This is a genomic window from Legionella saoudiensis, from assembly GCF_001465875.1.
Lineage (GTDB): Bacteria > Pseudomonadota > Gammaproteobacteria > Legionellales > Legionellaceae > Legionella > Legionella saoudiensis.
In genome coordinates, this window is record NZ_LN901323.1 from 348,529 (window position 1) to 579,214 (window position 230,686).

Here is a 230,686-nt window from a genome sequence, read left to right on the forward strand (position 1 = left end):
ACATCGCCAGCCTGACTCTGGATACTCTAGCGCACAGCAAGCAAGACCGCACCAACTATTTTGTCTATGATGCCGCAGGACGTGAACGTTATCGCATTAGTGCAGAAGGTCAAGTAGTAGAGCGCCGTTATGATGAGATAGGTAATGTAATCGCTCAAATTACGCACGCACAACGAGTTACTACCTTAAAAGACACTACTCTAACCGGTTTAAACGATTTCTTTGCCACCGACAGCAACGCACGAAGTAGTACTTACAGCTATGACGCCCTTGGTCGCTTGGAAAAAGAGGTAAACGCCAAGAACCTGGAAACAAGTTACCAATATGATAGCAATGGCAATGTATTGCAAAAAATTGAAGCGAATAAAGCAGTTTGGACCTATTCCTATGATGAGCTAAATCGACTCACCGAAACCGTCTCGCCCCAAGTGTGGGTAATGGACAACCAGCATCAGAAAACGTTACGTTCAATCATCACCCAAACCGAATATGACAGTTTTGGTAATGTGATTACTGAAACTCGTGATGCGAAAGGAAATGCGCAGAAACGCCATTTTGAATACGACTCAATGAACCGCCTCACGAAGACGGTTTATCCTGATGTAAAAGTAAGTAATGCCAGCCAGGGAAGATCAGCAGAACGCCAAGAGATTAGCAAAGAACTAACGGAAACGACAATCTACAATGCTTTTGGTGAAGTGACTGCCCGCAGCGACCGGGCTGGCCATTGGCAACATTTTGCTTATGATACGCAAGGCCGGCTGGTTTATCAGGTGGACGCACGCGGCGGTTTAACCCAATACGATTATGACGCTTATGGTCGTGTAACCAAGAAAATACGTTATGAAAGCCGGATTGTTTTGGCTGAATACGGCACTGAGGAAATAGCCAAAGCCATTCGAAGCGGCGATGCCGATCGAACCGAAATTTATTCCTACGATTTAGATGACCACCTCATTGAAACTACTCGCGATGCGGTTCTTACCTACAATCCACGTGATAAAACTTACAGTAAATTGCAACCCAGTACCCGCAACGTATACAACGCATTCGGTGAGGTCGTTAAAACAATAAAACGTATTGATTCAAGCCGCGATGCGGTAACGCTCATGTATTATAACCAGGACGGCCAGCAAACCGCACAGGTTGATGCGGAAGGGTATCTTACCACCTATACGCTAAATACTTTTGGCGAAGTAGAATGCTGCACCGAGTTTGCAACACGTACAGAAAAAGCTGATATCAATGGCTATTCGCTTCCAGCAACGAATAGCAAAGACCGCATCGTTACATTTACGTACGATGCTTTAGGCCAAGTTATTACGAAGACCTTAAAAAATGTAGAATTCTCACGCCTGGTTAATAATAAGTTAGAAACCATACGTCAAGATGTATCCACGCGTTATGCCTATGACGCTATGGGGTATCTAATTGAAACCATTGATGCCCAAAATAATAGTGCATATTGCTATTACGATGCCTTAGGCCAGTTAACTGCGAAAATTGGCCCAGGCCAACAAGCACGCAAAGCAACGACTTATGCTTATGATGCCTTGGGCAATTTGTTGCAAACCTACCAATGGGCCAATGGAGCCGAGTTGACTGCGGATAAAGGGTACACACTAAGAGGTGTTTCAGCCGCCGATCAAGTAAGTTATGCTGAATTTAATGCACTTGGCCAGGTGATTAGTGAAACCAATGCCATGAACCATAAGGTGAACTACAGTTATGATGAGGTAGGGAACTTGGTTCGTAGCTTCCAAACGGTAACCCGGGCTGATGGCAGCAAACAGATTCGCGATGTGCGCTATGTGTACGACAGCGAACATAATTTAGTACAAACCTACAGCTATAAAGAAAATAATCAGCTGCATGTAGAAGAAGCACGCTATAATATTTTTGGCGAAGTTATTGCGAAAGGAATGAATGGTCAATTCCACATCCATATTGACTATGATCGTTTAGGCCATGCATGGCGCTCCAATGTCCAAGGTTATTATCAAATTTTTCTTTATGATGTGGCAGACGAAGTAACGCAGATTGTCACCTCGGCTAATGGTTTTCATCCAGAAGGAGGCGAGCGCGGAGTTGATTTAAGCCTTGATTATTTTAAAAATTGCACTAACTTTGATAATGACAGTTTGCACCAACGACTGCAACGCCAAAATAACACTTATGATGCCTTAGGGCACCTACTTTCCCAAAACCACGAGTATACTGTAGATGTCTTAGATAAAAATGCCATGCGTACGGTAGTGGAGGCCAGACAAACTTTATCGGTAGACCGTTGGGGGAATATGCTTTCCCATACCAATGCTTTGGGATACACCACCAATTACGAATACAACTTGTTTAATCAAGTCACCAAACAAGAGTTGCCCGAAGTTTCCTTCATGAATGCACAGGGGGTAAGAAGCCGTATTAAGCCGGTGAATACTTTTGCCTATGATGAATTAGGGCAAGTGATTGCGGCGATTGATGCCAATAACCATAGGACCACGAGGGCTTATGATGCGGAAGGGCATGTGATACGGGAAACGGATGCGAAGGGTATATCACGAACCAAGAAGTACAATCTCTTAGGGCAATTAAGCTCTTCCGAGAATGAATTAAATGGCATCACCGAATACACCTACGACCGTGAAAATCGCCTTACCCAGGTGCGAACCTACAATAGCCAAAAAGAACTTCGCAAACAAAAATACGCTTATGATGAAGCTGGCCAGTTAATCATTCAGGAAAATGGTGTCAATGACAAAATAACATTTACCTACGATACCCTAGGCAATCAAATAAAAAAAACGGATGCTCGTGGACTAAGTACCGACTATGAGTATGATGACTATGGGCATAAAATTAAAGAAACGGATGCCCTCAAAAAGCAACAAAGCTGGAATTATGATGCGCATGGTCATTTACTGTCGCACACCGATTTAGGTAATCACACCACGTTTTATGAGTACAATGTCAATGGGCTACTATTGCATGAATACTCCACCAGGGGTAAAAATATTTATCGCAAATACCAAGGCGATGGACAATTAATTAGTTATGAAGATAGAACCAGCAGGGAGTTAATTGGCTACACTTATGACTTAGAAGGACAAATGCGCAGTAAAGTATCCAGCCGCTCCCAAAGTTATCAAGACAGTTGGCTCTATGAAACTGATTTCTACGATTACGATGAGTTAGGACGTTTAACCTCCTTACGTCGCCATAATCCTGATTACCTGCCAGACACAGATAAATCCTTACTTTGGGTCGATTATGATTACGATGAAGTAGGCAATATCCGCCATACTGCCGTACAAGCCAAAGCAAATGGCAACCGCTCAGGTAGTGCCAGCGAGGCTTATTATCTTTATGATGAAAACAATCGCATGATTCTCAATAAAGGTGAACTGCAAAATGGGCAAATTGTTATCGGTGCTAAAGGAAGCCGTCTGGCTTATGATAATGCTGGCAACGTGAGTGATGCAGAAGTTTATGAGCAAGGGAAGCTAAGCCAATACCACTATGATTATGATCAAGCCAATCAGCTCGTGCAGGTTTCTAAGCAAAATAAGAGGATTCAATCCAAAAGGTATGATTTAGCCGGACGTGTTATTGAAGAATATGCCTATGATGGCCGCGGCGCTCAGTCGCAAGTTACCATCCTTACATACAAGAATGGTTTACTAACCCATCAATCTATCCGTGATCATAAAAGGGAAATATCCTATGTTAATTACGAATATGATGTTGTTGAAAACATTAGTAAAATGGAAATCATTAGTAACGGCGGGCCTAATCGTAAAGATGGTTCTAAAATCACCCATACCTATGGTTATGAAGAATGGGATAGCTACCAGCAAAAAAGCGATAAAGTAGAAAATGAGGCCTATAATGGTGAAAAGAAAACAACAGGGGATAGTATCCGCTTCTATGATCAAAATGGTTTACTAAGCAGTGTAGACAAGCGTACAGAGCAAGGTAGCTACCCAATTAAATATTTATATAGCTCAATCGAAGGGTTGCGTGCACGGCAAGAAGACAATGGTGGTTCGACCAGCTATCTATCCATAGGCGGAAAAACCATAGGTGATCTACATATAGATGGTTCAGGAAAGCAAGAACTGAATATCTACGGCGGCTTTACCCCCACCGGAGGCCCAACTGGCCGCAATATTAAATTGAGTCCCGAGCTTTATGAGCTTATGTCCATGCTGGGAGCAAATGCGCTATTAAATAAAGAGCCTACGCTAGCAGAGTTACCACAAGACACTATTGGCACTTACACCTTAAAACCAGGCGACAGCTTAGAGTCAATTGCTCTACAAGTTTATGGAGACAGCAGCCTGTGGTATCTAATCGCCGATGCTAATGGTATCAGCGACCGCACGGCCATTGCAGGGAAAGATGGCCAAATCTATATAGGTCAAAGCCTAACTATTCCCCCGGCAGCAATAGGGCAACACCACACGCAAGCAACACATCGCATCCTGAATGCGAATAAAATGCTCGGCAACACCAGTGCCAATGCGCCTATACCAACCCTAAAACCACCCAAACCGAAGCATGGAAGTATCTGGGGTAAGATAATTGTTGCCATTGTTGCGACTGTTGCAACCGTCTTAACCGCAGGCGCGTTCGCCATTGGCATGGGGGCTACGAGCTCCATCTTTTCAGCAGGATTATCCGCATTGGGTGGTGCCATTACCGGTAGTGCAGGGGCTGCGGGTATAGGCACGATACTCGGTGTCGGTTTCGCTGCAGGCTTCGTAGGTAGCATAGCCGGCCAAACAGCAGCCAATCTGATGGGCATGCAAAGCGGTATTGATTTTGGCGGAGCACTGATATCCGGCTTAACCACAGCCGCTACCGCAGGCATAGGCTATGGTTTAAAAAACGTAGCGGCCTTTAAAACGCTGTCGAATAAGATAGGTGAATATGATTACAAATATTTTAGTGCCTCCAGCGCCTTTGAAATGATGGAACAAAACGCAGCAAGCCAGGCATTTAATACCACTATAAGACGCCACCAACACTTTGACTGGACTGAATTAGGAGTAGCCACGGTAACCGGGGGTTTAATGGGCTCAAAAGCTGGAAAAGAATTCGGCAAGAAGCTCGAAGCTCTGGATAACCACACCGGTATGCTCCGCGCAGAGCTACAAAACCTGGCCGGAGCCGGTGCTCAATCACTTACTACAGGAACTCACTTTGATGCAGGGCAAGTTCTTAGTGATAATTTAGGAAGTGTGATAGGAAATGCTGTGGTGTCAGGCATGGCATCGCCTCATTATCTGGATGAGTATACTGAGATGATGGATGAATTATCTATCGATGGTTTATTAAGTGGCAATCAAAAAACTGAGCAAGAGTTTAACAGCTATCGGGAACAGCCATTGATTGAGGAGGAGCGCAATTCCTCTGAAGGGTATAATGGTGAATATTGCGCTATTCCTGCAGAGGAAAGTAACTACTCTCCTATCCCAGATGGTTTTTATGATAACGCTCCATTAACCCAGCTTAGCGAAGCTGCGGGAAAAATTTGGGAAAATTATGGGGATGAAATTCTAAGATATGGCCCAAAAGCTTTAGGGATTTGGGGTTCACATTCGCCTGCCTCAGAAACAGGTACCTCACTAACCCCATCTGATTATTTAAAAATGGGAGGCTCTTTTGCTTTAGATTGTATTCCTATTGTGGGACAATTAAAAGCTGCGGAACAAGTGTGGTCCGGTAAAGATTTGGTTACTGGGGAGCCCATTAATCGAGCTCTTGCCGCATTAGGACTAGTGCCAGGGGGCAAATTAGCAAACACTGCATTAAAATGGCTAGGAAAGACTGGTTCGAAGGTTGCTTTATTAGGTAGTAAAACGACTGTCGTTGAAGAAATAGTACAAACGGTTCCAAATAAGACTTCAATAATTACAAGGATTAATGACAGTGTTAGTTTGGTTGAAAAGGAGTCACTGCCTAGAGGGATTCAAAGAACATTTTTAAATGAGGATTATTTAACTGTAATAACAGACTCACCAGTAACTCTTTATAGGAAATTTGGAGGGGTAGGTAATCAGGCAAAGGCTAACGGTGGATTTGCTACAACCATAGAAAATGCATCAAGAAGTGACACGGCTGTTTTTCAAAAATGGAGCAATCAACGCTTTGAGGCACAAATTCTCGTCCCCGAAAATATTCAATTAAATATAGGAAAAGTTGCCCCACAATTATCAAAGTCTGGAAATCGTATATATCACAGAGGAGGTGAGGATCAAATTTTACTGCCAAGAAGCTATCCAATCACATGGATCAAACAAATTAGAGATGGTATGACGGGTAATACCTATACCATAGAGCAGTTTATTAAAAAATATCCAGAGCAAACAATAAGGTGATTTATGAGTTTGGTAAAACAAAAACAAATATGTAAAAATTTAGAGAATTTAATTGAAAAAATTCTTAGCTGTTTGGTGGCTATGGGAGAAGATCCTAGTCAATATACAGGGTTAAATAAAATAAAAAGGATCGCTGAAAGCTGTGATGTTGGTGGTTTTAGAAATTTAACACATTATTTAGATAGTGATTCACGAACCATATATGATAATAGACTATATAATACCCAGTTAGAAAATTACGTCGAGCTAGCTTATAAAGAAATATCTAAGTTGTAGTTTTTCATTTATTTATCAAAAAAGCAGAATACGCCCAGTGGGGCAGGCCTTGCGTTTTGTTTTTAGAAAAAACTTCAGAAGCCTCAGAGGGTCAGGCCTTGCTTTTTGCGTTTGTTTTTAGAAAAAACTTCATATTAATTCATTGAATAAAAATAAATAAATTAGATTTGGTCTTATATGAAAAAATAAGAACAAGGTAAGTCCAACATGGTTAGAGCATTACGCATAGAGTATCCTGGAGCGCTGTAAATTAAGCGGCACCGTGGTTTGAGGAAATTGGTCTTTTAATACAATATGAATTACTATAACTATTGCTCAAGGTTATATAAGATAAATTTCAATGGAAAGAAATATTAGACTTCGAAGAGTAGGATTACTTTGCTGTGCTTTTTCACAAAACTCTGCTTATTACAGAGCTGGTTGGATTAATAAAAATACTACTTTAGCTAAACATCAATTTTGGATAGTAGTTCAAAATAATTTTCTCGATATGTGTGTAATAGAATGGATGAAACTTTTCGGGAGTTATAATGCACACCATTGGAGGAGAATTGTAATAGAAGATCCCGAAGCATTTAAAACCAATATGTTACTATATTGCAATCTTAGCTCAGACGATTACGAGCAATACCATAAAAAAATGAAGTCATACCGTGATCAGTTTGTAGCGCATCTTGATTCCGAACTAACAATGCACATACCTGACTTAACAAATGCAATAAAGGCTACAGAATATTATTATGAGTATATTTATAGTGAATTGCCTAATACATTTAAAGTCGATTTTCCATCGAATATAATCGACTTTCATAATACGTGCCTTTTAGAGGCAAAAGAGCACTTTGGGAAATAAAAAAACAAACTTATGGAATAAGGGCTTAGACTCCAGAGGATCAGGGCTGCTTTTTGTGTTAATTAGGAAATATCGCAAATCAATTATTGAATTAACTTAATTAGATTTAGAATATATGCAAAAATAAAACAGAGTTAGTCCAATATGGTTAATATTTTATGCTTTCACCGAATTTGTTAAGATATAAAAGAGACTAATAAGTTCAGTAGATTTTTTTTCTGTCAGTGTAGCGTTTCCCTGCCATACTCGATGAAGTTTTTTCGCATCGATATTAAGTATTTTAGCAAGATCATCTATGAGGCAATTATTTCTAGTCATTAAGGTATTTATTAAAACCTGTTGCATTAGGTTCTGCTTTTTGAGAGCAAAGAACACTTTAGTATTTCGACTTACGTCAAAACTATTATTTTTTATTGTATCCACAGTTCCCTTCCTTTACATCTAGTTGGCATCTAAGCCGCTTAAGGTTTTTGTAAATATATTGTGCATTTTTTATAATAATTGGATATTCTTTTCTAAAGAAGCAGAAGTAATTTGTTTAAACCTCCGTGTGCCAGCGGTTTCATTCTGCCTCTGTATCAGTAATAATTCTATTGCCTCTGGTTAAATCCTTTTTCCCAAAATGGTCTCTAATGGGTACTAGAATATATTGTCCTGCATACTTTACACTTTAGAGTGTAGCGTTGATTATTACACTCTAAAGTGTAATAATCAATAATTAACATGAGATCCTATGTGATTGTATGAACTATTTTGGAATAAACCTAAAAAATCTTTTAAAAAAAGAAGGTATTAGTGAGAATGAGCTATCAAAAAGAATTGGCATTCCCCAACAAATGATTAATAGAATAATCACAGGAATAAATAAAAATCCAAAATTATCCACAATAACTCCAATTGCTAATTACTTCAAAATTTCATTGCATGACTTAATTTCTAGTGCTGATTTAGATACTGATAACCCCCCCTCTTTTAATAAACAAAAAAAAATACCTTATGTTGAATTTAGGGATATAGAAATATATGGAATAAGTCAGGCTCTTATACAGAGTAAAAAGTTTATTTCTGCTGAGTTAGACCATGATAAGAATTATTTTGCGACCAGTATGAATGATGACTCCATGGAACCTAAATTCTCTAAAGATACCATTCTTATATTCGAAAAAGATAAAGAGCCTTTTAATGGGGATTTTTGTTTGTTAAAAGATGATGGGAATCATTATGTGTTTCGTCAAATCATGATTAACTCCGCAAATAAGAAATTTATAAAATGTTTAAACCCAACTAGTGATTCCTATACGGTAATTCCATTACCCATTAATATTTATGTTTTAGCAACATTACTTGAGTCAAGAACCTTTTTCTAGGATTTAATTTAAGAAAGGCATTAAAGGGTTTGTAGCTATTTTCTTTTCATTCTTTTTTAATATATAAGCAATAAAAGTTGCAGGCCATACGGCTATAAAACCATAGGCAATTTTAAATAAAAGCGCATTGGCCATAACGGTTAGAATTTTTATTGTTGGCATCATCCCTACAAATGTAATGAGTCCTGCAATGAATGTTGCGAATCCTTCACTGATTGACGATGCTAAAAGGCTTCTAGCCCAAAAATATTTTCCTTTTAATTTATATTTCCACTTAGTGAAGAGATAGGCATTTAAGAACGCGCTTAATAAATAACCAATAACCCCTGCATTTGTAAATCTTAATACATGGCCAATTACTTTGTTAAATTCTTCATACATATTCCAATAACTAGGAGAGGGAAAAAAATTAACTAACGTTATAAGAAACGCAAAAATATAGCCAGTTATAATCGATTCCCATATGAGTTTTTTTGTGTAACTTGGACCATATAATTCTGCATAAATATTGCCTAAAAAAAATGTAAAAGTATAAATAAGAGTTGAACCTGGTTCTACGATCCCCCATATGTCAACTAATTTATATGCCATGACTGTTGCAGACATAAGGAATGTTACATAGATCATAGAGAGAATACGCATATATTTAAAATCACATTGTGCTTTATCAAGCAGAGCATTTTGAATATTTTTATTTTCTATAAAATTCATAACATCCCCATTTTTTCTATATCTAAAAATGTTTGTTCTTGCACTGCAGTAGAAATAACTGTAACCATATCTTTTTTACTTAAATTAACTAAAGAATCATAATCTTGGTATAATTTTCTTGCGCTTATAGTAAACGAGGTATTGGTATGCGTATTTTTAATGCTAAAAATTGTTTCTCCTTGATTTAAGGATTGTTTTTCTATTATTAAACAATAATGTTCTTGTTTAAGGTATTTTTGAAATGATAGATACGTAATTGCTCTTACATCATAGGGAGAAAACTCAGGCAATAGCTCATCATCATAAAGTATTTCTTCAGGCGTAAGCTTTAAAATTTGTTTTTTAATTCCCGATATAATTACATGTAATTCAATTTTATTATTTCGCGATACAACATCAAGTAAGCTATATCGATATTTACTTTTTTCCAATCTATATCTTTTTAGTATTCCTTTAAACTTGTGAATACACCGGCTCATGTTGTTTGAAATCCTTTTTACCATAAGATTAATATTCTTCAAATATTTGTTGTAATTGGCTAATCTCTCTAGTTTTATTTAGCGCGAGCGATAGCAACAGGCTTGATTTATGAGGCGATAAGCCTTTTGCTACAATGAAGCCATATTTTTCATCATATGCTTGATCAATACTCGTATAGCTAACTCCGAAGCGAGAGCATCTTACTATAGGAATATTTAATTGTGCCGCTTTTGCCAATGCTTGTGATATATGAGTTGGTTGATAACCTTTACCAAACCCAGCACTGACTATGCCAGATATACCAAATGCTATACAGGCATTAATCAAAAAGTCATCCATACCTAAATGAGCATAAATAATTGAGACTTTTGGTAAATCGTTTAATCCTAATAAGGAAAACTCACTTTGATAGGTGTGTTTGTACATTGGCGTTGATTTCAAAATAAATTGGCCGCCAATAACATGTCCTATTACTCCTATTCCTTCCAGAGCAAAATTACTATTTAACCCTGGTGTAGTTTTTACAGCATCACGAGCCGTAATTACATAATCATTAAATGTTACTAAAACACCTAATTTCATTGCCTTATCGGAACAAGCTATATTGATGGCATTATATAAATTTTTCTTTCCATCAAAGGTAAGGCTATTTTGTGGATAATGGGCACCAGTAAAAATAATAGGTTTTATTGATTTTACGGTTAGCCCAATAAAATAGGCTATATCTTCTAAAGCATTCGTTCCTGTGGTTATTACTACTCCACTATATTCACTTGAATCCAGAAGAGCTTGAATTCTTTGAGCTAATTTTATGAGCCCTTCAACAGTCATCTCATGGCTGATTTTCTGCTCAAACTGTTCTATTTTGATTTTTACATGAGGTCCTAATTTAAATTCCTCAATAAAGGAAGAAACAGAGCGGCTTGGGCGTTTATAAAATTCTGCGGTAGAACCTTCACCAATACTGCTAATAGTTCCACCTAACTCAATTATTCCAATAATTTTTGGAGCATGGTTCACCTTAATAAATCCTAATTTTAACTACATGAGAAGATGATAAGAGCACTATTGATTAATAAAAATTAGTCAAATATTCCTTAGGCCGAATTAAGCAAAGATAGACTACAGCTCTTTTCCGTATATTTTTAAAGAGGGGATTATATATAGGCTTTACATAATTTCAACTAAAGTTTATTTAAGAAGCTTCTCTAGTTGTGCTTGAGCATGGTTAACATTCCGGATGCTGTTTCAGGGGCAGTCTTTTGATAATATAAGGCATGCTTTAACTATCAAAAGATCTGACCTAACTTAATAATAATTCGAGCCCTTGACTCATAATTGCAACTATCTTCATGAAGAACCTCGTTGATTAGCACAGAGGGCTATCACCTAATTGAAAATTAAACCAATTCACGGCTAGGTTTTACATCTTCATTGTCGTTGTTTCTTGCTCCTGAGGTTCTTTTGCTGTCAATGCGCCATTTTCACCTAAATTAAACGATTCAGGATTTTGTTTGTATGCTTGAACATCTTTTAATGTTCCATGGACAAAATTGGTACCATCAGAATAGATGCAATGATCGGTTGCTGGATTATACACTTCAAATGGGCGGCCTTTTTCTGCTTGTTCTTTAAAGAAACTGATCGCATCTTCTTGGCTGTCAAAAGTAAAAATAGTATTTCCATCTTTTTCTTCAACTTTTCTACCAGGTTTTTCTTCCTCATAATCCTTGATTATCTGTTTAAAAATGTCATTTTGTATACCTTGAACAACGTAGTTAACTTCTTCTTGCTTCTTATCTTTTATAATATCGGGGTTTTTAATTACGTCTTTGCCGTATGCAGCTAAAAGCAAATTGTATTCTTCTTGTTCTTGTTCCGTTTTCTTGTTATTCGCTTGCAGTTCAAAGAATTTTTTTAGCTCGGCCTCTTTCTTTAACTCATTTTCTAGGTCAATTGTTGATTGGCTCATTGCTATCTCCATTGGGCACTTTTCCTTACAAAATAGTATAGGTCATTTAAGTCACTAATATAAAATGAGGGCGCAACAGTCATTGATTTTTAATTCATCTTCTCCTGCCTTTAATTAAAAGGCAGGATATTTTGCTGAAAATTCTAATGTGAAGCATCAAATTACGTTCTTTTGATAATCAATCGATCATTAACAATCGTTAGATCGCCAAATCGGTCACGGATAATATTTTTATCGCCAATTTTCTCTTCGAGATAACCTGCGGCTAGGCCGGCTTGCCCTTCTCTTATATTCGTATACCAGATGTTTACCGGATAATATTGATTAGAATTAGCTGTTGGATTTTGGATGTCTTGGGCGATAGTTTTTGATAAAACTTTTATTCCTGTCTGCATTGCCTGACGAGCTTTGGCGGCATTATTATCAGCCCAATATTTGATGGTTTCCTTAATTGGCAGCGGGTCTAGTTTTTCAATGTATTGAAATTTATTTTGATAGATTAAAGTAGGCCTTGGCGTGCCTTTTTTATATATTTCCACATCAGCAGTCATAATTAATGCATCTAAGGCTTTGTTGGAAAGTTGGTAAGATAAGCCAACATAAACCATCGCATCACCTTTAGACTCGTTTGTAAGTATGTTTTTCTTTGCTAAAGAAATCTCTCCATAAACGTGGCCTTTATTGAAATGTAACCATTTTATAGTTTTTAATTCCTTAGAAAGCTGTTGGTTCATTTGTTGGTTAAAATCTACACCGGCAAGATTCTGATGAATTGGTGCGAAAAGCTGCTCGGTTCTTTTATTTTCATGATGGACAATGGCTCCATTTACCACTGCCGTTGCGATAAGCCCTGTAACTCCAAAGGCACTTCCATAGTTTCCGGTAGGGGCAGCCATTGGCTCTACTTCTAGATTTTTTTGACTTGTTAATATTATTGCATTGGTTTGATTAATAGCCTGCTGCTGATTAACATCAACGGGCATGCGACCAATAGAAGTACAGGCAGTTAAAGAAAGAGATACAATTAACGCAATACATGCTTGAGGCAAAAGCCTGGTAATTTTTTCCATAATAATTCCTTGATAGTTGGGCTAATTTATTTTTTTTCCATTGCGGCGCGCATTCTATCTTGATTTTAAAAATATGCAATAAGTGAATTATATTTTCTGAGATGCAGGCGTTTAGGATTTACTAATCAAGCTGCCAATGGGACGCAAGATTGACGTAAAAAAAATATCAAATAATTTTGGCATTCGTGGGTAGAGGGGCTTTAGAGAAAAAGAGACAGTAAGCCCCGTATCACATAGTCATACATTTCCAGGGTATTAATAGCGCCAGGCTGATAGTTTTTGGGACTACTGTAAGCATTAATCTGTTTTTTTGCCTTGCAAGGCTCCTGAACGTATTAACTCTTCATGGAAGCCTAGTGAGCTATGATTAGTAACGCGATCTAAAAAAACTATGCCATCTAGATGGTCGCATTCATGCTGTACGACACGCGCATGGAGGTCGACTGCTTCTCGCTCAATTAAATTCCCATTCACATCATAACCGCGATAAACAATGGATTTATAGCGAGAAACTTTTCCTCTGAGCTGCCCAACACTCAAGCAACCTTCATAGGCTTCTTCCATCACATCAGAAAGAGGCTCAAATGAGGGATTAAATAGAACCGTAAATGGGATGGATGGCAAATCAGTGTAGACCGGATGTTGTTTCATGCCAAAGGCAATAGCACGTTTGTGGATCGCAATTTGTGGGGCGGCTATTCCTAAACCTTGCTCTTCTTCTAGGGCTTTAAAAAGAATGAATTCCATTTCTTTCAGCTGTTTAGAACCCCAAAGATCTTCGCTAATAGGTTCTGATATCATTCTAAGTAATGGATTTCCTAGCTGTATTACTGCATATGAATTCATAGTATCTCATGATAATACAAAAATTAGTTTGCTCATTTTAACATTATTACAGCAAACTAAAGTACCAGATTAATATCTTGGTTTGCCTCAGTACTCACTACTTTAGTTTTCGTTTCGGGCGGAGCTAATAAGTTTCTAATATCGTTCTGTAAGGTTTTATACTCAGGTCTTAGCTTTACTAAGGTATCAAACTTCGCTTGCAAATCTAAAAAGTTTTGTCGTTCTTCTGGAGTTAAGGGAAGTTGGCTCTCCATTAGTTTTTTCGCTATAGGGGCAATCTGCTGCTCAAGTTTATTGATTTCTTCTAATTCTTTTTGTGAATATGCTGCGGATTTATTTACCCTTGGCGTACTTGGCTCGCTTCGAGTTGGTTTTTTAGTTAAAAACCCAAAAAGGCTGGTTTTCCTTTGGAGCGTTTCCTGGCTAGGTAAGGCGCTGTGCATACTCATAATATTTTTGTAGATCCATTTAGCGATCATGGTTAAATTATTGTCATTCGCTTGCGTAGGGTCAGGCAATTTTTTGCTGTCTTGCCATTTCTTTGCGCCTTTCTCATAATCAGCTTCGTAACGCTCACATTGTCTAATTCCTTCTGTTCCTACGGCATTATAAATTACGGCGCTTAAAACTTTATTAAACCCATCAAGTAAGCAAATTTGTTTTTTTTGCAACATTAAAAATAATTCCACGGGATCTTTAATTTCGATTTCATCGTCTTTAGCTATTGGCTGAGACAGCGTATTGGTCCTTTTATGGGTATCATTAAAAAAGCTATTTTTATCAGTTTCGCGGCCGAATACCGGTTTTTTAAGCCTAATCTCCGAATGTAAGAGGTTTTCAATTTCATTAATAAGCTGCTCTATATTACTGTTCTTGATATCAGAAATAGCCGTCTCAGAGCGATTAAGTGGTAGTAGACAGTTATCTCGCAAGGAGCCATTCCATAGTTCCAGAAGGTGTTGGTAAGCTTGTTTTAAGAGTTGCGCTGTTTCTAATTGAAGTTGATGAATTTCTTTTACTAAGTGTTTTTTTGCTTCGGTAGGCTCATTTTTAATTCGAATAAGGTCTTTGATGGATCTTAGTTCGGCTTGCTGCTTTTTTATTTCCGATTGATTTAAGGAATCTTTAGTTTGCGCAAATTTTTTTTCGCGCTCTGTTAATATTTGCTCTAGTTGTTCTACATCGATGGTTGAAACATCTCTATTTAAAACATCCCATATCCGGTCTTCTTCTTCTAAAAAGGGAAGAATTTGGCGCATTTTTATTACATATGGAAGTAATCTCTCGAGAAAATATAACGCTTCGGGTATGTAACGTGCAGCTGAGGCTTGAAAACCTGCTCGTTTCGAAGGATCTTTGATGGTAAGCCATTCTTCTATGGTATGAGTAGAACCTTTTAGAGTAATCCGATCGGAAAATGCATGGCTAACATAATTAATCTGCTCAATAGAGTTAAAACTAACTCGATATTTCTCGAGCAAACTTGCATTATGATCGCTTATTGATTCTGCATTTTTCTTCGACGTACTCTCGGGCACAATATCTTCCTCTGTTGGTTATAAAATAGATTCATTGGTGCCATTTTACATAAAAAGCACACAAAACCATAGCTAATTTGTGCAATAAGAAACCATAAAGTTTTATTTCTTCATGGGGTATGGATTCTCTATTTTTTAATATGCGCATAGGGATGCTAATGCGATGTGATAAGGGCTTCATTCTTTTAAAGAATGGCCTTATGTATAAATAAAATTAGAGGAATAAATATTATACGGCTAAGAAAACAAAATAGATTAAAAATTAAGCGCTTAAAATATTAAATAAAACAATTAAGCACCGTACATCTGTGGTCAAAAATGATACTTTTTTTTGATTTCTCCATAATGGATTACTATGATTAAGAGAGTAGCGCCTTTAGTTTCTGGAATAAGGAGAGTGATCATGGAAAATAGAGGAATCGTCAAATCTGGTGAAATTACTGGAGCCAAAGTAATGAATCCAGCACATGAAAATTTAGGTGAAATTGCAGAAGTAGTTATCGATAAACAATCTGGAAAGGTCAATTATTTAGTATTAGATTTTGGTGGTCTCTTAGGATTCGGAAATAAATATTTTGCGGTTCCTTGGCAGTTATTTTTATATGATAACGAGGATGATCGCTTTATTCTAAATGTGGACAAACAGCAATTAAAAAATGCCCCTGGTTTTGATAAAGATCATTGGCCCGATTTTTCCGCACCTGAGTTTTCTACTTTAATCACTGGCTTTTATACCGTAGAAAAGTAAAATCTTTATAGAAGCTATTTAAAAATAAGATAAGGCTTTCCAGTCTTATCTTATTTTTGCTCAATTCCCCACTTAATTTTAATCTCACTTTAGTTACCTAATGGGCAACTTTTTATTAGGTGTTATGAAAATAATTGCTTGTTGATACAGAAAAGGTAATGATTGGTTAAGCACGGAAAGGTGAAACAACATCTTTGCCAATGCATACAAGATTAAACCTGCACTTGGGGCTGGCAATCTCATTAAGCCCATAGCAATAAAAAATACCGGGCCCTGTGCACTCATCTATTCTTGATTTCAAATGATAAGGATATCACATGCTATTTTTAGGATTAAACCAACGAAATGCTTTAAGTCGTACCTTAATTTTATTCTTTGCTCTATTGGTATTCACCGTAAAGCAAACATCAGCGGCGGGCAGTGGGCTATTTTTTAACGTTTCTGCGGCAGGTGCAGCCGCACAAGTAAATATTACCCTATGCCTGAATGGTAAAGGGCCACTATCGTGTCAAAAATATGAGGTCTCTGCTGTAAACTTAAATATTAGTACGACAATCCCTCATCATATATATCCGACAGCAGGTATAAAGGTTAATACCCCAGGTTATACTTTAAGCGGATGTACACCCAATAATAATGGATATTGTTTGTTCAGCGTTAGCAATACATCGCCTGTAAAAATCACGCTGATTAATAGGGTAAATCAAACAACATTGATATCAAACAATAGTTCATTAGCTCTTTCCGTTAAGTGCCCATTAGGGGCAACAGGCTGTGTTTATACCAACGAGGCATTAAGCGGGCAGCCCAGAAAAATAATAGTAACTAATAATGGAGCACTTACAGCCACCAATGTGTCGGTTACATCATCTGGACTTCCTGCGGGAACAACCATTTCTGCTTCAACCTGTAGTGGAACACTAGGACCTGCGGACTCATGTAGCATAACGGTTAGCCCCGGCAATACGGCAAGCTCAGCTTGCACTATAGGTACGATGCCGACCAATGCCATCATCACGATAAAAGGTAGCAATACAAATGAAAATCAAATTAAAATCGTAGTACTAAGTTATGGTTGTATTTATCAAGGCGGATATGTGTATTCGATTGATGATACAACCCTAAGCTCAAGAAGCGTGGGGGGGAAAGTTACTGCGCTTAGCGACCAGGTTTCGCCAAGCTCCGGTATTCTTTGGAGCGCAGATAGCGCAGGTAATTATGATAATGGAATAAGCATTTGGGGAATTGATGAGGCATCCACAACGAATGCTGCAAGCCCTAACGCAAGCTCTAGCCCGCCGGCGACATTATATCCTGGGCAATCAAATTGCAATGGCAAAGCAGATGGCGCATGCAATACCAATAACATTTATATTTATTATAGTAATTTTGCCAGTTCCATTCCTTCTTTATCTAGTTATGCAGCAGGGCGTTGTAAGCAAGAAATTAATGGATACACCGATTGGTATTTACCCTCTATTTGCGATATGGGCCCGGATACAGGCAGCCTAATTTGCCCCTCTCCGGCGTTACAAAACATGGTTGATAATCTACCAATACTCATCGATAACTGCACCGGCCCACAGTGTTTGGCTGGAGATCATTGGAGCTCAACAGAACAAGAAGGCAATCCAAGTGACAATGCCTGGTCTGAATGCTTTGCTTCTGGGGGCAATAGTGAGCAATGTATTGATGTTAAAAGCGAACTTTTAGGCGTTAGGTGCTCGCGGACGTTGACTTTTTAAAGGCGTTAAAAATACTGAATATGCCAAAATGTTTACATAAAAATCATCTAAATTTAAAATGCATCTTTTTTATTTAGATGATTACTCATAAATGTATTCCAAGCTTCAAACAGTACCTTCTGATGTTTTTTTTAAACTCAAAAATAATAAAGTTAATCAAAAAATACCTTTAAGAGAGCTTGATATCCTCCAAAAAATGCAGGGTTTACTTAATAGCCAGCGGATTCAGTTATTATTTGGTCATTATGATGTGGAGGTTTTATTTCAAGATGACGGTTTACGTATCACTAACTTAAATTCAAATGGGGTTATGCGGACCTGTGCGATAGTGCATTTTGCTGCATCAGTTCCTGATTGGCTACAACAAACTCATAATAAAATTTATAAGGGTGGCTCCATTGGCCAGACCATTAAAGAGGATAAATTTCAATTAACCAAAAAGGATTCCTTTTTAGGTGTTACTGATTTACCTGAGTTTGCCAAGCTAAAGATGGAAACAGAAGAAAATTCCGCGGCAGTTCACATTTATCAACTTATGGTGAGCCATCCTAAGACTGCTGAAACGGTAATGTATTGTACTATTACTGAGGTTCATAGCCCTCAGTATTTAACTGTTGGTGATTTACTCCATTTAACTTCTGCGGCAACATCGGAGGTAATTACCGAAGAAGTGCAACATTGTTTAGAGCAACTGAGGGGGGTGGAACAATTACTTCGTCCTGGACTTAGTGTGTTCATCTAATGGTAATAGTTGCCATTGCAGATAAATGTCGCTTGGAAAAGCAAAAGACACCCCTCTTGCTTTTAACCAAAATGTATATAAGAATATGCAGCGTTTATTTTTATCTTTCAAAAGTTTAACTAAGCATATCCAACTACTGATGTATATGGAATTTTAAATGGAAAATAGGATGTTCTTCGCCGTGAAAATACTAATCAACAAGCATTCATTAAATAAATTTCTTTCTGATAAGTTTCGTCCTCATCGATGAAGAATAGTCCAGGCTTTCGTCCTCGTTATCAAATATTATTTTAAGGAGTATTACTATGAAAAAAAACATTCTTTCGGCTTTAGCCATATTAGCCTGTTGTTTTACCTTATCTAGCTGCGGAATTAATGCCACCACTGATTCAATGACTTATAGCCATTCCTACACATAAACCGGTGAACAAAAATTTTCTTCATGGGATAACGGTTAGTGAGGTAAAAGGCGGTCATACGGTTAACCCGTTGCTTGCATCAGAAATTAGCAATGAGAATTTTAAAGCGGCATTAGAAAAATCTCTCCAAAATGCGCAATTGCATCAGGGCATGAAGCCAGGAAAATATTCTTTAAAAGCAACAATTGTACGATTTGAAAGACCGGTAATAGGCTTGGACTTTAAATCAACCCTAATTGTGAATTATAAGTTGTTCGCAGCAAAAGAGCAGAAGCCTATTTTTGATAAAACGATTAAAAGTTCTTATGTGGCCAAAATGAGTGATTCACTTATTGGGGTGACGCGTTTAAAAATGGCGAATGAGGGTGCGGCTAGAGAAAATATAAGGTTATTAATTAAAGACTTGTATAAAAAGAAATAGCACGAGACATAGCCCTGATTAGGCGACTATTAGTCGCCTAATCAGGGTACATGGAAAAATTAAATTAGCGAGTACACCATATGGACATGAAAAATAATAAATATTTGTTTTTTTTCTTGATGCTTTTTCTTCTTGGCACAACCTATGCATCTGAAAATATTTTGATAGAGCGCTATGAACAATGGAACCATCCTGTTTTAACAGTTTTAAAGAGGTATGACATATCATTGTATAAAGTAAGTTATTCTCAAGATGGGACTTGCCCCACATTTTATGCGAAATTTAAATATGATCCCAAATCTCCACCGCCAAATTCTTCCTTCAATTACAAACGGGCTTATCAGGAGTTATTTAAAGCGAACTCCTCTTTTCCTTATGCCTTAGTCGATGAGGAGCGCAACATAAAGGTTAACGTTGGCTGGTTAGATGAAAAACAACAAAATATGTTCATTCTATTAGGTGAAGCTAGCTCGCCTTCCCTTTGTAATAATGGGAATAGCCGCTTTGATAATGATTTAAAGGAGCTTTATGTTCATTAAAGCGATAAAATTTTTACCCAATTTTGTTCTTGTTGTGGAGGAGATAACAACTTTATAGTTTCGATTTCCGCTACAGCAAGACTAGGATTTTTATTAGAATACCTAGGTAAATTGCTTTATTATGAGGCAGAATTGGCAAGATGAGGTTGGTATGAAGGCAGTTTGTGTTTATCTTGGTGCAAATGCAGGGAATAATAAGTCATTCGCGCAGGCGGCGGTAAAACTTGCCCATGAGCTTGTTAATCGCGATCTTACCTTGATTTATGGTGGTTCAAGTTTAGGGATGATGGGGCTTTTGGCCACCACGGTGAAAGAGTTAGGTGGTAAAGCAATCGGGGTTATTACTCGCCATCTTTTAGAGAAAGAAAAATATCTGGAGGGGCTAGATCAATTGCATGTAGTTGATTCAATGCAGGCGCGGAAAAAAATGTTGCAACAGTTAGCTGATGCATTTATTGCTATGCCTGGAGGCTTAGGTACTTTGGAAGAGGCGATTGAAACCTGGAATGCTATCAAAATCGGTGAGCTTAATAAAAAGATAGGATTTTTGAATATTGATAATTATTTTGGAAAATTGTTTGATTTTATAAACGACTGCGAAAGTAATGGGTTTATGAATGCTCAACAAATAGCGATACCTCTAATAAATAGCGATTCCTCTTTATTACTTAATCATTTAGTTTGCATCGCTGAAGAAGGTAATCTCGTTTCTGGATTGTAAATATACGTGATGGTGTTCTAGCTAGCAAAATACAATTACATTAGATAATGAGAGGCATATTGTAGCACAAAAAATAACAGATTTTTTAACTCTCTGTTAGCGGCTTAAGCATAGAAAAATTTTTGGGATATAATTAGCTATACTTAAGCTTAAAAAACTTGGTTGATTTTATGAGCAAAAATATATCGCTTCCAATTGCATGGTACGTTGATGATTATATAGCTCAACGAGAAATTAATCATTTATCTGGAAAGGAGCCTATTTATGTGGGACATCAATTAATGGTGCCCAACATAAATGATTTTCATGTTCTAGAGCGAGAAAACCACAGTAAAATTCTTTTTCATAATGAAGATTCTTATTCGTTAATTTCTAATGTGTGTCGTCATCATGAAGCATTAATGCTTTCCTCTCGAGGAAATACGCAAAAAATAATCTGTCCTGTCCATCGCTGGTCGTACAATACAGAGGGTGTGCTTTTAAATGCACCCCGATTTGCAGAGAAACCCTGCCTTAATCTCGACCGACACGAGCTAACAGCCTTTCATGGACTGCTGTTTATGGGAGACGAGGCCCCGCCATTTAATTTGCATCAAGAGGTGGTTGATACGATTAATAGCTCCAACTACCAATTTTCTAAGGTAGTAACGCAAACCTATCCGTTTAATTGGAAAATTTTTATGGAGGTTTACCTCGACAATTACCATATTCCAGTGGTTCATCCTGGCTTAAGTAAATTAGTGGACGTAGAAAACCAACAATGGATGATTGAGGAAAATCATTCGGCGCAGTTTGTCAGATTGAAAGCAGATTTTACACGCTTTGGAACGAAAAAATATGAATTGTACCAAAGCCTAATCAAGGAGCATTGGGGAGCTAATGTTTTAGTTCAAGACATTATGTGGCTCGCCCTTTACCCCAATATCATGATTGAAAAATACCCATTTGCTTTGGTAATTAGCTCACTTGAGCCTACCGCAGCTGATGAATGCATCAATATTGTAGAATACTATCTTGATCAGGAAATAGTAAAAAAATACCCTGATTTTCCAGCTATATTTACAAATGCCTATGCGGAAACAGCCGCGGAAGATGCGGAAATTTGCGAATTAATATTCCAAGGAAGAAAAGCGCTTTATGGTAACGGCAAAACACAAAGCGAACATGATCCCCATCATCCATTAATGGAAAAGGGACTCCCTTCTTTTTATAATTTTATGTATCAAAAATTCGGCGACCCCTCTCTATTTAATTGGTAAATCTTCAACTAATTAGATAGTCGTGCTTGCATGCCATGTTTTCCGGAATATTTTATGGAAAAATATTATCATAGCAGGTGCAGGACCCATTGGATTATATGTGGCAATTCAGCTGAAGGAAACCACATGTGAAAAACAAATTCCACTTTTCGCTAGATTTTATACCAGGTGCTGTCTATATTTTGACCATGAGTGGTCATTAGTTCTATACTTAAATTACATGCTTAATTAAGCTGCTCTATATATTTAAAGTTGGAAATTAAAAATCACACTATTCTCGCTGAGTTGTAAGAACTATTTTTAGTGAGCAGAGATTTATGGCCAAGAAAAAAACAGAGCATTTCATTAGTCCGTCATGGGAAAAGGACTCCTCGGCATGCGGAGTAAGCTTAATTGTTCATTTTTTAAAAGATGGTTCATTTATAAAGAGTCGAGATTTAATTCAAGAGGGCCTAGATGTATTAAGCAGTTTTAGCTATCGTTCTGGTTATAACCTCGCAACGCAAGAAAGCGATGGCTCTGGAATTAGATTTTATGGACTGCCCACCTCATTTTTTAATAAGCTAGTGAAAAAGGGTGATTTTGCAGGAAGAGCAACAAGCTCTGTATCTTTCAATCTCAAAGAGCGACACTATGCCATTGGCCAGTTTTTTTTGTCTCAGGAGCCGCAGCAGCTCCATAAAGCAAGAGAGCTCATTGAGCTTTGTGTTAAAAAACAAAAGCTTAAAATTATTGGTTGGCGTAATCTAGATAAGGCGATGAATTTAGACGTATTATCAGAGCGCGCTCGCATCAAAAAACCCGCCATTTGGCAAATTCTTCTTGTATCGGATACCTCAGTACCCTTGGAATTGGACGAGCTCATTCTCATTAGACTAAATCAATTAATCTATTTTCATGCACGAGAGGAGCAAATTCCACTCGATATAGTCAGCTTGAGTAGTGAAAAAATTGTTTATAAAGGCATGATTCCTTCACCATTATTGGGAGCCGTCTATCTGGATTTACAGGAGCCGGATTTTACGGCCTACGCTTGTGACGTGCATGCACGTTTTGCTACCAATACGAGCCCCCAATGGTCAAATGCTCAGCCTTGTCCTAATTTTACCTCTCATAATGGTGAGCTAAACTCTGCATTTAGTAACGCCAAACAAATGACTTATGAGTTAAATGCGCAACAGTTCTCAGGGATTTATCCCAACAAAGCCCTGTCTGATTCGATGCAATTAGATGCTGATTTAGCGAATCAAATCATAATGAAGCAAATTCCTTTAGATGAAGCGGTGATTCGCCTTCTTGCGCCTGCTCAAGGGGAGTTTTCTGATGAAATTAATGCCATGTTAAAATACTGGTCTTTGGAGCGCACCTCCTACAATGGTCCAGCTTTTATCGTTGCGGGTTTCGCTGGGAATTTTATTGCAAAGCTAGATAGCATGGGGCTTCGGCCCTCGCGCTGGGCTTTAGTGGAAGACCGGCAAGGGGGACGTCGCCGTCTTTATGCGGCCTCAGATGATTTTATTAATGCTGAAGCAGGCATTCTGTTGCAAAAAGGACATCTTGAGCCAGGTGGCATGTTAGTACTAACCGCGCAAGGCCATTTAATGCAAACGCAAGAAATCCTCCAATCTATTGCCACACGCTATCATCAAAAGAGCCCCGATTATTTTCAACAACAAGTGCAACACATCGTATTTCCCTTAGCTCAAAGGAATTTAACTACCTCCATTGAACATTACTTAAAAACGCCTATCGGTTCAGATCTTGAGCGTATCTTATATGCCGCTGGCTGGGATTATGAAAGCGAAGACCAGGTGGTGCGGATTATGGCCGAAACGGGTGGCGAACGCACGGCTGCAATGGGAGATGATACTAATATCTTATACACCGATACTTTACCACCTCACATTTCCTATTTTTTTCATCAATTGTTCGCCCAAGTATCAGCACCCCCCTTGGACTCCATTAAAGAGCGCTCCCGTTTTTCATTAAATACCTTTCTGGGTGGCAAGGGGGCCAATAGTGTGCCGCAGCAATTCATAGAGCTTTCTTCACCTATATTGAAAGTGGACGAGTTGACTGATATTGAAAATCACCCCCAAGTTAACTCACAGATTATTGATACGAGTTTCGCAGTTTATTTTGGCCAAACTTCGTTCACCATGGAGCAGGCTAATGAGCTCTTAAGCACCGCCATTCAATCATTATTGCAGCATGTAGAAGAAGCAGTTTTTAATGGCAAAATAACGAACTTAATTTTAAGTGATCGCCACGCAGGCCCACAATATGCGGTGATTCCCGACTTGATTGCCGTAGCGGCGGTAAGAAAGTTTCTTGAGAAAAAACATTTAGATTTTAGTATTTCAATTACTATGGACTCCTACCAAATTACCGGCCCACACCAAGCATCTACCTTATTAGCTCTTGGCGCAAAAGCAGTTTACCCACGCGGTGCTTATGCCAAAATACATGCGCTTTTTCCGGAGGATCCTTATGTGTATTGTGCTAACTATCGCGAGGCCCTGCAAAAATGTTTACTTAAAACTATGGGTAAAATGGGAATTACTGATGTTAATAATTACATTAATGGGTCGCTAGTGGCCGCTTTAGGTCTTGATTTGACGCCAACAGCAGAGGAGCTGGATGTGTCTCCAAGCTTGGCGGCTATTTTTGCCCATATTTATTCTCCGCTTAAAGGGATAAGTCTCGCCCAGATTGCTTATGCTGCCTTAATCAGACATCAACAAGCCAACAACCCCGAGCATGAGTTTATCCTTTTACCACGCTCTGGTTATTACATGCCGGAAAAAAATGGCGTTAAGCATGGGTTTGGTCCGCAAGTAGTTAATGCATTCACCGCATGGATGAAAGAAGAAAATTTAGCTGCCAGCTTGTATCAAATGCATTTAAGTCTACAGCAAAAAGGATATCCTAATTTTATTTCGGATGTGTCTTCCTTTTCGGTAAACGCAGGCTTTTTAGATCCGCGCCGCAAAAATAAAGAGGGATTCTATCCTGCTGATTATTTAGAACAATTTAGACCCTCGGCGGCGTTTAAAAAATTTACTCAAGCGGTTGCGCGTTACCAGCAGGAAAATCCGACCTCAATAAGGGATTATTTTAAAATTAAAGTAGAGGGGAGCAACAAGCCCCTAGATAATGCCCAGCCAATACAAAGCCAACAAGAACTTCGCAGCTTATTGTATGCTGGCAGCATGAGCCAGGGGGCATTAACGGTTGCGGATCCTAAAAAGCCACATAAATTGGGTGCTCATGAAACCTTAACCCGGGGTATGAATGCCGTGGGAGCTAAATCAGCCTCAGGCGAGGGAGGGGAAGCACCCCAAGATTTGCGGTGCTTATTAACTTCTACCCGGAGTAAACAATTTGCTTCAGGACGTTTTGGCGTTAGCGCCGAGCAAATACTCAGTGCTGAAGAAATAGAAATTAAAATTGCCCAAGGTGCTAAACCTGGTGAAGGGGGCGAATTACCAGGGACTAAAGTTTCAATTCGTTTTGCCGCGCAACGAGGCGGGCTTCCTCACCTTAGTTTTATCAGCCCACCGCCACACCATGACATTTACTCCATTGAAGATTTAGAACAACTTATTTATGACCTGAAATCAGTGAAAAAAGATCTTAAAGTGGCGGTGAAGTTAGTCGCCTCACAAGGCATAGGTGCTATTGCCATCGGCGTGGTTAAAGCGGGAGCGGATATTATTAATATCGCTGCAAATTCTGGCGGTACGGGAGCAGCACAACAATCCAGTATTAAACATGCGGGGTTTCCTGCGGAATTGGGTCTTGCCGAAGTAAATAGGGCGCTACGTCAAACCTATCAGCGAGAAATGGTGCAATTACGCGTTAGCGGTGGTTTTAAAACGGCAGATGACGTTCTCATTGCGGCGATTTTGGGGGCGGATCTCTTTGAATTTGGTACTACTGCCATGCTGACGCTTGGTTGCAAAATGCAACGTACCTGTAATCTAAGCTGCCAGCCTGGGGTGGCTACGGATGGGCATTTATTTAAAGGCGATCAAATAAATACTGAACGTTATTTTGTAAACCTTGCCGCCGCTATTCAACAGCGTTTATTGGAATTGGGATTTCATAATTTGCGGGAGCTTCGCGATAGAACCGACTTGCTCCAGCTTATATCTCCTGAATCGGTTGGCTCTTATGATTTTACGCCCTTGCTTTCACGAGCGCAGTTACCTCCAGTATTACAAAGGCAAGAGTCACTTAACGCATTATTACAGCAGAAATTAATTCGCCCGCAAGAGGATGAGTTAATCACCCTTATTGCCGCTAAGCTGAATCAAACCAATGAAGACTTTGTTTCAGAGCCCATCGTACTCACCACTAAAAACCGCAGTTTTGGGGCGCGCATAATGGGGGTATTTACCTCCTATTTACAAAAAAAACCTCAGAAGAAAATAGTCATAAATACCATGGGCAATGCAGGGCAAAGTTATGGGTTTCTCAATGCCATCCATTTAAAACATATTGGTTCTGTTCAAGATGGCTGCGGTAAAAGCATGACTGGGGGGGAGCTAATTCTTTGTCGGTCTGCGCAAATCAATGCGGATGAAGCGAGTCAAAATAGCATTGCAGGTAATGCCATGCTTTATGGTGCTAGTGGTGGCAAAATTTATGTTAATGGCCAAGCCGGACATCGTTTTGCTATTTTACTGAAAGGTGCGGAAGTGGTGGTCGAGGGGGTCGGTGATTTTGCCTTTGAATACATGACATCTGGCACGGGAATGATTTTAGGAAATGTTGGCAAGGGTTTGGGAACAGGAGCCTCAGGAGGGGTTATTTTTGTTTATGATCCCCATAATAGCGTACAACCATCCCCGTCGCTACGCGTTACTTCCGCCAAAGAACGCAGCGCATACAAAAAGGTTATTTATGCGCTACTTAACGAACATAGGGAAAAGACCGATTCAGCTCTAGCAAAACAGATAATTGCGCAGTTTAAATTAGCCCATTTTAAGGTACTGATTCCCATTGAAATGGATAAAATCCAAAGTTGGCGACAGGTATTAGATGTAATTCAAACCTACTATTTAAGAAATACCACCTTAACCCAAGGAATGCAGGTCTGGTTAATGGAAAAAATCTTAAGCCTTCCTCAGGCGACTAAGGCCGAGCTTAATGAACTTCAAGGTCTTTTACAGCAAAATATTGATACGGTCTTTTCATCTGAAGCAAGAGCGTCTTTACAACAGCTATGTCCTCTAACTTCAAATGTGGAATACGTTATTCCCTTATCATCATTACATAAGCCCGTGATTAAAACATTAAATCCGGTAGAAATACGCTTAAGTGATATTCGGGGGACTTTGGATTATCAGCTTTTAAAACCCTTAAAAGATATCCTGAGCTATGTTGCTGAATTGACGCAAAATGCTCAGGGATGCTCAGGTTGCCGGGCTCAATCGTGTTCCGGTAATGAGCAAATCGAGAGCGGGTGTCCTAGTGGTAAAGGTATAAATACCATTAACACGCTATTAAAAAGAATTGGCCCGGTCAATGAGCGCGGAACGTTAAGTACGGCGCAATGGAATTATTTACGTCAAGCCTTTGCGGTACAAATAGAAGAATCGCCATTTATTTCTTATACGGGTGCCGCCTGTCCCGCACCATGCCAAAACGCATGCACCGAAACAATTCCAAATCCTGGCCCTGCAAACAGCAAACGAGGTGGGAAGTTGACGGGTGAGGCGGTACATATTAAAGATATTGAGTATGCCCTTTATCAACTTGGCCGTGCTTTAGGATGGTTTGATGGTAAAAAAATCTGGACTAAAGAGGAAGTTGTTTTAGTGTTTGGGGGTGGTGTTGCAGAGGGGCTCGCGGAAAAAAGCGAGTATGATAAATTAATGGAAAATTTCACCCCTCCATTTTGCATTCCCCCACACGTGCGGAAAAAGAACCGAGAGTTGATTATTATCGGTTCCGGTCCTGCCGCGATGCAAATGGCATATAAAGCCTTGCTTGATGGGGTGCAGGTGCGCATGTATGAAAAATCTAATAAAGCAGGCGGCTTATTGGTTGATGGTATTCCCGCGCATAAATTTGATAAAGTCTACTTGGCTGAAGATTTTAACTACTTACGCAATATGGGGTTGGAGCTCTATTTAAATAGCGAAGTTTTTTATGATCCTACCACCGGTGATTTTCGCATTAAGGGGACTGAGGAAATTATTGCAAGCAGTCATAACGAACACCAATTTGTTGCGGTCTGTATTGGTGCAGGACAACCGAAACAGCTAGCTCCTGCTGTCATCTCTGAACTACCACCAAGACACCATACAAAATTAGTACAGGCAATTGATTTTCTCAAAGAGGCCAATCATATTGCTGCCACGTTAATTCATAGGCCTATGACTAGTCCGGATGAAAAAGAAGCCTTAATAAGAAAACATCTAGGCCATATGGACCCTCGCAATAAAAAGATCGTGGTGATTGGCGGTGGAGATACGGCGCAAGATGTGATTCGCTGGTTAGCACGATATTTTAATCAAGAAGAAAATATCTTAGGTGAATTAAATATTTTAGTAAGAGGTCCTTTTCCCCCTCAACAGCCTATACCCAATAGCTACCCGATGCCTTCTCAAGCCCTGAGTGATGAGAACATGCTTAAAAAAACCGAAGTGGAATTTGTTCATGGAACGGAATTATTTTTGGTTGAGCCTGTAAAAGTGCAAATAAATCCTCAAACAGGTAAATTAGATCTGCAAATTAAAGAATCTAAATTTAAATATGCAGAACAAATACAAAGTGATAGTCATTTAATATCTCTTTTTGACGCGTTACCGCGAGAGCTAAAGCCGATAGCAGCAGAATGCAGTCAATTAAGAGTGATCCAAGATATTGATCTTATTATTTGTGCTTTAGGATTTGAAGGGGGCGATAAGAGTTCCTTAATCGCAGCGATTGAACAGCATAACTTAAAAAATGTTTATAAAGCAGGGGATGCTGCGGGTACAAGCCTCATTGGTGCTGCTCAAAATAATGCGAATAAAATTTATAGTCTTATTAGAGCCGCGATGGCGCTAGAACATGAGCGAACGCCACGCGAGCATTCAATCAGGTAGTTGAGTTTAAAAATAACAAATCTTATGGCTCTGCTACCAGAGCCACCGGTCCTAAATTATCGAATCGAAACGCTAATTTATCTTACCTGAGACGAGTGTGGCAGGAGGACTGGTCACACTCAAATCAGAGAGTAATCGATTACACCTTTAATGTACTAGGTGTGTCTTCCAGCTTAATTTCTTCTTTTTTATCTAACCTTGGGAATGGAAAAGTGCCTAGAGTTTTTATAAAAGAGTCTAGGACTTCTTGTTTGGTTTCAGTTGAGGTACCAACTTTATTCTCTAGTTGTTGAATTAGGCCTCTTAGCTCATCGTTCTTATAAATTTCCTTAAAGAGTTCAGGAGTAGTGTTGGGTGCATCGCCGCGCTTTAGAGCGATACATGAGGCAACAAAAATTGCCGAGGCAGCAAAACAACAAACTTGATTATCTGTTCTTGATTGAAATTTTTCTCTCCAATCAAAAAAACCAGTTCGGGGATCATCAATAAATACCTGCGATTCACCCGGTAGTTTGAATGCTACATATTCATGTACAGCAGGAGGCACTTTCCCCAAGAGCTTGGAAAAAATTCCTAATCGTCCCTCATCACTTACAAGACCACCCACAGCAATTTCCGTAAAAGAAATGTCAAGACCTTTTTGTCTGAGGCCAAATTCTACGCCGTTTCTTATGAATAATGCTTTATCTTTTATGCCGCATAAAGAATCAGCATCCACAAGAGCAAAATACGTTCCATTTTGTCTTTTAATAATTTGAAGTTTTAAAATATGATTTTCATCATCTTTATAAGAGACCCAAGCCTTCTTGCCAGTTAGCTTTTCCAGCAAATACTGAATTTCATTTGAATATAATCCCAAACTTTGCAGTGCTGTTGATGGCTCAGAAAAAAACTTCATAGTGTGTCTCCGATGATATTTTAAATAAACTCTCTATGGGATGATTTAAACTCCCTGTGGATAGGGTGAATATGATACAGTTAATTTAATATTTGATCAATTAAATTGATGTTTTTCTATATTATGGTGTAGCTCATACAGGCTTAATTCTTAGCTTTAGCTTTTATTAGGTATACCGAAATCCCTTTATAATTAGTAGGCTAAATAATAGAAACCAGTGATGTGGCATAAAAGATCCACCTAGTGAATCTAGTTAGGCTATAGTTAATAATGATTTCAATTGAAGTTTAAATTTTTGACAATATGACTACAAGTTAATTTAAAATACGAAACTTGTGGTATGATACCAACATTTTGAATGTTTATGTGAGTTTATATGGCCAAATTTAAATCACTTGAAGAGCGGATGAGGCATAAGCAAGGCAAACTAATACCTGCTTCAATGTGGCAAGATAATCAATTATTCAACGAAACCTTAGAAGAGTCTGTCATTTCGATTATGAAGGTTAGAAGCAGTGAAGTAATAACCTGTTTAAAGAAATATCAACCTAAACTCAATGATCAATGGAAGAAGAAGCAAGCCTGGTTAGGAATTGCCTTAACTCAGCCCGATAATTTTTCCTTGCTGGAAGAAACAGCAAAAATACTCGGATTTAGTAAAAACACCTTATTTTCATTATTCGCCATATTAGGAAATCTAGTTTTTTTACAGACCTATACACAACAATTTCAAAGCCAAGAAGTCCTAGAGCTAATTAAAGATAATGAGTTTTATGCTTACAGAAAAGGGGCGGAGCATGGCCATGCACATATATTATCATTCTTAGAGGCTAAAGCTTCAACGCTTACTTTAGAAATGATCCTTTCTGAAAACTATGCGGCCTATAAAAATGCAGCTCGCAATGGGCATGTGGATGTTCTTAAAGATTTGGAGGAAAAGGCATCTGAATCAGTCCTCGCCATGATCCAGGCGCAAAACTATTATGCCTTCCGAATGGGGGCAAAATATGGTCATATAAGCGTATTAAGGCATTTGGAATCAAAAGCGCCTCAATTATTCAGTCAAATGGTTGAAGTGGATAATTTCTTTGCTTATCGTGCATCGGTAGAAAATAAGCAAATAGAAGCGGGTCATTGGTTGCTCTCAAAGAGTAGTAAGTGTTTTGCTTATGCAGAAGCTCACGTAGAAGAATTTGGTAAGGCTAGTGTTAATCCATTCATTGCTCAATATTTGACTACTCTTCATCGTGAAGCGCTTAACGTTCCTGCCACGGGCGTTTTTGATATTCAGAATTCAGAACAAGCCAAAATTTGTTTCTACATAGTAAGAAATTTAATTCGCCGTAATGACCGCGCTTTAGATGATGAGATAAAGTTTTTACTCAATCTACCTTCGGTAAAAGCCTTAGCACATACTGCAGTTACTTCCGGACAATCCAATGAATTGGTGCGACTTGCTCTGACCACAGGAAACCAAGAGGCAGCATCCATTCTATTAAACATTCCCGAAGTCAGGTCCTTAACTGAAGAAAATAATTATTATCGTGCAGAAGTACATGGACAATTAGATTTATCGCAGTTGTGTAAAGATCGAGAATCGTCCATGACCGCCTTGACCATAGGAGAGCAAAAACGTCTTGATGAGGCCATTAAACGATACGGGCCTACTCTGAAAAGCATAGGTACGAGACAGCTCATAAATCAGCTACGTGAGCGCCTCCAAGAACGTTATGCAGCAAATCCTGCTTCGATAGTAGATAGGCTGGGGAAGCGAATTATTCTTCCTATGGATTTTGCAGAATTTCAACATCTTAAATTAGATGAAAACGACTACAAACTCGCATTAAAGGCGTATTATCAAAATAAAGATCATTCGGCATGGCGCTATTTATCTAAGCCTAACCCATGGATGCATCCAGAAGCCGAATATGTTTATCAGGATAAAAAAACTTCCGCCAAGTGGTCTACTTTTGAAGATTATCAGCCACTCATTGCACTTTTTTGGTTGGCAGCCCAAGATAGTGAAATTGCACCTACTGAGGGACATACTTTTGAATCTCGTTTACAACATTATATTGAGGAGCTGGCTCTCATTGGGCGCTCTCACAATTGGGATAAAACACGAGTTAATGCAAAAGAGAAACTAGAAGAATATGATGACCTAGAGGGAGATAGGCCTTCTTGCTACTCCGGGGTCAAACGCAGACTTTTTCAATCGGTCTTAGGGCATCCTCTTATTAGTATTTTGACTGAAGATATAATTTTAGAGGAACTAAGAAACTTTGCTCGTGAGCATTTTCAATCGTGTATTCGAGATGACAATAAAGAAGCTTTAAAAGTCGCATTTGAAGATTATATTACCAATATAGATAATATCAGCGAGCCTAATAAAAACCTTCTAATAGCCTTAAATATTCCTGTGGCAAAACAAAGGGACTTTGAACGCTACTTAACAACAAAATATGGGGCTCAATACTCGGAAGACTTTACTTTTATTAGCCTAGTACGGAATAAGATGACCTTTTCTTCTAATAAAAGTGATTTTTTTGGAAATTGCCATGCCCTAATGCTTGACGGAACTGCTGGGTTATATCAGATGTTGGAAAGCACTGCAGAACAAAAACAAGACAAGGCTAAAGTGGGACAAATAGGATTTTTCACACCAAAAAAAGAAACTAAGGTTAAGGATACTCTTTCAACTCAGTCCTCTGACACGTTTTCCTCTGACCCGCTTTCCTCAACTCCTGGGGCATAAATTAATTAGCCCGGGTCTGCTTCTTTTCCTTAGGAAGGGCCCGGGGTTATTTGTGATATTTACCTTCCTAAATAACTCAACGGACCTATTGATACTCAAAAAACGGCATTCTTCTTTGACCTTTTCTCTAATAACCGGAAATAGTAAAAAGATTAATTCAAATAGTTATACCAGAATCTTAATGTTGAATCAGCTAATTTCCAGGGGGTTAAACATGCTCCAAATCGCTTTGGGGCAGTTATAACACGGATTTTCGCATAGATTCCCAGCCAAAAGACACCATCTGAATTTTTTGTCCTACACTTAATATAAACAACATTGAATCTCACGAGTTTCAGTAAATTGCAATTGCTGGGAGTTAAGATGGCCAAATATGCTGAGCAAATCACAAGTCTTTTTTCTAGCATAGATCTAAACCTTATTGAATCCTATATTAAAAGAATAGACTTCGATCAGTTAAAAATTATCTATGCAGAAATTTTACCTAACATTACAGACTTAGATCGTAGAAGACAATTGCAAGCAATGTTAGTGGAGCGTGAAAAGCAGATTTATGCGGCCTCCGAAAAACATATTGTCGTTGAAAGAGCACTCCAAAGCAATGTAAGGGTTAGCGATCAGCTTCAAGTGATGTTTGAGAATATTACTCAAGATGTTCTTTCCGGTTTAAATAAAGAAAAGGTAAAAGAAGCATTGCTGCAGAAAGCATCAAATATAGAATTATTTGTGCTGAAACGTAAATTAAGTCTAATGGCTTCTGATGAAGAATTAGAACTATTTAAAGTTGATGTAGATGCGGAAATTGAAAAGCGTAAAAAAATTCCCGACGTGGATCCTCAGATATGGCTCGATGATTTTCACGAATTTCAAAAAAATGAAGGAAACCTGCAGTGGGAAGAAAAACAATGGCAAAAACTAATTAAACACGATCAAGAAATTCAGGCTGAATTGTATACCCCTCCACCAAGAACATATGAAGATGTGGAAAAGAAGAAACCAGGTTTTTGGACTACCGTAGGAGGTTGGCTGTCTAAGGCGGCTACAAACACGGGCGAGTTTTTGGTCAAGGGAGTTGCCATGGTGGTGGGGTATATCCCTCTAACCATTTATGGTTACCTATCCGCACCTACTACCAAGCCTGCGCCTGTAAAAGAACTGAAGCCGGTTCCAGAGGGTTTTACAGAAGATGAGGAGTTGGAATTAGAGCTATGGCGTGATGCCGGTGCTCGCACCATAGCAGAAACGACAGGTTTAACCGCGGTGGGCGGCACCAAAAAGCGTGACGCAGAGAGTATTCAAAATTCACTCCATTCACGCTTAGGGATGGTAATGGCGTCACAAATGGTGGCGGCAACAGAAAATGAAAATCACGGTTCTATCAAAACCGTAATTGGGTCTTTAGTTAGACCAGAAGACAGTAATAAAACCATTCGTTCCCTACATGATGCCATCAAGGGTGTGGTTAATCCCATTGCTGATAATCCTTTAAATAGTGAGCATGCCTGCTCCAAAGGTGGCGACGCTGATCTTGTCACCTCAATTGAGTTCGAGCTGTTTAAATCCTTATCTGAAAATCCAGAAAAATTTGACAAGTATGGATTGAAGCTGACAAAGTCAGAAAAAGAACAAATAGACAGTTATTACAACAGCATGGAGAAAAGTAAAGATTTAAGCCATATGTTGAAACACGTCTGTTCCGACTGGGGTGGATATCGAAAGACCGATCCCAAAAAAGGTGAGCCGAAAGACAATTACATCAAAGTTGAAGAAGATTTTGAAATTAAAAATCAGCGATTTGAGCAAAAGCTACAGCTTGCCAGTAGATCCTTACAAGATGCAATAAAACAATTACCAGATGGTGAATCATTGTTCCTTGAAACTGGCTTGGAAGGCCATGCGATGCAGTTGGTTATCAAAAAGGAAAATGGAAAAATAAAACTCTCCACTTATGACTCTTCTGGAGCCTTAGAAAATACTGCACTAGCCAAAGGTGGTGTGAGCATTATTAAAGACGGTTCCAAAGGCTTTATGGATACTCTTAGAACCAAAGGGTTATGGAAGGCTTTGGGCGACGTTGGAAGCGCTATTTCCGGGGTTTTTCAATTATGGGGAATGGGCTATAAGTCCCAACGTAGAAATGCATTATCCTTCACGGTTGCTGAGGATAAGTTATATACCGCTGAAGGTTTAGATTATTTAAGTACACTTGTACGCTCTAATTCAATGGCTGGTTGGGCACAAACACACATAGACTTAAATATTAGACATAGCACCATGGAAGAACGTGATCAGATGGGCTATTTTGAAAGATTATCTGCTCTAAACGCTCAATCTGATATTTATTCCAATTACATCAAAAATTTTAGTGCCCTCTCTGATCCGGATGGGGTACCGCAATTTGAGGAGTTATTACAAAGACCTCAAAATACCTCAAACTGCTTTGCGAAGAAATCACAAGCCTGCGAGTTATACCAATTAGGAAAAGCGACCTATAAAAAAGTTCGACTTGCGATGTTATTGGAGCAAAAAGAAGGCATTTTAAATGATGTTTGTGGCAGGAAAGGGGAAGTACAGGCTGAAAACGCAGTTAAATTTATTAGTTCCCAGTATGTAGATATGCTAAAAAGCATCGAACCAGAATATCTTTCTCCAGATGAGCTACATGATGTATCCATGCGCTTAGCGGAATTAGAAAAACCACCTACTACTGAATACTATAAAACCTATTTTAACGCCTTGTTGGATGCAAAGGCGGAACTTCTGAAAAGCAACTCTAAACACATAGCGATTGGGCGGATTGATGATAAAATTGCCGATCATGCTAAAGCTTTATATTTGTATTTAAAAGCGAATAATAAGCAAGCGGAAATTCAGGAAATCTTCGCACCTGCTGTATATAACGCGGATCCTGAGTTTAATTGGAAATCTGGGGTTATGCCCTTAAAGACTGATGAGAATGGCAAAATAAATGATGCGGCATTGACCCGATTAAGCGAACATTCTACCGCTATGGCATGGAAAGCAACCATTCAGCTACTGAACCATCAAATTCAAAAACTAAGCGTTAACGAACGACATATCGAATCAGAGAGCGAGCGTTTGAAATCAGTAAGCAGCTGGGGTGTGTCAAAAGTCACTGCCCAAGATCTGATGAATGCAAATGTAGTCAACTTCGTTACCAGTAAAGATAGAAAAGAATATACTAAAATCGAAATAAATGTAGGTGGTAAACGAAGAGAAATTGACCATGATACATTTTTTAGCCTTTTAACAAAAAGTGCAAATAAAGAGGCGCTTACAAACCCTAACGTAGTTGGAATTATCAATTACTTACGTAATTCATCAACAACAATTGAAGCCGAATATAAGAGCAAAATACGCGATGTACAACGCCAAGCATTTGCAGAGAAGCTTGCTACCAGTATCGATAAGGCCACTAATCGCCTAAAAGCCGATGTGATAAAACTTACTGAAATTAAAGAAAAATTGACGCAAATGCTTGAGGACGATTTTGCCAAGCGCATTACCTCACTTGAGGAGCAAATTGAGGAAGAAAAAGCAATTATTGGTGTAGGAAAAAATTCTGTCCAATTAAGAAATCTGGAAGCTCGTCTCGATCTTCTTAAAAAAGAAGTACTGGAAATCGAGAGTTTGAAACAGTCTGTACTGACCAAACTAGCGCGACTGGAGTCTGGTGATACCGTTCCTGGCTCTTTAAAAAATCGTATTAAAATTGCCAATGACATTTATGGAAGACTCAGTGATAAAAACTCTGACTTAAAAACGAGTAACGCTGTATGTCATGCATTCTCCTCTGCAGATGAGCATTTGGAAAAAGTCCATAAAGATTTAATGTCAATTACCCAAGCTTTTGAAATAGATGATATTGAAAAACAAATAAATGATCGGCATCTCCATATTAATAAATTCCGCGAGCGCGTGATTACTGCGCATATGGATACCAACCCTGAATTTAGAATATTGGCTGAACTCTCAGCAGGAAGATTAGGAACTGAGAAAGAGCGAAACCGGGAGATGTATAAGCAATCCGCTGAAGAGCGAGCTGAGTTTTACAAATTAGGAAAAAATTCATTTTTACCTGGCAGCGTGTATTACGAAATACAGGACCTGAATAAAAAACTTAAAGCAAAAGCTTTTGAGATTGTCGAACGCAAGGTCATTGTGAAAGCAGATCATTATACTCCCGATGATCTTGATTCTATGTCATCTGGCAATAATGAGTACATAAAGCTTGATGGGATTGCTGGAGAGTTGAGTAAAGAGCCTATACCCGATGAGTTAAAACAGGAATGGGTTCGTGGAATGTTTGCTATTTGGATAAAATTTGAGCGTGCTGAACTTTTAAACAAAGCTCAAAATAGCGCCAACCCTACCGAAGCCATTAATAATTTGTTCCATCATTTCTTAGAACAAAAAGCAAATATTAAGTATGCAACTCTAAAACAGTCTGGATACCCAATAGATCTAAATGAACGTCAAATTCAAGAAATGGGATGGAAGCCAATTGATATCGAAGCAATACGTCAAGAGCGCCATAATAACGCCCTGGTAACCGCAGCGAAATTTAAAAAACTGGAAGATGCTCGACCAAAACCTAAAGATGCACCTCCTGTTGCTGCCGTTAAACTAACCGGTGACGACTTAGAAAGACAACATGTTGTTTCCGAGGTAAAAGATTTTGAACCACCAAAAGAGAATTTCTTAAGACTATATGAAAACGTAGTGATTGATGGAAGTACATTGAAGTTTTTGCGTGAAAATCCTACCCCTATTTTAAAGGGGGAATCTCGCGAAGATTGCGAACAATACTTCAAAGAAATGGCGGCACATTTAAACAAGTTGAAAACGTTTAATGGATTAGAAAATAAAGGCGATCGGGTACTCGAATTTTGTGATTCGGCTGCCTCTAAAATCTTTAATTTACCCTACCCACCTCCTGCTAAATTGGTAACGGATATTGCCGAAAGCATGTTGGAGCGTTATCGCGCTGATGATGAAAAACAAAGTCTGGATAAAGGGTTCATGGATTTAGAAAATCATGAACGCTCTCAATTACTAACAGGTTTAATCAAATTAAGCCTGGCACAAATTGATCCTAGTGTCGATGCAAAAGTTAATCCTAAATTTTACTCTACGATTAAGCAATGGGAAAAGTTAATTATTCCTCGTGATGAGGCTATGTCACGAAAAATTAGCCTGTTAACTCCAGATGGCACAGAGCCGGTTGATATTACGTTATTTACAGAAGTTGATCTTGCTCTTCACGGCTCTCCAATTGGTTTAGAAGGTTTGTATGAAGGGCAAAGAGGCTTACAAGTTGCTTTAATCAATTATGGTAAAGAAAAATCGGTAGATGCTGAACTGCGTAAGCTTGCCGATAAGCTGAGTATGAGAAACGGTGATGCCTTACTCGCACGACAAGTTATCGACTATTACTCCAATCAAGCATTTCTACTTTCAAAAGATGGAATAAACAGTACGCAAGGTCGCGAGCTCTTTGAGCGGGCATTTTTAGATGCATTTAGAAATGCCACTACTAAAGAAAAAGAACAATTATTACATTTCTTAAAAGATTTACCCTTAAATCAAGCGAAAATGCCTTGCACGCTAAAAGCACCACATGAATCATTTATCGATGAATTGTTGCTTAAAGCAGCCAATATTGACCCTAAAGCATTTAAGGAAATTACGGGCAAAGAGCTACCCTTAACCACGGCAACAGAATCCTTTGTTCATTCGTTAACTATTGATGATCCCTTAAGTGACAAAAACCCGGATGCTACCGACAGACTCTTTGGGTTTGTCCGAGAGATCAATCTATTGACTCTAAAAATAGAGCATCTTACTAATAAACCACAACCACTCAGTGAGGAGGATGGGGCTACGTTAGATGAACTCTACGCTAAACTAATATGCTCCAATTTGGCTTATAAATTAACTTATGATCAAGCTACGGAAGAAACTATAGCTAATCTGAAAAAGAATTTTGAGTTTACGCGAGAAATGGGATTAGCACAGACTAATATCAGCAAACATCAGGATCAAATCACCCAGTTCTCAGCCACTCTTAACCAAAAGGGACGTGCAGCACTCTTTACGAGAGTGTTTTCTGCCTATGCAAAAGATTCTAAATTTGATGGTCATCAGATTGAAATTGAAACAGCCTCATCCACTAAAGGTCTTCCTGGTTTTATCACGTTGGTAGGACAGGTTTCGCTAGATGTTTTACATGGCGTTCTTTATATGGGTAATAATAGATTAGGTGTGATGCCTGCGCATATTCAATCTAATATTGCCCTTCAAGAATTAGGTATTGGTGGTCTTCCATTTAGACCTAAAGACGGTGGCTACATCTATTCTGAAGATAATGTTGAAGAGGGTGGCAATAAAATAAAAGCCTCAATTACTCCTCAGGAAGATGGTAGTCTTATCATTCAAAGAGAATTAAAAATTTTAGATGGTACTCCTAAAATTCTTCAATACATCCAGCCCGATAAAATGGGTGCTGTGCCTATTGCATTAAAACGAAGACTAAACGCAGCACATTATTTTGTAGATGCGAAGGGGGATATCCATGGGTTTACCGCGGACTTTAAACCCGTATTGCAGCTATCACTGAATGATAATGATATTTGGAGTGGTAAATTAATAGATCATCGGGGTAAATCAATTGATATCAGCTTGCATACGGTAGAAGAGTCTGCTGCTCATGATTTAACGAGTATTTTCCCTGCAGATGAAATGATCAATGTGAATAAGAACACGGTTTATGTTCCATCCATTGCTAAATATGTAATTTATGACGAGGTTTCTGCAAGTTATTTCTTATCAGATAATGACAGCATTGCCGATCTTTCTTCAAGAATGCACCTTAGTATAAAGAAAGATGGCAGTGCATTTACTACGAAACAATTATCATCTTCTGAAGAAAAAGAAGTTAATAATTATCAAGAGCAAATTAAAAAACTAAAAGAACAGGTACCCACTCTTAAAACACAAATTATAAAAAATGCAAAAGCACTGCTGGAAAAAGTCGGAATGGAGCCTGCTGCTCTTGAGAAAGAGGATATCCAGGATGAGGAAATTAACACCTTAATTCAGCAAGCTCGTGAAAAAATTATGTTGCTTGGAGATACCCCAGCTCAAAAAGACGCGCAGTTACTCGAAAAGCAAATTGAAAAAGATCAATCAAGAGTCAAATTGCTTGAAGGAACTGGTCTACTTAGTAGACAAGCCCGAGAAGATGTGGCGAAGAAAATTAGTGGGCTTGAAAACAAAATTAGAGAAATTACTAATCCCGAGTATTTTGTTTTTGTTGCGAAATCTCCACAAATTGAAGAATTAGAACAATCGCTGGTTAAACTTAAGGAGGCAATGGAGCAGTCCTATCTTGAGTTTAAGGCGGGCGGAAAAGATAGAGATACTCTTGCGACTCAGTATGAGGCAAAGAAAAACGCCTATTTACAAGGTAAGTTTAAACTGGACCAAGCTTACTCTGCTGCAAGTTATTTGCGAACCTTTAGCGAGCAAGGTGGTTTGTTAAAAGCGAAAGACTTCCAAAGTATTCTTCATATTGCTTCAGTCGAAGGCAAAACTACAGTTTTAACCAAACTTTTAGGTACTAATATTCCCAAAGCTCCTTTGAAATCGGCTGAACTCGATCAATTACATAATATTAAACAAACGTTTTTGGCAAAGAATGAACCTCTAAGCGTAGAAGATAGGGCAGCACGAATGATGTTGATTGGTACAGAACTCCAGCATCATATGTTAGAGCGCTCTGCATGTGCCTATGGTAGATTAGATCAATGGGATCGAGAGGCCTATACCACTCTAGTCACTCAATTTCTCGCAGAAATGGATGGTATTTTAAGGGCAGAGAAAGAACATCCCGGAACGTTTCCCCATGAGCAGTTTTCTGAGTTATGGCGTACTCTACAAGCTGAATTTACTGATAAAACCAAAATATCAGAAGCATGGGCAGCAATACAGTCTAAATATCCAGAAGAAAAGAGAATCGAATTTACTCCGAATATGCTCGATCACTTCTTTATCAAACCCATAACTCCTGTGGACACAGGTGAGAAAAAACCCATTAGTATTAATACCCGAACAACGGATATGCCCATTGAAAGTATGGGGGCACGTTCCTTGGTTACCATTAAATTGCATAACAATCCGCAAGAACTTATTGATAAAGCTCAGCTTGAGCTTGAAGAACGTTTACGTACAGATTTAAGCGAGCATGGTGAATCGGTCCAGGCACAGGAGGACGGGTATTATTACGAAAACTATGGGGTCTTTAATAAGAAAACTCTGGAAAAACTGTTCAGCGTAACTCCAAGTCATAAGGGGCTTGGGGGATTAAGTGAAGAAAACGTTGCAAAGTTATTTGACTTAATGAAGCAAAATGGCTGGATTCGCGCTGTAGAACCCAAAGAGAAAGGGCAATTTCAGCTGGCATTACACCCTAGTGAATTTTACTCTTCTCACAAAATTGCCAGCTATCTCGTTGAAAAAGGATTTGCACAAAGCGAAATACGCTCTATTTCTGATAGATTGGAAACATTTTTATACCAAACTGCAGTTAATGGGGGTACTTACTCTATAAAAGCAGGCGCGCGCGACGAGTTAATTGAAAAAGTTACTGAGGCTCAAGAAAAATGCAATATTGAATATTTAATGGCCAAAGATAAACTTGAATCAATTTTGGCAAATACCTCTCCACAGGTTACCTTTGCTGAGCTCAATTCGGCCTATCTCTTAAATGATTACAGCAGGCTTCTTTCCAAATTCCCTATAGGGACTGATCTTAAGAAAATTGAAATTTCTTTGAATAATAATATGACTCGATTGTTATATTACAAAACTGAATTGGATCATTTAAATGATATCGAAGAAACATTCAAAAGAGGGGAAGATGCAAAAGCAGTTGCAATGTTACATATTAAACGCAACTACCAACTAGATAGGCTACTTGATTCTGAAATTGCTTTAGATACAACGGCAACCGATCCTAAGCTGGTTGAGCAAGAGCGAAAAATGCAAAGAGCGTATCTCTTGTTCGAATCTGGGTTTGGTCATCGTTGTAACACCCGTCAGGTAAATATCTTCCGTGGTCTGCTGCTTGATGAAGAAACTAACCCAGACAAAATTGACTCTGCTCAAGCTCGAATGGGATTTGGTAAGACTACTCTATTACCCTTGGTTGCTTTATATAAAACAGATCCAAGTAAATTAGTGCGTTTTATAGTCCCTAAATCAGCACTGGAAACAAATACAGCCGATATGTCTTCAAGCCTAGGTGATTTGCTTGGCGGTCGTGCCGTAAAAGATGATTTCCAACGTTATCGAATCGAAGCAGACCCTAAACCAGATATGGGCTTAGAGAGCCCCCGTTTACATTCATTGCAAAATGCCAAAGAAGATCTGAAGAAACGGCTCGCGTTGTATGAACGAATCAGAGAAAATCGTGAAGTGTTGGTACAAGCACCGAACGTTCGTAACTCAATGGAGTGTCAAGTTAAGATTTTCTTAGATATGTTAAATAGAATTAACCCTAAGGAAACCTTGCAACGCCAAGAACTTATTGAATGTATTGCCATATTGAACCAAATACGCTCTATGACCACTGTGTCCGTGTTTGATGAGTTAGATGCGACACAAGATAGCGCTACAACGGACGTAAACTATACTTCGGGCATCAAAGAGTCACTGGACTCTGCTGAAATTTATCCATTGGAAGTCATTACTCAAACAATTAAGGCAGCAAAAGACAGATCGCCTGACGCATTGGCTGATGCATTACTTGCGCAATTTAACATCGTTGATGATGCCCAGCATTGCATTAAGAAATATATTATGTCTTTGGAAGAAGAGCAGCCATCAGGAGTTAATCAGGCAAATTGTAAACAAATTTATCTAATGCGCGCTGTTTTAACCGATCCAGTTATGCTAAGTGTCTTTATTGAAAAAGAACCGGGTACAGACTTCGGGGTTTGGTTTCAAACTGCTCCAGATGGTTCCAAACAATATGATTATGATGCGCTTAGAACCGGTGGTGAAGCAAAATCTACTAAACCATTATTAATTACAATTCCCTACCAAGCGGCCAATACTCCAAAACCCCAAGGTTCGCGGTTTGATAATCCAGAGGTTACCGCAATTACAACCTTTTTGTATTATCTCGATTCTAAAACCAAGGTATATGAAGACCCTCATTTAGAGTTTTTAATTGAGTCCATTCGAACAGGAGTTGGTGAAAAGCCATTCTTAGACCAATCCGGTCAGCAAATCGATCCTGAGTTTCGGGAAATATTTGAGAAGTTGAAAGAGTTAGCCGATATCCAGGATCCAATTTTCAGAAACTCTCAAAGACATGAGTACTTTAAAACGCTTGATAAAGATGGTACTGCCTTTAGGAAAATGCTGGCTCGCACAATTATCCAAGAGCAAATAAAATTCGATACGGGTAAAGCCAACAGTAACCGTTATGAGCAAGGAACCATGCAGGATGTAGTCATTGGATTCTCTGGTACTGCAGGGGATACGTCCTCTCATTTTAAACAGAATATGCTTGACCCAGCTGCCGATGGAAATATGACCTTAGGTATTATGGGCAGACAAAACTGTCAAACCACTACAACACTAGATACTGATGGTTTTACTAAGAAAGGCGATTATACCGCTAACTTGATTCAAGCCTTAGCTGAATCTTCATTCCAAGAAAAAACTAGAACTTTCATCGATGTGGGTGGTTTATGCAAGATCTCTAATCGGGGTGTTGCATTTGAAATAGCCAAGCAATTAAAGCTAAAAGACGAACCATTAAAAGGATTAAAAGGCGTTATTTTCTATGATGACGTTACTAATATGAAAAAGGTTCTTTCTTTAGATGAATCTGGTAAAGAAACTATTGTTGATTTAACTCCAGAAATGGTGGCTGAATCAGATAAAAATGGAAGTTATTTCACCTATTATGATCAAAGCCACTCTCGTGGTGCTGATATTAAACAGATGAATGGTGCCAATGCTGTTTTAACATTGAATTTTACAGTGACAAATAATGATTACAAACAAGCTATTATGAGGATGAGAAAAATTGTCGATAAGACAGCAGGTCAATCATTCTCAATCGCTGTACCTGAAAATGTAAAAAAACAAATTTTAATTGATCTAAAACTTACAGCAGAGGACAGACCAGAAGGACTCACAGGAAACGATATCGCTTTTTGGCTCAGACAAAAAGAACTCAAAAGCGATTTAAATAATATTTCTGTATTTAAAGCAGAGCTGGATTCCGTTGTTAAAAATGCCATCTTGCAGCAGCAAGCAGAAATAACCAAATTAATGGGCGCTGGCAATTTAACCGAGGAGCAAATAAAACATTTCAGTGCTTTTGTGCAAAAACTCAATGAGATTAGCTCTTTGCCATTTATTCCCAATACCGTAGGAGATTTGAAGGCCAAATATGGTGGAAAATATGGAGAAACTACCAAAGAACAATTTATTAAAGATTTAGAGACTTTATTCAAGAAACGTATGGATGAGCTCTATCAGGCTGTTGACCAGGCAAGGATTGATCTGGAACTTCCTGAAAGACAGGGTAAAGGTATACCTGAAAAAGACTTAGATACAAAAGATCCTTACTTTGCAATGAAAAAGAGAATTATCGCCAGACGTGAATCTCAATTAAGCGATAAATTTGTGATTCCATCTGATAGCGGTAATGCGTTAGCAGAAGGCGAAGCTGTGACTGAAAACCAATCTCAAAGTCAATCACAAAGTCAGAGCCAAAGTCAAAGCCAAACACAGACACATTCATTCTCTGAGGTTAATAATGAAGAGGTGGTTGTTGAGGCTCGATTATTAAAACATGACATGACCGTTGACCCTATTTCAGTTGCTTATTTATCTCAGCCTTCAGAAATTAGTGCATTACCTTTAGCAAGTAAAGTAGCTCATATGACGAAATTATTTTTAGACGATGATTCTGTTCGTTGCAGCCCGACTTATAAAACGATGGATCCCGTCCCTCCCGTACGTTATTTTGTCGCTCGCGAAGCAGGTGATCCTAAAGTTATTTTAATCAATCAAGATGAGGCAAATAAATTTAAAGCATCACCTCAAGAAGGCTGGAGTCTCTATGACATTCGAGTTAGCAAAACGCATGAAACATCTAAAGCAAAAGTTCTAACTCCTATCGTGGGTCCTGAAATCGCTTCACTACAACAAGATCCACTAGTTAATAAATTGAATTTTGCCGCCTTTAGACATCCAGTATCCGGTTCTACTGTGAGCGAGCTGGCAGAATCCTTTAAAGGAATATTAACTCCCAAACAACTTCAACCTACATTGGATATTACCTTTTCTAATACGGAAAATTTAACTGCGGAGGATAACGTATTTCAATTGCCTGAATGGGGTTTCACTGGAAAAAATACTACCGAATGTAAAATACAAATTCAGCGCACTGAAATAGAACATACAGAACAGTATAAAGAGACTGGTGTCACCATCTCTATTGGCGAAAACGATGGTAAAGCGGATGTGTTTATTTCTTCAAAATTAAATGATCGTTTCACCAAAGGAGATAAGCCTAAGGCAATTAAGAAAATTAGGGATGAAATAGGCGAAGAACGAGAAAAGGCGATGGAAGAACACGCCTCTCTTAAAAAAGCACATCATGACCTTAGGGAACGTAAACATGAGCGAATGGATCATTATGCTGAATTAATCAGACAGAAAAAAGAAGAAAGAGAAACGGCCATTAGAATGGGTAAGCAAGCCATAATTGATGGTTATCCTAAGGCAATGCAATCTTCGCTAGATGCTAAAGAATGGTCTAATGGTCCTGTGGGCGCGCTCGCCTTGAAGCATTTGAAAATGTTTGCCCGAAACAAAGTTCAAGGCGCAACTCACTATGGATTCCAACTTGATAAAGTATGGTGTGATGATCTGGAGATGGGGACTAGTTATTGTCTCAACAAACTCTTTAAATTGCATAAAGAAAAAATAGCGAAAGGCGAAGCTTCAGGCTTAAGTGATGAGGAATTATCTGGGCTTTTAAATAAAGAATTAACTAAACTTTTGTTGATAGTGGAAAAAAGATATTCCGATGCCGTGCCTTATAAAGATAACAATGAATTACCCATGGATTCTTTATTTAAAGCAAGCAGAGCACCCGCTAAAATAGGTTCAAAACAAAATCTAGATGTTACATTCCTAGGACAAGATTTTGATACCGCCTTTAGAAACTTATTCTACGATGTTTATTGTGAACAAATTGATGATAAATTCAAAGATGGTCAAAAAGAACGAACTAAAGCGTTTGATGATTTTTCTAAACATTTTAAAAGCATCATTTTCCTGGCAAGAAGAGAGGATTCTTTTACTGCAGAACAACTTCAAGAAAGGTTAATGGCAGCTTGTAGAAACTTTGCTTCTCGAGTAGGTGCCAATCCAGATAAAATGGAAAAGAGATTCAAGGATCGTTTGTGTTATTCCATCACTGCTGGACTCAATAAAGCAGAAAGCAGGACAGCCATACAAAAGGCAATGAAAAATATGGTCTTAAATGGCATTTTGGACTCCATTGGCGTGGCTACGGAAGAGCAACGAGCGTTTTACGAACGTATTAAAGTGTGGTCAGAAGAGAAAATTGATAAAAATAATTTCCCATTGCCTGAGAAATTAAAAGACTATAAGACAACTCCCATTGATAGGGGAGAAATCCGGGCTGCTATTAGAGAGGCATTGGATGCGCAAAAAGTAAGCACAACTGAGACAGAAATGGAGGTTCTAGTTAATAGTACCATCGCCAAGATGCGTGGGCAAAAAGCTCTTGAAGAGCTTTTAGAAAATAATTATAGACCTGTTGAAAATCGCGAACCCAAGTTTGACCCAGATCCCGTAACAGGTGAGCCACGAATCATGTTTGATTCTAGCCATAAAGAAATATTAAAAATGGATCGAGAAGTCCTAAGACTTGAGAAAGAAATAAGCGAGCTTAAAAAACAACGTAAAGAAGAAATAGAGAAGCTTGATCAGCAATGCAAAGATGTAAGAGTACAATTGGATAACAATGAAGGATTATTAGCAAGATTAAACGAAGAGTGGAATGCCATTCGCTCAGTAATTGCCAACATAGGTAAATTCTTTGGGGTATTCACTACGGATAATCACGTTATTGTTAATGAGGAGCAAATAGAGTTCTTTGATGAGCACTTCGATATACCTACCATTATCGAAAAAGATGTAAATGCTACCATCGATTTAGCATTCACTCCACCTGAATACTATGATGTACAAACTGAAATGTTAGTCCAACGTGAGCATTTACATGGACTTGATGATCGGATGATTGATGATCGCGCGATTGAGGTGCGAGCTGAAGGTTCGGTTCTTAATGCAGGAAGAATCGTTACTCAAGAAGCTAGTGAGGTACACCCAAGGGATAATGTAGTGAAAGGATTGGTCAGTGGCGCAGTATTAGAGCAACAACAAGAAGTTATAGCCATTAATCTAGAGTCTGTAAAACTTAAACCAGTTAAGCTGGTAGTTGATGGCTCCCTTGAAGAAAGTGCGGTATTGGAGCAAGAGAAGGATAAGGATGAAGTAGAGGTAAATCCTGATGATCTGCTTCATGCTAAGGGAGAAACCGTTAGATATAGAAATCTATTAAATGAAGGAAGAGGGGAGGATGAACTTCGGAATGACAACTCATTCGGTGTGAAGTGAGAATGCTTTATTTCTTTAAGCCAAAACAGGGCCTTATAACGTAGATCCTAAATAATCCCGCCTAGGCGGGTTATTTAGGTGTCAGTAGTTAAAAGAAGCTAAATAAAATAGATTGAACAGCAAAAAAATCAGGTGAGTTTGTTAGGCCAACACAAGGCCCATTAAAGGCGCCAGTAGAGGTATTTATAGGGCATTGCCAGAGATTATTACTGTCGTCTCCCACATAAGCATAAGTAGTATTATTAAATGATTGAAAAGTCACGCTACCGCTTAGTGCAAATGCTGGAACATTGGTTAATGCGGTACAAGCGCCACTCAAAGTGCCTGTAGATGCGTTAAATGGACATTGCCAAACGGTATCTGAAGCATCACTCACATAAGCATAGGCGCTGCCATTAAACGATTGAAAGGTAACATTATTAGTTTGATAAAATGCAGGTGAATTCGTTAGGGCCACGCACGCTCCACTAAAGGTACCGGTGATTGTATTTATTGGACATTGCCAAAGCGTATTTGAAAGGTCAGAGATATAAGCATACCGGTTGCCATTTACAGTTTGAAAATTTACAGAGAACGTAGCTTGAAAAGCAGTTGTGTTGGTTAGCGCCGTGCAACTTCCACTAAATGTACCCGTTGCCGGATTAATAGGACATTGCCAAAGAGCATTTGTATGAGCAGCCACATAAGCATAGGTTATGCCATTGAAAGACTGAAACGTCACGTTGCTTGTTTTAATAAATGCTGTTGAATTAGTTAATGCGACACAAGCCCCTTCAAACCCTCCAGTAGAGGTATTAAGTGGACATTGCCAGATTTTATCGGTGTAATCACTAACATAAGCATAGGTTATGCCATTAAATGCTTGTAATGTTACGTTGGTAGTTTCCAAAAATGCGGGGGAATTGGTTAATGCAGTACAAGAGCTATTGAAAGTACCCGTGGCACTATTTATCGGGCAGTGCCAGAGTTGCGATGATTCATCGGCAACATAAAGGAAGAGGGGCGTACACACAATCGATATATTGGTTACATTCGCGGTAACGTTTGTACCGGAACCATTATTTACGGTACAAGTTAACCCCGGAGGTTGTTGCAGTATGGTAACATTATAGCTTCCCCCTAAATTAACCGGGGTTGCAAACTGGAAGGATGTGCTACCCGCTGAAACAGTTAAATTCTCACTGCCATTATTTTGTAATACCAAGCCATTGGTGGCTAATCCAGTAATAGAACCGCTAATGGTATAGGTTGCATTGCTTTCTTTAATAATCCTTAAACTGTTACCGAGACTTGGTTGGTAGCATTGTAAGGTACTGCCCTGCTGACATACTACGGGACCGCCAAAGACATTACCTGGTAATTTAGCACCTATTACGCGTAATGAGAGAGTACAGGACTGCTGGCTGTTTAAAGTAAATGGATTGGGGCAACTCCCTGATTCCGAAGTCTCTTGCGTAATTCCCGGAATCGGGTTCATTATTAAGGTATGCGTTTTCTTTGCTTGGTTTGTTACTTTGTATCTAATAAAAACAGGGGTAGTTTGGTTGCCGGGAAGTGAAATGCTCGTTGATGTCAATGGCATAAACGTCCATAAAGGGCTTGCGGCGTAAGTTCCTACAATCTCCAAAAATAATACTATCCCAATTACTAACTTACTAAAGAAATTTCTCATGTTCCCTGTCCTTAGGTTAACCGTGTTCAGCTATTATTAGTAGGAAGTAACGTAGTTTACGCTGATAAATGGGTTGGGGGTTACATAGTTCCTGCAAATAGTTCATTTGGGAAATTAACAGAGAAATTCTTCCATTTCAACAAAGTACTGGGGGGAGCAAAAAGAAGAAATATTTCCATCGTTAACGTATTGTTCTTATTAGATTAATTATAGTTTGAGGCTAAGGATTAGCAGCAATCATCTAAAAAGAGATAAAAATAATATATACTGCATTTATATAGCTCAATAAGTGCATTATTTGTGTATTGCAAGTACGAATAGTCAATTTTAGATAAGGATACATTTGCCTATGCCCCGTTCACCTAAAAGCTCTGCGCATAAAAGAGCCGAAAAAATTTTTGGCACGGGATCATTATTGAATCCCTTAAACTGGCCAAAAACAGCCTTTTCTTACTTTTTTGGTTCCTCTGTTAGTAAAATGGTATTACCTGCGCAAGTCTTATCTACAAAGCGAGATTTTTTACAAGGTACAGCAACCCTAGAAGATAGTTTTATTAAGAAAGTTCGCAAAAATGACCAGTTAGAAATAGATTTTCATACCTTAGATTGCTTTGATGGTGCCTCCTTAGAAACCATGGAGTTAATCCACAGTGAACAAAAGGAAAAACCCAAAGCAGAGCAGAAATATGTGATTTATCTCTGTGGCAATGGCATGTGTATGCAAGATTTATATAATGAAATATATGATATGTGCCTTAGTACCCAACGTAATTTTGTTGCCTTTAACTTAAAAAATGTCATTAAAAGTCAGGGGCAAGTACACAGTGAGCTGGATTTAATTAATGATGTCATTTCGCAAATAGAACGCTTAATATCCGCAGGTGTGCAACCTGAAAACATTTGCCTGGTAGGGCATTCTTTAGGAGCCGCATTCGCTACATTAGCAGCCTATGTTTATTATAAAGAAGGGACACCTATTCGAATTTTCAATGGTCGTTCTTTTGCCAATTTTGCCTATTTCGCTTATCTTCAGGAAAAAAATAGTGGTAGTAGTGAATTTAAAGCCTGGCTGAAGAAAATGAGTTTGCAGCTCTCCAACTTTGACATTGAAGTCGCAAAATATTTTGATGAAATCCCTGATGAATACAAAGAATATATTACTATTAAAGAAGGGCCTATTGATGGGGATGAGCGCAATATTCCGGATGGAGTTATTCCTTTTGAGATATCTCTACGTAGTAAAATTCAAGACCAGGGAACGAATCATTTAGTACGATCTACAAATACCCTCTTTGGTTTTGGACATAACGATCCGCTACGTACGCTAGAGACGGAGAATGGCCAAACGGGAGAAGATCTGTGCCGCTCTTTTATTTTAAAAAAATAATAAACTGGGAGTTGGGCTGCTTGCAACCAGAATTTTTTTTGCAAACAGTACAACCTTCATTAAATTAAAAACGTTTCTTCAGGCCTTAAGCTAAGCACCTCATACCCACCATCTGTCACCAGAATGGTATGCTCCCATTGCGCTGACAATCTATGATCCTTGGTGACCACGGTCCAGCCATCCCCCAAGGTTTTAATTTCTTTACGTCCCAAATTAAGCATCGGTTCAATGGTGAACGTCATTCCTGCTTGTAATTCCAGTCCGGTATTGGCTTTGCCATAATGCAAGACCTCAGGCTCTTCCCACATGGACCTACCAATTCCATGCCCACCGAATTCCCGTACTACGGAATACCCATGTTGTTCCGCGTGCTTTTGGATAATGCTGCCGATATCACCTAGCCGAGTTCCTGGACGTACGATGGCAATGGCTTTATATAAACATTCTTGGCTAACTTCTACTAGTCTTCGAGCAAAAGGTTTAACCGCACCTACCAGAAACATTTTACTGGTATCACCGATGTAGCCATCTTTTTGTACCGTAACATCAATATTAATAATATCGCCGTCTTTAAGCGGTTTATCAGAAGGAATTCCGTGGCAGACGACATGGTTGATGGAAGTGCAAATACAGGCAGGAAACCCGTAATGGTTTAAGGTTGAGGGAATGGCTTGCAAATCCTCAACAATATATTGCCGGCATAATTGCTCAAGCTTATTGGTGCTTACACCAGCAACAACATAAGGCTCTATCATATGCAATACGGAAGCCGCTAATTTACCCGCTACCCGCATTTTTTCTATAGCTTCAGCAGTCTTCACTAACATCGTTTATTTCACCTAGGGATGCTTGAGTTATCAACATTTTGACAATTTCAGGATAGGTAATCGCAGGGTTTTCTTCTGCTAATTTTCCTATCCTGAGCCAATATTCTGCTTGTGAATTAATAGAGCGACTCATTGCTCGTGCCATAAGCTTGGTTGCCTCATGTAATTCGGCAGAAATTTTTACAATGCCCATATTCCTCTCCTAAAAAAACGAAGAATATAGTATTTTATCGCAAAATGCTATATTTTGTATTTTTATGGTTGGTGACGTAGATATAAACTATTTACGAGAGAAGTGAGTTTAAAATGTACAATTCCATTTCTTTTGTGTAAAATTTGTCCTTTTTATTTTAAGGACCTATAAATGCCCCGCAATCAAGCCTCGCAGCCCCAAACGAATATTAGCTCTACCGATTTACCTCCAGAGGTCTTCGCTCGAATTATAACAAAGCTTGCTGCTTCTCAATTAGCGGATTTTAGATTGGTATGTAAACAATTTGCTATGCTTGGAAAAAACGATGCTACCTTGATGTGGTTGCATAGACACTTCCCTGCAACGACACAAGCTGTTCTTTCTGAGCAGCAACAAGGCCCTATGACATTTGCGCAAAATAAAATTAATGAAATAAATATACAGCTTACAAAGGAACACTCGGATTTGCTGCTCCCAGAGCAAATTATGCCTTTTTTGCTGGAATTGCAGCAATATGACCTTGAGCCTCTTTATCGCAATTTTGAAAAAATAAATGAGCGCGCATCTTCTTCTTTAGTGAGCCGTGTTAAGGCAATATTGCCGGAGCTTGGTAACATTTTTTTATGGATTAAAACAGGGAATATGGCCCAGCTTAACAAAGTTAAGTGGACTGATCTTAATATTCTTTGGTTATTAAATAATCTAGATCGTAATCATTTATCTGCATTTGATTGGGCACAAATTAGCGGAAACCAAGAGTTATTAGACCTATTTTATAATAAAGCTTCACGCTTAATGTACCTTAGTGGTGGTTTTGGGGCGTTTCCGAATGGTGTTTTTGATCCGAGGTATCAAACGAATATTCTACAATTAGCTATTCGATGTAATCATAGCCCGCAACAGCTGTTAAAAGCAGTTTACGCGGTTGATGTAGTGAATATGATTTCTCTTAAAAATACCAGTGGCGAAAATAGCTTACATTTTGCGGCACGAAGCATAAATTCAATGTGGTTAGAGTATTTATTAACTAATCTTTCAGATAAAGAGCGTTTACAATGTTTAGAGCAAAAAAATAGTGCTGGGTTAACTCCACTACATGTTGCCGCGCAATTAGGGAATTGGCGAGCTGTATCTTTATTAGCGGCTTATAAAGCCAACACTCGTAACCTAAATGCATTTTTATATGAGGCAATAGATCTGGAGCCGCAAGAAAGAAAAACCACGCGGTTTCATGTAGCGGCTCAGTGCTTAAGTTTGAAACATTTCAAAGAATTACTTACAAACGCCCCATATTTTAAGGTAGATACACCAGATCATAATGGCTCAACTCTCTTACATATTGCCTGCGCTAGAGGCAATTTAAGTTTAGTAGAGGAACTCATACTGCATAAAAATGCCAATTGCTTATTAGCTAATGATGCAGGATGGACTGCTTTGCATTTTGCGATTGCAGGTAATCATATAAACGTAGTTAAATACCTTTTAAAAGAAATAAAAGATTTGAGCAAAATAAAACCAACGCATGACGGTTGGTATCTTAGCCATATACTGGTGAAATATGGCGATGTGAAAATGATTAATCTCTTTAAAGCACAAATAATTGCTGAACTAAACACAAGAAATGGTATTGGAGATATACCCCTTGCGTTAGCAATAAAAGAAGGACGTTATGAACTGGTTCAGGGGTTATTATCTATATTACCTCCCACACAACATGTGCCAGCTCACTGCTTACATTTGGCGGCGACTAGCAAAGACCCCAGCTGCCTCGCTCAATTAGTGTCTCGTGTTATTAGTGTAGATACTCCTGATAGCTATGGCAATACGGCCTTACATTTAGCCGCAGGTTCTGGAAATGTTCGGGGGGTATTATGCTTGTTAAATGCTAATGCCAAAACTAACCTACTTAATGAGAAGGGCAAACTAGCCGAGTATTATGCGAAAGAAAGTGGCAACAACCTTTTGATCAATTTGTTTGCCTGCTTAAGATATGGAAAGAATATTGGGTCAGGTTTCTGGGAAAAGAAAACCGATCCTAGAAAAGTTGAGGCTGCGCGTGCTTTGGAAAATGTACTCTTGGGTAAAGCTGAATATGCTGCTATTGAACCTTATATGGACTTGTTTTCTGTAAAAGCCAGTAAAACGCTTTCACGTTTTTACAAAGCGTTTTTACCCATTATCGCTCCTTACTCAAAAGAACAAGATGAACCACAAGCTGGTGTTATTGCGAGTAGCAGCAATTCTAAAATCTAAGAGGGTCGGGTAGCTTGATTATCTAAATTAAGAACTAAAATATCCCATGATACTAAGAACTCGTAGCCTGGATAAGCGCAGCGTAATACCGCTACGTCTGCTAATGGATATTTATTTAGTAAATGAGTAATTAGGAACTCAACTATAATTAAAGTAAATACCGATAGCATTAAAATTGTTAAGTTTTATTTACTAGCTAAATCATCCAAGGATATATATTATTACAACAGATTTATAGCAAGGAATGAATGAATGAAAAAAATAATATCTATGGTTTTCTTACTGCTCTTATCTGCGTGTTTAACTGGTTGCTGGAGCGTACAAAAAGGACAGAAATCAGGAATTATTGTTAAAGTTGCTAAAGAAGGTAAGTTTTGGGGCACCTATGAAGGAGAAATGGTTTTAGGTGGACTTGAAAATGCCAGCGGCGTAAGTGGGCGTGCATTTTATTTTACTCTAGGCCAATTTAAATCGGATTTGGTAAAAAAAGCAGATTACGCCATGGAGAATAACAAACATGTTATTGTCACCTACCACTGTGATGCCTATACACTTCCTTGGAGTGGGGAAACCAAATGTTTTGTGAAAAATATCGAGTTTGTTCCTGAAAAAACCCCAAAGAAACAATAAAAAATTATAAACCTGGTTGCTTGCAACCAGGTTACTATCGATTACCAAGCGGTCACTCCACCATCGAAGCGATAAAGCTTTTCCGCGTGACTATGCGCCATATGCAACTCTACTTGCTTTAACATCGCAGCAACACTGGCATGAGCATCCATTAAGGCATTTTCTCCACCTAAATCGGTTTTTACCCAACCTGGGTGGATCAGCATGACATGAACGCCCTTATCTTTTACATCCACCGCAAAGCTACGCATAGCACAATTAACCGCGGCTTTACTAGTGCGGTAGGCGTAAGAGCGCCCACTATCATTATCGGAGATACTACCCATTTGCGAGCTAATCACTAAAATATTTTTTTCCTGACTGGCTTGAATATTAGGCAATAAAGCATCACTTAATTTAACCACACTCACACAGTTTACATTAAACACCTTAAGAAAATTGTCTCGGTCCACATTACCAACCGTCACACCTTGCTCGCCAGTAATACCCGCATTATTAACCAATAAATCAATTGGTCGGTGATTCAAGGTTTGCTGCAAAGCGGCAATGTCATCATCACTAGTAACCTCTAGGCGAACCACTTTATCTGCCAATCGATTAAGTTCTTGTGCATTAGCCGGATTACGGCAACAGCCAATAATGTAATATCCTTTCTTCTTTAATTGACGAACAAACTCCAAACCAATACCTCGATTAGCCCCGGTAATCAAAGCACTTTTCATAGGCACCTCCATGGAATTTTTATACCCTTTCTGGAAGTATAGTTTGTTTTTTGCAGTGGATTTTGGCAGCTTAGCCTGGATGCTGTGTGGTGTAATCCAGGATTGAAAGCCCGAAGGCCTCATCCTGGATTATGATTATGTTTTTAAATATAGACTTTTAGTGGAGCGATTAGTGTTTTCTACTAATTATAGACTGAGCTTCCTCTATAAATGCTTCGTGTTCCTTGCCTATGTCCCTATAAAGTCTTTCTTGCTCTTTTGTATGACTAGTACGTAATTGTTCTAATTGATTTTGCAATTGCTCTACTTCTCTTTGATTTTTTTCAAGTAGTGCTTGGCGGCTCACTTGCGAGTTAAGACGTTGTAATAAATCATCATCCTTTTTTTCAAGAGCATATTTCCGTGTTGCCTCGCGAAGTATTGGAATAATTACTGCTAAATTCTTCATTTTTTCTGCGGTTGCAATAGCTGTGGGAGTAGTAGGATTTTTTTCATGTCTTTCTTTGTAAGATGTAGTGAATTTTTTTTGTGCTTGAATTGCTAAAGAATAAGCCAGTTCATTATCTGAAAATAAGAACTCAGGGTTTTCTAAAACTAATTTAATTAAATCGATTTGCGCCGATTCTATAAGAACTTTACGAGTCGTAGTGTGCTCAGTGCCTTGTTCATAATTGAAATTAAGTGATGGTGAGGTAACAATGCATTTGAGCAGATCTTGAGGCCTTTTACTATTGAGCGAGCGTAAGAGGAACGAATTTTTATTATCAGCCTGTACTTCGTTAACAAGCGTTGGTTCTTTTTCAATTAGCTTAATAAGTTTATCATTATCTTTGGCTGCGAAAGCATCCCAGAACTCGGCGATTTTAGACATTCTTTTCTCCATAGAAATTTTAAAACGAACTATCCTATCAAAATATGCTCATAAAAAACACTAAAATCAGTACAGATTAATCATAAAAACTATATTCGATATTGATTTGTATTCGTATTTTCATCAGTCATTATATGTTGATGGCTGCGTTCTATTTTTGCGCATAGGTTTTTAATGTTAAGCAAACTATCTTCTAAGCTATTGTATTTATCAATTAAATTATCAATTGGATTAAGAATTTCTTGAAGTGATTCAGAATCAAGTTTAGAAATATCATCGCATGAAGAAACCTTAGCTAGATTCTCTTGTAATGCTTTTATGATTTCTGCATCTTCACCTTCAATTTCTGCATCTGCGAGAGCGTTTTTAAACTCCTCATTGATTTGCTTTAATTGATTTAACTGTTCATTGCTTACTGTATTTTCTGAACGCAATTCTTTGTATGTTGATTTAAAGTGTGTAAATCCATGAGAATTAAGAGTGTCTTGATGGTTATTTATGCTTGATATAGAAATGCCATCCATGCCAGGGATTGGTGGAGTTGCTGGTGCTTTCATTTTATTTGGTGCGGCACTAAGTTTCTTATCGGAATGATCTAATTTTCTTTCTAAATCGTTTATCGAATTTTTAAATATTTCATAAGACTCTAAGCCTTCCGAGCCAGGCTTAATAATATTATCAATCTTTTTAAGATTATTAATACAGGACGCCAATATAGGTTGTTGTGCTTTTAATGATTGGGTGGAAGATAAATTATTTTGATCGTTTTCAAGTTGCTTTGATAGAGATTTAATCATTTCTCTTTCTTGGGTACTTAACTTTGATTTATCCATTTTTTCAATAAGATCAATACAATCAGAAATTTGTTGTACTACTTTAGTTGCATTGTTTTTGGCTTCTATCTTCTCTTGCAACTTTACTTCATGAACTTTAAACACGCGCTCATTTTTCGCAATTATTTTTTCTTTCTCTTCAATCTTAACCTGATGCTTGTTAAAACATGAATGTATGCCTTTAACATGACGGTTATCCTTTTCCCATACCGTTAATTGCTCAGAGATATCTACATTTAGCGTTTTATGAGCTTCCAGTTTCCGTTGCGCCATATTCCAATTATATTTACCCTCAGCATCCGTGGTTGGCATTCTAGCAATCTGTTCCATACGTCTTTGATGGTTTTCATGTATTTTCTCTAAGCGAGTAAGTTGTTCTGGTGCAATGTTATCCGCATTACGAGCAATTTCCAGCATTTCATCCATTTGTTCTTCGCGAAGAGTAGAAAGTTCATCGTACAGAACGATTTGACGAGCATAATAAGTTTCGCGTAAAACCTGTAATTCTTGTTGGAGTTGGTGCAACGCTGCTAAATCATTCATGAGCTGTCGCTGTTTTGCATCCTGCTCATGAGCTCTCTGATTTACTTGCTCTTGGTTTTTTGATAACCGTTGACGCTCTTGTTCTGCATATAAAAATTGTGTTTGCTGCTGTTTGGCTTCGCGTTCTCGTTCCATTTCCAGAAGAATGCTTAATCGCTGTGATAAACGTTCATCCGTGTGATAAATACGCCTAATTTCTTCAAATTCCCGCATTACAGTAAGATATGCTACCAGGTTAAACTGCTGAAGAATAACAAGTTCATTGTTAATCTGAGCGCCTTGTTCCAGGGTATCTGAATAATTCATGGCGCCTTTACTAAGGCGAGCATTGCGAGACATGGATGAGAGTACGGCATCATTTATCTCAGGCGAGCTTCCTAATTGTTTATTGAAGTCAGTTGGTTTATCTTCTTTCATCACGAGGGTGTCCATAATATATCTAAACAGCATTTATTTAGTGATTATAGACTAAAAAATAAACACATGATTTTTTTAGAATAAGGCTTATGCGCTTAAAATTTTGGATACTGCCGGGAAGACGTAGCTGGTGGATGTAGATTAGTGGTTGAGCATGGCCTAATGTGCTGCCTAGCAGTAAGCTTTAAAAGACCTCACCCTACAATGTTTGGGATGACGTGCTTAAAAGTCTTTAAGTAAGCGCCATTAGGCCATAACTTCCATATTAAGCTTGGAGATGACGCATATTTTGAGTTACCTTAAACTATTATCCCATAAGCTCAAATTCAGCTCCTCATTACTTATTCCTAGATCAGTAGTATTGATTCCGAGATTAGTATTCATTCCTGTGTCAGCCGCTGTGCTTTGAGAGGCGAAAAAGAGTGAGTTTGATTGTTTCTCGGCATAAGCCTGGGTGAAGCGAAACTTAGGGCCGTTGTACATAAATGATAATAATTGTTTAACCAAGTTAACTGTTGGATAGTTACCGAAAATATGTTCATACATACTGTCAATATCTCGTTTTTCTTGTGGGCAGAGTTCTGCCAATAGCTTTTCGGCGTATTGCTTATTAAATTTCCCCATCATTTTAAAGATGAGAGCGGCATTGCTAAACGTATAATTATTAGCGAATAATGGTTTTTTCTGTGGTGTTTCACTTAGAAATAAATAACCTACGGTAAATAAGGATAACAGGCGGACCTCTTTATAGTTTTGTGGCTCTGAGCCTCCCACGATAGGCATCAAAAGTTTAATGGGCATAAAGACTTGATCGATATTGGCCAGGACAAAAGCTAAATTCCAGCTCGTGTATAAATCACGCCATTCTTTGGGGATATTAAACTGGGACACCTTTTTCTTAACATTATTTAGCTCTAAATCAGGTAGTAAAGTATACTTTAAGTCCTCATCAATCTTTACGCCTTCTGGGAGTACCTGTGAGTTTATCACGTAATTGGTCGTGTAACGTTGGTTCTCCATCAGCATAATTAAGCCAATACCGGCTTTGGCATTATCGATACCACCTAATTGCTGCGCATGCGTACTATCTTCCCAAGCTGCTTCAAAAATATTTACTCCCATACTGGCTACAGTACTGGTATCTTTGCTGGATAAATTGGCGATATCAACATTGGTGGCATTTAAGCTAGATAAATGATTCGCTGCGATAAAGGCATCTGCATCGGCTTGTGTTTCTACTTGTTCCCCCATAATACGGTGAAATATCACATTGAGCATACCGGGTTTAATGGAAACTAATTTTAAACGTTCAAATAGGGTTGCTTCATAGGGGGCACCGAAAAAGAAATCCACCAAAGGATTACCCGGGGCGGGGCTGCCTGCGCGTTTAATGAGATGATCATAGACCTCTTTAACAAAGCTCTGCCCATTTGCCATGGTAATAATGAGTGCATCAAAAATACACAGCAGATTGATTTGCAATTGCAAGGTGGGGGCAGCAGCTACGAGCTCAGCATCGGAAATTAGCCCATTTTCTTCAATATAAGCCAGTAAATTACATAAGGGTTCATTATTGAGTATATTCTGTTCGACGTACTCAATTAATTTGCCAAGATCAATTTCTTTAGACGTAATATGCTGAATAAATGCCTTGTAGTTAGTATTATCTGTAACCAATTCATCGAGGCCTAACGCGCTTAGAATATCAGCGATAAGTTGTGGGTTTGAGGTGTTGCTCATATGGCGTTTAACCCTAGAGAGAAAGAGAGCCGCTTTTTCTTGCGTTGTCATCGAAATTGTACCTTCCCAAATTATTAAGGTGTAAAATTTTAAACCATTTTTATTAAGGCTACCTTAACAGCTTTTTAAAATAAAACGGTTTTGCTTAAGTATAGGTCGTGAATTTTATTGTTTTTTTCAATACAATAAGTCCAAAGCAGTGGAATGCCCTAACTTTATGGAGAAATGCTCATGCAGGTAAAAGCAGCAGTAGCGTATGCGGCAGGAAAACCATTGGCAGTTGAAATGGTGGAATTAGAAGGACCTAGGCTAGGTGAGGTCTTAGTAGAAATAAAAGCAACGGGCGTTTGTCATACTGATGCGTTTACGCTTTCAGGCGATGATCCGGAAGGAATCTTTCCAGCCATTTTAGGCCATGAGGGCGCCGGTGTTGTCGTAGAAGTTGGGCCGGGTGTTACCTCACTCAAGCCAGGTGACCATGTAATACCTTTATATACCCCTGAATGTCGTCAGTGCGAATACTGTCTCTCACAAAAAACAAATCTTTGCCAAGCGATTCGTTCTACCCAGGGAAAGGGGCTGATGCCCGATGGTAGTAGCCGTTTTCGTTTAAATGGTAAACCTATATTTCATTATATGGGAACTTCTACCTTTGCTAACTATACCGTGCTCCCGGAAATCGCGCTGGCCAAAATTCGCCCAGATGCACCTTTTGAGAAAGTGTGCTACATCGGTTGTGGTGTAACTACCGGTATTGGTGCTGTAATTTATACTGCAAAGGTTACCCCCGGAGCGAAAGTGGTGGTATTTGGCCTGGGCGGCATTGGGCTTAATGTGATTCAAGGGGCGCGTATGGTTGGTGCAGAGCAGATTATTGGTGTCGACATTAATCCTGCACGCCAAGCCCTAGCGCAAAAAATGGGAATGACCGATTTTGTAAATCCTAAAGAGGTAGGGGAAGACTTGGTAGCGCATTTGGTGGAGTTGACCAAAGGGGGCGCTGATTACAGTTTTGAATGTGTTGGTAATGTGACGTTGATGCGCCAAGCTTTAGAGTGCTGCCATAAGGGGTGGGGTGTATCGACGATTATTGGTGTTGCCGGAGCGGGGCAGGAGATTTCTACGCGGCCTTTTCAATTAGTAACAGGAAGAGTATGGAAAGGCTCAGCCTTTGGTGGTGCCCGCGGGCGTACTGACGTGCCTAAGATTGTGGATTGGTATATGGATGGCAAAATCAATATTGATGATTTAATTACCCATGTGATGCCTATTGAACAAATTAATGAAGCTTTTGATTTAATGCATAAGGGTGAATCAATTCGGTCGGTGGTAACCTTTTAAAAATGTGTTCTATATATTAGGAGAGCTAAACAATGGAGCTTATTGAAGAACATTATTGCTTTGGTGGCGTACAGCGTGTTTACGCTCACCAATCGGTGGCAACTCAATGCAGCATGCGTTTCGGCCTTTTTTTACCGCCACAAGCTCAACAGCAGAATGTTCCGGTTCTTTATTGGCTTTCAGGATTAACCTGTAACGAGCAAAATTTTATTACTAAAGCAGGGGCCCAACGAGTAGCTGCAGAATTAGGATTAGCGTTGGTGGTGCCTGATACGAGCCCACGTGGAGTTGCGATACCTGGAGACAACGACAGTTATGATTTTGGTGTTGGTGCAGGCTTTTACGTCGATGCTACCCAAATGCCCTGGGCAAAACATTATCGCATGGCCACCTACATTCAAGAAGAATTACCCGCGCTTTTAACCGCACAAGCCCCTTTGGATGCACAAGCCTGCGGTATTTTCGGACATTCGATGGGAGGGCATGGCGCCTTAACTTTAGCATTAAAAAATCCGCAACAATATCGCTCTGTTTCTGCTTTTGCTCCGATTTGCGCACCAAGCCAGTGTTCTTGGGGGCAGAAGGCGTTAACGGGGTATGTGGGGGCTGATAGAGCGCGGTGGAGTGAATATGATGCCTGTGAGTTAATTCGCTCTCGCGGATGGCCGCATCAAGATATTTTAGTGGATCAGGGAAGTGCAGATAATTTTTTGCGCGAACAGCTAAAGCCGGAATTATTGCAAGCGGCATGTGCACAAGCGGGAGTGGCGCTTAATCTGCGTTTACAACAGGGTTATGATCATAGTTATTATTTTATTGCCAGTTTTATTGAAGATCATTTACGTTTTCATGCGAGTCGCCTACATAAACAGTAGCTTGGTTGCACGCAACCAAGCTTCGTCTAGGTTAAAATTTTTGATAAAGTCCTACTAATTCGGCAGTGCCAAGTACATGGCCGGTTATCGTTTGTAGAACTATATCGCGCGTAGCGCCTTCCCCCAACTCGAGTTCTTTATCAATGGCATACAATTTAAAAACATAACGGTGGGCTCCTAATTGCGGGCAGGGGCCTCGGTACCCTTTTCCGCCCCAACTATTTTGTCCATTTACCGCACCCTCTGGCGTTGGGGCGGCAGCGCCTAGCTCAGTTACATTTGGTGGAATATTAAACATGAGCCAATGGGTCCATGTGCCACTAGGAGCATCAGGATCTTCTACGACAAGTACAAATGATTGGGTTTTCGCAGGCGCATTGTGCCACGTTAAGGGGGGAGACTGATCGACTCCGCCACAAGTGAATTCTGTTGGAATCATCGAATTTGGTTTAAATGCAGAGCTTTCCAGGGTGAACTTATTATCTGCAAAACTTTTGTAGTTAAACATCCAAATTAACAAGAACAAAATTAGAGAATATTTTTTCATTTATGACTACTCCATTTAACTGCATGAATTTAAGCAAAAAATATGAAAAAAACAGCTCATATATCTCGATTCAACTCCTACATTGTAGCACTGAAATTATATTTCGCTGGAATTCCTGAGAAAAATGATCAAAAACCCACTGGCGATAGCCTATAATAAGGGCATGTAGTACAAAAGGCGCGCGATGAATTGAACTCTCAGCTACCTACATTACTGGCAAGACAAGGAATCTATACGCGAGAAGGTTCGGTTTATGCTTATGAATTATTGTATCGTAACCCCGGGCTTGCTAATGTGAATCTAGGTAACGGTGAATTGGGGGATAAAGCCACCTCCTTGGTTATTACTCAATTATTTGCCAGTATGGACATTGATACCATTATTGGTGACAAATTAGCCTATATTAATTTTACCCATAGCCATCTCATCCAGAAAGTACCTACTTTATTGCCCAAAGAGCGCATCGTTATTGAGGTATTAGAATCGGTAATCGTTGATAAGCCCTTAATTGACAGTTTAAGCTCGCTGCGTGAGCAGGGCTATTGCATCGCTCTGGATGATTTTATTCCCAGTGAAAAGAACTCCATTCTCATTGATTTGGCAAATATTATTAAAATTGATGTACTTAATTTAAATAAACGACAAATTGCTGCGCAATTACGGCGATTAAAACATTTTAAAGGCAAGCTATTAGCAGAAAAAATTGAAAGCCATAACCAATATAAAGATTGTATTGAGTTAGGTTTTGATTATTTTCAAGGCTTTTTTCTTAATAAACCACGTCCACTAAAGGGACAACAGATAACTGAAAACAAGGCGCATTTGATTAGGGTATTAGCAGAACTTAATAATGAGGATATTCCTTTAGAACGAGTTGAAGAGTTTATTTTACACATTCCTAAATTAAGTTATCGCCTGTTACGTTTGGCGAATTCTGCCGCAGCCTATAATGGCCGGAAAATTGATTCATTAATCGATGCGCTTAAACGTTTAGGGTTAAATCAGGTTCGCAATTGGCTGCGGCTATTTCTATTGGCAAATCAGAATGATTTAATGTCCGATCTAGTCGAGCGAACTTTAATTCGCGCTAAAATGTGTGAATGTTTAGCGAAATTATCTTCGGAGTATGTTGATCCCCACCAGGCATTTACTATGGGCATCTTTTCTTCTTTGGATGCGTTTCTTAACGAACCAATGACATCCATTTTAAGCAAAATTCAATTAAGTGAGGTCCTAAATGATGCTCTGCTCCATCAGCGTGGGCAACTGGGAAAAATCCTAAAGGATACGATTAATTATGAAGAGGGTAATTTTAACAAATTAGAAAACTCAGCATACGGGACTAAAAATTTAATCAATGCATACTTAGAGAGTATTGAATATGCGCGCGCCATTATGCGTCTTACCAATCAGTGACGCATCACGCTCTGTATTAAATGCAGGCACAGTGATATGCTATAAGCAATCATTTCAACCCTAGTTTAAGTTAGCTTCATGGAAACTGAAAAGAAACTCGCTGCAATTTATGTGGTAAAACCAGAATTTCGTACAGAACTTTGCCATGAACTGGGCGAAATCTCTCAGGTAGTTGCAGATTTAGTTTTTTCTCCCCATAAGAAAGTTGACGTTTGTTTTGCTCAGGATATTTGGTTGGAGCCCCAAATTGTTAACTTTCAATCAATCTCTGAAGCGGTAAAAATTCTTCGTCAAGCAGGAAAATATTGGTATCTGCATCCTATTGAAAATGTCAGACGCTCCCGTTTAATTGAAGAACAGTTACGCCAGTACTCACCATTAATGCAACATTTTCCACTGCGTGAAGATATCCCTCCCTTGGGGGCTTTTAGCCTTTTAGACAAAAATACCTTAGTTTTTAGTGCCAAACGCTTAAAAAAATGGCCGCAGGGCAATTGTTATTTTATTGAAGATAAAATTAATCCACCCAATCGCGCCTATCTAAAATTATGGGAAGCATTAACCTTACTCGATGATTATCCAAAACCTGGAGACACTGCTTTGGATTTGGGCGCATCGCCAGGAGGGTGGACTTACGTAATGCATTCTTTGGGAGCTCAGGTAACTGCAGTGGATAAGGCACCTTTAGCGGCGCAAATTGCAAGCTTACCGGGTATAACCTGTATGCAGCAAAGTGCATTTGCCATTGAGCCTGCAAATCTTAATGAATGTTTTGACTGGGTGCTCTCGGATATTGCTTGCTACCCAGATCGGGCGTACGCTCTCATTACGAAATGGATTGCTTCGAAAAAAGCAAAACAAATGATTTTCACCATTAAATTACAGGGCCAAATTGATTTATCCGTCATTAAACAATTTCAAGCAATTCCCAACTCCTATACTACGAATATGTTTTATAACAAACATGAGGTTACCTTTTTTTATCCCTTTTCTCGTGATCTTTCTGTATGAAGATGTAATTAAGGTGATAGACTAGAATAGGAATAAATAATTCGGCTGTTTTCTGAGTCCATAGCGAATAGATGTCTTTTATACCTATCCTTTTGATTGTACATAATTTACGTCAAGAGGCTGGCCGAAGAAACATCACCTAGTCCTTTGTCTTCTTTATAAGATTAGGTTTTATTTTGAACAAAATGAGACTATAATGCCTACCTGTCTATAAAGTGGCAAGGAAAGGGTAATTATGATCGCTTTGGCTAAAATTGAGAAAATACAAGTACTATTACAACAATATACTCGAGAAAATAGCGACCCAGACTCGCCTTCACTCATTCAAGAACTGCAAAAGTGGTTAGATTCTACGCAAAATCATGTCGATCATACGATAATTGAAGCACAATTGGCCTCCATCCTCATACATAACTACTTAAAACCTAGTGATAGCCAGGCAGCCCTGGCATTTAAAATAGCATTACCCTCTATTTTTCAAAAACACGAATTAAAGAAAATCTTAAAAAGTGTTGCGCTTTCTCAAACGGAGAAAGACCTTTTTAGCGAATTATACTTACAAAATGTAGTCGATATGACGCCTACCCCTCGTATCACGGGAGCTGTAAATTTCTTTGCTTCAGATAACCATCGTGACGCGCAAGGAGTAATTCTGAGAACTACTCCTTCTCGAGATTTAATTAAGATAATCTCAACCGACAAAGCTTTCTATACCCATATTTTAGAAATTTTGTTCGAACGGCAAGATAAAGATGCCTTACGCTTTCAAGCCCAGACATTAAAGAGCTGGTTTCAGCAGTTGGGCAACGAAGAAAATATTTTAGCTCATCATTCATCAGCCGAAAGGGAGCAATGGATAAATAGAATAAAAAATTGTTTAAGTTGGCCTGAAACAAGCTTGATCTCCAAAGTACATTGCATTCGGGCTCTTCAATGCTTTGGGGATGTATCCGCAGAAATAAAGAATGATTTTTTGGATACTATGAAAAAAATCAAGACCTTACCCCTAGTTCAATTAGATGAAGATGATGCTGTAAGATTTAACTTGCGTTTAAAAGATGTATATGAGCGACGAAAAGATGTGTGGGAGGAGGCGCTTACTTTTGCTCCTGATTCTCCCGAACTAGTCTTAGAGCAAATTGAGGCGAATAACGAATTTGAAACGATGGGACAAAAATATATTGACTTAATGTTCGTGGCTGCAAAGTTGAATGAACAACAATTAAATAGAGCCCTTGTTTTATGTTTAACCCATGCTGCAATCGAGAGGCATACTCCGAATCCTGCAAGTGATGCATTTTTCACCTTGGTAAGGACGCATAAGAGGCATTTTCCAGAAGCTCTACGGCAACGTTTCCTTAATACGATTAAGGATACTCATTTAAGCACAGAAAATGAGCGGGTCACTGATCGCCATTCTTTTAATGCATTGATTTTACTTACTTCTAACAATTCAATCTTGTTAAATACGCTTACTGAGATAATATTTTCACGAATGAGACATCCAGATCCGAAGGTGCGAGCCAGCGTTTATTGCCTTGATGAGCTTGCTTTATTCGTATCAGGCCTATCGGAAATACCAGAAGAGTTAATTACTAATCTAATACAGGCAATGGCCGAACAAACGCCTGCTGATAGCGTGAAAAGCGCTTTAAAATCGGCCGTCGGAAAGTTATCCGTTATGCAATTAGCAAAATATATACAGAGGTATTTCCCTGCTCTATCCAGTGATAATAAAGATGAAAAAATCAAGGCGATTAATATCATTGCGGAGTTAGCTGCGCCCCTATCTCCCTGCCCGGATGACATTATTTTAAAATTGATTACGCTAAGCAACAATTTAGATAGTGAGGTGTCTTTCGCAGCCCTTACTGCATTAAAGTCTTTAAAACCACACCTCTTACTACTTAAAAAGGGCCTGATTAACGAGATGCTAGAGTCTGGTTATGATGATTATCGATTTACTGCGCTTATTGAATTGGCTCCTTTAATATCTACCACCGACTTTACGGACGACCTAATTCCCAATTTAATGAACGCAGAGGTATATCATGAAGGCGATGATAAATTAAAGGTAAAAGCATTATCTTTATTGATTCCCAAATTTAGTGAGTCGCAGCTAGACGCTTATGTGGCGCTTTGTTTGCAAGAGCCGCAAAATATGAAATGGCTAAGCATCATTCCTGCTCATATGTTCAACGGCCAATTAGATGCATTTATAAAAACACATCAAGAGCTTCTTAAAAATGCTGATGTGGAGGTCAGTGAGCAGGCTTTTGGGGACTTGTTAATGATTTTTTCTACAGTTCCGCTCCGCTCGCCAGGAAGAGTTCTGATTGATTGTATAAAGATGTTAAAGGATGAAGATTTTATTTATGAGGTAGAAGAAGTAATCCCACAAGTGATGCATTTAGTTGCAGATGAATATGTGAACGAGGTTTATGAATTATTCATCGAGATAATAACTAGCAATGTAGGTTCCAGTGACTTGATGAATGCCGCCTTAAACGGGCTGGCCAAGTTAGTTCCCAGACTAAGTCAAGAGCAAATTACGATGATGAAGATGCATCTAATTGAGAAATTGGATGAGCGCAATCCTAATGTATTTGCTGTTCTAACTAGAATAGCCTGTTTTCATGATGAAGAATTAAGCTCATTGATAATCGTATTGGCCGAGAGAGTAGATGTGTCGACTACCAAATATCTGCGCAACATTGCTCATTTAATAACCAAAGATTGCCTTGATGAGGTTTTAACGTCTCAGTTTAGAGATGCTGAGGATACTAATTACAAAGTATGCCGGGAAGCCTGTTTAACTCTATTTGCGATAGCTCCTTATGCTACAGACGATGGAGTCCAACAGATAATTTCTTGTTTCATTCAAATTTTAGCGGATGAAGAGCATGCATTACTTCACATTTCAGGTGACCACCCTGGTTATGACATTGCGATAAATGGCCTTATTAGGTTCGCGGATGCGATAAAGCAAACAGAACTGGAGAAGATTCACAATTTGCCGGAAACAAATTTCAGTATAATTGTCCTGAAGTATATCTTAAAGGCATATACTGAGTTCCCGGAAAATTTGTGCGCCCAACGTACAGAAGGAGCATCGGTAAGCATATCAGCATGATTTGATCACCCATATAAAACTGTACTTTGGCACAGCGCGCATCAAGGTGGTGTAATACCTTTGGGTGGTTGGGATTTTTAAACCGGCACTCAATTATAGGTGAGAAATAATTTACCAATAAAATTGATTAAAACCGCCATGATCATTGATCATTTAACTTGGTTGTTTTATAATCCGCGCGGTGAAACTTAGGTGAATATGTGAACAAACAGCTGAGTAAGCGCGGAATTGTGCGATTATGGTTGGTGCAGTTAGGCATTACATTGGTCTTAGCGGCTATATGTGCGCTGGCTTATGGCACTAACGCTGCGACATCGGCATTGCTTGGCGGTATGGTCTGTGTTATCCCTAATGCGTATTTCGCAAGAAAGTTATTTAAGTATCAAGGCGCGCGATCAGCAAAAAAGATTGTGAATAGTTTTTATAAGGGCGAGGCGATAAAAATAATTTTATCGATCATGCTTTTCACTGCCGTGTTTGTGTGGGTTAAAATTACCCCACTGGCTTTTTTTGCATCGTACATCCTGATCCTGATGACGCACTGGTTTGCTCCATTGATTATTGTTAATAAACAGAATAGGCCTGAAAGTGACTGAAATGGTATCTAGCACAAACTACATCAAACACCATCTAACGTACCTAACATATAACGTTAGTGAGATGAAAATGGGACCAGGCGGTGGTTTCTGGACATTAAACCTTGATACATTATTCTTCTCGATTACTATGGGGATTATTGTATGCGGCCTCATGTATTTTGGCGCACGCAAGGTAACCACTGGCGTTCCTGGAAAATTGCAAAATTTTGCCGAGGTAATGCTGCAATTTGCTGACAATCAGGTTAAAGATTGCTTCCATGGCAAAAATAAATTAATCGGCCCCTTGGCGCTGACCATATTTTTGTGGGTTTTCCTGATGAATTTTATGGACATCTTCCCTGTTGACGTACTGCCTTTAATGGCACAAGCAGGTGGAGTGCATTACCTGAAAGTAGTGCCCACGAATGACTTAAACTTGACCTTTGCCTTGTCAATTACCGTATTCATTCTGATCATTTTTTACAGTATTAAAATTAAAGGGACTAAAACGTTTATTAAAGAATTAACGTTACAGCCTTTTAATCACCCAGGATTTATACCTTTTAACCTGTTGCTGGAATTAGTAGGTTTAATTGCTAAGCCTATTTCTTTAGCACTGCGGTTATTTGGAAATTTATACGCCGGCGAATTAATCTTTATCTTAATTGCCTTGCTAACCTTAAATGCTTCAATGTCATCACCTGTCGGTACTGCGACTCTAGGCTTTGCCCAATTCTTATTGGCGCTTGGCTGGTCAATATTCCATATCCTGGTAATTACTTTGCAGGCATTTATTTTCATGGTGTTAACTATTGTTTACCTTAGTTTGGCACACGAAGAACATTAATCGATTTTTATTTTCATCATCCATTTTAAAGGGGATTAAATATGCAAGCTGCTAGTCTAATAGCACAAGTTCAAAGTATGACCGTTGTTGCGGTTGCCTTGTTGATTGGTTTAGGTGCGTTAGGTACCGCTATAGGATTTGGTCTGCTAGGCGGCAAATTCTTAGAGGGTTCTGCTCGTCAACCAGAAATGGTTCCAATGTTACAAGTAAAAATGTTCATCGTTGCAGGTCTTCTTGACGCGGTAACAATGATTGGAGTGGGTATCGCATTGTTCTTCACGTTCGCAAACCCTTTCCTAAACAACCTAGGTTCTTGATAACAAATGATTAGGGCGCTTAAGCGCCCTGATTGTTGCAGGAGATAATTACGGTGGATATTAACTTAACATTAATAGTACAAATGCTGGTATTCGCAGCTTTTGTTTTATTTACCATGAAACTGGTTTGGCCTCCATTAGCGAAAGCATTGGAAGAAAGACAAGATAAAATTGCTGATGGTCTATCTGCCGCTGAGCGTGGTCGTAAAGAACTTGAATTAGCTCAACATCGTGTTAAAGACGAATTAAAGCAAGCTAAAGTTCAATCAGCTGACATCATTGAAAAAGCAAACAAGCGCGCTGCTCAAATCATTGAAGAAGCAAAAGAAGCTGCAAAGCACGAAGCGCAAATGCAATTTAAGCAGGCGCAAGAGCAATTAATGCAGCAAGTAAACCATGCTAAAGAAGAACTGCGCAAGCAGGTTGCTACCTTAGCTGTTACTGGCGCTGAGAAGATTTTAATGCGTGAAGTAGACGCGAAAGCGAATGCTGCACTGTTAGATAACTTGATAGAAGAGATTTAAAATGTCTGATAGCACCACTATTGCCAGACCTTATGCCAAAGCTATTTTTGAATCAGCGTTAGCAGAGAATCAATTAGCCGGGTGGTCAGCACATTTGACAACGCTTGCCCAGGCTGTAATGCATCCTGAAGCAGCCCAGTTTATTGAAAATCCTGCGTCAACAGTTGCTCAACAAATCGAGTTGCTGCAAGGCATCGTCAATGCTGGGTCGAAGAAGAGCGAATCAATAAATAATTTGATTGCTTTGCTGGCTACAAATAAACGTTTAATGCTGTTGCCTGAGATTTGTGCTCATTACGAAGCTCTTCGTGCAGAGCAAGAAAAAACTCTGGATGTGGATGTAAGCAGTTTCTCAGACTTATCTGCGGCACAAAAAGAGCGATTAGTAGAATCTTTAAGTAAGCGCTTACAGCGTAAAGTCACATTAAAAATCAGTATTGATCCTACCCTGCTTGGCGGAGCTGTTATTCGAGCAGGCGATTTAGTTATCGATGGTTCAGTTCGGGGCAAGCTGAGAAAGCTTCATACCAACTTAGCCGCTTAAATTAGAGGATAATTTTCATGTCAGAACAAGTAGCATTAAATCCTTCTGAAATCAGTGAATTAATCAGAAAGAAAATAGAACAGTTCAATGTAGTATCTGAAGCAAACGATGAAGGTACCGTTGTAAGCTTTAAAGACAACGTTGCTACAATCCATGGTCTTAAAGACGTAATGGCTGGGGAAATGATTGAATTTCCAGGCGGAGTTTATGGTCTTGCATTAAACCTAGAGCGCGATGCAGTGGGTGCGGTAATCCTTGGTGATGCTTCATCTTTAGCTGAAGGCCAAAAAGTTAAATGTACTGGCCGTATTCTTGAAGTACCAGTTGGTAACGCACTTTTAGGTCGCGTAGTTGATGCATTAGGTAACCCAATTGATGGTAAAGGCCCAATTGAAGCAACTGCTATGGCGCCAATTGAGAAAGTAGCTCCTGGAGTTATTGCTCGTAAATCAGTAGACCAACCAGTACAAACCGGATTAATCGCGATTGATGCTATGGTTCCAGTTGGTCGTGGACAGCGTGAGCTGATCATTGGTGACCGTCAAACTGGTAAAACAGCAATTGCTATTGACGCCATTATTAACCAAAAAGGCACTGGCGTTAAGTGCGTATACGTAGCTGTAGGCCAGAAAGCTTCTTCAGTTGCTGCCATTGTACGTAAGTTAGAAGAGCACGGTGCATTAGAGCATACTATTGTTGTCGTTGCTGGCGCTTCCGATACTGCAGCATTACAGTTTATTGCTCCTTACGCAGGATGCACCATGGGTGAATACTTCATGGAGCGTGGCGAAGATGCATTAATCGTTTATGATGATTTAACCAAGCAAGCTTGGGCATACCGTCAAATTTCCTTGTTATTACGTAGACCGCCAGGTCGTGAAGCGTACCCAGGGGATATTTTCTACTTACACTCACGTCTCTTAGAAAGAGCTGCGCGTATTAATGCGGATGAAGTAGAAAAATTAACTAAAGGCGAAGTAAAAGGTAAGACTGGTTCATTAACTGCATTACCAATTATTGAAACGCAAGCGGGTGACGTATCTGCATTCGTACCTACAAACGTAATTTCGATCACTGATGGTCAGATCTTCCTGGATGTTGACTTATTCAACTCTGGTGTTCGACCTGCAATTAACTCAGGTTTATCAGTATCGCGTGTGGGTGGTGCGGCACAAACTAAGATTATGAAAAAGCTTGGTGGTGGTACTCGTTTAGCATTAGCTCAGTTCCGTGAGTTAGAAGCCTTCTCTCAGTTTGCTTCTGATCTTGACGATGCAACCCGTAAGCAATTAGAGCGCGGTCAACGTATTACTGAACTTATGAAGCAAAAACAATACGCTCCTTATTCTGTATCAGATATGGGTGTTGCCTTGTTTGTTGTTGAAAAAGGTTATTTAGATGATGTTCCATTAAATGAAATTTCATCATTCTTAGGTTCTTTACATGACTACATGCGTACTACTCATGCTGCATTGATGCAATCAATCAATGAAGCAGGTGCTTATGATAATGATATTGAAGCACAATTGAAGAAAGCTGTTGAAGACTTTAAACGTACAGCTAGTTGGTAGTCAATTTAAGGCGAGATAAGATATGGCTGGAGCAAAAGAAATCCGTTCTAAAATTTCGAGTATCAATAAGACTCGAAAGATTACTCGTGCAATGGAAATGGTGGCTGCAAGTAAAATGCGCAAAACACAAGACAGAATGCGCGCATCCAAGCCTTATGCCAATAAAATTTATAATGTGGTCAAACACATTGCTCGCGCGCACTCTGAATACAAGCATCCATTCATGGGGCAGCGCGAGATTAATCGCATAGGTCTTATTGTAGTGACTACCGATCGCGGTTTATGCGGTGGCTTGAATGCAAATTTATTGCGTGAAACCGTCCGTACGATTCGTGATTGGAAATCCAATGGTAAAGAAGTTGATATTGCGGTTATTGGCCGCAAAGGACAAGCGTTCTTTAAGCGTGTTGGTAGCAATGTACTTGGATCAAAAGATCATTTAGGCGATACACCAAGCATTAATGATTTGATTGGTATTGTAAAAGTCATGTTAGATGCTTTTTACACTGGTAAGATTGATGCATTACATATCGTATACAACGAATTTGTTAACACCATGACGCAAAAGCCATTGGTGAAGCAATTACTACCATTGCCAAAATCCGAAGATGACAGCAAGACTATGGGGCATCACTGGGACTACATTTATGAACCTGATGCGAAAGAATTGTTGGATAATCTTTTAGAACGTTATATCGAATTGCAAGTGTATCAGGCAGTTGTAGAGAACATCGCCTGTGAACAAGCGGCAAAAATGATTGCAATGAAAAGCGCAACCGACAACGCTGGTGATTTGATTAAAGAATTTCAATTGGCTTATAACAAAGCTCGACAAGCTGCAATTACTCAAGAATTGGCAGAAATTGTCGGTGGCGCAGCCGCTTTATAAGAGGGTATATAATGAGCAGCGTAGATACAGTAGCAGTTAAAAATATCGGAACAATCGTAGAGATTATTGGTGCGGTTGTGGACGTTGAATTCCCACGCGACAATGTTCCTAAAATCAATGATGCATTGAAACAAGTTGATGGCGAATTGGTTTTCGAAGTACAGCAACAGCTAGGTGATGGCGTTGTGCGTACCATCGCTATGGGAACCACCGACGGTATGAAACGTGGTTTAAAAGTTGAAAATACTGGCCACCCAATTCAAGTTCCAGTGGGTAAAAAGACGCTAGGTCGTATTATGGACGTATTAGGCCGTCCAGTAGACGATGCGGGCCCAATCGGTGCGGATGAGCACTGGGCGATTCACCGTAAGGCGCCAAGCTACGAAGAGCAAGCAGGTAGCCAAGAACTCTTAGAAACGGGTATTAAAGTTATTGACTTACTTTGCCCCTTTGCTAAGGGTGGTAAAGTTGGTCTGTTCGGTGGTGCCGGTGTGGGTAAAACCGTTAACATGATGGAATTAATTCGTAACATCGCGATTGAGCACAGTGGTTACTCAGTATTCGCCGGTGTGGGAGAACGTACTCGTGAAGGTAACGACTTCTATCATGAAATGAAAGATTCAAACGTACTGGATAAAGTATCTCTAGTATACGGTCAGATGAACGAGCCACCAGGTAACCGTTTACGTGTTGCATTAACTGGTTTGACTATGGCGGAAAAATTCCGTGATGAAGGCCGTGACGTATTATTGTTCGTAGATAACATTTACCGTTATACCTTAGCCGGGGTTGAAGTATCCGCTCTGTTAGGTCGTATGCCTTCAGCGGTAGGTTATCAGCCTACACTAGCAGAAGAAATGGGTATGCTCCAAGAGCGTATTACTTCTACCAAGACTGGTTCCATCACCTCAATTCAAGCAGTATACGTACCTGCGGATGACTTGACTGACCCATCACCAGCTACTACGTTTGCGCACTTGGATGCGACTGTTGTATTGTCACGTCAAATTGCTGAATTAGGTATTTACCCTGCGGTGGATCCATTAGACTCGACTTCACGTCAGTTAGATCCATTAGTTGTAGGTCAAGAACACTACGATACAGCGCGTCGTGTACAACAGACCTTACAACGTTATAAAGAATTGAAAGATATTATCGCGATTCTGGGTATGGACGAATTATCAGAAGAAGACAAGCGCGTAGTAACTCGTGCTCGTAAGATTCAACGATTCTTGTCACAGCCATTCTTCGTTGCTGAAGTCTTCACTGGTTCTCCAGGTAAATACGTATCATTAAAAGATACTATTAAAGGCTTCCAAGGTATTCTTGCTGGTGAGTATGATGATTTACCTGAGCAAGCATTCTATATGGTCGGTAGCATTGAGGAAGCTGTTGCTAAAGCGAAAACCTTATGAGGCAAGATGATATGACTATAACAACGCACTTGGATATCGTTAGTGCTGAACATGAAATATTCTCTGGCTTAGTAGAGATGGTTGTTGCTACTGGAGAATTAGGTGAAGTGGGCATTACCGCAGGTCATGCTCCTTTACTGACGGTCTTGAAGCCCGGCGAAGTCAGATTGACTTTACCTGGCGGCCATCAAGATGTTTATTATGTTCAGGGCGGTATGCTTGAAGTACAACCAAACTGTGTCACAGTTCTGGCTGATGTGGTTGAGCGCGCTGAACATCTTGATGAGGCTGCTGCTTTAGCTGCTAAAGCACAAGCAGAAGCTGATATGGCGAACAAAAGTGGCGAGATGGATTATTCCGTTGCTGCTGCTGAGTTGGCGCGTGCAGTTGCCCAAATCCGTGCTATTCAAAAAGTCAGAAAAGCAGTGAAGTAAATAATTTCTATACCGGATAAAGCGCATGCTTTATCCGGTTTCTCTTCCAATTTACAAGTTCAATTTCTTTATTAAATAAAAATGCCATTGCATGAGCAACATACGGCTATATTTTGTTCATCCTCATTGTCTGTGATAGCATGAAGCACTCCTATGCTTTAAACGGACTTTATATGAAATTACAGGAGTTACGCCAGCAGTTAAAAGAGTATGAAGAAGCATTTTACCTACGCAAATATCTTGTGGGCGATCACGATCGTGCTAAACGGCTGAGGCAATTTGTGCAGCGGTTCAAATATATGCCTGAGGATTATGAGTTAAACGCCGAGGATGTATTTAGGTTACTTAGGGAAGTTCCTGAAATTGCACAGCCGAATAGTAATTTAGAGCTAATGCAAACGATAAAGCAGAAGCTTGCCAGCCCATATTTTTTTGAGCTTTATATAGTTTTATCTAATTTAAAATTAATTAACGAAAAAAATTTTGCGGCTATTTATGAGCAACCACTCCATATACATTTGTTCTTACAACGGGTATTTTGCAGTGATTCGCCCCAACCTCGAATTCCTTTAAACCAAGAGCTTTTAAATGTAGTTTTAGCAATTATTCCCCAAATAGAAATGGAAGAAAGGGTAATTGAGCAGTTATTGCGATTTTTACATAACAGAAATTTGCTTAAACCAATAGCCCTTAGTTTATTGCAGACGCGAATAAAGGAAGTATCCTCATTGTTTAATGTAATGCAAGAACTACAAAAAGCCTGCTGTTTAAATGAGGAATGTTTCGAGTTGATTGCACAATTAACTCATCTTTTTTTGTTAGAAAGGCTACTCGTGCAACTCAATAAAGCCAGAGTACCTCTTAACAACGAGGTGATTAAAGCACTATGCGCCAGCAATAGCTTGTTTTATCTTGATAAGTTATTACCAATATTAAGCAGCTCTGAAAAGCTTATTTTAAATAATGCGACATTTACGCTCCTTTTAAAAAAGAGTTATGAATTTTTTATAGAAAAAATGAGAACATTCGAGCTGTTACAACAGTATGGTTTACTTGATGAGGAAATATTTGCTGAGGTATGTAATAGGGAGGTTTTTTCATTAACACGAATATTGGGTGTTTTATCAGAGAAATCATTGCTACACGAGAATAAAGAATTAATTCTGGATTTAATAAATAATAAATTAGATGGTTCTGCTCTTTATAAAGCAATTAATTATTTAAAAAAAGTAAATTTACTAGAGCAAGATTCGCTAAACTTATGTGTTGAGTGTGTGTTAACTAAAAGAATAGCATGCGGTCTATTTGATCTGCTGGAGCAAAGTAATGTAACTATAAATAAATCCCAACTACAAGCCATTTTTTCTTTATCTATCAGCAACCTGAGGAGGCTCAATAGCTTATTAGAGGATTTAAAATATAGAAAGCTCTTAGATCAAGCTTCTTTTGCAATAGCCTTTGAGCGAGCAGTGGAAAAATTTCCCCCGGTTTTTCAGTCCACAATAACGAAATATAGTAGAAAAGATACTGGCGCGCAGCGGTCGGAATTTATATTAGATAATGCATCTCGTTTCTTCATTGAGCATGGCGATCAAGAGCAGGGAGGCTGTGGTTCTGTAAAAAAGGGCTATGAGTCTGCTACGGCCCAGATCCCTCTTTATAGTATTAAGAGACTGCACCGACATGCTAAGGTGCAGGAAGGCATACGTGAGGTTAAATATAATCGCTTATTGGGGCGTAACGCATCTTTTTTCATAAGAAATGAGAGTATCAATGTGGTTTCAGAATGGCAGCATGGCAAGGGTATGCATTATTATAGCGCCGATGAACTGCGACAAATCCCATTAAAAGCAAGGTTGCTCTGCCTTAGTGCTGGTTTAAAGGATTTAAATACGTTACACCAACATCACCGTAAACATGGTGATGTTAAGTGTCAAAATTTTGTGTTAAATCTAGACGATTTGTCCATGCGGCTTATCGATTTTGGGACAACACATAAAAAAGGATCGTTTAAATCGTTTGGTTGGACCTGCGAATATTTGGATCCCAAAATTAATGCCGATCTACTTTGTGTTGATCTTTATGCCATGGGCATCGTCACCATGCATTTATTTCCCGAGATTTATAAGGTTTCTTTTGAAAATAAAAGTCCTAAATTTTCCTGGAATAAATCTCATTTCAGTATTTGGGAGCAGGCCATTATCACTTTAGTTGAGGCGATGATGCATGCAGATCTTGAGCTAAGATGTACTAGTGAGGATGCCTTAAGCTACTGTAGTGAAGTCCTTAACTATTTCGATATTATGGATGTGCAGTTATTGGAAACTATTGCCTATAATAGTATTAATCGGTCGCATTCATCACTTGAGGATATTTTGCGAAGATAACACGGCATTACCGCGTGTTCCAAAGAGTTATCTTCTCTTCATAAAATTAGAATATCCAATTAGATGTAAGATCATGAAGGGTGACTCTGCTGACACGCGAAACGACTTTTCTACCCTAAACCCCGGAACTTACAATAACTTAGCCGACTTATTCTAAGTTCATACACAAGGTTATCCACAGGTTATTCATGGGTACTGATGAGCAAAATCCAGTAATTTATTTATAAATCAATAAGTTAGCTAGATATAATGAGGACGCCCGAAAAAAAAGATAAAGTTATTCACAATTTGCAGGCTGTATATATATCTAACATTCCCTTTCCTCTGGTAAAATAGCTAGGCAAGAGCCCAGAGCAATGGTTAAATAGTCTTAATAGATAACGATGAAAATAAAATTATGAATGAAGTTACCGAACGAAAAGAACTCACCGAATTTACGGAAAAAGCCTATCTTGATTACTCCATGTACGTTATTCTCGATAGAGCGTTACCTCATATTGCTGATGGACTCAAACCAGTACAACGACGTATTGTTTATGCGATGTCGGAATTAGGCTTAAAGGCTACCGCTAAACACAAGAAATCCGCACGTACTGTCGGGGATGTATTAGGTAAATTCCATCCTCATGGAGATAGCGCGTGTTACGAAGCGATGGTCTTAATGGCCCAGCCTTTCTCTTACCGTTATCCCTTTGTTGATGGTCAAGGGAACTGGGGATCACCTGATGATCCGAAATCATTTGCAGCCATGCGTTATACGGAAGCACGCTTATCTGCTTATGCGGAGGTACTGCTTTCCGAATTGCAGCAGGGGACGGTTGATTGGGTTGACAATTTTGATGGCACCTTACAAGAACCGGCCTTACTTCCCGCACGCCTACCTAATATTCTGTTAAATGGGGCTACCGGTATTGCCGTAGGTATGGCCTCGGATATTTTACCGCACAACTTAACCGAGGTCGCGAATGCCTGCGTGCACTTGTTGGAAAATCCACAAGCAAATCTAGCGGCGATTAATCAACATATTAAAGGTCCTGATTTCCCAACCGAGGCGGAAATTATTACTCCACCGGAAATGATTTCAACCTTGTACGAGACTGGCAATGGTTCTATTAAAATGCGAGCTATTTACAGTTTGGAAAAGCAAAACATTGTCATCACCGCGTTACCTTATCAAGTGTCTGGGGCGAAAGTGATGGAACAAATTGCCTTGCAAATGCAGCAAAAGAAATTGCCGATGGTTGAGGATCTTCGTGATGAATCGGATCATGAACATCCAACGCGCTTGGTTATTATTCCACGTTCCAATCGAGTTGATGTGGATGGATTAATGTCGCATTTATTTGCCACCACCGATTTAGAACGCAGTTACCGCGTGAACTTTAATATGATCGGCCTTGATGGCAAGCCCAAAGTAAAAAATCTATTGACCATTTTAAACGAATGGTTAGTTTATCGTATCGGGGTAGTCACCCGTCGTTTAGAATACCGTTTGGCAAAAGTTCTGGAACGCATTCATGTGTTAGAAGGTTTACTTATCGCCTACTTAAATATTGATGAAGTGATCGCCATTATCCGCGAACACGATAACCCTAAAGAGGGCCTCATTGCCCGCTTTAATTTAAGTGAACGGCAAGCCGAAGCTATTTTAGAAATGAAGTTGCGCCATTTGGCGAAATTGGAAGAAATTAAAATACGCGGGGAATTAGATGACTTATCCGCAGAACGCGATCAACTACAAAGCACCTTAGCGAGTGAAACCAAGCTAAGAAACTTAGTTAAAGAGGAAATTATTCGCGATCGTGATGAATTTGGAGATGTACGACGCTCTCCCATTATTGTGCGCCAAGAAGCACAGGCGTTAAAAGAAGAAGACATTCTACCCAATGAACCCATCACCGTGGTGCTTTCCAAAAATGGTTGGGTGCGTGCGGCAAAAGGTCATGATGTTAATGGTACAGAGCTTAGCTATAAAGCAGGGGATGAGTTTAAGGCACAAGCTCCAGGCCGCTCGAACCAACAAATCCTTTTCTTTGATAGTGAAGGGAAGGTTTACTCCTTACCTGGGCACTCCTTACCTTCGGCTCGTGGCCAAGGTGAGCCTCTTACTGGTAAATTAAATCCCGCTGAGGGCGCTCTATTTGAAACGGTTGTAGGGGGAGAGGCTGAGCAAAAGGTTTTATTAGCCAGTGATGCAGGCTATGGTTTTATTGCTACTATTGGCGATTTGTATGTGAAAAATCGTAATGGCAAGGCTTGTATTAAATTGCCTGAGGCAAGCCTTATTTTACCACCGCGAATCATACCCAATCATGAAGAGCTCTTAGTTGCCTGTGCCACCAGCGTGGGCCGATTATTAGTTTTTCCTATTAATGAGTTACCCGAGTTATCTCGAGGTAAAGGGAATAAGTTAATCAGCATTCCTTCTGCTAAAGCCACATCGCGTGAAGAGTATGTCATTGATGTACAAGTACTCACCAAGCAGGCTTCTCTCACCGTACACGCTGGAAAACGTCATTTCACGTTGAAAGGGGCAGATTTGGAGCATTATTTAGGGGAGCGTGGGCGTCGAGGTAATCGTTTACCGCGTGGCTTGCAGAATGTAACCCAATTGCAGGTTACTGAGCCCTAATAATATAAAATGAGGTAGGCCAATGATTTGGTAGGTTGGGTCCATGGCCCAACCTACACCCATACATACAAATCACTCATCTCAAAATTCACTACCAAATTAGAAATAGTGATGATAAAGTCTTGTGTATGCTACAAATTAGTAATCACTTACCCCCACGGACTAGACTAGGCCTGGACTTTAAAAGCCCTTATTGCGTTTAGGATGACGTATCACGTGGAGTAAAGGAAAAACAGTTGCAATAGGGAAATACTAGCTCCATGCTGAAGACTTTTATTGTTGTAGTTTGCCTGTTCCTTTGTTCTTGTATGGTCGGCCCTAATTATAAAGAGCCGAATAAACAAGTCGCCAAGCATTGGGCAAAAAAAGATGTCTCTGTGAAAGAGAAACCATTTAAAGACACTAAATGGTGGCAGGAATTTCATGATCCGGTTCTATCCGCTATTATTTACCAAGGTTATCGCAGCAATCTATCGGTACAAGCGGCAGGGGTAAAGGTATTACAAACCAGAGCGCAATTGGCACAGAGTGTTGGCCAATTATATCCGCAACAGCAAACCATGTTGGGAAATTACACGTATAACCGAATTGGCGGTACTTCTTTGCAACAAATTTTACCGCAATCATTTGATACCGCCTTAATGGGTTTCTCCGCCAATTGGGAAATTGATTTTTGGGGTAAATATCGTCGAGCAATCCAATCCAAAGACGCAGCCTTTTTAAGTTCTCTGGCAGCCTACGATAATGCTTTGACCACTCTGACTGCAGATGTAGCGACGACCTATATTAAAATCCGAACCTATGAAGCGCAGATAAAAATCACGAAAGCCAATATTGTGGTGCAAAAAATGGGTTTAAATATCGCGCGTGCACGTTTTAATGCTGGACAAGCAAGCATGGTGGATGTGGAGCAAGCGTTGACCGAATTGGGGCAAACAGAAGCCAGCTTACCCTCAATTGTGACGAATTTACAACAACAAAAAGATGCACTTGCCGTATTGCTGGGAACTATTCCTAATAATATCGATGCCGTCATTCACAAAAGCAAAGGAATTCCCAAAGCGCCGCGTTCCATTGCCATAGGTATTCCTAAAGAAACGATGGCCAGACGTCCTGATGTGCAACAAGCACGTTTAGATGCCATCGGCCAGTCCGCAGCTATTGGGGCGCAAAAAGCAAACCTCTTTCCTGCGCTGTCCTTAAGTGGTGCTTTTGCCTTTTCCTCTAATAGCATTGGCCAATCATCTGTTAGTGATTTATTCCATTGGTCCAATCGCAATATTTCAGCAGGCCCAGGCTTTACCTGGCCCATACTAAACTATGGACAAATTACTAATGCAGTGCGCGCCCAGGATGCAGCATTCCAGCAAGCCCTATTAAATTATGTCAATGTGGTATTAAAAGCCCAGCAAGAAGTACAAGACAATATTACCGCATACATTGAGGCAAAAAAGGCGGAGCGTTTCTTAGCAAAAGCAAATATTTCTGCGACCAAATCCTTACAGTTGGCCTTAATTCGTTACAAAGAAGGGGAGACAGATTTTACTCCAGTGCTTAATGCAGAACAGCAACAGTTAAGTGTGCAAACCTCACTGGTTAATGCTCAAGGCACTATCCCTCAGGCCTTAGTTGCACTTTATCGAGCGCTTGGCGGAGGCTGGGATATTCGTGGTAGTGACGATGTGGTATCACAACAAATTAAAACAGAAATGGCGGCACGGACCAATTGGGGGACTTTATTGAAACCACAAAACCATCTGCCACCGACTACGAGAAAACAGAAAATTAAAGAACTTTATTTGCCAAAATGGTAACCAGAATGAATTTTAATAAAAACTCAAAATCAGTGAAATATGCGGGCATTGTTTTAGCTGCTTTATTTTTGATCTACTTGATCGCCCATTTATTTTCTAAGCCTAAAGTCGTGGAAATACCCCCGCCCTCGGTCGTCGTGCAAAAGCCCATACGCCAGGAATTGGTGGAGTATGTGACGCAAACAGGTTCTACGGTTGCATTTAACTCAGTTAACTTGGTGGCGCGGGTTGCAGGCTATCTTGAAAAGATTGAATTTGTGGATGGCTCCTTCGTAAAAAAAGGCCAAGAATTATTTGTTATTCAACCTGAACCTTATATGGAGCAATTAAAAGCAGCTCAAGCCACGGTGGCGGCACAAAAGGCGGCAAATGCCTATAACAAATCGGAATATGAGCGCCAACAGCGCATGCTCAAACAAAACGCTACCTCCAAAAATGAAGTGGAAAAATGGCTGGCTAAAACCCAAGAGGTTGGTGCTGAAATTGACAAATCCACAGCCGAAGCCGTTAATGCGGAAATCACCTACAGTTATACCCATGTTTTATCACCTTTTGACGGTCGTATCGGTCGGCATTTGGTGGATGTAGGTAATTTAGTCGGTAATGGGCAAGCAACTAATTTAGCAACGGTTGAACAAATTGACCCCCTATATGTTTATTTTAACCTGAACGAATTGGACTTAATTAAATTAAGAGCCGCGGCAAAAGAAATGGGTATTACACCTAAAGATTTCAATCAGGTTCCGGTTTACATTAGTCTACAAAGTGATCCCAATAAGGAATACAAGGCGACACTGGATTTCGTGAATACCGGTTTGAATGCCGCCACCGGAACGATGGAATTGCGGGCAAAGCTACCCAACAAAGAGCATTTATTCCTCCCTGGGCTTTTCGTTCAAGTCCGTATTGCTGTGACTAAGCCACAACAGCAGTTGACTGTACCTGATACGGCTATACTCTACGATCAAATTGGTCCTTATGTATATGTCGTAGATAAAGAAAATAAGGTGGTTTTAAAACGAGTCACCCTGGGTAGTGCCAAACAAGGAGTACGCGGAGTTATTAAGGGGCTAGATGCACAAGATAATGTGATTGTTGAAGGAGTACAAAATGCGACTCCGGGTAACAAAGTGCTGCCGCAAAAACAAACAGACTCATCTAGTGAGAGCACCGCCAAATGATTTCCAAATTTTTTATCGAACGGCCTATTTTAGCAAATGTGATTGCCTTCTTACTGGTATTGTTGGGGTTGGTCGCTGTTATGGCTTTACCCGTAACCCAATATCCTGCGATTGTGCCTCCCACGATCCAGGTGACGACTACCTACCCTGGAGCCGATGCGAAAACTCTCATTAATACCGTCGGTATTCCTATTGAACAACAGGTCAATGGGGTGGAAAAAATGTTGTACATGCAATCCACCAGCACTAATAATGGTACGTACACCCTCATTGTTACCTTTGCAATTGGTACCGATTTGAACTTTGCCCAAGTATTGGTACAAAACCGGGTACAAGCTGCAATGGCGCAGCTCCCGGATGCAGTGCAAAAACAAGGGGTAGTAGTTGAACAAAAATCGACGGCAATTTTGCAATTTATTACCCTCACTTCAGAGCACGGCGAGTATGATGGCTTGTTTTTGAATAATTACGCGACGATTAACATGCAAAATGAGTTAGCGCGCTTACCTGGAGTCGGTAACGTACTTATTTTTGGTACGGGAAATTATGCCATGCGCATATGGCTAGACCCACAAAAAATGCTCTCATATGCGTTAAACCCTAGTGATGTGTTAAATGCAATTAGCCGGCAAAACCAAGAGGTTTCCGCAGGTCAAATTGGTGGGCAACCAACTCAAGGGACTCAAGCTTATCAGTTTACGGTGAATGTGCCGGGACAGCTCGCTGATCAAGAGCAATTTGCCAATATTATTGTGAAAACCGTGGCTACCCAAACGAATGAAAGCGCCAATGGCAGCAGCAGTGCCAAGATAGTACGTATTCGCGATGTTGGTCGCGTGGAGTTGGGCTCATCCAGTTACAATCAATTGGCCAAATTAAATAATCAACCCACTGCAGCGATTGGAATTTATCAGCTTCCTGGCGCTAATGCGTTACAGGTTGCTGATTCGGTACGTACTGCTGTAGCTAAAATGGCGAAAAATTTTCCTCCTGGGATGAAGTATTCAATCCCTTTTGATACGACCATTTTCGTGAAGGCTTCTGTTGATGAAGTTTATAAAACTCTTTATGAGGCAGGTATTTTAGTACTGATTGTAATCCTCGTATTCTTACAAAATTTCCGTGCGACTTTAGTACCGGCTACAACGGTACCAGTAACCATTATTGGTGCTTTTTTTGCACTGCTTTTACTAAGCTTCTCGATTAACTTATTGACCTTATTTGCTTTGGTCTTAGCGATTGGTATCGTGGTGGATGATGCGATTGTGATTGTTGAGGGGGTAAGTCAGCATATTGAACATGGAAGTCCTCCTAAAGAATCGGCTATTAAAGCAATGTCAGAATTACTAGGCCCCATTATTGGCATTACTTTGGTATTGATGGCCGTATTTGTACCGGCCGGATTTATGCCTGGGTTAACTGGGTCGATGTATGCGCAATTTGCTTTAGTTATTGCCGCCACAGCGTTTATCAGTGCGATTAATGCGATGACCTTAAAGCCAACCCAGTGCGCCTTATGGCTTAAACCTGTAGATCCACATAAAGAAAAAAATGCGGTTTTCCGCTTTTTTGATAAATTGTATAACCCCATTGAAGATAAATATATTGGCTTTATGGATCGTTTAATACATCGTTATAAACTGGTCTGCGCTGTGGGAATTATCCTTGTCTTGCTGGCAATTTTAGGTTTAAGCCGTATCCCAACAGGATTTATTCCCATCGAAGATCAAGGTTATATGATGATGAACGTGCAATTGCCCGATGGAGCAAGCCTGGGAAGAACAGAAGCTGTATTACATCGCTTAAGTGATCAAGTTTCTAAAATAGGTGGTGTTGCCGATGTGATTACAATAGATGGCATTTCTTTATTGGATAACAGTTCCAGCCTAGCTAATGGCGGTGTTTTATATATTATGTTTAAGGACTGGAGTGTTCGTGGCAAGGCGGAAGGCTTATTACCTCTCTACAACAAGCTTAATGAAATTGCTGAGAAGACTTTAGATGCTAAAGTGCTGGTCATGGTGCCACCACCGATCCAAGGTCTAGGTACTTCTGGAGGCTTCCAAATGCAGCTTGAACTGCAGGATGGTTCCTTTGATTATCGCAAACTGCAAGCAGCAACTGATCAAATGATACGTTATGCTAGCCAGCAGCCAGAATTGCAGCGCTTAATGACCTCGTTTCGGGCTTCTGTGCCTCAGGTTTCGGCCCCCATTAACCGTACTAAGGCTGAATCATTAGGGGTAAAAATAGGTGATGCCTCCGATACCTTACAAACGTATTTAGGCTCTTCCTATGTAAATTTGTTTACCAAGTTTGGGCAAGTGTTTCAAGTGTATGTGCAGGCGGATGCACCTTATCGCATGAGCATCGAGGATGTTCGTAATTATTATGTTAAAAATGAATCTGGCGCTATGGTTCCTTTAGGTACTTTAACCGATATTGGCCCAACCGTAGGCCCTTCATTAATTTCATTATATAACTTATATCCTTCCAGCAATATTTATGGAGCTGCAGCTCTAGGCTATAGTTCGGGACAGGCGATGGCGGCAATGGAGCGCGTGGCCAAACAGGTATTGCCTGCGGGGATTACTTTTGAATGGACGAGTACCGCATATCAGGAAAAGATAGCGGGCAATATGAGTTACTACATTTTCCTTCTATCCCTAATCTTAGTCTACTTCATTCTAGCGGGGCAATATGAAAATTGGGTGACGCCTTTATCTATTTTATTAAGTGTACCTTTAGCTTTGATTGGTACGGTTTTGGCGTTATCCGCTTTGGGATTAGCGAATAATATGTATACCCAGATCGGTATTTTGCTGTTAATTGCCTTAGCCGCTAAGAATGCGATTTTAATTGTAGAAGTGGCGCGTGAGCAACGGCTTATGCATAAAAAACCCATCATGGAAGCGGCCTTACTGGGTGCAAAGACTCGTTTTCGTCCTATTTTAATGACCTCTTTTGCCTTCATTTTAGGGGTTATGCCTTTGGTATTTGCCACGGGAGCTGGAGCTAACGCTCGCCGCTCTATTGGAATTGCGGTTTGCAGTGGAATGTTGGCATCAACTTGCCTTGCGGTAGTATTTGTTCCAGTTTTTTATGTGATGCTACAAAGCTGGCAAGAACGTCGTCAGGAGAAAAAGGCTGCTAAAGGAAGCTCGGAGCCATTAAACACTACACCTTAACTGTTGTTGTATACAATTGGAATCTCATTTCAAGACTGTTATATACAAAGGGGGACCATAAGGAAGCCATTTTTTACCCAAACAGGAGGAAATTGATGCTTTTATGGGCTAAAGTTATTTAATTTGGCTACAATTTCTGCTAAAATTTAGTTATAAAGGCAACCTGGGGACAAAAATATGTTGAAAGAACAACAAACACAGCAAAAAGCCTACATTGAATTGCTGGCTGAACGAGCAAAACAAGAGGCATTAGCTAGGTTGGCTGATCCCAGCACAGGGCCTTTACTCTTTGATCCTCAAGGGCGTGTACTGATTAATGTAAGCTTAACCACAGAAGAGCTTGCTCAATTTGATAATCTCGGGCATACACCTACTCCAGTAACTACCGTAAGTTTAGATGTTCTTGGTAATCCCTCTCCTGATTTTGATGGTTTAAAAGAAGAATATCGCGAGCAATATAATCTCGCCCAGAATGGATTAACTGATGATGATCAGATAAAAGAGAAACAAGAACAGGCATTGATGGGAATTCGTGGCAGTATTATTCCTCTGCAACAAGAATACCATTTTCATTTAGCGCTAACCGCGCGAAGCTATGCGGCAGCAGGTCGTTTCACGGAAGCGCAAATGAGCCAGGCGCATGAAGCGGCTATGGTTCGAGTGCAAGAGCTCATTACGCAAGCAGTAAAAGACTCATTAGCAAAAGCCACCAAAAAAGGTGAAGTTGATGATGTAAAACTGGTGCAAGCTCTCGATAAAGCACGTAAAAATATTTCTACTGAAGCACATAGGATTTTGGTTGAAGAAATTACCCGAGCTACGGGTGTGATCTTAACTAAGAAAGAAATCAAAGACCTTCATTTGAAGCATACTGCCGAAATTACTACAGCAACCCCCAATGATGTGGTACATATAGACCATGATATGGGGCAAACTACGTTAATCGCCGGTTCTCAAGTGACCGCCCATGATCGTGGTATTGGAGCGCAACATCTTGCCGATCGCCGCCTGATTACTATTGCGCATGACGATGCAAATCAAGGCCCGCCAAGAATCCAGATTCGGGTTCCGTCACTTGATGTGAAAGAAAAAATTAAGCCGAAAGATGCGATTGCCGATGTTGAAGTAAAACTGAATCATATTCGTGATAAATACCAAATTGGGGAACAGGTTGATGATGGGCCTACCGGAATTAAAGCCTTTACCTATAACCTTCACACCGCACTTAATGACAGTTTTGAAGGCGGTAAAAACAAGCAATCCCAAGGGGCTCAATATATATTAAGCGGAGCTCATAATTATAACGCAGCGCAATTAGACAAAGAACCTCCAGTTTTTTGTTTGGTGCAAAATATATCAGTTAATGGTTTTGGCGACAGTTTGGGATATGGCTGGAATAAGTTAAGAAATGAAGCGACTTTAATGACTGAAATGTCAATGATGTATAATTTGGTTGCTAAAGATGATCCGCAAAGAGCCCGAGTAGAAGATGCTTTTAAGGCGTATAAAGCCTATTTAAGCGATGATAATCGCCCTGCGTACTTTTCACAGTCCCCACAAGCAGAAGAGGCGAGGAAGGCGATTAAGGATGTAAAAGCAGGCTGGGCAAAAACTGCGGGGCGTGGTGTTGTTGATGAGCAATTAAGTACGGCAGAGCAAACGGTTGAGTCCGCAAAAATAGCTCTAAAAGCAATGATGGCGAATAACTTACATCATTCCCATGAACATGCAAAATTATTTCAATCCATGAGCATGTTTGTGGAGCAGGCATCAATTGCGGGTTGTAAGAGTGGTAATGAGCGCGCTCAGGCAATTAATGGGCGGGTTGCGGTTTTAGATAGCGTTGCCTCCCAACAAAATGACCCAATTGTGCAGGCGATTAATGCAGTAGCTCAGGCAAAAACATCCAAAGAGGTTACTAAAGCTACAGCGAATTTAAAACAAGCATTAGATTCTAAATATGATAACCATTTACAATCCGGGCCTTCAATTATTAGTGCTGTTGACCAGGGTGCTGCGGCGAAAGTTAATGCGAAAAGAGGCTTGGCAGGGCTTTTCAATCGTAACTACGCGGAAGAGTCTACTCTGGAGCATTTACAGCAAGGTAAGGCCGGCAAAATGCAGGCTCATAAAAATTTGACTAAAGAGTCTACCGATGCCTGGGAAGGGCCTCAACCTAAAGGCTATTTTGCTTTTGCCCGCGAAAAATGGGGTGGAGTGTTAGGAACTATTGGCGCGTTACTTGGCTTTGCAGCACCCAGTTATTTCCAACATAAGAGTGAAGTCAACGCACAGCACCAAGCCTTCATGGATCGGTTACATATTGCACAAGAAGATTACCAGAAAGCTCAATTGGTTAAGGAAGCAAAAGTAGCTAAAATTGTAAATGATACCCATGTAGAACGTGAGGTAGTTGACGCTGAACTTAATTCTAAGCAAAAGGTGGTTGCTGAAGGTGAAAAAGAAGTTTTAGAGGATGCTCCGGAACCGGTGCAATGGCGCAAAGGAGGAGTTCGCGCTACGGATGGTAATTTGTTGCCTTCACGTGCACAGTTAGTTCAAGTGCACTCCGCTGATTTTAGGGAGGCCTTGGATGATATTAGAAAAATTGGCGATAGACGTGAAAAACAGGAGCAGCAAGAGGAAGTTATTGCTCGTCCCGGCCTCTAATAACGTAACACCAATGTGGTGGCGCCTCGTCATCCTGAGCATCGCGAAGGATCTCCTAAATGGGGCATGGACTAGGTGCCCTCATTAATTCATGAGGATGACGTGTCTCTCTTACTACTGGCGTTAGGAAAGCCTTGACTAAGCGCTACAAGTGCAAGCAAACCTTTTTTATTTACATGTTTCCCGTGAAACAATGGCTTATTCTACTAGCAAAGCCGCTATTTGCTTTTTTTGCTCTGCACTCAATACCGTTAAGGGCAAGGTAGCTTGTCCTGCTGCCTGATATAATTGACGTAGCTGAGGATCTTTAAGCGCCTCTAAATGTAAGGTAATGGTATTGATATCGCCTCGAGCCAGCGGACCGGTGAGTGCCTCATTAATGGATGCTACGTGCTGTATATTATTAATATTGCCTTGTGCCAAATTAGTCAGCATCCTTCGCGTCTGCTCCACAGGCAACCCTGCGTTTACCAGTAATTCTTCGCTGTAGGCCATAAGAGTAACTAAGTAATTTGAGGCAATGCACGCTGCGGCATGATACATGGCTTTATTTTGCGGAAGCATATTGGAGACATAAGCGCCTAGTTGGGTAAAGGAGGTTTTTAGCCAATCACAAACCGCGGCATCTCCCTCTAAGACACAATCAACCTGATGAAATGCTGAAGCGTCTACATAGCCTAGCTTAAATGCTTTTAAAGGGTGAAAGCTGGCGACGGAGCATCCTAAGTGTTTTAGGGGGGCCAGTAGCGAAGAGTTTAATACCCCACTGCTATGGACGACAAAACTTCCCGGCTTTAAATTAGCTTCACGAGCGAGCTCTGCGACTAGCTGCGCAATAACATCATCATTACAACACAACCAAGTAACATCTGCTTCTGGTAGCTGCTTAAGTTCGGCAACCGCAAGCCCTACACCAATATCTTCACAGGCTTGTACAGCACTTGTCAGGTTGCGATTGCATATCCTAAGAGAAGTAATAATTTGTGCCGCATTTAATGCGTATGCTATGTTTTTACCTAAACGCCCCGCGCCAATTAAATTACATCTCATGAAATGACAACCTTTTTATATATTGTTGCAAAAAAATGCATTTATAATGCAGTTTTTTCAAAAATCTATCACCCTTTCCCTGTATTATTGGTTATAATAGCCACAAATTGTCATTTTGGGAATTGAACTATGCCTTATTTGGTAAAAGGAAATGCACTACAACTTTTCTCCGCCTTTGGCTATCCAGAATTTGTTATGCAAACAGGAAAGCCCGATAACGCGATTGCTGTAGATTTGTCACGAACTCCTTTTTTAGGTAACGAAACCCAAGCAAACCAGCATCTTAATATATGGAGCCAGGATACGGCGGCTAAATATTATACGCAAGGCGACCAATCTGCCGAAATTCTAAAATTTCTTTTAGGTGCATGTCCCTTAAAAAAGGTAGAGGAAAATGAGGAGGAATATCAACGCAATTTTGTTTGTCAGCGCTTAGCTTATATAGATGACAATAATGAAAATTGCGGTATGGTGATTATGTATCGCCGTGATGAACCAGACCAATGGATGATAGGTTTTACTCGCAAAGCGCACATGAATCCAAGAACGCGTTCGGTAACCCTTTTTTCCAGCTTTGATTTAAATGCCCATATTAAAGATGCACAATTTGAACTAAGTTCGTGCTCGGAACCCACAACTAGAAATCAGTTTTTAGCACAGCTTAATGCGGCGGCTCCGGTTGAGTTATTGCTACTGGCGTTTAATGCAGAAAATGATGAAATTAATCCACGTTTTGAACGTATTCGCCTTCTCTTACGTTTCCTTAAAGTTAATGGAAAAAAGGCGACAATTGCAGATCCCATTGATTTGTCAAAAATTAATTTACCACAACTCTTTGCGGAAAATCCTGCATTAGACCTCATCGTGAAGTATAATGTGCCTTTCTCTATGGCGATGTTACAAGATTGTCTTTCCGAGAATAGCAAGTTACGCCATGAGTTGGAAAATGTTACCCTCAGTAGCAATGAGCAAATTAGCCGTAATTTATTGGACATGACTGCAGTGCTTTATGAAGAGGAGTTCATCAATAAAATAGAGGGTGCTTTAAATGCGAACCGCTATTTGCTCCATCCTGAATTTATAAAAGATTACAGTGGTTTTATGTGGGATAGAGAGCAAATCATCTTATTACCCATATTGCACCAAAGAAAGTATCCTAAAGAGCTTATCCATCAAATTTTATCCAATGACTATTATTTCCGACCAGTAAATCGTTTAACCCAGCTAATGCCAGGCATTGGTTTTACCCAGAATGTACCCCAGTTTTTTCAACAACCGGAAAAATTAAATGCGTTAGAATTTATTAACGATATTGCTGATGTACACGCTAAAGATTTGTGTTTGATATTATGGGCTACAAGTTCCTTAACGATAGATGGTTACAAAGAAATTGTTGCAGCAACTAATCAATATCCTTTAATGGCCTCCACTCTCGTTTCTTTGGCGAAAAAAGGGACCATTCCGGGTGGTTTTGATGGCTTGAGAAGCTTGGCATTAGCGCCGCATCAGCATTTAAAGCAATCCATTATTACCCATTTCTTTTTAGCTAATACCGAAGCGCGATATGCTAAAAGCCTCAATGCGATGACGCTGAATAAATTAGAAGCTGTAAGTGAGGCATTGCAAGTTTTGCGCAGTACAGGGGTTGGCGATCAGACGGATTATCGTATGGTACTAGGAGCCGGTAAGGAAGGGACAACCCTGCGTACTCTTTTACCGCCCCTGGCTGCAATTAAGGATAGCGAACAGCGCCGACTATTAGTCGATGTTCTTTATGCTGGTGTCAGGAATGGGATTCCCATCCAAGGAGATGTAGTTCTTAAGATAAAAAATCAAGAGCATCAGGCCGTTGCTAAAAAATTGCGTGAACGTTTCATCTGTGTAACCCAATTGCAGGATTTAGACTTTGATCTTGATATGATTGCTTTTGCAGCGCGGGAAAATGATAAAAAAGCAGAATGTTTCCGCAAAATTATTTTATCTGTTGAGGATGAGTGTAAGAAAATTTCTTCGCGCTTATCTAAGTCCTATTTTTACCTAGAGATGGGGAAAGAGTGGGAAAAAGATGAGGGAGATTATCGAAAGAGCTTATACGGTATAGCCTATAGAGCATTGATAAGCGCAGGAGACGATGCGCAAGCAGCCTTTAACGAAGCTAAAAAACAGATACAGGAAGTTGAGAAAAAGATGTTAGCTACGGTTGATCCGGCACCAAGTCCCGAAACCTCAAAATTGCTTCTTTTTCTTTCGGATGCACTCATTTTTATTACTAATGCGGTTATTAGTTTACTTAGTGCAGGCTTGTGTAATTATTTTAAAGAAAAAGCTACGGGTAACTATTGGTTTTTCACACAAACTCGCTCGGGTGAGGCTGTGCGTATGTTCACTAAGGAAATGATTAATTCTTTAGAGCCTGAGGCCTCAACGCTCGGGCATACTTTCTAAAATCACCTGCCACTTATTTTTTCACCTTATTAATTGGTTGGACTATCTAGTTCAACCAAGCTCTTTCCCTGTGAAAAATTGTCCAACATTGTGCTAAATAGTTCCAAAGATTCTTGAACTTCTTCAATATTTCTGCTTAATATGAACTATTCTTTAAGGATTATTGCGATCTAATGGACGAGACATGGTAAGTATTCCCAAAAAAGCGTTGGCAAGATCAAAGTTGACTTTAGGCAATAGAGTTGGTGATGGCTCTCATAAAGTCTGGCATGCTAAATATATTGAGGACGGTGCGTTAAAAGAGGGTTTTTTCAAGGAGCTTGAGCCGGAAAGAAATTTCCCCGAGTTACTTGCCAACGGCAGTGTAGCTACATCAACTATTCTAAAGTTATCTCAGGAACGAACCGCAGAAGAGCATTTAGTTTGTGGTGATGAAGGTCAAGTGCTCGGTATTTTCTCATTGAAACTGGAAGGGTTTAAGCCCTTTAATATAAAAGGTGAGCCTATCCCTAGTGATAGCATTGAAAGAGAACAGGTTATCCCTTCGACGGACACCTTGATTCATGAAAATACGATCGAAATTATACTGAGTCGCCAGGTTTTTGGAGATAATGATCCGCATCCGCATAATCTGAGTTTAAAAGGCGGGATTGACTATGACATGTTTTGGTATGAGGAGTTTTCCAACTTTATCAAAAGACCTCGTACCTGCATTGAATTACCGAAAAAACGTATCGATTTTACCGTTCGTGATTACGAGCGTTATCCCTGTTGTGTTGATGCCAAACCCTATCATTCTCCTACTTATGCGCATCCTGGCCAAGGAAGTATTACTATTCCTGTACCTGAAGTGGTGCAAACCACGGTTTTACCCAGTACGCTACCCAAGGTTTATGCGGATTCAGAGCAATTTGTGGGTTTAGCAGCCCGTCATGAAGCACACGCGCAAAAGGTTGCTGCGGCATTAAAAATTTTATTAACTTTTCAACCAGAAGTTCTCTGTAAACGCTTGTTTGATGAGTTTGAATCTTTAGATGAAAATGAGTACCAGCGCATAATAAAGAAGCATGGAAGTTTATTAAATTGGGCGGAACACTCTGACGAATATGAAAGCGCTAAAACGAGCACAAGTTCCGAAGATAAGCTTATTTTGACCACTAGACCCCTCGATTATACTTCTTTAGGGCAAACTATTCGCTCGGAATGTGAACAGTCCTTTCCCCATTTATACAACGAAAAAACGAATAGAAAAGCTTTTATTAATTTCATGATGAAGATATTCCAGGCACGTTACGATAGCTTTTATCGGGCTGTCGTTTTCTATATGGGGTGTGAGGATAATGGTTTTGGGGTATCCCTTTTACCGACCCATGAAGAATTATTCCGTAAGCCGTCCATCTATAAAAATATCCAAGAATGGATGGAAAAGCAAAATGAGTCAATTACTGATCCTGCATGTAAATATAATATAGAGGAGCTGCACCAACGTTACCATCAGGTTTGGCGTGATGCTTATGCGCCTCGATTAAGAGCCTTATTACGCGATGCACGCAATTTAACTAAAGAATTAGCTAAGTTAGTTGCTGAAAAAGGTGATGTGGTCATCGTGGAAACAGCAGATGCTCTAGAGGTTACTGATAGTGATTTGACGGATGTATGGCAATTGTTTGGGACATTAAAAAATATTGCCATTGATGTGAAAAAGGAGTCCATTAATAGTGGCAGCACTCCAATAAATAACAATGGCGCCTCTTTAGATAAGGCACTAGAGTATATGGTTGAATTTACCAACCAGCTGCAAAACATTATCACTCAATATTATGGGAAGAAAGGAGATATCTTACTTCCAAGCGATAATCAGGAGTTTACCCAAAACATATTAAATCTATGCTTTGAGTATTCTGATAAGATTACAGACGCTTTAGCTCATACTACAAGCTATGCTAAGGATAAATTTGGTCCTATTATTAATGAATTAGAGCAGTTTGCTTTACAAGCTAGATTTAGTAAGCACTTACGCGCAACCGACGAGGAAATGTTAAAAGTACCTACAACAATCAAAAGAGAGATACTTCCACTTACTCATGAGCAGGTTATTGACGAATTTAATGAAAAGTTATTTGCTTGGGTTGATACTCTGTCTGCAGAAACATTTAAGCAGTACATATATGAAATCATTGATACAAAATATAGCTCAACCCTTGAACTTACCCGCACCCGGGGTGGCCCAACGAAAGAATATTTAGAGAAAAGCACCGAAAGTAATCATAATAAATTGGCTTATATATTAAGCTCCGGGAAGACAGAAGATGGAGCCTTAAACACCTGCATTATTCGGGAGCTTACCCCATGCATGTTGCAAAAAAATTACATTGCCAGTGTTTCAACTGCTTTGCGAAACGGTAGCTTTGAAGCCAATATTAATGTGTTTACCAAAACAGCGGTCAGTTATGCCAAGCATAGTAATGCTTTTGTGCATTTATATAATATGGCCGGGCTTTCTTTGGTCTATAATACGGTATATGACTGGGTAGAAAAAATTTCCAAGACGAATAAAGAGCGATTACGTCTTATAAAAAATGCCGCGTTAGGCAAATATGAAGAGGGGTTATCTAAGGTTAATTCGTTCTTTTTTTGGTCCAAGGCTTCCAGGAAAGAAGAAATTAATAACTATTTTCGCCAATATGATGCGCCCACGGCTTTGGCTATGGCCTTTATGAAGGGAGAGCTTACATCGACCGCCAGCTCTCAATTATTCTTGGATATTATTCAGCAAATAAAGGATGATATTAAAAAGAATCCTGAGTTAAAAAAGCAGCCCGGTTATGCATTAATAGAGTTATTTAAAGAAACGGAGCATAAGGATTTTTATTTAAAGTATCTCCAAGCGAAACATACTGCAGTAAGAATTCCTACAGAAAGGAAATGTTCTACTGGAGTAATGATTTAGAACCATAAATTGTGGCTGAATACAGTATGGGGTATGATGCTGGTTTTTTGATACGGTGAGTCCTTGCATGTCTATAGATTTATTAAAAACCTTTCCTCAATATGTTATTCCAAAACATGGGCTCACTGTTTTTGCCGGTTGCTTGGCAGAAGTTAAAGAGCCTCGAGTTAAGAACTACATCATTCAACGCTTTATTAAAAAGTATAAGGTGAACATGAGTGAGGCATTAATTGAAGAGCCAACTGCTTATGCCAATTTTAATGAGTTTTTTATCCGCCATTTAAAACCTGAATGTCGGCCTCTGGCACAGGCAGAAATCATTTCTCCGGTTGATGGATGTGTTAGCGAGATTGGAACTATACAGCAAGGACAGCTTATTCAGGCTAAAGGACGAGAATATTCCGTAATGGAACTTCTAGCATGTACTGAGGAAGAAGCGCAACAATTTAAAAATGGCCGTTTTGCAACCTTGTATCTATCGCCTAAAGATTATCATCGTGTACATTTGCCGATGGATGCTGAGTTGCTTTCAATGACTTACGTGCCGGGAGCTTTATTTTCCGTACAACCTATGACCGCGCGCGTTGTACCCAAATTATTTGCACGCAATGAGCGGTTAGTTATTTCCTTTGCAACGGCAGCAGGCCCGATGAAGATGGTTTTGGTCGGCGCCACAATTGTCGGCGCGATTGGTACGAGCTGGCATGGAGATATTCTACGCAGCAAACAGATAACCTCGTTTGACTATGAGCAAGATACAACCATAACGAAGCACATGCTCAAGGGCAGTGAGGTTGGCTATTTTAAACTGGGCTCTACGGTAATTTTATTATTTGCTGATGGCAGCAAAGTTCAATGGAGCAATCATTTGAAAGCTGAAAGTGTGATCCGCTTTGGAGAGGCAATGGGGAGTCTCAGTTAGTTTTTTTCGTTTGTAGGCGGGACTTAAGCCGAAAGCTACTTACTTAGTAAGCATTCACGCTGTATGTATTCTACTAAAATTAAATAAAAACTGCTGTCATTGCGAACCAAGTGAAGCAACCCAGTACTGGGCCTTAACGAAGCATCGTTCTGGGTTGCTTCGCCAGGGCTCGCAATGACAAAATTTACATATCTCGTAAAGGCTTACCTTACTTAAGGCTTGAGTGGCAGGTCATTCCTGAGCATGCGAGGGATCTCCTAATGTGGCGGGTGTTAATTCGTGCCTGCAAGAGATCTTTGTCGGAAGTTTATTCTTAACTCAGCGCAAACGGCATCCCCAAATTTTTTGCCATGGCATTTTGATATACTACGGATGCCACACTAACATCCTGGATTGAAAGTCCAACTGATTTAAATACGGTAAGACGATTTTTATCCTCAGCATTTTTATGCCGCAACCAAGTGCCAAGCTCAATAATTGATTCAGGTTGCAGTTGCTTTTGGGTAATCGCGCTCATAATCTCTCCGGACTCGGCCAAGACCGCGCTTAATTGATCGGCAATAACCACAGCTTTTCCCAGCACCTCATTAGCGACTTCTTTCATATGCACCGTATGCGAACCAATGGCATTAATATGGACATGTTCTTGCAAGTCTTCAAGATGAATCAGTGGTTCACTACTACCTGTCGCGGTACAAATAATATCCGCATGTTTGACAGCTAAGGATACCGACTCATAAGCCTTAATCTCATAACGACCGGCAAATTTATCCGCAAATTTTTGCGCTTTTTGCGCATCACGAGACCATACAGACACTTTAGTTATATCACGCACAGCAGTTACGGCCTCCAGTTGGGTTTCCGCTTGTACTCCGGAGCCAATAATTGCCACATGCGAGGCATTTTCTCGGGCCAAATATTTAGTTGCTAAACCTGAAACGGCTCCCGTTCGCAAAGCGGTTAAAAATCCTGCATCCATTAAGGCTTTGGGCTCTCCTGTCTGAGCATCCAGTAACATGATAAATCCTGTGATTGACGGTTTATTACGCAGGGAGTTATTAGGAAAAATGGAAACAACTTTTAGGCCTAGAGCTTTATCAGCAGCAAGGTAAGCAGGCATGGTTAATGTAAGTGCCTGTTCCTCGTCAATAGTAATCCCTGTGCGCAAAGGTAATTTAGCTTGATTTTCTGCCAATTGAATAAAAGCACGCTCCATGGCGTCAATGGCCTGGAGCATATTAATACTTTGCTTTACGTCATTAAGAGAGAGCAATTGCACCGTCATCACACAATCCTTGAGTAGTTAGTATCTGCAAAAGTGTATTGCATTATGCGGTTAATGGCCACTGCCCAGTGGATTAAAGTATAAAGCGAATCTCTCTTTGCGCATTATTCACAGGCTCATCTGCGACAATTTTATTATTGACAATGTCACTGTAGAAGGCTGTGGTATCCTCATGCCGGCCAGTTCGCGGATTTTTTAACGCATTATCTGCATGGGCTTGTATGTCGGCCCATAACTTTTGTGCTATCGCAGGATCGGAGAGATGCGATTCATTCTTTTTAATAAGCTTATAAATGTCAAAAACACGATGTGGAACACGTTTTTCGCTACCATCCGCTAATTGAAGCATTAAGCCTCCTTTCCACAATAGGTAATCACCAACGGTAAATTGGGTATTTTCAATAACTTGTTTAATTTGCATTATTTTTTCGGCAACGTTAAGTTCTGCTCGAATCTGCTTTTTAAATGCACGGATATCAAATGCCAAAAATGGCTCTTGTTTGGGTTGAACTTCTGGAACTTGTGGGAGCCTCGCTTCTGGAGCTTGTTGAAAATGCATGTTATTAATTTCTGTCTCAACATCTTGCCGGTATAGACTATTAATCGCTCCAGGATTATCGGTGATACAGGTTACATCATCCCATAAGGAGTCAAGCGAATAAGTTTTACCGTTTTGCCCACGGAACACGTTCCAGGTATGAGCCCCTTCCCTAAAATCTTGGCGGTGATGAATGACTTCCCCTTTTAGTAAACCATCTTGCACTAAACGAGATAAGAAATAAGCATTTAATAGCGTATGATGGCGGCAAACACCTTGTCTTTGCATGATGAAGTCGCTAAGAGGAATGATTCGTTTACCATCACGTAAACATTCATTAATAAATGCCTCAGGTTTGCTCCCCGTAAGGCAAGAGCGCGTTAAGGTTTTTACCGTTTCTAAGATTTGCTGAGGGTCAGAGGTTATGGGTAACTGCGCTTTTAATAGATTATAAAGCGCTTTCAAAGTGGGATCATTAGGGTCCAGCAGAATTACTTCTCTTTTTGTCGAGGAGCCTGCAGAACATAATTTTTGATTAAAGTTACGTGTTTCTCGACTCACCATAGGGACAAATTCATTTTCATGCATAACGCCATCAACACCATTTTTCTCCTGCACTAGAGGATTATGTTTTACGGCTAAATAAGTTCGTCCATTTAGGGGTTTAACTGGTGGATGCGCAGGTTCTTGCCGATGGGACTGAATTTGTTGTAGCAATACATTAAATTGTTGATCGGCATGGAGCCTTTGAATATTGGCTTGCAGCATTTCTCGTGCAAGTTCTTTATTAATTGCCGCAACACGGATTACTTGTTTTACCAAATTCTCATGATGCGCTTTAGCAAATTGAAGTAATTGTTCTTTTGGTATTACCTGCGGTATGCAGGCTACAAAACGATTGGGCTCCTTAAACAAAAGAGCAGCCGCTTCTTTATCTCTAAGTGCTAAGTTAAATAACAGGCGCGTCATTTCCTTTATCACATTAAGATCATTAATCTGCTCTCGTTTTTTTAATACTTGTTGAACAACAGAAGCGGGGGTGAATGGCATAAACTGTACCTTTAAGCATAAAGCATTTCGTTTATTATAATAAATATTTATTAACGCAAGCTTAAATGGAGTTTTAAGGTAACGGGGGCCTTAATGTATACGGCGTAATTAAGGATTTCGGAATAAAGAATATATATTTAGTTTTATTAATGGTACCGAGAAGAGGACTCGAACCTCCACGGGGTTACCCCCACTAGCACCTGAAGCTAGCGTGTCTACCAATTCCACCACCTCGGCATTCGCGGCTAAGGTACTCATATTTTGCAAGTCTGTCAATGGTTTTTAGTATTAAGTGTCACAAACACATTAAGGCGAATAAAATTGTGGCATTTACACGGAAGGTCATCTAGAAAGCTTCTGAATGAGGCAGGTATTAGTTGGTGCCTCATTCAGGACTTCTTCGTCGTAAACTTATAAGGATAATATATTTTTAAGATTCTTGGGCGTAAGGCTCTCCCGCCTTTAGAATCCGCTCACGAACACCCTGCCACATACCTACTGCTGGTGGTAATTCAATAACGATACATTGTGCAGTTGAAGCGTCTGCCTGCCGGAGCTGATAGTATAAATCAAAGGCTGCTTGTTCTGGGTTATCCGCAAGTTGATGGTAATGTTGCGCATCAATCGTTGCAGGCTGTTTGTTGGCAATCGCATAAATTAAGCCGCTGTGGTGTTGGCAAAATTGTGCAAGACTTTCATAATCTGCGAAATAGTATAAAGTTTTATGTGGCTGATAATGGCTATCTAATTTGCCCGGAACCCTAAGAGTACTCTGCTCATTATTGGACTGTGTTGTTATCACTGTGGCAATGGCTTGCTCGTCAATAAGCCCATGGCGCAAGATCTGATAGGTGTCCGGTTTACTGGCATCTACTATAGTTGATTCAATTCCCACGGTACAGCGACCACCATCCAATATTGTTAATTCCTGTTCGGAAAATGATTCTTTCACATGTAGGGCAGTTGTTGGGCTTACTTTACCAAAGGGATTGGCGGAAGGCGCAACAACCGGAACCTGTAATTTGCTTAATAGTTCTTGAGCGAGGGGGTGGGCTGGGCATCGAATGGCGACAGTGGTTTGCCCTCCCGTAATCACCGGATTTACTTGTCCAGGCTTGCAGCGCAAGACTAAAGTTAAGGGTCCAGGCCAGAATGCATTAATAAGTTGTTTTGCATAATCCGGGATGTGTTCCACTAATGAGGATAAATCCCAATTTGGAGCTACGTGGACGATCAATGGATGATTTAAGGGCCGATTTTTCATCGCAAAAACGGCTCTGATGGCCTCTTCATTATCAATGGGAGCGGCTAAACCATAGACTGTTTCTGTAGGGATGGCAACGGGAGTCCCCGCGCGTAAATCGCGAACGGCAAGATCAACATCAGTAGTAATTAAGGGCATATCCAAGTCTCAGTAATAATCTACCCTCATGTGTAGATTTAAAAAACTAATTATTTTTACACAATTAGGCCTATTAATGAAATAGTATTAGGAAAATTCTCATTATTATCCGCACTTTTTGCCTTTTTAAAGTCCCCTGCATAGAATGAACTTATCATTAATTTGGGATTATCTGATGTCACTCATACTTTTGGAAAAAATACTCGATGCTTATTTTGCCTGCCTTCCAAGAAAAACACCAAGGCCTGAGCAGGTATCCGCTGCACGTTTAATCGCTCATCGTGGGGCTCATGACCATGCACATGGAGTAATTGAAAATACACTAGCAGCATTTCGTTTGGCTGCAAAAGCTGGGTGTTGGGGAATTGAGTTGGATGTACATGCCACTGCCGATCAAGTGCTGGTGGTAAATCATGACCCTACCTTAAAGCGTTTATGGGGGCAGGAGTTAACCATCGCCAAAATGCCTTTTGCCGCGTTACGAGCTCAGGTTCCGCAAATACCAACCCTTGCAGAGGTTGTTAGAGAATTTGGTGGGCGTGTGCATTTATTTATTGAATTAAAAACACCATTGCCGGAAGAGGCTTTGGTCGCTGTTTTGCAGGACTTAAGGCCTGTAAGGGATTATCACTTACTGAGTTTAAATAGCACGTGCTTTCAATTGTTATCCCAATTTCCTAAGCAGGCTTTATTGTTGGTTGCCGCGCATAACAATGTGGGGACATTTTGTAATCTAAGTCTTAGCCAACAGTATGGCGGCGTATTAGGACATTATTTATTAATCACCAATAAATTCGTACGCCGTTTATTTGCTGCGCAACAAATGGTCGGAGTAGGTTTTGTTGATTCCAAAAATAGCTTATATCGTGAATTGAATCGAGGGGTTTCTTGGATTTTTACTAATCGGATCAATAAGATAAGCACATTTTTGCAGCAATAAGGAATCTTTTGGGGTGTAAAAACTTTACTGGAGGCTCTTTTTTTATCTATATAGAGCAATGCCTTCTCATTGACGGCATGAATTAGTTATGATTTGATACAACAAACCCATTTAGGTTTAGTTTTGATTTCTCTTTGTCTATGGATAATGATAAATCAAGTGACTTTAGAGTTTACAAGGATTTACGTTATGGGATGGATGGGAAATATTGTCAATGCAGCAATTAATACGGCAGCAAGTGTATTGGATACCGCAGGCTCTATTGCTTGCAGTGTTGGGGGATTAGGTTTTGCCACCGCCCAGGCAATCGATAAGACCTTTCAGGGGGCGTATGCGGGCTCAGCAGTTGGCTGGGGAGGATTAGATGTTTCAGGAACTTTAGACCAATTATTCGGTATTAACTATACCTTGCCGCTGCGACTTAGCAAAACTATGGATGGGCAGAAGCTGTTTCACACGACCGATTATGTAGAACCGGGGATGATCTGCATGATTAGCGCGGTGATTCTAAGCTCCGGAGTTACCTTAAAAGGTTTAGGAAGCACCCTTAAAAAATTTCAGCAATACCGTTATGATGCTCAATTTACCCAACAAAATTATGGTACTACCATTGAGAGGCCAGCAGCTCGTGAAATAGTGCAATCCCAACTGACCTCCCTAAGCAGTTCTCTCACAATCGCCATGTTGAGTTATAACACGGGAATTTGCCTGGCTTATTACTCTAATTTCTTGAATTCAGCGCTGCGTCTGACTTACCCACTTAAAGGAACCCAGTATGCGGATGGTGTTTATTACCATGGACCGCTTACTAGCACCACGCACCCCATCGCTGTTACCCTAGATCCACAGCAATTAACCGTAGACCTTCCTTTTATTGGCAATGTCTCTTTGCTGTTGAATATGGCGTTCAATGGCACTGCCAACATAACTGCCGGTGCGGGAATTTTCTTTAAAGAAAATGGTCCTACCCCTATTGATCCTTCAGTTGCCCTAACAGCTAGCGCGGTCGGTGGCTCAAGCGCTTATTTGTTAAGTAATTTTTTTGCGCGCAGAGAGTCTGAGGCCCGTGATCACCGCTTAATTAAAGCGGCAAGAACAGCGATATTTTCTATTCAAGAAGAGGAAGAGCAAACCTTGCTTACTCTGCGGGTATAAGGGAGCGAAGAGGGAAGGATTCATCATTTTTCCATAACATGACTTTGTTCCCAACCACCACCCAGGGCTTGAAATAGCGCCACTGTATCTGACAGACGATTGGCTTGTGCTTGAATTAAATTCAATTTTGCTTGCTGATAATTTTGTTGACTAAGAAGCAGTGCTGCTTGACTGGTATCTCCCAGTGCCAATTGGCGTTGATAAATAGTAAGACTAGTACGTGCAGCCTGTTCTGCTTTACTGGCCGCGTCTAAGCCCAGAGCATCTGTTTGCAAGGCCTTTAATGTATCGGCCACATTCTGGTAGGCATTGATAACGGTGGAGCGGTATTGGGCTGCTGCTTGCCTATAGGTGGCTTCTACTGCCCGTTGTCTATGACGTAGTGCTCCGCCGCTGAAAATTGGCTGAGTAATAATACCCGCTACCGCCCAAAAGCGGGTGTCTGGCCGAAATAAAGTGCCTATGGTGGTTGCTGCGGTCCCAAGATTGGTACCATCAATTGTAAAATTTGGGAGGCGATTGGCAATGGCCACCCCAATGAGCGCATTTGCAGCATGCATTTGCTCTTCGGCGGCGCGAATATCTGGACGATGCTCAATGAGTGTTGAGGGGATAGAAATTGGTAGCTGAGTCGGTAAATGTAATGAGCTTAAATAAATTTTAGGCGTGCTTGGATCATCAGGAAAGCGTCCCGTTAATGAATTTAATAAGTCGCGCTGAATGACAAGTTGTTTTTGTAAAGGAGGCAGGCTGGCAATTGATGTCGCTAAGGCTGCTTGTTGAACTGCTACATTGGCAAGAGCCGTATCCCCTAATCTTAATTGTTGTTGCGTAATTGCTAAGAGTCTTTTTTGTTGGGTAATGATTTTTTGGGTGGCAGCAATTTGTTCGCGTAACGCCGCTTCTTGAATTGCCGCAGTGACCACATTGGCCGTTAAGGCTAAATAGGTTGCCTCCAATTGGAAGCGTTGGAATTCTGCTTGCGCCATTAATGACTCCAATTGACGCCGGGTGCCGCCAAAAACATCAACGGTATAAGAGACAAATACTTGTCCGGTAAATAAAGAATATTGATATTGGTTGCTGGCTAACACGCTGGTGAGAATATTTGCGGTTTTTTGCGTAGTGGGATTAAATGATACGCCCACTGCAGGCAAAAGTGCTCCTCGCTGGGCGTAGGCGGTTTCTAAAGCCGAGCGTAGAGCTTCTTGAGCGGCACCTATACTGGGATTATAGCGCAGACTGGCGTCGACTAATTCATTTAATGGTTCGGAATTAAATAATCGCCACCATTGCCTAGGTAACTTTTGATTGGCAACGAACGTCTGGGCTGCGCCAAATCGCGTTTTATTTGCGCCTGCCGTTTTCGCTCCCGGTGCGGGCTTGGTATAACTTTCAGGTAGTGGGGGCGCAGGCCTTTTATAGTTAGGCCCGACCGCGCAACTATTGAGTAAAAGAAGTAGTAAACTGATACGTACTAAATTATTATTCATCATACTTTATTGCCCTCATGACGTTCCCTCGGACGTTTATGCTCAAGAAAGCGAACTAAGGCATAGTAATACGTAGGCAAAATAAATAGGGTTAACAAGGTTGACACGGCTAAGCCTCCAACTATAACCGTTGCCAATCCACGCTGCACATCCGTTCCTACTCCAGTAGCTAAGGCTGCGGGCAGCATACCGAAAGAGGCTACGGTCGCTGTCATGAGCACGGGACGTAGACGTTCGGCTGCTCCGTCAATTACCGCGCGATTAAGCGAAGGATTAAGTTTGCGTACCCGGCGAATATTCGCCACCATGATGATGGCATTTTGGATGGAAACTCCAAATAAGGCGATAAAGCCCACTGCGGTTGCCACATTGATGGTTTCCCCAGTTAAATGGAGGGTAATAAGACCACCTAAAGTCGCCATGGGGACTACTCCAAGAATGAGAAATACTAAATGTAATTTTTGAAATTCGAAAAATAAAAGCAAACCCATAAGAATGAGCATGATTCCCAAAATATAAACCAAACGCTTCTCTGCTCGTTCCTGACTTTCAAATTGCCCGGCCCATTCTAAGCGAAATTGTTTTTTATCAAAGTGGACCTTTTCGGCAATTTTTTGTTTGGCTTCATTGAGGTAAGAGGTCAGATCGCGCCCACGATTATCCATACGCACCGTAACTTCACGCTCTCCTTGTTCATGCGCAATATTACTTTCTCCAGTGCGATATTCTAAGGTAGCCAGTTCTGATAAGGGGATTTTGGCACCACCAGCACTATTTACAAATAAATTACCCAAAGCTTGGATACTATTTTTTTCTGCCTTGGAAAAACGCGCGGTGGCATTATAGTTACGATTTTCTACATAAATTATAGTAATGGGGGCGCCACCTAATCCTGTTTGAATTAAATTGGTCACATCCGCAACATTAATTCCGTAACGGGCAATTTTATCGCGATCTACTTTAATTGTAATTTGGGGAATGGGCGGTTCTTGGAAGATGGAAGCAGACGCCGTGCCTTTAATGTGTTTTAGCACCTCGACAATTTCACTACCAATACGGCGCGCTTCGTGTAAGTCATTGCCATAAATACGTAAAGCAAGCGGGCTATGTGCACCGCCCACCAGATCATTAACATTGTCAACGATGGGTTGACTAATTCCAATGGTATAACCTGGCATTTGCGAAAATTCCTGCGAGAGTCGCGAGATAAGTTGTTGCTTTGATTCTCTTTTGGGCCATTCGGCATATGGTTTTAAACCAACAGGAACTTCAATGTGTGAGGGTGTCCATGGATCAGTACCATCATCATTGCGACCTAATTGGGTTACTACAAAAGATACTTCAGGATGTTTTAAGAGGTTTTCTCGCAGTGTACTTGCCATCTGGTTCCCTTTTTCCAGAGAAAGACCTGGGGGTAAATCGACTTGCAACCATAGGGCTCCTTCATCGAGTTCGGGTAAGAACTCACGGCCGGCAGTAGCACCAAGCACTATGATTAACGCTAAAATAATGAGGCCTAAGGCATAGGCAATGCCTGGGCGTTTAATTAAATCACGCAAAAGTTCGCGATAGCGCAGGGTTAACCAGATGAGCACTTGATTATGATGTATTTTTTGGGGTTTACGTAAAGCAGTGTAGGCTAATCCCGGAATCAGCACAAAAGAGCAGACTAACGCTCCTAAAAGCGCAAAGCTCACCGTATAGGCCATGGGTCTAAAGAGTTTGCCTTCGGCATGTTCAAAAGCAAACAGAGGTAAATAGGCAGAAATAATAATTAAAGTAGCAAAGAAAATAGGGCGTGCTACTTGGTTTGTGGCTTTTAAGGTATCATCTATTGAAAGAGGCACATTGGGAAGCGCTTCTCGGCGACGTAAAATGGTTTCCATAACTACAATAGCACCATCAACGATAACCCCAAAGTCAATTGCACCTAAAGAGAAGAGGTTGGTAGGCATTTGTGTTAAATTCATAAAAATGAATACAGATATTAAGGCTGCGGGTATGGCAACGGTCACGACTATGGCGCTGCGAAAGCTACCTAAAAAAAGCATAAGCACAATGCACACGATGGCAATACCTTCAATGACCGTATGCGTAATTTTATGAACAGTTAAATGGACTAAATCATCTCGATCAATATATGGAACGATGGATACTCCCATCGGGGTTAACCGCTCTTGTAATGCATTAATTTTTGCATGCAAACCTTCCAAGATTTTGCCGGGATTTTGTCCTTTGCGCATAAGGACAATCCCTTCTATTGTATCTGGATTGTGGTTTTTACCAAGGATTCCCTCGCGCTCTTTATGTCCAAATTCTACCTGTCCTAAATCGCGAATGAGTATGGGTGTACCTTGATGCTGCGTAACAACAACTGCTCCGAGTTCCTCTAAGGTGCGGATTTGTCCCATACCGCGAATAATATAGCTTAGGTCTCCACGCGAAACGCGACCACCGCCAGCAAAGGCAGAATTAGCGTTAATCGCATTGGTTACATCGGCTAGGGATAAATTAAAACGCCGTAATTTCATTGGGTCTAGGGTGAGTTGGTACTCTTTGGTAAATCCCCCAAAATTATTGACTTCGGCAATACCCGGCACCTGCTTAATCGCGGGCATAACGATCCAGCGTTGTATTTCCGATAGTTCCATTAGATTTTTAGTGTTGGATTCTAAAGTATAACGGTAAATTTCACTGCCAGAGCCGGTTAAGGGATCCATGATCGGCTGAATGCCAGCGGGAAGGCTTAGCGAGCTCAAGGCTTCTAATACCCGGGCGCGCGCAAAATATTCGCTTGCTTCATCTTTGAAGATCATCGTAATTAACGAGAGGGCAAATGTACTGCTTGAGCGTAGTTCTGATAAATAAGGTACGCTGACCAGTTCACGTTCGAGTGGTATCGTCACTTGCTGTTCAATTTCTTCAGCCGCTAATCCAGGTAGCTGGGTGGCAATGGACACGCGCACGTCATCGAGTTCCGGATAGGCTTCAATGGTCATTTGCGTGCTGGAAATATAACCATAAATACCAACTAAAAGAGCGGCTCCCCAAGCAATACGACGACGTCGAAAACATAGCGCAATCAGCTTATCAATCATTGATAAGTATCCCTCCTGCGGCGACAATACGATCACCTGGTTTTAGCCCAGAACGAATGCGAACATAGTTTCCATCCTCAGGCCCGAGTACCACCGTACGCTGCATAAAGGTCCAGGGAGCAATTTCTATAAAAACAGAGGTGGTGTCATTATGCATAAGTAAGGCGGATAATGGGATTATCGGTTGTTCTTCTTGGGGAATTTCGGTCTTAATAGTGGCAAACATATTGGGTTGCAAACGCTCATCAGAGTTTAATAGAGCAATGCGCGATTTATTGCAACGAGTGTCTGGATCGAGAAGGTTATTTGTAAAGGTAATGGTGCCATTCCACGATTGTTGGGGATAAGCGGCTACATACACGGTTACTTTTTGCCCTTTTTTAACCCAGGGGACGGTCTGTTCTGGAACACAAGCGGTAACCCATACGACCTGATTATTGGAGAGATTAAAAAGAGGTGTGCTCTGATCAGTAATATAGGCACCATTCCCATAATTTAGCGCGGTAATCTTACCGTTAATAGGAGCCAGTATTTGCAATAAACTTTCTTTATTTTGCCCTAGTGCCTCTAATGCGGTTTGGGCACGCTGCATCTCTGCTTGGGCCTGCCGGTAATTATTTTTTATTTGCTCTACGTCTTTAATAGAGTTTGCGCCAGCTCGATTAACTTTTTGGGCGCGACTCCAGGCTTCTGTTGCTTGTTTTAATGCACTTTGTGCTTTGATTTTATCAGCATAGGCTTGGGCCATCGCCGGCGATTGCATGGTGGCTAAAACTTGACCTTTTTCTACGGTATCACCTAGCTGAATGTTTAAACTTACCAGTTGTCCAGTTAAGGGCGGTAAAATTGCAATGCTGCGGGTTTGCTCGGCATCTACTACTCCCGCAAGTGTAATAATATGAGGAGCATGAGAGGCTTTGATGGTTTGTACATTTAGCTGCGCACGCAGTGGTGAGTGTTCGGGAACTTTGATGCGATTGCCTTCGCGTATAAGCATTGGTTCGTGGTTGTTATTTTTAGTATGGTTTCCTAAGGTCCAAAAATAAAACACGATAAGTATTAATAATAACAAGAGGACTGCGGCGATCTGCATTATTTTTTGTTGACGATAAGGGAGTTTTTTATAGCGATCGCGTTGGGCCGAGATCAATGAATGAATGTCCATAAATCCAATCTTTGTTATTTTGTTTATTGATTGACCCTAACTTAGGGTTGGGAAGAAGGTCCATTTGTCTTTTGATATCATCAACTAAACTGCAAAATTAAGCAAGAGTTGAGTGTTTGGGAAGCTAGGCGGGGCTTTAATTAATGGCGCAAGCCCAAGGGCTTGCCATTATTTACGATATGGGCGCTAGCGCTCCAGTATGGCAACAACACCCATGCCACCTGCAGTACAAATGCTTACAAGAATCCGTCCTTTGCCCGCTTCAGCAAGTATTTTGGCAGCCGCACCGACAATACGCCCACCAGTCGCAGCAAAAGGATGGCCTAAGGCTAGGCTTCCACCTTTAACATTCATTTTTTGCACGTCAATACTTCCTAATGGCTTATCGCGGTGCAATATTTTTTGGCAATATTCAGCAGACTCCCAGGCTTTTAGGGTACATAATACTTGCCCAGCAAAGGCCTCGTGAATTTCATAAAAATCAAAATCTTGTAAGGTGAGATTATTGCGCTCCAACAGGCGGCTTACCGCAATGGTTGGTGCCATCAAGAGCCCTGCGCCATGAACATAATCTACCGCCGCCACCTCGCAATCGACAAAATAGGCAAGGGGTTCTAATTGATGCGCTTGGGCCCATTCGGGAGAGCCTAATAAAACAGCAGAGGCACCGTCGGTTAGTGGGGTAGAATTCCCCGCAGTTAAACTACCAGTGGCTGATTTATCAAAAGCGGGTTTTAATTTAGCTAATTTTTCTAGAGTTGTTTCTTTGCGGGTAATGGTGTCTCGCGTTAAAGTATCCATGGGGACAATTAAATCATCATAAAATCCCGCATCATAGGCTTTGATGGCATTTTGATGGGAGCGAAAAGCCAGCTCATCTTGAGCTTCCCGGCTGATTTTCCATTCTTTAACCATGAGTTCGCAATGTTCGCCCATCGATAATCCGGTACGGGGTTCGCGTACTTCCGGCAATAAGGGTTTTAGCATACTGAGGCGGAATTTTTTGCTGACTTGTAATTTTTCTTTCCAACCCTTCGCCTGTTGAAATTCGATTAAAAAATGCGTGAGACGGCGTTGGCCAATTAAGGGAATATCCGAATTGGTATCAGTACCGCCACCAATGCCGCTGCTCATTTGTCCACTGGCGATTTTGAGGGCCACCAGATTGATGGCTTCAAGGCCTGTGCCGCAAGCACGCTGTATGGTTAGGCCAGGTGTTTCTGGCGATAGCGCACTTCCTAGAACGACCTCACGGGAAAGGTTCCAGTCAAAGGGATGATTAATTACTGCGCCGGCGATTACATCGCCTAAACATTCGCCCTCAATTTTGCTTTTCTTGATGAGGCCAGCAACCGCAGCACCTAATAAATCCTGATTGGACTTACCAGTATAAAGCGTTTGAGATTTAACAAAAGGGGTACGGGAGCTCCCTAGAATTGCGACTTTTTTAGCCATGTTCATGATTTCTCCTTCTATCCTATTTAGCATAGACTAAAAAGGACGCTATACTTTTAATCTGGAGTGAATTTTAAGGCTGTAAGGGTGGAAAATGAAGCGGATAAGGATCATCTCAATAGTTAGGTAAGCTGATTGCAACTCATGGCGCCTTTGGGAGCATTATTCTCCCAAAGGCGGCGATAAATTCCTGAGGTAAGCACCCTTAGCTGCACTTGTTAGATTAAGAAACTACCACAGCTTGAGTTAGTTCACTGGTTGGTGCTTCTTGCGAAGTGTTTTTTACGGCAAAAAATCCTCTTTTACTCAATGCATTAATTAGTTCTTCCGTGGATAATTTATTAATTAATTCTTCCGCTTTAACTCGCTCTACTTGCTGTTGGCGGCGATCACCGAGCTGGGTAATTCGCTCTATTTGCTGACGCAGGGCATCGAGTTGTACTTTATAGTCCTCATTATTTTGCTGCAAATTGCTTTGGGTTGTAGCCAGTTTTTTTTCTGTTTCACTAATAGTCTGGCCAAGAGAATTAAATTTCTCATCTTGAGTGACAAAAAATGCATCCAGACGTTTTTTAAAATCTTCTTGCTGTTGTTCGCCAACAAGGGATGTTTCAACTAGTTGAGCTACAGTGTCTTGCAGTGTAAGCACAGTTTTTTTCGTTTTTTCTAGCTCCAATGCCAATTTTTCCTCTATAAAGGTAAACTGCTCTATTTTGTTCTTTAGAGTTTCTTGGCTAATACGATAATTTTCCGTGGCTTGTAAAAGCTTAATCTCATTGATTTCTAGTAAGTCTTTTTTTTCCTGTATTTTCTCTTTCAAGGCAGTTGCTGCCGCCTCTAAGGACTCCTTGGTTTGCTTTAGGGATTCAGTTAGTTCCGTTGCAGCTTTAATTTCTTGGCCCAATGTTTCCAATTTTTCGGTTAACTCTACATTGCTCTCATGCAGGATAGAGTTTTCTGCGCTAAATTTTTCAACTTCTTCACCTAATTTTTGGCGTATTTTATCTAACGCCGTAATGGTTAGCTCTAAAAGATTGGCCAGCCCTAAAACCCCTTTAGTTAAACTGTCAATGATATTTACAGTGTGATTATGATGATCATCGAGAATAATTCCACCACCAGCATAAGCAAGAGTGGTAATCCCGCACAATGCCAGTAAAAACCCAACATTAGCAACCAAACCTAAAATTAATGTAGGGACGGTCACGGTGAGCCCACCCATGACTTTTTGCCATAAGGGCAGCTCGCCCCAATAGTCTGCTGCACGCGAGAAAAGGCTGGGATTTTTTTCCATGCTTTTAATGGTAACGACTAGACTTTCTTTGATTTTTTTAAAAATATCTTCGGTGATGAGTAATTTTTCAATATCAGTTTTCTCATCGGATTGTGCTTTCTTGATTAGCAATTCAATATCAAGTGTTTCAGGAAGAGCCTCGGGTGTCTTTACATGGAGAAGTGCTTCCTGCGCTACGACATGATCTTTGATGATTACTTCATTTTCTTTGGTAGCCATAATCAGTTCCTTTGACTAAGAATTTCCCTGTAATTTTTATTTTTAACCAAAAAATAGGATAAAACAAGTAAATAATTTTCATTTAAATTCAAATTGTTACAAGAAAAGCAAACATTGAGTTCAAAAAAAGAACATATTAGTGCTTTCAGCAATGGTAAGGACGGCTATTATCATGCTATTGCCTTGTTTTTACAATATTTTTTCCAAGCCACTAGCAATAAAATGTAAAAGGTGCCAATTAAAGAATCTATTATTTGTATTTTTTAATTATTTTGTGCCCTAATTTTAAGACAGATGTCCTAAAAAGAGATATACTGGTTTGTTGTGTTTATTCTAGCTGGTTTTTAAGAAAAGGTAGTATTTTTTATGACATTTAGCATTGGTCAACGGTGGATAAGTAATACTGAATCGCAATTAGGCTTGGGGATTATTACAGATTTAAGTAGCAGGCAAGTGAGCATCAGCTTTCCTGCTGCGGGTGAGGAACGTATTTATTCTACGGATAATGCGCCATTGAGTCGCATTATTTATAAAGAAGGCGAAGAAGTTGTTACCAGTAAACAGCAGAAAATACGACTAACTCACATTGAGGAGCGTCAGGGACTGTTTTTCTATAGTGGTATTGATGAGACAGGGGATGAAATCCAAATAAGTGAAGTTTCATTAAATTGTTTTATTAACTTAAATACGCCACAACAACGACTTTTTAGTGGTTTGTTGGATAAGCTAAGTTCTTTCCGTTTAAGAGTTGATACTTTAAATCATGCCAGCAGGTTACAGCAATCTAAGGTTCGTGGATTATTAGGCTCGCGTACCAGTCATTTACCACATCAGGTTTATATTGCCAGCGAAGTAGCGCAACGCCATGCACCGCGTGTACTACTCGCGGATGAGGTGGGGCTAGGTAAAACCATTGAAGCAGGGATGATCCTCCATTACCAATTGTTCACTGGACGCGCTAATCGGGTATTGATTGTGGTACCGCAATCATTAATTCACCAGTGGCTTGTGGAAATGATTCGTCGATTTAATCTGCATTTTTCGATTATTGATGCCAGTCGTTATAAAGAAACGCCCGATACTTATGGTGAAGATGATTATGACTATGACGAGGAATTGGACGAAAATGAAGTAAAGCCCAATACAGCCAATCCTTTCGAAACCGAAACCTTGGTTTTATGTAGTTTAGATTTCCTCATGGAACATGATGAGGCTCGTGAGCAAGCGATTGCAAGCGGCTGGGATTTATTGGTTATTGATGAAGCGCATCACTTGCAATGGTCAGAAACGGATGTAAGCCCTGAATATGAATGTGTGGAAGCTTTAGCTGCTCAAAGCAAAGGTTTGCTCCTACTAACGGCAACCCCGGAGCAAGCAGGGATCGCCAGTCATTTTGCCCGCCTGCGCTTGCTGGATCCTTCTCGATATTATGATCTTGCCGCATTTAAGAAGGAAGAAGAAGGATATCAACAGATTAATCAGTTGGTACAAGAACTTTTAGCCTATGATACTCATACACCATTAAGTCAATTACCCTCGCAATTAAGGCAGCAGTTGGATGCTTACTTAGGTGCAATAAAAGGGGAAGACATCCAGGGGGTTATTAAAAACCTCTTAGATCGCCACGGAACTGGCCGTGTATTATTCCGTAACACCCGTGCCGCAATTCAAGGATTCCCACAGCGTCATGTACATGCCTATCCTTTGGAGCGGCCAGAGCTTTACTCCTCGCTTGCAGGACAATCTGGAGTTACTAATTTATCCCCAGAGAATTTCCTAAATAAAGAGCTTTGGTTAGGGCGTGATCCGCGAGTTGCTTGGCTTGCTAATAAAGTTAAAGAACTCTTCCCGCAAAAAGTCTTGGTGATTTGTGCTAAAGCAAAAACAGCGATTGCTTTAGAACAACACTTTAAATTAAGTGCAGGTATTCGTAGTACGGCCTTCCATGAAGGTTTATCCATTATTGAGCGCGATCGTGCTGCAGCTTATTTTGCTGAGGAAGAGGAGGGCGCTCAGGTAATGATTTGCTCCGAAATTGGCAGTGAGGGGCGAAACTTCCAATTCGCGCATCACTTAGTTCTATTTGATTTGCCCATAAACCCCGATCTCCTAGAACAGCGTATTGGCCGTCTGGATCGTATAGGCCAGCAGCATGATATTGAAATTCATGTTCCTTACCTAATGAATACAGCTCAGGAAAAACTGTTTCGTTGGTATCATGAAGGGATAAATTTATTCGCGAAGAGTTGTTCAGTTGGCTTTTCACTTTATGAAGAATTTGCGGAACGTTTATTGCCTATTTTAGATCAGGCCATGAACTCCACCGATGACACCCTACTCAATCAGCTCATCGCGGATACTCAATTGCGTACCGAACAAATTAATCAAGCCTTGCATGAGGGACGAGATCGTTTATTGGAGTTGAATTCCTGCAATATGTCTCAAGCTCAAACGTTGATCGCCGACATTGAAGCGGAAGAAAACTGCTTGGATTTAGAAAACTACATGGCGCAAGTGTTCCATGAATACGGTATTGATCATGAATACCATTCTGAAGGCACTGAAGTTTTACATCCTACGGATCATATGAAAACTAGCCATTTCCCAGGATTAAGGGAAGAGGGGGTGACGGTTACTTATGCTCGTCCTAAAGCATTACAGCGCGAGGATATGGAATTTTTGAGTTGGGAACATCCCATGGTTAGTGAAAGTATGGAAATGATTCTCGATTCAGAAGTGGGTAATGCAACCTTAGGAACGATTTCGGTGAAAAGTATTGCACCAGGCACCGTATTTTTAGAATCATTCTATACGATCAATTGTGCTTCGCCCAAACATTTGCAATTGGATCGCTTCTTACCATTAACACCAATTAGGGTATTTATGGATGTTTCCGGTAAAAACCTCTCTAAGGTCTTGGACTACACGCAATTGAACCAGATGTGCCAATCGGTTAAACGTCATTTGGGTTATCCAATCATCACCCAAATACATGAGATGGTAGAAACCATTTTGGCAAAGACCAAACTAGTGGCTGAAGGGCAATTAGCTGAGATTGTTGAGCAGGCAAAAGAGCAAATGCGTAAAAGCATTCGCTATGAGGTGGAGCGGCTTGAGGCGTTGCAAGCAATTAACCCTGCTATTCGTCAGGATGAAATTGATTTTTTCAAACAGCAGCTTAACGATAGTGAGCATTATATGGATAGTGCGGCTTTGCAATTGCAAGCGCTTCGAGTTGTTATTAATAAGTAGTACATCCTAAGAAAAAGCTGGGCCTCGAATGCAGCAAAACCATATGCTGCATTCACAGGTTCGCTCTTGAAACTTAGGTGATGTAGCGTTTCATCTCAACTATAAATTTGCTAGCTTCTTATAGCTATTTTCCCAGCACCCCATTTGGTGGCTTTTTAGCGCTTTCTTGTTTGCACCTTGGTATATACTTATTTATTTTGTGGCAATGAACTTATATATTCATGAGTGCTTGGCATTATGGTGATTTCCTAAAATGAGGAAGGCAAAATGAATCTGACAGAATGGTGGTTAGCATGGGGCGCAGAGCTTGATGAGTTAGCGACCAAAGTTAGCGACTCTCAGACAGAGTCTTGGCTTGCGGCTCGGGCTATGATTGCCGAAGGAGCCCAGATTGAGGCTAATTTTTTGTGGGGATTGCACTATGCAGCTAAGATTAATGCCGCTGCTGAAAAATTGGGAGCTCCTTTTTATAACCAAGAGGCTGGGAAACGAATGCATTTACCCAGTATTGGTTCTCCTGAAACCTTATTATTTGCCCTAACTTATTATCATCATTTACTGCGCTATCAATCAATTAATCAGGGCAACTCTTTAGTTTTAGCTCAGATTCTTAAAGAACAACCTGGCGTTAACTATGCGGCAAAGGAGCTCAAAAAACGTCTTGATGAGTATTGCCAGGCACCAGAACACATTGCCGCAGTACAAGCAACATGGCCCGAAACGGCACAGCTACCGGGACCTGGTTTATTGGTGCAAGTAGAACAATGGCTTGCTACAGAACCCATAGTAGACAAATTGCTGAAACAATTGGAGCAGGCCACAGGTAAAATAGTCGGGGAATTTGATGTCGAATGTGAAAACATCAATACGCTGTTTACCAAAATAGGCAACTTATTAGAAGGTAAAATGGCCTCATTAAGGGAAATTACTGCTTATAAAAAACTCATCGAATTATTAAACGAAGATACGCTACTACCTAATGATTTAACCGAGCCCAATAGTTTAAAAAATAATTATCCCGACTTTGCTGAATACTGGCTGGCTTTAAATGAACATATTCCTCCTATCAGTAAGAAAAAAGCACTGAGTATTACTGGGGTACGAACGGTGATTGGGGTGACGCGTTTTGCGTTAGGGATGTTAAGCTCGCTAACGCAGACGGTTGTGGGACATTTTACTCCGCGCTATGTAAATGAGTTGGCGACCAGTGCAGTAAATGCTGTGGGTAATTTTGCTTCTGCCCTAACCCCCGCTTCAACTTTAGAACAGCGCAAAAAGTTATTAATCCAGCATGCAGAGCAAATCATTGCTACTTCAGCAGCCTCATTAAATTGCCAACAAGATGCTCAAATTGGTGCTCATGATTTTAAACGATTGAGTGCAACCGAAGTAAATGGTTTGGTTGATAAGCTGTCTTTAGTACAACGTTTGCTTACCTTAAAGCAATGTTTAGCCATTTATCAAATAGAGCATACAACTGGTTTTGCCAAGTTTTCATTATCGAGTGTCTTAAAACCGATCACTGAATTATTAAGTCATACATTTTTACGACCCTTAATGTTTGACACGATATTGCTGGTGCTGGAAGCTGAGCAATTAGAGCAGCAGGTTAGTGAGCTTATTACTACGGCTAAATCTGAAGAGGAGCTGGACCCTAAAGTTTTAAAGACGCGATTGGTTAATACATTGAAGGAAACGGAAATAAGGGTCAGGTATGTTCCGAAAAATAGTAAATTTATTTTTTTTAAAGAGGAAAGTGAAAAGGCGTTAAAAAACTTTACTGAGGTAGTTAAGCATACGTTAAATAGCCCGCTGTAACGGGTAGGCTGGGCTTCAGCCCAGCCTATAGTGATAATCCATGTGGTGGCGTTTTGAATTAGATGGATAAACTTTCATAAGCATGTTCTAAAGCCATTACTTTTTTTCGGGTGTTAGTGGGGAAAAAACACACGTGATCATTAATCCATTTAGACAGACCATTGTAATGTCGGTTAATAAACGCATGGTTCTCTGGCGCCTTTAATTGCGTACGCATTTTTTGCGTAAACGCTTCTAGTCCTTCGCTGCGCGCCTCTGGTATTTGGTTTAGAAAGCTTATGGTTGATTCATATAAAGCAACTGTAAATTTATAGAGTTTTTGCGCTTTATCGGCGCGGTCAGGATCCACTGCCTTCTGCCCTTCTTGTTGTTGCTCAATTTCTTCTAACATGCTTATCGATTTTAATTCTAAGTCTTTTAACGCATCATAAATCTCATTATATTTTTGCTGGTGAGGGTCTTTTTTCCTGCCATCGGAGATGTGCGCGACTTCGGTATATAATTGATTACTTAGTTGGCCTAGTTGATTTTTCATCTGAATAAGTGTTGAGGGCATTGGCGTTGGTGACGGCAAGGGTTGAGGTTCTGGAGATGAGCTCGCCTCCTCGCTGTCTGCGGGGATGGGCTCTTGGTGAGGCGTTTGACGATACATTCTTGCAAAAAATTCGCCGTCAGCAAGTAATTCTTCCGTAGATTCTTCCTGGGTTTTGGGGTATTTATTTTTATAATGTCGGACCTTATCAGCAAGGACGAGCAGCCTGGAGGCTACATTTTTTAATGCTTTATCCATCTGGTTTTGTAATTCAATTTTATAAGCAATACGCATCACATTTTCATTGGCTAAATCAATGGTTAATAGCTTTTGTTGCATAAGATGTAAGTCTTGCTGGACCACTGCATAAAGTTCATTAAATGTTGCGAAGGTACGGTCAAAGTTTTGCTTATTATTAAAAAAGTTTAAACCAAGCTCCTGGATTTGGGAGGACAGGGTAGTGCATTGTCCTTGTAAGGAAATGAGTCCATGAATTAAATGACCAAAGTGCGCGATAAATTCCGCCGAGGCAAGCAACTCTTCATCGCTATCAACGACCATAAACTCTTCTTTAGTTTTTGATTTGTGTAGTTTGCTGTTGACAAAGCATGGCGCATGAACAAAGACTTTATGGATTAAGTTTAATGCATCATGGAGCTTTTTCTTATCATCGTTATATTGTTGTTTTTGGATTTTATAGTCTGGGTTGGTTAGTTTTTCAGGTTCGGGTCGAGCTGCCACATTGCGGGCCCAGTTAATAAAGGCAAAAAGCTCGTCTGGTTGCATAAATGGCTTACCATGTAAGATGGCTGTGGGGTCTTGAGCTTCTAAAAAATAGTTGGATAACCCCATGATCCAGTTATGGAAGATGGAGTTAGGTAAATCAATTTCATGTTTGCTTTTAAAGATTACCCCCCATTTTTCCACATCGACATATTTTTTGCGCAGAATGTCTGCTTCTAGTTCGCGATGAGTTACGGTTCCAATTAAATCATCATATTTTTCAGGAACTATAATTCGCACCATCAGGCGTATTAGCTGATTATTTGTATCCAGACAGGCTTTTCGCGCTTCTTCTACCATATCTCTTAAGGACATTGATTCTTTGTGTTTTTCTAGCTCTTGTACGGCGTATTTTAAGGGAGTATATACATCCATTAAGCGGCTAAAATGTTGGCTGTGTTCTGTATTTTCTATAGAGGCATATTGGTTAATAAAACTAATCAGCGCATCGAGGTAGGTAATATCATATTCATAACCGGCAAAGGCCAGGCATCTGTTTTGTAAGATATTTAACAAATAGGATAAAACCCCTCCAGTAATATCATCTTTATGAGGTAAGTCATGATAATATTCTTTAAGCTTTAAAATGGCATCGAGAACATATTGCTCGTATAGGGTAAGTTGTACGGGAGCCTCCGGAGGGGTACTGCCAATATCATCGAGTTCATCTGGATTGTAATGAAGTGATTCCACCGTTTTATTATCTGCTTTAAATTGAAAAATTTGGGGTAATGCAGGAATTACAGCACCGGTAGAAATACTTAGATTTGCTAAATGTTTTTTATGGAGTTTATTGATGACTTCCATTTTGGCTTTGTGTTTTTTTTCTTCATAGGCAATCCAGTCTTTATGCACAATTTGGACAATTTCTTTTCCGGCAAAATAACCACCAACACCTACTGCTGCTGCGACAAGCACTAAGGCTTCTGCAACTTGAGGACCGGGTTGGGCAAGAGCCATAGCGCTAACGCTACTTAAAATCCCTGTCATGTCTGTTCTCCTTAATCGCTAACATTGTCGAGGTGACTAAATGTTGGCCATGGAATATTAATTACAATACCGCTGTTTCTAGCCTGATGCAAGATAACTCGCCCCTCAAGGTGAACCCTAAATCAATTCGTGTTTTTATTAGTTAGCTTAATGAGTTTAATGCCTAATCCTAAGCAAGAACCACAAGAAATGTTTTGAGTTAAACCTAGGTCTGTCCTTAGGATAAATTAAGGATATCCATGATCGCCCACCAGTTGTCCTTGATTAAACTTGCATTATTTCAAATATATGATCCATAATCTTTAGCACCCAACGGTAGCAAGAGGCTACTTATGAACTCTAAATCAGCTCAAAAAGTTGTTGATGATTTGTTGTTTTTGGCCGGTGTCACACCCAATGGCAAAGAGCCTTGGGATCCGCAAATTCATAATGAAGAATTTTATACCCGCATTCTCAATGATGGTTCCTTAGGGCTTGGTGAGTCTTACATGGAGGGATGGTGGGATTGCGCCCAGCTGGATCAATTTTTTGATCGCATCCTTACAGCTGATATTGAAAATAAAGTGAAATTGAATCAGTGGTTATGGCCGAAGTTAATCTTGTTGCGTTTGATTAATCATCAATCGAAAAAACGATCACTTATTGTTGGGCAAAAGCATTATGATTTGGGCAATGATTTATTCCAGGCCATGCTCGATCACCGCATGAATTATACCTGTGGCTACTGGCATAATGCCACTGATTTGGATATGGCACAATGGAACAAATTAGAATTAAGTTGCCGTAAATTAAAACTTAAGCCTGGCATGCGGGTTTTAGATATTGGTTGTGGCTTTGGTTCTTTTGCTAAATATGCCGCAGAAAATTATGGTGTTTCTGTAGTTGGTGTCACCATTTCTAAAGAGCAACAGGAATATGCTCAAAAAAATTGCGCCGGCTTGCCAGTAGAAATCCGTTTTCAGGATTATCGAGAAGTGCAAGAGCGTTTTGACCGCATTGTTTCTTTAGGTATGTTTGAGCATGTGGGTTATTTGAATTACCGCACCTATATGCAAAAAGTATCTGATTGTTTGCAAGATGATGGTTTATTTTTATTGCATACCATTGGCAATAATATAACTACCTCGTTTTGTGATCCGTGGATCAATAAATATATTTTTCCTAATGGTATGCTGCCCTCTATGCGTCAAATTAGCAAGGCGGTTGAAGGTTTATTTGTGATGGAAAATTGGGTTAACTTCGGTGCTTATTATGACAAGACGTTAATGGCTTGGCATGCTAATTTTGAACAGCATTGGCCAATGTTGCAATCTCGATATGACGGACGTTTTTATCGTATGTGGCGTTATTATTTATTAGCCTGCGCAGGCGGTTTTCGTGCACGCTCTATGCAATTATGGCAAATTGTTTTATCCAAGCATGGGGTGCGTGGTGGCTATGAAGTGCCTTTATTTGATGGGATTGAGCATCCTGATCTCCTGTTTGTGAAATTGCCATAGTTTAGTTACAAGCAATTAATGGTTCTTACTTAAGAGAAATTGCAGCCTGGCACACGATGCCGTAGCTCGTATTATGCTTGCGCTAATACGGGCTACAATTCCTATAAATACCGTAGTAATCAGTCTACTATTTTTATGGCGTATTACCTCTTTGACTATCTAAGCTAGGCAAAAGATCTGTTAAGTTATTAAGTACAGTATGATAAGGCAAGTCGCCCTGGCAAAATTTCTCTAAAGTGCTGATAAACGCTTCTTTGATGAGGCATTGTTCTTTGTCCGGACTTGTTTCAGGACGCAGCGAAAAAAAACGATTAGGAGTGTCAGGTTGGGTCGAAGTTTTAACGCGCAGGTTTTGCACCAGAGGTAAAACAAACTGGGCGAAATCAGCAGGGGCATAATTCGTTAAATTATCAATTATTTGTTTACGTAAAAAAGTATTTTCTTCAAGTCTAATTAATAATTCCTCAATTCGTTGGATGATGTGCGGTAGTAGAGCAGCGTTAAATTTATCATCAGGAACCGTTAAGAACTTTGCAAATAGCGGCAAAATATACATGGCATCTATTGATGAATCGTGTTGCTTAGCGCGTAATGAGGTTAAGCTTGCAGTCATGTTGAAGTGGGGCTCTAAATTCAACATCGCTTTAAATAATAGTTGATAAGTCATGGGAAGCGCTGTAAAAGAAGCTGAGGCGAAAAGGCCTTTTTCTAATTCCTCTTGATAGATATGTAGCACTTCTTCAGGTGTTTTTTGTATAAAAGGAAGGGAGGAAGCTGATGCCGAACTTGTACTGCCACTTGTTTGTGCATCTAATGTTATAGACTGTATGTGAGTATCGGCAATGTAATAACCTATGCAGGGCAAAGAAGCTTGCGCAGTAATAACCGGAGGTGGTGATTCGAAATAGCGACGGGTTAAAGCCTTATCAATAAATGCCGTGACCATAGGCTGATCCCAGAACTCTAATAAAGTCAAAGCTAAAGCCCATAAATCTCCGCGTTGGTTTTTTAATAAAGTGTCGCTATCCGGTGCGTCTTTGGCAAGTGGACGGTAAGGGGCCAAATAACGTTGATCTTTGAGGATGGACGCGCATTTTAATTTACACTGTGAGTCCAAATAACTCACGGCACCTAGATCTGAAAAAAAGGCTGAGCCCGTGCTGGTAAATAGAATATTAGCGGGCTTTATATCATTAATTGCAACATTTTGTGCATGAATTTTCTCTAATGCTTGGAGTAGCTGCTGGGCAATGTAATCAAATAATTGCCTTTTTTCGACTACGTTTAAAAAGTCCATTTTGTTAATCATGCTATTGCCATTTCCGAAGTCGGCAAGAGGCAAAAATTGATAAAGTTGAATTCCTGCAAGAGTTTTAAGTATGGCTACATCTTCCGTTAAGAGAACACAACCATGAAGGTTTTGTGTTTTTAGCAGGGCATGGGCTTCTAATTCAGTCATAGTATCGAATAATACTTTGCCTCGTGGTAATGATTTATTCGGTATGCTTTGGCTTAGTTCTTCTTTGCTTAAAATGGTTCGTACCGCAAAAAATTGTCCTTGTTCATCTTTCGCTAAGCGAACCGAGGAAAAAGTACCTTGGCCTAGGCGAGAAACCTGAGCGAAGCCTGTATCTAGCTTCGGGCCCAAAATTCTTTTCGCTAATAAAGGATAGGCTGTTTGTAAGGTAATTTGTTCCTGAGGGGATAGAGTAGAAAGAATATAAAATTTTTTTTGCTCCCCGGTGTTGCGAATAATCGTAACGGATGAATCTTGATCAGAATATTGAGCTGAGCAAGAAAATATTGGCGGTAATGAGGGGCTTTCTTGATCGTCTGAACTCTCTAAATTATCTGACTCTACTGGAGGGGCAGATGTGCTTCTTTTTAATAATCTAGGTTCTAAATGTGGGTAGGGTCCATTAAGTGCTTGGGGCGTATCCACAAGAAAGGAAAAAGAGGTTCGTCTTTGTGCTGTGGGGCTGGCATTAACCAATGGAGCATAGGCTGGCTCTACATGTTCATGTTGAGCCAGTTGTGCGTAATGTTTTTTTACACCCGGCATTTTTTACACCTTAATTTCTAGCAAAGATAACCCTGTGTTTTTTGCATTAGTACATTTGATTATAATGAGCTTGTATAAATAGTGAAGTACCCGCGTAAATTATTTCTAATTGGTGATTTTTTGTAAAGAGTGGTTATATGGGGTTATATATAGTGTTGGGGGCTTGTTTACTACCAGTAATGAGGAGTGTTTTATGGCGTGATTTTTCACCGCGTTTTAAAAGCACCTGTCGTGTAGAGACTTCAAAGAGTTGGGCTATAAATTTTATGAGCGCTGCATTGGCTCGGCCTTCTATGGGTGGTGCTTGCAGGCGAATCTTCAATGCATTCCCATGCAAGCCGGCAATTTCGCTATGTTTTGCACCTGGTTGTACGTACACATTAATGGTAATCAAACTTCCATCCTGCTGGTACCAACGATTAGCTTCGTTGCAATTCATTAATATCCCAAGCCTTTGTTTTTAGGGAATATTTTTTCATAATCTTTAAATTTGTTTCATCGCGCATAATAAAATATTGTTGTGATGGCGCATAAGACAAAATAGGATGTGAATGAACATGTATACTTTTTAATAAGGCGTCTAAAGGTAGCTGTTGTTCATCAGTGCCAGCGGTAAAGGAAGGACTTTTAACTGCAAACAGAATGCTATAGGTCCTTTTTAAATTCTCACTGGTTAAAAAGTCTTTATTTTTAGAATTCGTACCCTGCAAGCGCATTCCATGATCGCCATGAATAACAATAATACTATTTTGTGCTGCTGGATTTGAGGACAGAGTTGATAACAAATTATCAATTATCTTTTGACTGCATTGTACTTGCTCTTTATAGCCTTGTAAGCGGTCACTATTTTCACCCACGAACTCACAGTTTTTGTCAAAAACATAAGGCGAATGAGGGATAAGTAAATGGATAAAATAGGCGTTACCAGGCTGTACTGTTTTAAAAAGCTTTTGTACTTCTGGAACAACGCGCACAGCGGCACTTGCCGGCGTTATGGGCTGCGCGGTTTTAGTATGTAAGGCAATGTACTTCCATATAGGCAGGTTTTTGAAAGAACGAAGCATGTCCTGTAATTTTAATTCAATAAGCACGCCATTTAATAATGCGGCTGTACGCACGCTTAACCTACTTTGTTCAGGAACAAATTCATTAAAATGATAAGTGAGGCAATAACTTAAAGGCAGGTTGCTCTTGTTTTTGCATAAATCCAAATAGGCAGTTTGCACCACGTTTAGGTGATATCCTTGTTGAGCGAGGAGCTCGAATAGTTTATTTACTCGCACACTATTCTCATTTTCACCCTCTGATTGGTAATACTTATCAAGATCTTCAACGGATTTAAAATTTAAAAAACTGCTAAATGAACCAACGGTAAAGTTTTCCCGGGAATAGGCTTGAGGATAGATATGAAAGCCTTGATGGATGTACTTGTTTTCTAATTGTTGATTATACGAGTCTTGAGCATACGGGAGTGCATCAAAACTGGCATGCTCATCTAAAATAATATGAATATAAGGCGGCAAAGATTTATTTTCTTCACTGTTTATGGCGGTTTTTTGAGTAGTTAAAAAAGGAGTGTTAAAGAAGGGTTTTGTAAAAAAAGCCCCTGCCCAATAAATACTTAAAACCAAAACAAATAATGTATCGAGTCGAAACCGGGTAGATTCTCGGCTCATAATAATATAGAAAACTGCACTGACGGATAATACAAGAAAAAGTAAAATATATCGGTATGGGATGGTGTGAAGCGGGCTAAGTTGCAGCTGGCTTAAGACAAAAAAGCTTACGATAAGAGCTAACATTATGCTGCGCATAAGTGTATTGCCGGCAATGATAAGTGCTCCATAACCAATGCCGATAAGAGTGAGAATTGCATAGCCAATAAACGTTTCCATGCGCATGAAAGGTAACGCATGGCATTGAATAAAGGCGGTCAAGATTGCAGTGAGAAATAAGGGCGGGATGCACAAATAGCGCCAATTTCGCTTGATTGCTGAAATAATATTCATGTTAGCATTGTTCCATCAAAAAAATTGTCCTACAGGTTTCCGCAATAGTTATTTCTTCTTTAATTTCATAATATTTTGAAAAGGCATTTTTGAACTGCTCGATATGGTAAGCATCAAAAATGTCAACGCGATTTCTTAATAAGCGTTGTACCTGCGTATCCTCTTTGGCGACAAACTCGATGATTAATGTTCGCCCTAGGCTAGAAAAATACTCGGCAATGTAATGAAAAGGAATATGATGCGAAATGGCAAGATGATGTATTAATGCTAATGCAATAATTAAATCAGCCTCTCCTCGCTCTTTTAATCCCTCGCGCTCGTTTTGCCCCCAACCCATCATGGTACTAGGATTAGTCAAATTTTGTAGCAAAGGGAGAAGTTTGGTTTTTTTATGTTGTTTATTCCGCAAATAATTTTGCTCAATGGCCAAGACATCTGAATCAAAGGTAATCACATCCGCTCCCGTTTGGGCTGCGATGTGGCTATAAAAACCATCGTTACCGCCTAAATCCCATACGGCTTGCGGTTTAACCCGTTCCGTTAATTCACGAACAATATCTATTTTGTGCTGATGAGCTTTTTCTGTGTAGTTCGTATTTTGATAATAATCAGACCATTCCGATTCTTTTTGGGATATTTTTAAACGCTTAATTGCTGATGTTAAATTCGATAAAATCCCAAACAGGCCCATTTTAGAGATCGAACCTTTAATCTGAGTTTTGGTATCATGGTATTTTTTTTGTGCTTTAGCATGCAGATGGATGTGGGTATATAAGGATAAAGAGCATTTGCTTTTTAAAGGCAATAATTGGCTTGCTAGATCCAGTGGGATCCCATCACTAAATTCTTTGGTTAACAGCCCTAGTCGCAAGTCTTTCTTGGCCATCAAAGCTAAAGGAGCTAAAAAGTGCATGCAAAATTGCTTATAGGCAGGCCAGAGCATCCCTTCTTCATAAATATCAAAAGAGCCAGTATCAATAAAAATAGGTTTTCCATGATGGAATTGTACATTATACGCGGAGGCATCTTTTAAAATCATGCCATGCTCTAATGCTAGACGGGCGATTTCAAGAGTTAACAGGGCTGCATCTTTTAACTGTGAAAAACACCACTCATAGGGATAAGAGATGAATTTAATTTGCTCAGGACGGATAACTGCTTCCGCATTGTTATCTAATGCCTGAGTTAGGGGCACCTCTTCGTGCGGGATCAAATAATGTTTCGATTGTAAAAGCGCATACAGCCCTGATTGCATCAACTTTTTATAGGCATCAATGCCTTTAGAGCTGAATTGGCGAAAGACTACTTGGTCTCGTTTATAAATTTGACTACAGGGGTCACGATAGGAAGAGCGAACATGCTTTGCAGCACATAGGTCATTCTGGCTCATCAAAACTCACCTGCTCATCTTTTGCTTTAGGGAAATATTTGTTTTTTAAATTACCGATAAAGGTTTTAAACACATAAAAGAAACCAGCAATGGATGCAATGGCTGTTTGTATAATTAAACTTCCTGAACCTGGATCCAAGTAAGCATAAGCGTTTGAGATCCCCATGAGGAACAAAAAAGTGATCCAAGCAAATTTCATGCGCAAATTCCTTATCGTAAAATTTGCAAACAAGTCTAACAAGATATAAGTCGCTGAGCAAATTAAATTTAGTGCTATTAAGAGGCTTACGGTTAGCTGGGTAAGCTAACCGTGAGAATAGGGAACGTTGCTCACTCAGTTGAGGCTATTGGCATAAGCAGGTTTGACTTTGGTTGTATTTTCATGCCACTGAACTTTTTTAAAGCCCCTTTTACTGTAGGCAAAATTTGTTCTTCAATGTATAGGGAGAAAGCATAGGCTAACAAAAAAGCCACCATACTACTTAAACTAGTAGCAATTAATGCCGTACTAATAGGTGAATAACCCTGTTGTTCTCCAAAATTTAAAATAAAACATAATAAAGAACAAAAAATAGGAAAATGAACTAAATATAAGGCAAAAGAGATGCGGCCAAGAAATTGTGAGATTTTAGACGAAAAAAATTGCCTCATAGAAGGGGTAATTAAAGCAAGAACAAATAGCAAAATACTAAATTCAAATCGTTGATTACTCAAAAGTATGTGGTGCTTTCGCATGACGCTGTGGTAGTAGAAGTAAATTAAAGTACTTACCACAGCAATTATTGATGTCTTTTTCATTGCCTCTGAGATGTTGCGTTCGGAGAAGTAGCGATTATTTTTTACAATACAAAATAAATCACATAGAAGAACGCCCATAATAAATAAAAAATATAATTGTTGGGCACCTGTAAGCGAGTATAAATAACTCAACAAGAGAGGGTATAAAAGAAATCGGAGGTTCCAGGTGCCAAATAAGGCAAGAAATGAAAAAATTAAAAATGAACCAGTAAATTCTAAATAGATAGTCCAATAAACTGCACCAAAAAGCGAACAATTTGACTGTAATCCAAAAGGAAGCTCTACAAATGTGAATTTAAGCATCTCTATTAAAGAGAAGGGTTTTGCATAAGCACCTACATAAGCATTTATATTATACATTAAATGAAATTTGTTAAGAAAATAAGGTATTAAGGTGGCAAAAAAAACCGGAATTAATAATCTTAGGTAGCGATATTGAGCCGCTTCTTTTAAGTAGCTATTATTTTGCGTACTAAAAAACTTATAACTTAATGAAAAACCGCTAATAAGAAAAAAAAGAAAAATAGCAAGTTCACCATCGAGGAAAAAACGTAGCGGTGTTTTATATAAATAAAACTCGGTAAATTCAAATTTTCCTCTAAAGGGGATAATAAGATGAAATAAATAAACAGCTAATGCTGCCCATCCACGCATACCATCTAAGAAGGATAATTTACTTTCGCTCATTTATAAATCCGCATATTCGACGAAATCCTAGTATAAGCTTTCTATTTGCGCAATCAAGGTTTATTATTTCCAGCTTACGCAATAGAAATAATCGCCCCAACGTAATTCAGCTTGGCTTCCTTTTGATATTGACGTTACTCCTGCCGGAGTTCCTGTATAAATAATATCGCCTGTTTTTAAGGGAAAAAATTGGCTAATGTAAACTAATAAAGCTTCTGGATGCATCATCATTTCGCAGCCTTGGGCACATTGGCGCAGCGAGCCATCAATGCTTAATTGAAACGCTGTTTCCATATAATTAGTAAATTGTTGATAGAGAATCCAGGGACCTAGGATTGCCGCATCTTTAAATACCTTGGAGGTAGTCCAAGGATGTCCATGTTTTTTTAATGCAGATTGACGTGTTCTTAAGGTCATATCAAGCCCAAGGCTAAGATGGGAAATGGCACTTCTAGCCTCCTCAATACTCATCCGATAACCATCATGGGCTAAACGCAGCACTATTTCGCATTCGGGCTGCACGGCACTATCTTCACTAGGAAAATTAAGCTGCAACTGTTCACCCCAATGTGTGGCTTGACGCAATACACTTGCTGGCTTTAAGAATAAGACAGGCTTTTCGGGCATGGTCTCACCTAATTCTTTGGCATGCTCAAGATAATTTTTTCCGACACAAACTATCTTATCAATAGACATATTTTTATACCTTCATTTGGTGGGGCTCCTGTAGCTTAATTATTTTTCCATAAACTTACCAAAGAAGCATTAAAAAAGTTTACAGGTAAGTCTGATTCTGGTCATTATTTGAGCATCCCGGGGAATGGTGATAAAATATATATATGGATTAACATGGAGAGCCTTATGGGCGAGTCTAAAAGCATAGATAATTTATTCAATGCTATTAATGAATATAATGAAAGCAAGAACAAAGCGAAAAAGCTTAAGGACATTGAAAGTAAGGCCAACAAAGTAATTAAAAAACATAACACTCTCAATTTAATTTATGAGTCGTTATCCTTTTTTGCGGTTAATCCTCTGCAAGCAGCAATAGGCTCTCTGGAAGTATTCAAATTATTAATACGTCTTGGTGCAAACCCTTTTTTTGATTTTACGCCAGAACAGGGGCCACCAATAGACATTTTGGCAAACAAGTATTTTGCTTCGCATTCGAATATCGAGGAACGCGCAACCTTTGAATGGTTAATGACTGCCCAAGATAGCCCTATATTCACCTGGAACAAGTTAGCTGAGAATTCGCAGTTCTTCCAAGAGTTTGTAACCTCGAACTTGATTCCTAAAGAGCTGCAAGTTAATGAGTTGCCTATACATGTAGCGATTCAAGCAGGCCGTATTGACTTAGTTAAAGAAGTGCTAAAAGCTGCAGGAAGCATGCAGGCGGCAGGCGATGTCAATCGGATGAGTATTCTTAGTTCAGCCATTCAGGCGGTATTTTTAGGGCAAGAAAATGCTATGGAAATACTGCTGTATCTGCTGAGCGAGGGAGCAAGTACTCACAAGTCCAATGGGTTAAAATTACTGCCGATTATGCAAGTGCTTACTTCCCGGGTTTTCCTGCTGTCCAATGGGCAAGAAAAACTTGCATCGACCCTAGTGAACTTGCTGCTTGAACATGGCGCAACATTAGAGGTGACCAATCCTCATAATAGTCATAACCCTTTGATGACGGCAATGAGTATGGGGTATAACTCATTGTTTAATTTCTTCTTAGATAAGGCTGATGCCACCACTTTAAATCATCGGGCAAGCTCAAAACCTTATTATTTGCTCTTTCAATTATTTGATGAGTATGAAAATAGATTAGCTGGTTTGGAGGTTTTAAAACTGTTACCAGAGCTAAAAAATAAAGGCCTGAAATTTGATAAGACTATTGATTATATCTCTCCGGCAGATCCATTTAATGCTCGTGCATCTGAAGAACAAATAGAAGTATATGCTTCAAATATGTCGGTATTGCATTTTTATGTAGATAATTTGAGTCATAAAAGAAATGAATTTTTCCCCTCTCTGGATAAACATTTTAAATTAATTCAAGCCCTTATCGTAAATGGTGTTAATCCTAATACCAAAGCAACCTTCACTTTTACGAAAGAAGAGCGGGTCGAAGGGGACTATGAGCGCAAAAAAGTTAAAGAAACTCTGGAGCTTACTGCAGCTGAATATCTTAGAAAAATAGCAGATAAAGTTATTGGCTATGATACGGATGCTTATTTGATTAAAGCCTATCCTGAAGAAAACGAATTTTTAAAGCAAATTAATTACAAAAGCAGAGATGCCCAAATAGAACTACATAAAAAGTTCCACCAATTTAGAAACCTGGAGCGTGTGCTATCCGGAGAGAAACCTTTGGTATATTCCGGTTTACCCGATATAAGAAAAATTGAGCAATTGGCTTTAAAACAACAGGCGTCAGTCGAGGAACACTTACCGGATATGGAGCCCGATAGGATTGAAGGAAGCTTACTTAATGCCAGAAATTTAAAAAGTCATGAGGCTTGGAGGGAGCTTAAAAAGTCGCTGGTAGACTATGTTAAAAGCGCAGAATCATTACAAGATTTTTTAGAGCGAGTAGACCAGTTTAAAAAACCACTGCAACTTCATTTTGAAGTAACTACTAATGCCAAAGGAGAAGTCATTAGTTCCGGTTCCTGGGTTTATCGCCTCTTCCATTATTTTGATCCTTATAAATTTCCTAGCTCCTGGGAATCAGTAAGAGCCTTTGGACAAAAGACTTATGGTATAGACATTAACATCCAATATAAGCAACCTACACTGGAGTTTTAAGGGATTAGCGTAGTCTTGGGGAAAGGCTGCGGGCCTAATCAATATTTATGGGTAGAACAATGTTAGGGGCCGGTCCTATTTATGGGATAATAAGTTTTCTTGATTTAAAGGAATATGCTAATCATGTCTGTTTTTGAGCTTAAAAGCTATGTGGATAAAACTTTTACTAATCTAAGCATAGAAGATGCTGAACTGGAGCATATTGAATTTCAAAATTGCCAATTCAAGCAATGTAAATTTTCTGGGGTTATTTTTAACAAGGTAAAGTTTACTGAGTGTGATTTTGAACACTGCGATCTGTCACTGGCAAAATTTCCTTCCTGTAAATTTTCAGAAGTTACATTTAAGGATTCGAAGCTTGTAGGAATCAATTGGACCGAATTAAGTTGGCCGTTAGTGAAACTTACGAGCCCTTTGTATTTTTATGCCAGCAATATAAGCCACTCCAGTTTTTTTGATTTGGAGCTGGCGGATTTAATTGTAGAAGAGTGCAAGGCGCATGATGTTGATTTCAGAGAAGCTAATTTAAATCATGCAAGCTTTGTGAATACAGACTTACAGAATAGTTTATTCATGCATACCAGTTTAAAACGCGCTAATTTTACTGATGCCATAAATTACGATATTGATATACATAATAACACCTTAACCGAGGCTCGCTTTTCATTCCCAGAGGTTATTGGATTGCTTAATCACTTAGATATAAAAATTACTGGCTGGCCTGAGGATTTTGAATCTTAAAAAGCGGCGGCAAAGCTACGATTGTTTCTATCAGTGGTGTATAATAAAACCACAATACTCCTGGAGATGTATCCTAATGAAGTCATCGAAGAATGTTTTGGTAAAGAAAATTTCTGAGGCCGCAGAGATTCAGTCATGTCTTGCCATCCGCCATAAAGTATTTGTAGAAGGGCAAAATGTTCCGGCCCATGAGGAGGTTGATGGTCTTGATCCAAAAAGCGAGCATTATCTTTTGTTTCTTAATCAACAGCCTGCAGGTACTGCCCGCGTTCGCTACATTGAAGACTTTGCTAAAATTGAGCGCGTAGCGATTTTAGATGATCATCAAGGCCAGGGACTAGGGCATGTGCTGATGAGTTTTATAATTGAAAGCATCCAAAAAAATCAGCAGGTTAAAAAAGCAAAGCTGGGGGCGCAATCTTATGCAATTCCTTTTTATGAGAAATTAGGTTTTGTCGTTTGTAGTGATGAATATCTGGATGCCAATATCCCACACAAAGACATGCAACTAAGTTTTTAAAATAATACCTGTTGCTGCAACGAGATTTTTCTTAAATGGCAATTCCAGGAAACCTTAATTACATTTCTGGCAGTATCAAAAACTAGATTTATAAAAACCTGCTGGGCTTTCCCAGTGTAATCCTTCATAGGATATGTAATTTATTAAAATTACATAAACTGCCGTCATTGCGAACCAAGTGAAGCAACCCAGTACTGAGTTTTAACGAAGTATTATTCTGGATTGTTTCGCCAAGACTCGCAATGACGAAAATTTACATTACACCGTGAATATTAACTCCCCAGCAGCTTAAAAAATTACGGTTTGCAATAATCAATTGCTTGATTATAAAGCTCCGTACCTTTTACCATTAAACCAGCCGCCACTGTGGCTGTAATTGCACGAGGAACCGCCGCTCTAAAGAAAAATCCCATGCGTGCCGCACTGCTGGCTTTGCTATCTTGATTCAAGATATCTTTGGCATGCTCAAGATAACTTTTGTTTAAGCCTGGCGTTGTTAACCCCTCCTGTTTGCGGTAGCGCAATTGATTTAAGGGTGAACTCAACATCCCATAGGCCCCTGCTATGATTAACATAGCCCAAGGTTGAGCATATTGTTTTTCAACTCCTTGCTTTTGTAAGGATGCAGATAACATCGGTATAGCAGTCATATAAACAGATGACCAAAGCCCCTCTCTTAACATCACACTCATCGCACCGCGGAAAAAAGAGCTGTAGCCATGATGGGTACGCATTTGCTCCGCTGTCTCTTTTAATGATGAGTTCTGCGTCAATTGTTTATTTTGCGCCAAAGCCTCAAACGGCGTACATACAAATCCAGAAAGACTCCCTGCAGCAAATGAGGTAAATAGCTCATACCATTGCGAGGTTTCTGTGGGCGATTTACTCAGTAAGGCTTTAAAGGCAAAGGTGGTGGCATAGCCAGGAACCGCCGATAAAGCATAAGCTCCTGAGCCGGAAAAATAGTTTCCTCGAGGCATTTTTTCACCTTTATAAACGTGGTTTGTCCATTTTAAGAACGGTGTTATTAAGGCCATTACTCCTGCGCCTAAAATAGGGCCTTTTACCCAAGGAGAATCAGCAATCTTTGCCAAGAATGATGTTTTTTCGGTTTTTTCTTTCATGATCCAATCCTCAAAAATTAAAACGAGTATATTGTTCATCTGACAGATGATCTACGCCTGGAAGGGCGCAGATGGAGTTCCTACCAGGCGTACGTCTCGTAGAGGAGAATCACAAAAAAAATAGATAATAAAAGACCAACTACCTGAGAAGGCAAAGCAGCGAGGTTATGATGAAATGCTGAATTGGTCATTTAAAATCTGTAACGTATTTATAGTGGTCTTTCAGGCTATCATTCATACACTTTTGTTGCAAGTGCAAAATAGACATATTTTTATTATTTTAAAAATGAAATCTTGAGGGTATAGGTAGAGAAAAGGAGAAGCGCGCATAGACGTGCGCGCTTAGAGAACATTTAAAAATTACGCTCGGTATCCCATTGTTTCCTGAGAATGATGATCCATTGCTGCTTCAACACCCAGTTGAACGGCACTGGCAATTGGCCGGGTAATAAGACTAACCAGACTAAAGAGTAAATTTAAACTTTGCGCAATATCGGCAGAGACACTTAGAGCTAAACTGGAAATAGCAAGATCAAATTCCTCTTTCGATGCATCATCGATCAATGATGTTGTTTGTTGTTGCTTCAATGACCATAAGTACATTGCCTTACTTGCAGAGCAAATGGCATTGATTAAATGAATTATTGAATCAATAGCAAACATAGTTTCTAAATAAGAATCAATAACCGGCGTCCCCAGAAAAGCCATTAGGTCAGATTCTTTTTTGTTAACATTACCTAAAATATCAACATAAGTGCATTCTTGAATTGGAGTAAACATCGTGAAAAACCGATGTTTGGTGGAAGTGAATAGTTCTTCTTTTGTCGTTTCAAAAATAGGTTTGATAATTTGTGGCATTTTTGACTCCCAGAACATGAAAGCGTTAAAATTGAGCACATTGTAAACTAATTTCCTTAAGAATTTATTAAGAAGAATTTTTTTGCGTAAAGAGTTGGTTTGTTTTTCCTCCAAAAGCGCAGATAACCCCGTAAAATGTTGAGTGGCTTATCAGAAAGTGCTAGTGAATTAGCATGGTAGAGTTATTTAAAAATTATCATTTAGTTTTTTTAAAAGTTGTTTCATTGAAAGCTTTTCCTCTTCTTTAAAGCCACTTAAAGCCCACTCATTTAATTCAAAAGCGCATTGCTCAATAATTGGTTGGCAACTTCGTCCCTTTTCGGTCAATTTAATTTCCATAGCTCGTCTATCTGTGGCACTGGGCGTTCTAATAATCAACCCATCGCGCTCCATGCGATCTAATGTTCTAACCGCGGTTGGCTGCTCGATACCAATTTGTTTATACATTTCAGCTTGAGTTAAACCATCCTGTTGGTAAAGTGCCATTAAAAAATAGGTATAAGCATCCGTAAGCCCATAAGGCTTTAACAGCTCATTAGCCCGTTTAATTAATAGACGACTTGCTTTTTTGATCAGGGTTGATGAATACATTTTTTTCTCGCATTTACATAGCTTGCTATATATTAGCAAGCTATGTAAAATTAGTCTAGTTTACTAACAAGGGGTTCATAATGATTAAGCAAGCAATTTTTCAGGTAGATGCCTTTACTTCTACCTTATACATGGGTAATCCTGCCGCTGTTTGCCCCTTAGAATCATGGTTAGATGACAGGTTAATGCAGCTTATTGCCAGAGAAAACAATCTATCTGAAACCGCTTTTATTGTTCCTGATGGGGCGCATTATCAAATACGCTGGTTTACCCCAAATACAGAAGTTGACTTATGTGGGCATGCTACATTAGCGAGCGCGTTTGTCTTATTCGAAGTGTTAGGACATCAAGGAAAAGAAATCCTCTTTAAAAGCAAGAGTGGGATTTTAACGGTAAAGAAGGAAGGGGATTTGTTACAGATGGATTTTCCAGCCCTACCATTTACGAAGATAGACCCCAGTGCCGCACTTATTGAGGCTATAAAAATAACTCCCGACGAGGTTTATCAAAGCACCTTTGATACCTTATGTATTTTTAATGATGCCGAACTCGTTAAACAGGCAAAACCTGATTTGAATGCATTAGCCAATATAGCATGTCGCGGCATTATTTTTTCAGCGCCTGCAACTGAGTCGGATGTTTATTCACGGTGTTTTTATCCTGGCTGTGATGTTCCTGAGGATCCGGTGACCGGTTCAGCACATTGCGTTATTGCTCCTTATTGGTGCGCACGCCTCAATAAGCAAAAGATTCATGCCCGTCAAGGTGGCAGTCGTCAAGGAGAGCTTTGGTGTGAGTTGAAAGGTGAGCGCGTGCTATTATCGGGATACAGCCAATTGTATTTAGAGGGTAAAATTCAAATCCCTTCCACCCTATAATGTTTTATTTTCAACCAGTAGCCTTGGCCCTATCAAGGCTGCAATTGCTAGCTAAAATAAATAGGCAATAATTTTAGCTCATTCGGACTACATGAATTTAATAAATTGGGTATGGATAAAAAATAATTTAACTGGAGGGGGAAATTAGTTTATTTCTTGAAAGTGGCTCCCCGGACAAGACTCGAACTTGTGACCTAATGATTAACAGTCATCCGCTCTACCGACTGAGCTACCGGGGAATATGTGCGAATCTTAAAACGATTCTGTGCATTGGTCAAGCATATATTGTAATAAATTTTTGGATATCTTTATTTTTGATTTTTTGTTTTCCAAAAAGGAAAAAAATCGTTCTTTTGGGTGGGCAAATTGGTTTGCAACGGTCTCTTGGCCTCAATCAAAATGTAGGCTGGGCTGTAAAGCCCAGCAGCAGAGCTTGAGCTTATTTTCAGTGCTGGGCTTATAGCCCAGCCTACGAGTGCTTGTCCGCGGGACGTAGAAGGGTGGGTATTATTTACAAAAGCGCTCTAGTCTATCCATGGCGTCTTTGAGTATTTCCATGCTGGTTGCGAACGAGAGGCGGATGCAGCCTTCATTGCCGAATGCGGAGCCGGGGACAAGGGCAACGCCTACTTCGGTTAATAATTTTTCAGAAAACTCTAAGTCATTGGCATAACCGCGTTTGTTGATTACTTCTTGAACACTGGGGAAGATATAGAAGGTGCCATCGGCGGGAATTACCTCAACGCCTGGAATTTTTTGTAAGCGGTCTGCAACATAATCATGGCGTTGGCGGAAGGCTTCAACCATTGATAGAACGGTTTCATTACCACCATTTAGGGCTGCTACCGCGGCGCGTTGTGCAATAGAGCAGGGGTTTGAAGTGGATTGCGATTGAATGGTTTTCATTGCATTCATTAAGGGTAGAGGGCCTGCAGCATAGCCGATGCGCCAGCCAGTCATGGCATAAGCTTTAGATACGCCATTTAACACTACGGTGCGCTCATACAATTCAGGGCACGCGTTTAGAATGTTTACAAAAGATTGACTCCAAAGGATATGTTCATACATATCATCAGTAGCAATAATAATTTGTGGGTGTTTTTTCAAGACTTCTGCTAATGCCTTTAATTCCTCCAGGGTATATGCTACTCCCGAAGGATTCGATGGACTATTTAAGAACAATAAACGTGTTTTAGGGGTAATCGCTGCTGCTAATTGCTGCGCATTAATTTTGTAACGTTGTGCGGGGGTGGTTGGAATAATTACGGGCACACCGTCAGCCAATAACACCATATCAGGATAAGAAACCCAATAAGGAGCGGGGATTAGTACTTCATCACCTGGATTTAATAAAGCTTGGCATAGGTTATAACAGCTTTGTTTACCGCCTACCGAAACTAAAATTTGATTTACCTGATAGTCCAAACCATTATCTTTTTTGAACTTATTCTTAATGGCTTCTTTTAATTCCGGAATACCGTCTACTGCTGTATATTTGGTGAAACCTTTATTGATCGCATTAATCGCCGCTTCCTTGATGTATGCAGGTGTGTCAAAATCAGGTTCACCAGTGCCTAAGTTAATCACATCATGTCCCTGCGCCCGTAGTTGGGTAGCTTTAGCTGCTACTGCCAATGTTGGTGATGGTTTCACTTTTTGCACGCGATTTGCTAATACGATATCCATTTATTACTCCTATGAGATATACTTATACGTATGAAAGATTTGTTCAAAATTTATGCCAATTATCAGCCTGCCGGTGATCAGCCAACAGCCATTGCCTCATTAATTGACGGCTTAAAGTCTGGTTTAGCCAAGCAAACCCTTTTGGGGGTTACTGGCTCAGGTAAAACATTTACTATTGCCCATGTAATTCAGGCTATGCGGCGTCCCACATTAATTATGGCGCCGAATAAAACCTTAGCGGCACAGCTCTATGGCGAGTTTAAAGCCTATTTTCCTGATAATGCAGTAGAATATTTTGTTTCCTACTATGATTATTATCAGCCAGAGGCCTATGTGCCTTCTTCAGATACCTTTATCGAAAAAGACTCATCCATTAATGAGCACATCGAGCAAATGCGGCTTTCAGCTACGAAAGCATTAATTGAACGTAAAGATGCAATTATTGTTGCTACGGTGTCTGCAATTTATGGCTTGGGTGACCCGGATTCTTACCTGCGTATGGTATTACATCTTTCCCGTGGAGAACAATCTGAACAACGTAAAATTTTAAAACGTCTTGCCGAAATGCAATATACGCGTACGAATATGGCCTTAGAGCGAGGGCAATTCCGCGTCCATGGCGATGTAATTGATATTTTCCCGGCCGATTCTGAGCGGATGGCGATTCGCATCGAGTTATTTGACGATGAGGTCGAAAATATAGCTCAATTTGACCCCTTAACTGGGGAGGTGATTCAACGCTTACCTCGAGTTACTATTTTCCCTAAAACACACTATGTGACTCCGCGAGAGCGTATTTTGCAAACGGTGGATTGGGTAAAAGAGGAATTGCAGGAGCGACTGGCTGAATATAATGCGCAAAATAAGTTAGTGGAAGCACAGCGCTTAGAACAGCGTACCTGTTTTGATATCGAGATGATGTTGGAGCTTGGCTATTGCTCAGGAATCGAAAACTATTCGCGTTATTTATCGGCACGCAATGCCGGAGAGCCACCGCCAACCTTGTTTGATTATCTACCTCCAGAAGCTTTATTGATTATTGATGAATCCCATGTGACGGTACCTCAAATTGGCGGCATGTATCGTGGAGATCGTTCGCGTAAAGAAACTTTGGTGCAATACGGTTTCCGCCTGCCGTCAGCATTGGATAATCGTCCCTTACGTTTTGAAGAATTTGAAGGGCGCTCACCCCAAACAATCTATATTTCCGCAACTCCTGGCCCTTATGAGCAAGAGCATTCCGATAATGTGGCTGAACAGGTAGTTCGCCCTACCGGGTTAATTGACCCTGAGGTGGAAATACGCCCGGTTCGAACTCAAGTTGATGATTTAATGTCTGAGGCACGTCAAGTAATTCAGCAGGGGGCGCGAGTTTTAGTGACGACGCTAACTAAGCGTATGGCAGAAGATTTGACCGACTATTTAAATGAACATGGAATAAAAGTTCGTTATTTGCACGCGGATATAGATACGGTTGAGCGAATGGAAATCATCCGGGATTTACGCTTAGGAGTTTTTGATGTGTTGGTTGGTATTAACTTACTGCGTGAGGGCTTAGACATGCCTGAGGTGGCTTTAGTTGCTATTCTCGATGCGGATAAAGAGGGCTTTTTACGTTCCGATCGCTCTTTAATTCAAACCATTGGCCGTGCTGCCCGTAATGTGCAGGGTCGTGCAATTCTATATGCCGATAAGATTACGGGTTCTATGCAACGTGCATTAGATGAGACGAGCCGGCGTCGGGAAAAACAAAAAGCATTTAATGAAGCTCATGGGATTACTCCCAAAGGAATTAATAAATCCATTACTGATATTATGGAAGGTGCTTACGTCGGCAAGCGCAAAGAGGCTGTGGCTGAGCCTACTCCTGAGTATTTGCACTGGTCTACTCAAGAGTTGGTAAAACATATTAATACCTTAGAAAAGCAAATGTATGTGCATGCTAAAAATATGGAGTTTGAGGCGGCGGCTAAGGTGCGGGATCAGTATCTTTTATTGAAGGAGCAATTGCTTAAGGGTGATGCTGCGAATTAAAACAGTCAATACCTTAAGTATAGGCCATCTATGCTTGAGCACTACTGGACTAAAGTTTGACAAACAATAAAAAAAATAGAAATAATTCGGCCCTGTTTTTTGCACCAGGTTGGTTATCGTGATCTATCATGCTCCAGAACCTAGTAAATTACCGTCACCCCATGAACGGCATCCTTTATTTAACTTTTCAGCCAAGCCGAGCTGGCTCGATGGTTTTTTAGCTAAGTATGCTTTACCTTCTCAGAGCGAAGATTTTAGCGCTCTGTTTATTGAGGAACCAAGCCAGTTTGATGATGGGATGTTGCTGCATGAGCATCATAAGGTAGTCACTTTCGATGGCGCACAACTTGATACATTGGAAATAAGACACAAAGTACAGCAAGAGCTCGAGCCGCAATATCAAACTTTTATCATAAACTTTAATTGCAATTTTAAAGTTTATGAGCAATCGCTAGTCGAAATGCAGGAAAATGCACGAGACCTGCAAACGAATGTCATTGGTTTTAATTATCGGAATGTGGGGCGCAGCAAGGGCCAGGTTCAGCTCATGACCCAATTAATTATCGATGGCATTGCCCAAGTGCAGCGATTATTAGATCAAGGCATTTCTCCAGAAAATATTACATTAAATGGCTTATCCATTGGGGGAGGGGTAGCTACCTGTGTAGCCTGGTATTTTCACCAGCAGGGCCTGAAGGTTAATTTATTTAATGATCGTTCCTTTTCCTCAAGCTTAAAACTTGTTTTAAGTCATTTGCAGAACATACCTATTCTTGGTGGAGTACTTGGTTTTATCTTTACACTCCTCGTGTGTAATTCGGCCTGGTATGCTCCTATTGCGGAACTGTTTCAGGAAATTCCCCAGGAGTATCGTGATTACATGCTGGTACGCACGCCTCGTAGTAAACGCACGACGCAAACCCAAGATGACTGTGCCATTCCTCATGAAGGTTCCTTGCATCTTGGTTTAAGAGAACAACGTAGAAAAATAAAAGGAGCACTTGATCAACAAATTATGGCCTATAAAAACGAAGAGGGTGCTGATAGCAAAATCATCAATGAGCTACAGGCTGTGAAATCAGCGGAGAAGGAAAAAGCACGTAACCGAAAAATGGAGGCGCCGGTTACTAATATTGGCGAAGACTCTGCACATACTATGGCAAAAAAGTATTTATTTAACCGTCGCGGCCTTTCTGCGGATACTTTTTTTAAGAATTTTGTACATCGGTCGCATGAGGAACATGGCATTAAGCCGATAAAATGTAGGATTGGTTAAAGAAGGTAGCCCGATAGGCATGGATTTTGAACCCTGAGGTTCAAGTGGGTGACGATTGCATCGGTTCAGGCTTCCCATTCCAGATGGGCTTGCACAACACCGACTGCAGGATGCCTCCCATGCTGTTAGCATTGGTTCGAAAATCACTCCCCACCGGGTTAGTTTAAGTATAACACTGTTCGCTTGAATAATGTCAAGAAATCGTGGCCTTTACTTAATAAATAAACAAGCGCACTATACCGTATCGATAATTAACGAGGAATTATTATGGTCGCAACACCCTCCACGATGCTACCTTTAGGTAGTAAAGCCCCAGATTTTAATTTAATGGATACTCGCACGAACCAAATGCTGAGCCTTCAGGACAGTAAATCAGCCATTGCTACAGTCATTATGTTTCTATGTAATCATTGCCCTTATGTAAAACATGTGCAACCGAAACTGGTTGAATTAGCCAATCTGTATCAGCCTAAAGGGATAAGCTTTATCGCCATCAGCTCCAATGATGTGGAAAAATATCCTGACGATAGCCCCGAAAAAATGCATCTTGAAGCCTTAAATGCCCACTATAGCTTTCCTTATTTGTTCGATGAAAGCCAAGAAGTAGCGAAAGCTTATAAGGCTGCCTGCACCCCTGACTTTTATGTGTTCGATAAGGATTTATTGTGCGTCTATCGTGGTTGTCTTGATGATTCGACTCCTGGCAATAATAAGCCGTTAACCGGAGAGCACTTGCAGGCAGCATTGGAGTGCATCTTAGCTGGGAAACCAGTAAGTGCAGAGCAAAAGCCAAGTATAGGCTGTAACATCAAATGGAAAGCATAAAATCTGTAGCCCGTATTAGACGCAGTCGGAATACGGGTAAGACCCCTTTTTGACAGGCATTCTTCTTAAGCTTATGATAGAAACTTTAAAATTGCGGTGAAGCAATAAAAACTCAGGATGGGTATGTCATGCGTAAGTTGTTGTTCATAGGGCTGATTTTTCTATCACTAACGGCTTGCAAAAAAGAAGATAAATTGTTTAGCGGTTATGTTGATGTTGACCTCGTTTATTTATCAGCAAATTTTGGCGGACGGCTTACAGAACTTGCAGTGCACAGAGGCCAATTGGTTTCTAAGGATGAATTCCTATTTAGATTAGAGCAAACTAGCGAGCGTTATAGCGTCGACATGAGTGAGTTAAACAAGAAATCACTGCAAGCTCAACGGGAACAAACCTTAAGTCAAATTCATTACAATGAAATCAATTATCGTCGCATCGTAGATATGCGCAAACAAAATGCGGCAAGCCAAAGTGATTTGGATGCAGCGCAAAGAGATTTAACTGTTTCTAAACAGCAATTGGCTGATCTTGATGCCAGAATAAAAAGCAGTCAGATTGAAACTTCCGATAAAAAGTGGCAAGTTACTCGCAAAGAAAATTTTGCCACCGATCGCGGCATAATCTTTGATACGTACTATACTCGTGGCGAATTTGTGCAAGCAGGTTATCCTGTTCTTTCTTTAGTTACTCAAAATAATATTAAAGCAATTTTTTTCGTTCCAGAAGCTCAATTAAACCGCTTACGACTTAATCAAAAAATTAATATTCAAACTAATGCGAATGAACATTTTGCCACAGGGCATATTTTCTTTATTTCCAATATTGCTGAGTATACTCCACCGATTATTTATTCCCGAGAAGAGCGTCAACGTTTAGTTTTTAGGGTTGAAGCAAAGATTGATAGTCCTGATTTAGAAAAAATTCATCTGGGGCAGCCTGTAACTTTGGAATTAGCTGATGAGTGAACTTGCCATTGATGTAACGAATTTAACCAAAGAGTTCGATAAAAAGTTGGCGGTAGACCATATTTCTATCCAAGTAGAAAAAGGGGCAATCTTCGGGTTTCTTGGCTCTAACGGCAGTGGGAAGACTACGACAATTCGTATGATTTGTGGTTTGTTATCGCCTACCGATGGTTCGGGTTCTTGTTTAGGTTATGATATTAGAACGCAAAGTGATGAGATTAAAAAGCACACCGGTTACATGCCGCAAAAATTCAGCTTTTATACTGGGTTAACGGTTTATGAAAATCTACGTTTTGTTGCGGATATTTTCCAGGTAAAAAATTCAAAGCAGGCTATTGAGTCAATCATCGAAGATTTGGAACTAGAACGTTACCGTAAAGTACAAGCCGGTAATTTATCTGGAGGCTGGAAGCAGCGCTTGGCGTTGGCTTGTAGTTTATTGCATAAGCCGCAAATGCTCTTTTTAGATGAACCTACGGCAGGAGTCGACCCTAAAGCACGCAAAGAGTTTTGGGACTATTTACATAAAATTTCCACACGTGATGGTACTACTATTTTGGTTACTACCCATTATATGGATGAGGCTGAAAAATGTACGGATTTGGCATACATCAACATTGGAAAATTGCTGTACGCTGGTCGCACTAAGGACTTGGTTCCACAATCGCATGTTAAAACTTATGTGCCAGAGCTAACTCGGCAAGAACAAAGCACTTTAATGGAAAAAATTGATGGCAGTTATCCCAATGTTTTGGTTTCCATTGTCAATAATGAATTACGCATTTCCTCTCGCAATCATGAATCTTTGCAGCAGCTGATTGATGAGCACTCAGAGGTAACATTTAAAGAAGTAACGCCCTCGTTTGAAGAGGTTTTTATTGGGTTAATGCGATGAAATGGGCACATGTTCAAGGTATTTCTTTAACACGTCTTGCAGGCTTAATCCGGAAAGAGTTTATTTTGATCACGCGTGATCGCGGTACCATTGCTATGCTCGTCATTCTACCCATCATGTTGCTCATTCTTTTTGGTTTTGCTATTGAATTTGACCCTAAGCATTTACCTACTACCGTTATTAGTTATGATAACACTCCTTTAACGCGTAGCTATGTAAGTGGGCTTGAAGCTTCTGGCTATTTTAAAGTGCAAACCAAAGCGTCAAGTGAATATGAAAAGGACCAAGATTTTGCCAATAGTAAAATCAGTTTGGCATTTACTATTCCCCCCAACTTTACCCGCAAATACATTCGTAATGAAAATCCACAATTATTGGTAGAAATAGATGGTACAGACCCGGGTAGTAGTGCCAGCGCTTTGGGTAATGCGCTGCCCATCTTGAATCAAACGCTGGATACCTTCAATAAACAGGGTTTAGGCTCGCCCTCTCCTATAAAATCCCCAAGAAGTGTGAACTTAACAATCCATCGACTTTATAATGAAGCAAATATTAGTTCTTATAATATTGTTCCCGGACTTATTGGCGTATTACTTACCTTAACCATGGTGATGCTGACCTCTACAGCCATTACGTCGGAAAAAGAAGCTGGGACGATGGAAATGCTGTTGAGTACGCCGTTAAAACCTACCGAAATTATTTTAGGAAAGGTTATACCCTATATTGTTTTAGGCTATTTGCAATTAACCAGTATTCTAGTTTTTGGTAAGTTGCTCATTGATATTCCTACAGAGGGTAGTGTTTTACTCCTTTATATTGCCGCAGCACCCTTTATTATTGCTAATCTAATGGTCGGGATGATTTTCTCCACTCTTGCCAGCACCCCAATGCAAGCCATGCAGCTTAGTGTTTTTTATCAATTACCCTCAATGTTTTTATCGGGTTATATTTTTTCTTTTTATGGCATGCCCTCTTGGGCACAGGTCATAGGGGCATGCATGCCCATGACTTATTTTACACGGATAACCCGAGGAATTTTATTGAAAGGCAATACCATAGGCCAAATTGTGCCCAATATTTTGCCGATTATTCTGATTGCGGTGATTTTAATTTTCTTAACCGGAAAAATATTTAGAACAAAACTTGATTAATCCAGGTTATTTTAGGACAGATCCTAATGAAACAAACGATTATTATTTGTACTTTATTAATTATGTTGCTTGAAGGTTGTTGTAAGAACTGTGGGGTTAATGAGCAGATAACTTACCCTAACAGTACACGTACGGGTATTAGATATATGCAAAATAAAGCGGAGCTAAATCAAATTGCCTGGTGGAAAAAGATAAATGACCCGCAATTAGATCATCTTATTGTACAAGCCCTGCAGACCAACGATAGCATTAAAGGCTCCTATGCCACCATTGAACAGGCACAAGCCCAGCTTAAGGCCGCCCAATATGCATGGATTCCCACATTTGATGCCAGTGCCAGCGGGTTTACTGGCGGTACTTGGAATTCGCATATTACCCCCAGTAGCCAACTGGCCAATAATCAATTTTTTGCCCATTTTCCACGTCCTCGGTTTAGAGGGTACTACGCGGGTTTTGTACCCAATTATACGGTAAATGTCCTAAATAATATTAGTAATATTAAAGTGGCCAAAGCTTCTTTAGCAATACAACAAGCGCAGGCACAGTCAACAAAATTGAGCATCATCAGCCAAATGAGTGGCACTTATTTTATGCTTTTAAGTCAACGCGAACAGTTGGCTGTGGAGCGGGCATTGACTCGCGATTTAAAGAAATTGCGTCAACTAGAGCAAGTGCGCTTTCAAAAAGGTGCCAGTGACCTGGAAACGCTCACCAGTATTGATCAGCAATTGGCGCAGGAAGAAACAAAGATTCCGCAGATTGAAGGAATTATTGCGCAAAGTGAGAATACCATTCAGCTGTTATTAAACCAAAATCCGGGCCCTGTGAATACGCAGCGCAGTTTGTTGGCGCTTAAGGTAAATCATATTATTCCTAAACAGTTGCCGTCGTCGGTTTTAAAAAATCGTCCCGATATTATGATTGCCACCAATAATGTCAAAATGTCTTATGCACAAATAGGAGTAGCCTATGCCGAATTTTTTCCCACTATTAGTTTAACCGGTTTAGTGGGCAATGCTTCTGTAGATTTAACCAATCTTTTAAAAATAAGCACTAATCTGTGGGTTACTCAGGCAATCGCTTCAATGAAAGTACTTAATCCAAGTGCTTATCAAAATATTAAATCAGCTAAAGCTGGGTTTAAGGCAACGTATTACAATTATTTGGAAACGTTACGCGCTGCCTTTGCAGATGTTGATGATGCCTTGACGAATGAACAAAAGAATAAACTGGCCTATTTGCAAACGAAGAGAGGATATTTGGCGGCTAAACGATCTTATGCACTTGCTTTAGCTCAATATAAATCAGGGGCTAGAGATTATCGTAATGTGGTTAATGCCAAAATTAATTTGGAACGAAGTAAGTTGAGTTTAATTCAGGAAAAAGCCCAATTGCTTGATGCAATTGGGCAGGTGTATACCGCGGTTGCAGGAGGGTATGATGTGGTATAGGTTTAATAGCAGATGGCGTCGCAAATAGTTTGCGGCATTGAACCGGGTATCTTGTTACTTGCAACCAGGTATCTCACAAATGCTCATCAAAAGTTGGTGCTGATTTTTGATCGAAGCCTGAAACTCTGGGTTGCTTCACTTCGTTCGCAATGACGGATAAAGACATCCTATATCAACGAATAGCGAATTTAAATAGAGGGATATTGCTCAAATATTATCCCGTCATTGCGAGAAACGTAGTAAGCAACCCAGGGTGTGTGGCACAAAATTGGATTACTGCCTAGTATAGCAATGCAATAGTTATATTATCTTGTGCATTTTCTCTCGCTTGCAACCAGGTTTCCCTTATTAAAAATGCTGAGGATCCGCAAGTTCCCAATCTTTCTTATAGCTTTCTGGAATATCAGAGCTTAACAATTGTCCTGGGGTTAAATACTCATAAATTTGATCAAAAGTTTTAACCTCATCAACACCAGTACGCCGCATAATGTGCGAAGGCTTTAAATCACTAGGATTATCTAAACCTAATGCGCCTACCATTTCTAAAAAGCTTTTTACGGTATTTTTATGGAAGTTAGCGACATGCTGTTTTTTTTGGTCCACGACCAAGCCGTATTGCAAACGTTTATTTTGGGTTGTCACCCCGGTGGGACAAGTATTGGCGTTACATTGCTTGGTTTGCAAGCACCCTGTAGCGAGCATCATGGCTCTGGCCGTGTTGCACATATCAGCGCCTAAGGCAATATTGGTGAGAATGTCAAAGCCATTAGCCACCTTACCGCTGCAAATAATGCGAATTGAGTCACGCACACCAATCCCCACCAAGGCATTATGGACAAAGACTAAACCTGCTTCCAATGGGGTGCCTATAAAGTTGGTATATTCTACCGGAGCAGCCCCCGTACCGCCTTCTGCGCCATCAACAGTAATAAAGTCGGGGAGAATCTTGGTTTCTAACATTGCCTTACAAATGGCAAAAAATTCATCGCGGCGGCCTAGGCATAATTTAAAGCCTATGGGCTTACCCTGCGAGAGTTCGCGTAACTTTTGTACGAAGTGTAATAAGCCAATAGGATTGCTAAATGCGGTATGGGCAATAGGGGATAAGACATCTTTACCCATAGGCACTTTTCTTGCTTTGGCAATTTCTTCCGTTAGTTTTGCCGCAGGTAATATTCCGCCATGTGATGGTTTAGCGCCTTGGGAAAGTTTTATTTCTATCATTTTTACTTCTTTACGGTTGGCTTCAATAGCAAACTCGTTCTCATCAAATAGACCTTCCTGATTACGGCAACCAAAATAAGCAGTACCTATTTGGAAAATCAAATCGCCCCCTTGCAGATGGTAAGGACTTAAGCCGCCTTCCCCTGTATTCTGCGCAAAGCCGCCAATCATTGCGCCTTTATTCATGGCCATAATCGCTTTTCCTGATAATGCGCCAAAACTCATTGCTGAAATATTAAGCCGAGAAGCATTATAGGGTTGTAAGCAATCAGGTCCTCCAACAATAAGCCGTGGTTCAACCTCCGAGGCCGGTTTCGGAGCTAGAGAATGCAATGCCCAAGTATAGCCCACACTTAAAATGTCCCGTTCAGTACCGTAAGGAATGGTATCACGCGTGTTTTTAGCGCGTTCGTATACCAAGGAGCGGGTTTCACGGTTAAAAGGAAGTTCGCTTTCATCGGTCGCAATAAAATACTGTTGGATTTCCGGGCGAAGAAACTCTAAAAAATAACGCACATGCCCCAATACGGGAAAATTACGCAAAATGGTATGCTTTTTTTGAGTTACATCATAAATCCAAAGAATAATGATGGGGGTAAGAAACACCAGAAACCATCGGATATCTTCCAGCATGATAAATATCGCAAGCGTGATTAATAACACGACTCCAAAACCAATATACCATTGGCGTCTCATGGTTAACTCCTTTTAATTTATTCGTGTTAGGGAGAAACCCTCTCCCCCTTGCTCTAACTGCCATTAAGTTAGGGATTATATTTATTACAAAATTTTCTTAACTTAATGGCAATGCTCATACTCGCGGAAGAATTTTGAGCAGTACTGCCTGTCAAATTAATCCATTTCTGGAGCACGTTCTATCTCGCCATTCACCATCTTATTAATTTTATGTTCTAAAGAGGTAATAAACTGAGTGACTTGATGGTGTTGCTGTGCTTGTTCGCTTTTGCATACTACTAATTCATGGCTAATATCCAAAGCGGCCAACAGTAAAGTATGGAAATCATCCAATTGCTTGGCCTTCTTTTTATTTAGCATAATTTGATTATTAAGCTTTTGCGCTGCCAGTACTAAATTAGCTTCTTCACCCTCTGGGCATTTAATTTCATATGATTTATTTAATAATTTAATCGAGCATGATTTTGTTTGTGTCATAATAAGGCCTTTGAGTCGCTAGAGGTTTGCAGTAAATAGTAGCAATTTTGCTTGCAAGCAGCAAATACTGAGGTGAACCGCTGCGCCAAATCGGTTATCATGAGGCATTTTTTTATAGATGAGTTAATTATGTCTGCTGAAAATGAACATTGGACCTTACCTGATTACGATCATTTTGTTGAGGCGATTTCCTTTTTATCATTACCGGTTTCTGCCAGCTCATTACATGGAATGATGTGTGGCTATCTTTGTGCCGGAGAAGATTCTCAGGGCGAATCGTATTTGCGTGCTTTATTAAATAATAAAAAAGATGAGCAAAGTCGTAGCGCATTGTTAGCCTTATTTGCCGTTTTTTCCATCAGCCAACAACAAATTACCCATTTTGATTTTAATTTCCAAATGATGCTTCCCGATGAAGATGAGTCTTTGTTGGAACGAGCAATGGCATTTAGTGAATGGTGTGAAGGCTTTACGCAAGCCTTAACCTTGTGTGGAGTCGGGGCTGATCAGTTCAATGAGGAAGAAGCGCAAGATGCCTTGCAACATATGATTGAATTTGCCGAATTGGATTGTGATACTTTAGATGTTGGTGAAGAAGATGAACGAGCATTGATGGAAGTAAGCGAATACGCACGCATGGCGGTTATTCGTTTGCACGGTGATTTAATGATGAATGAACGGAATCGTGGCGTAACCCATTAATAAGGATGTGGATATGATTACTCAGCAGGAATACCAGTCAAGAAGAAATAAATTGGCGCAACAATTACCCGAAGGCAGTATTGCAATTGTTCCAGCCGCGCATGAGTTGTTACGCAACGGAGATGCTCACTATCGTTTTCGCCAGGATAGTAATTTTTATTATTTAACCGGCTTTAATGAGCCCGATGCGCTGTTAGTGTTAATTGCCGGAAGGGAAAGTGAAAGTATTCTCTTTAATCGACCACGTAACCCTGCTGCTGAACAGTGGACTGGTAGACGTTTGGGGCAACAAGGAGCTGTAGAAGAGCTGGGAATGCAAAGGGCTTTTTCTATTGAGGATGTGGCAGCGGAATTACCGGGTTTGCTCAGTGGTAAATCAGCCGTTTATTATTCTATTGCTCGTAATGCCTCGTTGGAACAATTGATAATGGACTCCCTGTCTGTAATTAAAGATCAGGTACGAAGAGGAATAAAAGCGCCCAATTGCCTATGTGATTTAGAGCCTCTTCTAGGTGAAATGCGCCTAATTAAAAGTGAGGCTGAGCTGGAGCTAATGCGCCAGGCAGCACGTATCTCTGTTGATGCCCATCTGCGTGCGATGCGCCAATGCAAACAACTGCGTCACGAATATCAATTAGAGGCGGAACTAATTTATGAGTTTAGCCGTCAGGGGTGCCGCAGCGTGGCTTATGATCCCATTGTTGGCGGCGGCGAAAATGCCTGCGTCTTACATTATACCGACAACAATCATCTGTTAAATTCGGGTGAGCTGGTATTGATCGATGCCGGCGGTGAATATGAAAATTATGCTGCGGACATTACCCGAACATTTCCCATCAATGGGAAGTTTAGCCCCGAACAAAAAAGTATTTATGAATTGGTGCTTAAATCACAAAAAGCAGGAATTGCGGCTGTCAAACCTGGTGCGCCTTGGAATATAGTGCAACAGACCATCATTCGTATTTTAACAGAAGGTTTATGTGAGCTAGGTATTCTGCAAGGCGAGATTGAGGAGTTAATTACTCAGGAAGCCTACAAGCCTTTCTACATGCATAATTCAGGGCATTGGTTGGGCTTAGATGTACATGATAGTGGTCTTTATAAAATAAATGGCGAGTGGCGGCCTCTTGAGCCAGGAATGGTATTAACGGTGGAGCCGGGGTTATACATTAGCTCGCATATACCTGGGGTAGATCAACGCTGGTGGGGCATTGGAGTGCGTATCGAAGATGATGTGGCAGTAACTGCTACTGGTCATGAAGTATTGACTGGGGCATTACCTGTTGATGTGGCAGATATTGAGGCATTAATGCGTGATTAATAAAGAAATAGATATTCTGATTATTGGCGGGGGCCTAACCGGAGCAACTTTAATGTTGGCGTTGCAAGGGCGTGGATTTAGTTGTTTATTAGTTGATGCGCATGCTTTGGGGAATAAGATTCATCCTGATTTTGATGCTCGTTCTTTAGCTCTTTCCCCTGCCAGTCAGCGTATTTTAACCATGCTTGGTGTCTGGGAGCACTTGCAGGCGCAGGCAACCGCCATCAACATGATTCATGTTTCTGATCAATCTCATTTTGGAGCCTCTCGCTTGTATGGCGAAGAAGATGCGCCTTTAGGCTATGTGGTCGAAATGCAATACATTAATCAAGCCTTGCACCAACTGTTGGATCCCCAGCAAATTCTGGCTCCAGCGGCCGTTGAATCTTTAGATCTCAGTAATAAGACGGTGGCGATTAATACGGATGCGGGACAAATAAATATCAGGGCCCGTTTAATCGTGGCCGCCGATGGCACTCATTCTGCGGTACGGCGCTTCTGTGGGTTGCCGTCACAAACGAAGTTGTATGGGCAGCAGGGGATTGTTGCCAATATTGGTTTGAGTCAACCCCATGCTGGCCGCGCCTATGAGCGTTTTACGGCCCATGGTCCTTTGGCATTGTTGCCTATGCAAGATAATAGAATGTCTTTGGTGTGGGCTGTACCTGCCCAAGAAGCAGCGCAATTGCTGAGTTTATCTGATGAGGAATTTTTACAGCAATTGCAACGGACGTTTGGGTACCGCCTGGGTCGTTTTAGTAAAGCTGGTAAGCGCTCAGCTTTTCCTTTACAGCAAGTGTTAATGCCGCAACAAGTTAAAGATTCCGTGGTTTTTGTAGGAAATGCTGCCCATACGTTACATCCGGTTGCTGGGCAAGGATTTAATCTAGGTCTTCGCGATGTGGCTACTTTAGCACAATGCATTGCCAAATATGGCCTAAAAGAGGAAATGCTGTCGCAGTATGTACAGCTGCGGGCTCATGATCAGCGTATAATTACACGCTTTACTGATGGTTTAATCAATTTATTTACAAGTCGTTTGCCTGGTTTAGGAATTGCTCGCGGTTTGGGTTTAATTGCCCTTGATAATATTCCTAGCTTAAAAGGCCTTTTAGCGCGCTATGCTCGTGGATTTGGTGGTGTTGTTCCCGATTTGGTCTGTGAGATTGCGTTAGACGAACATGAAGCATCAGCCTAGAGGGAAGTAAAAATGAATTTGCAGTTTAACGTACTAATCATTGGTGGTGGTATTGTGGGTTTAACCGCAGCTCTTGCCATGGCACAACGTGGTTATACTGTGGCGGTGATAGATGCTGGTTCGCTCAAAGCTGATACCAGTAAAACCGATTTGCGGGTTTATGCAATTAATCAAGCCTCGCAGACTTTATTACAACAATTAGGTGCATGGCAACATTTAGAGCAATCACGGCTTTCGCCTTACCGTCAAATGTATGTTTGGGATAGTGTAAATGGCGCTCATATTGAATTTGATTCACGTTGTGTGGCTAGTTCGTATTTGGGGACGATTATTGAAGAGTCTGTACTAAAACAGGCTTTATTACAGGAAGTTACCCAATATTCAACTATTCATTTATTTCCCGGCTGTTGTGTGGATGTAGTGCAGGAAGATGCTCAAGGTATTAAGGTATGCAGTCAACAACGGAGTTGGGAAGGGCAGTTATTGATGGTTGCGGATGGCGCCAATTCACCGACACGGCAAAAACTCAAGGTGGCTTTAACCACGTGGCCTTACCAGCAGCAGGCAATTGTGGCAACGGTGGGTGTAGAGAATGCGCATCAACATACGGCATACCAAGTATTTAATCCCGATGGCCCTTTAGCCTTTTTACCCTTAGCGAATCCTAATGAATGCTCCATTGTCTGGTCCATTGAGTCAAAACGCGCGAAAAAACTAATGGAATGTATCGATGAGCACTTTAATGAGGAGCTAACGAAGGCTTTTGCTAAGAAGCTAGGAGCGGTTCACCTAATCAGTGCTCGTCATCAATTCCCTTTGCAAATGCGGCATGTGAAGCAATATTCTGGCGCTCGCTGGTTATTGCTTGGCGATGCAGCTCATACCATACATCCTTTAGCGGGTTTAGGCTTAAATATGGGATTAGCAGATATTAATTCTTGGTTGCACCGCCTGCAGGCAGTTCAAGGTAATTTAGTATCTAAAAAAGCCTTGGGCGCCTATCAACGTGAGCGCAAACATGCTGTTTGGCAAACGATTGCCTTAATGGAGGGGTTTAAGCGTCTATTTAGTAATTCATTTGTACCGATGGTAGCTTTACGGGGATTAGGCTTAGATTTTTGTAATTCATTTATGCCGCTTAAGCGCTTATTTATTCAGCATGCTCGTGGTGTGGATGAGAAGATTTAGCGGTTAAGCAAATTAGTATTGCGCTAACTAGTTAATTTTATTATTTTATAGAAGAAATTTTAATAAATTAGTAAAGGACTATTTATGCACGGATTAGCTTTGTACCCCATGGCAGGTACTTCTTTTTTTATAAAGATCAGTTTATCAATGCTAATTCTGGCGCTGGCATGTTTACCCTCTTATGTTATGGCAGCAAACGTAGGACCTGGGCCGATATCTCCAGTAGTGCAATCATCAGGCGGTACGACAACTATTGTGGGTAATACATCAATTACCTCAAGCTCCAGTGCCGTGAGTGTAACTAATGGTACCGTAGAGCTGGGTGGCCCTAATATTCAGATCCAGACGAGTGGCACCGCTTTCGGCTTCAATATTGATGCCAGTGCAAATCCGTCTTTTCTCTCCAGTCTTGCGGGTTCATACATCAATATTATTACCACCGGTTCCACTTATTCCTACGGGCTGTGGGCAACAAATCCGAATAATCGTGTTACTTCCACGATGATTCAACTCTCTAATGCCTCTATTCGCACTTCAGGCAATGGTTCTGGTGGCGTAATTTTGGCCAATTTGGCCACTGGAATATTAAGTAACTTGCAAATTGAAACCTTTGGCGGGGTGGACCCTGGTAACAATGGCGCCGGAGCCTATGGAATTAATACCCAATTTGGTGCTAAAGGTTCTTTTGACAATGTTTCCATTGTAACTCATGGTGTAGGAGGGACGGGTATTCTTAATTCGAATGCCAGCTCCTTTACTGGAAATAACATAACCATGAATGTTCAAGCCTAGGGGATGAACACGCAGACCGGGGCAACCTCCACTTTAAATAATTCTCATATTATCACCTCAGGCCCCAGTACAGGCATTGGCATTCGGGTAAGTAATGTGAATTTTAGTACTACAGGCTTATACAGTACATTTACCGGTAATAATTTAAATGTGGAAACTTTTGGTAGTGAAAGTTCAGGGGTGATTACTCGCGCTGACTCACATGCAACAATATCGAATTTATCAGTGCTTACTCATGGGACCAATGCAGTAGGACTTTATGCACTTGAACGGGGTTCACAACTCACTGTCTCTGATGCATCAATAAGCACTTTAGGTACAGGGAATGGTGTAATGGCACGAATTGGAGCCATGCTTACCGTAAATAACAGTTTAATTACTACTCAGGGGGAGGGGGCAAGTGGGGTATATGTAGAGGCAGCCTCGGCAAATCCCGTATCAACTGTTGCGCAATTCAATAATTCAACAATTGGAACCTATGGGGCTGCTGCTCATGGATTGGAGATGCTAAATGGTGGAACAATTAATACGGTAAATACCGATACACATGCTTATGGTGTTGCGGCTCTGGGATTAATAATTAATAGTGCTGCAAATTACCTTAATGATGTCAATATCACTGGGGTTCTCTAACTAGTGATCAGGCTGCAGCCATTGCGGTTATTGGTGGCGAATCAACCATTAATCTTACAGGTACTACAGTCACCGGTAATGCTCATTGGTTAATTGTCGGAGATCCTGGTAATTTAGTAGGTATTTCTCCGGTATTAGCTAATTTAGGCAGTGAAGATAATGTGGGAGCCTCAAATGGCTTAGGCTTGGCTGCACTTACAGCTCCTGTAACGTCGTTTGCGCCAGCACCACAAACATTATTACCTGACCCTACTATAGCCAGTATTACCGTGAATAACTCAGTAGTTAACGGGGCGGCATTAACAATGGATGGGGACACATCCACTGTGCTTTTGGAAAACAGTTCTCTATGGAACATGGCTGGGTCTTCTAATTTAACAAATCTTACCAATGCTAATAGTATTATCCAATTTTCTTATCCATTTAGTGGTTATAAAACCTTAACCGTAACTAACTATGTTGGGCAAAATGGCACGATTGTGTTGCATACTTTTTTGCAAAAGATAACTCTCCTTCAGACCAATTAGTAATTGTAAATGGTGGTTCTGCGACAGGCTCAACCGGATTAATTGTGCGTAATACAGGTGGATTGGGCGCGGTAACGACTGACAATGGGATTTTGGTCGTCGATGCTACTGATGGCACAACCGCAGTGGATGCATTTTATTTAGAGCAACCAGCCGAAGCAGGGCCTTATAGCTATAGCCTCTACCGCGGCAGTATTGATGATTCGGGTTTAGAAAACTGGTACCTGCGCTCAAAAAAACGTGATGATCCAATTCCGGATTATCGTCCTGAGGTTTCTTTATACAGTTCTGTCTATTCAAACTTAATGAACTATAGCCGAACTTTGTTGGGCACTTTTCATCAACGTGTGGGTGCAGAAGAACAAGTGCATGATCCACGTGCACAAAATAAAAATACAGCCTATATGAATGGTGGATGGTTACGGGTGATCAATCGTGGAGGAAATATACATGATCGGGGTATCCTAGCTCATGGACCTAATTTTAATTACCAGCTCTATGCGGTGCAGGCAGGAGTTGATGTGTATCACTATGAATATGATAAAGGCCAGCGAGACTTTGGTGGATTTTATCTCACCGGGGGTGGTGGTTACAGTTCAGTACGTCATTACACTCATACAAAAGCAGGAAATGCTAACTTTGACTCCTATGGTTTTGGTTTGTACTGGACTCATATTGGTAGCAATGATTGGTATGTTGATGGGGTATTCCAGGGCAGTTATTTTGAACCCAACGTTTACTCGCAATATCAGACACTCAACCCCATGCATAATCAAAGTTATGCCATTTCCCTTGAAGCAGGCTACCCATTCCATCTATGGAATAACTGGAGTGTAGAGCCTGAAGGGCAATTGGTTTATCAAAATTTGCCAGGAACTCGTAGTTTTGATGCGGCTTCTGGAGTGCGTTTTGATACCAGTAATTCATTTATCACTCGTTTAGGTACACGCCTGGTTTGGGATAAGTTCAGTGCGGCGGAAAAAGAGGCTCGCGGTAAAACCACCCTGTGGGTAACACCAAGCTTTTCTTATGAATCTCAAGGGGTATCTCGAACTAAGTTTAGTTCTGAAGACGGTTGGATACCGTTTACTTCTTCTCTGAAAGGAACTTGGTTTTCTGGTGATGTAGGTGGCACCGTGCAAATTAATCCCGTGGTTTCGCTTTATGGAACTGTGGTTGGCGAAACGTATCTTAATGGCCGTGGGCAGGCTTATGATGTGATGGCGGGATTACGCTTTAACTTATAAACCCTTTGTATGGCAGATAGACTGGGCTTGCAAAAAGCCCAGCATTGTAGTTGCTAACATATCTTTCAAAAGCCTTAAGGGATGCCCTGAGGCTTTTTAGCTGGCGAGAAAAATAAATAATTTATTAGCTTGGTTCACTACGAGCAAAAGTGCTGCGACTAAAAGCCACTTTTTCTGCTACCGATTCATTAGGATGTTCTTTTTGATGCGCCTCAATAATGCGGTAGCGCTTAAGACCACCTTCGCGATTGGCGATTTGGATGTTTAATCCAGGACGCGCATTCAGCTCGAGCATTAAGGGGCCTTGATCTTTATCGAGCACAATATCCACGCCAAGATAGCCTAGGCCGGTTAAGTCATAACAACTGGAGGCAATTTCCAGTATTTTATTCCAATAGGGGACTTCAATCCCGACAATAGGGTTTAGGGTGTCTGGGTGATAATCAATGGTGTCATTATGAAATACCCCGCCTAAGGTCTTTCCTGTCGCTAGATCAACGCCCACACCAATAGCACCTTGGTGCAGGTTTGCCTTACCGCCGGATAAACGAGTGGGAAGTCTTACCATCGCCATCGCAGGATAGCCTAATAAAGAAATAATGCGAATATCAGGAATACCTTCATAACTGACCTCGGCAAAGACGGGATCAACAACCACGCGTTTTTCGATAATCGCATAGTCAGAAGAACCACCTAAACTGTAAGCACCAGATAACAAACAGGATAAATGGTAGCTCAATTCTTGAGCTGTAGTAAGTTTCCCATTAATTTGGCGATAGCGGCCATATACTTTATCTTTAAAAACTAAAATGCCATCACCGCCTGAGCCCCGAGCGGGTTTCACCACAAAATCATCATAGGGGGCGAATAGGGTTTCAATGGATTTAATTTGTTGTTCTGTTTCAATGATTTCATATAAAGGAGGGACGGCAATGCCCGCTTGCAGAGCTAATTTTTTAGTCTTAAGCTTATCATCAACCAAAGGAAATAATTTTCTTGGATTATAGCGTAATACAAAATCAGTATTCCGTTGGTTGATGCTTAAGATTCCATGATTTTTTAAACGGCGAAACAAATTAATCATTATTCTCTCGCAAGCACTTTAAAGCGTTTTAACTCAAACAATCGATAGCCGCGGTATTGGCCAAACCACAAAATTAGTGCGAGTAGTACTAAAAGTAATTCGGGGAATGCAAAAATTAAATATTGCAATGGCTCATAACTCATCGCCCAATAAGAAATTACGGCGGCAAATAAACTACCAACTCCTGATTTAATTGCCTCAGATGCCCCACGCTCATCCCAGGTAATGCACATACGCTCAATCGTCATGGTTAAAATAACCATGGGGAAGAGAGCCACCGATAAACCGGCGTCCAGACCAAGGTTTTGGCTAACCACACTAATAAAGATCATGAGCAAAATGACCACCGTAAGAATGGCTGCCAAGCGGGGCACTAAAAGCAGTCGCAGCTGATCGAGATAAAAACGTGCTAAAAGTCCAAAGGAGACAATGGTGACAAAAAGGCAAATTCCCCAAATAACATGCGTTTCTCTAAAGGCTAGGGCAATTAATACGGGCATAAAGGTACCAAAGGTTTTTATGCCGATAAAATTACGCAGGATTAAAATAATAAAGGCGCCAATGGGAACAGTAAGTAAAATTTTATAAATCGCTTGCACGTTTACCGGGAGTTGCAGCAGTGAAAAACGCAATAACTGCGAATCAGACTGCAGACCACGAGATTTGGCAATGCTTAAGGCATTAATAGGGGTCGGTGATACCGTGATATTAAACAATGGTTTTTTACCACCGGTAACGTTATATACCGGTTCATTGCCATATTGCCAAATTAAAAAGTCTTTAGGCAGGCCCGCACCACCGGTTTTCGGATTAATATAAATCCAGTTCTTGCCATTAAATACCGCTAAAAAGTATTTCAGTTCAGCTTTATTTTGCTGTGATAAGTAAATACCCTTTACTGGCATAGCCGAAATTTTTGATTGGTTTAAAATTAAGATGGCGGCATCAACAATTTGCTCATCAGTAAATTCATTACCCAGCAATAGCTTGGCATTTCCATCCTGTTTATTCAGTTCTTTAACTGTACTTTGCGCAAACGTCTTAATATCGGCGGAAGATTGTCTCACTTGATTGGTAATGGTTTCTACAGCAGATTTCTGACTTTCATTTAAGGGTTGCGACTTAATTGCGGTGGGTGCGCCTAAGGGGGATTCATTGGCGTCTGTTTGTCGGAATATCGCTCGGTAATATAAAGACTGCGCCCCATGCGCACGTCTTATAGACCAAACGGTTTCTCGGTTATCACCATTGAGGTTGGTCGTGACACCATAGTTTCGTGAAACAAAATACTCATCAAGAATGGCAAAATGGGGGGGTAAATAAGGAATATTGAAACTGGCTTTTATTGGCGTACTGGGGTCGGCAACAAAGCGCAAGTTGGATTCTACCATCCAACTATTGACGGTTTCCGTATCCGTTAGCGGCACGTCCAGTACGAGATGCCGATACAAAAAGATTCCCGTTCCTAAAATAAATAACGTGAGGATAAGACCATAAACGTGACGCGTATTGTTTTTCATTATTTCTTACTGCTCTGGGTTTTAACGGTAAAAGTTAAGGCAGGATCTACTGCACCATTAAATGCAATAATAGCATCTCTACCCAGTAATAAAGGATAATTGAAACGCTTGCGGTTGGTTAAATTAACTTTAATGGTTTTGACCTGATCTCCAAGTTGTATAGCAAGTAATACTACAGGACGTTTAATCGGCTCATGGGGTAAAAGGCCATCATGCTCACCGGCGCGCACTTTAATTTTTACTCGGCCCTTATATTCCCCTTCAAAAACATAGTCTCCAGTTTTGGTCGGTACCGTAAAGCGTAAGTAAGGTACCCCTTTTACATTCACTTCTGTAATATTGGTTGCATTTAATGATGCTGATTTAGCACCAGTGTCTAATTTTGCAGATAAGACCAAGTCTTTACCTGGAAATGAAATTTTTTCAACATAACCATAAATGTGTACTGCATCTTTTGCCATAAGGGGTCCAGTCATTAGTAGCATACAAATAAAGAGAGCAGATATCGTTCTCATTTAATCCTCGTTCCTGAGTTGTATATACCTTAAAAATCACCAAGGTATAGAAGTTTCAATCGTAATGGAGCAATATCGTAGCAGGTTTGCACTCTAAGTCACAGTCTGTAAATGGTTTTCATTAAATATTTTTTGTCCGCACAAGATTGTGTTATCATTAACGATGGCCGTTGATATTGTATTTTTTTGATCCAGTGTGGATTTATAATTGACATCAAGATTAATAAAGAATATAATATTTTTCAATCTTAACTGATGGCCCTTGTGTGACGCATGTCTCTTAAGAATGAAGAAGATTCGTCGAAAAAGCATAAAGAATTCGTATTCTTATTGGCAATTGCCGGTCTTATCGATGCGCAAAGTGTTCTTCTAGCCCAGGAGCTGGAAAAAGATCGTACTATTCATCATGTATATAACGTCTTTGACTCCCTCAGCTCTTCCTACAGCATGTTTAAATTCTTTTTTGAAGTTTGTATTTCCAGCAGTAATGATCCCGATTTAATGCGCCGAGTCTTGTGTTCTCCTCAGGGGATGTCTTTATTTATCAGTGAAGCCTTGTTTTTAGTTAGCTTTGCTTTTTTCGCCAGTTATTTTGAAAAAGAAAAAAACAAGGAACCAGGAAAACGTGATGAAATGAAATATTTTATTGCCGCCTCCTGGCCTTATTTTCGCGATATGATGAAAGGGATGAAAAATGCTTATAAGGGATGGAAAAGCGTAGTTCAAATTATCGGTATTTTAGGTCTCGCCGATCTCAAATCACTTATCATTCCGGTAGGATTAGCCTTAGGACTAGTGGCAACGCTTAATCGTTTCCTACAGCGCTCTACGGAAGAGCAGCGCAAAAAGAAAATGACGGCAAATAAAGATTTGTTAAAACGTCTTAATGATAAAAACATGCCTTTTTTAACTAAAGAAGAGCATGAAGATTACTTACGTGACCCAAGCAAAATTCAATATCAAACGATGAGCGAACGCATGTTGGATATACTTGCACGGGCTTTAGGCGGTTTAATCGATAGTCTGTACTTGTATGCGGGCGTAATTGGCCTTGCTCTTTTAACGCCGGAAGTATTTACTGTTATGGCGGTATTCACCCTTGTTTTTTCTATGGCGTGTATTGCTTCGCGTATTTATGAAGGCTATGAAGCACAGCGGGAGCTTTTAGCAACGCAAACGCGCTGTAAATTGGCTTTAGTGGCTAAAGAATTAGAAACGACTTATGCAAAATTAGCGCGTCCTGAGAATATGCATTGCGCGGAGATGAAACGTGACGCATCCGACTTAATGGCACGATTTATTGCTTTGCACAAAGAATTAAACGAACAAACGACGGCAAGCTATACCACGGTATTTTTCTTAGGGGTCAAAAATGGTTTATTTGCCTATGGTGTATTAACCAGCTTTTTATTTATGGCCACGTCTGTCTTTAGCGTCTCTACAGCACTTTTTCCTCCGGCACTGTTAATTGCTATTATTTCCTCGGGTATCGCCTCAATTATCGGCGTTACGTCTTTTTTGATGCGCTCTCATCAGCACTATTTACAGGAGCAGGGCCAGAAGCATACTGCCGCTAAGGAAGCATTGCAGCAGCTTGAACGGTTGCAAAATAATTTAAATTTCGACAATGGCACTGCACCATCAGTAGACTCTTTGAAACAATGGCTCAATGAGGCGCGTAAACCCGCAGAGATCCAAAAGTCTTTAACTCAAGAATGGCTGGAAGTTTTTCGTTCGTTCTTTTCGGGTATTTCCAAGGGCAATAATTTTGCAAGTTTAATTGCCATAGCTTTCTTACAGACCGATCCACAAGACCATGAGCACGGACCATCGGCCATGTTAATGCTTACCGTTGCTAGTGCTGCTGTGTTTTCTACGGTTTTAGCGTTGCGGGCTTTAGCACGTGGATTAGGTAGAGATAATGCTGCTAAAAATAAAGAAGTGAGTACTTCAGAAAGAACCGCGGGCGAGGCAACAAAAACCAAGGCCGCCGGGGAATCAAGCGAAGGTACTGAATCTCCGCCTGCTTCCCTTAAAAGAACCCTTTCCTTTCAAAATATTTATAACTTCTTCAGACCAAACGATACCCATCAGCCATCAGTTACACCGCGGGAGCATAAAGTTCAGGGTTTAACGTAGGGTCGTTGTACATCTTAAATTGATGATAAATTCTAAAAGTACGTTTTTGCGTCAAAATTTCTTCAAAAAAAGTCTCTAAACAAGAGGCTAATTGTTCTAATTGTTGCTGAATCACTGTTAATTTATCGTGACAGGTGCGACGATGCTCTTCACTTACTTCCTGACGTTGAGTTTGTAAATTCATGTGATAGGATTTAAGCGCTAAAATGGATAATCTATCAATGATCATGCCTGGCGACTCGGAGTTCACCGGGCATTGGTCATGTGCGGCCGGTTGCAATAGATTAAACAACCAGGTATCCATTGCTTCCATGCGATTATTGCGTGCTTGGTTGCACTGATCAATCTCACGTTTGGCCTGATAGACAAATTCAGAGCCCATATCATCACGACGGGCGCGATCCTCAGCATGCCAAAGTTGATAATTAAAGGCATGATTTTCTTCAACTAGACGATAAAAGCCTTGATGCTGGGAAGATACCCCAGAAGCTTTCCATTGATTAATACACGTACGATGTAGTTCGGTAATGGCTGATGTCTGAATTTGTTCCGACATATTTTTATTCCTGCAAATATAAAAAACAGGAAGTGTACCTTAAAAAAAGTGATGGGATCCATAAAAAAGTGGTCGTTTAGTAACCAAAATACTTTTTGTAAATGGTTTCGTAAGTTCCATCAGACTCCATTTGTAATAAGGCGGCATTGATTTTTTTTATCTCCGGCGCATTTTTTTTCAAGGCCACAATGCCATAACCCATGCCAATATCAATGGGTTTTCCGATGGTTTTTAGATTTTGTACATTGTTGATAATATATTTACCCACGCTGGAATTGAGAAGCAAGGCATCTACTTGTTTAGAGGTTATTCCAGAAACGAGGCTATTAATACCATCATATTCAATGACATTATTAGGTGGCGTAAATGTGCGTAAAACCGCATTTTTGAGGTTACTTGATTTAACCACACCGATTTTTTTGCCACGTAGATCGTCAATAGAATGAATGCTGGTATTGCTATTTAAAATCATAAACTGGCTTTCGCTGGGTAGATAAGGAAGGCTGTAAAGATAATCTTCATTAGGGGTTAATACTACAGGAGCGGGCAAGAATGCCACATCAACCTTACCTAAGCGCAGCGCCTCTAATTGTTTGCCCACCTCGGTGGCTTTATACTGACAGGTATTGCCAGTGCGCCGACAGATTTCATTCATTAACTCAATGCAAAAACCATAGAATTGTCCGGTATGACCAATCTCGGAGGCAAAAGGTGGAACAAATCTTAAAACCCCTACGGCTAGTTGAGCCCCGTAGGCAAAAATATTCCCCAACAAAAGAACTAAAAAGACGATAAGCTTCATGCTAAGAATCCATCATGGATATATTTTAAATTTAGGTTGTTAAGGCATCGCTGTCAAATTAGACAGATCTACAGATCTTTTGATGTATTGGAACAGTTATTTTTTAGCTAAGCACCTATCCAATGCATTAGCAAAGGCGGTTTTTTCCTTGATGCTTAAAGAAGGTGGGCCCCCAATGTTATGGCCACTGGCGCGTAATTGCTCGTTAAGATCGCGGATATTTAAACGTTGCCTGATATTATTTGCGGTATAAAGCTCCCCACGTGGATTAAGAGCTAAGGCATGTTTGGCTACTACCTCTGCTGCGAGAGGGACGTCTGCGGTAATTACCAGATCATGTGCTTGAACATGGGTTACAATATAATGATCGGCTCGATCAAATCCTTTTTCTACTTGTACGGCACGAATGAACGGAGAGCTTGGGTAATTGATAAAGGAATTAGCAACTAATGTCATTGATGTCTTCGTGCGGTTGGCCGCGCGAAATAAAATTTCTTTAATGACTTTGGGGCAAGCATCGGCATCTATCCAGATGTGCATGTTGGTATTATCCTTTTTTAGCGGTTAAAGCGAGTGCCATTTCGAAAATGGTACTAGTAAGCAGTACAGGGTAATTATATAATTTTTATTATATCGTGAAAGTACTTATGGAGAACAACATGAAGGTTAAAGCAATTTTAGGATTATTGGCGCTGTCTTCATCAGTTATTGCCGCCGAATCTAAATTACCTGCTGGCTGTCAGCCAGTGATGGTGCAGGGGAATGCGGTAACTATTCCAGCGGATAAAAAAGCTTTAGTTTTTATTCATAATATCACGACCATCGATATGTGGGTGACTCATCCCGTGAGCAATCCCAGCGCAAGTGCCGGTTGGACCAGTCGTTTAGAAGGTGGAAAATGGGCAGCCCTGTCTTTAGAAAAAGGCCCCTTTGCATTGACCTGTATTGAATCTAGACCAGGCCATGAGCAGCAAGTTCCTTGTGAGGGTACTATTGCGGTATGCAAATGGAATAAAGTGAAGTTTCCTGAAAAAGCGCAAGGAACATTCTGGGCTGCAGAGAATATGTCTTTACCTGCCTTGAAGGCAGCAGTTGGCGCGCGCGGTTATGTGTTACCTCGCTAACAGGTAAATCATTTGCTACTTATGCAGATAAGTGGTAGAAGAGAGCAAATTATGATTAAGTTAAATTATGACAACAAATATAAATGTGGTGAACGGTGAGTAAAAAATCAAAAGATCCCTTTCATGAGCGGGAAAGTGAAAAATACGCCGATCCCATCCCTAGTCGTGAGTTCATTATGGAGGTCCTTAATGAATACGGCAAGCCGATGTCGCGCAATCATTTATTTGAAAAATTGCATTTAGATGAACGCAAGCAAGAGACAATGGGATTTCGTCTTAAAGCGATGTTACGTGACGGGCAAATTATGCAAGATCGCCGCGGACGCTTTTGTCTTTTGCAAAAGATCAATTTGTCACGCGGAACGGTACAAGCCCATCCTGATGGTTTTGGTTTTTTCATACCGGATGATGGTTCGGATGATATGTTTCTTTCCGCCAAGGAAATGCGGGCAGTAATGCATGGCGATGTTGTTTTAGCCTATCAAGTAGGAGTAGACCGGCGTGGAAGACCCGATGCAAAAATACATGAGGTTTTAGAACATGCTAATGCATCCATTGTCGGGCGGTTTTTTACCGAGCATGGAATTTCGTTTGTATTGCCAGACAGCAAGCATTTAACCCAAGATATTTCCATTCCCCAAGAGTTTGTAAATGGTGCCAAAAATGGCCAAATGGTTTTAGTTGAGGTTATTGCTTTCCCCAGCAAACGAGGACAGGCTATTGGTAAAATTATCCATGTATTAGGGGAGCATATGGCTCCAGGCATGGAAATCCAGGTTGCAATTCATGCACATGGTATTCCTTTTGAATGGCCTGATGATGTCAGTGTCGAAGTAGCCAAAATTCCACAGCAAGTGACGGAAGAACAAATCCACGGGCGTACCGATTTACGTTCGTTACCTTTTGTGACCATCGACGGTGAAGATGCCAAAGATTTTGATGATGCTGTTTATTGCTATGCAAAACCTAAGGGTGGTTTTCAACTTTATGTTGCCATTGCCGACGTGAGTAATTATGTCCAACCGAATTCTGCGTTGGATAAAGAGGCTGCTCGTCGAGGTAATTCGGTTTATTTTCCTGGCAAGGTAGTTCCTATGTTGCCGGAGGCTTTGTCCAATGGCCTATGCTCATTAAATCCACATGTTGACCGCTTGTGTATGGTTGCGGAAATGGCGATTAGCAAAGAGGGTAAAATTGCTCGTTCACGTTTTTATCGCGCTGTGATTCACTCGCATGCGCGCTTAACCTATACCCAGGTCGGTAATTGGTTGCAACAAGGGGCTAGTGATGAAAAGCATGCCCCCCTTTGGCCCATGATCAGCGGGCTTTATGATTTATATAAAGTCTTATTAGCTACGCGTAAAACTCGGGGTGCGATGGATTTTGAAACAACAGAAACACGTATTGAGTTTGATGAGCATAAGAAAATTAAATGCATTGTTCCGGTGATTCGTAATGATGCGCATAAATTAATTGAAGAATGTATGTTAGCCGCCAATGTGGCGACGGCTCGTTTTCTTGAGCGCGCCGAAATCCCTACTTTATACCGAGTGCATGCGGCTCCGGAAGAAGATAAAATTACGGCGTTAAGGCAATTTTTAGGCGAATTAGGTTTGCAATTATCTGGTGGTAAAAAGCCAGGACCTAAAGATTTCCAACGTACCATGAATGCGATTGTTGATAGACCAGACAGGCATCTGATTGAGACGGTAATGTTGCGCTCTCTAAAACAAGCGCATTATGTTGAAGCCAATGAAGGTCACTTTGGACTTGCTTATTCGGCTTATACCCATTTCACTTCACCTATTCGTCGTTATCCTGATCTATTAATTCATCGGGCGATAGGCCATCTTTTGGATAACCATCCGGTTTACGAGTTTGAGTATTCGCATGATGATATGAATCGTTTAGGTAAACACTCCTCTATGACGGAACGCCGTGCGGATGAAGCAACTCGCGAAGTAGTTACTTGGCTCAAATGTGAGTACATGCAAGATAAATTGGGACAAGTCTTTAAAGGACGTATCTCTGCGGTAACCAGTTTTGGAATTTTTGTTGAATTAGATGATATTTTTGTTGAAGGTTTAGTGCATGTTACTTCGTTGAAAAATGATTATTATACTTTTGACTCAGTAAAACACCGACTTATTGGGACCCGAGGCGGTCAAGTATATCGTTTAGGCGATAAAATGACGGTGTTGGTTGCACGTGTTGATTTAGACGAACGTAAGATAGATTTTGAGCCTGTTGTAGAGGATGCCAAAAGTCATGAGTGAGCAATATGTTTATGGAGTACATGCCGTTTCCGCTTTAATAGCTAATCCCCATCGCGTTATCCGTAAGCTGTTTATCAGTCAGGAGCGTATGGATAAGCGTGTACAGGATTTATTAGATAAAGCCATACAGGCCAAAATCAGCATTGAAAAGCTAAGTACTCAGCAAATGAATCAGCGTTTTGCTGATTTTATCCATCAGGGAATTGTCGCCAGTGCTTCGGCATTGCCAGATTACAATGAGTCTCATCTTCTCCCTTTATTAGAGGCGAGCAAAAAACCGGCTTTGATTTTAATTCTTGATGGCGTTACTGACCCACATAATCTTGGAGCTTGCTTACGCAGCGCTGATGCAACCGGCGTTGATTTTGTGGTTATTCCTAAAGATAAAAATGCCAGCGTTACCCCCGTTGTAAGCAAGGTTGCTTGTGGCGCGGCTGAATCGATACCGTTAGTGCGGGTTACTAATTTAGTGCGCAGCATGGAAACATTAAAAGAGCAGGGTGTCTGGATTTATGGCGCGGCAGGGGAGGCAACTCAATCTTTATACCAGACAGACTGTACTGGCGCGATGGCGATAGTGATGGGAGCAGAAGGAGAAGGTTTACGACGTTTAACCCGTGAACATTGCGATGGCTTATTTTCTTTGCCCATGTTAGGCAGTGTAGATAGTTTGAACGTATCTGTTGCGACTGGTGTTTCTTTGTATGAAGTATTGCGACAAAGAAAAGGGAGTGCATTAAATGAATGATTTAAAAATTCAAGCGGCAAAAGCGGCTTTAGACTATATCGAAAATGATACCGTCGTTGGCGTAGGCACCGGATCTACAGTTAATTTTTTTATTAAAGAATTAGCAACGATCAAACATAAAATTGATGCTTGTGTTGCCAGTTCCAAAGCCACTGAGGCGCGGTTACGTGCTGAAGGTATTCCGGTTATGGATTTAAATGCGGTGCAAGAATTGCCGGTATATATCGATGGTGCCGATGAGGTGGTCGTGCATGGCGAAATGATTAAAGGTGGCGGTGGAGCACATACCCGCGAGAAAATCGTTGCTGAAGTAGCCAAAAAGTTTATTTGTATTGTTGATGAGTCAAAGGTGGTTAAGCAATTGGGCCAATTTCCATTGGCTGTAGAAGTAATTCCTCAGGCACGCAGTATGGTTGCGCGGCATTTGGTGCAATTAGGCGGTGATCCTGAATATCGGGATGGTTTTGTTACGGATAACGGAAATATTATTTTGGATGTGTTTAATCTAACCTTTGATAATATGCAAGCATTGGAAGACCGTCTAAATACGATCCCAGGTGTGGTTGAGAATGGTTTATTTGCTCATCGTTTAGCCGATGTTATTTTGGTCGCCTCACCGGCGGGGATAAAGAAATTAAAAGGCTGATAGAGCAATATTATCCCCTCGCTCTCATTAAGTAAGAACATTAGCAATGGCTTGTAGGCTGACCCTGGCCCACATGGAGTTCTGGTGCGGCTGGATACCTTGTTGAGGCAGGGACCCAAACCTACGAGCATGAGTAAAAAATGAGCTTTAAATATTTAACTAACTAGGTTTTAGAATCATGGGTAAGTGCAAAGTTTTTGTAAATCGAATTCTCAACATGAAAAAAATCAAATTGATTGGTTTGGACATGGATCATACCCTGATTCGTTATCACTCCGAAAACTTTGAATCATTAGTCTACCAGTTAGTCAAAGAGCAACTAGTAGAAACCAAACATTATCCAGAAGCCATTCGGAAATTAAGCTTTAACTATCATGATGCCATTCGTGGTTTAGTGGTGGACCGTAAAAACGGTAATATTTTAAAGCTAAGTCGTTATGGGGCAATTAGACAAAGTTTCCATGGGACTAAACAAATTGATTTTGCCGAGCAGCAAAAAATCTATCGCAGTACCTATGTGGATTTGGGCGACCCCAACTATATGGCAATTGACACTTCATTTTCTATTGCTTTTTGTGTGCTCTATGGGCAATTGGTGGAGCTTAAAGATACCTTGGGCGATGGTATGCCTAACTATCAGGGGATAGCCCTAGATGTGCAAGCTTGCGTAGATAAGGTGCATTCGGATGGCAGCCTCAAATCGATTATTAGCAAAAACCTATCTACCTATGTGATTAAAGATAGGGCTTTAGTGGATGGCTTAAAGCATTTCATTCATCATGGCAAAAGAATATTTATATTAACTAACTCTGAATATTCCTATACCAAACTTCTTTTAGAGTATGCCATTAATCCGTTTCTCAGCAAGGGGGAAAGCTGGGCTGATTTATTTGAATTTGTCATTACTTTAGCCAATAAGCCACGATTTTTCTATGATAACTTACGCTTTTTATCGGTAAATCCTTCTACAGGTTTTATGCATAATCTCATGGGACCTATTGTTCCTGGTGTCTATCAGGGAGGGAACGCTAAGAAATTTACTGAAGATTTGCGGGTGCGTGGCGATGAAATCCTATACATTGGGGATCATATTTACGGAGATATTCTGCGCTTGAAAAAAGATTGTAATTGGCGTACGGCTCTAGTTGTCGAGGAATTAGGCGAAGAGATTGAAGCACAAATAAGAGCCATGCCTATTGAGCGAAAAATTAGTGAGACGATGGAAGTGAAAAAAGAGCTAGAGTCGAACTACGTGCAATTACATACACGAAGTATTGATGAAGGCTCTACAAAATATCAGAAGGAGTTGCAGGAATTACAAGCGCAGATTAGCCGTTTAGATGCTCAATTAACCAAATTAATCAAAGAGCAACAAGCTTTTTTCAATCCTAAATGGGAACGAATATTCCGTGCCGGTGCAGAGGAAAGCTATTTTGCTTATCAGGTAGATCGCTTCGCGTGCATTTATATGGAAAAACTCTCTGATTTACTGGAGTGTTCGCCTATAACTTATTTCCGTGCGAATAGACGATTACTTGCTCATGATATAGAGACATAAAGTAAGGGTAAGAGCCTTCATTGCTGCTCTCAAGTCCTCACTCCGAACGCAGGCCTCTGTACAGGCTGGGGTTTACTCACTGCGTCGGGATGGTGGTAAGCGTTCACGCTGTATGTATTCTATTAAAGTTAATAAAAACTGCTGTCATTGCGAACAAAGTGAAGCAACCCAGTACGGAGTCTTAACGAAGCATCGTTTTGGAGGGCTTCGCCATGGTTCGCAATGACTAATTTACCTATCTCGTGAACGCTTACGGATGGTGTTAGGTATTTCGGCCACCCGGAGTTTTATGTTAGGTCGTGACCCAACTACATTTATCTTAATGCAAGCACCTCAATGGGCTGCGTCCCAATTTTCTCCAGTACCAATCGAAACAAGTAAAGGAATCGATAGTTGTACCGCATGCTCCATCAAATGGCGAATTTTCTGTGAACAGGATGCAACTTCCTGCTTAGCTACCTCAAAAACCAATTCGTCATGTACTTGCATAATCATTCTGGCAGGTGGATTTTCCTGGCTGTTTTGCCAGTCGGCGATGGCTATCATGGCTTTTTTAATAATATCCGCCGCTGTGCCTTGCATCGGAGCATTAATCGCAGTACGTTCAGCTGCTTTTTGGCGCATCATATTCCGAGTGTTTATTTCCGGCAAGTAAAGCCGTCGCCCAAACAGGGTTTCTACATAACCGTTTTGATGTGCTTGTTGGCGCGTACGGTCCATATATTCTAAGACTTTGGGGTAACGCTGAAAATAGGTATCAATATAGCGTTGTGCGTCTTGGCGCTCAACGCCAATTTGCTTGGCTAAGCCAAAAGCGGACATGCCATAAATCAAACCAAAGTTCACTGCCTTGGCTCGACGGCGATGTTCTGAACTCACTTCCTCACGGGGTACTTGGAAAATTTCTGCAGCAGTGGCTGTATGAATATCCCAGCCATTGGCAAAGGCAGTAAGCAAGTTATCATCTTGGGATAAATGCGCCATGATTCGTAATTCAATTTGCGAATAATCCGCTGCCAAAATGAGATGTTCCGGTGGTGCAATAAAGGCCGTGCGAATTAAGCGGCCTTCTTCATTACGGATGGGAATATTTTGTAAATTAGGCTCGCTTGAGGACAGGCGTCCCGTTGCGGCCACGGCTTGATTATAGGAGGTATGCACTCTGCCCGTTCCCGCACTTATTTTTTTAGGTAAGGCATCAATATAAGTGGAAACCAATTTGCTTAAACCGCGATATTCTAAAATAACCGCAGCCAAACGGTAGTCAAACGCGAGTTCTTGTAACACCGATTCTGCCGTTGAGGGCTGGCCCGTTGGGGTTTTCGCAATTACCGGTAGCTTTTGCTCGTCAAATAAAATCTCTTGTAATTGTTTGGGAGAATTCAAATTGAAGGGTCTTCCTGCCAATTGCAATGCTTCTGCCTCAAGCTCTTGAATGCGTTCTTTCAGACGCTGACCGTGATGCTCTAAGGTCACGGCATCAATCAACACGCCCCGTAATTCCATATCAGCCAGTACTGTTACTAGTGGCATCTCAATTGTATTAAAGACTTTTTGCAATGAGGGTTCCATCATCGGGAATAACTTGTGATGCAACTGGAGGGTGACATCTGCATCTTCTGCTGCATAAATCCCGGCTTTTTCAACGGGGATTTGATCAAAACGTAATTGCTTTGCCCCTTTACCTGCAATTTCCTCATAGGTAATGGTTTTATGACCTAAATATTTTAAAGACAAGGAGTCCATGTCATGACGACCAGCACTACTATTTAAAACATAAGACTCAAGCATAGTGTCGTAGGCGATGCCTTGAAGATGAATGCCGTGATTTTTTAATACGGAGTAATCGTACTTAATATTTTGCCCAATTTTTTTAATTTGCGGATTTTCCAAAATAGGTTTTAACTGGGTAAGTACGTCTTCTCGGTTTAATTGTGGACTGCCATCGGTATGGGTAAACGGGATATATGCCGCCTTTAATGGCTCAATAGCTAGTGATATGCCCACAATTTCGGCCTTCATAATGTCAATATCAGTGGTTTCAGCATCAATGCAAAAGGCTTTGCACTGCTGCAGCTGTTGCAACCAAGGTTCCAATTGTTCGTTGGTAGTTACCAGTTCATGAATGGCATTAATGGCACTTGTTTCTGTAGTTTGTTCGGGTTGGCTTTCTTTTTGCTCTAAGAGCTCCTTTAGCCAATTTTTGAATTCAAGCTCGCGAATAAGCGCAATGAGCGATTCTTTAACTACGTCTTTGGGTTTTAATTCATGTAGGCTTAAGGGCAACTCTAAATCAGTTTTAATGGTTACCAGTCTTTTGGACAAGGGTAATTGGGAAATACTGGCGCGCAAATACTCACCAATTTTGCCGGTAATACGTTCGGCATTTTCTATTAAATTGTCTAAAGTTTGATATTCAGTGAGCCACTTCACCGCAGTTTTAGGACCACACTTGGTAACACCTGGAATATTGTCTGAACTATCGCCCACCAGAGTAAGATAATCAATGATTTGTTCTGGTGTTACGCCAAATTTTTCTTTAACGCCCATAACGTCCATAGTGGAGTTGTTCATGGTATTAATCAGGCTAATATGCTCATTAACCAGTTGGGCCATGTCTTTATCGCCGGTGGAAATTACTACTGGAATTCCTTGTTCTGTGGCTTGGCGCGCCAGGGTACCGATTACATCATCTGCTTCGACTCCTTCAACCATTAGCAGAGGTAAACCCATTGCTTCTAATAATTGCATTAAAGGTTGAAATTGAGAGCTTAATTCTTGAGGCATAGGAGGACGATTGGCCTTATATTCTGGGTACCATTCATCTCGAAAGGTTTTCCCCTTAGCATCAAAGACTACCGCCAGTCCTTCAGGCTGATAATCTTTGATTAATTTTTTAATCATGTTTGCAACCCCATAGACTGCTCCAGTGGGCTGTCCTTTGGAGTTAGTCAAAGGGGGAAGCGCATGAAATGCACGAAAAAAATAGGATGAACCATCGATAAGAATTAATGGTGCCTTCATTATTTACTCTACCTCTAGCTTAGATACTTGTTCGCTCAATACAGCAACTTGCTCTGAAAGGGTTTTTATATTTTTGCGTATTAAAGGAATACGATTAACCGCCAGCTCGTGTTTTATGGCAATATCTTTAGGACGGGCGGGATTACCAAAATAAACCACTCCCGCTTTAAGCTCTTTCTTGGGCGCCACACCAGAGCGAGCTCCTAAAACAACACCATCACCAATGGTCACATGATCACTAACACCAACATTCGCGGCAAAAATCACGTGATTTCCCGTGGTGCAACTTCCGGCAATTCCTGTAAAACCGCAAAGAATGTTGTGCTTGCCCAACTTCACTGAATGAGCAACTTGCACGAGATTATCAATCTTTGTTCCTTCACCAATAATAGTAGCACCCATGGTTGCGCGATCAATTGCGGTATTAGCGCCAATTTCTACGTCATCATGAATTACTACTTTACCTAGATGGGGTACTTTTAAGTGTTTGCCATCAACAAAAGTATAGCCGAAACCATCTGAACCAATAACGGTGGATGCATGAATAATAACTCGGGAGCCGATCTGACATTGATCGTATATTGTGACATGGGGATGAATGGTTGTATTCGCCCCAATAGTAACGCCTTGTCCAATATGTATATGGCTTTTAAGTACGCAGTGATCGCCAATAACACTACCGGCTTCAATATTAACATAAGGTCCTACATAGACCTCTGCTCCTAATTGCACATTTTCAGCAATAACTGCTGTAGGATGAATTCCTGGCTGAACTTTGGGGGCTGGATGAAAATGGTGGAGAAGAGAAATAAATGCTTTAAGAGGATGAGCTACTTGGATTACTGGTTTTTTAGTGCTTTCCATCCCTTGAGCTACCAAAATGGCCGCGGCGGGAGAGGCTTCTACGATTTTCAGATTGTCAGTACTGTCAGCAAAAACCAGTGTTCCCGGAGCAATATCATCAATAGGGGATAATGCGGAAATCCGTAGCGAATTATCGCCGATGATGGTTCCTTGTACTAAACTTGCTATCTCATAAAGCGAAGCATTCATTTTATTGGCCTCTAAATTTGCAAAATAGGGCTGATTATATACTCCTTATGGTGTCTTTTCGAGCCCGCGCTGAAAAAGCCCCACGAGCGTCCAATGCCTTATTAATTTATACGGAGTACGCTCTGACGATTTAACGGGTTTTTACCTTCACATTCTGTGTAAATAAAAAGTATGAAATGAATTCGCTTTCTATTTATTCATAGACTACACTGACTAAATATTGAACAATTCGATTTGGGGGTTGTAGCTATGCGTGTTTCATTGAAGTGCGCATAAGTCTATGATCGATGTAAACAATTTGTCATTTACAGAGTGATTTTTACAGATAAGGACATTATTAAATCCTGAATGTATGGCAAATTTAGCTATGCGCGTGGGAGCTAAATTATGAGTAAGTCCTATCTAATAAAACCGCCTCTAACAATTTTTAAAGAGTATGACATTCGTAATCAAATTGGTGAAGATTTGAATGAAAATACTTATTATACCTTAGGCGTTGCTATTGGTAGTGAACTACAGGAACTCCATGGATTACACACGCTATTGCTATGTCGTGATAGTAGGCCTAGCAGCAAGCTGTTTGCGGATGCTCTAATTAAAGGCTTGCTCTTTACGGGTACAAATGTCATTGATATTGGTTGTTTACCTACTCCGGTTTTGTATTTTGCCATGCATGACTTGCAATGTCAGTCAGGATTAATGGTAACCGCGAGTCATAATCCTGCAGATTATAACGGCTTGAAAATCATTTTAGGCAAAAAAAACTATTACGGTGAACGCTTACGTTTATTGCATCAACGTATTATGGATGAGCGATACCTCTATGATGATACGGAACGAGGACGAGTGGTGCAATATCCGGAGGAACAGGTGGTTAATAAGTACATCCGGATGGTTAAAGCCAGTTTAAGAGTGATTAAGCCATTAAAAGTGGTTATCGGGGGAGGCAACGGAGTTGCATGCCATTTAGCGCCCCAATTATTAACCGCCTTAGGTTGTCAGGTTATTTCTCATTATGCTGAGCAATCCGCATCCTCTGCAGAGGAAAATTTGAGTGGTTTACGTAGGGTGGTGCAATCACAACAAGCTCATTTAGGGTTGGCTTTTGATGGCGATGGCGATCGTTTGAGTGTGATTGATAAAAATGGATGTGTTATTCCTTCGGATTATTTGCTATTGGCATTTGCTGATGCCCTCTTAAAAAAGATGGCTGAACCTGCAATTGTTTTTGATGTGAAATGTACTCATCATTTGCAGGATTACTTAAGTGCCCATAATGGGCGTGCCATTATGACCAAGACAGGTATGGCCCATATTATGGCAACGATGAGTGCGCATCAGGCAGCCATTGGCGGCGAATATTGTGGGCATTTTTATTTCAGTGACCGGTGGTTGCCACATGATGATGGCCTTTATGCTGCGGCCCGGGTATTAGAGATGCTTAGTGAGCAGGCCAAAGATAGCCATCAATTTTTTGAACAATTTCCCAAGTCCTTAAGTACTGATGAATTAAAAGTGGGTATTGCTGAGGGCTTAAAGGCGCAATTTATGCAACAAGTAGTACTGCAGGCTCCAGATTATCTGTCTGGGGAGCTGGTGCATATTGATGGGTTAAGAGCCAATCTAAATAATGCATGGGGGCTAATTCGTCCTTCAAACACCGGGCCTTATTTAACCATACGTTTTGAAGCCAAAACCTATGAGGCCATGCAAGATATAAAATGGATGTTTGGTAAATTAATTAATGCCATCAATCCCTTATTAGCTTTGCCGTTTTAATGCATTAATTAAAAATAAATTTCCAACGGAGGTTACAACAAAGGGCCTCCTGGAAGTCCTTATTTAATATGCTTTTACTGGCGAAACGAAGCCTTGTGGTTTCATTGCCCATAATGAGCAATTAAGCTTTTGCAAGGTATTTTCTGCCGTATTGCCAATAATAAATCCGGTAATTCCAGTGCGGGCAACCGTTCCCATTACTAAAACATCGATTTCTTTTTCATTGACCCAGGCGGGGATGATTTCAGTAGGATCACCTTTTAAATGGTAGATTGGCGGTTTTTCTGGAAGCTTTGCCTGCTCAATTAATTTATGCAAGGCCATGTAATTGCTATTGCCCTCTTGCTGTACCATCTCGTCAATGGTATCTACTGACATATCAACCCAGGCGCTATTGCGTAAAAATCCTTCTAAGGCAAATTCCCAGCAGGAGAGAATACTAAATTTTCCTGAATAAAATATAGCTAAGTGCTGAGCCAATTTTAACAGGTTACGCGCCAGATCTTGCTCTGCTGTATCTGTATTATCGGGGGCGATGGCTACTGCGACTTGAATTGATTTAGGATGTTTTAATGGTCGATGCAGAAACAGCGTGCAGGGACATTTACGTAGCAGAGCCATATCTAAGGCTTTAAAGCCGGGCCCTGCCGCCTCTTCTGCTGCTTTAACAACTAAATCGTGAGATTGGCGTAAAACGCGTTGAATAATTGCAATATTTGGCGTTTTTTCCCAAACAATTTCCACTGGAATGACTTTTTTCTGGCTTGATAAATGATTTTGTGCCTCCACAATCATTTTTTGAATATTCTCTTTTAAAAAGGTTTCATAGGATGCTTGATACTGCTCGAAATTAGCAGAAAAAGGAGGGCATACAATAAGAATTTCTAAACAAGCCTGATCATGCTCTGCTAACCGTATGGCTTCAGTTAAGGCTTCACTTCCATTTTTAATACCGTTACTTACAAAAAGGATATTACGAAATCGTTTCACAAGATGCTCCTTCCTGGGATAAATAAGCCTAGGATTTGTTATTTATTATAGTATAAATAATATGCGCGCTATTTATTCTATACTTTTACGTAAGGACTTCTTTTTGAGGATACTTCTGTGTTTAAACGGATATTAGTTACTACAGATTTCTCGACCCATTCATTCTATGCGATTCAACGAGCGGTTCAATTTGCCCATTCGGTGCAGGCCGAATTAATTTGTGTGCATGTAATCAATCAAGGCTGGATGGATGGAGGGGATGCGATCGAACAGGATTGGGTCCACAAAGCAGAGGAGGCTCATGAGCAGGAGTTAAAGCAGCTTATAGCCCCATATCCGATGCAATTCAAAGTGTTGGACGGACGTGTTCCAGACGAAATTATCAAATTTATTCAAGAGCATTCTATTAATATGGTATTTATGGGGGCGCACGGCACTTATTATTTAAATGATTTTATTTTAGGGACAAATTCTGAGGCGGTGCTTAAGCAATCCCCCATTCCAATGCACTTAATTCGCCAGTCGCCAACAGCAAGAGAGTATGCGCGTGTTTTAGTGTGTACGGATTTTTCTGATGCCAGTAAAAAAGCGATTGAAGTTGCCTATAAAGCATATCCACAAGCGGAGTTTTTGCTATTGCATGTTGCAGATGTCTGGTATGAGAAAATGGTAAAACCCCATATGCACGATTCTTTGCAAGATAAATTAAATAAATTCTTGGCAAGCTGTGCTGTGGATCCCAGCCGTTTTTCAGTAAAATTTATTGGTGGTTACCCTGCCAATGATATTCCACAGTATGCAAAAGACTGGGGGGCTGATTTGGTGGTTTTAGGCACACGCGGGCATTCAGCACTATATTATGTATTAATGGGTCGGGTAAGTGATCGCTTGGTGCGGGTTAATCCCACAGATATGTTGATTGTGCCTTAATATTAACGATTCGCATCTCTGCGTTAACGGAGCCTGCTTTCGAAGCCAGGCTCTTAAGAGTTAGCCAAAATACCTACTTAACACTAAAGCCGCATTTGCCCCACCAAAGGCAAAATGATTCGATAAGGCGATGTCAATCATCTTCTGGCGAGCACTATTTGCCACATAATCCAAATCGCAAACAGGGTCAGGAGTATCCAGATTGATTGTGGGTAGCAACAGATTATTTTGCAAACTCAGGGTGGTGGCTATAATTTCCATAACGCCGGCTGCACCAATGGCATGTCCGGTCATCGATTTTTGGGCGGTTATAGGAATTTCATAGGCACGCTGACCAAAAACAGCTTTAATGGTTTCTGTTTCAATACTGTCATTGAGCGGAGTACCGGTGCCGTGAGCATTAATATAATGGATGTCATTTACTGATAAACGCGCATCATCTAATGCAGAAAAAATAGCGCGTTGCTGGCCTTGGGAATTAGGGGCTGTTACATGAAAGGCATCACAGCTTGCGCCAAAGCCGACAATTTCCGCATAAATTTTAGCGCCGCGCGCTTTCGCCTGTTGCAATTCTTCCAGGATTAGAATCCCGGCCCCATCCGCGATAACCATTCCATCTCGATTGAGATCAAATGGGCTACAGGCTTTGGTGGGATTTTCATTCTTAGTCGACATTACCCTCAATTTACACCAAGCTGCAAGTATTGATTCCCAAAGAAATGAATCGGTGCCTCCGCAAACAGCGGTAGATAATCTGCCGTGAGCGATTTGCTGATAGGCGGCTCCTATAGCTTCCGCGGAAGAAATGCAGGCATTGGATATGGTCGAGTTGGCGCCCCCAATGCCAAATTCAATGGCAATATAATTAGCAATGGAGTTAGGCATGGTGCGTAATACGGAGAGAGCGGGCATTTTTTTCCACCCCTCAAGGTAAATCGCTTTATAGACTTCTTCGGCCTCAGACTGTCCGCCCATACTAGTACCAATGTAGGTACCAGCACTAAATAGTTCCTGGGCATTTAAGCCTGCTTGTGTGATTGCGTTATGAGCGCAATATAACGCATATTGGGCAGCGCGAGGATAGCGTTTACTTTTATTAAATTGAGGAAACTCATCTAGGTTAAAATCGGTGATTTCGCCACCAATTTGGGTGGGATAGGGGGAGGGGTCAAAGTTTTGAATGCGTTTAATTCCACACTGGCCTTGGCTTGCTGCATTCCAAAATTTGTTCAGCCCTGTTCCTATGGACGATGTAATTTCCATTCCGGTTATGACGACCCTCTTTTTCATCCCTAATCCTTTTATAAAGAAGCATTTTTTCAAGCTAATACTAAAGGGGGGGAGAAAACTCTGTCAAGATCTTCATTTCTTAATATTACCTTAATGCTTTTAGTGTAGCATTCAGCTCCATAACCATAGAACAATACGATCTGTTAGGAGCATAGTTATGTCAGCAACTAGTACATTAACTGAATTTTATGGCTCTTTTTTCTCAACCTGTGGTCACATAGCAAGAGGCCCTTATACGCTTATTACCCAAGCGTTTATTGGTCAAGACCCTGAACCAGAGGATCACATTTTAGGGTTCGCAGCATGCATTATATTCTCCACGATATTGCCTATTTTACCGCAAATGTTAATAGCTTCTTTCAGCCTTTCATGTTGCCTTGCAATCGGTGCAATTCTCACCATGCCGTTTACTTATACAGCCGCCGCATATATGGATGCGCAAGAAGATAACACCTCATCTATGTATCGATTTTAATTTTTGGGGAAATTGCAATTAACTTGCGACACTTATTGGATTGGCCAGTTGTTTCTGTAGTTGGCCTACATCAATCATCCAATAGTCGCAGGCATTTTGCGTTAAAAAACCTAAGCGAGTATATAAGTTAAGTGCTTTTTGATTATGGGTTTCCACGTCAAGATTCAAATCAGGTTTACCTTCACTTAATGCATAGTTAATGCAGTATGTAATCAGGGCTGTTCCCAATCCATGACCTTGTTTTTCTGGAAACACGGCAATGTCTGAAAGTGTTGCTCCATGTTTTTGCCAGCGCAAATGGGCTTTACCAATGAGTTGATTATGTTCAAAAGCCAGAATAATCTGATAATTGCGTTCGCTCAATATATGCTGAAAACGAGGTTCGAGCTCGGCATGCGTTTTATAAAAACAGGCTTCATCTAACAAGCATAATTGCGGAACATCATCGATTGTGGCGGTACGAAAGGTGAGTTGTTTTTTATGATCCAACAAAGGGCTTAAATTATGTCGCTCCATATAGTATTCACTGTGGCGGTATAAGAAGCCTAGTGTGGGCAACCAGCGTTCGTTGATATGCGCTGGACATGAAAAAATCACTTTTGGATAGTTATGCTCTTGCACTATGGGTAAAATATGACGCAGCAATTGTTTCGCAATCCCTCTACGGCGGGCATCAGGATGTACTAACAATGCGATTTCTACCGCATCTTCATAGAAAAAATAAACACTAACAAAACCAAGTAATTGCTCGTTTTCATAGTATAAAGCAATCGTAGGCAGGGTTCTGCGTTGAACCAATAAATGCATGTATACATTAGGAACGCTGCCATCGACAGCCTTGCTGATGTTTTTTAGCTGCTCCAAATCATGGAGCTGCTTTTCATTCAATTGATTGGTTGTGCTAATCATGGCTTTTAATTTTATTTGGTTTTTTTAAAGAATAGCATATTGTTCAGATTTTGTAGCTTATATTCCCGTATTAGGACCACATCTAATACGGGTTATCATTACGTAGCGTATTAAAAGTGTAGGTTTAATACGGCGACAACAATTTCCATAATAATTAATACGATAATGATAATTTCAAGATTGTGGCCATGGCGATTATCTAAATAGCCATTAAACATTTCAAAAATCTCATTTAAGGTATCCAGACGGTGGTTAATTGCATTAACGCGACGTTGAATGTGCAAGTAGCGCTCAAGCATGGCGAAATGTTGTTCTAAAGTGGGGTGCTGCCAAAAATACTTAGGATGATAAAGGAAATTACTAATTAAATTCATTTCGCTTTTCGCGCCTAAAATCTCGCCAATAATTTGCTGAATTTGAGTACGGCTAATTTCCATTTCCCCAGTATGGGACAGGTTTTGGATCATTGGATTATATTTTTCAATGAGCGCATCAATAATAGTTTCAAAATACTGTAATTTTACGGACTGGGAAAAACCATAAGAAAGGCTTAGTTTCAATTCCTCACTATCATCTTCAATGGTCAGGCAATCCACGTCAAAAAAATCGTGAGGTTCTATCGTGGTTTTTTCACCTGCTTGATAGTGGAACTCATCATGTACGGACATAGCCACAGGCTTATCCAGCAATTGTTTAATGGTATTTAAATAATCGTTAATTTGGTAGCGCTTAACCCCCCAAGAAACTACGGTTCCGTTTTTGAATACGTAGATTGTATGATCTTTGTTTTTATTTGAGTTGAGTTTTACGACATCCCGTGTTTTTAAGGAAGAAAATTCCGCGGAGGAATTTTTAAAATACGCATCAATACGTGATAAATCAATTGATTTAGCGATACAAAAGCTTAGACATTCCATGATAGTAGTAACCTACGGTATAAATGGTGTTCGCCTAGTGCAGCGGACATGAGTTAACGAGTGTTTCGGACAATTATACAATAATTTGGGTATTGGGCTCAAATTTGCTTTACACCACGGGGCTGGTTGGGTCAAACATTGGAGATGAGAAAAGTTGGGCTTCACATGTTCCACCCAACTTTGCTGTCATATCACTATGACTCGCTATCAGCAGTTTCGCGACTACTATAGGCTTTTTTTCGATCAGTTGCACCACTTAACCACTGTGGACAAACTTCCAAAATCGCAGCGATTCTATCCAGTTGGTCCTTTTCTGGAAGAATATGTCCAAAGATTAGAGAGTTTGCCAAATGGCGAGATACCTCAAATACTTTAGATACTGCTTTGATTTTTTCTGATAACTCTTCTGGAAAACCTAAAGTAGCTAATTCGCGATTGAACCGTTGCGAAAATACTTTACTGTTCATTTTCTCACTCCGTGAAAAAAACAATATCCAGCATTACGCAAATCAAATGCTGTCCCACACTGATCTATCAATCCCTGAACCAGCATCAAAGAGTTATAACTCATTTTTTTTTAATCGCAAAGTATTTTTTAAATTGAAATCAAACGCTTATCAGCAACTTGTCATTATGCTAAGTAGTTGAGCAAGTGCAAACGAATAGCAAAAAAAGCCTTGATTATTTTTTGATCAAAAAGGGGTTTTGAAAAAAAACGGTTTAGTTTATAATATGATCATAGTGACTCGTTAATTTTCTTTTTATTATGCAGATACTCGCAATTTTAGGTTTCAGCAAGACAGGCGCCCATGTAAGTGCTCATGAAGCTCATTTTGGTACCATCGCGTATAATGAAAAAGGAAAAGCGCGCCATGTTATTTTCAAAAGAAATAAATACCCTGGACGATTTGGCGAGCAAGCATCTGAATTAGAAGCCTGTTTTACTGCAGTTGCTAATGCCATCGCCGCGCCACAAAGAAATTTAGAACAAGACATTGTTCGCTATAAAAATGGCAATATTGCGGGTGTCTGCGCTGAGCATGCTGCTCATGCTTTATTGCGCTTACGTGCAGCGAATAAAAATATAGTGTTTTTGCAGGCAACCGAGAAATTTACCTCAAGTGCTGAGGTCACTGACAATGAGTTTCATGCCTGGATCAAAGGGCATACGCCCATTGCTACCGAGGTAAGTGATGCTGAATTCTTGGCTTGGAATTATGGGCCTGATACCAGTTTTCGCAACCCTCTGCAGAAAAAAGAAGCGGGGTCATTGGATGCTAATCCTCCAAAAACCATGAGTAAATGGGAGGAATTCAAAGCCATTCATGATGCGCGTGAAGCCTTAGAAAAATTTGGTGTTGGTTACTTTCAGCGTTTGCAAGATTATTGGCAGGAACGCCACCATGTTGCTGTAGCTTCAGTAGGGCCATTAGATGAACGCGTTATTTTAGCTTGTTCTGATTATGTGCAATCCTTGCTGGATGAGGATATTCCTCTTGATCTCAATACCGTGCCTAGTGATATTGTTTCACGTGAGCAGCATGAGGTCTTGTCTATGATTTATGAATGGGAATCATTAAAACGAAAATGTGATGACCAATTTTTAGCAAATGTGCAGCAAGAGTTCGATATTGCAAGTTTAGGAGTTGGCAAGGGTTTTAATTTCCTTGATAAACTACCACAAAACTTTTTTGCAAAGTTATTAGCCGAAAAAAATAAAGGTAATATTTCCATTGATATGGATTCTTTGGCGGATGTGTTTAGTACAGCCTATGGTCTTGAAGAAGATGATCTGCACAAAGGCAATATTGGCTATTATGTTACCTTAGAGAATAATAAACCTTGTTTTCACTTTTTTAAGATCGATCATGACCTCATGTTTAGTGATAAAATGATGTCAACGCGTAATGCTCGTCTTGCAAACCTAACGTACACCGGAAATGAATTTCGTATTAATGCTGCAGATTTAAAGGGATTTCCTGATTTACAATATTCAGGAAACCATTATTGGCCTACAAAGAAAGCATATTTTGTTGCTGGAGATAAAGCCTATCAAAGCTTAGAAGACCGTAGTGCGTATCAGTCATTAAAAAATGATCCGGATTTTGAAGTCGCAAAATGGCAACGTTTTTTAAAGCAGGCAGTTATTCCTATCGATCTTATTGGTAAAGGACTGAAAAAAACTTTAGACGATGCACCGAATAAAGCTGAAGCAAACAGCACCTTAGCCATGGTAAAACGTGCCACAAGCTCACGATTTAGTGAATTGCGGGTTGCCTTGATTGAAGTGCCTGAGTTTAGAAAGTTTCTTTTGAAAAATCAGCTTGAGGCGGAACATTTTATTTTAAATGAATTGCAACAATATGCGATGAGTATAGGTTGCACGCAAGATGAAATTGATGCATATCAGGAAGAAGTAAAGGAATCTTTAAAAGCAATTGTGATGGCGAGTACAGTTAGTACTTCCCAGACGGCTCTGCATTCGGCGGTAATTACTCAAGCTTATCGTTGCTTTGAAACAGGTAAGTATTTTCATTCCAACTTAAATAATAAAGATGACCAAGGTTTAACCGCGTTGGATTGGGCTATTACCTATTATGAAATTTATTCAGATAATGTAAATACGCCAAAAATGATTACTGAGGAGCAATTCGAATATAACCGGCGCATGCGTACATATTATGCCGATGTGCTTTGTGATTTGGCCCGTCATCAGGCGCAGTACGCCTTAAAAACGCCCGCTGAATTTGCGAAGTTACTTGCCGAAGCACAACAAACATGCTCTCCGAGCTTACAGCCAGTTGTGACCTCTCTAGACGAGTTCAAAAAAGAGTTAGAGCATATTCGTAGTCAGCCTAGGAGCACATTAAAACTGGATAAAGTGTGTGCCTTAGAGCTTTTAAACAGAGCACATTTAAGTAAAGAAGAATTATTACAATTAAAAGAAGAATTAAAACCAACAGAACCTGATGGCGCATTGAAATTTATTAAAGAATTACGCTGTGATATTTGGATTGTCAAATACATACGTGGCGCGTATGGCACCACGACAACATCAAAAGAGATGTTACATTGTATCAATAGTAAAATAGCTGACCTGGATAAACGCGAAGAGCTGTATGACTCTTTGAAACCAGTGAGTTAATTCAACAGTTGAGTTTACCCATAGACCCTATATGATAGGTGAAAGCAAAAATTTCATAGGACATAGATGTTTGGTGTTAATTCAATCGTGGGCAAAGCATTTTTTAAAGAGGCAAAGCAAGACGAACTCTTTGTAACTAGTCGCTTCTTTACTTTGCAAGGAGAAGGCCCATATCGCGGGCATCCCGCCTATTTTATCCGCCTGGCTAAATGCAATTTAGCCTGTTCTTTTTGCGATACCTATTTTGATTCCGGAGAATGGCGAAGTTTTTCCTCCTTATTGACTGAGGCTGATGAGGTCATCCGCGAATTTTTTACGCGCCGAGCCATAGCTACTCCCGCATGGGCTCAGGGTGCATCTAAAAAAATGGTTTTAGTAATTACTGGCGGTGAGCCATTGTTGCAAAATAATTTGTCTGCATTCTTAGAGCAAGCACAAAATTATTTTCAATTATTGCAAATTGAATCCAATGGCACCTCGGTTTTGCCTAATCTTCCAGAGCGTACCACCTTAGTTGTTAGCCCTAAATGCTTAGAGAGAGAGGGAAGAGTAGTTCGGTATCTGGAGCCAAATGTAAAAATGTTAGCCCGTGCCGATTGTTTAAAGTTTGTGATGTCAGCTCCAGATGATAAACGTTATCAACCTTATAGCGAAATACCTTTATGGGCGCACGAATGGGCTCATAAAACGAATAAGCCTGTTTTTGTTAGCCCCATGAATATTTATAAAAAAGAACCTCAACGTGTGAAAATGATTCGTGATGAAGGACGAGATCTCACCATCGCTGAACGTTCAGAGATAAATGAAGTCATAAGCTTTTGGGAGCCTGAGCTTTTAGATTTACAAAAGAATCAACGTAATCATGAATATGCTGCTGAATATTGCATGAAACATGGTTTTATTTTGAACTTACAACTTCATTTATTTGCAAGTTTGCCATAGTTTAAGCCTTAAAGCCTTTTTAAAAGGCTCGTCATCCATCCCAGCATCGCGAGGGAGCTCTTGAATGGGTACGAAGTAATATTTCCTCATATAGTTTTTTTAAGCCAATCAGCAATATGTATAAATGTTTCATCAATAACCGTAATGGCTTGATGATATAATTTATTAAAATGTTCGCGCGCACCGGTTTTCCAGTAGCGCTCCAAGTATTGGCAAGCATATTTCATACGCGTGGTGCCTACATAAACGGCACCCCCTTTTATTTTATGGGCGATTCGCTCTACGATGTCATATTTCTTTTTCGCAAATGCACTCTTCATTTGCTCTAAATCAGCGGGTAGTTCTTGAGTAATCATGAGGGTTAATAATTCAACCAGCATGCAATTCGTACCACAGTTTTTTAGCCCTTGTTCATAATCTAGTAAGGCAAATTGTTCTAATTGAAATAATTCCTCGCTATGTGCTGGTAAATCCGCTTGGATTTTTTTGCTATGAGCTGAGGTATAGGCAATTCTTGACGGTACAAATTTTTTTAAAATGTCGATTGCCTGAGTTCGAGTTAATGGTTTGGTTAAAACCTCATCAATACCGGACTCAATGCAGCGTTGTCTGCTTTCATCAAGGGCATGGGCGGTAAGAGCGACAATTGGAGTATGGTGCTCATCCTCTTCTTTGCTACGAATTTTTTGTGTAATTTCATAGCCATCCATGCCTTCGCCTAGGCCAATGTCCATAAAAATTAAATCATAAATGGTGCGTTCATAATATTCTAATGCTTCATAACTATTGGCAGCGATATCAACCTGACAAGACAGATTAGTGAGTAAGGCACGAGCAACGGATTGGGCAATACGATTATCTTCCACAATCAAAACCCGGGTCTCGTTATTTTTTATTGCTGCGGGAGGTTTCAGGTAGGTTGGAATGATAACTTGCTCTTTGTCGGCTCCTTGCTCGTCATTTAATAGAGATTCTTGCAGAGGAATAATACAGGTAAAGGATGTACCCTTGTGCAATTCACTTGCTACGTAAATCTCTCCGGCTAAATCATCGATGAATTGTTTTACCACATATAAACCTAACCCAGGTCCTTTATAAATTCCTTGATAAGAGGGGGTTAACCGTTTGAATTGCAAATAAATATCTTGTTGATTTTCTTGAGACATGCCAATCCCGGAATCATGAACAATTAATTTCATGACGAAGTTACGTTCTTGCTTTTTAGCTAATTCAACACGAATAGATACAAATCCTTTATTGGTAAACTTCAACGCATTAGCTACCAGCTCCAGTACGATGCGGTGAATTCTTATTTTATCGCCAATAACAAAACGGGGAAGGGTCTTATCCCAAATAAGACTAAGTTTTAATCGTTTTTCAAGTGCTCGCGCTTTGTATAAGGCTTCAATTTGTTGGAATAGTTGGTACAAATCAAACTTTTTCTTTTGCGTAGGCACCTCTCCAGTGCTTACTCGCACGGTTTCCAAAATTTCATCCATCAAGTTTAATAGGGCATGGCTTGATGCGACTAAGTTATCGGCATATTCTTTGATGCGTGGCTCATTGGCTTCGGCTCTTAATAGTTCTGAAAAACCCATAATGCCTGATAGGGGAGTGCGAATATCATGACGCATATTGGATAAAAATTCTGCTTTTGCTTTATTTGCCACTTCAGCATTGTGCTGCGCTTTTTTTTCTAAAAAAGTGACTTTCTTTTGTAATTGCTGAATTTGTTTTTCAAATGTGAGGTTTTGGCTATCCATATCCTTTGCGCCTTGGTTTGAACTAATTTTAATTATTCTCAAAAGCATTAACTGACTTTATGGGCAAATACATTAAAAGAAGATGACGCATAAGACAACCCAAAAAAATAAAAAATTTAATTACCAATAAAATAAGCCCATGAACGCCGTATGGGTGGTAAAAATATAGGCATTTAGGTCATTTTTGAAAAAAATGGTAATAAATTTGCAAATAAATAGATCTTCTTTGCTCAAAATGAGGTATAATGCGGAACTTAATTCGAGTCTATTTACATTTAGGAGCAAGAAGCGAATGAAAAAGATGATCTTATTAGTGTTGGGTTTGATTATATCAAGTGCTGCGGCTGCTGAAGGAGCTGAGCCCACAAAATCGATTAATCATACAGTCACTCTTGCAGGCCTCCAGCCTGGAGAAGGACGAATTATTCGCGGCGATGTTTTTGAAAACAATAAATTTAAATCAGGCTATTATTTCTGTGCCGGTTCAAATAGCACAGTGTACACCATGGAATATTTCTTTTCTAAAAGCCAAGAGCCATTTCATGTAGAGCATTTAACTCGCTTCTCTATCTGTCAAGACGAAACGCTAGCCAATTGTGAAGAATTTGCTACGGATAAATACCAAACTTTTAGAGCGCTTGATGGTTACTTACAAAATGATGTAACGCATAGCAAAGTAGATCTTTCTCCTCTGAAAGCCGCCTATCAATCTTGCGAGCCAACCCCTGAAATGGATGAGTTAGTGAAAAAATCAATTCACCTAAGCGATCGTCTTTTTGCACATATCGGTTAATAATGCGAACCTGTAGCCTTGATTACCTTGCACTACCTCAAGGCTACATCAAAGCATTATTGAAATACCTGCATTAATATAATGAGTAAATCCGCCTAAATAACCATGCAACCGTTGGCCTGCGCTCAAATCAATGATCGCATTTTTACGAACACGAAATAATATTCCCGCATCAAAATTAAACCCCGCGCCCTGAACTGAGTCGATTTTGCTTTGTCCATACACTTCGGCGTAAATAGAAGTCCAATCTGCAGGAGCGTAGCTTAGAGAAATGTCAGGATTAATGCTGGTAAAATAACGCCCATGAAGTGATTGAGAATCACTTAATTCACTAATTCCAAACATGCCGCTAAGACTCCACTTTGAGTTAATATTATAAGTGGCGATTCCATTTACCAGCCCGCCCCATCCCAGATTTCCATAATCATAGCTGCCGCTTGGAATATTAATATTGCCTATGATCGCAAAAAGCCATTGCTCACTGTAATTTATGGAGTGCTTCACTCCTGCAAAGACCCCAGTGGAGCCTGATTTTGGGGCTGTAGTTTGCTGAATATAATTGGGCATTAATACCATAAATTCAGTGTTTGACGGTAAACCAATACGAACCTCAGTATTTGGCAGGTTGTACTGGGTTCCGGCATGGGCATTTAACTGTTGCACAATAAAGTTAGACTCGATCAGAACATGACGATAGGGCGTAGCACAGGCACTATCAATTACACTAGGTCTATCTGCCAAATCTATAATCTCAGTGCAATCGGCATTGGATGGTGCAACATAAAAGATGCTTATTATTAAGACAAATTTGGGCGTATGCATAGCATTTAATAATTTCTTAACAATTAATCTTATATAATATAGATATACAGTAAATAAATCTCATCTTATTTTGGTGAGTGGTGATGCAGAATGAGTGGACACAAAATTATTTGGAAACGTGTACGTTGGCGAGCGTGATGAAGCCCAATTAGATCCTAAAGCCCTCAACGATCATCTGAAAGGCTATGCCTTTATGTGTATATCCGATAACTAATTTTGTCTAGGCTTAGCAATATTTGCCCCTTTTTCATTAAGATAAATAAAAAGGCTGGAGGCTAAAAATCCCGAACTATCTTGGCGGCTTCACATTCCAGCCCAAACAGTTCCATACGCTAGACCTAAGTTCATTCGTAAAAATACAAAGAGCTCCAGTCGCAATTTTAATGGGATATTGCGCACTAAATGCTGCGAAATCACCGGTAAGATAGGGCGCAAAACGGGCAATGCCATTACTGGTAATGACGAGACAGGTTTTTCCCTGGTACTGTTGGCGTAAATGTTCGGCAAAGTGTTGCCAGTTTGTAATTATCTCTGCTGGAGAAACCTGCCAGCCACTGGGTACCAGTGCTTGAGCTTCCCAGGCAGCAAGGGCTTCTTTACCAAGACGCGCTACCACATTCTCTTCCGGTTGATTTTCATCGGGACCATAGTCAAGTTCATTAAAAATGGACAGGTTTTCCATGGGTAGTTGAGTTCCCATCGCCTTTTGCGCTTGCTCTGCCGTTTGAATAGTGCGTTGTAAGGTCGAGGTAAAAATGACATCAGGGATAAGTCGCTCTTGCTTTAAATAGGCTCCCAATGCATATCCTTGCAGCAGGCCACTTTCTACTAAAGGGAGATCGGTAGTTCCAACACGGCGAACGATTTCTCCTGGGGCAAAGGTATTACCATGGCGTGCAATTAATAATCGAGTACTCATCATCTAGAAAGCCTCTATTGGTAGTAGTTCGCCATGTTGGCTAATTAATACTTCTGCACGTGCGATATCTTCAGGGCTATCCACGCCAGACATATTGGCTCGACCTTGGTAGTCTACTGGAATACAACGAATGTGATAACCATTTTCTAATATGCGCAGTTGCTCTAAGCCTTCCAGTTGTTCAAAGGTACTTTCTGGCAAAGTAATAAATTTCTCCAGCATTGCTAAAGAATAGCCGTATAAGCCTATATGGCGAAATATAGGACTTTTATTTGTTTTTTGTCGTAATTCAGCTTCTTTGCGTACGGCTGGAATAATATTTTTACTAAACCAGAAGGCTTTGCCATTTTGGGCATCAAATACGGCTGTGGTGCCGCTAAAAGGGGTTGTTTGCTTATTGTGGCGTAATTCATCTAACTGCTTCCATGTCAATTGAGTTACTGGTGTTACCACGTCGCAAGGTGTGGTGGCAAAGGCATCAATTAGGGCGCGTAAGAAATCTGGGGGGGTTAATGGAGCGTCTCCCTGCATATTTAAAACAAAATCCGGCCTGCATGGCATTTGACGTACCGCTTCTGCAACCCGATCAGTACCAGTCAAGGCGTTTGCTGAAGTCATCACTACATCGACTTCCAGGGTTTGGCAGTGCTCGACAATGCGCTGATCATCGGTGGCGACAATAATTGAAATATCGTTTAGACCTACTGCTGCGGCACGTGAAAGTGCGACAACACGCTGTAACATGGTTTGGCCGCGGATGAGAGCTAAAGGTTTTCCCGGTAAACGGGTCGAAGCATAACGTGCAGGAATAATAATAGCAGTATGCATATGTAAGTTCCAAGAAGCGAAAAAATGCCAATAATAGCTCAATCGTAGTTTTATTACTATGAAGGAAGGATTACTCGATTAATTAGAGAAAGCCTGGCTGCAAGCAACCAGGCTTTCTATCTACTTATCATGAGTGGCAAAATAATTTAAATCCAACTCTCTGGCAGCTTTCACATCATCTAGGCGTTTCACAGGCAAGCTATGTGGTGCATCTTTGAGTAGTTGCGGATTATCAATCGCTTCTTGGCGGATGGTTTTCATTATCGCCACGAAATTATCCAGCTCCTCTTTACTTTCAGTTTCTGTTGGCTCAATAAGCAAACACTCTGGAATTAATAATGGGAAATAGGTGGTTGGTGCATGCACTCGGTAATCCAACAGGCGTTTCGCCAAATCCATCGCGGTAATTCCATAGGCTTTTTTCTCTGGATTTAAGGTGAGGATAAACTCATGAGATGCACGTCGGCTGGGATAAGCAGCAGTAAAGCCTATTTTGCTGAGCTCTTTTAGCAGGTAATTGGCATTTAAGGTCGCAAACTCAGAGACACGTAATAAACCTTCTTTACCTAAAACACGAATGTAAAAATAAGCACGCAATAAAATACCGGCATTGCCCATAAAACAGGATAGACGTCCAATGCTTTGCGGGTAATCTTGCCGCGTTGCCCATTGATACCCTGCATCCGTCTTTTTTACTACAGGCAAAGGCATAAACGGAAGCAAACGTTTCCCTACGGCAACAGGTCCTGAGCCTGGGCCGCCACCGCCATGGGGGGTCGCAAAGGTTTTATGTAAGTTAAGATGCATCACATCAAACCCCATGTCTCCTGGCCTTACTTTACCGAGAATGGCATTCAGGTTGGCACCGTCATAATAAAGTAAACCCCCAGCCTGATGCACGAGTGCAGCAATTTCTTTAATTTGTCGCATAAACAATCCTAAGGTTGACGGATTGGTAAGCATAATACCTGCAGTTTTGGGGCCTAACTTGCTTTTTAATTCTTCCAGATCAATATCGCCATCGGCTGCAGTGGCAATTTCCACAATTTTAAAACCACACATAACCGCAGAAGCGGGGTTGGTGCCATGAGCTGCATCTGGAATAAGCATTTCATCACGTGCCGTATCTCCGCGCGATTGATGATAGGCTTTGATCATGGCAACACCGGCAAACTCACCTTGTGAACCAGCCATGGGCGTTAACGAAACTCCGGGCATTCCGGTGATTTCAGCAATATACTCTTGTAAGCGATAAAGGGGCTCTAGAAAGCCTTGACTGTCTTGTTCTGGAGCCAGAGGATGCCGGTTAAGAAAATTAGGCATAGAGGCTGCTTTATGCACGCCACGTGGATTGTATTTCATTGTACACGAGCCTAAAGGATAAAAATTGCTATCAATAGCAAAATTTTTATGGGAAAGACGTGTAAAATGACGCACTACTTGTAATTCAGAGCAGGCAGGCATTCTTGGAGGGGTTAGGCGTTGAAATTCCTCGGGAATAGCATATTTGCTAGAAGTAGTTTTGGGCGCTTGGGCTGTAGCCCTGCGGTTCTGTTGGGATAATTCAAAAATCAACATAATTTGCCTTCCATTTTTTGAATAAGTTCTTTGAGTTCATCTCGATGCTTTACAGGGGTGAATTCAATGAATTCATAGCTTGCTATTTCTGCTAAAAAATAAGGATCCTTTTTAAAGATGGACTCAATATAGGCTCGGTCATTAGTTGCTGCAATAATAATGCCGCCAGTACGTGGTTTCATCGGGCCAGAAGCCACGAGTAAACCTTGCTTGTAGTAATAATCTAAAAACTCCCTGTGCGCATTAAGGTACTTATCTACCTCCATGGCCGGTACCAAATAAGTTAATTGAATAACAAACATTTAGGCACCTCGTTGGCTCATAATGGTTTGCAATGAACTCTTATAAAGAGTTAAATCTTCTGCTGTGCGCATTTCTGTAGCACAAACTAGAAGCATATTTTTCAGTTGCGGGTAGTGAGTTTCAAGCGCATAGCCGCCAGCAATGCCTGCAGTTGCTAATTGCTTTAACACGTCCGATACAGGCTTATTTAGCTTAAGTACTACTTCATGAAAATAAGGAGCGCTAAATACATGCTCTACACCGTCAATTTGGCTAAGCTGTTCAGCTAATTCATGCGTGTTTTGGTAACATTGATTCGCTACTTCTCGCAATCCCTCTGCACCCAAAAGGCTCATGTGGATAGTGGCTGCGGTAACCAGCAATCCTTGGTTAGTACAGATATTTGATGTGGCCTTTGCACGACGAATATGTTGTTCGCGTGCTTGCAAGGTTAGGGTAAATCCACGTTTACCATCTTTATCAACAGTACAGCCAATAATGCGGCCAGGCATTTGCCGTACATGCGCCATACGGGTGCTGAGGAAACCAAAATAGGGGCCGCCCGATGCCATTGGTGCGCCTAAGGGTTGGCCTTCACCACAGACGATATCCACTCCATATGCACCCCATTGGCCAGGCTGCTTAAATAAGGCTAAGGAGATGGGGTTAACACAGGCAATACTAATAACTTTATTCTGATGGGCCCAATCGCTGAGTTGATCCACCGCTTCCAAGCAACCAAAGAAATTAGGCTGAGCAACGACTAAAGCGGTAATGTCTTCACCGGCATAATTATTTAAGATGTTAAGGTCAGTAATTCCTTGTTGTTCATCAAAGGGAAGGGTAACCATTTCAATATGCTGCGTGCTGAGAATGGTTTTAATGGTTTCTCGGTATAAGGGATGCACCGTACCGGCAACCAGAACACGGTTGGATTTGCTGTGTTTATTTACTCTTACGGCCATTAAAATCGCCTCAGCAAGAGCGGTTGCTCCATCATACATCGAGGCATTGGCTACATCCATGCCTGTGAGTTCACAAATCATGGTTTGAAATTCATAGAGTAATTGCAAGGTGCCCTGGCTGGCTTCGGCTTGATAAGGGGTATAAGCAGTTAAAAATTCACCGCGCGATGCGATGTCCCACACTGCGGCAGGGATATGATGTTCATAGCTTCCTGCACCTATAAAGCAGATTCCATTATGGTTTTTATCAGCTAGTGTCCGTGCTTCGTTTAACATCTCCATTTCATTGAGGCCTGAGGGAATTTGTTGAAAACCTGCGTATTGTAGGGCCGCAGGAATCTCATCAAATAAAGTTTGGGTGTCTCGCACGCCAATGGCTTCAAGCATTTGTTGGGTATCTTTAGGTGTGTGGGGAATATAAGGCATGATTAATGTTCCTCAGCTGTCTCATTTTGGTATTCTTCAGCAGTTAATAAGTTGTCAATTTCGCTGAGGTCGCTCGGTTTCAATTTAACAAGCCAACCAGCATTATAGGGATCTGTATTAACTATAGCCGGATTTTCCACAACTGCCTCATTGATTGCCGTAACAATACCGCTAATTGGCGCATAAAAGTCTGACGCTGCTTTTACCGATTCCACTACCCCCAACTCATCACCCGCATCTACCGCATCACCTATCTCCGGTAGTTCGACAAAAACCATATCACCTAATAATTGTTGAGCATGGTCGGTAATTCCGATAACCACTTCACTCTGTTCTTCTTTAAGCCATTCATGGGTTGAGGTAAATTTTAAATCGTTCATTGCATTCATCCTTAATTTTCTACTTATATCAAAATCCCCATCGTATTCATCTAGGGGAAGGGGGCTTATATTGCTTTCCCATTTTTAACAAAACGCGGTTTACCTACAGTTGCAGGAATTAATTTGCCACGGATATCAACCATTACTTCTGTGCCGGTTTCGACAGGTACACGAGCTAGGGCGATTGAATATCCAAGAGTTGGTGAGAAACTGCCACTAGTAATCACACCGTCAGCCTGACCGTCAATCACAACGCGCTGTCCGTGACGCATAATTCCTTTTTCTAATAGGGTTAGACCGACCATTTTACGTTTAATACCGAGTTGTTTTTGTGATACGAGTGCGCCCATACCAATAAAATTGCGATCAGCTGGCTCCCATTTTATAGTCCAAGCTAAGCCTGATTCCAATGGGGTGGTGGAAGTATCCATATCTTGACCATATAAGAGCATTCCTGCTTCAAGCCTTAGGGTATCGCGAGCAGCTAATCCGCAGGGGCGTACTCCTGCTTGCATTAAATCGTCCCATAATTGGGTTACTTGATCTTGCGGGACAATAATCTCAAGCCCATCTTCACCGGTATAGCCGGTGCGAGCAAAAAACCATTGTTCTACATCAACACACTCAAAATGAGTAAGGGTAGAAACCGCATCAATTTGTGCGGGATTTAGGATGGAGCAGGCTTTGGCAATAGCGTTAGGGCCTTGCACTGCGATCATGGCAAGATCTCTGCGTTCTTGTAATCCTACGGCAAAGCCTTCGCTTGCCTTACGGATCCAAGCTAAATCCTCTTGTCTTGTTGCTGAGTTAAGTACAACGCGGTAATTGTCAGAGGCTCGTTGATAGACAATTAGATCATCGATGATGCCACCGTGTTCATTACACATGCAGCTGTAGAGAGCCTTGCCATTATGCTCTAATACATCAACATCATTGGTGAGTAATTTACGTAAGAATAGACGACCGCCGGCTCCAAGTATGTCAATAATGGTCATATGCGAAACATCAAAAATCCCGGCGTCCTGACGTACCTGGTGATGCTCATTGAGTTGAGAGCCATAATGCAGCGGCATCTCCCATCCATGAAAATTAACCATTTTAGCACCACATTTTAAATGGGTTGCATGTAGTGGGGTTTTAGCAGTCATTGCGTGTGTCCTTTTTTCGCGTCTTGATTGAGAAAGATTATACTCAAGATACTTGAAAATGCTACTTTAAAAAGCACGAAGATAATTGGGTTTCGGGATAATGCCTATAATCTATAATAATGGTAGGCTGGGCTGTCAAGCCCAGCAAAAGCAGCTCCGAGTGCCCCCAATGCTGGGCTTAACAGCCCAGCCTATAGTTTACAGGCATGAAAAATTCCGTCATTGCTGTAATGCAAGTGAAGTAATCCAGGCTTCTGTGTCTCGAACTTTTGGGGTGCTACATCCAGGATTAATTAATTTAGGCTGGTTGTTTCGCGTAAATACTTATATCTCATTATATACTATATAAACACACGACATTTATAGGATCCCAGGATGACTTGGCTTAATGTTTGGCGATGGCTGCTGGATTTGGGGTGGTTAGTGGTTTTGCTGGGACTCTTCCTGCACTTTTGGCGCGATCGGCAATCTTTAGTGCGCGCGAAAACTTGGCTGAGAGCAAAAGGTCATGTAACACGTTGCGAATGGACTAAAGCAGGACACAGCGTATGGCCAAAAATTGAATATACCTATCAAGTACATGAGAAAGATTTAGTCGGGCAATACCTATTTTTAGATACTACACATAATACCCCTAACAGCAAATATGCGCGCCGGGTTGCTTATAAAGCGGCGGTTGCTTTCAAGGGAGATGAAGAAATTGATATCTATTATAACCCCAACCACCCAGAGCAATCCGCCTTAGATGTGACTATGCCGAAAAAATTAAATGTAATTTTAATTTTAATCGGCGTCTTAATTGTTTTTCAACTGGGAATTATTGCTTGGCATTTCCTACATTAGGGGGAGGCGCCGTTTCTTCTTCAATAGGGCATTGACAAGGCGGTTTGGCAACTACTGCTTGTAAGTTGGTAATTGTATAGCCACGAACCCCCTGGCCTGATGGGGCCACCCCGAAGTTTATGGTAACTTTAAGCGTCTGATGCTGTTGGTACTGAGGATTTTGATAAACAACGAGTAAGTTGGTGACTGCTTTCCAGTGCGTTGCATCAATGGGGGTGATTACTGGTGGCTCGGTGGGGACTGCACTAACATAATATAGGTTTTTTTGTACTGCCTCCGGTAGCTGGGACGCATTGAGTGCTTTGGTATAGGCAATCCAGGCGTCAGCAGTAAAATATTTGGCAATTTGTTTTTGATCTTGCAAGTAATTTTTATAGCTGTAATTGTAGGTAGCGACAACAGCCTCATTAACCCAAACGATTAAAGGAGCTTGATCAGGCCCAGCATAAACGAGCTGTGAACCCAGAGCTAAAGCGGTAACCAGTGAGCGTGTGGCATTCAAAACGTGTTTATTCATCTATTTTCTCGATTGCAAAAACTCAATAGATTCAGTTTAGCTCATTTTTTTTAAATAAAAAAATCCCCGGTAATTACCGGGGCAAATACGTGTTTGGACTATAGCCAAACATTGCTTCGCTTAAGAGGGGGTAAAGCGAAGCTAAGCATTCGGGGGAAATGCTCATACCGTTTGACACCATAAAAAACTAAAAGTTCAATTTTATACCAAATTATTTTAAATTATCTTCTCGAAGTCCTATTTTGTGATGCTTGCAAAATAGAAAAATTCGCAATTGCCATCGTTCAGGAGATGGCATGGTGTTTGCTATGACTTGCCTGCTATTTATGCTATCCTATTGTGTTTTATATCGACAAAGTTATTAAGGAGGCATTGTGCGTAACAGTCGGTTCTACTTTGCTAATCCTGATAGAGTTGGTCGGTTTATCAATCGCTGGGATTTACTACTTTTAATTTTAATTTTCGCAGTCCTGTTCTTTTTTGGTTGGGCGGGCTCACAGATGGCAACTCCTTATCAGTTAGGAGACCAAATACCTATTTCCCTAGAGCCAGAAAATCTGCCTTTTTATGCATTACGGACGGTAATACGTATGTTTATTGCCTTGTTTTTTTCCATCATCTTTACTTTTACCATAGGACTTTTAGCGGCAAAAAATCGACGAGCAGAACAAATAATAATTCCTGCTATTGATATCTTGCAATCAATACCCGTTTTGAGCTTTCTATCAATTACAGTAACTGGGTTTATTCATTTATTTCCGCATAGTTTATTAGGCCCTGAGTGTGCCTCCATTTTTGCTATTTTCTGTGCCCAGGTGTGGAATATGACGTTTGGATTTTACCAATCATTGAAAACCCTTCCTCATGATTTGCAAGAAGTTTCTGCAATGTTTCGTCTTTCAGCCTGGCAGCGTTTTTGGAAATTGGAGGTTCCTTTTTCCATGTCCGGATTATTATGGAATATGATGATTTCTATGTCTGCAAGCTGGTTTTTCGTGGTCTTGTCCGAGGCCATTTCCGTAGCTCATCAAAATATTCGTTTGCCTGGAGTCGGCTCTTATATTGCTTTAGCAATCCAGCAAAAAGATTTACATGCAGTTGGTTATGCCATTTTAACGATGGTTATCGTGATTTTTTTATATGACCAAATACTGTTTCGGCCTTTAATTGCGTGGTCGGAAAAGTTTAAATTTGAAGCATCACCCGATGAAGCGGAATATCAATCTTGGCTAATTGACTGGATGCGAGGTAGCCGCCTCATGAAGCAATTTGCAGAGATGATTAACATCTTGACCGATAACTTTGTCAATGCGCGCTGGTTTCGTATCGGTGATTCTAAGGTCATTAAGGAAGTCGATTTAAAAAGACAAAAGCGCCTGGATCGCTTTTGGAATCTCACGGTCTTAGCCTGTGTGATAAGTGGCGGTTGGTTTTTATTGCGCTTTATTTTAGCCGAATTGAAAGTAAGTGACATCCTGCATGTATTTTTGTTGGGAGCTGCCACAGGTACTCGAGTTATTGCTCTAATTGTATTAAGTTCTTTAATCTGGATTCCCGTTGGCGTTTGGATTGGTTTAAGACCGCGTCTTGCTCAGCGCATACAACCGATAATTCAGTTTGTTGCTGCATTTCCAGCTAATTTATTTTATCCCTTATTTGTCATTGCCATAGTTGAGTTTCATTTGAACGTGCAAATTTGGGTAACGCCGTTAATGATTTTAGGCACTCAATGGTATATTTTATTTAATGTAATCGCTGGTGCTTCCTCAATTCCCCGCGACCTCTACCTGGCAGCTAATAATTTTGGTTTAAAAGGCTGGCTATGGTGGAAGCGTTTAGCCTTACCAGGGATTTTCCCGTTTTATATTACGGGAGCAATTACTGCAGCAGGTGGCGCTTGGAACGCCAGTATTGTTGCTGAATGGGTGAGCTGGGGAAATACTACCTTGAAAGCAACAGGCCTAGGAGCATACATTCAAGCCAGTACCGCAACAGGTAATTTCCCAAAAATTGCTTTGGGTACGGCCATGATGTGCTTGTATGTACTGATGTTTAATCACCTTATTTGGCGACCACTGTACCGTTTGGCAGAAGAGCGGTTCAATTTTAATTAGGGTCTTTTTACCATTTCGCTAGCTTGAGACGATTATGCCTGAAACTATTATTGCTATAGAAAGCTTACGTAAGTCCTTCAAAAAAGCTTCCGAGCAAGATTTGCTGGTGCTTGAAGATGTTAATTTTAAATTACAAGAAGGCGAAATTGTCGCATTATTAGGTAAGTCGGGTTCAGGTAAATCAACATTACTGCGAATCATTGCAGGTTTAGTTCCACCTACAAGTGGTACGGTAACCTACCGTGGAATGCCAGTTACCAGTCCAGTTGCGGGGATTGCAATGGTATTTCAATCCTTTGCTTTAATGCCTTGGCTTACGGTATTAGAAAATGTGGAGTTAGGTCTTGAAGCGCAAGGGGTAAGCCGAGAAGAGCGCCGTCATCGTGCCATTGAGGCAATTGATATTATTGGTCTTGATGGCTTTGAATCAGCTTTTCCTAAGGAGCTTTCTGGAGGTATGCGGCAACGGGTTGGTTTTGCCCGGGCGTTAGTGATTAATCCGGATGTTTTATTAATGGATGAACCCTTTTCAGCATTGGATGTTTTAACAGCCGAAAACTTAAAATCAGACTTGTTGGAGTTATGGAAAGAAAAGAAAACCAATACCAATGGTATTTTATTAGTCACCCATAATATTGAAGAGGCTGCAAATCTTGCTGATCGCATCGTCATTTTTGGCAATGACCCCGGCTATATTCGTGCAGAATTACCGGTAACGCTGCCTCAACCACGTGACCCTGAATCACCTGAGTTCCGCGCTCTGGTCGATAAAATTTATACTTTAATGACTACAGGTCCTAAAGAGAAAGCTCAGCGCGCTCAGCGTGAGCGTCAAATTGGTTTAGGATATCGTCTACCTGATGTAGAGCCTTCGGAGTTAACCGGCTTAATTGAGACGATGACTTCATTTGAAGAGCGCATCGATTTGCCTGAATTGGCAGATGAGTTGATGATGAATATTGATGATTTATTCCCCATCTTAGAGACTTTAGAGATTTTAGGTTTTGCAAAAGTTTCGGCAGGGGATATTCAGTTAAGCGATTTAGGGAAACAATTCTCGGAAGCAGATTTACAAGAGCGTAAGCAATTATTCGCCCAGCGTTTATTAGAAAAAGTACCACTTGCTCGCTACATCAGCCGTATTTTGGATGAGAAGGTAGGTCATCGTGTTTCGGAAGAACGTTTCTTAAGTAAGCTCGAAGATTATCTAAGTGAAAAGGAAGCTGAACGTGTTTTACGCACTATGATCGACTGGGGACGCTACGCGGAGCTTTTTGCCTATGATTTTAACACTGGAATTTTAAGCTTAGAAAACCCCGGAGATGGCGCTTAGAGTTGAGCTATTGTTCAAGCAAACAGGCTACGCCATTAACATTAAGGATTATTGTTTGAGCGTAGGTTGGGCTAACCCAACCTACGCGTTATGGCAAAATTTTCTTACTTATTTTTAAGCTGATTTCTTTGCCAAATAGTTTAATATTTCCATCAAACGCTCCGGGCTACCTGCCAATTGTAAATCAGTTTTATATTTTTGATTAACCACAAATGCCGGAACCGCACTAATCTGATAAGCACCCATTAATGACATACCCGTTTGTACTTTCATATCAATGCTTGGGGAATTTTCAAAAGCACTTTTAGCAATTTCTCGATCAACACCTTGAGAAACAAAGAAGTTAATCATGGTTTGCTTGGATTCTAAAGGAGTTCTATCTACCTGAATGGCTTTGAATAAAGCAGGGTTTAATTTATCCGAAAGTGCAAGAGTTTTTGCCGTGTAATATGCTTTAGCATAGAGTTCCCAACTGGGTTTAAATACTACAGGAACACGTTCAAACTGAACCCCTTTTCCTAAAGCGCCTACCCACTGATGTAACGGTGCTTCTATTTTATAACACCAAGGGCAACCATAACTGAAAAACTCTTGAATAATCGGCGTTTTGCTTTTTACAGCCTGCGGATTGGACACCACAATATAATCTTTGCCTTCAACAAAAGCTGCAGCAAAAGCCATAGTGGGTAAAAGTAAGAAGAAACAAAATAGTTTTTTTAACATGTTTAATTCCCTAGTGTAAACCTTCAATATAATGTGCTACAGCTTCCATATCTTCTCGACTCATCCTGCCGCTGATATCTTGCATGATATGATTTAAATCATTTTTGCGCTTGCCGTCTTTAAAGGCCAGCAATTGCAATAGCGTATAAGCAGCATGTTGACCAGAAAGTACTGGAAAGCCAGCTTGAGCATTACCGGTACCTTTCGGACCATGGCAAGCAATACAGGCTGTAATCCTTTTTGTAAAGTCGCCTCCTCGATAAAGCTGTTCTCCGCGTTGCAGAAACTCTTTAGGAGTACTTCCCTGAGCCAAGGGCATTTTAGCATAATATGCTGCTAAGTCATCCATATCTTGGTCGCTCATGTTTGCTACTAAGGCGCTCATGGTGGGAGCATCGCGTAGCGATTTATCTTTCATATCCTTTAATTGCTTGACGAAGTATTTGGGATGCTGGCCAGCCAAATTAGGCCATTGCGGATTTAGGCTATTGCCGGATTGCCCATGACAGGCAGCGCAGACCATCGCTTTGTCGGCGATTACGGGGATATTTTCTTGCGCATAAACGGCTAGCGGGAGGCACAGAATAACTGCTAGTACAAATTTTTTCATGGATTTCTCTGGGTTAAGTCATCGTACCTAATTTTTGCAAAAATTATATAAAATCGTAAAATAATGGTACACTGCCTGGGTTTAAACCCCAATGCCGTGTATTTTATGTTAGAAAATCCTTATGCTAAAGCAGTATTTTTAAAAAGCGCCGCGCGAGTAACCCATTTGCCTGAAGATACTGGCTATGAAGTGGCTTTTGCTGGGCGTTCCAATGCTGGGAAGTCCAGTGCGTTAAATTGTTTAACCGGTATTAAAGGCTTGGCCCGCACCAGTAAAACACCAGGACGAACGCAATTAATTAATTTATTTTCCCTTGATGAAGAACGCCGTTTGGTGGATTTGCCCGGATATGGTTACGCTAAGGTTGCTTTGCAAGTAAAGATGGAGTGGCAAAAGCATTTGGCTCATTATTTGGATGTCAGGCAAAGTTTAAGGGGTTTGGTGCTCTTAATGGATGTGCGGCATCCTTTAAAAGATCTGGATCAAATGATGATCGATTGGGCTTTGAATCGTGAATTACCCGTGCATATTTTATTGACTAAAGCAGATAAATTAAGTCGCAGTGACGTCAAAAATACAGTTTTAAAAGTGCGGAAACATTATGAGCTTGCCAGCCATTTAATCAGCGTTCAAGCATTCTCTTCTTTAAAAAAGGAAGGCGTGGATGAATTAATTCTTTTGTTGAATCAATGGCTAAACTTGCACTAGGTAAGACCGCACTATCCTAAGAGTGTGACCTGGTTGCTTGTACCAGATTTTCTTTAAACGTACACGTTCACGCTGTATGTATTCTATTAAAACTGCTGTCATTGCGAACAAAGTGAAGCAACCCAGTACTGAGTCTTAACGAAGCATCGTTCTGGGTTGCTTCGCCATGGCTCGCAATGACGAAATTTACATAGCTCGTGAACGCTTACCTTTAAACGATAATTTAATCGGCATGTTATCTTATATTCAGGTAAGCGGCACTCATTAACCTGCATGAATTTGCAATGTAGAATCACGAGCTGGTTCATCCTGCATTTTTGCCAATTCTTCTTTATATTGATTAACTTTTTCACGAGCCTGATCCGCCATAATGCTCCCACCAATACTACCCATCATTTTAACGGTATCATTGACGGCTTTAAGACCTTGTGTCACAGCGGCGGCAGTAGAACTTATTAGCCCTTGGGTTATAAGCCCTCCGGCACCCATCAATGCCATGCTGGTACCTACTAATGCGGTGGTAGCCAATTCAGTAGGAGTAGGGGCCGCTCCAAAGCGAATAAGATTATAGAGCATAACTCCTACGGTTTTTAAGGCCAAAGGCACACCAATCGCCATACTAATGCACGTAGCTACCAGGGCAATAGGGCCCATTATAGGGGCTAATGGAGGGATAAGCGTAAGAGCGGTAGCACCAATGGAAATAAGCGATGCGGCTAATGCAACCTTAGAGCCATAATATTCATAATTATTTAAGAATTTTGAAAAATTACGAGTAGATTTATTGGCATAGGTGAAGTTGAAATCATTTGCCTGAAAATAAAAGTCTTGAGCCTTATGCAAATTATGCAGGAATGCCTTTTTTTCCTCGACACTCAAGGGGATGTCTTTAAGGGTGCGCTTGGTTTCTGATAAATATTGGTTAAATTCTTTTCTTCTTGATAAAACTTCAAATCTTGAGGAGGTATGTTGAATACCTTCATTTTCCGCCAATTTTTTTAACTGGTTTAAATGAACTTCAAGTTTTTGGATATCCTCCATGGTGGCTGGTGTACCTGGGTTATGAAAGGGTTTTTTCAAGAAGTGCAGGCAGGCTGATTGAGCAAATAGTATTTGTCCGAAGAGGATAATGCTATCTAAGTGTTGTTGCTTTTGTTTTTTTTGCTCTGGACTGAGCTCGCTGTGATTAATTCTACTTCGTAGCTCCTTGACATATGCTTGCTCCTGCTCAGTAAATTCGACTTTTGTAGAAGGAGTATCAATACGTAATGCTGGAGCCATAAATTCTGGACCAAAAAGTATATTTGTGCGGTTAGTAATTTCACTATCCGGAAATACACTACGCAATTGCTTTCTTACTTCCTCGGCTATCGAAGCATAGTCTTCTTTATGCAAGGTCACTTTAAACATAAACTGTCTCAAATAAAAGCATGCGGTAATTTAATAATACAGCTTTTGTGGAAATAGATCCAGCGTTATGTTCATAATTTGCCCTGGGTGCTTGGTTGCACTCAAGGGCAAATGGTCTACTTATTGAGCTCTTTTAAGAGTATTTCAATAGCATTGGGGTTGGCTAATGTGGATAAATCACCCAATTCATCAATGTGTTGCACTTCTTTACAAGCAATTTTGCGTAAAAAACGTCGCATTATCTTGCCGGAGCGGGTTTTCGGCAGTTCATTGGTAAAGTGAATGATGTCTGGTTTAGCAATTGGGCTTATTTCTTTTTTGACTTGTTCAATTAAATCCATTTCTAACGAGCTGGTGAGGGACACATTTTGTTTGAGAATAACATAAGCAAAAATACCTTGGCCTTTGAGATCGTGAGGAATACCCACAACGGCTGCTTCGGCAACCGAGATATGGCTGACCAAAGCACTTTCAATTTCTGCAGTACCCAAGCGATGACCGGAGACATTAATAACATCATCTACTCGTCCGGTGATCCAATAATCGCCATCGTCATCCCGTTTGGCGCCATCCCCGGTAATGTAATAGCCATGATGTAGATAAGTGTCACAAAAACGTTGATGATCTCCGGCAATTGTTCGCGCCATGGAGGGCCAGGGATATTTGATTGCCAAAAATCCTTCACCAGCACCGATGATTTCCTCATTTTGTTCATTTAACAAGACTGGAACTATACCAGGAATTGGTTTTCTGGCTGAGCCCGGTTTGATGGCCGGGTCATGGGGGCGAGCGCTGATCATTATCGAGCCGGTTTCTGTTTGCCACCAGGTATCTACAATAGGACATTTACTATGACCTACTTGTTTATAGTACCATTCCCAAGCCTCTGGATTAATTGGCTCCCCAACTGAGCCTAGCAAGCGTAAAGAACTTCTGCTGCTTGAATCCAGCCATTGATTACCGGTGCGCATGAGTGCGCGTATGGCAGTTGGCGCTGTATAAAACACACTAACTTGATGTTTATCAATTATTTGCCAATTTCTAGATGGATCTGGCCAGGTAGGTATCCCCTCATAAACCAAACTGGTTATTCCATTACACAAGGCCCCATACACCACATAACTATGCCCCGTAATCCAGCCAATATCCGCAGTGCACCAAAAGACATCGTGTTCTTTACAATCAAAAATAAGTTGATGGGTATATGCGGCTTGGACCAGATATCCTCCCGTTGTATGCACTACCCCTTTAGGTTGCCCAGTACTCCCGGAGGTATATAAGATAAATAAGGGATCTTCAGCATCCATAGGTTCTGGCTCACAATGAGCGCTAACTTGATTTCGTAACTCATGCCACCAATGATCTTTATTTTTATCAAAGTTAATTGCCGCATCGCTATTTTTAATGATAAGGCGTTGCAAGGACATGCCTTCACAGGCCTCATCAACTTGGGCTTTTAATTCAACGGGTTTGCCTCCTCGGGAAAAGCTGTCTACCGTAATTAGGCATTTGCATTCCGAGGCGATTAGCCGTTGTTTTAATGCATGCGCAGAAAATCCGGCAAAGATGATGGTATGAATGGCGCCAATACGTGCACAGGCGAGCATCGCAATTACTGCCTCCGAAATCATCGGTAAATAAATCGCGACTTTATCTCCTTTTTTAATATGGAGTGCCTTAAGTACATTACTCATGCGGCATACTTCGGCATGCAATTGTGCAAAACTTAGGGTGTGGTGATGCGCAGGATTATCACCCTCCCAGATAATGGCTGTTTGATTGGCCTTGTGAGGCAGGTGTCGGTCCAGGCAATTGGCGCTCACATTGAGTTTGCCTCCATCAAACCAACGAATCGTTCCCTGCTTAAAATCACCCGAAAGTACGGTATGCCAAGGCTGCATCCACTGGAGCGTTTGCTTGGCAATTTTAGACCAAAATTCAGCCAAAGACTCTTCGTTAGGAGTGAGTGGGTGGGATGATGGCTTTGCATGCATATTAGACCTCTTTTCCTTGAGCAATAAGTTTGATAATAGCGGAAAAATCAGTATCTCCGAATCCTTGATCGATGAATTGCTGATAAAGTGCTGTTGCTTTTGCAGCCAATGGTGTATTGGTATTGACCGCATGAGCACAGTCTTGGCTAAGCAATAAATCCTTTAGCATCATAGCCGCGGCAAATCCCGGTTTATAGTCATTATTGGCCGGTACATTGTCCAGTATTCCCGCAACAGGAGCATATTTAGTCATCGCCCAACATTGACCAGAGGCATTGCTTACGACCTCAAATAATTTTTGCGGCGATAGATTTAATTGCTCAGCGAGAACAAAGGCTTCGGAAATGGCAACCATGGAGATACCCAGAATCATATTATTACAAATTTTTGCGGCTTGCCCACTTCCTGCTATTCCGGTATGGATTATTTTTTGCCCCATAGCTGCAAGAATTGGCTTAGCGGTTTGAAAAGCCCGTTCCTCTCCACCAACCATAAAGGTTAATGTGCCGGCACTTGCCCCAGCTGTACCTCCAGATACTGGTGCATCCACTACTTGAATTTGCCTTTCTGTGGCCAGCTGGTGCACTTCTCGTGAGCTGTTGACATCAATAGTCGAGCAGTCAATAAATAATGCGCCCATGGGAATGCTACTTAACAAGCCTTCGGCACCCTGACAAACCTGCAATACTTGTTGTCCGGTCTGCAACATAGTAATGACTACTTCTTGCCCATGGGCCACCTCAACAACGTTATTGGCAATCAAACCACCACTTGCAGCAAAAGATTGCAGGGCAGAGGGTTGTAAATCATATCCTGTAACTTGGTGTCCTGCTTTAACGAGATTCATGGCCATAGGTAGACCCATATGACCAAGCCCGACAAATCCAATTTTTGCCATTTAATTCTCCATTTTAAATAAATGACCTAGACTTTAATCATGAGTTGGCATGATAAACGCGCTTCCTTTTAAGGCATGCGTAGGCCATTTACTCGTCACTGTTTTTAATTTGGTGTAGAAATAAATGCTTTCATCACCATGTAAGCTAATATCACCAAAAAATGATTGTTTCCAACCACCAAAGGGATGGTTTGCCACAGGGACTGGAATCGGGATATTCACGCCAACCATTCCTGCTTGCACGCGTTGACAATATTCACGGGCGCTATAGCCATCGCGGGTAAAAATTGCGGTACCATTACCAAATTGATGTCTATTGACTAAATCGAGCGCCTGTTCAAAATCATTAACTCGAACTACCACTAATACCGGCCCAAAGATTTCATTTTGATACACCGACATTTGTTCGGTGACTTTGTCAAAGAGGCAGGGGCCAATGAAAAAGCCTTGAGGATGATCGGGTTGTTTGTAGGCTCTGCCGTCAATGATTAGCTGCGCACCTTCTTGGACGCCCTGATCAATCGCTGCCATGACGCGTTTGCGATGCGCACTACTCACTAAGGGGCCCATATCGGTGTCAGCGACATCCCCAGCATTAATTTTCATTGCTTGGATTTGAGGGGTCATTTTGGCAATTAAGGCATCTGCCACTTGATCACCTACAGCTACTGCCACAGAAATCGCCATACAGCGTTCACCTGCGGAGCCATAGGCTGCTCCCACAATTGCAGAGGCGGCTTGATCCATATCCGCATCAGGCATAATGACGCAATGGTTTTTCGCGCCGCCAAAAGTATGGGCGCGTTTGCCATGAGCGGTTGCCTTCGTATAAATAGAATGGGCTACAGGCGTTGATGCCACGGCGGTAACTGCGGCAACATCGGGATGGGTAATTAAGTAATCTACCGTATCCTTATCCCCTTGTAAGCAGTTGGCGATACCTGCAGGCAGACCCGCTTCGCTTAATAATTCTAATAAACGCACTGAGGCAGAAGGATCTTGTTCGGAGGGCTTTAATACAAAGGAGTTACCGCAGGCAATCGCTGGGATCATCATCCACACAGGAACCATCACCGGAAAATTAAAAGGGGAAATGCCTACGCAAACTCCAAGTGGCTGTCTGAGAGTATGACAATCAATACCGCCGGCTACTTCAGTAGAGTAATCTCCTTTAAGTTGATTAAGCAGTCCGCAATGTAATTCAACAACTTCAATGGCGCGGGCGACGGAACCTTTGGCATCATCAAGAGTTTTGCCATGTTCTTGGGTTACTAGACGGGCTAAATCCAGTTGATGTTTTTCCATGAGTTCTCTAAATTTAAAAAGAATACGTGCTCTTTTAATGGCGGGTGTCTGAGCCCAGGCAATACCTGCCTCTTTTGCGGTACTGATGGTTTTATCGCAAAGTTCTTTGGAAGCGAAGTGTAATTGTCCAATTATTTCGCCCAATGCCGGATTATAAATAGGGTGACTTGTGGTGTTCGTTTCGTTTACAAATTGGCCACCTACATAATGTTGCACTATGTATCCCATTACCAAACTCCTTTTCATGTTTTTTTGTAAATTTAAGTTGATCATTGTAATTGTTTCGTGGAAATATTTATACAATAATAGTGAAGATAGAGGAGTACTTATTTGAAAAATAAATTACTTCTAAGGGAATCCAAGGACTATAAGTAGTAAGGAAAATATCAATGACAAAAGGAATTTTGCGTGTACCAAAGGGTACTTTGACGGGGCTGGTATCTATGTTACAAAGCCATTTTCCTGGCTATGTCGTGGAAACCTATGATCCTCATAAGCCTGACTATCGTTTAAGTTTCCAAAAAAAGGTCGATAGCTATTATCAAGCGTTTGAGTATCTTCTCAGCGCATACCCACGCCCAACGACTGATCCACATTTTTCTGATACGGCGATTAAAACGCATATTGCTCAGTGCCGCCATGTCTATAACTTTAACGCCAATACGGCAATGCGCGTTTCTGAGTTACAGAAAGAATTAAAGACGTTCACTACTAGCCTTATCGACATGATTCATCTTCTTTGGAACAAATCTGGAGAGGATGCAACTGAATTATTAAATGAAGCCGAACAATATGTTTTAATGCTACAGGGGCGTCCTGAGTTAGTAACGCTAACCCCTATGGGGACGGTGCAAGTGGATAAAGCCTTGCCGCCCTATGAGGCAGAAACATTAGAAGAACTTCGTCAAATAAAAGCAGAAAATTGTCCTAAAACGCCACATTGGTTTCAAGAACTCTCCGAGCCTTCGCTTCATTTTATCCAATCCTATTTTTGCAATTTGCCCTCGGATGTTACCGAATTAGCTTCTGATTTTAAAACATTTCGCACTGAATGGAAAAAAATAAAATTAAATGCCATTAATTTGCGCAATGACTTGCAACAGATTGCTGAATACGTATTGCCGCTGCCCGTATGGTTTTTAAAGCTACCTCTTCATCAACAAAAAATGGTTAGTGCGCTTGCCACCGAGGAAGAGTCAGAAATAGATGCGCGACTGCAGCAATTTAAAAAAATGCTGGCGCGTGAGGAGTACAAGGATACTTTCGCCCAGATTCGTAGGCTTCCTCAATGGTATTGGATTCTGCCGGAACATCAACAATATCTTTTGGAATATGCTCTTAAAAGCAAGGAACGTTTGGAGGATATCTTTTCTTTCATATGTAGTCGTCATCGCTCCTTACCGATGTTGCCAAATTATTCGGTGCATAGCTCTTATGTACTTGATAAAGACGGTAACTTACATGATTTATACGGGGCAAAGTATCGTGGCAGTCACGTTGTTCCTCGAGACGGTGTGGGTAAATGGCCAGATGAGGTTATGCGGTTGTATACGTCTCGAAATTTAACACGGGCGACAGCACAAGCAACAGCTGAACAATTCATTTTAATTCAGACCTTAGTTAGTCCTATCCATTTACCATGGATTAATATTTCCCGATGGTTGCCTGATGGTGATTTAAAACACATAGCGGATGCTGAAATGGAGCAACATCCATCAGCGCCGCGAATAACAAGAACGAATCATCCCTTTAATCCGGCAAAAATAGTACTTTATACGGTAGCTTCAGATCCTTATATCAGAGCATTAGTGGCCGCAATGGAGGCACGGCAGAAAAGCATTCCACAATTAAAACCGCTTCTTGAGAGCTATAAAGCGGTCCTAAATTCAGGAATGGGTTCAACTAATATCTTTGACTATTATGGGCGAGAATTATTTTTAAGCTCTTTAGAACAATTGATGTTTAATGTTACTAAAGACTATTCTTTTGGTTCATGCGTCAGCGGCAAAGATAGAAAGGCTATAGAAACCATTCATACTGATGCTATGTGCCGATATATGCATGACTATGGAGTCTGGCCTGAGATTACTGATGTGGGGCAAGATCGTATTAATTTTGTTAACCTCTTTGTCGACATTTACCTCTCACGTCATCATCAGGAACGTTCAGGGCAAAATGCTCCTGGCTCGGAAGGGATTAAGACTCCATACAAGTACTTGCCTGCAGATATTGCGGCGGAAATTATTAAACGGTTAAACCATGATAAGGCTTTAGTTTATGAGGACCGTCTTGCTACCAATAATGAAGTTAGGAAAGTTTCTACCGGCTCTCCGCAATTTTCTAAGGAGCAACTCGTGTGTAATCTTGTCGCCGCAGAGTTAGGTGAGACTAAGTGCACCACACTTTATGATACCTTATTTATATTATTTAATGATATGACGCAATTTATTCCACCCCTTGAGGAAAAGAAAAAGTCCTGGGGTGCTATTTTTTTTAGTTCAGAGCGAAGCGTTCCCACGGGAATTATTGAAATTAAAAAATTAATGGATGATTCGCGGGCAGGACCTAATAATATTGTCCGTCTGGCAGGAATCTTGAAGATTATATTATCCCGGCCCATGCAGGACATCTCACGTACCGAGGCAACAAAGTCAGTTTATGAATTGCGGCAATTAATAGAAGCGCCTGCATCACAACATGAAGAGTTAGTTAAGAAGTTAACTAACGATTGGACCAAGCTATTTGAGAAAAGTAAGCAACCCAAAAAAGGGACGGAGCTAGTTCTGTAAATAGTTAAACAAGCCTAGTTGCTAGCAACTAGGGGCACTTAAAGTGTAGGCTGGTGCTGAGCATCGCGAAGCCCAGCATGGATGTGGTATGGAGCCTCGGCGCTGGGCTTCGTTGCACTCAGCACCAGCCTACACTATATGCTTGAACTCAGGCAAACCCCTACAATAAATGCTCCAAGCCATAAACTAAGCCATTTAAAGTCAGAACTTTTTGACAGGCTAAAACAATGCCTGGCATAAAACAATTCCGACTAATGCTGTCATCGGTAATTGATAGTGTTTCCCCGGCATTACCAAAAATAACTTGTTGGCGAGCTAATACTCCAGGTAAACGCAGTGAATGTATATTAATGTCGCAATGAGTGCCACCACGAGCGCCAGGAATTAATTCTTTTAAATTTAATTTATTCTTTGGGGTTTGTCTTGCCGCGGCAATCATTTCCGCAGTTTTTAGGGCAGTACCTGAGGGCGCATCTAATTTTTGTTGATGATGGGTTTCAACAATTTCTACTTCCGAAAAATATTCTGCGGCCTTTGCTGCAAAAAGCATCATTAAAACGGCGCTAATGGAAAAGTTAGGGGCAATAACTCCGCCTAAACCTTGCTCTTCACATTTTATAGTTAACTCTTTAACGTGTTCAGGAAGTAATCCTGAGGTGCCAATAACTGGACGCGCTCCGTTATTTATAATTGTCAGGCTATTTTGATACACCGTATCGGCACGGGTTAAATCCACCACAATTTGTGCTTGGGTCTCTTGAATTGTTCGCGCCAAATTATCTTGCCGGCCCAGTTGGGCGACTAAGGTGAACTCAGGATGAGCGTTGAGCGTTTCACAAGCTAAAGTACCCATTTTACCATGGGCACCATTTACGATAACACGAGTTAGCATGGTATTCCTTATTGTCGATGCAAATTATTGATGAGGATTTGAGCTTAGGAATTCTTTTGCGTACTTTTATCCTTAGGGGGATATTTTGTACGCCAAGCCCACATGGAGGCGAAGGGCCAGCCGATTAAAGTCGCTTGCATTACTAGAGCAACAAAAGCTCCACCTGGGTTATCACTAATTAGGAAAACAGTCCAGGGTAGAAAGGCACAAAGGAACGCTATAAATAATCTTCTCATGGATATACATAGTAGTTTCAATCTAAATTAATTATAGGCCGAAGATTAGATTTTTTTCTACCTAGAGTTTTGAGGTTTGTATTGGAAACTGATGAACTTACTTAGAGTGCTTGCAAACAACCTTTAAACATTGTACATTGTGCGCTCATTCAGAAGGTGAATGATCATATTATTTTCGGATAGGGCAACCAATTTCTAAAGGGTACACTGATGAGAAAACAGGAGCTGCACCCGCGCACCGCTGTTATTAATAAAGCTCAAAAAAATCAATCTAAAAAAGCACGCGCTGATGCGTTATTATGGCTTGCAGCGAATTTTCCTGCTGCGTTCGATAATTCATTACGAATCCGTCCATTAAAAGGCGGAATTATGAATGATATTTTACTGTATGCAGATAAGGCTGCTGAGGTTGGTATTTCTAAGAGTAAGCTCAGGGAGGCTGTGGTTTTATTTACGCGCCGTCTTGATTACTTGGCATGTTTAAAAGCACGCGAAATGCGCGTTGATTTGCAGGGTAATGAGGTAGCTGAGGTCAGCGCCGAAGAAGCCGATCATGCTGCTGCGAAAATTAAAAAACGAGTTGAAAAAAGCGTTAGAAACGCGCGTAAGGTAATGGCAGAAAAAGGTACAGCACCATATGGGGCAAGCCAACAGCCTTCCAGTTATCAGCCGAAAACAGCCACTCAGCAATTTGCATCCGATGATTATTTCCCAACTTATCCGGCACGCTCCTATTCAGCTCAGGCTCCCGCCCAGCCTACGCGAGCAGCAGTAGTTGTAAAACATAAAACAACACGCCAGTATGATCCTGATGCAGTGGCACGCTTAAAAGAAAAGCTTGGCTTATCGCGCAGTATTGAAGAAAAGAAAGAAGTAGTCGAATAAAAGCACAGTTAAATAACTTAGCCTGGTTGCTTGCAACCAGGTTTTCTTTAGTCAAATTAGATACAGGTGATTATCTAAGCTAGTTTCTGAGATAAGTCACTAATAATACGGCTTCCAGTACAAAACATGGCAACTTTTAATTCATATTCAATAGTAAGCATTTGCAACAGAACTCGTTCTGTCGATTCTAAGGCAGCCTCAAGCATAGGCTTTGCGTAGCCCACAGTAGAGGCTCCTAGGGCAAATAACTTGGCAGCATTTAAGCCATTAGCAACCCCTCCCGATCCCCAAATTTCAAAATTTGGTTTTAATGCTACAGCTTGTTGTACTGCGGTGACTGTATCAATGCCCCAATCTTTAAAGGTAATGGCTGCTTGATGGCGTATGGGGTCTTGAGTGGCGCGGTGTCCTTCAATTCGTCCCCAGTGCGTACCACCTAATCCACCTATATCAAGAGCCGCAATCCCTAGATCATTTAAGCGCTGCATGGTTGTTTGAGAAAAGCCACAACCCGTTTCTTTGACAATAACGGGCAAGTGAAACTGTTTCACTAATAGTTCTAAGGCTTGCCAGCAACCTTTATAATCGGTTGTGCCTTCAGGCTGCATGCATTCTTGCAATGGGTTGCAATGGATGATCAGGGCATTTGCTTGTAATGCATCGGTTAAACGTTGGATATCGGCAAGTGGAGTATTAATTAATTGGGCAATCCCTAAATTGCTGTATAAATTTACCTGAGGAAAACTTTGGCGAAGGTGGGACCATTCAAATGCAGCTTTAGGATCCATCAGCTCACGCCGTTGAGAACCAACTCCCATCGCCCAGCCGCTTTGCGAGCACGCTTCAACTAAATGATGGTTGATATGTTCCGCTCGACGATGTCCTGCGGTCATTGAACTAACTAGAAATGGCTTTGCTACAATTTGTCCAAATCGTAAGCCTTCAATCTTAATTTCATCAAAATTAAGATCAGGTAAGGCATCATGCACTAAATGAATGCTGTCAAATTTACTTAAGTCAGCGCTTTGATTCTCTTGCATGAGGGAAAGCTTAATGTGATCCTGTTTGCGCTGTTCAAATTGTTCGTATTGATTGGCCATGATTACTACCTATATTACTGCGGTAATTGGTTTAAAAGTTGTTGCATGGAGATTGCCGCATTTGCCAGTTCTATACCTTTATGTCCGTGTTTTCCGCCTAATCTATCCCAAGCCTGTTCCTCATTCTCAGTCGTTAATAAGCCAAAAATAATGGGAATATTGTATTTTAACGAAACTTTCAGGCAGCCTTCGCTCGCCATCGTACAGACCAAATCATAATGACTGGTATCACCGCGAATAACCGAACCCAAAGTTATGATTGATTGCACTGAATTAGACATCGCCAATCTTTTAGCGATCAAGGGAATTTCAATCGCACCGGGAACCTCATAGACACTAATGTGTTCCTTTTTAATGCCTCGCTTTTGTAGCTGAGTAATGACGCCATCTTGTAAGTTTTGCGTGATGTGTCGATTGAATATTCCTACAATAATGGCAATTGGAAATGACTCCACGATTGATTGGTCTTCTATCGGTTGTGCTGATTTTTGCATTATTCCTCTCTTCCTCAATGGGAATGTGTGTATTACTAAGACCTGCAATGTACCTTTTTACCTTTATTTTTTCCAGTTATTTGCAGCGAGAAGGGTATGAGTGCGCTATTTTAGTGCAATTGCCGGATGGATCCAAGCAATTGCAAGGCATATTGCCCAAAATAGTGTGATGCCAATAATTTATTTAGTATTAGTATTTAATTCAACCCACTGGGCATAGGTACTCATAAATTGCTGAATGAATTTCTTAGTATCATCATTAGTAAGTTCACCCTGAGCATTAAATAAGTTTGCGGCGCCGCCTACGTACGCTTCGGGTTGTTGTAATACCGGAATATCTAAAAAGACAAAGGATTGCCGTAAGTGATGATTGGCACCAAAACCTCCTATAGCCCCGGGCGAAACACTAATTACTGCTCCCGGCTTTTTAGACCACACACTTTTACCATAAGGGCGCGAGCCGACATCGATGGCATTTTTAAGCACTCCAGGTACGGAGCGATTATATTCCGGGGTAACAAAGAGTACTCCATCGGACATTTTTATTTGCTCACGAAAAGATAGCCAGGCTTCCGCTGGTCTATTTTCATCATCAAGGTCTTGGTTATATAAAGGTAAACTACCAATTTCAACAATATGTAAATTTAACGATTCAGGCGCCACGCTCATAAGGGCATGTGCCATTTTTCGGTTATAGGATTCTTTGCGTAAACTTCCAACAAGAACGGCAATTTTTTTGCTCATCATACGTTTCCTTGTATTGAGATTAATGGGGCGAATCATTCTACCCGTTATTTTAGAAGATGCTTATAGATGTTGCAAAATAGATAAAAAAAACGCCCCGTTCACACTAAAATGTAACATTTTAAGCATGAACGGGGCGCTAGAAATAAGGTTTAAACTACTTCTACGTCTTCAGCTTGTGGTCCTTTTTGACCTTTGCTCGCTTTGAACATTACAGTAGCGCCTTCGGCTAGAGTTTTAAACCCGCTGCCTTGGATTGCACTGAAATGTACAAAATAATCTGTGCCGCCACTTTCTAAAAATCCGAAACCTTTGGACTCATTAAACCACTTTACTGTACCGCGTATTTTTTCTGACATGATAATTTCCTAAATTGTTACCAGCCCATTGTAGCATTATTTTATTAATTGTGCTGTTTTTTTATTAAATATTTTTAATTTTTTTCAATTTAATTACCAAAACACACATAATGCGCGCACATGATAGAGGATTTTGGGGAAAATATCTAATTTATAATTTTGGTTTAAGTAACTCTTCGCCATCACTTTTTTTGAGAAATAAGAATATTCCCCCCGACAAAAACGTTAGAATCCCGAGCATTGCGAAGGTTTGATGTAGTGCTTCAATTGAAAGATGCTGGTTCACGGTAAAAATACTAACAATAATTGCAGCCGCCGCGACTCCAAAACTTTGGGCTAATTGTTGGATGGTACTCATAATACTGGTTGCGGCACTCATATTATCTTCACTTACTTCGGCATAGGCTAATGAATTCATTCCCGTATATTGCAGGGCGATTAAAAAACCATAAGTAAAGGTCAGTAAACTTATTTCATAGAGAGAGGAGGAAGGATTAATTAAGCACAAAGCCCATAAGGCGATACTCACTAATATAGTATTTAAGATAAGTAACTTTTTATAGCCGAATAACCGCAGGATATAGAGTGACATGGGTTTAACTAAAAATACCCCTAAAGCAATAGGGGTAAGCAAAAAACCAGACATTTGTGACGAATACCCTAAGCCAATTTGCAAAAAGTAGTGGAAGTAAAAAAGGAGTACCGCCAAAACTTAAGCGAGCAAATAAATTACTGCTGACCGCAACAGCAAAGGTGCGCAACTGCAGCAGCTCTACTTTAATAATAGGATGTTTTTTATGGCGGGAATGTTTGATGTAAGCAACCAATAAGACGACTGATAAGACCAGGATTGCGATTGTATAAGCATGGGCAATGTCTGATTCACTAAGCATTGATAAGCCAAAGGTGAGTAAAGCAAGACCACCGCCAAAAAGTATAAACCCTAGCTTGTCCAATGGTGGAACCGGGCGACTAGGCATTGACGGTAGACGCTTATAAGAAAGATATATGGCTAATATACCTGCAGGGATGTTGACCCAAAAGATCCAGCGCCAAGAGAAATGGTAGGAAATAATGCCACCTAATAAGGGGCCCAGCATCATCCCTAAGGCAGCGACCATAACGACTTGACTCATTTTGGCAATAAGTTCATGGCGTTCAAAAGTGCGTAAAATAATAAGACGCCCCACGGGCATTGTTAATGAACCGCCCAGTCCCTGAATGATACGCGCACAAATCAATTCACCAAGGCTTTGGGTAAAGCCGCACCAGGCAGAGCTTAATGTAAATACGCATACAGCGGTAATGAATACTTTTTTAATCCCATACTTATCAGCAACCCAGCCACTAATGGGAATAAAAATAGCCAGACTTAGGAGATAACTAATCAGGGCTAATTTCAAATCAATAGGGTTTACCTTGAGGCTATGTGCCATAACTGGAATCGCCGTATTGATAATTGTGGTATCAACAGCCTCCATGAACATGGCAAAAGAAACAATGAGTAGGATAATATTTTTTTTCATAAATTCAGTATATCAGTGCATCTGAAATACGTCATCTTGCTGAAATAACTGTTCAGTGCCTTCCAATCCAAAATAGTTAAGAGCTACTCAACATATTCTTGAGGCCAGCTAAATGTGACTTAGCTAGGTTCTTGGAGCGCTCTTCACAGGGAGCTACTTTTTTACCAAACCATTCCAGGTATTCAGAAGGTAATTCCTCTAAAAAGCGACTGGGTAAACAGTCTTGCATTTCTCCAGCTTTACGTCGTTGATTGGCCAAGGTAAAACATAAGCCCTTTTGCGCCCGAGTAATACCTACATAAGCTAAACGGCGTTCCTCTTCAATTTGATCATCATCAATACTGACTCGATGTGGCAGCAATTCTTCTTCCATACCGACCAAGTACACAAAAGGAAATTCTAGTCCTTTTGAGGCATGGAGGGTTAACAGCTGTATTGATTCACTATCCTCCTCGTCGGATTGTTCTAAGATATCAATCAAGATTAATTTGTTAATTACATCGGTTAAGCTTTGTTCCGGTTTTTTGGCTAATAAACGTCCTACCCATTCCAACAACTCCCAGACGTTATCCATGCGCTTTTGCGCTTTAGCTGGCGTATCACATTGTTCATAGATATAGGCTTCGTAGCCACTATCCTCAACCATTTGCCTTAAGTGTTCCACAACCGCATCAGAGGAAGCAATCCGTTTTTTTATTTCTTCTATCCATAACTTAAATTGCTGTAAGGCTGCGCGTGGTTTTTCAGCAAGGCTTTCGCTTAGTGCTAGATGATCAGCTACCTTATAAAGACTAAGCCCACGGTTTTGTGCATAGTTTCCCAAGACATCAAGGCTTGCTTCACCAATTCCGCGTTTAGGAGTATTAATAACCCTTAAAAAGGCCGCATCATCTGCTTCATTGCATAATAATTTCAAATAAGCAAAGATGTCTTTAATTTCAGCTTTAGCAAACCAGGATTGGCCGCCGCTAATACGGTAGGGAATACCATAGTGCCGCAGTACCTTTTCAAAGATCCGTGATTGGTGATTTCCCCGATATAAAATCGCATAGTCACCATATTTGGTCCGGGCGCGCATCTTATGGCTAATTAAATCTGCCACCACCTGTTCCGCTTCATCATTTTCATCTTTACAACGCACGACGCGCAACAATTCGCCTTGTCCCAGATCACTCCATAATTTTTTGTCAAAAAGATGTGGGTTATTGGCGATAAGATGGTTCGCCGCGTTTAATATAATGTTGGTTGAACGATAATTTTGTTCCAGTTTAATGATTTTTAATTGGGGGTAATCTTCTTGCAATTGCTTTAAATTTTCTGGTTTTGCTCCTCGCCAGGCATAAATAGACTGATCGTCATCGCCCACAACGGTAAACTGGGAACGAAGCCCGGTGAGTAATTTGACCAAAAGGTATTGACTGGTATTAGAATCTTGATACTCATCTACTAGTAAATGGCGAATTTTATTTTGCCAATACTCTCGAACCGTAGGCTCGTCTTTAAGTAGCGTCACCGGAAGGCGAATTAAATCATCAAAATCCACGGCATTATATGCTTTTAATGCTTGTTGATAACGTGGATAGAGCACTGCTGCTTCGGCATATAAAGGAACATCCTCAGGATTTCGCAATACTTCTTCTGGAGTAAGCAGATCATTTTTCCAACGCGATATACGTTGTTGTACCTGAAGCAGAAATTCTCGCTCAGTTGCCTTATTGGCAGGCAAAAAGCTGCGTAATATTTGTAAGCAATCTTCACTATCGAAGATAGAGAATCCTTTCTTTAGGCCACATAAGGAAAGGTTGCGCTTAAGCATGCTTAAACCTAGGGTATGGAAGGTGGCAATTTTTAATCCCCGCCGATTCGCGGCAGGAAGAACTGCGGCCACTCGAGCACGCATTTCACTGGCTGCTTTATTGGTAAATGTTACAGCGCATACGCTATTGGCTGCATACCCACACTCATTAATTAAATAGCCAATCTTTTGCGTGATAACTCGTGTTTTGCCGCTGCCTGCTCCTGCAAGAACTAATAAAGGTCCGTCGATGTATTTTACGGCTGCCATTTGGTGGCTATTTAGCATCTTTTTGGTTCTCGCTCATAAAAAGAGCGATTATTGCTTCTCTGACAGGATGAATCAATAATTAATTCATGGAGCGTTCTACGTCAAACTCTTCTTCAGTATCAATTTCGATAAATTGTTGGCGTGTATCCAATGGTTTAGATTCTTCAACTTCATCAATACCTAAAATGACTTTATCCAAAGTTTTAATGATAGGGATTAGTATGTTTTTATCAATCATGATAAGTCCTCTCTTTTTTTATGTGGGATTCTTTTAAGCATAGCCCACCATAAGGATTTCTCCACTAAAAAAGAATAAAAATAGTGTTAAGATTATTAACAATCACAGATGAAAAAATGCGCGGTTTGTCTACTGCATATTTGGGTTATCAGGAAAACTAATATAGAATATCAACTAATAATGTCTTTGAGTTTATTATGAAAGAATCTGATACCCTACAACGCTTTATTTTTGAACATGCCAATATTCGTGGCGAAATTGTGCACATTGAAAAAACGTACCAAACCATTATGGCACAACGTAATTATCCGCCTATGGTTAAGAACTTATTGGGTGAGGCCATTGTTTCTTGCTTATTGCTGGCGTCGAGTATTAAATTTGAAGGCAGTTTAAATTTACAGTTTCAAGGGGATAAGCGTTTGTCTTTACTCTTGGTTCAATGTGATCACAAGCTGCATATCAGGGCATTTGCTCGCTTTGAAGAATCTTTAGAAACGGAAGATTATGCTAAGGCATTCCTTAGTGGGCAGATGGTGATGACAATTAATCAAGACAATCAGACTAATTCATACCAAAGCATGGTGCCTTTACAATCAACATCCATGAGTGAAAATTTAATGAACTATTTCGCTCAATCTGAACAAATATCTACGCGTGTTTGGCTTGCCGTAAATGAAAATGCTGCTGCCGGAATGTTATTGCAGTTGATGCCTGGACAAGATTCGGTGCAACGAGAGCAATTCTGGGAGTATGCGGTGCAATTGGGGCAAACTGTAAGTGAAGAAGAGCTGTTAACTTTAGATAATCAAACCTTACTTTATCGCTTATATAATGAAACGGAAGTACGCATTTTTGATAGCCGCCATACTAAATTTCAATGTCGTTGCAGTTTAGACAAAATGCAGCAGGTGATTAATATCCTCGGCGAGAAAGAGGCCCAGGAGTTATTAGCAGAGCAGGGTAAAATAGATATTCGTTGTGACTTTTGCAATAAAGAATACCTCTTCGATGCTATAGATGTTGCGATGTTATTTCATAAATAAGCCTGGTTGCTTGCAACGTATTCTTCTCCCCCTCTTGTTTCGACCTAAAATAATCAAATAGCGCGTAGCAACTGTCTTGAATTTCATTTCAAGACAGTTGCTACATTTTGATTTGGTATCCAGTTATTTATTGCAACGTTAATTTAATCGAAGATAAAAGGCTACAATCCGTTTGAATTAATTGCACGCATTGTCCCCGCATTGCCTGCAAGATTTGTTGCAGGTTAATAAATTGCTCACTAAGCTCGATATAAAGATCCGATGAGGGTTTTTCCTCCAACTCACTCACACTTAAGTATGCTGCTTGCCCCATTTCTGAAAAATAACTGAGACTGACGTGACGTCGTTTAGCAATTCCAGGAAAAAGACCGCAGAAAAGCAAGCTTTTATCACCGACATCGCGTAAATGTTGGGTTTTCATGGGACGTGGTTTATGAATCGATTCTAAAAAATCGAGCGCAACAACGGACTCAATGAGCTTGGTTCCTTGAGAAAAGCGCATTAATAAAAATACTAAATAACTTTCGGTGTTTTCATTAAGCACCAGCCGAGTTGTAGCTTGGGCTTCATTAACCAAGGCATGCCATTGGCTAATATCAGTAGGATGTAAAATTAATGGTTGCATAGAGCCCCCGTTTTTAATCTCCTCACTACTATTCTAGCAAAGCTTTGCCATTTCTGTTTATTTTACTATAAATCAGTGATTTTATTTTATAGAGGTATGACGATGACTTGCTCATTAGAGTGAGTTTAGCTTAATTCGCGTGCCGGATAGGTTTTAATTGTCTCTTGATGTATAATGTCGAATCTATGAACAAATACATTGTTTTTTCCTTATAAAGGCTATTTATGATTGAACAGATTCGCAATATTGCCATCATTGCACACGTAGACCATGGCAAAACCACCCTCGTTGATAAACTTTTACAACAAACAGGTACCCTTAATGAACGTGCTCCTAAAGTAGAGCGTGTGATGGATTCTAATGCTTTGGAGAAAGAGCGAGGTATTACCATTTTAGCTAAAAATACTTGTGTGTATTGGAATGATCATCAAATTAATATTGTTGATACCCCAGGACATGCGGACTTCGGTGGAGAGGTGGAGCGAATTCTGTCGATGGTAGACAGTGTGTTGTTGCTGGTTGATGCAGTAGATGGTCCTATGCCACAAACGCGTTTCGTAACGCAAAAAGCATTTGCTCGTGGATTAAATCCAATTGTCGTGATCAATAAAATAGACCGCCCAGGCGCACGGCCTGATTGGGTTATGGACCAGGTTTTTGATTTATTTGATAATCTTGGTGCCACAGATGAGCAACTCGATTTCCCCGTTGTTTATGCATCAGCATTAAATGGTTATGCCAAGTTGAATCTTGAAGATGAAGCCACAGACATGAGTGCGCTACTGCAAACCATTATTGATAAGGTTCAGGCACCGCAAGTTGATGCTGAAGGCCCATTCCAAATGCAAATCAGTTCACTGGATTACTCATCTTATGTGGGAACGATCGGTATTGGTCGTATTACACGCGGACAGATTAAAGCAAAATCTCCAGTAAAAATAATGGATAAAGATGGCAACATTCGTGCGGGTCGCTTATTGCAACTCTTAGGTTTTAGAGGCCTGGAGCGGGTTGAGATTGATGAGGCGAGTGCTGGTGACATCGTCGCGATTACGGGTATCGAAGGCTTGAAAATTTCTGATACAGTTTGTGATCCATCAATGGTTGAAGGCCTACCAGTACTTTCAGTTGATGAACCTACAATCAGCATGACGTTCCAAGTAAATGATTCACCTTTTGCAGGTCAAGAAGGTAAATTTGTTACCTCACGTAAAATTCGCGAGCGTTTGGATACCGAATTATTACATAACGTGGCATTACGCGTTGAAGATTGTGATGATCCGGATAAGTTTCGCGTTTCGGGTCGTGGAGAGCTGCATTTATCGATTCTGATTGAAACAATGCGTCGTGAAGGTTATGAACTTGCAATCAGTAAGCCAGAAGTAATCCTTCATGAAGTGGACGGCGAACAACACGAGCCTTATGAGCGTTTAACCGTTGATGTGGAAGAAAATCATCAAGGGGCGATTATGGAAAAATTAGGTGAGCGTCGTGGGGAAATGCAAGATATGGTTCCCGATGGAAAAGGACGAGTACGCCTGGATTATATCGTACCAACTCGTGGCCTTATTGGTTTCCATAGTGAATTTTTATCTGCCACTTCGGGTACCGGTTTGATGTATCATGTGTTCGATCATTATGGTCCTGCAATTAAAGGGCGTATTGGTAAGCGAGTAAATGGCGTATTAATCGCCAATTGCCAAGGTGCTGCACGTGCTTTCGCTTTATTTAATTTACAAGAACGCGGACGTTTATTTGTTGAACACCAAACTTCATGTTATGAAGGAATGGTTGTGGGTATTCATGCTCGAGATAATGATCTGGTGGTGAATGTAACCAAAGAAAAACAATTAACTAACATGCGCGCTTCAGGTACGGATGAAAATATTATTCTCACACCGCCAATCCGATTAACTCTGGAACAAGCATTAGAATTTATTGATGAAGATGAATTGGTTGAAGTAACTCCTAACTCAATTCGCATCCGTAAAAAAGCGCTGAAAGAACATGAGCGCAAAAAAGCATCTCGAGCAAACAGTGACGAATAAAACTAAATTTAAGCGTGTGATTTTATATGCACGCCAACATCGCGCAAACCCAGGGGTTAATGACAGCTTAAACCGCTTGGTTGAGTTTTTAGAGAGCCAAAAGGTCAGCGTCTATCAAGACGTTGATACTTTGCTGGGTTTTGACGTGCAATTACCGGTCTTGACTAAAAATGAGATGGGTGAAAAAAACGATTTAATCATAGTGATTGGTGGAGATGGAAGTCTGATTTCCGCCGCGCGTATGGCCACGAAAGTAAATACCCCGGTAATTGGGATCAACCGTGGTCGTTTAGGTTTTTTGACTGATATTTTACCTCACGATATTGAAAATCAGCTTAGCGCGGTATTGGCTGGGCAATATAAGGAAGAAAAACGCTTTTTATTGCACACTCGTATCTATGATGAAAGCGATACTTATTTTGAAGGGGATGCCGTAAACGATGTGGTCTTATCACGTGGTAATGAAACACATTTAATCGAATTCTCTGTGTATGTGAATGAGCAGTTAGTTAGCCATTACCGTTCTGATGGGATGATTTTATCGACCCCTACAGGTTCTACCGCCTATGCCTTATCTGCAGGTGGACCAATTATGCATCCGGAATTGAATGCAATTGTGCTGGTGCCCATGTTTTCGCACAGTCTTAGTTCACGCCCTTTGGTGGTGGATGGTGAATCCAAAATTGAATTGCACATTAATGAAAATAATGAGGCTGATCTGTGTGTAAGTTGTGATGGGCATCAGTCGCGTATGGTAAAACCAGGGCAACGGGTTGCAATTCAAAAAGATGCACATCAGTTACGATTGCTACATCCCCTTGATTATCATTACTATGATACATTACGATCCAAGCTTGGTTGGGAATCCACACATCAGGGATAAATCATGCTTACAACTTTGTGCATTGAACAATTTGCAATCGTGCAACACCTGGAATTAGATTTCACTCAGGGAATGACGGCCTTTACGGGAGAAACTGGAGCCGGTAAGTCGATTATGATCGATGCCTTGCTGTTGGCTTTAGGCGAACGCGCGGATGCTTCAGTGATTCGCCCAGGTCAAGAGAAGTGCGACATTACGGCAGGTTTTTACGTGCATCAAAATTCCGAGCCGGCACAATGGCTTGCCGAACAAGACATTGCCTGTGAGGATGGAGAAATTTATTTACGCCGGGTAATCTATGCGGAAGGTCGCTCGAAGTCTTACATTAATGGCCAACCCTTCCCCTTACAAAAAATCAAAGAGCTCAGTGAAAAATTGGTACATATTCATGGCCAACATCAGACCCAAACTCTGATGCACCATGCTACTCATCGCCAGCAACTTGATCAATACGCAAAGAACCATAGCTTGGTTGATGAAGTGGCTAGGCTTTACAAGCAATGCCAGAAAGTACAACAAGAAATTGATACCTTACAGAGTTTAGAACAGCAAGCTGATCGCATTGAACTCTTAAAATTCCAAATTGAAGAGCTGTCAGCACTTAATCTGCAAGAGAATGAGATTGATGCCTTGTATCAGGAGCATCAGATGCTCCATCATGCAAAAGAATACTTGCAGCACAGCCAGCACATTCATGGTTTATTAAATGCGGAAGATGAGCCTAATGTGTGTACGAGCTTAAATCATATTTTGCAATTGCTCAATCACTTGCCGCAAGAACAAGCACAAATCAAAAATACCTATGAACTAATCAATGGGGCATTAATTCAATGTGAAGAGGCGATTGGTGAGATGCAACAATTTGCAGAGCGTGTGCATCTTGACCCAGAACGCTTGCATGAAATAGAAAGTCGCATGAGCACCATTCATCAGTTGGCGCGCAAATATCATATTGATAGCAGTCAACTGGTAGCGCATGCACAGCATTTGCAAAAAGAATTAACCTCACTCCAAGACAGTGAAGGTAAATTAGCTGAGCTGCAACGACAGCATCGGGAGCTGGTTGCCGCTTATGAGCAGGCCACAAACAACTTAAGATGTGCTCGGCAAGAGCATGCACCTAAATTAGCTCAAGAAATAACCGCCAGCATTCAACAATTGGGGATGCCAAAGGGCTGGGTTGAAATTGAGATCACTCCCTTAGACAAGATGTATGCTCATGGTATGGATAAAGTGGAATATAAAGTATGCACTAACCCCGGCATGCAACCTGATGCACTCAATAAAATTGCCTCGGGTGGTGAACTCTCGCGAATTGGCTTAGCCATTCAAATGATTACTGCACAACAAGGGTCTACACCCACCTTACTATTTGATGAAGTAGATGTAGGCATTGGCGGTGTTACTGCGGCCTTAGTTGGACGCATGTTGCGTAAGTTAGGCGAGCGTTTGCAGGTATTTTGTGTAACTCATCAACCTCAGGTTGCTGCTTCAGCTCACAACCATTTTATGGTGGAAAAAAACAGTGATAATACTCAAACATTCACTCGTATTTCCTTATTGCAACAAGCAGAGAAAATAGATGAAATCGCGCGCATGCTCGGCGGCTTAACCATAACAGAACAAACACGCTCCCATGCGCGAGAATTATTACAGCAGAGCGCGTAAGTAAGTTCAGGTAAGTAATTATTGACAAAAAATGTCAACATATTACCATCTGGCAAAAAAAGGAACTTCAGGAATTCATATGCAACTAATACCAATCATTCTTTGTGGAGGTGCAGGTTCACGCCTTTGGCCAGTTTCACGTGAATTACATCCTAAACCCTTTATGCGTCTTGCAGATGGGCAAAGTTTATTTCAAAAAGCTTTTATTCGCGGTGCTTCGTTGCCTGATGTGCGTGAAGCAATAATCGTTACAAATAAAGAATTCTTATTTAAGATGATTGAAGAAAGCTCCGAGGTAAATACAAATAATGTAGAAACCTCATATATTATGGAGCCCTTTGGTCGTAATACGGCAGCGGCTATTGCTTCTGCTGTACTGCATACGATTGACCAGCATGGCGAACAGGCCATGATGCTTGTACTGGCAGCAGATCATTTAATCCTCAACCAAGATGCCTTCCAAACTGCTGTTAATGATGCCTTGGACTTAGCTGAGCATGATAAGTTAGTTACCTTTGGTATTTCGCCTACTGAACCTAAAACCGAATATGGATATATTGAAGCGGAAGCTAATAAAGTATTACGCTTTGTAGAAAAGCCAGTTTTAGCTAAAGCTCAGGAATATTTAATATCAGGCCGTTTTCTATGGAACTCCGGGATGTTTTTATTTTCCGCAGGCGCTATGTTGAATGCTCTTGAGAAGCATTGCCCAGAAATCTTGCATGCAGTGCGTACCTGCTTTGCGCAATCACAATTAGTGCAACATCAAAATGTTATGGGTTTAGAGTTAGACGAAGAAACCTTTGCGCAAGTTCCGGATAATTCTATCGACTATGCAGTGATGGAAAAAGCGGAGAATATCGCGGTAATACCCTGTCAGATTGGCTGGAGCGATGTAGGTTCGTGGACATCCATTGATGAGCTGATTGAACCTGACGCCCAAGGCAATCGTATTGAGGGTGATGTATTGTTGCATGATGTCTCCAACTGCAACATAAGAAGTAATAATCGCTTAGTGGGCGCTGTAGGGCTAGAGAATTTATTAATCGTCGATACACCCGATGCGCTTCTTGTTGCTGATAAGTCGCGTGCGCAAGATGTAAAACATATTTATACCCAATTAAAAGCACGAGGTCATGAAGCTTATAAATTACATCGGACGGTATATCGTCCTTGGGGGACTTATACCATTCTGGAACAAAGTGAACGATTTAAAATAAAGCGCATTGAGGTAAAGCCAGGAGCAAGCTTAAGCCTGCAAATGCATCATCATCGCAGTGAACACTGGATTGTGGTCAGTGGGATGGCCAAAGTAATTAACGGTGAGGAAGAGTTTTTTGTTCGCGTTAATGAATCAACTTATATTCCCGCAGGTTGTAAACACCGCTTGGAAAATCCAGGTGTTCTTAATCTGGTGATGATTGAGGTACAAAGTGGTGATTATCTGGGTGAAGATGATATTGTACGTTTTCAAGATAACTATGGAAGGGGTTAAGTTCCATGAAACTCGCATGTTTTAAGTCTTATGATATTCGCGGTAAGCTTGGTAGTGAATTAAACGAAGAGCTGGCATACCGCATTGGTTTTGCTTACGCGCAATTTTTAAAGGCAAACTCCGTGGTGGTGGGTAGTGATGTACGTCATAGTAGCGAACCATTAAAACAGGCTTTAGCACGCGGCATCATGGATGCTGGAGCGGATGTTATCGATATTGGCATGACGGGTACCGAAGAAGTTTATTTTGCTACCTTCCATCTTGGTGTTGATGGGGGAGTTGAAGTGACCGCCAGCCATAACCCAATTGATTATAATGGCATGAAGTTAGTCCGCAAGGGGGCGGCCCCTATTAGCGGAGATAGCGGCTTAAAGGCCATTGAAGAGCTGGTGATAAAAAATGAATTTCAACCTGCTGCAAAAGCGGGGCAATATAAGCAATTAAATATTCTAGAAACTTATATTGACCATTTATTAAGTTATATTAATCTCCAGCAATTGCAACCGTTAAAATTAGTTGTTGATGCCGGAAATGGTGCAGCAGGGCATGTCATCGATGCCCTCGAGGCGCGTTTTAAAGCAGCAAATATTCCGGTTAATTTTATTAAGATCCATCATGAAGCCAATGGTGATTTTCCCCATGGTATTCCCAATCCTTTATTGATGGAAAACCGCCAAGCAACCGCGGCAGCGGTAAAGGCGCACCAGGCAGATATGGGTATTGCTTGGGACGGTGATTTCGATCGCTGTTTCTTATTTGATGAGCAGGGTGAGTTCGTTGAGGGATATTATTTGGTTGGTTTATTAGCTGAAGCCTTCCTAAAGAAAAATCCTGGCGGAAAAATAATCCACGATCCACGCCTTACCTGGAACACTATTGATATTGCGCATCGTGCTAACGGCCAGGCAATTCAATGCAAAACCGGACATGCCTTCATTAAAGAGCGTATGCGCAGTGAAAACGCAGTATATGGTGGTGAAATGAGCGGACATCATTATTTCCGCGATTTTGCTTACTGTGATAGTGGAATGATCCCCTGGTTATTAGTGATTGAATTGGTAAGCCAAACAGGTAAGTCATTAAAAAGTCTTATAGATGAGTGTGTTAGTGCATTTCCTTGTAGTGGCGAACTTAACTATGAAGTAACCGATACCCAATCAGTGATGGAGCGTGTAGAAGCTCATTTTTCTGCATTACAGCCCAAAATCGATCGAACTGATGGTCTGAGCTTGGAGTTTGCACAAATGCGCTTAAACGTGCGTGCTTCGAATACGGAGCCATTATTACGCTTAAATGTTGAGTCACGTGGGAATGTTTCCTTGATTGAGGAAACTGTGCGCGCAGTGGAGTCACTTATTACATCGTGATGCTAAGAAGTGAACTGTTATAAATAAATTGATGAGATATGTTTCCATGAGTGTTGCAATAAGCTATTTAATACCTAGTTATAATCATGCGCATTATTTGCCCTTGCTTTTAGAAAGTATACGGCTCGACATAGACCGTTTAGAAGTTCCTGCGGAAGTCATTATTATTGATGATGGCTCTAGCGATGACTCCCAAGCTGTTATTGAGGCTTGGAGTGCTATGCATAAAGAATCTTTTAGTGTTATTCCCCTCTTTCAAGAAAACAAAGGGCTACCCGTAGTGTTAAATAAAATGATCGCTATGGCGCAGGGAACTTATCTAAGGCTTTGTGCTTCTGATGACATCCTTATTGCGGGCAGCACCCAGAAACTTTATGAACAATTCAAGGGAAATGCGCAGCTGCGTTGTGCTTTTGCTGATGCGATAGTGATAAATGATGCAGGGGAGCAAACTCATTCCAGTTCCATTGCTTATCATGGTGGTAATGTTCAGCGCTTAACTAATCCTAAGTGGCTTGTTAAAGAGCTGATACAACATTGGTGCGTGGCAGGACCTTCACATCTCATGAAAAAAAGCCATTATGAGAATATGCATTATGATGTATCATCAACAATTGATGATTATGATTTATTCTTATCATTACTCGAAATACCGGATGCAATTGTTTTCATTAATGAACATGCGGCACTCTATCGAGTGCATTCAACTAATACGTCTAAAACCCAAAACGTACAGCGTCGCATAGCGAATATCAAATCTTTCTTGAGTATCATTGAGCGCTATATGGAGCGGAAAACACTGTCGCGTTATTTATCATCCGTACGTTATTTAACTAAAGCAAAAATCGAGTTTTTACAAAAAAACTACATCAAGTGTTTTCTTAATATGAGCGCAAGTATACTTTGTAAAGTTAAGAGCGAGTTTCAGAGTTGAACTATTTAATTAACTCCAGATTTTTTTATTTTTTGTTGCCTATGTACGTGGCACTTGCCTTGCTATTACTCTTTTTTAATTTTTCTGAAGATTATTATTGGAGTATTATTTCCTTTTTTTCCATTATAACCTTGCCTATCCTCTGCTGTAATTTATTCATTCCTTTTAAATATCGCTTACAGGATTATTATCAAATAGTAACGCAAAATAAGCGCCACCGTTTTATTGCCCTTTGTTTTTGCGCGCTAATAGTACTTTGTGGTCCTCTTGATATTTTAATAAATGGTTTTAAATTGCTAAGGCCTGATACTTATGCTGATCTGCATGGGGTAGGTAGATACATAAGGCATATTACCATTTTATGCTGGATTTTTATTCCGGTAGCCTTTGTTTACCTGCGTAGTGCGGGGATGAAGGGAATATTTATTGCCTATGCAATTCTTTTTCCAATTCTTATCATTGATAGAAATCGATTATTTATTTCATGCTGGTCATTATTATTTTGTATTATGTTGCAATATAGTTTGACTGAATCTGCTCGGGTACGGGCGCGTTATCGAGCATGTCTTTTTTTAATCGTGCTCATTTGCAGTTTTATTTTTGCCGCAGTTGGCTTCTTTAGAAGCGGCTCTGCTTTTGTAGTTCCTTCATCTGGAACCCACTTAATTGAAGGCGCATTTCCATTATCCGATTATTTTATGGAACTACCGGGATTTATTCAGCAAATTGTTTTATACATTACCACCCCAATTTTTAATTTCCTCACGGTTGATATACAGGGCTTTACTAATCCTGAATTTCTTAATAGTCAGTTATCTCCATTTAGTCGAGACAATTATAATCTATATCCCTATGCACCAATTCCGGTTCCTCGCTTTAATGTGGGTACGGAGTTTTATCCATTCCTACTTTATAGTGGTTTGCAATTAGTCGCACTAGCCTTTATTGGCATGCTGGTAAGTTTTTATCTGGCAGTCTATTTGTTTAAAAAATACCCTAATATTTTTACGCTAATAATTTTTATAAAAATATCATATGGCATGTTATTTATGGGATTTGCGCCACAATTTTATATCTTATTAAATTTAATGTTTTTTCTGTTGATGCTGCTGCTCTGGGGGTTTTCTGAATTATGCATTGCTTGCGTAAACTGCTCAAATAATGAGCCATCCTTCCCGGCTCGGAAATGGCAGGATATTAATTTGTAATAAAAAGATTGGATGAGCTTGTTACATTTTTATGATAGTATTTGCCGGTTTCAAACTAGGAACTGTTTAACCAGTTATATAAACGTATCAGAGTAAGGGTTCTCGGTTAGATTACTGTTAAGCTAAAACTGCCCGCATTGCGAATGATGTAAAAAAGTAAGCCCATGTCCAAACCAGCAATGAATAATCTACCTTCTGAACGCTTACCTGTCATATGGACTAAATTATGAAAGATAGGCAAAACTCATTTGATATAATAAGACATGCCGCGGCTTTTCTGGTGCTTTATAGCCACCACTATGCGTTATCTGGTAGACCTGAGCCCACATTTCCACATTGGGATAGTTATGGTTTTATTGCGGTAGTCATTTTTTTCGCCATTTCCGGCTATTTTATGCCGACAAGTTTTAGCAATTCAGAAAACTTTTTGGTATTTATGGAAAAGCGTTGTCGACGGATTTTTCCCGCTCTAATTGCTTGCTCTTTTTTGATGTGCTACGTCATTGGCAGTATCTTTAGCCCAGAGCCATTATTTAAGTACTTAACGGATTTAGCTAACTTTAAAACCAGTGTACTTTTCTCCGCGTTTCTTGGTCGACCCATTCCTGGTGTTTTTTCCGACTTCATATTTAAAGACGCCATTAATGGCAGCATATGGACCTTACCGGTGGAATTTTTGAGCTACGTTATTATCGGTATTGTGCTTTCCTATACTAATAGTTGGCGCTCTGTTTTAAAGTTACTGTTATTTTATATTCTTACCACGATAGTGCTGATGATTACTGGTTTTAACTACATGTTTTATGCCGTACCGCTTAATTATTTAGCACTCTTTGGGATTGCCTTTGCCGGAGGCGCGCTTATGGCAACGACGCAAAAGCAATGGTTCCCGGTACGTTATCATTTAGCATTTTTATCCGTCTTTTTCTTGGTGGTTTTAAGAGGAGGGGCAGAGTTACAAGTCTTAGGCACTTTGAGTCTGGCTGTTTTAACCATCGTCATTGGTACATCCTTTCGGGACAAATTAATTAAAGGCCGTTTTGATATCTCTTATGGAATTTATATTTATGCCTTTCCCGTACAGCAGATAGTAATTAATTTAATAACCCAGCGCTTTTGGTTAAGTATGGCTATTTCAGCGGTATTGACGATTTTCATCGCAATTCTGTCCTACCGTTTTATAGAAAAACCATTTTTATATGCTAACGCACGCAAGCGCAAAGCGGAGCTGGTTAATAATAACGCGAAGCAGCCTAATGCTCTTTTTAGTGGAAGTTGAGGTATGGGCTTGCTTGCACGCATAGCAAATTAAGGTTGTAGACTGGGTACGGAGGCAGGCTTTTTCCTTAGGCTGCTGTCTGTACCCAACTATAATCAATCATATGGATAGGATCATGAACGATAGGCAAAACTCTTTTGATGTATTAAGACACTTCGCAGCGCTTTTGGTGCTTTTTAGTCACCATTTTGCTTTGTCAGGACGACATGTGCCGAAGTTTCAGCATTGGGATACTTATGGTTTTGTGGCTGTAGCTATTTTTTTCGCCATTTCCGGTTATTTTATGCCGGCAAGTTTTAACAATTCAGAAAACTTTTTGGTATTTATGGAAAAGCGTTGTCGACGAATTTTTCCGGGTTTAATAGTATGCTCGTTGTTGATGTGCTACGTTATTGGCAGTATCTTTACCCCAGAGCCATTATTTCAATATTTGACTGATTTTTCTACATTTAAAACAAGCGTCCTTTTTTCCTCATTTCTTGGTCGTCCAATTCCTGGTGTTTTCTCCGACTTCATATTTAAAGATGCCATTAATGGCAGCTTATGGACCTTGCCAGTAGAGTTTTTGAGCTACATTATTATTGGTATTGTGCTTTCTTATACCAATAGTTGGCAGGCAGTTTTAAAGCTACTGCTATTTTATATTCTTACCACGATAGTACTAATGATTACTGGTTTTAACTACATGTTTTATGCCGTACCGCTTAATTATTTAGCACTCTTTGGGATTGCCTTTGCCGGTGGCGCACTTATGGCTATGACGCAAAAACATTGGTTTACTGCACGCTATTATTTAGCCTTTGTTGCGATTCTTTTTTTAATTATTTTAAAACGCCGAGGCGAAATGCAAGTATTAGGTACCTTGAGTTTGGCTGTGTTGACCATCGTCATTGGTACTTCCTTTCGAGATAAGCTAATTAAAGGACGCTTTGATATTTCTTA

The 230,686-nt window shown here is 40.5% G+C and carries 167 protein-coding genes, 2 tRNA genes, 1 other RNA gene and 2 pseudogenes (2 of these 172 running past the window's edge); 91 read left to right on the forward strand and 81 right to left on the reverse strand.

The genetic code is table 11. The features are described from left to right. The 3 genes from BN3124_RS07865 to BN3124_RS07875 form a co-directional block, all read left to right on the forward strand. A protein-coding gene (locus BN3124_RS07865; RefSeq protein WP_058534249.1) for a pre-toxin TG domain-containing protein crosses the window boundary here: on the forward strand, positions 1–6,380 show its 3' portion. 4,936 nt of this gene lie to the left of the window's left edge; 6,380 of the gene's 11,316 nt are visible here — the last part of the coding sequence; the start codon falls outside the window, past its left edge; the stop codon is at positions 6,378–6,380. Between the two features lie 3 nt (positions 6,381–6,383). Then, positions 6,384–6,656, forward strand: coding sequence for a hypothetical protein (locus tag BN3124_RS07870; RefSeq protein WP_058534250.1), 273 nt, complete (start codon positions 6,384–6,386; stop codon positions 6,654–6,656). A 340-nt stretch (positions 6,657–6,996) separates the two neighbouring features. After that, positions 6,997–7,509, forward strand: coding sequence for a hypothetical protein (locus BN3124_RS07875; protein WP_058534251.1), 513 nt, complete (start codon positions 6,997–6,999; stop codon positions 7,507–7,509). A gap of 156 nt (positions 7,510–7,665) precedes the next feature. Here BN3124_RS07875 and BN3124_RS07880 read toward each other — a convergent pair whose 3' ends face one another. Then, positions 7,666–7,932, reverse strand: a complete 267-nt coding sequence (locus BN3124_RS07880) for a hypothetical protein (protein WP_058534252.1) — start codon at positions 7,930–7,932, stop codon at positions 7,666–7,668. Positions 7,933–8,252: 320 nt separating this feature from the next. On the opposite strand from BN3124_RS07880, the gene BN3124_RS07885 reads away from it, so the two are divergent. Beyond that, positions 8,253–8,876, forward strand: a complete 624-nt coding sequence (locus BN3124_RS07885) for an XRE family transcriptional regulator (protein ID WP_058534253.1) — start codon at positions 8,253–8,255, stop codon at positions 8,874–8,876. 3 nt (positions 8,877–8,879) lie between these two features. Here BN3124_RS07885 and BN3124_RS07890 read toward each other — a convergent pair whose 3' ends face one another. From BN3124_RS07890 to BN3124_RS07920, 7 genes are all read right to left on the reverse strand, one after another. Further along, complete coding sequence (locus BN3124_RS07890; protein ID WP_058534254.1) at positions 8,880–9,587, reverse strand: queuosine precursor transporter; 708 nt, start codon at positions 9,585–9,587, stop codon at positions 8,880–8,882. Further along, positions 9,584–10,018 (reverse strand): hypothetical protein, encoded by a 435-nt coding sequence (locus BN3124_RS07895; RefSeq protein WP_058534255.1) that lies wholly within the window; start codon positions 10,016–10,018, stop codon positions 9,584–9,586. The genes BN3124_RS07890 and BN3124_RS07895 overlap by 4 nt, the downstream gene beginning before the upstream one ends. A gap of 76 nt (positions 10,019–10,094) precedes the next feature. Beyond that, entirely contained in the window at positions 10,095–11,087 is a 993-nt protein-coding gene (locus BN3124_RS07900; protein ID WP_058534256.1) for an asparaginase, read from the reverse strand. A 403-nt stretch (positions 11,088–11,490) separates the two neighbouring features. Then, the gene (locus BN3124_RS07905) at positions 11,491–12,039 is read right to left on the reverse strand and encodes a hypothetical protein (RefSeq protein WP_058534257.1); all 549 of its coding nucleotides are present in this window, start codon (positions 12,037–12,039) and stop codon (positions 11,491–11,493) included. A 161-nt stretch (positions 12,040–12,200) separates the two neighbouring features. Continuing rightward, the gene (locus tag BN3124_RS07910; protein WP_058534258.1) at positions 12,201–13,109 is read right to left on the reverse strand and encodes a hypothetical protein; all 909 of its coding nucleotides are present in this window, start codon (positions 13,107–13,109) and stop codon (positions 12,201–12,203) included. A gap of 297 nt (positions 13,110–13,406) precedes the next feature. Beyond that, positions 13,407–13,955, reverse strand: a complete 549-nt coding sequence (locus BN3124_RS07915; RefSeq protein WP_058534259.1) for a peptide deformylase — start codon at positions 13,953–13,955, stop codon at positions 13,407–13,409. 56 nt (positions 13,956–14,011) lie between these two features. Further along, the gene (locus tag BN3124_RS07920) at positions 14,012–15,493 is read right to left on the reverse strand and encodes a hypothetical protein (protein WP_058534260.1); all 1,482 of its coding nucleotides are present in this window, start codon (positions 15,491–15,493) and stop codon (positions 14,012–14,014) included. Between the two features lie 403 nt (positions 15,494–15,896). On the opposite strand from BN3124_RS07920, the gene BN3124_RS07925 reads away from it, so the two are divergent. The 8 genes from BN3124_RS07925 to BN3124_RS07965 all read left to right on the forward strand — a co-directional run bounded on the left by BN3124_RS07925 (position 15,897) and on the right by BN3124_RS07965 (position 29,187). Further along, entirely contained in the window at positions 15,897–16,241 is a 345-nt protein-coding gene (locus BN3124_RS07925) for a PRC-barrel domain-containing protein (RefSeq protein ID WP_058534261.1), read from the forward strand. A gap of 317 nt (positions 16,242–16,558) precedes the next feature. After that, positions 16,559–17,986, forward strand: a complete 1,428-nt coding sequence (locus tag BN3124_RS07935; RefSeq protein ID WP_058534263.1) for a DUF1566 domain-containing protein — start codon at positions 16,559–16,561, stop codon at positions 17,984–17,986. A 91-nt stretch (positions 17,987–18,077) separates the two neighbouring features. Beyond that, positions 18,078–18,728 (forward strand): hypothetical protein, encoded by a 651-nt coding sequence (locus tag BN3124_RS07940; RefSeq protein ID WP_058534264.1) that lies wholly within the window; start codon positions 18,078–18,080, stop codon positions 18,726–18,728. 423 nt (positions 18,729–19,151) lie between these two features. After that, positions 19,152–19,568 (forward strand): hypothetical protein, encoded by a 417-nt coding sequence (locus BN3124_RS07945; RefSeq protein ID WP_058534265.1) that lies wholly within the window; start codon positions 19,152–19,154, stop codon positions 19,566–19,568. An 86-nt stretch (positions 19,569–19,654) separates the two neighbouring features. Beyond that, positions 19,655–20,107 carry a hypothetical protein gene (locus BN3124_RS07950; protein WP_196398912.1) on the forward strand — a complete coding sequence of 151 codons (453 nt, stop codon included), beginning with the start codon at positions 19,655–19,657 and terminating at the stop codon, positions 20,105–20,107. 151 nt (positions 20,108–20,258) lie between these two features. Further along, on the forward strand, positions 20,259–20,828 hold the full coding sequence (locus BN3124_RS07955) for an LOG family protein (protein ID WP_078061527.1): 570 nt from the start codon (positions 20,259–20,261) through the stop codon (positions 20,826–20,828). A 170-nt stretch (positions 20,829–20,998) separates the two neighbouring features. Further along, complete coding sequence (locus BN3124_RS07960; protein ID WP_058534268.1) at positions 20,999–22,087, forward strand: aromatic ring-hydroxylating oxygenase subunit alpha; 1,089 nt, start codon at positions 20,999–21,001, stop codon at positions 22,085–22,087. A gap of 317 nt (positions 22,088–22,404) precedes the next feature. Further along, positions 22,405–29,187: a glutamate synthase-related protein gene (locus tag BN3124_RS07965; protein ID WP_058534269.1), complete on the forward strand. Its 6,783-nt coding sequence runs from the start codon at positions 22,405–22,407 to the stop codon at positions 29,185–29,187. A gap of 139 nt (positions 29,188–29,326) precedes the next feature. On the opposite strand, the gene BN3124_RS07970 is transcribed toward BN3124_RS07965, so the two are convergent. Further along, positions 29,327–30,085 carry a hypothetical protein gene (locus tag BN3124_RS07970; RefSeq protein WP_058534270.1) on the reverse strand — a complete coding sequence of 253 codons (759 nt, stop codon included), beginning with the start codon at positions 30,083–30,085 and terminating at the stop codon, positions 29,327–29,329. A 376-nt stretch (positions 30,086–30,461) separates the two neighbouring features. Here BN3124_RS07970 and BN3124_RS07975 point away from each other — a divergent pair, with 376 nt between their 5' ends. Both BN3124_RS07975 and BN3124_RS07980 read left to right on the forward strand, forming a co-directional pair. Then, complete coding sequence (locus BN3124_RS07975) at positions 30,462–32,840, forward strand: hypothetical protein (protein ID WP_196398913.1); 2,379 nt, start codon at positions 30,462–30,464, stop codon at positions 32,838–32,840. Between the two features lie 363 nt (positions 32,841–33,203). After that, complete coding sequence (locus tag BN3124_RS07980) at positions 33,204–47,600, forward strand: DUF3638 domain-containing protein (RefSeq protein ID WP_230849119.1); 14,397 nt, start codon at positions 33,204–33,206, stop codon at positions 47,598–47,600. Positions 47,601–47,688: 88 nt separating this feature from the next. Here the strand turns inward: BN3124_RS07980 and BN3124_RS07985 are convergent, their stop codons facing one another. Continuing rightward, positions 47,689–49,272 (reverse strand): PQQ-binding-like beta-propeller repeat protein, encoded by a 1,584-nt coding sequence (locus BN3124_RS07985; RefSeq protein ID WP_058534271.1) that lies wholly within the window; start codon positions 49,270–49,272, stop codon positions 47,689–47,691. 349 nt (positions 49,273–49,621) lie between these two features. Between BN3124_RS07985 and BN3124_RS07990 the strand changes: the two genes are divergently transcribed. Then, the gene (locus tag BN3124_RS07990; protein WP_058534272.1) at positions 49,622–50,659 is read left to right on the forward strand and encodes a lipase family protein; all 1,038 of its coding nucleotides are present in this window, start codon (positions 49,622–49,624) and stop codon (positions 50,657–50,659) included. A 59-nt stretch (positions 50,660–50,718) separates the two neighbouring features. On the opposite strand, the gene map is transcribed toward BN3124_RS07990, so the two are convergent. Both map and BN3124_RS08000 read right to left on the reverse strand, forming a co-directional pair. Next, entirely contained in the window at positions 50,719–51,486 is a 768-nt protein-coding gene (gene map / locus BN3124_RS07995; RefSeq protein ID WP_058534273.1) for a type I methionyl aminopeptidase, read from the reverse strand. Further along, on the reverse strand, positions 51,467–51,679 hold the full coding sequence (locus tag BN3124_RS08000; protein ID WP_058534274.1) for a ParD-like family protein: 213 nt from the start codon (positions 51,677–51,679) through the stop codon (positions 51,467–51,469). Before BN3124_RS08000 ends, map begins: the two co-directional genes overlap by 20 nt. A gap of 171 nt (positions 51,680–51,850) precedes the next feature. On the opposite strand from BN3124_RS08000, the gene BN3124_RS08005 reads away from it, so the two are divergent. Together BN3124_RS08005 and BN3124_RS08010 are read left to right on the forward strand one after the other, a co-directional pair. Then, entirely contained in the window at positions 51,851–53,932 is a 2,082-nt protein-coding gene (locus tag BN3124_RS08005; RefSeq protein WP_058534275.1) for an ankyrin repeat domain-containing protein, read from the forward strand. Between the two features lie 252 nt (positions 53,933–54,184). Beyond that, entirely contained in the window at positions 54,185–54,562 is a 378-nt protein-coding gene (locus BN3124_RS08010; protein WP_058534276.1) for a hypothetical protein, read from the forward strand. A 41-nt stretch (positions 54,563–54,603) separates the two neighbouring features. Here BN3124_RS08010 and BN3124_RS08015 read toward each other — a convergent pair whose 3' ends face one another. From BN3124_RS08015 to BN3124_RS08030, 4 genes are all read right to left on the reverse strand, one after another. Next, entirely contained in the window at positions 54,604–55,284 is a 681-nt protein-coding gene (locus BN3124_RS08015) for an SDR family oxidoreductase (protein ID WP_058534277.1), read from the reverse strand. A 169-nt stretch (positions 55,285–55,453) separates the two neighbouring features. After that, positions 55,454–56,155: a hypothetical protein gene (locus BN3124_RS08020; RefSeq protein ID WP_058534278.1), complete on the reverse strand. Its 702-nt coding sequence runs from the start codon at positions 56,153–56,155 to the stop codon at positions 55,454–55,456. An 89-nt stretch (positions 56,156–56,244) separates the two neighbouring features. Next, complete coding sequence (locus BN3124_RS08025) at positions 56,245–57,951, reverse strand: hypothetical protein (RefSeq protein ID WP_149865229.1); 1,707 nt, start codon at positions 57,949–57,951, stop codon at positions 56,245–56,247. Between the two features lie 291 nt (positions 57,952–58,242). Further along, positions 58,243–59,739 carry a hypothetical protein gene (locus BN3124_RS08030; protein WP_058534280.1) on the reverse strand — a complete coding sequence of 499 codons (1,497 nt, stop codon included), beginning with the start codon at positions 59,737–59,739 and terminating at the stop codon, positions 58,243–58,245. Positions 59,740–59,919: 180 nt separating this feature from the next. Here BN3124_RS08030 and BN3124_RS08035 point away from each other — a divergent pair, with 180 nt between their 5' ends. Both BN3124_RS08035 and fghA read left to right on the forward strand, forming a co-directional pair. Further along, complete coding sequence (locus tag BN3124_RS08035) at positions 59,920–61,029, forward strand: S-(hydroxymethyl)glutathione dehydrogenase/class III alcohol dehydrogenase (protein WP_058534281.1); 1,110 nt, start codon at positions 59,920–59,922, stop codon at positions 61,027–61,029. A gap of 32 nt (positions 61,030–61,061) precedes the next feature. Then, the gene (gene fghA / locus BN3124_RS08040) at positions 61,062–61,904 is read left to right on the forward strand and encodes an S-formylglutathione hydrolase (protein WP_058534282.1); all 843 of its coding nucleotides are present in this window, start codon (positions 61,062–61,064) and stop codon (positions 61,902–61,904) included. Positions 61,905–61,935: 31 nt separating this feature from the next. Here the strand turns inward: fghA and BN3124_RS08045 are convergent, their stop codons facing one another. Next, complete coding sequence (locus BN3124_RS08045; protein ID WP_058534283.1) at positions 61,936–62,451, reverse strand: YbhB/YbcL family Raf kinase inhibitor-like protein; 516 nt, start codon at positions 62,449–62,451, stop codon at positions 61,936–61,938. Between the two features lie 189 nt (positions 62,452–62,640). On the opposite strand from BN3124_RS08045, the gene BN3124_RS08050 reads away from it, so the two are divergent. The 18 genes from BN3124_RS08050 to BN3124_RS08135 all read left to right on the forward strand — a co-directional run bounded on the left by BN3124_RS08050 (position 62,641) and on the right by BN3124_RS08135 (position 89,002). Continuing rightward, the gene (locus tag BN3124_RS08050; RefSeq protein ID WP_058534284.1) at positions 62,641–63,867 is read left to right on the forward strand and encodes an EAL and HDOD domain-containing protein; all 1,227 of its coding nucleotides are present in this window, start codon (positions 62,641–62,643) and stop codon (positions 63,865–63,867) included. 78 nt (positions 63,868–63,945) lie between these two features. Further along, positions 63,946–64,878 (forward strand): SAM-dependent methyltransferase, encoded by a 933-nt coding sequence (locus BN3124_RS08055; RefSeq protein WP_058534285.1) that lies wholly within the window; start codon positions 63,946–63,948, stop codon positions 64,876–64,878. A gap of 235 nt (positions 64,879–65,113) precedes the next feature. Next, a complete protein-coding gene (locus tag BN3124_RS08060; RefSeq protein ID WP_058534286.1) occupies positions 65,114–68,011 on the forward strand; it encodes a hypothetical protein in 2,898 nt (965 codons plus the stop codon). Positions 68,012–68,211: 200 nt separating this feature from the next. After that, positions 68,212–68,607 (forward strand): F0F1 ATP synthase subunit I, encoded by a 396-nt coding sequence (locus BN3124_RS08065; RefSeq protein WP_058534287.1) that lies wholly within the window; start codon positions 68,212–68,214, stop codon positions 68,605–68,607. A gap of 1 nt (position 68,608) precedes the next feature. Further along, the gene (gene atpB / locus BN3124_RS08070; protein WP_058534288.1) at positions 68,609–69,436 is read left to right on the forward strand and encodes a F0F1 ATP synthase subunit A; all 828 of its coding nucleotides are present in this window, start codon (positions 68,609–68,611) and stop codon (positions 69,434–69,436) included. Between the two features lie 41 nt (positions 69,437–69,477). Beyond that, positions 69,478–69,753, forward strand: a complete 276-nt coding sequence (gene atpE / locus BN3124_RS08075; protein WP_058534289.1) for a F0F1 ATP synthase subunit C — start codon at positions 69,478–69,480, stop codon at positions 69,751–69,753. Between the two features lie 53 nt (positions 69,754–69,806). Further along, entirely contained in the window at positions 69,807–70,277 is a 471-nt protein-coding gene (locus BN3124_RS08080) for a F0F1 ATP synthase subunit B (protein WP_058534290.1), read from the forward strand. A 1-nt stretch (position 70,278) separates the two neighbouring features. Next, a complete protein-coding gene (locus BN3124_RS08085) occupies positions 70,279–70,821 on the forward strand; it encodes a F0F1 ATP synthase subunit delta (protein WP_058534291.1) in 543 nt (180 codons plus the stop codon). 17 nt (positions 70,822–70,838) lie between these two features. Further along, the gene (atpA, locus tag BN3124_RS08090) at positions 70,839–72,392 is read left to right on the forward strand and encodes a F0F1 ATP synthase subunit alpha (RefSeq protein ID WP_058534292.1); all 1,554 of its coding nucleotides are present in this window, start codon (positions 70,839–70,841) and stop codon (positions 72,390–72,392) included. Positions 72,393–72,414: 22 nt separating this feature from the next. Further along, positions 72,415–73,281 carry a F0F1 ATP synthase subunit gamma gene (gene atpG, locus BN3124_RS08095; protein WP_058534293.1) on the forward strand — a complete coding sequence of 289 codons (867 nt, stop codon included), beginning with the start codon at positions 72,415–72,417 and terminating at the stop codon, positions 73,279–73,281. A gap of 11 nt (positions 73,282–73,292) precedes the next feature. After that, the gene (gene atpD / locus BN3124_RS08100; RefSeq protein WP_058534294.1) at positions 73,293–74,696 is read left to right on the forward strand and encodes a F0F1 ATP synthase subunit beta; all 1,404 of its coding nucleotides are present in this window, start codon (positions 73,293–73,295) and stop codon (positions 74,694–74,696) included. Between the two features lie 11 nt (positions 74,697–74,707). Continuing rightward, a complete protein-coding gene (locus tag BN3124_RS08105; RefSeq protein WP_058534492.1) occupies positions 74,708–75,130 on the forward strand; it encodes a F0F1 ATP synthase subunit epsilon in 423 nt (140 codons plus the stop codon). A gap of 173 nt (positions 75,131–75,303) precedes the next feature. Then, on the forward strand, positions 75,304–77,517 hold the full coding sequence (locus BN3124_RS08110; RefSeq protein ID WP_058534295.1) for a protein kinase domain-containing protein: 2,214 nt from the start codon (positions 75,304–75,306) through the stop codon (positions 77,515–77,517). Positions 77,518–77,914: 397 nt separating this feature from the next. After that, the gene (gene parC, locus BN3124_RS08115; protein ID WP_058534296.1) at positions 77,915–80,149 is read left to right on the forward strand and encodes a DNA topoisomerase IV subunit A; all 2,235 of its coding nucleotides are present in this window, start codon (positions 77,915–77,917) and stop codon (positions 80,147–80,149) included. Between the two features lie 260 nt (positions 80,150–80,409). Then, the gene (locus BN3124_RS08120) at positions 80,410–81,963 is read left to right on the forward strand and encodes an efflux transporter outer membrane subunit (RefSeq protein WP_058534297.1); all 1,554 of its coding nucleotides are present in this window, start codon (positions 80,410–80,412) and stop codon (positions 81,961–81,963) included. Positions 81,964–81,968: 5 nt separating this feature from the next. Then, positions 81,969–83,144: an efflux RND transporter periplasmic adaptor subunit gene (locus tag BN3124_RS08125; RefSeq protein ID WP_149865230.1), complete on the forward strand. Its 1,176-nt coding sequence runs from the start codon at positions 81,969–81,971 to the stop codon at positions 83,142–83,144. Then, on the forward strand, positions 83,141–86,332 hold the full coding sequence (locus tag BN3124_RS08130; RefSeq protein WP_058534299.1) for an efflux RND transporter permease subunit: 3,192 nt from the start codon (positions 83,141–83,143) through the stop codon (positions 86,330–86,332). The genes BN3124_RS08125 and BN3124_RS08130 overlap by 4 nt, the downstream gene beginning before the upstream one ends. Positions 86,333–86,509: 177 nt before the next feature. Next, the gene (locus BN3124_RS08135; protein ID WP_058534300.1) at positions 86,510–89,002 is read left to right on the forward strand and encodes a hypothetical protein; all 2,493 of its coding nucleotides are present in this window, start codon (positions 86,510–86,512) and stop codon (positions 89,000–89,002) included. A gap of 198 nt (positions 89,003–89,200) precedes the next feature. Here BN3124_RS08135 and BN3124_RS08140 read toward each other — a convergent pair whose 3' ends face one another. Continuing rightward, positions 89,201–90,052 (reverse strand): Rossmann-like and DUF2520 domain-containing protein, encoded by an 852-nt coding sequence (locus tag BN3124_RS08140; protein WP_058534301.1) that lies wholly within the window; start codon positions 90,050–90,052, stop codon positions 89,201–89,203. 129 nt (positions 90,053–90,181) lie between these two features. Between BN3124_RS08140 and BN3124_RS08145 the strand changes: the two genes are divergently transcribed. The 3 genes from BN3124_RS08145 (at position 90,182) to asd (ending at position 96,369) form a co-directional block, all read left to right on the forward strand. Further along, positions 90,182–92,497, forward strand: coding sequence for a hypothetical protein (locus BN3124_RS08145; protein WP_058534302.1), 2,316 nt, complete (start codon positions 90,182–90,184; stop codon positions 92,495–92,497). A 184-nt stretch (positions 92,498–92,681) separates the two neighbouring features. Continuing rightward, positions 92,682–95,447, forward strand: a complete 2,766-nt coding sequence (locus BN3124_RS08150; protein ID WP_058534303.1) for a hypothetical protein — start codon at positions 92,682–92,684, stop codon at positions 95,445–95,447. Positions 95,448–95,514: 67 nt separating this feature from the next. After that, positions 95,515–96,369 carry an archaetidylserine decarboxylase gene (gene asd, locus BN3124_RS08155; protein ID WP_058534304.1) on the forward strand — a complete coding sequence of 285 codons (855 nt, stop codon included), beginning with the start codon at positions 95,515–95,517 and terminating at the stop codon, positions 96,367–96,369. Positions 96,370–96,682: 313 nt separating this feature from the next. On the opposite strand, the gene BN3124_RS08160 is transcribed toward asd, so the two are convergent. The 4 genes from BN3124_RS08160 to BN3124_RS08175 form a co-directional block, all read right to left on the reverse strand. After that, complete coding sequence (locus BN3124_RS08160) at positions 96,683–97,654, reverse strand: ornithine cyclodeaminase family protein (protein WP_058534305.1); 972 nt, start codon at positions 97,652–97,654, stop codon at positions 96,683–96,685. Positions 97,655–97,727: 73 nt separating this feature from the next. Beyond that, the gene (locus BN3124_RS08165) at positions 97,728–99,242 is read right to left on the reverse strand and encodes a hypothetical protein (protein WP_058534306.1); all 1,515 of its coding nucleotides are present in this window, start codon (positions 99,240–99,242) and stop codon (positions 97,728–97,730) included. Between the two features lie 150 nt (positions 99,243–99,392). Then, positions 99,393–99,479: transfer RNA gene (locus BN3124_RS08170), tRNA-Leu, on the reverse strand. 193 nt (positions 99,480–99,672) lie between these two features. Further along, positions 99,673–100,644, reverse strand: coding sequence for an L-threonylcarbamoyladenylate synthase (locus BN3124_RS08175; protein WP_058534307.1), 972 nt, complete (start codon positions 100,642–100,644; stop codon positions 99,673–99,675). A gap of 175 nt (positions 100,645–100,819) precedes the next feature. Here BN3124_RS08175 and BN3124_RS08180 point away from each other — a divergent pair, with 175 nt between their 5' ends. Next, positions 100,820–101,584: a glycerophosphodiester phosphodiesterase gene (locus BN3124_RS08180; RefSeq protein WP_058534308.1), complete on the forward strand. Its 765-nt coding sequence runs from the start codon at positions 100,820–100,822 to the stop codon at positions 101,582–101,584. A 189-nt stretch (positions 101,585–101,773) separates the two neighbouring features. Next, the gene (locus BN3124_RS08185) at positions 101,774–102,739 is read left to right on the forward strand and encodes a hypothetical protein (RefSeq protein WP_058534309.1); all 966 of its coding nucleotides are present in this window, start codon (positions 101,774–101,776) and stop codon (positions 102,737–102,739) included. Between the two features lie 23 nt (positions 102,740–102,762). Here the strand turns inward: BN3124_RS08185 and BN3124_RS08190 are convergent, their stop codons facing one another. The 5 genes from BN3124_RS08190 to BN3124_RS08210 all read right to left on the reverse strand — a co-directional run bounded on the left by BN3124_RS08190 (position 102,763) and on the right by BN3124_RS08210 (position 111,463). Further along, positions 102,763–104,235: an efflux transporter outer membrane subunit gene (locus BN3124_RS08190; protein ID WP_230849120.1), complete on the reverse strand. Its 1,473-nt coding sequence runs from the start codon at positions 104,233–104,235 to the stop codon at positions 102,763–102,765. Continuing rightward, the gene (locus BN3124_RS08195) at positions 104,232–107,330 is read right to left on the reverse strand and encodes an efflux RND transporter permease subunit (RefSeq protein WP_058534310.1); all 3,099 of its coding nucleotides are present in this window, start codon (positions 107,328–107,330) and stop codon (positions 104,232–104,234) included. Before BN3124_RS08195 ends, BN3124_RS08190 begins: the two co-directional genes overlap by 4 nt. Further along, entirely contained in the window at positions 107,323–108,495 is a 1,173-nt protein-coding gene (locus BN3124_RS08200) for an efflux RND transporter periplasmic adaptor subunit (protein WP_058534311.1), read from the reverse strand. The genes BN3124_RS08195 and BN3124_RS08200 overlap by 8 nt, the downstream gene beginning before the upstream one ends. A 186-nt stretch (positions 108,496–108,681) precedes the next feature. Continuing rightward, positions 108,682–109,956, reverse strand: a complete 1,275-nt coding sequence (locus tag BN3124_RS08205; protein ID WP_058534312.1) for an acetyl-CoA C-acetyltransferase — start codon at positions 109,954–109,956, stop codon at positions 108,682–108,684. A gap of 217 nt (positions 109,957–110,173) precedes the next feature. Next, on the reverse strand, positions 110,174–111,463 hold the full coding sequence (locus tag BN3124_RS08210; protein ID WP_058534313.1) for a coiled-coil domain-containing protein: 1,290 nt from the start codon (positions 111,461–111,463) through the stop codon (positions 110,174–110,176). A 366-nt stretch (positions 111,464–111,829) separates the two neighbouring features. On the opposite strand from BN3124_RS08210, the gene rapA reads away from it, so the two are divergent. Both rapA and BN3124_RS08220 read left to right on the forward strand, forming a co-directional pair. After that, a complete protein-coding gene (rapA, locus tag BN3124_RS08215) occupies positions 111,830–114,715 on the forward strand; it encodes an RNA polymerase-associated protein RapA (protein ID WP_058534314.1) in 2,886 nt (961 codons plus the stop codon). Positions 114,716–114,982: 267 nt separating this feature from the next. Beyond that, positions 114,983–116,533, forward strand: coding sequence for a hypothetical protein (locus tag BN3124_RS08220; RefSeq protein ID WP_058534315.1), 1,551 nt, complete (start codon positions 114,983–114,985; stop codon positions 116,531–116,533). A 58-nt stretch (positions 116,534–116,591) separates the two neighbouring features. Here BN3124_RS08220 and BN3124_RS08225 read toward each other — a convergent pair whose 3' ends face one another. After that, a complete protein-coding gene (locus tag BN3124_RS08225) occupies positions 116,592–118,838 on the reverse strand; it encodes a hypothetical protein (RefSeq protein WP_058534316.1) in 2,247 nt (748 codons plus the stop codon). A gap of 332 nt (positions 118,839–119,170) precedes the next feature. On the opposite strand from BN3124_RS08225, the gene cfa reads away from it, so the two are divergent. Next, a complete protein-coding gene (gene cfa / locus BN3124_RS08230; protein WP_058534317.1) occupies positions 119,171–120,337 on the forward strand; it encodes a cyclopropane fatty acyl phospholipid synthase in 1,167 nt (388 codons plus the stop codon). Between the two features lie 133 nt (positions 120,338–120,470). Here the strand turns inward: cfa and BN3124_RS08235 are convergent, their stop codons facing one another. From BN3124_RS08235 to BN3124_RS08265, 7 genes are all read right to left on the reverse strand, one after another. Then, positions 120,471–122,399 carry a protein kinase domain-containing protein gene (locus BN3124_RS08235; protein ID WP_058534318.1) on the reverse strand — a complete coding sequence of 643 codons (1,929 nt, stop codon included), beginning with the start codon at positions 122,397–122,399 and terminating at the stop codon, positions 120,471–120,473. A gap of 133 nt (positions 122,400–122,532) precedes the next feature. Beyond that, entirely contained in the window at positions 122,533–122,838 is a 306-nt protein-coding gene (locus BN3124_RS08240; RefSeq protein ID WP_058534319.1) for a DUF167 domain-containing protein, read from the reverse strand. Continuing rightward, positions 122,819–124,408, reverse strand: a complete 1,590-nt coding sequence (locus BN3124_RS08245; RefSeq protein WP_058534320.1) for a sulfatase-like hydrolase/transferase — start codon at positions 124,406–124,408, stop codon at positions 122,819–122,821. Before BN3124_RS08245 ends, BN3124_RS08240 begins: the two co-directional genes overlap by 20 nt. A 1-nt stretch (position 124,409) precedes the next feature. Beyond that, a complete protein-coding gene (locus tag BN3124_RS08250; RefSeq protein ID WP_058534321.1) occupies positions 124,410–125,798 on the reverse strand; it encodes a hypothetical protein in 1,389 nt (462 codons plus the stop codon). Next, a complete protein-coding gene (locus BN3124_RS08255; protein ID WP_058534322.1) occupies positions 125,785–125,997 on the reverse strand; it encodes a hypothetical protein in 213 nt (70 codons plus the stop codon). Before BN3124_RS08255 ends, BN3124_RS08250 begins: the two co-directional genes overlap by 14 nt. A 131-nt stretch (positions 125,998–126,128) precedes the next feature. Further along, positions 126,129–127,283, reverse strand: a complete 1,155-nt coding sequence (locus BN3124_RS08260) for an acyltransferase family protein (RefSeq protein WP_058534323.1) — start codon at positions 127,281–127,283, stop codon at positions 126,129–126,131. Between the two features lie 63 nt (positions 127,284–127,346). After that, on the reverse strand, positions 127,347–127,979 hold the full coding sequence (locus tag BN3124_RS08265) for a fumarylacetoacetate hydrolase family protein (protein WP_058534324.1): 633 nt from the start codon (positions 127,977–127,979) through the stop codon (positions 127,347–127,349). A gap of 165 nt (positions 127,980–128,144) precedes the next feature. On the opposite strand from BN3124_RS08265, the gene BN3124_RS08270 reads away from it, so the two are divergent. From BN3124_RS08270 to BN3124_RS08280, 3 genes are all read left to right on the forward strand, one after another. Beyond that, positions 128,145–130,085 (forward strand): ankyrin repeat domain-containing protein, encoded by a 1,941-nt coding sequence (locus BN3124_RS08270; protein ID WP_058534325.1) that lies wholly within the window; start codon positions 128,145–128,147, stop codon positions 130,083–130,085. A 123-nt stretch (positions 130,086–130,208) separates the two neighbouring features. After that, positions 130,209–130,826: a pentapeptide repeat-containing protein gene (locus BN3124_RS08275; RefSeq protein ID WP_058534326.1), complete on the forward strand. Its 618-nt coding sequence runs from the start codon at positions 130,209–130,211 to the stop codon at positions 130,824–130,826. Positions 130,827–130,902: 76 nt separating this feature from the next. After that, positions 130,903–131,346, forward strand: a complete 444-nt coding sequence (locus tag BN3124_RS08280; protein WP_058534327.1) for a GNAT family N-acetyltransferase — start codon at positions 130,903–130,905, stop codon at positions 131,344–131,346. Between the two features lie 296 nt (positions 131,347–131,642). Here the strand turns inward: BN3124_RS08280 and BN3124_RS08285 are convergent, their stop codons facing one another. The 3 genes from BN3124_RS08285 to BN3124_RS08295 all read right to left on the reverse strand — a co-directional run bounded on the left by BN3124_RS08285 (position 131,643) and on the right by BN3124_RS08295 (position 133,919). Beyond that, positions 131,643–132,470: an MC/SLC25 family protein gene (locus BN3124_RS08285; protein WP_058534328.1), complete on the reverse strand. Its 828-nt coding sequence runs from the start codon at positions 132,468–132,470 to the stop codon at positions 131,643–131,645. A 360-nt stretch (positions 132,471–132,830) separates the two neighbouring features. Beyond that, positions 132,831–133,328: a hypothetical protein gene (locus BN3124_RS08290; protein ID WP_058534329.1), complete on the reverse strand. Its 498-nt coding sequence runs from the start codon at positions 133,326–133,328 to the stop codon at positions 132,831–132,833. 186 nt (positions 133,329–133,514) lie between these two features. Beyond that, positions 133,515–133,919: a MarR family winged helix-turn-helix transcriptional regulator gene (locus BN3124_RS08295; RefSeq protein ID WP_058534330.1), complete on the reverse strand. Its 405-nt coding sequence runs from the start codon at positions 133,917–133,919 to the stop codon at positions 133,515–133,517. 80 nt (positions 133,920–133,999) lie between these two features. Here BN3124_RS08295 and BN3124_RS08300 point away from each other — a divergent pair, with 80 nt between their 5' ends. Next, positions 134,000–134,797 (forward strand): PhzF family phenazine biosynthesis protein, encoded by a 798-nt coding sequence (locus BN3124_RS08300; RefSeq protein WP_058534331.1) that lies wholly within the window; start codon positions 134,000–134,002, stop codon positions 134,795–134,797. A 163-nt stretch (positions 134,798–134,960) separates the two neighbouring features. On the opposite strand, the gene BN3124_RS08305 is transcribed toward BN3124_RS08300, so the two are convergent. Both BN3124_RS08305 and BN3124_RS08315 read right to left on the reverse strand, forming a co-directional pair. After that, positions 134,961–135,036, reverse strand: a tRNA-Asn gene (locus tag BN3124_RS08305). A gap of 268 nt (positions 135,037–135,304) precedes the next feature. Further along, the gene (locus BN3124_RS08315) at positions 135,305–136,483 is read right to left on the reverse strand and encodes a pyridoxal phosphate-dependent aminotransferase (RefSeq protein WP_058534333.1); all 1,179 of its coding nucleotides are present in this window, start codon (positions 136,481–136,483) and stop codon (positions 135,305–135,307) included. A 30-nt stretch (positions 136,484–136,513) separates the two neighbouring features. On the opposite strand from BN3124_RS08315, the gene uvrB reads away from it, so the two are divergent. Both uvrB and BN3124_RS08325 read left to right on the forward strand, forming a co-directional pair. Next, complete coding sequence (uvrB, locus tag BN3124_RS08320) at positions 136,514–138,517, forward strand: excinuclease ABC subunit UvrB (protein WP_058534334.1); 2,004 nt, start codon at positions 136,514–136,516, stop codon at positions 138,515–138,517. A 118-nt stretch (positions 138,518–138,635) separates the two neighbouring features. Beyond that, on the forward strand, positions 138,636–139,793 hold the full coding sequence (locus BN3124_RS08325) for a hypothetical protein (protein ID WP_058534335.1): 1,158 nt from the start codon (positions 138,636–138,638) through the stop codon (positions 139,791–139,793). 3 nt (positions 139,794–139,796) lie between these two features. Here BN3124_RS08325 and ssrS read toward each other — a convergent pair. Next, positions 139,797–139,956, reverse strand: a non-coding RNA gene (gene ssrS, locus BN3124_RS16840) — 6S RNA. A gap of 104 nt (positions 139,957–140,060) precedes the next feature. Between ssrS and BN3124_RS08330 the strand changes: the two genes are divergently transcribed. The 5 genes from BN3124_RS08330 to BN3124_RS08350 all read left to right on the forward strand — a co-directional run bounded on the left by BN3124_RS08330 (position 140,061) and on the right by BN3124_RS08350 (position 145,080). Beyond that, positions 140,061–140,618: a thioredoxin family protein gene (locus BN3124_RS08330; RefSeq protein WP_058534336.1), complete on the forward strand. Its 558-nt coding sequence runs from the start codon at positions 140,061–140,063 to the stop codon at positions 140,616–140,618. A 128-nt stretch (positions 140,619–140,746) separates the two neighbouring features. Further along, on the forward strand, positions 140,747–141,583 hold the full coding sequence (locus BN3124_RS08335; RefSeq protein WP_058534337.1) for an HlyD family secretion protein: 837 nt from the start codon (positions 140,747–140,749) through the stop codon (positions 141,581–141,583). Further along, a complete protein-coding gene (locus tag BN3124_RS08340; protein ID WP_058534338.1) occupies positions 141,576–142,478 on the forward strand; it encodes an ABC transporter ATP-binding protein in 903 nt (300 codons plus the stop codon). Before BN3124_RS08335 ends, BN3124_RS08340 begins: the two co-directional genes overlap by 8 nt. Continuing rightward, a complete protein-coding gene (locus tag BN3124_RS08345) occupies positions 142,475–143,629 on the forward strand; it encodes an ABC transporter permease (protein ID WP_058534339.1) in 1,155 nt (384 codons plus the stop codon). Before BN3124_RS08340 ends, BN3124_RS08345 begins: the two co-directional genes overlap by 4 nt. Positions 143,630–143,655: 26 nt before the next feature. After that, positions 143,656–145,080, forward strand: coding sequence for a TolC family protein (locus BN3124_RS08350; RefSeq protein WP_058534340.1), 1,425 nt, complete (start codon positions 143,656–143,658; stop codon positions 145,078–145,080). Positions 145,081–145,428: 348 nt separating this feature from the next. Here the strand turns inward: BN3124_RS08350 and BN3124_RS08355 are convergent, their stop codons facing one another. Together BN3124_RS08355 and BN3124_RS08360 are read right to left on the reverse strand one after the other, a co-directional pair. Beyond that, positions 145,429–147,000, reverse strand: a complete 1,572-nt coding sequence (locus BN3124_RS08355) for an FMN-binding glutamate synthase family protein (protein WP_058534341.1) — start codon at positions 146,998–147,000, stop codon at positions 145,429–145,431. A gap of 156 nt (positions 147,001–147,156) precedes the next feature. After that, positions 147,157–147,477 carry a cell division protein ZapA gene (locus tag BN3124_RS08360; RefSeq protein ID WP_058534342.1) on the reverse strand — a complete coding sequence of 107 codons (321 nt, stop codon included), beginning with the start codon at positions 147,475–147,477 and terminating at the stop codon, positions 147,157–147,159. Positions 147,478–147,606: 129 nt separating this feature from the next. Between BN3124_RS08360 and BN3124_RS08365 the strand changes: the two genes are divergently transcribed. The 7 genes and pseudogenes from BN3124_RS08365 to BN3124_RS08400 all read left to right on the forward strand — a co-directional run bounded on the left by BN3124_RS08365 (position 147,607) and on the right by BN3124_RS08400 (position 155,085). After that, complete coding sequence (locus tag BN3124_RS08365; protein ID WP_058534343.1) at positions 147,607–148,179, forward strand: UPF0149 family protein; 573 nt, start codon at positions 147,607–147,609, stop codon at positions 148,177–148,179. Positions 148,180–148,192: 13 nt separating this feature from the next. Further along, positions 148,193–149,500 (forward strand): Xaa-Pro aminopeptidase, encoded by a 1,308-nt coding sequence (pepP, locus tag BN3124_RS08370; protein ID WP_058534344.1) that lies wholly within the window; start codon positions 148,193–148,195, stop codon positions 149,498–149,500. After that, positions 149,493–150,698 (forward strand): 2-octaprenyl-6-methoxyphenyl hydroxylase, encoded by a 1,206-nt coding sequence (gene ubiH / locus BN3124_RS08375; protein ID WP_058534345.1) that lies wholly within the window; start codon positions 149,493–149,495, stop codon positions 150,696–150,698. Before pepP ends, ubiH begins: the two co-directional genes overlap by 8 nt. Before the next feature lie 12 nt (positions 150,699–150,710). Continuing rightward, positions 150,711–151,886: an FAD-dependent oxidoreductase gene (locus tag BN3124_RS08380; protein ID WP_058534346.1), complete on the forward strand. Its 1,176-nt coding sequence runs from the start codon at positions 150,711–150,713 to the stop codon at positions 151,884–151,886. A gap of 84 nt (positions 151,887–151,970) precedes the next feature. Then, positions 151,971–152,678, forward strand: coding sequence for a hypothetical protein (locus BN3124_RS08385; protein WP_058534347.1), 708 nt, complete (start codon positions 151,971–151,973; stop codon positions 152,676–152,678). 3 nt (positions 152,679–152,681) lie between these two features. After that, positions 152,682–153,311, forward strand: a complete 630-nt coding sequence (locus BN3124_RS08390; RefSeq protein ID WP_058534348.1) for a hypothetical protein — start codon at positions 152,682–152,684, stop codon at positions 153,309–153,311. A 356-nt stretch (positions 153,312–153,667) separates the two neighbouring features. After that, positions 153,668–155,085, forward strand: a pseudogene (locus BN3124_RS08400) (autotransporter family protein). Between the two features lie 124 nt (positions 155,086–155,209). Here the strand turns inward: BN3124_RS08400 and BN3124_RS08405 are convergent. The 3 genes from BN3124_RS08405 to BN3124_RS08415 are packed head-to-tail and all read right to left on the reverse strand — an operon-like array spanning position 155,210 to position 158,150. Then, entirely contained in the window at positions 155,210–156,169 is a 960-nt protein-coding gene (locus BN3124_RS08405) for an alpha-L-glutamate ligase-like protein (RefSeq protein WP_058534351.1), read from the reverse strand. Then, the gene (locus BN3124_RS08410) at positions 156,169–157,689 is read right to left on the reverse strand and encodes an inactive transglutaminase family protein (protein WP_058534352.1); all 1,521 of its coding nucleotides are present in this window, start codon (positions 157,687–157,689) and stop codon (positions 156,169–156,171) included. The genes BN3124_RS08405 and BN3124_RS08410 overlap by 1 nt, the downstream gene beginning before the upstream one ends. After that, a complete protein-coding gene (locus BN3124_RS08415; RefSeq protein ID WP_230849121.1) occupies positions 157,689–158,150 on the reverse strand; it encodes an ATP-dependent zinc protease family protein in 462 nt (153 codons plus the stop codon). The genes BN3124_RS08410 and BN3124_RS08415 overlap by 1 nt, the downstream gene beginning before the upstream one ends. A gap of 327 nt (positions 158,151–158,477) precedes the next feature. Here BN3124_RS08415 and BN3124_RS08420 point away from each other — a divergent pair, with 327 nt between their 5' ends. After that, positions 158,478–160,343, forward strand: a complete 1,866-nt coding sequence (locus tag BN3124_RS08420) for a hypothetical protein (RefSeq protein WP_058534354.1) — start codon at positions 158,478–158,480, stop codon at positions 160,341–160,343. Here the strand turns inward: BN3124_RS08420 and BN3124_RS08425 are convergent. The 3 genes from BN3124_RS08425 to BN3124_RS08435 form a co-directional block, all read right to left on the reverse strand. After that, entirely contained in the window at positions 160,306–160,899 is a 594-nt protein-coding gene (locus BN3124_RS08425; RefSeq protein ID WP_058534355.1) for a DUF4254 domain-containing protein, read from the reverse strand. The genes BN3124_RS08420 and BN3124_RS08425 overlap by 38 nt on opposite strands. A gap of 76 nt (positions 160,900–160,975) precedes the next feature. Continuing rightward, positions 160,976–161,701, reverse strand: coding sequence for a transporter substrate-binding domain-containing protein (locus BN3124_RS08430; RefSeq protein ID WP_058534356.1), 726 nt, complete (start codon positions 161,699–161,701; stop codon positions 160,976–160,978). A gap of 96 nt (positions 161,702–161,797) precedes the next feature. Next, on the reverse strand, positions 161,798–162,241 hold the full coding sequence (locus BN3124_RS08435; RefSeq protein ID WP_058534357.1) for a YaiI/YqxD family protein: 444 nt from the start codon (positions 162,239–162,241) through the stop codon (positions 161,798–161,800). A gap of 119 nt (positions 162,242–162,360) precedes the next feature. Between BN3124_RS08435 and BN3124_RS08440 the strand changes: the two genes are divergently transcribed. The 5 genes from BN3124_RS08440 (at position 162,361) to BN3124_RS08460 (ending at position 168,053) form a co-directional block, all read left to right on the forward strand. Beyond that, positions 162,361–162,825: a hypothetical protein gene (locus tag BN3124_RS08440; protein WP_058534358.1), complete on the forward strand. Its 465-nt coding sequence runs from the start codon at positions 162,361–162,363 to the stop codon at positions 162,823–162,825. Between the two features lie 95 nt (positions 162,826–162,920). Then, positions 162,921–165,101, forward strand: coding sequence for a ribonuclease R (gene rnr, locus BN3124_RS08445; protein ID WP_058534359.1), 2,181 nt, complete (start codon positions 162,921–162,923; stop codon positions 165,099–165,101). Next, complete coding sequence (rlmB, locus tag BN3124_RS08450) at positions 165,094–165,849, forward strand: 23S rRNA (guanosine(2251)-2'-O)-methyltransferase RlmB (RefSeq protein WP_058534360.1); 756 nt, start codon at positions 165,094–165,096, stop codon at positions 165,847–165,849. Before rnr ends, rlmB begins: the two co-directional genes overlap by 8 nt. After that, the gene (gene rpiA / locus BN3124_RS08455; protein ID WP_058534361.1) at positions 165,842–166,495 is read left to right on the forward strand and encodes a ribose-5-phosphate isomerase RpiA; all 654 of its coding nucleotides are present in this window, start codon (positions 165,842–165,844) and stop codon (positions 166,493–166,495) included. The genes rlmB and rpiA overlap by 8 nt, the downstream gene beginning before the upstream one ends. A gap of 178 nt (positions 166,496–166,673) precedes the next feature. Next, entirely contained in the window at positions 166,674–168,053 is a 1,380-nt protein-coding gene (locus BN3124_RS08460) for an HAD-IG family 5'-nucleotidase (RefSeq protein WP_058534362.1), read from the forward strand. Positions 168,054–168,386: 333 nt separating this feature from the next. Here BN3124_RS08460 and polA read toward each other — a convergent pair whose 3' ends face one another. Both polA and lpxD read right to left on the reverse strand, forming a co-directional pair. Beyond that, positions 168,387–171,077 carry a DNA polymerase I gene (gene polA, locus BN3124_RS08465; protein WP_058534363.1) on the reverse strand — a complete coding sequence of 897 codons (2,691 nt, stop codon included), beginning with the start codon at positions 171,075–171,077 and terminating at the stop codon, positions 168,387–168,389. 3 nt (positions 171,078–171,080) lie between these two features. After that, the gene (lpxD, locus tag BN3124_RS08470) at positions 171,081–172,130 is read right to left on the reverse strand and encodes a UDP-3-O-(3-hydroxymyristoyl)glucosamine N-acyltransferase (RefSeq protein WP_058534364.1); all 1,050 of its coding nucleotides are present in this window, start codon (positions 172,128–172,130) and stop codon (positions 171,081–171,083) included. A 387-nt stretch (positions 172,131–172,517) separates the two neighbouring features. On the opposite strand from lpxD, the gene BN3124_RS08475 reads away from it, so the two are divergent. Beyond that, a complete protein-coding gene (locus BN3124_RS08475; RefSeq protein ID WP_058534365.1) occupies positions 172,518–173,909 on the forward strand; it encodes a phosphomannomutase/phosphoglucomutase in 1,392 nt (463 codons plus the stop codon). Between the two features lie 63 nt (positions 173,910–173,972). Here the strand turns inward: BN3124_RS08475 and BN3124_RS08480 are convergent, their stop codons facing one another. Further along, positions 173,973–174,899, reverse strand: coding sequence for a universal stress protein (locus tag BN3124_RS08480; protein ID WP_058534366.1), 927 nt, complete (start codon positions 174,897–174,899; stop codon positions 173,973–173,975). A gap of 117 nt (positions 174,900–175,016) precedes the next feature. Here BN3124_RS08480 and BN3124_RS08485 point away from each other — a divergent pair, with 117 nt between their 5' ends. Continuing rightward, positions 175,017–175,829: a universal stress protein gene (locus BN3124_RS08485; RefSeq protein ID WP_058534367.1), complete on the forward strand. Its 813-nt coding sequence runs from the start codon at positions 175,017–175,019 to the stop codon at positions 175,827–175,829. 60 nt (positions 175,830–175,889) lie between these two features. On the opposite strand, the gene BN3124_RS08490 is transcribed toward BN3124_RS08485, so the two are convergent. Then, on the reverse strand, positions 175,890–177,119 hold the full coding sequence (locus BN3124_RS08490) for a beta-ketoacyl-[acyl-carrier-protein] synthase family protein (RefSeq protein ID WP_058534368.1): 1,230 nt from the start codon (positions 177,117–177,119) through the stop codon (positions 175,890–175,892). A gap of 157 nt (positions 177,120–177,276) precedes the next feature. On the opposite strand from BN3124_RS08490, the gene BN3124_RS08495 reads away from it, so the two are divergent. Further along, positions 177,277–177,594 carry a hypothetical protein gene (locus BN3124_RS08495; protein WP_058534369.1) on the forward strand — a complete coding sequence of 106 codons (318 nt, stop codon included), beginning with the start codon at positions 177,277–177,279 and terminating at the stop codon, positions 177,592–177,594. A gap of 18 nt (positions 177,595–177,612) precedes the next feature. Here BN3124_RS08495 and BN3124_RS08500 read toward each other — a convergent pair whose 3' ends face one another. The 3 genes from BN3124_RS08500 to BN3124_RS08510 all read right to left on the reverse strand — a co-directional run bounded on the left by BN3124_RS08500 (position 177,613) and on the right by BN3124_RS08510 (position 179,887). Beyond that, a complete protein-coding gene (locus BN3124_RS08500) occupies positions 177,613–178,503 on the reverse strand; it encodes a GNAT family N-acetyltransferase (protein ID WP_058534370.1) in 891 nt (296 codons plus the stop codon). A 110-nt stretch (positions 178,504–178,613) separates the two neighbouring features. Further along, positions 178,614–179,420 carry an RMD1 family protein gene (locus tag BN3124_RS08505; RefSeq protein WP_058534371.1) on the reverse strand — a complete coding sequence of 269 codons (807 nt, stop codon included), beginning with the start codon at positions 179,418–179,420 and terminating at the stop codon, positions 178,614–178,616. 194 nt (positions 179,421–179,614) lie between these two features. Then, positions 179,615–179,887, reverse strand: a complete 273-nt coding sequence (locus tag BN3124_RS08510; RefSeq protein WP_058534372.1) for a hypothetical protein — start codon at positions 179,885–179,887, stop codon at positions 179,615–179,617. A gap of 299 nt (positions 179,888–180,186) precedes the next feature. Between BN3124_RS08510 and BN3124_RS08515 the strand changes: the two genes are divergently transcribed. Further along, a complete protein-coding gene (locus BN3124_RS08515; protein WP_058534373.1) occupies positions 180,187–182,565 on the forward strand; it encodes a hypothetical protein in 2,379 nt (792 codons plus the stop codon). 66 nt (positions 182,566–182,631) lie between these two features. Next, the gene (locus tag BN3124_RS08520; RefSeq protein ID WP_058534374.1) at positions 182,632–183,507 is read left to right on the forward strand and encodes a 7-carboxy-7-deazaguanine synthase QueE; all 876 of its coding nucleotides are present in this window, start codon (positions 182,632–182,634) and stop codon (positions 183,505–183,507) included. 86 nt (positions 183,508–183,593) lie between these two features. Here the strand turns inward: BN3124_RS08520 and BN3124_RS08525 are convergent, their stop codons facing one another. Beyond that, positions 183,594–185,270: a response regulator gene (locus BN3124_RS08525; RefSeq protein ID WP_058534375.1), complete on the reverse strand. Its 1,677-nt coding sequence runs from the start codon at positions 185,268–185,270 to the stop codon at positions 183,594–183,596. A gap of 292 nt (positions 185,271–185,562) precedes the next feature. Between BN3124_RS08525 and BN3124_RS08530 the strand changes: the two genes are divergently transcribed. Further along, complete coding sequence (locus BN3124_RS08530) at positions 185,563–186,063, forward strand: hypothetical protein (RefSeq protein ID WP_058534376.1); 501 nt, start codon at positions 185,563–185,565, stop codon at positions 186,061–186,063. Positions 186,064–186,111: 48 nt separating this feature from the next. Here the strand turns inward: BN3124_RS08530 and BN3124_RS08535 are convergent, their stop codons facing one another. From BN3124_RS08535 to gcvT, 8 genes are all read right to left on the reverse strand, one after another. Beyond that, a complete protein-coding gene (locus BN3124_RS08535) occupies positions 186,112–186,885 on the reverse strand; it encodes a transporter (RefSeq protein ID WP_058534377.1) in 774 nt (257 codons plus the stop codon). Between the two features lie 289 nt (positions 186,886–187,174). Next, on the reverse strand, positions 187,175–187,807 hold the full coding sequence (locus BN3124_RS08540) for a histidine phosphatase family protein (protein ID WP_230849122.1): 633 nt from the start codon (positions 187,805–187,807) through the stop codon (positions 187,175–187,177). Beyond that, the gene (kdsB, locus tag BN3124_RS08545; RefSeq protein ID WP_058534378.1) at positions 187,808–188,632 is read right to left on the reverse strand and encodes a 3-deoxy-manno-octulosonate cytidylyltransferase; all 825 of its coding nucleotides are present in this window, start codon (positions 188,630–188,632) and stop codon (positions 187,808–187,810) included. 120 nt (positions 188,633–188,752) lie between these two features. Then, a complete protein-coding gene (gcvPB, locus tag BN3124_RS08550; RefSeq protein WP_058534379.1) occupies positions 188,753–190,210 on the reverse strand; it encodes an aminomethyl-transferring glycine dehydrogenase subunit GcvPB in 1,458 nt (485 codons plus the stop codon). Continuing rightward, positions 190,204–190,512 (reverse strand): YciI family protein, encoded by a 309-nt coding sequence (locus BN3124_RS08555; protein ID WP_058534380.1) that lies wholly within the window; start codon positions 190,510–190,512, stop codon positions 190,204–190,206. Before BN3124_RS08555 ends, gcvPB begins: the two co-directional genes overlap by 7 nt. Next, positions 190,513–191,883: an aminomethyl-transferring glycine dehydrogenase subunit GcvPA gene (gcvPA, locus tag BN3124_RS08560; protein ID WP_058534381.1), complete on the reverse strand. Its 1,371-nt coding sequence runs from the start codon at positions 191,881–191,883 to the stop codon at positions 190,513–190,515. 2 nt (positions 191,884–191,885) lie between these two features. Beyond that, a complete protein-coding gene (gene gcvH, locus BN3124_RS08565; protein ID WP_058534382.1) occupies positions 191,886–192,263 on the reverse strand; it encodes a glycine cleavage system protein GcvH in 378 nt (125 codons plus the stop codon). Between the two features lie 65 nt (positions 192,264–192,328). Continuing rightward, entirely contained in the window at positions 192,329–193,411 is a 1,083-nt protein-coding gene (gcvT, locus tag BN3124_RS08570; protein ID WP_058534383.1) for a glycine cleavage system aminomethyltransferase GcvT, read from the reverse strand. A gap of 375 nt (positions 193,412–193,786) precedes the next feature. Between gcvT and BN3124_RS08580 the strand changes: the two genes are divergently transcribed. Further along, the gene (locus BN3124_RS08580) at positions 193,787–194,254 is read left to right on the forward strand and encodes a DUF3592 domain-containing protein (RefSeq protein WP_058534385.1); all 468 of its coding nucleotides are present in this window, start codon (positions 193,787–193,789) and stop codon (positions 194,252–194,254) included. On the opposite strand, the gene BN3124_RS08585 is transcribed toward BN3124_RS08580, so the two are convergent. Beyond that, positions 194,229–194,771 carry a DotI/IcmL family type IV secretion protein gene (locus tag BN3124_RS08585; protein WP_058534386.1) on the reverse strand — a complete coding sequence of 181 codons (543 nt, stop codon included), beginning with the start codon at positions 194,769–194,771 and terminating at the stop codon, positions 194,229–194,231. The genes BN3124_RS08580 and BN3124_RS08585 overlap by 26 nt on opposite strands. 374 nt (positions 194,772–195,145) lie before the next feature. Here BN3124_RS08585 and BN3124_RS08590 point away from each other — a divergent pair, with 374 nt between their 5' ends. Together BN3124_RS08590 and BN3124_RS08595 are read left to right on the forward strand one after the other, a co-directional pair. Continuing rightward, a complete protein-coding gene (locus tag BN3124_RS08590) occupies positions 195,146–196,885 on the forward strand; it encodes an ABC transporter permease (protein ID WP_058534387.1) in 1,740 nt (579 codons plus the stop codon). A 34-nt stretch (positions 196,886–196,919) separates the two neighbouring features. Next, positions 196,920–198,218 (forward strand): ABC transporter ATP-binding protein, encoded by a 1,299-nt coding sequence (locus tag BN3124_RS08595; protein WP_058534388.1) that lies wholly within the window; start codon positions 196,920–196,922, stop codon positions 198,216–198,218. A gap of 114 nt (positions 198,219–198,332) precedes the next feature. Here the strand turns inward: BN3124_RS08595 and BN3124_RS08600 are convergent, their stop codons facing one another. Together BN3124_RS08600 and BN3124_RS08605 are read right to left on the reverse strand one after the other, a co-directional pair. Further along, entirely contained in the window at positions 198,333–198,941 is a 609-nt protein-coding gene (locus BN3124_RS08600; RefSeq protein WP_058534389.1) for a thiol:disulfide interchange protein DsbA/DsbL, read from the reverse strand. A 10-nt stretch (positions 198,942–198,951) separates the two neighbouring features. Then, positions 198,952–199,551 (reverse strand): c-type cytochrome, encoded by a 600-nt coding sequence (locus tag BN3124_RS08605; RefSeq protein WP_058534390.1) that lies wholly within the window; start codon positions 199,549–199,551, stop codon positions 198,952–198,954. Positions 199,552–199,656: 105 nt separating this feature from the next. On the opposite strand from BN3124_RS08605, the gene yihA reads away from it, so the two are divergent. Beyond that, positions 199,657–200,259, forward strand: coding sequence for a ribosome biogenesis GTP-binding protein YihA/YsxC (gene yihA / locus BN3124_RS08610; protein WP_058534391.1), 603 nt, complete (start codon positions 199,657–199,659; stop codon positions 200,257–200,259). 264 nt (positions 200,260–200,523) lie between these two features. Here the strand turns inward: yihA and BN3124_RS08615 are convergent, their stop codons facing one another. The 4 genes from BN3124_RS08615 to BN3124_RS08630 all read right to left on the reverse strand — a co-directional run bounded on the left by BN3124_RS08615 (position 200,524) and on the right by BN3124_RS08630 (position 206,094). Next, the gene (locus tag BN3124_RS08615) at positions 200,524–201,669 is read right to left on the reverse strand and encodes a hypothetical protein (RefSeq protein ID WP_058534392.1); all 1,146 of its coding nucleotides are present in this window, start codon (positions 201,667–201,669) and stop codon (positions 200,524–200,526) included. Positions 201,670–201,785: 116 nt separating this feature from the next. Then, positions 201,786–203,663: an acetate--CoA ligase gene (acs, locus tag BN3124_RS08620; protein WP_058534393.1), complete on the reverse strand. Its 1,878-nt coding sequence runs from the start codon at positions 203,661–203,663 to the stop codon at positions 201,786–201,788. Position 203,664: 1 nt separating this feature from the next. Further along, entirely contained in the window at positions 203,665–204,561 is an 897-nt protein-coding gene (gene mmsB, locus BN3124_RS08625; RefSeq protein WP_058534394.1) for a 3-hydroxyisobutyrate dehydrogenase, read from the reverse strand. A 33-nt stretch (positions 204,562–204,594) separates the two neighbouring features. Beyond that, on the reverse strand, positions 204,595–206,094 hold the full coding sequence (locus BN3124_RS08630) for a CoA-acylating methylmalonate-semialdehyde dehydrogenase (protein ID WP_058534395.1): 1,500 nt from the start codon (positions 206,092–206,094) through the stop codon (positions 204,595–204,597). A gap of 161 nt (positions 206,095–206,255) precedes the next feature. Between BN3124_RS08630 and BN3124_RS08635 the strand changes: the two genes are divergently transcribed. Continuing rightward, positions 206,256–208,655 carry a hypothetical protein gene (locus BN3124_RS08635; RefSeq protein WP_058534396.1) on the forward strand — a complete coding sequence of 800 codons (2,400 nt, stop codon included), beginning with the start codon at positions 206,256–206,258 and terminating at the stop codon, positions 208,653–208,655. 160 nt (positions 208,656–208,815) lie between these two features. Here BN3124_RS08635 and dapB read toward each other — a convergent pair whose 3' ends face one another. Continuing rightward, the gene (dapB, locus tag BN3124_RS08640) at positions 208,816–209,547 is read right to left on the reverse strand and encodes a 4-hydroxy-tetrahydrodipicolinate reductase (protein WP_058534397.1); all 732 of its coding nucleotides are present in this window, start codon (positions 209,545–209,547) and stop codon (positions 208,816–208,818) included. 446 nt (positions 209,548–209,993) lie between these two features. Here dapB and BN3124_RS08645 point away from each other — a divergent pair, with 446 nt between their 5' ends. Beyond that, complete coding sequence (locus tag BN3124_RS08645) at positions 209,994–210,668, forward strand: ProQ/FinO family protein (protein WP_058534398.1); 675 nt, start codon at positions 209,994–209,996, stop codon at positions 210,666–210,668. Positions 210,669–210,742: 74 nt separating this feature from the next. On the opposite strand, the gene fni is transcribed toward BN3124_RS08645, so the two are convergent. The 7 genes and pseudogenes from fni to BN3124_RS17185 form a co-directional block, all read right to left on the reverse strand. After that, complete coding sequence (gene fni / locus BN3124_RS08650) at positions 210,743–211,768, reverse strand: type 2 isopentenyl-diphosphate Delta-isomerase (RefSeq protein WP_058534399.1); 1,026 nt, start codon at positions 211,766–211,768, stop codon at positions 210,743–210,745. A 14-nt stretch (positions 211,769–211,782) separates the two neighbouring features. Continuing rightward, positions 211,783–212,262, reverse strand: a complete 480-nt coding sequence (gene ribH, locus BN3124_RS08655; RefSeq protein ID WP_058534400.1) for a 6,7-dimethyl-8-ribityllumazine synthase — start codon at positions 212,260–212,262, stop codon at positions 211,783–211,785. 180 nt (positions 212,263–212,442) lie between these two features. Continuing rightward, entirely contained in the window at positions 212,443–213,006 is a 564-nt protein-coding gene (locus BN3124_RS08660; RefSeq protein WP_058534401.1) for an NADPH-dependent FMN reductase, read from the reverse strand. A 152-nt stretch (positions 213,007–213,158) separates the two neighbouring features. Then, a complete protein-coding gene (locus BN3124_RS08665) occupies positions 213,159–213,365 on the reverse strand; it encodes a cold-shock protein (RefSeq protein WP_058534402.1) in 207 nt (68 codons plus the stop codon). Between the two features lie 151 nt (positions 213,366–213,516). Then, positions 213,517–214,891 (reverse strand): annotated as a pseudogene (locus BN3124_RS08670) (MFS transporter). Between the two features lie 76 nt (positions 214,892–214,967). Next, the gene (locus BN3124_RS08675) at positions 214,968–216,974 is read right to left on the reverse strand and encodes a UvrD-helicase domain-containing protein (protein WP_058534403.1); all 2,007 of its coding nucleotides are present in this window, start codon (positions 216,972–216,974) and stop codon (positions 214,968–214,970) included. Between the two features lie 61 nt (positions 216,975–217,035). Then, positions 217,036–217,194: a hypothetical protein gene (locus BN3124_RS17185; RefSeq protein WP_196398914.1), complete on the reverse strand. Its 159-nt coding sequence runs from the start codon at positions 217,192–217,194 to the stop codon at positions 217,036–217,038. 197 nt (positions 217,195–217,391) lie between these two features. Here BN3124_RS17185 and hslO point away from each other — a divergent pair, with 197 nt between their 5' ends. Next, positions 217,392–218,237 carry an Hsp33 family molecular chaperone HslO gene (hslO, locus tag BN3124_RS08680; RefSeq protein ID WP_058534404.1) on the forward strand — a complete coding sequence of 282 codons (846 nt, stop codon included), beginning with the start codon at positions 217,392–217,394 and terminating at the stop codon, positions 218,235–218,237. A 127-nt stretch (positions 218,238–218,364) separates the two neighbouring features. Here hslO and BN3124_RS08685 read toward each other — a convergent pair whose 3' ends face one another. Then, positions 218,365–218,862 carry a hypothetical protein gene (locus BN3124_RS08685; protein ID WP_058534405.1) on the reverse strand — a complete coding sequence of 166 codons (498 nt, stop codon included), beginning with the start codon at positions 218,860–218,862 and terminating at the stop codon, positions 218,365–218,367. 224 nt (positions 218,863–219,086) lie between these two features. On the opposite strand from BN3124_RS08685, the gene typA reads away from it, so the two are divergent. From typA to BN3124_RS08730, 9 genes are all read left to right on the forward strand, one after another. Then, a complete protein-coding gene (gene typA / locus BN3124_RS08690; RefSeq protein WP_058534406.1) occupies positions 219,087–220,910 on the forward strand; it encodes a translational GTPase TypA in 1,824 nt (607 codons plus the stop codon). Next, positions 220,870–221,793: an NAD(+) kinase gene (locus BN3124_RS08695; RefSeq protein ID WP_058534407.1), complete on the forward strand. Its 924-nt coding sequence runs from the start codon at positions 220,870–220,872 to the stop codon at positions 221,791–221,793. Before typA ends, BN3124_RS08695 begins: the two co-directional genes overlap by 41 nt. A gap of 3 nt (positions 221,794–221,796) precedes the next feature. Beyond that, complete coding sequence (gene recN / locus BN3124_RS08700) at positions 221,797–223,461, forward strand: DNA repair protein RecN (protein ID WP_058534408.1); 1,665 nt, start codon at positions 221,797–221,799, stop codon at positions 223,459–223,461. Positions 223,462–223,492: 31 nt separating this feature from the next. Next, positions 223,493–224,956, forward strand: a complete 1,464-nt coding sequence (locus BN3124_RS08705) for a mannose-1-phosphate guanylyltransferase/mannose-6-phosphate isomerase (protein WP_230849123.1) — start codon at positions 223,493–223,495, stop codon at positions 224,954–224,956. 5 nt (positions 224,957–224,961) lie between these two features. Further along, entirely contained in the window at positions 224,962–226,323 is a 1,362-nt protein-coding gene (locus tag BN3124_RS08710; protein ID WP_058534409.1) for a phosphohexomutase domain-containing protein, read from the forward strand. Positions 226,324–226,369: 46 nt separating this feature from the next. Then, positions 226,370–227,257, forward strand: a complete 888-nt coding sequence (locus BN3124_RS08715) for a glycosyltransferase family 2 protein (RefSeq protein ID WP_058534410.1) — start codon at positions 226,370–226,372, stop codon at positions 227,255–227,257. Positions 227,258–227,298: 41 nt separating this feature from the next. Continuing rightward, entirely contained in the window at positions 227,299–228,465 is a 1,167-nt protein-coding gene (locus BN3124_RS08720; protein ID WP_149865231.1) for a hypothetical protein, read from the forward strand. Positions 228,466–228,691: 226 nt separating this feature from the next. Next, the gene (locus BN3124_RS08725; protein WP_058534412.1) at positions 228,692–229,744 is read left to right on the forward strand and encodes an acyltransferase family protein; all 1,053 of its coding nucleotides are present in this window, start codon (positions 228,692–228,694) and stop codon (positions 229,742–229,744) included. A 115-nt stretch (positions 229,745–229,859) separates the two neighbouring features. Next, positions 229,860–230,686: the 5' portion of an acyltransferase family protein gene (locus BN3124_RS08730; RefSeq protein WP_058534413.1), read on the forward strand. 226 nt of this gene lie beyond the right edge of the window; 827 of the gene's 1,053 nt are visible here — the first part of the coding sequence; its start codon is at positions 229,860–229,862; its stop codon lies off the right edge, out of view.

What these genes read in the sequence shown, in the direction of transcription:
- BN3124_RS08530 (WP_058534376.1), top strand. Translation starts at nt 185,563, where the DNA reads ATGAAAAAGATGATCTTATTAGTGTTGGGTTTGATTATATCAAGTGCT.
- gcvH (WP_058534382.1), bottom strand. Translation starts at nt 192,263, where the DNA reads ATGAACGATTTAAAATTTACCTCAACCCATGAATGGCTTAAAGAAGAA.
- BN3124_RS07905 (WP_058534257.1), bottom strand. Translation starts at nt 12,039, where the DNA reads ATGAGCCAATCAACAATTGACCTAGAAAATGAGTTAAAGAAAGAGGCC.
- BN3124_RS08390 (WP_058534348.1), top strand. Translation starts at nt 152,682, where the DNA reads ATGAACACGCAGACCGGGGCAACCTCCACTTTAAATAATTCTCATATT.
- BN3124_RS08245 (WP_058534320.1), bottom strand. Translation starts at nt 124,408, where the DNA reads ATGAATATTATTTCAGCAATCAAGCGAAATTGGCGCTATTTGTGCATC.
- BN3124_RS08675 (WP_058534403.1), bottom strand. Translation starts at nt 216,974, where the DNA reads ATGCTAAATAGCCACCAAATGGCAGCCGTAAAATACATCGACGGACCT.
- gcvPB (WP_058534379.1), bottom strand. Translation starts at nt 190,210, where the DNA reads ATGTTGATTTTTGAATTATCCCAACAGAACCGCAGGGCTACAGCCCAA.
- BN3124_RS08720 (WP_149865231.1), top strand. Translation starts at nt 227,299, where the DNA reads ATGTACGTGGCACTTGCCTTGCTATTACTCTTTTTTAATTTTTCTGAA.
- atpA (WP_058534292.1), top strand. Translation starts at nt 70,839, where the DNA reads ATGTCAGAACAAGTAGCATTAAATCCTTCTGAAATCAGTGAATTAATC.
- BN3124_RS08160 (WP_058534305.1), bottom strand. Translation starts at nt 97,654, where the DNA reads ATGACGGTGCAATTGCTCTCTCTTAATGACGTAAAGCAAAGTATTAAT.
- parC (WP_058534296.1), top strand. Translation starts at nt 77,915, where the DNA reads ATGAATGAAGTTACCGAACGAAAAGAACTCACCGAATTTACGGAAAAA.
- BN3124_RS08490 (WP_058534368.1), bottom strand. Translation starts at nt 177,119, where the DNA reads ATGAAAAAGAGGGTCGTCATAACCGGAATGGAAATTACATCGTCCATA.
- BN3124_RS08660 (WP_058534401.1), bottom strand. Translation starts at nt 213,006, where the DNA reads ATGAGCAAAAAAATTGCCGTTCTTGTTGGAAGTTTACGCAAAGAATCC.
- lpxD (WP_058534364.1), bottom strand. Translation starts at nt 172,130, where the DNA reads ATGAATGCTTCGCTTTATGAGATAGCAAGTTTAGTACAAGGAACCATC.
- BN3124_RS08335 (WP_058534337.1), top strand. Translation starts at nt 140,747, where the DNA reads ATGCGTAAGTTGTTGTTCATAGGGCTGATTTTTCTATCACTAACGGCT.
- BN3124_RS08430 (WP_058534356.1), bottom strand. Translation starts at nt 161,701, where the DNA reads ATGAAGCTTATCGTCTTTTTAGTTCTTTTGTTGGGGAATATTTTTGCC.
- BN3124_RS08205 (WP_058534312.1), bottom strand. Translation starts at nt 109,956, where the DNA reads ATGAACATGGCTAAAAAAGTCGCAATTCTAGGGAGCTCCCGTACCCCT.
- atpD (WP_058534294.1), top strand. Translation starts at nt 73,293, where the DNA reads ATGAGCAGCGTAGATACAGTAGCAGTTAAAAATATCGGAACAATCGTA.
- kdsB (WP_058534378.1), bottom strand. Translation starts at nt 188,632, where the DNA reads ATGCATACTGCTATTATTATTCCTGCACGTTATGCTTCGACCCGTTTA.
- BN3124_RS08355 (WP_058534341.1), bottom strand. Translation starts at nt 147,000, where the DNA reads ATGAGACGCCAATGGTATATTGGTTTTGGAGTCGTGTTATTAATCACG.
- BN3124_RS08000 (WP_058534274.1), bottom strand. Translation starts at nt 51,679, where the DNA reads ATGGGCATTGTAAAAATTTCTGCCGAATTACATGAGGCAACCAAGCTT.
- BN3124_RS07955 (WP_078061527.1), top strand. Translation starts at nt 20,259, where the DNA reads ATGAAGGCAGTTTGTGTTTATCTTGGTGCAAATGCAGGGAATAATAAG.
- BN3124_RS08270 (WP_058534325.1), top strand. Translation starts at nt 128,145, where the DNA reads ATGGGCGAGTCTAAAAGCATAGATAATTTATTCAATGCTATTAATGAA.
- BN3124_RS08435 (WP_058534357.1), bottom strand. Translation starts at nt 162,241, where the DNA reads ATGCACATCTGGATAGATGCCGATGCTTGCCCCAAAGTCATTAAAGAA.
- BN3124_RS08005 (WP_058534275.1), top strand. Translation starts at nt 51,851, where the DNA reads ATGCCCCGCAATCAAGCCTCGCAGCCCCAAACGAATATTAGCTCTACC.
- asd (WP_058534304.1), top strand. Translation starts at nt 95,515, where the DNA reads ATGTCTATAGATTTATTAAAAACCTTTCCTCAATATGTTATTCCAAAA.
- BN3124_RS08695 (WP_058534407.1), top strand. Translation starts at nt 220,870, where the DNA reads ATGAGCGCAAAAAAGCATCTCGAGCAAACAGTGACGAATAAAACTAAA.
- hslO (WP_058534404.1), top strand. Translation starts at nt 217,392, where the DNA reads ATGAAAGAATCTGATACCCTACAACGCTTTATTTTTGAACATGCCAAT.
- BN3124_RS08410 (WP_058534352.1), bottom strand. Translation starts at nt 157,689, where the DNA reads ATGAAAAACAATACGCGTCACGTTTATGGTCTTATCCTCACGTTATTT.
- BN3124_RS08380 (WP_058534346.1), top strand. Translation starts at nt 150,711, where the DNA reads ATGAATTTGCAGTTTAACGTACTAATCATTGGTGGTGGTATTGTGGGT.
- ribH (WP_058534400.1), bottom strand. Translation starts at nt 212,262, where the DNA reads ATGCAAAAATCAGCACAACCGATAGAAGACCAATCAATCGTGGAGTCA.
- typA (WP_058534406.1), top strand. Translation starts at nt 219,087, where the DNA reads ATGATTGAACAGATTCGCAATATTGCCATCATTGCACACGTAGACCAT.
- yihA (WP_058534391.1), top strand. Translation starts at nt 199,657, where the DNA reads ATGTTAGAAAATCCTTATGCTAAAGCAGTATTTTTAAAAAGCGCCGCG.
- BN3124_RS08350 (WP_058534340.1), top strand. Translation starts at nt 143,656, where the DNA reads ATGAAACAAACGATTATTATTTGTACTTTATTAATTATGTTGCTTGAA.
- BN3124_RS08510 (WP_058534372.1), bottom strand. Translation starts at nt 179,887, where the DNA reads ATGAACAGTAAAGTATTTTCGCAACGGTTCAATCGCGAATTAGCTACT.
- BN3124_RS08585 (WP_058534386.1), bottom strand. Translation starts at nt 194,771, where the DNA reads ATGAATAAACACGTTTTGAATGCCACACGCTCACTGGTTACCGCTTTA.
- BN3124_RS07975 (WP_196398913.1), top strand. Translation starts at nt 30,462, where the DNA reads ATGGCCAAATTTAAATCACTTGAAGAGCGGATGAGGCATAAGCAAGGC.
- BN3124_RS08345 (WP_058534339.1), top strand. Translation starts at nt 142,475, where the DNA reads ATGAAATGGGCACATGTTCAAGGTATTTCTTTAACACGTCTTGCAGGC.
- gcvT (WP_058534383.1), bottom strand. Translation starts at nt 193,411, where the DNA reads ATGACTGCTAAAACCCCACTACATGCAACCCATTTAAAATGTGGTGCT.
- BN3124_RS17185 (WP_196398914.1), bottom strand. Translation starts at nt 217,194, where the DNA reads ATGATTGATAAAAACATACTAATCCCTATCATTAAAACTTTGGATAAA.
- BN3124_RS08425 (WP_058534355.1), bottom strand. Translation starts at nt 160,899, where the DNA reads ATGTCGGAACAAATTCAGACATCAGCCATTACCGAACTACATCGTACG.
- BN3124_RS08275 (WP_058534326.1), top strand. Translation starts at nt 130,209, where the DNA reads ATGTCTGTTTTTGAGCTTAAAAGCTATGTGGATAAAACTTTTACTAAT.
- BN3124_RS08200 (WP_058534311.1), bottom strand. Translation starts at nt 108,495, where the DNA reads ATGGACATTCATTCATTGATCTCGGCCCAACGCGATCGCTATAAAAAA.
- polA (WP_058534363.1), bottom strand. Translation starts at nt 171,077, where the DNA reads ATGAAGGCACCATTAATTCTTATCGATGGTTCATCCTATTTTTTTCGT.
- BN3124_RS08210 (WP_058534313.1), bottom strand. Translation starts at nt 111,463, where the DNA reads ATGGCTACCAAAGAAAATGAAGTAATCATCAAAGATCATGTCGTAGCG.
- BN3124_RS08520 (WP_058534374.1), top strand. Translation starts at nt 182,632, where the DNA reads ATGTTTGGTGTTAATTCAATCGTGGGCAAAGCATTTTTTAAAGAGGCA.
- BN3124_RS08615 (WP_058534392.1), bottom strand. Translation starts at nt 201,669, where the DNA reads ATGTTTAAAGTGACCTTGCATAAAGAAGACTATGCTTCGATAGCCGAG.
- BN3124_RS08600 (WP_058534389.1), bottom strand. Translation starts at nt 198,941, where the DNA reads ATGTTAAAAAAACTATTTTGTTTCTTCTTACTTTTACCCACTATGGCT.
- BN3124_RS08165 (WP_058534306.1), bottom strand. Translation starts at nt 99,242, where the DNA reads ATGCCATTCACCCCCGCTTCTGTTGTTCAACAAGTATTAAAAAAACGA.
- BN3124_RS08185 (WP_058534309.1), top strand. Translation starts at nt 101,774, where the DNA reads ATGGGATGGATGGGAAATATTGTCAATGCAGCAATTAATACGGCAGCA.
- pepP (WP_058534344.1), top strand. Translation starts at nt 148,193, where the DNA reads ATGATTACTCAGCAGGAATACCAGTCAAGAAGAAATAAATTGGCGCAA.
- BN3124_RS08055 (WP_058534285.1), top strand. Translation starts at nt 63,946, where the DNA reads ATGGAAACTGAAAAGAAACTCGCTGCAATTTATGTGGTAAAACCAGAA.
- BN3124_RS08705 (WP_230849123.1), top strand. Translation starts at nt 223,493, where the DNA reads ATGTCAACATATTACCATCTGGCAAAAAAAGGAACTTCAGGAATTCAT.
- BN3124_RS08540 (WP_230849122.1), bottom strand. Translation starts at nt 187,807, where the DNA reads ATGATGAGTACTCGATTATTAATTGCACGCCATGGTAATACCTTTGCC.
- BN3124_RS08555 (WP_058534380.1), bottom strand. Translation starts at nt 190,512, where the DNA reads ATGTTTGTTATTCAATTAACTTATTTGGTACCGGCCATGGAGGTAGAT.
- BN3124_RS08140 (WP_058534301.1), bottom strand. Translation starts at nt 90,052, where the DNA reads ATGAGATGTAATTTAATTGGCGCGGGGCGTTTAGGTAAAAACATAGCA.
- BN3124_RS08135 (WP_058534300.1), top strand. Translation starts at nt 86,510, where the DNA reads ATGTTGAAAGAACAACAAACACAGCAAAAAGCCTACATTGAATTGCTG.
- atpG (WP_058534293.1), top strand. Translation starts at nt 72,415, where the DNA reads ATGGCTGGAGCAAAAGAAATCCGTTCTAAAATTTCGAGTATCAATAAG.
- atpB (WP_058534288.1), top strand. Translation starts at nt 68,609, where the DNA reads ATGGTATCTAGCACAAACTACATCAAACACCATCTAACGTACCTAACA.
- BN3124_RS07890 (WP_058534254.1), bottom strand. Translation starts at nt 9,587, where the DNA reads ATGAATTTTATAGAAAATAAAAATATTCAAAATGCTCTGCTTGATAAA.
- BN3124_RS08265 (WP_058534324.1), bottom strand. Translation starts at nt 127,979, where the DNA reads ATGTCTATTGATAAGATAGTTTGTGTCGGAAAAAATTATCTTGAGCAT.
- BN3124_RS08475 (WP_058534365.1), top strand. Translation starts at nt 172,518, where the DNA reads ATGAGTAAGTCCTATCTAATAAAACCGCCTCTAACAATTTTTAAAGAG.
- BN3124_RS08250 (WP_058534321.1), bottom strand. Translation starts at nt 125,798, where the DNA reads ATGAGCCAGAATGACCTATGTGCTGCAAAGCATGTTCGCTCTTCCTAT.
- BN3124_RS08505 (WP_058534371.1), bottom strand. Translation starts at nt 179,420, where the DNA reads ATGGAATGTCTAAGCTTTTGTATCGCTAAATCAATTGATTTATCACGT.
- BN3124_RS07985 (WP_058534271.1), bottom strand. Translation starts at nt 49,272, where the DNA reads ATGAGAAATTTCTTTAGTAAGTTAGTAATTGGGATAGTATTATTTTTG.
- BN3124_RS07965 (WP_058534269.1), top strand. Translation starts at nt 22,405, where the DNA reads ATGGCCAAGAAAAAAACAGAGCATTTCATTAGTCCGTCATGGGAAAAG.
- BN3124_RS08195 (WP_058534310.1), bottom strand. Translation starts at nt 107,330, where the DNA reads ATGATTGATAAGCTGATTGCGCTATGTTTTCGACGTCGTCGTATTGCT.
- BN3124_RS08645 (WP_058534398.1), top strand. Translation starts at nt 209,994, where the DNA reads ATGAGAAAACAGGAGCTGCACCCGCGCACCGCTGTTATTAATAAAGCT.
- BN3124_RS07970 (WP_058534270.1), bottom strand. Translation starts at nt 30,085, where the DNA reads ATGAAGTTTTTTTCTGAGCCATCAACAGCACTGCAAAGTTTGGGATTA.
- BN3124_RS07925 (WP_058534261.1), top strand. Translation starts at nt 15,897, where the DNA reads ATGGAAAATAGAGGAATCGTCAAATCTGGTGAAATTACTGGAGCCAAA.
- rapA (WP_058534314.1), top strand. Translation starts at nt 111,830, where the DNA reads ATGACATTTAGCATTGGTCAACGGTGGATAAGTAATACTGAATCGCAA.
- BN3124_RS08105 (WP_058534492.1), top strand. Translation starts at nt 74,708, where the DNA reads ATGACTATAACAACGCACTTGGATATCGTTAGTGCTGAACATGAAATA.
- BN3124_RS08365 (WP_058534343.1), top strand. Translation starts at nt 147,607, where the DNA reads ATGTCTGCTGAAAATGAACATTGGACCTTACCTGATTACGATCATTTT.
- BN3124_RS08130 (WP_058534299.1), top strand. Translation starts at nt 83,141, where the DNA reads ATGATTTCCAAATTTTTTATCGAACGGCCTATTTTAGCAAATGTGATT.
- BN3124_RS08125 (WP_149865230.1), top strand. Translation starts at nt 81,969, where the DNA reads ATGAATTTTAATAAAAACTCAAAATCAGTGAAATATGCGGGCATTGTT.
- BN3124_RS08330 (WP_058534336.1), top strand. Translation starts at nt 140,061, where the DNA reads ATGGTCGCAACACCCTCCACGATGCTACCTTTAGGTAGTAAAGCCCCA.
- BN3124_RS08385 (WP_058534347.1), top strand. Translation starts at nt 151,971, where the DNA reads ATGCACGGATTAGCTTTGTACCCCATGGCAGGTACTTCTTTTTTTATA.
- BN3124_RS08145 (WP_058534302.1), top strand. Translation starts at nt 90,182, where the DNA reads ATGCCTTATTTGGTAAAAGGAAATGCACTACAACTTTTCTCCGCCTTT.
- BN3124_RS08255 (WP_058534322.1), bottom strand. Translation starts at nt 125,997, where the DNA reads ATGAAATTTGCTTGGATCACTTTTTTGTTCCTCATGGGGATCTCAAAC.
- BN3124_RS08260 (WP_058534323.1), bottom strand. Translation starts at nt 127,283, where the DNA reads ATGAGCGAAAGTAAATTATCCTTCTTAGATGGTATGCGTGGATGGGCA.
- BN3124_RS08580 (WP_058534385.1), top strand. Translation starts at nt 193,787, where the DNA reads ATGACTTGGCTTAATGTTTGGCGATGGCTGCTGGATTTGGGGTGGTTA.
- BN3124_RS08240 (WP_058534319.1), bottom strand. Translation starts at nt 122,838, where the DNA reads ATGAATTGCAACGAAGCTAATCGTTGGTACCAGCAGGATGGAAGTTTG.
- BN3124_RS08495 (WP_058534369.1), top strand. Translation starts at nt 177,277, where the DNA reads ATGTCAGCAACTAGTACATTAACTGAATTTTATGGCTCTTTTTTCTCA.
- BN3124_RS08290 (WP_058534329.1), bottom strand. Translation starts at nt 133,328, where the DNA reads ATGCCACAAATTATCAAACCTATTTTTGAAACGACAAAAGAAGAACTA.
- rpiA (WP_058534361.1), top strand. Translation starts at nt 165,842, where the DNA reads ATGAATGATTTAAAAATTCAAGCGGCAAAAGCGGCTTTAGACTATATC.
- BN3124_RS08515 (WP_058534373.1), top strand. Translation starts at nt 180,187, where the DNA reads ATGCAGATACTCGCAATTTTAGGTTTCAGCAAGACAGGCGCCCATGTA.
- BN3124_RS07870 (WP_058534250.1), top strand. Translation starts at nt 6,384, where the DNA reads ATGAGTTTGGTAAAACAAAAACAAATATGTAAAAATTTAGAGAATTTA.
- BN3124_RS07875 (WP_058534251.1), top strand. Translation starts at nt 6,997, where the DNA reads ATGGAAAGAAATATTAGACTTCGAAGAGTAGGATTACTTTGCTGTGCT.
- BN3124_RS08120 (WP_058534297.1), top strand. Translation starts at nt 80,410, where the DNA reads ATGCTGAAGACTTTTATTGTTGTAGTTTGCCTGTTCCTTTGTTCTTGT.
- BN3124_RS08060 (WP_058534286.1), top strand. Translation starts at nt 65,114, where the DNA reads ATGATCGCTTTGGCTAAAATTGAGAAAATACAAGTACTATTACAACAA.
- BN3124_RS07885 (WP_058534253.1), top strand. Translation starts at nt 8,253, where the DNA reads ATGAACTATTTTGGAATAAACCTAAAAAATCTTTTAAAAAAAGAAGGT.
- fghA (WP_058534282.1), top strand. Translation starts at nt 61,062, where the DNA reads ATGGAGCTTATTGAAGAACATTATTGCTTTGGTGGCGTACAGCGTGTT.
- BN3124_RS08020 (WP_058534278.1), bottom strand. Translation starts at nt 56,155, where the DNA reads ATGTCTAAAATCGCCGAGTTCTGGGATGCTTTCGCAGCCAAAGATAAT.
- BN3124_RS08665 (WP_058534402.1), bottom strand. Translation starts at nt 213,365, where the DNA reads ATGTCAGAAAAAATACGCGGTACAGTAAAGTGGTTTAATGAGTCCAAA.
- BN3124_RS08685 (WP_058534405.1), bottom strand. Translation starts at nt 218,862, where the DNA reads ATGCAACCATTAATTTTACATCCTACTGATATTAGCCAATGGCATGCC.
- BN3124_RS08280 (WP_058534327.1), top strand. Translation starts at nt 130,903, where the DNA reads ATGAAGTCATCGAAGAATGTTTTGGTAAAGAAAATTTCTGAGGCCGCA.
- BN3124_RS07960 (WP_058534268.1), top strand. Translation starts at nt 20,999, where the DNA reads ATGAGCAAAAATATATCGCTTCCAATTGCATGGTACGTTGATGATTAT.
- fni (WP_058534399.1), bottom strand. Translation starts at nt 211,768, where the DNA reads ATGGCCAATCAATACGAACAATTTGAACAGCGCAAACAGGATCACATT.
- BN3124_RS08440 (WP_058534358.1), top strand. Translation starts at nt 162,361, where the DNA reads ATGAAGGTTAAAGCAATTTTAGGATTATTGGCGCTGTCTTCATCAGTT.
- BN3124_RS07910 (WP_058534258.1), bottom strand. Translation starts at nt 13,109, where the DNA reads ATGGAAAAAATTACCAGGCTTTTGCCTCAAGCATGTATTGCGTTAATT.
- gcvPA (WP_058534381.1), bottom strand. Translation starts at nt 191,883, where the DNA reads ATGCCTTATATTCCCCACACACCTAAAGATACCCAACAAATGCTTGAA.
- BN3124_RS08030 (WP_058534280.1), bottom strand. Translation starts at nt 59,739, where the DNA reads ATGACAACGCAAGAAAAAGCGGCTCTCTTTCTCTCTAGGGTTAAACGC.
- BN3124_RS08045 (WP_058534283.1), bottom strand. Translation starts at nt 62,451, where the DNA reads ATGAAAAAATATTCTCTAATTTTGTTCTTGTTAATTTGGATGTTTAAC.
- BN3124_RS08285 (WP_058534328.1), bottom strand. Translation starts at nt 132,470, where the DNA reads ATGAAAGAAAAAACCGAAAAAACATCATTCTTGGCAAAGATTGCTGAT.
- acs (WP_058534393.1), bottom strand. Translation starts at nt 203,663, where the DNA reads ATGCATGCAAAGCCATCATCCCACCCACTCACTCCTAACGAAGAGTCT.
- BN3124_RS08635 (WP_058534396.1), top strand. Translation starts at nt 206,256, where the DNA reads ATGACAAAAGGAATTTTGCGTGTACCAAAGGGTACTTTGACGGGGCTG.
- BN3124_RS07935 (WP_058534263.1), top strand. Translation starts at nt 16,559, where the DNA reads ATGCTATTTTTAGGATTAAACCAACGAAATGCTTTAAGTCGTACCTTA.
- BN3124_RS08150 (WP_058534303.1), top strand. Translation starts at nt 92,682, where the DNA reads ATGGTAAGTATTCCCAAAAAAGCGTTGGCAAGATCAAAGTTGACTTTA.
- BN3124_RS08220 (WP_058534315.1), top strand. Translation starts at nt 114,983, where the DNA reads ATGAATCTGACAGAATGGTGGTTAGCATGGGGCGCAGAGCTTGATGAG.
- recN (WP_058534408.1), top strand. Translation starts at nt 221,797, where the DNA reads ATGCTTACAACTTTGTGCATTGAACAATTTGCAATCGTGCAACACCTG.
- dapB (WP_058534397.1), bottom strand. Translation starts at nt 209,547, where the DNA reads ATGCTAACTCGTGTTATCGTAAATGGTGCCCATGGTAAAATGGGTACT.
- BN3124_RS08190 (WP_230849120.1), bottom strand. Translation starts at nt 104,235, where the DNA reads ATGATGAATAATAATTTAGTACGTATCAGTTTACTACTTCTTTTACTC.
- BN3124_RS08630 (WP_058534395.1), bottom strand. Translation starts at nt 206,094, where the DNA reads ATGGGATACATAGTGCAACATTATGTAGGTGGCCAATTTGTAAACGAA.
- BN3124_RS08725 (WP_058534412.1), top strand. Translation starts at nt 228,692, where the DNA reads ATGAAAGATAGGCAAAACTCATTTGATATAATAAGACATGCCGCGGCT.
- BN3124_RS08010 (WP_058534276.1), top strand. Translation starts at nt 54,185, where the DNA reads ATGAAAAAAATAATATCTATGGTTTTCTTACTGCTCTTATCTGCGTGT.
- BN3124_RS08420 (WP_058534354.1), top strand. Translation starts at nt 158,478, where the DNA reads ATGTCTCTTAAGAATGAAGAAGATTCGTCGAAAAAGCATAAAGAATTC.
- BN3124_RS08035 (WP_058534281.1), top strand. Translation starts at nt 59,920, where the DNA reads ATGCAGGTAAAAGCAGCAGTAGCGTATGCGGCAGGAAAACCATTGGCA.
- BN3124_RS08175 (WP_058534307.1), bottom strand. Translation starts at nt 100,644, where the DNA reads ATGCCCTTAATTACTACTGATGTTGATCTTGCCGTTCGCGATTTACGC.
- BN3124_RS07990 (WP_058534272.1), top strand. Translation starts at nt 49,622, where the DNA reads ATGCCCCGTTCACCTAAAAGCTCTGCGCATAAAAGAGCCGAAAAAATT.
- BN3124_RS08180 (WP_058534308.1), top strand. Translation starts at nt 100,820, where the DNA reads ATGTCACTCATACTTTTGGAAAAAATACTCGATGCTTATTTTGCCTGC.
- BN3124_RS08525 (WP_058534375.1), bottom strand. Translation starts at nt 185,270, where the DNA reads ATGGATAGCCAAAACCTCACATTTGAAAAACAAATTCAGCAATTACAA.
- BN3124_RS08225 (WP_058534316.1), bottom strand. Translation starts at nt 118,838, where the DNA reads ATGACAGGGATTTTAAGTAGCGTTAGCGCTATGGCTCTTGCCCAACCC.
- rlmB (WP_058534360.1), top strand. Translation starts at nt 165,094, where the DNA reads ATGAGTGAGCAATATGTTTATGGAGTACATGCCGTTTCCGCTTTAATA.
- BN3124_RS08085 (WP_058534291.1), top strand. Translation starts at nt 70,279, where the DNA reads ATGTCTGATAGCACCACTATTGCCAGACCTTATGCCAAAGCTATTTTT.
- BN3124_RS08110 (WP_058534295.1), top strand. Translation starts at nt 75,304, where the DNA reads ATGAAATTACAGGAGTTACGCCAGCAGTTAAAAGAGTATGAAGAAGCA.
- BN3124_RS08360 (WP_058534342.1), bottom strand. Translation starts at nt 147,477, where the DNA reads ATGACACAAACAAAATCATGCTCGATTAAATTATTAAATAAATCATAT.
- mmsB (WP_058534394.1), bottom strand. Translation starts at nt 204,561, where the DNA reads ATGGCAAAAATTGGATTTGTCGGGCTTGGTCATATGGGTCTACCTATG.
- atpE (WP_058534289.1), top strand. Translation starts at nt 69,478, where the DNA reads ATGCAAGCTGCTAGTCTAATAGCACAAGTTCAAAGTATGACCGTTGTT.
- BN3124_RS08340 (WP_058534338.1), top strand. Translation starts at nt 141,576, where the DNA reads ATGAGTGAACTTGCCATTGATGTAACGAATTTAACCAAAGAGTTCGAT.
- BN3124_RS08015 (WP_058534277.1), bottom strand. Translation starts at nt 55,284, where the DNA reads ATGAAAAGTGCTTTGATTACCGGGGCTAATCGAGGTATTGGTTTGGAG.
- BN3124_RS08535 (WP_058534377.1), bottom strand. Translation starts at nt 186,885, where the DNA reads ATGCATACGCCCAAATTTGTCTTAATAATAAGCATCTTTTATGTTGCA.
- BN3124_RS07980 (WP_230849119.1), top strand. Translation starts at nt 33,204, where the DNA reads ATGGCCAAATATGCTGAGCAAATCACAAGTCTTTTTTCTAGCATAGAT.
- BN3124_RS08405 (WP_058534351.1), bottom strand. Translation starts at nt 156,169, where the DNA reads ATGATTAATTTGTTTCGCCGTTTAAAAAATCATGGAATCTTAAGCATC.
- BN3124_RS08235 (WP_058534318.1), bottom strand. Translation starts at nt 122,399, where the DNA reads ATGCCGGGTGTAAAAAAACATTACGCACAACTGGCTCAACATGAACAT.
- BN3124_RS07915 (WP_058534259.1), bottom strand. Translation starts at nt 13,955, where the DNA reads ATGAATTCATATGCAGTAATACAGCTAGGAAATCCATTACTTAGAATG.
- BN3124_RS08415 (WP_230849121.1), bottom strand. Translation starts at nt 158,150, where the DNA reads ATGGCAAAAGATGCAGTACACATTTATGGTTATGTTGAAAAAATTTCA.
- BN3124_RS08605 (WP_058534390.1), bottom strand. Translation starts at nt 199,551, where the DNA reads ATGAAAAAATTTGTACTAGCAGTTATTCTGTGCCTCCCGCTAGCCGTT.
- BN3124_RS08300 (WP_058534331.1), top strand. Translation starts at nt 134,000, where the DNA reads ATGATTAAGCAAGCAATTTTTCAGGTAGATGCCTTTACTTCTACCTTA.
- BN3124_RS08460 (WP_058534362.1), top strand. Translation starts at nt 166,674, where the DNA reads ATGGGTAAGTGCAAAGTTTTTGTAAATCGAATTCTCAACATGAAAAAA.
- BN3124_RS08715 (WP_058534410.1), top strand. Translation starts at nt 226,370, where the DNA reads ATGAGTGTTGCAATAAGCTATTTAATACCTAGTTATAATCATGCGCAT.
- cfa (WP_058534317.1), top strand. Translation starts at nt 119,171, where the DNA reads ATGAACTCTAAATCAGCTCAAAAAGTTGTTGATGATTTGTTGTTTTTG.
- map (WP_058534273.1), bottom strand. Translation starts at nt 51,486, where the DNA reads ATGTTAGTGAAGACTGCTGAAGCTATAGAAAAAATGCGGGTAGCGGGT.
- BN3124_RS08295 (WP_058534330.1), bottom strand. Translation starts at nt 133,919, where the DNA reads ATGTATTCATCAACCCTGATCAAAAAAGCAAGTCGTCTATTAATTAAA.
- BN3124_RS08595 (WP_058534388.1), top strand. Translation starts at nt 196,920, where the DNA reads ATGCCTGAAACTATTATTGCTATAGAAAGCTTACGTAAGTCCTTCAAA.
- BN3124_RS08315 (WP_058534333.1), bottom strand. Translation starts at nt 136,483, where the DNA reads ATGGATATCGTATTAGCAAATCGCGTGCAAAAAGTGAAACCATCACCA.
- BN3124_RS07940 (WP_058534264.1), top strand. Translation starts at nt 18,078, where the DNA reads ATGTATTCCAAGCTTCAAACAGTACCTTCTGATGTTTTTTTTAAACTC.
- BN3124_RS08710 (WP_058534409.1), top strand. Translation starts at nt 224,962, where the DNA reads ATGAAACTCGCATGTTTTAAGTCTTATGATATTCGCGGTAAGCTTGGT.
- BN3124_RS08500 (WP_058534370.1), bottom strand. Translation starts at nt 178,503, where the DNA reads ATGATTAGCACAACCAATCAATTGAATGAAAAGCAGCTCCATGATTTG.
- BN3124_RS07950 (WP_196398912.1), top strand. Translation starts at nt 19,655, where the DNA reads ATGAAAAATAATAAATATTTGTTTTTTTTCTTGATGCTTTTTCTTCTT.
- uvrB (WP_058534334.1), top strand. Translation starts at nt 136,514, where the DNA reads ATGAAAGATTTGTTCAAAATTTATGCCAATTATCAGCCTGCCGGTGAT.